This is a genomic window from Shinella sp. R2-11 (genome assembly GCF_055330205.1).
Genome location: NZ_JBVAPC010000003.1, coordinates 281,152 through 509,933, shown reverse-complemented (window position 1 = coordinate 509,933; position 228,782 = coordinate 281,152). Strand labels below are relative to the sequence as shown.

Below are 228,782 nucleotides of genomic sequence, written 5' to 3'. Positions count from 1 at the left end.
CGTCGCGGCTGGCATCGGCGGCGATGACGGCAAGGTCGCATTCGCCGTCGCTGTGCTCGCCGGCAAGAGCCGCCTGCCGGAGTTTGTCGAGCGCGCTGCGCGTTTCGATGAACTGCTGCAGCGGCCGGCCGAGCACCTGCTCGGCGGTGCGCCCCCAGACGCTCTCCGCTGCCGGATTGGTCGCCAGCAGGAGGCCGTCCTCGGAGATGACGAGGATCGGGTCTGGCGCGGCGCTCAGGATGTCCTGCATCGTGTCAGCCCGGTCGGCGAGCTGCTGCTCGCGCTGGCGGTGCGCCCCGATATCGCGCGTCGTGCCCCATAGCCGCACGAGGAAACCGTCCTTGATCGCGGCGCGGAAATCGTTCTCGACGAGCATTTCGCTGTCGTCGTGCCGGCGGTCGACGGCGGCGGCGCGGTCGAGGCGGTAACCGGAGCGCACGAGATCGCGCACCATGCGGCGGTTGATCTCGGTCGCCGGGAAATAGCGCGAGACCGGCTGGATATTGAAATCGAGCCCTTCGGGCACCCGGTAGAGCCGGGCCATCGCCTCGTTGCAGGCGCGCCAGCGGCTCTGGTTGGAGAAGATGCGCTCGACGATCTCGTCCTCGGCGAGCGCCGTGTCGACCGGCTCGAGGAATTCGATGCACCAGCACGCTTCCGTCGCCGCGCCGATCATTTGCGAGAGGATTTCCACGCGCTCGGCGAGCTCCGGCCCGATGCCGAGCACGCTTTCCGGCAAGGGCTGCTTGATGACGGCAAGCCCATGGCCCGGATCGGTGACCACGGTGGCGATCATGGGGATTTCGCTATATTGCGGCGAATTCACCCAGACGGCGAGCCCGGACACGAACGGCTGGCCGTCGCGGGCGATGCCGCGCAGCATCTGCGCCGAGGTGCTGCTGTAGACGCGCTCCAACGGCACGCTTTCGCCCTGCTGTAACGCGATGGCGAGCTCGCGCGCCTCCATCGCGTTGACGGCGCAGATGCGGCCGTCATGGTCGATCCAGTCGACCAGCAGGGCGTCGAGATTGGCGGTGCCCGGTACGTGTACTTTCATTCCCATCCCGATCCGAATGGCGACCCCCTTCATGGGGATCTGCACCAGAAGACATGCGCAATCCCGCCACAATCGCAGGCGGAAGCAAGCCCTATTCGGAAGGAAGGCATGAAAACGCGCCGGAACGCCGTCCGGAATGCGCAGAATCGCATCACGTGCTGCGATGATGCGCAACAAAACGATCCAGGAGAGCCGCCGCGTCGGTTTTTAACCGATCGAGCACGCACGAAGGACGATGGGCCTCCTTCGTGCCGCCGATGATTTTTCGATGGTTGGCAGTCCGCCTAGGTCCGGGCCAGCAGCGTGAACAGCACGTCGAGGAGGACGTACATCGAGGCGCGGCCGGTCGGCACGATGAGGGGGTGGCTGGCGGCGCGATAGGCGTTGAGGTTGATGTTCTCGTCGGCGAGCGAGGCGACGACGGAGCCGCCGGGCGCTATGGAAAGGATCCGTGCGCCGGCCTTCTTGGCGATCTCCATATTGGCGATGAGATAGCTCGTGCGGCCCGAGAAGGAGAGCACGAAGAGCACGTCCTGCGATGTAAGGCGCGGGGCGGACACCATCTGGAGTGTCGGGTCGGCATAGGCGACGCTCGCCATGCCGAGCGAAGCGAGCCGGTGCTGCGCCTCGCTGGCGAGAAAGCCGGACCCGCCATAGCCGTAGACATCGATGCGCCGCGCGGCGGCGAGCATGTCGACCGCGCGGCGCAAGCCGTCGAGATCGAGGTCGAGGCGGGCTTCCCGCAGGGATTCGACCGCGCGGTTGAAGATGTCGTCGACGAGACCGGTGAACGGGTCGTCGCCGTTTTCCGCCGGGCTCGCCGGCGCCTGGCGCACGGCCAGCTGCTGGGCGAGCTTCAGGCGGAAATCCGGAAAGCCGTCGCAATCGAGCCGCCGGCAGAAGCGGATGACCGAAGGCTCGCTGACCTTGGCGATCCGCGCCGCATCGGTGATCGACCATGTGATGGCCGTGCTCGGCGTATCGAGGATCGCCTCGGCGATCCTGCGTTCGGCGGGCGTGAATTGCGACAGGGATTGCCTGATCAGATCGAGCATGGACCCCTTCGTTCCGGCATCGGCTTCTCTCGCGCCAAGGTTACAACGTGCCGTCGGCAATCAGCTTCGACAGGCAGGACGATTGATAGTCAAAACCGGACTGCGCCACAACGAGCCTTTTGACGGAACCAAGCGTGTCTTCCCGCGGCTCGACGGCGCGGCCTTCCGCGTCGCGGGCATGGACCTCACCGCCCGCCGCCTGGACGAGCTGGATGCCGGCCGCGATGTCCCAGGCGCTGAACTTGGATTCGTAGGCGATGGCGACGCGGCCGACGGCGACATAGGCAAGGTGCAGGGCGCAGGAGCCGAGGCGGCGCACGGCCCGGAACGAATTGACCAGGTCGGCATGGGCCTCCTGCGACGCGCGGGAGGGGCGCTCGCCCTCGTAGGGCGCGTTGGTCAGCACTTCGACCTCCCGGTCGCTGCGCCCGCGCAGGAAATGCGGGACGGCGGCCCCGTTGAGCGTCAGCCGGCCCCGGTCCGCCACGAACATTTCGTCGCGCACCGGATCGTAGACGACGCCGCAGACCGGCTCGCCCCTGTGATAGGCGGCGATCGAGACGCAGAAGAAGGGCAGGCCCGAGGCGAAGTTGCTGGTGCCGTCGATCGGGTCGATGATCCAGGTCGTGTCGCCTTCGCCCTGCCAGCCGCCTTCCTCGCCGAGGATGCGGGAGGCGGGGATGCGCGACCAGATCGTGTCGCAGGCGGCGCGCTCGGCGGCCTTGTCGGAGGCCGTCACGATATCGAAGAAACCGGCCTTCTGCTGGGTCGCGAGGCTTTCCGGGCTGGCATCGACGAAGCCCCGGTGCGCCACCGCGCCGGCGGCGCGCGCGGCCTTGCAGGCGACGGTCGCGATGAGGTCCTTGATGTCGTTGGTCACGGGGTTGGAGAGGGTCATGCTGCTTTTCCCAATGCGGCTGCTTCATTTTCCGGCAGGATCCAGACCGGCCGGCTGTCGATGGAGAGTTTCAGGGTCTGCCCGACCTCGGCGACGCCGGACTTGTAATAGTCCGTGTCGAGGAAGACGCATTCCTGGCCTTCGAGATCGGTGAGATATTCGACATAGGCGCCCTGGAAGACGACGCGGCGCACCTTCGCCTCCATCGTGCCGTCGGCATCGACGCGGATATGCTCCGGCCGCACCACGCAGCGCACCGCCTCGCCAACCTTGAAGGCGCGGTTGCCGCGGGCGAGCGTGAAGGCGACCGTCGAGGCGATGCGCACGCGCACCGTCGCTTCATCGACCGCCTCGACCTTGCCGTGAAGAATGTTCGCCTTGCCCATGAACTCGGCGACGAAGCCGGTGCCGGGGCGGGAATAGACGTTGAGCGGCGAGTCATCCTGCTCGATCACGCCGTTGCGCATGACGACCACGCGGTCGGAGATCGCCATGGCCTCGCTCTGGTCGTGGGTGACGTAGAGGCTGGTGATGCCGAGGCGGAGCTGGATGGCACGCAGCTCGTCGCGCATGCGCTCGCGAAGCTGGGCGTCGAGGTTGGAGAGCGGCTCGTCGAAGAGCAGCACCTTCGGCTGGGTGACGACGGCGCGGGCGAGCGCCACGCGCTGCTGCTGGCCGCCGGAAAGCCGCGAGGGCGAGCGGTCGGCATATTGGGCGAGCGCCATGGTCTCGAGCATGGTGTCGACGCGCTCCTTCATCTCGGCCTTGGGCAGGCTGAGCAGGCGCACGCCGTATTCGACGTTCTCGCGCACCGTCATGTGCGGGAAGAGGGCGTAGCTCTGGAAGACCATGCCGACATTGCGGGCATTGACCGGTACGTTGGTGACGTCGCGCCCGCCGATGGTGATCGTGCCGTCGGACGGCGTCTCGAAGCCGGCGAGCATACGCAGCGTCGTCGTCTTGCCGCAGCCGGAGGGGCCGAGCAGGGTGACGAGCGTGCCTTCCTCGATGGTAAGGTTCAGCCGGTCGACGGCGGTGGCGCCGGCAGCACCGGGAAAGCGCTTGGTGATGTTAGAGAAGACGACTTTCGACATGGGGGTTACCTCTTCGATGCCGAATTGAGAACGAGCTGCATGACCGCCAGGATGGCGAGCACGACGAAGACGAGGATGCTGCAATAGGCCGCCGCGACGCCGAGCTTCAGCGTCTCCACCTGCGAGAGGATGGTGACGGTGATCAGCGTCCAGTTGGCCGAGACGAGGAAGATCACCGCCGACAGCGTCGTCAGCGAACGGGTGAGGGCGTAGGAGAGCGAGGTGAACAGCGCGGGTTTCAGCAGCGGCAGCGTGACCTGGAGGAAGGTGCGCGTGTTCGAGGCGCCGAGGATGGTGGAGGCCTCCTCGATCGACTTGTCGATCTGGCGAAGCTGGTTGGAGCCTGCCTCGATGCCGACCTGCAGGTTCTTCACCACCATGGCGGCGACGACGATGAAGGCGGTGCCGGTCAGAAGCAGCGGCGCGGCGTTGAACGTGCTGACATAGCCGATGCCGAGGATGGTGCCGGGCGCGGCGAAGGAGAGCAGCGTCGCCCAGCGCAAGAGGAAGCTGCCCGGAAACGCCTTGCGGATCAGGAGATAGGCGATCAGCATGCCGGCGACGGCGGTGACCGGGGTGGCGATGCCGGCGAGCAGCAGCGAATTGGTGAGCGTCTGGAAGCCGGCGGTGAAGACGGTGGCGTAGTGGTCCAGCGTCAGCGTGTTGTTGACGCCGGGCAGCTTGGTGAAGGAGACGTAGACCACCGTCAGGTAGAAGAGCAGGATGGCGAAGACGATGGCGTAGCAGCCGAGCGCCAGCGGCACGACCACGCCGCCGGAGATGCGGATCGTCTGGGCGGAGGGCTTGCCGGTGACGGTGACGTAGCTGCGCTTGCTCACCCAGTAGCGATGGATGAGGAAGGCGGTCATGGAGGGCACCAGCATGAGGCTTGCGAGCAGCGCGCCGGCCTGCAGGTTGAAATAGCCGACCATCTGCGAATAGGCCTCGACGGCGAGCGTGTTGTAGTTGCCGCCGATCAGCATCGGATTGCCGAAATCCTCGACCGACTTGACGAAGACGAGCAGCGTCGAGGAAAGGATCGCCGGGGTGACGAGCGGCAGCGTCACGCGCGAAAAAGTCGTCCAGCGCGAGGCGCCGAGCGAGGCGGAGGCATCCTCCAGCGCCGTGTCGATGGATTGCAGCATGCCGCGGATGTTGAGATAGGCGATGGGCGTGAAGGCCAGCGACTGGATCAGAACCAGGCTATGGAAGCCGTAGACATTGGCGTTGCGGATGCCGAGCAGCTCGCGGGTGATGAGGCCGGAGCGGCCGAACAGGATGACCACGGCCAGCGCCATGACGAAGGGCGGCGAGATGATCGGCAGCAGCGCCACGCCATGCACGAAGGTTTTCCCCGGCATGGTGGTGCGGGTCGCCGCGAAGGCGAGCAGGAAGCCGGCGGCGGTGGCGATGATCGCCGAGGTGGCGCCGAGCATCAGCGTATTGGCGAAGGAGGTCCAGACGAAGGACTGGGACAGCGTGTCGACGAGCACGCCGAGATCGAAGCCGTGGTCGGTGACGACGGCCTGCTTCATGACGACGAAGATCGGCAGGGCCGCGAAGACCAGTACGGAGAGCGTGACGAGGGCGAAGATGCCGAACAGCCACGGATCGACGACGATCTTGCGCAGGAATGCCGGCGACGTCCCGGCCCTTGCGGACGGGGCCGCTTGCGAAACGAGGGTCATTGGGGGCTCCTTGGGCAATTCCAGCAACGGCCTTCCGCTCGGAATCGCATGAGACAAAGGGACGGAGCATTCCCGAGCCGGAGAAAGCCGGGAATGCTCCTGCCTGCTGTTGGGCCTGCCGCCTTACTTGGCGTCGGCCTTGTGGCGCACGTCGTTCTCGTAGCGCTCCAGCAGGCGTGCGCGGTTCTCGCCGGCCCAGGTGAAGTCGTAGTCGATCATCTTCACGTTGGAGAGGTCGATCTTCGCCTCGGGGTTCTTGTAGCCCGGCACGATCGGGCCGCGGAAAGTGGCGCCCATGGCGGCCTGGCCCTTTTCGGTCAGGATCCAGTCGAGGAAGGCGGCGGCGTCCCTGGCCTGTTCTTCCGGCGCATTGGCGATGGCGGCGGCGGCGTTCACCTCGAAGCCGGTGCCTTCCTCGGGGAAGGAGTAGCCGACCGGATAGCCCTGCGCGAGCGCCGCTTCGATGTCCTGCGTATAGGCCATGGCGAGCGCGATCTCGTTATTGGCGACCATGCGCGAGGGGGCGACGCCCGAACGAGTATATTGCACCACGTTCTTGTCGATCTCCTTCATCAGCTCGAAAGCCGGTTCCTCGCCGTCGAGCTGGACCATGGAGGCGAGCGCGACATAGGCCGTGCCCGAGGAGGCCGGATGGGCGAGGGCGACGCTGTCTTTGAAGACCGGATCGGCGAAGGACTTCCAGCTCGTCGGCGGCTTGGCGCCGATCTCGTCGAGAACCTGCTGGCTGTAGGCGAAGACGATGGGCGACAGCGAGATCGGCGTCCAGCGGCCTTCCTTGTCGGTGTAGCGCGGGTCGACCTTGTCGATGCCTGCGGCCTTGTGCGGGGCGAGCAGGTCTTCGGACGCGGCCTGGATGAAGTTGTCGGCAGCGCCCGCGAGCCAGAGGCCCGCCTGCGGATTGGCCTTTTCCGCCCGGATGCGGGCGAGGATCTCGCCGGCGCCGATGCGCACGAACTGCGCCTCGATGCCGGTATCGTCCTTGAAGGCCTTCAGGACGGCGCCGCAATCGTCTTCCGACATCGGGCAATAGACGGTCATTCCCGCTGCCGCGGCGCCACCGGCCGTGAAGACATGCGAGCACAGGACTGCGAGCGCTGAAGCCAGCGCGAAACGGCGTTTCATTTTCGATTTCCTCCAGATGTGCGCCACGGCCCCTGCAAAAGCCATGGGGGCTTTCAGGTCTCACTCGCCGTGCGTGATCCTGGGTATAGTGAAGAAATCTACATTTGTCAAAAGGAATGTAGATAAGCTACATTCCTTTTTCATCCTGTAACCCGGCCCGGAGATTCACGGCTTGTCATTCACCGGCGACGACGAGCCCCGGCACGGCGGTGGCGAGGGCCTCGAAGCCGGGCTTCTGGCGGGCCTTCGCATCCGTGATGAGATGGGCCATCTCGCCCGTCTCGCAGAACACCGAGCGGCTGACGACGCCCACCTTGGAATGGTCGGCGAGGATGATCGTCCGGCCGGAATTGCGCACCATGGCACGGGCGATCTCGGCGCCGTGCAGGAAGTAGTTCATCGCGCCCATCGTGGCGTCGACACCCCAGGGGGCGAGCAGGGCGACATCGGCGCGGTAGCGCTGGATGTCGTTGATCGTCGCCTCGCCATAGGTCTCCATCGGGTCCTGCTTCACGTTGCCGGCAAGCAGGATGACACGGGTGCCGCGCGAAAGGTCGCCGGGCCGCTCCGTGAGCTGGCTGGCGACGTCGACCGAGTTGGTGAGGATGGTGAGATTGGTGAGCCCCGTGGGGCCGGCCAGCGCCTCGGCCATGGTGGAGGTGGTGGCGCCCGCATCCATGAAGATCGTCTGGCCGCTTTCGAGATAGCCGAGCGCCGTGGCGCAGATCGCGCGCTTCTCCTGCCGGCGCAGGGTGATGCGCACGCCGAAGGTCGTGTCCTCGCGCGCCATCATGGGAACCGCCCCGCCGCGCACGCGCTTCAGTTCGCCCGCGACCTCCATGTCCATGAGGTCGCGGCGGATCGTTTCGCGCGAGACACCGAAATCCTCGACGATGCGGTCGATCGACACCTGGCCGTAGGCGGCGAGCAGCGAACGGATTTTCTGTTGACGCTCTTCCTGCCACATGCCGGAGCCCTCCCTTGCTGCACATATTGATAGGCGATGCCCATCTTTGCCACAAGCGCCATATCGCTTGCCGCATAAAAACTCATTTTGCCAACTAAAACACATATTGCCACATCGGCGATTTGAATGTAGGAAGATCGCAGAGGCCGGAATGGCCTGCCCCATATCCATCAATCGGTCGGAACCCCTTGGCCCGGCACGTCGACCCGCGTCTCAGGCGGGAACGATGGCGGCTGTCCGACAACCGGGAAAGTGTCGAAAGAGAATGACCAGCGCCGCCCTCATCGAAGAACAGCATGTGGCCTTTGCCGTGGAGCTGGCCGACGTCGCCCGCACTGTTCTGAGGGAAAACGGCATGGCGCGCGTCGATGTCTCGGTGAAGGCGGACCGCAGCCTCGTCACCGCCATGGACATCCTCATCGAGGACCGCCTTCGCGAGATGATCTCCGCCCGCTACCCCGCCCACGGCATCATCGGCGAGGAGCGCGACTGGGTGCGCCCCGGCAGCGATTACGTGTGGGTGCTCGATCCCATCGACGGCACGACGGCCTTCATCGCGGGCCTTCCCTATTACGGCACGCTGATCGCGCTTGCCGTCGGCGGCGTGCCGCGGCTCGGCATCATCGACATTCCGGCCATCGATTCCCGCTGGGTCGGCGCCGAGGGCCGGCAGACGACGCGCAACGGCAGTCCCATCCGCGTGCGGTCCTGCCCGGAGATCGGCCAGGCGATCATGACCAACAGCAATCAGGATTATTTCGCCCCCGCCGAGCGCCCCGCGCTCGACCGGCTGCGCGCGGTGACCGCCGCGCGCGCCTATGGCGGGGCAAGCCTCAATTACGGCCTTCTGGCCGACGGTCGCACGGACCTTGCCATCGACGGTGGCCAGAAGGTCTTCGACTTCGCGCCCTTCCGGCCGATCGTGGAGGGCGCGGGCGGCATCGTCACCGACTGGGCGGGCGCGCCGCTGACGCTCGAAAGCTCCGGCCAGCTGCTCGGGGCAGGGGACGCCGGGGTGCACCGCCAGGCGCTCGAACTCATCACGGACCTGAAGGCGGCTCCGGCCGCCCTTTCCGGCGCATAGGCTCAAAGACCAAAGAGGGGAAACCATGGGCATAGCGATTTCAAATCTCTCGGTGAAATACGGTGCCGAGACCGTCATTTCCGGCCTTTCCCTCGATATTCCCGAGGGCTGCTTCTTCACGTTGCTGGGCCCGTCCGGCTGCGGCAAGACCACGCTGCTGCGCACCATCGCCGGTTTCGCGCCGGCAAGCGGCGGCCAGATCCGCTTCGGCGGCCGCGACGTCACCGAGCTGCCGCCGCACAAGCGCGCCATCGGCATGGTGTTCCAGGATTACGCCCTCTTCCCCGACAAGACGGTCGCCGACAATGTCGCCTACGGCCTTCGCGCCCGCGGCGAAAAGGGCCCCGGCGTCGAGCAGAAGGTGAAGGCCGCGCTGGAGCGCGTCGGCCTCGGCCATGTGCTGTCGCGCCATCCGGCCGCCCTTTCCGGCGGCCAGCGCCAGCGCGTGGCGCTCGCCCGCGCCCTCGTCATCAAGCCGGCGGTGCTGCTGATGGACGAGCCGCTCTCCAACCTCGATGCCAAGCTGCGCGTGCAGATCCGCGAGACGATCATCGAGCTCCAGCGCGAGGCCAACATCACCACCGTCTTCGTGACGCACGACCAGGAGGAAGCCCTGTCCATGTCCGATCTCATCGGCGTGATGAACAAGGGCAAGGTCGAGCAGCTCGGCTCCCCGCAGCAGATCTATGCGACGCCGCGCACCGGCTATGTCGCCGATTTCGTCGGTGCGGCCAACCGCACCGAAGTCCCGGTCCGCCCCGCCGCGTCCGGCCTTGTCGAGGTCGAAGTCGCCGGCACCCGCCTCGTGGCGACCGACGCGCTGGAAGGGCCTGCGGACAAGGGCCTGCTCGTGCTGCGGCCGGAAGACCTCGCGATTTCCGCAGCGCCCGTCGCCGGCCGGCAGTCGCTGCCCGCGACCGTCCGCGGCCGGCAATATCTCGGATCGCGCACCAGCTACAGCGTCGAAGTCGCCGGCGGCCTCGTGCTCAATGCCGAGATGCACGGCGCAGGGCACGATGCCTTCCAGCCGGGTGCGACCATCCACCTGGGCTTCGATCCCGCAGCCGCACGGGTGATCCGCGCATGAACCACTCGGCTTTCCGCACCCCCTGGCCCTGGCTTTCGGCCCTCGCGCTCGCCCTTCTCGGCGTCTTCGTGCTCTATCCGCTCCTCTATATCTTCACCGCGAGCTTCCTCGGCGAGGGGCGCTCGGGCTGGCTGCAGCTTCTGGAGGACCGGCAGAGCCTTTCGGCCATCGGCAACACGCTGCTGCTCGCCACCGTCGTCACGCTGTTCTCGACGCTGATCGGCGTGCCGCTCGCCTATGTCTCGGCGCGCTATCGCTTCCGCGGCAAGCTGTTCATCACGCTGCTGCCGCTCATCACGCTCGTCATCCCGGAAGTGGTGACGGCGCAGACCTGGCTGATGATCCTCGGCAACAACGGCGTCATCACCCGGTTCCTGAAGGGCTACGGCATCTTCATCCCGAGCTTCTACGGCTGGTTCGGCCTCATCACCTCGATGAGCTTCATCTACTACACCTATGTCTATATCGGCACGGTGGCGGCTATCGGGAAGTTCGACGCGCAACTGGAGGAGGCTGCCCAGAGCCTCGGCACCGCGCCGGCCCGTTCGCGCATCCATGTCATGCTGCCGGTCATCCGGCCGGCGATCCTCGCTTCCGCGCTGCTCGTGTTCACCATGGTCATCGGCAATTTCGCCATCTCCACCATCCTGGGGCACAACGTGCGGCTGCTGTCGGTGGCGATCTACCAGGCGGCCGTGGCGGAGGGCGCGAGCAACCTCACCATGCAGAGCACGCTCGCCAGCACCTCCGTGCTGATCGTCATGGCCGTGCTGTTCCTCAACCGCCGCGTCATCGCGAGGGGCCGCTACGAGATCGTCCAGGGAAGAGGGGCCAAGCCGCAGCCGCTGAAGGGCGCGCACGGCGTCCTCGTCAGCGGCGCGGCGGGCATCGTCGTCGCGATCTCGCTGCTGCCGCTCGTGACCATCGCGGTCGGCGCCTTCACGGTCTCGCGCGGTCCCGTCATGCGCTGGGGCGAATGGACGCTGGACAACATGGCGCGCGTCTTCATCACGGCGCCCGGCCCGCTGGTCAACTCGATCCTCTATGCCGGCATCGCGACCGTCATCTCCGTCGCCTTCTCGACGCTGGTCAGCTATCTCGTCGTCAAGAAGCCGAACCTGATGACGCCGCTGATCGACTATGTCTCGGCCATTCCGCTGGCGCTGTCGGGCACGGTACTCGGCGTCGGCCTGCTCGCCTCGTTCAACGGCGGCTTCCTGGCGCTGACGGGCACGTCGACGATCATCGTGCTCGCCTATGTCATCCGCCGCATGCCCTTCGGCATGCGCAACGGCCAGGCGATCCTGCACAATATCCCCAACTCCATCGAGGAGGCATCGATCAGCCTCGGCTCGCCGCCGTTCCGCACCTTCCTGCGCGTCGTGCTGCCGATAATGCTGCCGGCCGTCGCCTCGGCCGCGATCCTGACCTGGACGACGACGGTCTCGGAGCTTTCCGCCTCGCTGCTCGTCTATTCCGGCGGCCGCGAGACCCTGCCGATCCAGATCTTCCGGCTCATCGATTCCGGCCTCATGGCCTATGCCTCGGCCTATGGGCTCGTGCTCGTCGCCGTGATCCTCGTGCCGGTCGTCGTCGCCACCACTCTGTTCAAGGTCGACCTGTTCGCCTCGAAATGAAGCCCAGAACCAGAAGAAAGAGAGGAACTGCCATGAAGAAACTTGCCGCAACCACGCTCCTGCTCGCCGGCCTTGCCGCGGGCGCCGAAGCGGCCGACCCGGTGATCTACACCACCAATCCGGTGCCGGCCGTCGAAGCCGCGCAGGCCGTCATCAAGGACAAGACCGGCCTGACGACGGGCATCATCACCGGCGGCAGCGGCGTGCTGCTGCGCCGCATCGAGGCGGAAAAGGCCGCCCCGCAAGGCGATGTCTTCTGGTCGTCCTCGGCCAACACGATGGGCGCCTTCAAGGACGTGCTGGAGCCCTATTCCTCGCCGGAGCTTTCCGCCGTTCCCGCGGATCTGCGCGTTGCCGACGACTATTTCCAGCCGGCGAACCTCCATGTCGTGACCGTGATGGTCAATACCGACCAGCTCGACGGCTCGCCCGCGCCCGCCGACTGGAAGGATCTTGCCGATCCCGCATGGAAGGGCCGCATCATCCTGCCCGATCCGGCAAACAGCTCGACGGGTTACACGATCGTCTGGGGTCTTTCCAAGCTCCTCGACGCGGAAACCTACAAGGCGCTCGTCGCGAACCTCGTCGTCTCCTCGTCGTCCTCGGCCGTGCCGAAGGGCGTCGCGATGGGCGAATATGCCGCCGGCATCACCTTCGAGACGAACAGCTACAGCTATGTGGATGGCGGCCAGACGGAGATCAGCATCGTCTATCCGTCGTCCGGCACCTTCACGACCCCGGAATATTCCGCTCTCGTCAAGGGTGCGCCGGCCGGCGACGATGCCAGGAAGGCCATCGACGCGCTGCTGTCCAAGGACTCGCAGATCGAGCTGCTGAAGGTCGCCTTCCGCCGCCCGAGCCGCACCGACATCAAGGTCTCCGACTACGTCAAGCTGCCGGAGCTTTCCTCGATCAAGGTCTTCAAGATCGACGAGGACGAGGCGGCGAAGAGCCGCGACGCCTTCCTCGCCGAATGGGCGGCCCTGCCGAAAGCTGGTTCGAGCGAATAACGGTCTCCCGTGCAGGCAAGCCGGCGGAGGTCCGCACTTCAAGGCGTCGGCTTTCCTGCGATCCGGGGCGGCGTGCCGGCAATTCTCCTGCCGCACGCCGCTTCGGTCTGGCGAACGCTACGCCGGCGGCGCCGCAAGCTTGCGGGCGATGTCGAAGAAGGCGTTCACCAGCTTGCCGTTGGCGCGCTCTCGCAGGCAGATGAGTGCTTCGTCCATCCGCATCTCGGGCGCGTCGATCTCGATCGGGATGAGGCGGTTGTCCTGTCCGAATTCCGCCGAGGAGACGAAGCCGACGCCGCCTCCGGCCGCTACGATCTCCCGCACGGCCTCGCGCCCTTCCGCCTCGATGAGCGGGACGAGCGGCACGCCGCATTGCGCCGCCATCATCTCTAGCTTCTGGCGGGTCTTCGAGCCCCGCTCGCGCATGACGAGGGGATGCTTTGCAAGCTCGGAGAACGAGAGCCGTCTCGCGTCGCCGAGCGGATAGTCGCGGCTGGTGAAGGCGATGATCGGCGTCGAGTTCAGCTTCAGGATATCGAAGTCGCTGGATTGCGGCACCTCGCCGAGCACGCCGATATCGGCCTCGTAGGCATGCAGGCTGGTGATGACCGTTTCCGTGTTGCCGGCGTCGATCGAGACCTGCACGGAAGGATAGGCGCGGCGGAAGGCGGCGAGGATGTGCAGGAGATGGTGGGCGGCGTCGGCGACGATGCGCAGCTTTCCCGCGCGCAGCGCCCGCGATTCCGACAGGAGGTCGAGCGCCTGCTGCTCGACGTCGAACATGCGGCGGGTGACCTCGAGAAGCTGCTGGCCCGCCTGGGTCAGCGTCACCTGCTTCTTGTTGCGGTTGAAGAGCAGGACGTCGTATTCCTCCTCCAGCTTGCGCACCTGGTCCGACACCGCCGGCTGGGTGAGGAACAGCGCCTCGGCGGCGCGCGAAAAGCCGCCATGGATCGCCACATTGTGAAAGGCGCGCAGTTGCACATAGCGCATGGGGACCGGTCTTTGATAAATTGAAGCTATGCGTTCATTAAGACGAACGATTTGGCTTATGTAAAGTGACGGAGTTCATTTGAACCGTCTGGGCTTCCCTATAATCATAAATACAATCGATAGATTGATACAAAAGAACGATTTTACATATATATCTTTCCGTCCCATTGTCGTCCCCGGATATGCCAAACGTGAGGACGGACCATGCCAACCACCGCTTCCGACAGGGCCAGCGCCCCCCTTGAGACGCCGCGACTCGGCGAGCCCTATCTTCTGACGCCCGGCCCGCTGACGACGGCCTATTCGGTCAAGGAGGCCATGCTCAGGGACTGGGGTTCCTGGGACGGCGACTTCCGCGCCATGACGGCGGAGCTGCGCCGCGAGCTGCTCGATATCGCCGGCGACACGGCGGGCGAATTCGACTGCGTGCCCATGCAGGGCAGCGGCTCCTTCTCGGTGGAGGCCATGCTCGGCAGCTTCGTGCCGAAGGACGGCAAGGTGCTGGTGCTGAGCAACGGTGCCTATGGCAAGCGCATCGCCCAGACGCTTTCCTATCTCGGCCGCGACCATGTGGTGATCGACAAGGGCGACTACATGCCGCCGCGCGGCAGCGAGGTCGCCGCCGCGCTGGAAGCCGATCCGGCGATCAGCCATGTCGTCGTCGTTCATTGCGAGACCAGTTCGGGCATCCTCAACCCGTTGAAGGAGATCTCCGAGACCGTCTATGCGCATGGCCGCAAGCTGCTGGTCGATTCCATGAGCGCCTTCGGCGCGGTACCGGCCGGCGTCAACGATTTCCGCTATGAGACGATCGTCTCCTCCGCCAACAAGTGCATCGAAGGCGTGCCCGGCTTCGGTTTCATCATCGCCCGCAAGAGCGAGCTGGAGGCCGCCAAGGGCCGCAGTCATTCGCTCAGCCTCGATGTCCATGCCCAGTGGGAACACATGAACAAGACCGGCCAGTGGCGCTTCACGCCGCCGACCCATGTCGTCGCCGCCTTCCTGGAGGCGCTGCGCATGCATCGCAGGGAAGGGGGAGTCGCCGCCCGCGGCGCACGCTATGCCCACAACCGCGATGTCATGGTGGCCGGCATGCGCGAGCTCGGTTTCGAGACGCTGCTCGCCGACCGGTGGCTCTCGCCGATCATCGTCACCTTCTTCAGCCCGGCCCATCCGGCCTTCGCCTTCGATCACTTCTACGACCTCATGAAGGACAAGGGCTTCATCATCTATCCCGGCAAGCTGACGGTGGTGGACAGCTTCCGCGTCGGCTGCATCGGCCGCATGGACGAGCATGTCATGCGCCGCGTGGTGGAGGCCGCCCGCTCCTCGCTGGCCGAAATGGGTGTCGACAGCGCCGCTCCGCCGGCCATCGCCCTTGAAGAACGCAGCCGTCTCGCGGCCTGAAAGAGAATGGAACCCTCGATGAACCAGATGTCCAAGATCACCGTCACCGCCAATCGCCGCACCTATCCCTGGCCGAATGTCCCGGCCATCGCCATCTGCCTCGACGGCTGCGAGCCGGCCTATCTCGACGAGGCCATCAAGGCCGGCCTGATGCCGACGCTGGAGCGCATCCGCAAGACCGGCACGGAGCGCACCGCGCTCAGCGTCATCCCGAGCTTCACCAACCCGAACAACCTGTCCATCGCCACCGGCCGCCCGCCGGCGATCCACGGCATCTGCGGCAACTATCTCTACGAGCCCGCCACCGGCAAGGAAGTGATGATGAACGACCCGCGCTTCCTGCGCGCGCCGACCATCTTCAAGGCCTTCTACGATGCCGGCGCCAAGGTGGCGGTCGTGACGGCAAAGGACAAGCTGCGCGCCCTTCTCGGCCATGGCCTGAAATTCGACGACGGCCGCGCGATCTGCTTCTCCTCGGAAAAGTCCGACAAGTCGACCAAGGCGGAGCACGGCATCGAGAATGCATCGGCCTGGCTCGGCCGGCCGGTGCCGGAAGTCTATTCGGCCGACCTCTCCGAATTCGTATTCGCCGCCGGCGTCAAGCTCCTCAAGGAATTCCGCCCCGACGTGATGTACCTGACGACGACGGACTACGTGCAGCACAAATATGCGCCGGGCGTGCCGGAGGCCAATTCCTTCTACGAGATGTTCGACAAGTACCTGACCGAGCTCGACGCCCTCGGCGCGGCGATCATCGTCACCGCCGACCACGGCATGAAGCCGAAGCACAAGGCGGACGGCTCGCCGGACGTCATCTATGTGCAGGACCTGCTGGACGAATGGCTCGGCAAGGACGCCGCCCGCGTCATCCTGCCGATCACCGACCCCTATGTCGTCCATCACGGCGCGCTCGGCTCCTTCGCCACGGCCTATCTGCCCGAGATGGCGGACAAGGAGGAGATCATCGAGAGGCTGAAGGCGGTGGAGGGCATCGACGTCGTGCTCTCGCGCCCGGAAGCCTGCATCCGCTTCGAACTGCCGGACGACCGTATCGGCGATATCGTCCTCGTTTCCTCGCAGAACAAGACGCTCGGCACCAGCGAGCACCGGCACGACCTTGCCGCGCTGAACGAGCCGCTGCGCTCGCATGGCGGCCTCACCGAGCAGGCGGTGCCCTTCATCGCCAACCGCGTCCTGCCGGAACTCTCTTCGGCCGGCACGCTGCGCAATTTCGACGCCTTCTACTACGCGCTCGTCGCGGCCGCCCAGCCGGCGCACTAGGGCATCCTGCGGCCGGGCGGAACCGTCCGGCCGCAGCCGCTCCGGATCCAAGGACATAGAGCGTTGCCGCAAGAGGAGAAGCGGACGCGCTCCGAGGAGAAAGTCATGACGAAAGTGGAAACGACGTTCGCGATCCGCCACGAGCCCATGCGGATCGCCGGCAAGGCGGTCGATACCGAAGGGCGGATCGAGGTGCACTATCCCTGGAACGACGCCGTCATCGGCACCGTTCCGGCGGGCCATGCCGAGCATGCAAGAAAGGCCTTCGAGATCGCCGCGGCCTACCAGCCGAAGCTGACGCGCTACGAGCGCCAGCGCATCCTCCTCAAGGCGGCCGAGCTTCTGGTCGCCCGCAAGGAGGAGGTCTCCGACCTCATCACGCTGGAGCTCGGCATCTCCAAGCAGGACTCGCTCTACGAAGTGGGCCGTGCCTTCGACGTGCTGACGCTCTCGGGCCAGATGTGCATCCATGACGACGGGGAGATCTTCTCCTGCGACCTCACTCCGCACGGCAAGGCGCGCAAGATCTTCACCACCCGCGAGCCGCTGACCGCCATCTCGGCGATCACGCCCTTCAACCACCCGCTCAACATGGTGGCGCACAAGGTCGCCCCGGCGGTCGCGACGAACAATTGCGTCGTGCTGAAGCCGACGGAGCTGACGCCGATGACGGCGCTCGTCTTCGCCGACATCCTCTACGAGGCCGGCCTGCCGCCGGAAATGCTCTCCGTCGTCACCGGCTGGCCCGGGGACATCGGCATGGAGATGATCACCAATCCGGATTTCGATCTCATCACCTTCACCGGCTCCGTGCCGGTCGGAAAGCTGATCGCCGCCCATGCCCAATACAAGCGCCAGGTGCTGGAACTCGGCGGCAACGACCCGCTGATCATCCTCAACGATCTTTCGGACGACGATCTCGCCCGGGCGGCGGACCTGGCGGTGGCGGGCGCGACGAAGAATTCCGGCCAGCGCTGCACGGCCGTCAAGCGCATCCTCTGCCAGGAACGCGTCGCCGACCGCTTCGTGCCGCTGGTGCTGGAGCGGGCGAAGAAGCTGCGGTTCGGCGACCCCATGGACCGCACGACGGACCTAGGCACGGTCGTCCACGCCAGGGCGGCGGAGGTCTTCGAGCGCCGCGTGCACAAGGCGGCGGAGGAGGGGGCCGAGGTGCTCTACGATCCCGGCCGCAGGGGCGCGCTGCTGCCGCCGATCGTCGTCGACCGGGTTTCCCATGCAAGCGAGCTGGTCATGGAAGAGACCTTCGCGCCGATCATCCCGATCGTGCGCGCGCCCGACGACGACGACGCGCTGATCGCGCTTTCCAATTCCACCGCCTTCGGCCTTTCCTCCGGCGTCTGCACCAACGATTTCCGCCGCATGCAGAAATACATCGCGGGCCTGAAGGTCGGGACGGTGAACATCTGGGAAGTGCCGGGCTACCGCATCGAGATGAGCCCCTTCGGCGGCATCAAGGATTCGGGCAACGGCTACAAGGAAGGCGTCATCGAGGCGATGAAGAGCTTCACGAACGTGAAGACCTTCTCCCTGCCGTGGTGATCCGGGCCAGCCCCTGCGGGATCACCTTTTGCTGGGAGCCGCTTCGCGCGGCTCCCTTTTTTATGGTCTTCGACAGGGTCTTTTCCATCGTTTTTATTTTCCGAACGATAAGAATAATAAATTTTACTTACTGAAAACCCCTGCCAGAATGCCTCGTGAAGCCGACCGTAACCAAGGGTGACGACAGATCGCCCGCCGCGCTTCCCGGGTTTTTTCCAGGTCTCCAGAGAGGATTTCAATCATGAACAGACGCATGCTTTTTATGCTTGCCGGCGCCATGTCCGCCGTGCTTCCGACCATTGCATCCGCCGAGACCGCGCTGACGGTCTATACCGCCGTTGAGGCCGTCGACCTCGACCGCTACAAGGAGACCTTCGAGAAGGCCAATCCCGACATCAAGATCAACTGGGTGCGCGATTCCACCGGCGTCATGACGGCCAAGCTGCTCGCCGAGAAGGATAACCCGCAGGCCGACGTCGTCTGGGGCGTGGCCGCCACCTCGCTGCTCCTCCTCAAGACCGAGGGCATGCTGGAGCCCTACCAGCCGAAGGACGTCGAGGCGCTCGACAAGAAATTCGTCGACAAGGACACCCCGCCGAGCTGGGTCGGCATGGACGCCTATGTCGCCGCGCTCTGCTACAATACGGTAGAAGGCGAGAAGCTCGGCCTGACGCCGCCGACGAGCTGGGAAGACCTCACCAAGCCGGAATATAAGGGCCATATCGTGATGCCGAACCCGGCTTCCTCGGGCACCGGTTTCCTCGACGTTTCCGGCTGGATGCAGATGTGGGGTGAGGAGAAGGCGTGGAGCTTCATGGACAAGCTGCACGAGAACATCTCCGCCTACACCCATTCCGGCTCCAAGCCCTGCAAGATGGCGGGCGCCGGCGAGGCGGTGATCGGCGTCTCCTTCGAATTCCCCGGCGCCAAGGCCAAGAGCGCCGGCGCGCCCATCGACATCATCTTCCCCTCGGAGGGCTCGGGCTGGGAAGCCGAGGCGACGGCCATCATCGCCGGCACGCCGAACCTCGAAGCCGCCAAGACGCTGGTCGACTGGTCGATCACGAAGGAAGCCAACGAGATGTACAATGTCGGCTATGCCGTGGTCGCCTATCCGGGCGTCGCAAAGCAGGTCGAGCACCTGCCGGCGGATATCTCCTCCAAGATGATCGACAACGACTTCGAATGGGCCGCCAACAATCGCAACGCGATCCTGAAGGAATGGCAGAAGCGCTACGACGCCAAGTCGGAGCCGAAGAGCTGACACCGCTCGGCCGGGCGGAGCGCCGTCGCGCTCCGCCCATCCCGTTCTCCTCAAATCCTTGAAGCCAGCGGAGCTTGCCGATGAGACATGCCCTGTCGATCGAACCGACGCCCACCAGCCCGTCCCGGGCTGCCGAACGCGCGGCGGACCAGCCGGCCCCTTATCTGGAGATAACGGATCTGTGGAAGGCTTATGGCGATTTCGTCGCGCTGCGCGACATCTCGCTGAGCATCGCGAAGGGCGAGTTCATCTGTTTCCTCGGTCCCTCCGGCTGCGGCAAGACGACCCTGCTCAGGGCCATCGCCGGCCTCGACCTCCAGACCAGGGGCATCATCCTCCAGGGCGGCCGCGACATCTCCACCCTGCCGGCCTCCAGCCGCGACTACGGCATCGTCTTCCAGTCCTACGCGCTCTTCCCGAACCTCACCATCGAGCAGAACATCGCCTTCGGCTTGGAGAACACCGGCCGGCCCAAGGCGGAGGTCGCCGCGCGGGTCGCCGAGCTTCTGGAAACGGTCGGCCTGTCCGCGCATGGCAAGAAGTACCCCGCCCAGCTTTCCGGCGGCCAGCAGCAGCGCATCGCGCTTGCCCGCGCCATCGCCATCTCGCCGGGCCTTCTCCTGCTCGACGAGCCGCTTTCGGCGCTCGACGCCAAGGTGCGCGTGCATCTTCGCCATGAGATCAAGGCGCTGCAGCGCAAGCTCGGCGTCACTACGATCATGGTGACGCACGACCAGGAGGAGGCGCTCGCCATGGCCGACCGCATCGTGGTGATGAACCACGGCGTCATCGAGCAGGTCGGCTCGCCCACCGAGATCTATCGCCATCCCGAAACCCTCTTCGTCGCCGACTTCATCGGCGAGACCAACCAGTTCCCGGCGAAGGTCGCCGCGGATGGCGAGGTCGAGATCGGCCATTCCGCCTTCCGCTGCCCGACGGGCGATTTCGCCGCCGGCGCGACCGCGACCGCCGTCGTGCGCCCCGTCGACATCATCCCGCACGGCGCCGACGCGCATGCGGTCAACGCCGTCGACCGGCCCTCGACGCCGCAGAACCTGATCGACGCCGAGGTCCGGGAAATGGAATTCCTCGGCATGTTCTGGCGCACGCGGCTGACCGCGCCGCGGCTCGGCGAGCGCACGCTCGTCGCCGACTTCTCGGTCAATGCCGTGCGGCGCCTCAGCATCGAGACGGGCGGCGTCATCCAGGTGGAGATCCCGCGCGAGCGCCTGCTGCTCTATCCGAGGAGCGCATGACGATGAGCCTCGCCCTCGAAACGCCCCATCTGCCGCTCGCCGGCAAGCGGCTGCGGCAGCAATCCTCCCGCGACGACCGCATCAAGCTCGGCTTCATGGCCGTCATCGGCCTCTACCTGATCGTCGCGCTCGGCGCGCCGCTTTTCGTCATGCTGTCGAAGTCGCTGTCGACCTATCGCTTCGACCTTGCGGCCTTCGAGTTCCAGGTCAGCGACGAGACGGGCGCCAACTGGGGGCCGGTCGTCAGCGCCGCGCAGTTGAACGAGACGCTCGGCGCGGTGCCGGAAAGCGAGCTTTCCAGCAATTCCGACGGGCGGCTGGCGGCGACGAAGTTCTTCCCCGAATTCAAGTTCCGCAGCCCCGTGCACTACCGCATCCGCGGCACGACCGCCGATGCGGCCTTCCTCGTCGGCTCGACGCTGGAAAAGGGCACCGAATGGCGCGACTACGATTCCGGCACCTTCCGCCGCATCGTGCTGCGCCCGGCGCGCAGCCTCGGCCTCGATAACTTCGCGGCCTATTTCTCGACGCCGGCGCTCGCCCAGTCGATCTACAATTCCGTGCTGATGGCGGCCATCAGCACGGTCTTCACCGTCGCCATCGCCTTCGCGCTCGCCTACGGGCTGACGCGGAGCTGCATGCCGCTGAAGGGGCTCTTCCGCGGCGTCCTGACGATCCCGATCCTCGTGCCCTCGCTGCTGCCCGGCATCGCGCTCGTCTATCTCTTCGGCAACCAGGGCGTCTTCAAGGACTGGCTGATGGGCTATTCCATCTACGGTCCGATCGGCATCGTCATCGGCTCGGTCTTCTTCACCCTGCCGCATGCCTTCCTGATCATCCTGACGGCGCTTTCCGTGGCCGATGCGCGCCACTACGAGGCCGCCGCCTCGCTGAAGGCCAGCAAGTGGCGCACCTTCACCACCGTCACGGTGCCGGGCGCGCGCTTCGGCCTCGTCTCGGCCGCCTTCGTCGTCTTCACGCTGGTCATCACCGATTTCGGCCTGCCCAAGGTGATCGGCGGACAATATGGCATGCTCGCCGTCGATATCTACAAGCAGGTGATCGGCCAGCAGAATTTCGAGATGGGCGCGGTCGTCTCCGTCATCCTCCTCGTGCCGGCCATCCTCGCCTTCGCCGTCGACCGGCGCATGCAGAAAAGGCAGGTGGCGCTGCTGTCGGCCCGCGCCGTGCCCTATGCGCCGAAGCCGAATGCCCGCACGGACGCGATCTGCTTTGCCTTCGCCTGCCTCGTCGGCCTCTTCATCCTCGGCATGATCGCCATGTGCCAGATCGCCGCCCTCGTGAAATTCTGGCCCTACGACCTGACGCTGACGACGAAGAACTTCGCCTTCGACCTGATGGACGGCGGCGGCTGGGAAGCCTATGGCAACTCGATCAAGCTGGCTTTGCTGACGGCGCTGTTCGGCTCGCTCGTCGTCTTCGCCGGTGCCTATATGGTGGAGAAGGCGGACGGCTTCCGCGTCGGCCGCGGCCTCTTCCATTTCCTGGCGATGATGCCCATGGCGGTGCCGGGCATGGTGCTCGGTCTTGCCTATATCTTCTTCTTCAACAATCCGGCCAATCCGCTCCATCCCATCTACGGCACGATGGCGATCCTCGTCGTCTCCACGGTGACGCACTTCTATACCGTCGCGCACCTGACGGCGCTGACGGCCCTCAAGCAGATGGACCCGGAATTCGAATCCGTCGCCGCCTCGCTGAAGCAGCCTTTCCACCGGCTGTTCTTCCGGGTTACGGTGCCGGTCTGCCTGCCGGCGATCCTCAACATCGCGATCTATCTCTTCGTCAATGCGATGACGACGGTCTCGGCGGTGGTCTTCCTGTATTCCACCAACACCAAGCTCGCCTCGGTCGCCGTGCTCAACATGGACGATGCCGGCGATATCGCCCCGGCGGCCGCCATGGGCATGATGATCTTCTACACCAATGTCGCCGCCAAGCTCATCCACGCGCTGATCTCTCGCGGCCTGCTTGCGCGGACCCAGGCATGGCGCTGACGAAAGCGTCGAAGGATGCATGAAGAAGGCCCCTCTCCATCGCGGAAGAGGGGCCTTTCCTTTGGGGCTTGTCTCAGGCGACGTGCCGCTCGTCGTCGCGGCGGCTCTCGGAAAGGGACCGCCGCTCGGCTTCGGCAAGGCGCGTTCCCTGCGGCGTGCAGCCGTAACGCTCGCGATAGGTGCGGGAGAAGTGGGAGGCGGTGGAAAAGCCGCAGGCCATGGCGATCTCGATGACGGGCAGCGAAGAGGTGGCGAGCAGCAGATGCGCCCGCTCCAGCCGCAGGTCGAGATAGTAGCGCGCCGGGGTGCGGCCCATCTCGCGGCGGAAGAGGCGCTCCATCTGGCGGCGCGAAAGCCCGCTTGCCGGCGGCATGTCGGCGAGCCGCAGCGGTTCGGAAAGGTTGGCCTCCATCTGCTGGATGATGCGGATCAGGAGGGCATTGTCGATGCCGAGGCGGGCCTGCAGCGGCAGGCGCTGGCGTTCGCCGGCTTCCCGCAATTGCCCGCAGAGTGCCATCTCGCAGATGCGGTTGGCGACATCCTTGCCGAGGTCCCGCTCGATGACCTCAAGAAACATGTCGAAGGACGCATTGCCGCCCGCGCAGGTATGGAGATCGGCGTCGATCTCGAATGTCGTCTGGCGGGCCTTCGCGGCAGGGAAGCGCTCGGAGAAATCCGGGAAATGCGCCCAGTGCACGGCGCAGCGCCGCCCGTCGAGAAGCCCGGCGCGGGCGAGCGGATAGAGCCCGCCGGCAAGGCCGGCCAGCGGGATCCGGCTGCGCCGGCAAAGCCGCAGCCACGCCTCCAGCGGCCGGTCGGACGCGGGGATCGCGCTGCCGCCGCACACGACGGCGAAGCGCGGCGCCATCCCCGGCCGGCAGAGCCATTCGCGCGCCTCGGCAAGGGAATGGTCGGCGGCGACGCGCATGCCGCAGGCGGAACCCGCCGGCCGGCCATGCGCCGTCACGACCTGCCATTCGTAGACCGGGCGGCCGGCGACCTCGTTGGCGATGCGCAGGGCGTCGAGCGCCGCGGAGAAGGCATGCAGCGCGAAGCCGTCGATGAGGCAGAAGATGAAACGGCTGCCGTCCATGCGTGCCTGTTGCATTGTCCCCTCCCGGTCGTGGAAAACCATGACAACAGAATGGGAAGAATAATTACATAATGCAACATAAAAAGACATTTTAGTCGTATGTTTCGGTAGGATTGCCTAGGATGACACCGTCCATCGCCCAAACGGGCGGGCTTGGGCGGCAAATGTCGCGCCCGGCTTGTCAAAGCGACAAAAATGATCGCAGATATCGCCATGTCCGGTTCCCAGAACACCCGCGCCCTCGCGCCCCGCCGCCATGGCGAAATCCTGCGCCGCCTTGCGGCGGACGGCACGGTGAGCATCACCGAGCTTGCCGCTTTCTTCGACGTGTCGCGGCAGACGATCCGCCGCGACCTGAAGCTTCTCGCCGAGCGCGGCCAGCTCGACCTCGTGCATGGTGGGGCGACGCTGTTCGAGGCGACCGAGGCGGCCTTCACCGAGCGGCGCGAGGAGAATGCCGACGCCAAGGCGGCGATAGGCCGCGCCGCCGCCGGCCTGGTGCGCGACGGCATGGTCGTCTTCCTCGATTCCGGCACGACGACGCTCGCGGTGGCGCAGGCCCTTTCCGAGCGGAAAAACCTCACGATCTGCACCACTTCGCTCTCCGTCGCGCTTCTGATGTGCCGGCAGCCGCAGGTGCGGGTGCACATGCTCGGCGGCGAGATCGACCCGGACGAGGAGGCCTCGGTCGGCATCGACGCGCTGGAGGCGATCGCGCATTTCCGGGTCGACGTCGCCTTCCTCGGCGGCGGTGGCCTGTCGCCGGACGGCGAGGTGACGGACTTTACCCGCAGCGGCGCGGAACAGCGCTCGCGCATGGCCGAAACGGCGAACCGGGCCTATTTCGTGCTCGACAGCTCGAAATTCGGCCGGTTGACGCCGCTGCGCATTCCGCGCTTCGAGGCGGCGGCCGGCGTGATAGTCGACCGCCGCCCGCCGGAGGCCATCGCCGAGGCGCTGGAGCGGAGAGGGCCGGTCCTGATCGTCGCCATGTGACTAAATGTAATATTTTGTAACTTTCTGTCTTGTTCTTTGGCGGCGTTTTGGTACCGTGCGGCCTTCCATGGCTTCGGGAGGTCGTTTCATGGCGCAGGAATTTCCAACACAGGCGCAGGTCGTCATCATCGGCGGCGGCATCATCGGCTGCTCGGTGGCCTATCACCTGACGAAGCTCGGCTGGCGGGACGTCGTCCTCCTGGAGCAGGGTCAGCTCAGCGGCGGCACCACCTGGCACGCCGCCGGCCTCGTCGGCCAGTTGCGCAGCCACGCCAACATGACGAGCCTCATCAGATACTCCACGCAACTCTACAGCGAGCTGGAGGCGGAGACGGGGCTTGCCACCGGCTGGAAGAACTGCGGCTCGCTTTCCGTCGCCCGCAGCACCGACCGGATGACCGTGCTGAAGCGCACCGCCGCCTCCGCCCGCGCGCAGGGCGTAGAGATCGAGGTTATCTCGCCGAAGGAGGCGCAGGACCTCTGGCCGGTCATGGCGATCGACGATCTTGCCGGCGCCGTCTGGCTGCCCGGCGACGGCAAGGCCAATCCGACGGACCTCACGCAGTCGCTCGCCAAGGGCGCACGCAGCCGCGGCGCCCGCATCGTCGAGCGGGTGCGCGTCACCGGCATCTCCACCGCGAACGGCGCCGTCACGGGTGTCGAGACGGATCGCGGGGCGATCGCCGCCGAGGTCGTCGTCAACTGCGCCGGGCAATGGGCGCGCAAGGTGGGGCTGATGTGCGGCGTCCCGGTGCCGCTCCATTCGGCCGAACACATGTACATCGTCACCGGCCGCATCGAGGGCGTGCATCCGGATCTTCCGGTGATGCGCGATCCCGACGGCTACATCTATTTCAAGGAGGAGGTCGGCGGTCTCGTCATGGGCGGCTTCGAGCCGGAGGCCAAGCCCTGGGGCATGGCGGGCATTCCCGACGATTTCGAATTCGCGCTCCTGCCGGACGACTGGGACCAGTTCGAGATCCTCATGCAGAGCGCCTTGCAGCGCGTGCCGCAGCTTGCGACCTCGGAGGTCAGGAAGTTCTACAACGGCCCGGAAAGCTTCACGCCGGACAACAATTTCATCCTCGGCGAGGCGCCGGAGCTGAAGAACTTCTATGTCGGCGCCGGCTTCAATTCCATGGGCATCGCGAGCGCCGGCGGGGCAGGGCGGGCGCTGGCGGAATGGATCGTCAACGGCGCGCCGACCATGGACCTCTGGCCGGTGGACATCCGCCGCTTTGCGAGCTTCAACAACAATCCGCGCTGGCTGCACGACCGTGTCAAGGAAACGCTCGGCCTGCACTATGCCATGCCCTGGCCGAACCGCGAGCTGGACACCGCGCGGCCCTTCCGCCGCTCGCCGCTCTATGACCGGCTGGCCGCCAGGGGCGCCTGCTTCGGCTCGAAGATGGGCTGGGAGCGCGCCAACTGGTTTGCCGCCGACGGCGAGGCGCCGGTAACGGACTATGCCTTCGGCAGGCAGAACTGGCACGCGGCGGTGCGGCGCGAGATGAAGGCGACACGCGAGGCCGCCGGCCTCTTCAACCAGACCTCCTTCGCCAAGCTGATCGTGCAGGGCCGCGACGCCGCGACGGCGCTCAACCGCATCTGCGCCGCCGAGATCGATGTCGAGATCGGCCGCTCCATCTATACAGGCATGCTGAACGAGCGCGGCGGCTATGAGAGCGACCTGACGGTCATGCGCCTTGCCGCCGACCGCTTCCTCATCGTCACCGGCTCGGCGCAGGCGGTGCACGATGCCGACTGGATCCGCCGGAACATCCCGGCCGATGCCCATGTCACGCTCACCGACGTCACCTCGGCCTATGCGGTGCTGGCGCTGATGGGGCCGAAGTCGCGCGACATCCTCGGCCGGCTCACCTCCGCCGACCTTTCCGATGAGGGTTTTCCCTTCGCCACCATCCGCGAGATCGATATCGGCTATGCCACGGCCTATGCCAACCGCATGACCTATGTCGGCGAGCTCGGCTGGGAGCTGATCGTGCCGACGGAATTCGCGGTCGGCGTCTACGAGGCGCTGCAGGAAGCCGGCAGGGACCTCGGGCTCGTCGATTGCGGCTACTATGCGCTGGAGGCGCTGCGCCTGGAGAAAGGCTACCGGGCGTGGAGCCGCGAGCTGACGCCGGATATCGATCCCTATCAGGCCGGCCTTGCCTTCGCGGTCGCGCTGGACAAGCCCGGCGGCTTCATCGGCCGCGATGCCGTCGCCGCCGCGAAGGCGAGGGGAACGCCCTCGCGCCGCATCGTGCAGTTCACGGTGGACGATGCCGGGCCCATGCTATGGGGCGGCGAGCTGATCCTGCGCGACGGCAAGCCCGTCGGCGAGGTCCGCTCAGCGGCCTATGGGCATACGCTCGGCCGCTCGGTCGCGCTCGCCCTCATCGAGCATTCCGGCGGCGTGGACAGGGCGTTCCTGGAGGGGGGCCGGTTCGAGGTCGAGCTTGCCGGCGAGCGCTTCGCCGTCACCGCTCATCTGGCGGCCGCCTACGACCCGAAGGGCCTGCGGGTCAAGGCATAGGCTTCGGGCGCGGCGCGGCCTGCCCCGCCTTCCCTTCAGGCGAACCGGACATTGCACTCCTGCGCCCGCAGGCGCGGATCGTGCGAGCGGATCTCGACGGACTTTCCGTCCAGGATCTCGAAGCATCGCGCCAGCGTATCGTCGGTGAGGCGCTGCATCGCCTCGGCGGTGAAGAATGCCAGATGCGGGAGGAGGATGGCGTCCGGGCGACCGAAGAGCGGGCTCAGCATATGCCCCGTCTTTGCCAGCGGCTCCTCCTCGTAGACGTCCAGCCCGACGCCGCCGAGGCGGCCGGCCAGCACGGCTTCTACCAGCGCCGCCTCGTCGACCAGCGCCCCGCGCGAGACGTTGACCAGCACTGCCGACGGCTTCATGCAGGCAAGCGCCGTGCGGTCGATCAGATGGCGCGTCGAAGGGCTGAGCGCGGTGTGCAGCGAGACGAAATCGCATTGCCGCAGCATGGCATGCAGGTCGTCCGCTTTTTCCACCCCATGGCCGGCCATGACGGACGCCTCGACATGCGGATCGAAGCCGAGGACCCGCGCCCGGAAGCCGGCAGATGCCATGCGCGCCATGCTGCGGCCGATCTTGCCCATGCCGACCAGCCCCACCGTCGCGCCGGCGATATCGCGGCCGAGCCAGCGGGGTTCCGGCCAGAGCCAGCTGTCGTGCTCCATCGCCCGGCCGATCTCGGGCAGGCGCCTGGCAAGGGCGATCATCAGGGCGAAGGCCGCCTCGGCCACGGTCTCCTGCGCATAATCCGGCACGTTGACGACGGGAATGCCCCGCGCCATGGCCGCCGGTATGTCGATGGCGTCGATGCCGACGCCATATTTGACGATGCCCTTCAGCCGCCGCGCCGTGGCGATGACGGGCGCGGTGATCGGCGTATAGCACATCAGGAGGAGATCGGCCTCCGCCACCTCCCGCATCAGCTCCTCCTGCGGAATGTCGGCCGGCAGGGTGACGAGGTCGACGCCGCGCGCCCGCAGGCCGGCGTCGATGTCGGGGCATTCGAGCTCCCGGTCCGTGCGGACGGCTTTCATGGGGTATTCTCCCGTGCTTCGCTGCATTCCGTCCTCCTCATCCTGCCAGGATCGCCGCTTCGACGATGGTCAGCGCCCGGTCGAGGTCCTCGCGCGCGATCACCATGGGCGGGGAGAGCGTCATGACGTTGCCCTGGCTGATCTTCAGGCTCAGCCCCGCCTCCAGGCAGCGATAATAGGCCCGTTCGGCTAGCCCGTTGTCCGGCGTGAAATCCGCGCGGTCGGATACGAGCTCGACGCCGAAGAGCAGGCCGCGCCCGCGCACGTCGCCGATGGCGGGGCAGCGCTCCGCGAAGGTGAGAAGCCGCTCCATCGCATAGGCGCCGAGTTCGGCGGCCCGCTCGGCAAGCCCTTCCTCGCGGATGATGGAGATCGTCGTCAGTGCCGCGCGGGTCGTCACCGGGTTTTTCTCGTGGGTGTAGTGGCCGATGGCATAATCGCCCGCCACGTCGAGGTCCCGCCGGGCGACGATGCCGGCAATCGGCAGCACGCCGCCGCCGAGCGCCTTGCCGAGCACAAGGATGTCGGGAACGACCTCGTCATGCTCGCAGGCGAAGAAACGGCCGGTCTTGCCGAGGCCGGTCGGAATCTCATCGAAGATCAGCAAGGTCCCGTGCCGGTCGCAGGCCTCGCGCACCGCCTTCCAGAAGCCTGGGGCCGGCGGATTGGGCGTCGCGCGCATCGGCTCGGCGACCAGCGCGGCGAAATCGCCCTCGCGGCCAAGTACGTAGGAAATCATGCTGGCGCAGGCCTTGGCGGAGCGTTCGAGATCGTCCTGGCCGTAGGCGCAGCGCCGGCTTGTCCAGGGGGCGACATGCTCGGCCCCCGGCAGGAGTGGCCCGGCAATGCCCGAGCGGAAGGTCGCCTCGCCGCCGACGCTCGACGCGCCGAAGCCCGCGCCGTGGAAGGCATCCCAGAAGGAAAGGGTCTTGAAGCGGCCAGTCGCGGCGCGGGCGAGCCGCAGCGCGACCTCGATCGCGTCGGAGCCGCCCGTCGTGAACAGCACCTTGCCGAGATCGCCGGGCGCCAGCCGGCCGAGCGTTTCCGCCAGCTCGACCGCCGGCTCGCAGGTGAAGCGGCGCGGTGCGAAGCCGAGCGTGTCGATCTGCTCCTTGATCGCCTGCCTCAGCCGCGGATGGCCGTAGCCGATATGGTGCACGCTGTTGCCGTGGAAATCCATGTAGCGCCGGCCGGCGGTGTCCTCGATCCAGATGCCTTCCGCCTTCGCGATGGCGCTGAGGCAGGGGCTCGAAAGGCTCTGGTGCAGGAAGGCGGCGGCGTCGCGCGAGACGAGGTCCTGCGTTCGTCCGTCCCCGAGGCGCGCATTCCAGGCCCCGCGTGCGGCGGATGTATTGGCCTCGCCCTCCGTGTGAACCAGCGTGGATGCCGTGGTCTTCATCGCTATCTCCGATCCGTCTGCCTGCGACAGGAAAGCTATCGCATCGTTCGGTTTGCAGATAAAATCGATATTCTCGACAGCAATGAAGAATTAATCGATACTGCGGCCTCCACGAAAGGCCTTCATCCACCATGCGCTATGTCCAGCTTCGGGCTTTCCACCATGTCGCCCTTGCCGGGAGCTTTTCCCAGGCGGCGCGCGACCTCTCCCTCACCCAGCCTGCCATTTCCGACCAGGTGCGCTGGCTCGAGGAGGAATACGACGTTCCGCTTTTCGTGCGCAAACGCCGGCAGCTCACGCTGACCCCGGCGGGCACGCGGCTGCTGGCGGCGACGCGCCGCCTGTTCGACGCGGAAGGCGAAGCCCTCGACGTGTTGCAGGAGGAACGCTCGCTGCGGGCGGGCGTGCTGCGCATCGCCGCCGATTCGGTGGATCACGTGCTGGACGTGCTCACGGTCTACCGGGAGCGGTTCCCCGGCATCCAGATCAGGATCGTCGGCGGCAATTCCAGCAGCATCGTCGAGGACCTGCTCGCCTATGACGTGGATATCGGCGTCCTCGGGGAGCTCGCCGACGAGCGGCCCTTCGAGGTCCTGTCGCTCAATGTTTCGCCCGTCGTGCTCTTCGTCGCGCGATCCCACCCGCTGGCGGGGAATGCGAGCCTGTCACTGCAGGCGTTGAGTGCATGGCCGCTGGTCATGCGGGAAGAGGGATCTCGTACCCGGATGATGGTGGAAAAGCTCGCCGAGGCGAAGGGCATCACCCTTCGCTGCGCCATCGAGGCCGAGGGGCGCGAAGCCGTCCGGCGCATCGTCGCCGCCGGCGTCGGGGTCGGCATGGTCTCGCAAGCCGAGTTCGACAACGATCCGAGGCTGGTCAAGATCGCGCTCGAAGGCCAGCCGCTGACGATGCACGAGAAGCTGATCTGCCTGAAGGACCGCCGCAACGGCAAGGCGATCCAGGCCTTCTTCGCGACGGCCCGCAGGCTGGTGCAGGGATAGCCGCACTTTCCGGGGGAAGAGATTGCCCCGCTTATGCGAACGCCCAGTCTCTAGCCCGGCGGCGGCTGTTCCAGTAGGTGGCGAAGCGGCCTCCGGCGGCGATGAGGTCGTCTCGGCTGCCTGCCTCGACGATGCGGCCGTGTTCCACGAAGAGGATGTGGTCGGCCTTCGCGATGGTCTCGATGCGATGTGCGACGACGAGGGCGGTGTGGTGGCCGAAGCGGGTGAGGGCGTTGGCGACGGCGACCTCGTTCAGCGTGTCGAGGCCGCTCGTCGCCTCGTCGAGCAGCAGGATCGGCGCGTTCTTGAGCAGCGCGCGGGCGATGCTGACGCGCTGGCGCTCGCCGCCGGAAAGGTTGTTGCCGCCTTCGCCGACCGGCGCGTCCCAGCCGCCAAGACGCTCGACGATCTCGTCGACGCAGGCTGCCGCTGCCGCCGCGCGCAGCGCCGCTTCATCGGCCTCGGGGCGGGCGAGACGGATGTTCTCGGCAATGCCGCCCTCGAAGAGCTGCACATTCTGGAAGACGACGGAGAGCTGGTCCATCAGGGTATTGGGCGCATAGGCGCGCACGTCGTGGCCTGCGACGCGGATTTCTCCGGCGGAGACGTCGTGCAGGCGGGCGATCAGCGTGAGGATCGTGCTCTTGCCGGAACCGGACGGGCCGACCAGCGCGGTCATCCTGCCGGCTGGGACGGTGAAGGTAACCCCGTCGAGGATCGACGTGCCGTCGATGTTGAAATGCACGTCGCGGAATTCGATGTCCGGGGTGCCGGGCGTGCTGTCCTGTGAGGGGACCGGCTGGGCAGGAACGTCGAGCACGGCGAGGGTTCGCCCGGCGGCGGCATGTGTGGATTCGAGCGCGGGGAAGAGCTCCGAGAGGGTATTCAGCGGCTCAAGAAAGCGGAGGACCACGACGATCAGCGCCACGGTGCGGGCGGCATCGACGGCGCCGTCCATATAGAGGAACGCCAGGACGGCCACCATGGCGATGAGCGTCGCCTGCATGGCGAGCGAGAAGAGTAGCATGCCGGGCAGGGCGAACCAGAGGACGCGCAGTCCACTGGATTTCTGGGCGTCGATAGCTGCTCCGAGTGGCGTACCCTCCATGCCGGTGCGGCCGGCGGCGCGCAGCACGATCTGGGCGCGGGCGAATTCCTCCGTGCGCTCGGCGGCCTCGCTGGAGGTGGCGGCGAAATCGGCCTCGGCGCGGCGCATCAGCCGCCCGCCGAGAAGGAGGGCGCCGAGCAACAGTGGTGCCGAGGCAAGCGCCGCAAGGCCGAGCGGCCAGGCGACGAAGAAAAGGCCGATGGCGATGGCGAAGGGCAGCGTGGCGGCGATGGAGGCCTGCGTCGCCAGGTTGACCGAGCTTGCGAAGAGCTCCGGCACCGCGCCGGCGAGCGCGCGTTTGGCCTGCGATCGTTGCGTGGCGCCGAACCAGCCGATCGGCACGGCGAGGAGATGATCGACGAGACGGGCGTTCATCGACGTCATCATGGCAAAGCCGAGATCGAAGGCGCGGATCACCAGAAAGCGCTCGAGCGCCCAGCCGGCCGCGACGCTTGCGGCAAGCAGGCCGAGCCAGGCAAGCGCATCCTGCGGAACCGGCGAGAACAGCGCGCCGAGCAGCGGCACGAGGGCGAGGGCGGATGTCGCGCGCAATCCGGCCGCGACGACGACGAGGACGGCAAAGGGCACGAGGCGCGGGCGGGCTTGCGGCGGCAGAAGGGCGGAGATGATCACGAGGCTTTCCTTTCGCCGGCCTGCCAGAGGTCGCGGTAGAGGCCGGGCTCGGCGATCAGCGCTGGATGGCGGCCCTGCTGCATGATGCGGCCGCGATCCATGACGACGATGCGGTCGGCATGCACCACGGTGTGCAGCCGGTGCGCGACGACGAGGACCGCGCGCCTGCCGATGAGTGCGCCCAGTGCCTGCTGCACCAGATGCTCGGATTCCGGATCGGCGAAGGCGGTGGCCTCGTCGAGCACGAGGATCGGCGGATCGGCGATCAGCGCGCGGGCGATGGAAAGGCGCTGCGCCTCGCCGCCGGAAAGCTGGATATCCTCGCCGAGAATGCTGTCATAGCCTTTCGGCGCCTGCGCGATGCGCTCGTGGATATGGGCGGCGCGGGCGGCCGCCTCGATTTCGCCCTGGCTCGCCTCGGGGCGGGCGAGCGCGATGTTTTCCCGGAGCGTTCCCCTGATCAGGCGCACATCCTGGAAGACGAAGCCGACGGTGCGCTGGAGAACCTGCGGGTTGATGTCGCGAATGTCGATTTCCGTCTCGCCCGCGATCAGTTGGATCGCGCCGCCCGTCACATCGTGGAAACGGCCCGGCAGGCCGGCAAGGGTGGACTTGCCCGCGCCGCTCGGGCCGACCAGGGCCGTCAGCGTGCCGGGCGCGAGCACGAGGTCGATGCCTTCGAGCACCGGCTTGCGCGGCCGGTAGCCGAAGCTGACATTCTGGAAGCGCAGGCCGAGTGGACCCGGCGAGAGGGCGCGCAGCGAGCGGCTGCGATCGAGCTCCGGCTCCTCCAGCAGCGTGCCGATGCGGCTTGCCGCCTGCTTCGCCTCGCGCATCGGCACGAAGCCGTACATGACGGCGGTGATCTGCGTGCCGAAGGCGGTGCCGAGGAAGAGGAAGGGCAGGAGGTCGGCGGGCGCCATGGCGCCGGAGAGGATGCGCCAGCAGCCGGCCGCCGTGATGAGCAGCAGGAAGGCCGGCGGCTGGATCGCAAGCTGCGAGGCGACCTTGCGGCCGGCCATCGGGCGCTGCCAGCCGTTGAGGAAGGCCGCCTGGCCGTTCAGCACCGCGCGCAACGCCCTGCCGTCGCCGCCGAAGACGCGCACGACGGGCAAGGCCTCGATGAAGGCGCTGGCCGCGGCATTGGCGCGCCTGGTCCAGTCGGCATATTCCACCAGCTTGTCGGCGACGCCACGCATCATGTGGGCGAAGAGGGCGACGAAGGCGATGAGCGGCAGGAAGAGCAGGCCGGCGAGCGCCGCATCCACGGTGAAGAGATAGATGATGACCGCGAGCGGCGTGACGATGCCGGCGACGACGTCGGGCACGGCATGGGTGACCATGTAATGCAATCGCCCGGCATCCTCCTGCACCGCCTGGTGCACGCTGGCGGCATTGCGGTCGGTGAACCAGCCGAGCGGCAGGCGGGCGAGCTTGGCGACGATCGAGCGGCGCAGCTCATGGCCGAAGCGGGCATCCACGGCATGCAGCCAGAACATCAGCACGGTCGAGAGCAGGGCGGCACCGCCGAAAAGGCCGAGCGCCCACAGGATCAGCGGCGTCAGTGTTTCCCGATTGGCATCGCCCGCCAGCAGCCGGCGGCCGAGTTCGGCGAGCAGCACCAAGGGGGCGAGCTGCGTCAGCGAGATGACGGCCTGCAGGGCGCCGGCGGCGCGCAGCTTCCAGCGCAGCGATGCGAGCAGTTCCTGTCCGCGCTGCGAGCGCCAGCGCGGCGCGGCCTTCCGAGGGGGCGCGGCGGGCGGTGGCGGAGCGGGTGCCGCCGGCTCTTCGCCCGCTTCCTTGCGCAGGCGCATCGCCTTGCCGCGGATCCAGTAGGCGGCGTGCTTGATGTCGGCGAGCGGGAAGCCGTGCACGCGGTTGAGGTTCGCGCGCAAATCCTTGATCGCGGCGTTTTCCGCGGCAATCCAGGCATACCAGTTCGACCAGTCGCGGGCGGGCACGGCGGCGGCGAGCGCGCCGGTGCCTTCGCCGGTCCAGATCACCTCGGCGCCCGGATGGAAGGTGACGGGAATATCCCGGTCGGCCGGCAGATGGGCCTGCAGGATGACGACGACGGCGGCGTCCGGCGGCAGCACGGCGAGAATGCCGTTGATGGCGGGAATGGCCGCGGGATCGCCCATCAGCAGGTAGCCTTCCGGATTTTCCGGCGGCTCGAACTTGTGGAACATGTAGTATGACGCGTTGATCGTGTCGCCGGGCCTTGCCGCCGCCGCCCAGGCGGAGGCCGGCCCCATCGGCTCGTGCAGCACGAAATCGAAGCTGACCTCGCCGCGCGCCGGGTCCGGGTCGACCAGTGTATAGCCGCGCTGGTGCACCTTGGCCGGGTCGTCGGGATCGGGCGCCCAGAGGCGGACATAGCTTGCCGTCGGCGTCTCGCGCCCGTCGATCATGGTCGGGGCGGAAAAGCGGATGCGGCGGAAACCGGGCGTGAGGTTCGTGGCCGAAACCACCGTCATGACGTGATCGGTGGCTCCGAGAGCCTTCATCATCGTCCGCTGGAAACGCGCACCCATCAGCGGCCCCGCAAAAGAACGGAAAGATGCGGCCCGGCCGGCAAGACCGGGCTGCACGAGAATGCTGGGGCGATGCCTACCACTTGATCGTCGCCCCCAGGCCGATGACGCGGCCGCGGCCGATATAGGCGGCCGTCGTTCCCGGCGCGTAGGTGAAGGCGTAGGAGAGCGGGCGCTCGTCGAGCAGGTTTCGTCCGAAGGCGTAGACCTTCAGGTTGTCTTTCTCCCAGCCGAGTTCCGCATTGACGATGTGGTAGGCCGCCATCTTCGCGCTGTTCTGGATGTCCGAATAGCGGGTGCCGACATATTGGTAGTTGGCGCCGACGAAGAATTCGCCGGCAAAGCCGAGCGCATCGGCCTCCGTGCGGTAGGTGACGCCGAGATTGGCGGAAAAGCCGGGCACCTGCGGCACCTTGTTGCCCTCCAGCGCCCCCGCGAGCGCCGATTGCGGCGTGACGTCGACGAGACGGGAATTGATGAGCGCGCCGCCCACCGTGAAATCCAGCCCTTCGGCCACCGTGGCGGTCACGTTCGCTTCCACGCCGTAGCTCTGGAAGGCCTGGTTCGTCATGAAGGGCAGCAAGGTGCCCGGATCGAAGCCCGTGAGCTGGCCGTCCTTCACGTCATTGTAGAAGATCGCGCCGCTGACGCGGATGGCATCGGTCAACTCGGCCTTGGTGCCGATCTCGTAGGTCCATGACGTCGCCGGCAGGAAAGGGGTCGAGGGCAGGCCGAAGCCGGCATAGGCAGTCGTCTTCTCGAAGCCGCCGGAGGAATAGCCGCGCGCCACGGAGGCATAGCTCATGGCGCGGTCGTTCCATTTGTAGGAGAGCGCCATGCGGCCGGTCAGGTAGGTGTCGCTGAAGGCGTTGTCCTGCGCGAAGGCCGGGATGGTGCCGGGAAAGCCGTTGGAGACATAGTTGGCGTCGAGCGTCTGCCTGTCATGGGCAAGGCGCAGGCCACCCGAAAGGGTGAAACGTTCGTCGAGCGGCACCGCCGCGTCGGCGAAGGCCGCGATCGTCTCGCTGTCGATGGCGTTGTCGAAGGTGCCGTTCAGCGTCGGCGAGTAGCTGCCGACATCCTGCACGCGATGGGTCGTGAAGTCCGATTTGAAATAGTTCGCGCCGACGACCCATTGCACGGCCGCGTCTTCATGCGAGTTGAGGCGGACTTCCTGGTTGAAGATGCGCTCGTGGTCGTCGAAGACCACCTTCTGCGCATTGGGATCGTTGAAGAAGGACGGCGGCAGGCCGGTGGCGTTGGAGAAGATGAAGGCGTCGGTGAAGTCGCCGGTATTGTGCAGCTTGATGTCCTGGTAGCTCGTCGTCGCGGTCAGGATGAAGGGTTCGAATTCCTTGGTGACCTTGATCGAGCCGTGCGCGATCTGCTGGCGGTTGACCGGCGTGGTGTCGGCGCCGCTGATCGGGAAGTCGGGCGATTCCAGCAGGAGGAAGGCGGAGTTGTGCCGGGTGTCCCTGGAAAAGCCGCCGGTGATATCGATGGTGAACGAATCGTCTGGCGTGATGCGCAGCGTGCCGCGCGCCGCGCCGAGCTTCGCGCTGCCCTCGTCCTTGCCGGTGATCGGGTTCGGAATGTCGCCATCGAACTTCTGGAAACGCAGCGTCGCGCGGCCGGCAACGAGGTCGTCGATCAGCCAGCCACCCGTCGTGCCCTCGATGAAGGCATGGCCATCGGAACCGATCTCGGTGCTGACGATGGTTTCCTTCGTCCCGTCGGCGGGCTTGCTCACCACATTGATCGCGCCGGCGAAGGCGTTGCGGCCGAAGGTCGTGCCCTGCGGGCCGCGCAGCACCTCGACCTGCTCGACATCGAGGAAGGGGGCGCCGATCGCCGAGAGCGTCGTCGGGACGCCGTCGACGGAAAGGCCGATCACGCTGTCGAGCGAGTTCATCGCCGAGCCGAGCGTCGAGAGACCGCGCATGGTCATGTAGCTTTCGCCGAAGCGCCCGAAATCCATGAAATTCGTGCCCGGCGTCTGGCGGGCGACGTCGCCGACCGGGTCGAGCGAAGAGGGTTTCACGTTTTCCGGGCCGAGGATCGTCGTTGCGACGGGCAGGGAGGCGTCGTCCTGCGGGCGCTTGGTGCCCGTGACGACGACCGCTTCGAGCGTCGTCGTTTCCTCTGCCTCCTGGGCGGCGGCCGGTTCGCCCGCCGCCACCGCGATGCCAAGAGCCGCGAGCGCCGTGGTGGAGATCAGCCGTGCGCGCGAGATGGTGTTCATATGCCTTGCCCCCGAGTCATGATGAGCGTCACAAATAGCGGGTCAGGTATTCTTGAGGATATAACTCGACTTTCGCGCGACGCAGGCAAACATTCGCGAAACGCAATAGTTCGCGGCGCCGTCAGCCCGGCCGCATTCCCGTGGACTGGCGGCGTTCCGAGCGCGGCGGGTGGCCGTAATGCCTGCGATAGGCGGCGCTGAAGGCGGAGGGGCGGGAAAAGCCGACGCGGCGTCCGGCCTCGGCCACCGAAAGCCGGTATTCCTGCAGCAGTATCTTCGCCATCATCAGCCGCTGCTCGCGCACATGGGCGAAGATGGTGCGGCCGAAGACCGCCTTGAAATTGGCCTGCAGGGTGGTGACGTTGATGCCGACGCGCCGGGCGAGCTCCAGCGTGGTCGGTGTGTTGACGAGGTCGCCGTCGAGGATTTCGCGGGCATGGACCACCCGATCGTATTCGCGCCTGCCGAGAAGCGCGACGAGGCGCCGCTCGTCCTTCAGCGCCTGCGCCACCTCGATGACATAGGCGAGCGCGTTGCTTTCGAGGAACAGCCTGCCGAGCTGGCCGCCATAGGGATGTTCGAGGCAGAGCCGCGCGATCTCGCCGATGCGCGGCGAATGGGTGATGGTCGCCGTGCGGAAACCGCCCGTCGTGAGCTCGCGCAATGCGCTGACGCCGTCGTCGTCGATATCTTCCGCGAAGCGTTCGAAGAAGGCGGGCTGGAGCACGAAGCCGGCGGTGCGGAAGTTGCGCCCGCGCTCCAGCGGCGTCGTGTAGCGGATGGGGCGGTCGAAGCCCATGAGATTGACCTGATGGGGGAAGCGAACGAAGCTGCCATAGCCCTCGACCTCGGTCCGCACGGGCTGGCCGGAAAGCATGATGCCGCAGACGAGGGCCGGCTCCATCTCGACCGCGAAGCCCTGGTCGCAGATATAGGTCACGTCGCCGGCACTGAGCATCAGGCCCGGCTGTATCTCATGCGCGAGCAGGCGCCCCGTATAGATCGGCGTGTCCAGAACCTGCGGCGCCACTTCGACCGGTTCGACCCCGAGCGCAAACTCGGCGCCGAGCCGAACGAGATCGTTCGGCGTCATGCCGCCCGGTGGGATCAGGTTTTCCAGGGTCATTCAAACAGGCTCCGCCTCGCGGTGAGACCGGACCATATGTTAACTTGAGTAATTAAGTCAATTTTTATGATCGGAAGGGTAGGCGGCCGGATCGGGAACCTAATTCCCATGCGCGTTGCGAGCCGGCGGACGTTGCAAGGCTGCAACATTGGCCTGAATTCATGATGCCGCAAGGAGAGCTGGAAAAGAGGGCGGGCCGGCTATGTGGCGGAAAAACATGATTTTTGTCGGCAAGTTTACCGTTGGAGCCGAAACGCCCGGTAGCGCTATCGGATGCCTCTTGCCGGATGCGCTTGCGCCCGAATTTCTTTTGCTTCTAAAACACTGGCCAAAGGCATGGCGTTCCCTGCCATGGAAGAGCTCCCGATCGTGCGTATCCTGATTGAACCGTTCCGAATCTCCGTCTTCGCCGTGGTTGTCAACGGCCGGCCCGGCCGCCTGTGCCGGCACTGTTCGTAGGTTCCGATAGCGAAGGCAGGCTGACTGACGATGACCTGGGATATACAAGCTCTTTTCCGGCGCCACGCCAAGGCGATCGCCAGATCCCTCGCCCGCAGGGGAATGGAGGAGGAAACGGCCGCGGATATAACGCAGGATACGTTTCTCCGGGTGATCGCCACCCCGCCGGCGAACGATGCGCAAAATCACAATCCGGCGGCCTATCTGTACCAGGTGTCGCGCACGCTCGGCATCAACCACCGGCGTCGCCAGGCGTTGATCGAGACGGTCGGGCTCGATGACGAGGAGGCGCTGAGCGTTGCCGATCCGTCGCCCTCTCCCGAGAAGATCGTCTATTCGCGGCAATGCCTCGTCCAGACCTATGCGGCGCTCAACGAATTGCCGGAGCGCACGAGGCGGGCATTCGAGATGCACCGTCTCGGCGAGCGGACCCTTGCCGAAGTCGCCGAGGAGCTGGAAATATCGACGACACGGGCATGGACCCTGATCCGCGATGCCTATCGCCATCTGGTGGGCCGCGTCGGCGACTTCTGAATTGTTTTCCGCGGGAGGAAAATTCCGGCCGCTCGTTTGTATTATGGAATAGGGCAGGCGAGATTCGCTGACCGCCGCGGTCACCGCCATGCCGAAGGAACAGGAATGAACGGCACGACGCCAGATCAGGACAGGCTACTGGACGAGGCGATCGACTTGCTCATCCGGCAGCAGAACGATCCTGAAAATCCGGTGGCGGCCGAGATGATCCGCGCCTGGCGCCTGCGCAGCCCGCAGCACGAGCAGGTCTGGGCGCGCGTATCGAAGGTTCACGGCGCGTCCGGCAGGATCCTGAGCGAGGAGCGCCGCAGGGAGCGGCGGCAAAGCCTCGGTCTGACCCGGCGCAACCTCATGCTCGGCGGCTTCACGGTTCTGGGAACCGGACTTGCCGCCTATGCCTTCGGGCCGCAGATCATCCTGCAGGCGCGCGCCGACCACATGACGGCCAAGGGCGAGAAGCGGCGCATCGAGCTGCCGGATGGCAGCGTCGCGACGCTCGGGCCGGAAAGCGCCATCGCCCTCGATTATCGGGAGGACCGCCGGACGGTCGGGCTCCTCGCCGGCATGTCGTTCTTCGAGGTGGCGAGCGATGCCGGCCGGCCCTTCTCGGTTCTCTCGGGCAGCCTGAGCGCGACCGCGCTCGGGACGGCCTTCGACGTATCGGACGATGGCGGGATCCTGACGGTCTCCGTCGATCATGGCCTTGTCGACGTGCGGCTGGCCGATCCGGCCCTCGCAGGCGGCGAAAAGCTCGGCGACGGCCAGTGGCTCACCTTCGATCCGTCCTCCGGCGGAATAGACCGCGGCAGGCGCGAGAGCGGCCAGATCGCCTCGTGGCGCGACAATCTCATCATCGCGGACAAGGAGGCGGTTTCCGCCTTGGTGGCGCGCATCGGCCGGTGGGTGCCGGGGCGCGTTGTCATCGCCGATCCTTCCATCGGCCGGCAGCGCGTCAGCGGCGTTTTCGACCTGAACGACCCGCTGCGCGCCCTTCAGGCCGTCGTGCATCCGGCCGGCGGCCGCGTGCGCCAGGTGAGCTCACTCATGACCGTCATCTCGCCGATCTGACGCCTTTCCAAAAAACTTGAGTGAAAGAGTGAAAATTTCGCTGCCCCGATTGTATCCCCTATAGGGACAGTCAGAACCTCATGCGCACGGCGCCTGTCCCCCAAGTGAAATTCGATCGACGGAGTGGGCAGATCATGGGGTATGGACGTTGCGGCAGCATATCGACAGGGACACGGCGCGGCAGGGTATTGGCCGCCTTGCTGATGACCTCCGCCATGGGCATCGGCCTTGCCGCGACGCATCGTGACGCGGCGGCCCAGACGCAGACCGATTTTTCCATCCCCGCCGGCTCGCTTGGCAACGCGCTGACGGCGTTCGGACGGCAGGCCGGCCTGCAGGTCACCTATCTTGCCTCGACCGCGGCCGGAAAGACGTCGCCCGGCTTTTCCGGTTCCGCGAGCCGAGAGCAGGCTCTCTCCCGCATCCTTGCCGGCTCGGGCCTCGTCTATTCGTTCCCCAATGCGACCACGGTCGCGATTTCCGCGCCGGCGGCGGGCATCGGAGGCGGCGCTGCCGACGGTTCGACGGCCCTCGAACCGATCACGGTTCAGGGAGAGAATGCATGGGGGCCGGTGGATGGCTATGTGGCCAAGCGGAGCGCCACGGGCACCAAGACCGACACCCCTCTCATCCAGACGCCGCAATCCATCAGCATCGTGACGCGGGATCAGGCCGAGGCGCAGGGCGCGCAGAGCCTCGCGCAGGCGCTGCGCTATTCCGCCGGGGTCGCCGCCGAGGTGCGCGGCTCCGCCACCCGCTATGACATTCCCTATATCCGCGGCTTCGGCTCGCCGACGGATCCGGTGCAATTTCTCGATGGCCTGCGCATGCTGCGGGGCGGCGGCTACGCCTTCCCGCAGATCGAGACCTATGGCGTCGAGCGGATCGAGTTCCTGAAGGGGCCGTCCTCCACGCTCTATGGCGGCAGCATGTCCGGCGGCCTGATCAATTCGGTCTCGAAGCGGCCGACCGCCGACCCGCAGCGCGAAGTCGAGCTGCTGTTCGGCAGCCACGACCGCGTGCAGGCCGCCTTCGATTTCTCCGGGCCGATCGATGACGACGGCTCGTTGCTCTACCGCATCGTCGGGCTCGGCCGGATGTCCGATACGCAGGTGATCAACACGGAGGAGGAACGGCACTATATCGCTCCCTCGCTCACCTGGTCGCCGGACGCGGATACGACGCTGACGGTGACCGGCAGCTACCAGCACGACCCGGAGGGCGGCTACTACGGCGTCCTGCCCACCGTCGGCACGCTCTGGGCGAGCCCGGCTGGCCGGATACCGCGCTCCTTCAACGACGGAGACCCGGCGCATCATGAATTCGACCGTGAGCAGACGATGCTTGGCTACAATTTCGAGCATCGCTTCAACGATACATGGACGGTCCGCCACAACCTGCGTTACCTCGATCTCTCCACCGTGACGCAGGACGTCACGACAAGCGGCATGGCGGCCGACGGGCATACGATCAACCGCTACGCTCTCGACCAGGACGAGGGGATCCGCGGCGTCACGTCCGACCTGCAATTGCAGGGCGAGTTCGATACCGGTCGCTTCCAGCACACGGCCCTCTTCGGCTTCGACTATCAATATTCGGACTGGCGCCAGATCCGGGACTATGGCGCGGCGCCTCCCATCGATTTCCTCAATCCGGTCTATGGGTCCGCGACCAATCTCGTGCTGCCCCGCATCACGAACCAGGAGCAGTCCATCCGCCAGTCCGGCTTCTATGTGCAGGACCAGATCGTCCTCGACAACTGGACCATGGTTCTCGGCGGCCGCTACGACGCCATTCGAATGGTGACGGACAATCATCTGAATGGTCAGCGCCAGACGCAGGATGACGGCGCGTTCAGCGGAAAGGCGGGCCTGATCTACAATTTCGACAACGGCGTCGCGCCCTATGCGAGCTATTCCACCTCGTTCCTGCCCGTAAGCGGTACGGATGCGGGCGGGAAAGCCTTCGATCCGTCGAAGGCGGAGCAGTTCGAAGTTGGGGTCAAGTATCAGCCGACGGCCTTCGACGGCCTCTTCACGCTCGCCTATTTCGACATCACCCAGCACGACGTCGTGACCGCGCTCAACCCGATGACGCGATACCAGACCGGCGAGCAGCGCTCGCGCGGTCTCGAATTCGAGGCGAGGGTCGCGGTCACCGACAACATCAACCTGACGGGTGCGTTCACCTACACCAAGGCCGAGATCGTGAAGGGGCTGGGCGTCGATGTCGGCGACTATCCCATCGGCGTCCCCGATATGACCGCGTCCCTGTGGGGCGACTATACGTTCGACAGCGGTGCGCTGGAGGGCCTCAAGATCGGCGGCGGGGTCCGGTATGTCGGCAAGACGGTCGGCGGATATTCCCCGAACGCCTTCACCTCCGGCGCCACGCGCCTCGATGTGCCCGGATATACGGTCTTCGACGCGGCGCTCACCTATGACTTCGGCGCGAAGACGCCGGAGATGAAGGGTCTCACGGCGCAGCTCAATGTCAGCAACCTGTTCGACAGGACCTATGTGACCTGCCTTTCCCACAACTTCTGTAACTATGGCAACGGCCGTGCGGTGTACGGAAGCCTCAAGTACCGCTGGTGATGGCCATGTCTTCGGAACCGGTATCCGGCGACACGGTCGCCCGTCCGCAGCCCGGCACGGCAGACAGGGGGCAGGTCTTCACCCTTGCGGGGCTGAGTGCCCTCTATGTCGGCTTCGGCATGACGATGGGCGTCATCCAGGGCGGTTTTCCCACCGTCATGCGCGCCGCGGGCATGAGCATAGGGTCGGCGGGCTGGCTCTTCGCGCTCTACCTGCCGTTCGGTGTCGCCTTCCTCTGGTCGCCGCTCGTCGACCGGTGGAAGCCGCCCGTGCTCACGCCGCGTATCGGCTGGATCGTGCCGCTGCAGATCCTCGCCGCGCTTGTCGTGGGCGCCGTCGCCTTCATGGAGGGCGCGCCCATCGCCTTGCTCTTCGCGCTCGGCTTTCTTGTCGCCTGTGCCATGGCCACGATGGATATTGCGCTCGACGGGCTGGCGGTCGATCTGGTCGAGCCGTCCTGGCGGCCGAATGCGGCGGCGGCGAAGCTGGCGGCGCTCTCCATCGGCGCGATGATCGGGACCGGCGCCTTCGTGGCGCTGTTCCAGAGCATAGGCTGGCGGCCCATCTTCCTTTGCCTTGCGGCGGGCCTCCTGCTCCTGGCCCTGCCGGTCTTGTCGCTGATCCCGGCGGAGAGAGCGCTTCCGTCACGCGGCGAGGGGGCCGCATCCTCCGGCAAGGCCAGCCTGACAAGGATTCTGGCCGAGCCGCAGCAGCGCAAACGCCTTATCCTGCTGACATTCGCATGCTGCGTGATCTTTCCGCTGTCCGGCCTCAACCGCCTGATGCTCGTCGATCTCGGCCTGCCGGTCGAGACGATCGGCTGGGTCGTCGGCACGATGGGGCCGGTGGCGATGTTCGTCACGGCGCTGGCATCGATGCCGCTCATGCACCGGATGGGGCTTGCCGGAGCGCTGGTCGCCTTCACGGCGCTCGGCCTGCTCGCCCTTGCGGCCATGGCGGCGGGCTTCCGCGCTGTCTCTCCGGCGGCCGCCATCACCGGGACCATCCTTGCCGGCGCGGCCGTCAGCGGCATCTATGTCGCGCTGACCGCCCGGATACTCGGATGGGCGGTCGGCCGGCAGCCGGCGACGGACTATGCCGTCTTCTACGGCATCGGCCGCCTCGCCAGCACGATCGTCATGATCGCGGCCGCGCAGTTCATCGCCCATCTCGGCTGGCTCCTGTTCTACGGGCTGGGCGCGCTCGCGCTGATCGCCGTCTTCGGATTGGTGCGCGGCCCGGTGTCGGAAGAGACGTGATACAACTTCAACCCACTGGATAATGATTTCATGACGCTTCTTATTGCCGAGGCCCGCACCCAGCTTCCCGATGCCGTATCGGTCGTCCGGGATGTCTGCGAGCACTTCCTGGAACACGACGCCCGCATCGCCGTGAATGGGGATACCCATACGGTGACGTTCGATTTCGGCGTCGGGACCTTGCAGGTGCAGTCCGATGCGCTGACGCTTCGTGCCGAGGCTAAGGACATCAACGAACTCTATTTCCTGCGATTGGTCCTTGCGGGCCACATCAAGGAATTCGCCGGGGAGGCGGAGCCCGAGATCGTCTGGAGCGGGGCCGGCAGCGACCTAGTCACCCCGCCGAACTTCCGCCTCGCCCGCGTGACCGCGGTCCGGGACGTGACGCCGCATATGCGCCGCGTCACGTTTTCCGGTGGCGACCTGGCGCGCTATGCGGGCGACGACAACATCCATGTCGGGCTCGTCATCCCGCCGGAAGGCCACGACCCCGTCTGGCCGACCGTCGGCAAGGACGGGCTCATTCAGTGGCATGCCGGGCCGGGCCGTCCCGCGATGCGCCGCTATACGATCCGGCGATACGATGCGGCGGCCGGAACGCTCGATATCGATTTCGTCGTGCATGAGGATACCGGGCCCGGATCGGCCTTTGCGCTGCGCGCGAAGCCCGGCGACATGGTCGGGTTGCTCGGTCCCGGCGGCGGCGGCATGCCGCCTAGAGCCGACTGGTATCTGCTCGTCGGGGACGAGACGGCGCTGCCGGCCATCGCCCGCATCCTCGAGGCGCTTCCACCGCAGGCGCGGGGCATCGCCCTGATCGAGGTCGCGGACAATGCCGAGGAGCAGAGGATCGAGGCCAAGGCCGGCATCACTATCCGCTGGCTGCATCGCAACGGCGCCGAAGCGGGCGCGACCACGCTCCTCGCCGACGCGGTGCGTGAGACCGCCTTTCCCGATGATGGGGCCTCCGTCTTTGCATGGATCGCCTGCGAACTCGACGGTTTCAAGGCGATCCGCGCGCATCTGCGCAAGGAACGTGGATTGAAGAAGACGGAGCACTTCGCCGTCGCCTACTGGCGGAAGGGCAAGACGGACGACGACAAGTTCGATCGCGACGATGGCTGACGCCGGTTCGGCATTCACGGCAATGGAGGATCTCCGCTCGCCCGCCATGTCTGCAGCCATTGCGTGAAACCGGCCGCCCGCCCGTTCGGCGGCGCGCCGGCGATCTCGTAGGCCCCGACGATGGGATCGATCGCCGGGCAGAGCAGGATGAGCTGCCCCTCGCGCAGCTCCCGCTCGATCAGGGCAGGGCTGGCCTGGCCGATGCCGAGGCCGGTCATGCAGGCATCGATGGAGGCTTCGTCGGTGTCGAAGGCGATGCTGCCGCCGCGCGGCTGGAACGGAATGTCGGCCGCCCCGCACCAGCGCCGCCATGACCATGCGTCGGCGGTGTCGAGCAGGATCGGCAGGTCGAGCAGCGCAGCCGGGCTCAATGCCTTCGCCGCGCCGCTGATGAGGAGCGGGGAACAGACGGCGACGGTCCGGTCGAGCAGGAAGGCCGAGGGGAACCGGCTTTCCTCCGAACCCCTGTTATAGCTGATCGTCACGTCGGGAACGTCGCCGGGGCCCAGCGCAAGCGACTGGATGTTGAGATCGACATCGGGGTTTGCCTGGCGATAGGTGCCGAGCCTCGGGATGAGCCACCGCCGCGCCAGCGTGATCGGCGCCTGGATCACGAGCCGCACCCGATCCGGCAGGAGGGCGCGCGTGCCGTTTTCGAGCGTGGCGAGCGCCGCATTCACATGGGTCAGGTATTGCCGGCCGGCATCGGTGAGCGCGATCGCGTTATGCCCGCGATGGAAGAGCTGGACGCCGAGCGCATCCTCCAGCGATTTGACCTGCCGGCTGATCGCCCCCGGCGTCAGGTGCAGCTCGCGCGCTGCCAGCGTCAGGCTACCGGTCCGCGCCGCGATCGAGAAAGCGGGCAGCGTCGCAAGCGGCGGCAATTTGGCCCGGCTGGATTGAGGATTTCTCATGCCCGCGTGAGAATCTTTCGGTTGCAAATAAGTTGACTATATCTATCCACATTCCATCGAAACGACAAGAATGATGCGGGAACCCCGTCTTGAAGACCGATATTCGTGATCGGCGCGGTCGGAATGCACCGGAGTTCCTGCCGGGCCGGGGCATGCATTCTGCGCAACCTGCCGTTTGCCGCTGTCGTCATTGATCACCTTGAGGGAGAGAACCATGTTGTCCACTTTTGCCGTGTCGAGCAGGCGTGCCCTTCTGTCCGGTTTCCTTGCCGCCTGCCTCGTCGCGGACATGAGCGCGGCGCATGCCGGGGACGCAACGCAGAAAGTGACCGACGACCGCGGCGTCGAGGTCGAGATCCCCGCCCATCCGAAGCGCATCGCCTCGATCTCCTTCTTCGCCGACGACGTGGCGCTGGCGCTCGGCATCAAGCCCGTGGCCAGCACCTACATGGTGGCTGGCCGCCCGCCGGAATTCCTGCTCGGTCTCACCGGCGACATGGTGCAGGTCGGCCAGCGGGCGAAGCCGAACCTCGAACTCCTCTCGGAAGCGAAGCCGGACCTCATCGTCGCGATCCGCCGCTACACCGTCGGCAACGCGCCGCAGCTTGAAAAGATCGCCCCCTATGTTGCCTGGAACATGGAACTGCTCGACGGCAGCGACAAGGAAATCGAGGCGCTGGCGAAGATCCTCGGCCAGCCCGAGCACGGCGTCGCGCTGAACAGGGATTTCCGCGCGCATCTCGCCGAGGTCGCGGCCAAGGCGCCGAAGGACAAGCATCCGCGCTACGCCATCATGTGGGGCGGCGAGGTGCCGTTCGCCTTCCACGACGAAAACACCTCCGCCTCCATCGTGAACGCCATCGGCGGCGAGAACATCGCCGGCGCCATGACGCCGGGCGGCGAATTCGGGGTCGATCTCAGCCTCGAAACCATGCTCGAAAAGGACCCGGAAGTCCTCTTCATCTATGACTACGGCCCGGATCGTCCGCACGAGAACAATCCGATCTGGAAGGAGCTCACGGCGGTCAAGAACGACCGGGTCTTCTATGTCGGCGACCAGTGGGTGGAAACCAACGGTCCCATCGCCCGCGAGATCGTCCTGCGTGAGGCGGCCCATTATCTCTATCCGGATGTTTTCCCCAAGGTCGATGTGAAGGCGGAAGCGGCCAGGCTCATCCCGGCCGAACTCCAGAAATAGGCGGTTGGCCGCGACGACGATGGACGCACGGAAATCCTCGATAGCCATCGGCCTTGTCTTCGCCACGACCCTTCTCGTCATCGCCGCCGGGCTGATGCCCGGCGCGCGGATGCTGTCGTTCGACGCGGTCCTGCGGGCGCTCTTCAACCCGGACGGCAAGATCGAATCGATCCTCGTCTGGACTCTCAGGCTGCCACGGAGCCTTGCCGCCGCGACGGCGGGCGCGGGCCTTGCCGTGTCGGGCTATCTCCTCCAGTCCCTGACGCGAAATCCGCTCGCCGATCCCGGCATCACGGGCGTCACCGCCGGCGCCATCGCGCCCATCGTCACCTGCTTCGTCTTCCTGCCCTGGGTTTCCGGGCTTTACTATCCGCTCGTCGGCCTTGTCGGCGGGCTTGCGGCGGCGGCGGTGACGTTCTGGGTGGCGCGGGGCGGCAACGGCCATCCGCTGCATCTGGCGCTCGGCGGCGTCAGCGTCTCGCTCTTTCTCGGCGCCATCACGATCTATGTCCTGCTGTTCGCCGGGCCGCAGTCGACCGCGCTGCTGTTCTGGCTGGCCGGGGGCTTTGCCGGGCGCACATGGATGAACCTGTCGCAGATGCTGCCATGGGTGCTGGTCGGCGTGCTCGGCGCCCTGGTTTGCCATCGGGTCATCGCGATGTTTGCCCTCGACGATCACTCCGCCGCGGCGATGGGCGTGCAGCTCACCGTCTGGAAGCCCGTTCTGCTCCTGCTCGGCGTATGCCCCGTCGCGGGTGTCGCCCCGGTCGCCGGGCCCGTCGCCTTTGTCGGCCTTGCCGCGCCGCATATCGCACGGCTGCTCAGGCCGCGCGGCACGGTCTGGGAGATCGGCCTTGCCGCCGCCATCGGAGCGCTGATCGTGACGGTGGCCGATCTCATCGCACGGACCGTCGCCATCCCGAAGGAACTGCCGGTCGGCATCGTCACCGCGCTCATCGGCGGGCCGCTCTTCGTCTATCTCATCCAGCGCGGCCGGCTCGATTTCAAGGGGCAGGGCACATGAGCACGAACGTCCCCGCCATCGGCAGGCCGAGACGCTGGATCCTGCCCGCGGCCGCAGGACTCGTCCTCCTGTCCTTCGTGGCCGCGATCTTCCTCGGCATCGTCGATCTTCCCGCCCGCGACGTCCTGTCGGCGCTGACGGGCAGCGGCTTCCGGGAGGCGCGCTCCATCGTCCTCGACATCCGCCTGCCGCGCATCGTGACGGGCATCCTGGCCGGAATGCAGTTCGCCCTTGCCGGCCTGCTTCTCCAGACCATCACGCGAAATCCGCTTGCCGACCCCTCGCTCATGGGCGTCTCGCAGGGCGCCACGCTGACGGTGACGCTGTTCCTGCTGTTCACGGTCTACCTCGCCCATCCCGATTCCTATTCGGTCAACGAATTGCCGATCGCCTGGCTTCCGCCCATGGGAATGCTCGGCGGCATGGTCTCGGGCGGTATCATCTATATCCTCGCCTTCCGGCTCGGCCTCAGCCCGCTTCGGATCACGCTCTGCGGCATCGCCATCGGGGCGGTGCTGCATGCCATCGCCATCGGGCTCATCGCGGGCTGGGGCTCGGCGCGCATCGAGATCATTCTCGAATGGCTCTCCGGCAGCCTCTATGCCCGCACCTGGGACCACGCGCTTTTCCTGCTGCCCTTCACGCTCGCGGGCCTTGCGATGCTTCCGCTGATCTACCGGCCGCTTTTCCTGCTGCGGTTCGACGCCGCCGTCGCCCGCTCCTTCGGGCTTTCCTACAGATGGCAGTTCTCCGTCGTCCTGCTCGTCTCCTGCGCCCTTGCCGCAAGCGCCGTCGGCGCGGTTGGCCCCGTCGTCTTCGTCGGGCTGATCGTCCCGCATCTGGCGCGCTTTCTCGCGGGCCGGCATTTCCCGCTTGTGCTGCCGCTCACCATCGTCCTCGGCGCCGTCATCGTCACGCTGGGAGACCTGATCGGCCGGGTGGCCGGCGGTCCGGAAGAAGTGCCGATCGGCGTCGTCACCGCCCTCATGGGCGTTCCTGTCCTGCTCGCGCTTCTGCGCAAGGTTCCGTGAGATCGCCATGCCGCTTACCTGTTCGCAATTGTCGGTTCTCTATGGTCGCCGGAAGGCGCTGAGCGGCTTTTCGCTGTCGATGGAAAAGGGTGAGGTCCGCGCGCTCATCGGCCCGAACGGCTCGGGAAAGAGCACCGCCCTCCAGGCGCTTGCCGGCCTGATCGCGCCATCGCAGGGAAGGGCCGAGATCGAGGGCGTGGCGGTTGCCGCGATGTCGCGGCGCGCCATCGCGAAGAAGCTCGCCTTCCTGCCGCAGCAGCCCGTCGCCCCGGAAGAGATGACGGTCGCCCAGCTCGTGCGCCAGGGCCGCTTTCCCCATGTCGGCCTGTTCCGCTCCTATGGCCGCAAGGACGAGGAGGCGATCGAATGGGCGCTCGAAAGCACCGGCCTTGCGGGCCTTGCCGACCGGACGCTGCAGGAGCTTTCCGGCGGCGAGCGCCAGCGGGCATGGATTTCGGCGGCGCTGGCGCAGGAGGCGGCGATCCTGCTTCTCGACGAGCCGACCTCCTTTCTCGACATCGGCTACCAGGTGGAGGTGCTGGACCTTGTCCATCGCCTCAGCCGCGAGCGCGGCGTGACGATCCTCATGGCGATCCACGACATCAACCAGGCAATCGCCGTCAGCGACCGGATCTCCCTGCTGGAAAAGGGCGAACTGCGCTTCGACGGAGAGCCCGCGCGGCTTGCCGGAAGCGGCCTTGTCGAAAAGACCTTCCGGGTGAAGGGGACGTTCGTCGAGGTCGCCCCCGGCAAGCCGCCCCATTTCGACGTCGAGCTTACGAAGCTGCGCCGGCCGGCTTCTTGACGAGGCGGAAGACGATCTTCGTCTGGGTGTAATAGTCGAGCGCATCGGCGAAGTCCGGTGTCCAGCCGTCCTCAAAGAACGGAATGAAACCGTCATATTCCAGCTTGCGGCCGGAGACCTCGAAGCCGGCCCGGGCGAAGGCCCTGGCATAATCGGTGATCGAGCGGTCCTGCACGACCGTATTGGTGCGCTGGGCGACGAGGTCGCGCCACTTCGGCCAGAGCGGATTGTCGGTATGGCAGCCCGTGACGGCATAATAGACGCCGCCCGGCTTCAGCGCCTTGAAGATATCGGCGGCATGGGCGCCGATGTCCTCGACGAGGTAGATCACCTCATGGCTGATCGCCAGATCGAATTCCTCGACCCAGCCTTCGAGCGTTCCGCCGACGGCATGCTGGACCGGGATATTGCCCTTGAAGGCTTCTGCCTTGGCGACCGACTGCGCCGCGATATCGATGCCGAGCGCCTTGCGGAACGGCCGGATGGCGTAGAGATGACGCAGCAGGCCGCCCTGGTTGCAGCCGAAATCGAGCACGCTCTTCCGGCTGAGGTCCCGCTCCACGATCAGGTCGATGAGATGCCGCCAGATCGGCGCATGACCGTCCGACATCCGGTCTTCCGCATCGGGATCGACATACCAGGTCGTGATGGTCTTGCTGTCCTGGTTCATGGTCGTCTCCGATGCTTCTTTCCGGTGACCGTCTTCTAGAACACTCGGACCGGGGCGGGTAGGGGAAATTGCACCGGTTTCCGGGAAATGACGGGCAGCGCGAGGGCGATGCCGTCGTTGCGGGGGACAGAATGTCCGCGCGAAACTGGACAAATTGTCCATGGATTTCAATGGGATAAAATGATCTAATTGGCTTCTGTCGTATCCGGGAGTATTCGTCATGGCCGAAGGAAAGCCGCAATACAAGAGCTACAACCATCCGGCCGGCGGGTGGGGTGCGGCCGCGGCGACGGCCAAGGTGCTGATGGAGCAGAGCGTCATCACCAAGGGGTCGCGCGCGCTGCTGGCGATGAACCAGCCGGGCGGCTTCAAGTGCCCGAGCTGTGCCTTTCCGGATGCCGATTGCAAGAAGACGCTGGAATTCTGCGAGAACGGCGCCAAGGCGCTCGCCTACGAGGCGACGAAGTTCCGCGTCACGCCGGAATTCTTCGAGAAATACACCGTCACCGAGCTGATGGAACAATCCGACTACTGGCTGGAGATGCAGGGGCGCCTCACCGAGCCGATGCGCTACGAGGCGGCGAGCGACCTCTATGTGCCGTGCAGCTGGGACGAGGCCTTCGCGATGATCGGCCGGCATCTGCGGGCGCTGTCGAGCCCGCACGAGGCGGAATTCTACACCTCCGGGCGCACGCCGAACGAGGCGGCCTTCCTCTATTCGATCTTCGTCCGCGAATTCGGCACCAACAATTTTCCCGACTGCTCGAACATGTGCCACGAGCCGACGAGCCGCGGCCTGCCGCCCGCCATCGGCGTCGGCAAGGGCACGGTCGTGCTGGAGGATTTCGAGCATGCCGAGGCGATCTTCGTCATCGGCCAGAACACCGGCACCAACTCGCCGCGCATGATGACCAACCTGGTCGAGGCCCGCAAGCGCGGTGCGCCGATCGTCGCCGTCAATCCCATGCCGGAGCGGGCGCTCATCCGCTTCACCGAGCCGCAGGACGTCGTGCAGATGGCGACCTTCGGCTCCACGCCCATCGCCAGCGAATTCGTGCATATCAGGATCGGCGGGGACCTTGCCCTCATCAAGGGCATGATGAAGGTGATGTTCGAGCGCGAGGCGGCGGGCGAGACGGTGCTGGACGCCGATTTCATCGCCGGGCACACGGTCGGCGTCGAGGCGATCCGCGCCGACGCGATGGCGCAGGACTGGGCCGAGATCGTGCGCGTCTCCGGCCTCGACGAGGCGCAGATCCGCCGCTGCGCCGAGATCTATATCCGCTCGAAGGCCACCATCATCTGCTACGGCATGGGCCTTACCCAGCACCAGCAGGGCTCGCGTCTCCTTCAGCAGGTGTCGAACCTCCTGCTGCTGCGCGGCAATTACGGCAAGCCCGGCGCGGGCATCGCGCCGATCCGCGGCCATTCCAACGTGCAGGGCGACCGCACCGTCGGCATCGACGAAAAGCCCTCGCAGGCCTATCTCGACCGCGTGCGCGACATCTTCGGCTTCGAGCCGCCGCGCGGTCACGGCCATCACACCGTGGAATCCGTCGAGGCGATGGAGAACGGCACGGCGAAGGTCTTCATCGGCATGGGCGGCAATTTCGTCCGGGCGATCCCGGATACCGACCGCTCCTATGCCGCCATGCGCAAGCTGGCGCTGACGGTGGGCATCGCCACCAAGCTCAATCGCGGCCATCTGGTGCATGGGCGCGATGCGCTGATCCTGCCGGTCGTCGCCCGCTCGGAATGGATCAGGACGAAGGCCGGCGAGCAGTTCGTCACCATCGAGGACGCCATGTCCAACGTCACGGCCTCGCGCGGCGTGCTGACGCCGGCAAGCCCGCAGGTCATGCCGGAAGTCGAGATCGTATGCCGCATGGCTATGGCCGCGCTGCCGGACAGCAAGGTGCCCTGGGCAAGTTATGTCGACAATTACGACCTCATCCGCGACAAGATCGCCCAGGTCTATCCGGAGATCTATGCCGGCTTCTCCGAGCGCATCAGGAACCCGAAGGGCTTCCATCTCGACATACCGCCGCGCCGCCGCGTCTGGCCGACGGAGAACGGCAAGGCGAATTTCCTGCTGATGCCGGGGCTGGAAGTGAACGACGCCGTCGACGATCCCGCCATGCTGCGGCTTGCCACGGTGCGCTCGCACGACCAGTTCAACACGACGATCTACAGCAACAACGACCGTTATCGCGGCGTCTACAACGACCGCATGGTGCTGTTCATGAATGCCGAGGACCTTGCCGCCCGCGGCATCGCCTCCGGCGAGCGGATCACGCTCGAAACCATCAGCAGGGACGGTCTGTCGCGGCGCGTCGATGGCCTGACGGCGCTCGACTATCCGATGCCGCGCGGCGCGGTCGCCGGCTATTATCCAGAGCTCAACCCGCTGCTGCCGCTCGATTACTACGACCGGATCAGCGGCACGCCGGCGGCAAAGTCCATCCCGGTCCGGGTGGTCGCCGGATAGCCGGCGGCCTGAACGCCCATCGAGAGCAGGGCGCTTGCCGGACGGGGACGGAGGCTTGCCGGAAAAGGAGGAAGCGGCAATGTTCTATGGGCTCGATCCGGTAGCGTCGGCGCGCGCGCATTTTGCTTTCCATTCCATCTTTCCAGTCTTTTCCATCAGCCTTGCCAGCGGCCTCGCGGTGCCGGAAAGGCTGGCGAAGCAGGGGAGGAGCCGACCTTGAACGCAGCACTTTCCGATCCGCGCCCGCCGCTGCCGCGCTCCGCCCATTCCTCGGTCCATGCCGCGCTGGCTGGTAATGTGGCGGTGGCCGTCACCAAGCTTGTCGCCGCCGCCGTGACCGGCAGCGCGGCCATGTTCAGCGAGGCCGTGCATTCCGTCGTCGACTGCGGCAATGAGGGCCTGCTGCTCTATGGCTACCGGCGGGCGGCGCGGCGGCCGGATGTGGTCCACCCGCTCGGCTTCGGGCGCGAGCTCTATTTCTGGAGCTTCATCGTCGCGCTGCTCCTCTTCGCGCTCGGCGCGGGCGTTTCCGTCTACCAGGGCATCCGCCATGTGCTGGAGCCGGAGCCTGCCGGCCGGGTCGGCGTCGCCTATGTCGTGCTCGCCCTGTCCTTCCTCTTCGAAGGCGGTTCCTGGCTCGTCGCCTGGCGCAATTTCAAGGCGGTGCGGGGCCCGCTCGGCTTCTGGGCGGCCTTCCGGCAGAGCAAGGACCCGCCGTCCTTCATGGTGCTGTTCGAGGACAGCGCCGCGCTGGTCGGCATCCTGATCGCGGCGGCGGGCCTGTTCTGCGCCGAACTCTTCGACATGCCGCGCCTCGACGGCGTGGCATCGATCCTCATCGGCCTCGTCCTTGCCACCGTCGCGCTCCTGCTCGCCATCGAGAGCAAGAGCCTCCTGATCGGCGAACGCGCCACCCCGGCGCTCGTCGCGTCGATCTGCCGGATCGCGGCGGAAGAGCCGGGCGTCGTCCATGCCAGCAGCGCGCTCACCGCCCAGCTCGCGCCGGATCAGGCGATGGTGGCGCTCAGCATCGAGTTCGACCGCGGCCTCGATACCGCGGCCATCGAGGCATGCGTGGCGGCGATCGAAGCGCGGGTGCGGCAGGCCCATCCGGATGTCGTGGCGCTGTTCGTCAAGCCGCAGGCGCTGGGCCGGTTCGAGGCGGCGCGCCGCCAGCGTTTCGGCGAACCGGCGCCGGATGGCAGCCATCAACGATAGAGCGAGGAGAAGACCATGAGCAGCCCCACCACGCCCGACGGTCCGGAAACGGACGCCTCGCCCACCGAGTCCAGCGCCGAGGCCGTCGTGCGGCTGGAAGCCGAAGTCGCCGATCTCAAGGACCGGTTGCTGCGGGCGCTCGCGGAGACGGAGAACCTGCGCCGCCGCGCCGAGCGGGATGTCGGCGATGCGCGGCAATATGCCGTCGGCAGGTTCGCCGGCGACCTGGTCGGCGTCGCCGACAACCTGGAGCGGGCGCTGGCCAGCGTGCCGGCGGAGGCCGCGCGGGGCTCCGCCGCGCTGAAGACGCTTGCCGACGGGGTCGCGCTGACCGGCAGGGAACTGCTGCAGGTTTTCGAGAAGCACGGCATCCGCCGCATCGAGCCGCTCGGCGAGCGTTTCGATCCGCATCTCCATGAGGCCCTGTTCGAGGCGGCGGATTCCTCCGTGCCGAGCGGGACCGTCAGCACGGTCGTCTCGCCGGGCTATGTCATCGGCTCGCGCCCGCTGCGCGCCGCGAAGGTGGGTGTCGCGCGCGGCGGGCCGGATGGGAAGAAGGGCGATTGAGGTCTTGCGGTGCCGGAGGATCGAGCGAGCTTGATCCCTGGCTGCATAGGAAAGCGCTTCCTACAAATCGAGAACCGGCACGGGTGCGCCTATGGGAAGGGCCGGACTGCCGGCCGGACGCAGCACCAGATACTCCGCATCCGCCAGCGGCAATTGCGCCGAAGCCGACTGGCGCGGCAGGATGGCGATGCCGCCATCGGCGCTTCGATGGCCGAACAGCGCCATGTCGCGGCTGGGGTCCGCCGCTTCGACGGCCGCGCCGAGCGGCCTTTTCCGCCAGTCGAGCGCCGCGTGGAAGGGGCGGCCGGACAGGGCCGAGAGGAGGGGCGCGAGGAAAAGGCGGGCGATGGTCATCGCGGCGGCCGGGTTTCCCGGCAGTCCGAGCACGTGGACGCCGCCGACCCTGCCATACCAGACGGGCTTGCCCGGCTTGATCGATACGCCGGCGAAGAGCGGCACAAGGCCGAGCGAATGCAGCACCGGGCGGGCGAGATCGCGTTCGCCGTTCGACGCGCCGCCGGCTATGACGAGCACGTCGCAATCCTCGATCGCCGCGAGGGTGGCTTTGCGGATCGCGCCGGCAAAATCGGGGCAGAGCATGCCACCGATCGCTTCCGCCCCCCATTGGCGCGCCATGAAGAGAAGCGGCAGGGACAGGCTGTCCGGCACGCGATTGCCGGTTTCGGCGGCAAGACCCGCGGCCACCAGCTCGCTGCCATTCGTGACGACGCGCACCCTGGGGCGGCGATGGACCAGCACGTCGCCGTTGTCCGAAGCCGCCGCCACAAGCAGTTTCGCCGGACTGAGCAGCGTGCCTTGCGGCAGGACGGGCCGGCCCATCTCGAAGCCCGAAGCCTTCAGGCGGATATGGGGCTGCCTTGGAAGCGGGCCGGCGAGGCGGATCGCCGACGATGCCTCCTCGACGAGCTCGAAGGGGATGACGCGTTGCTTGCCCGCCGGCACCGGCGCGCCGGTCGTCACTCGCACGGCGGTGGTTTGATCGGTGAGGGCCGGCGCTTCGCCGCCAGGATAGCTCGCGCCGGCCAGCGTGAAGGTGAGGCAGCCCGCCTGGACCGCGCTTTCCGACACGGCGAAGCCATCCATGGCAGCGACCGTTTCGCGCGGGGAATCGATGCGGGCGAAGAGCGGTTGGGCCAGGACGCGGAAGCCGGCATTGCCGAGGGGAACCTGCTCGGTGCCGAGCGGTTCGGCTTGCGAGCGCAGGATCGCCTGCGCTTCTTCCAGCCCCATCCCGCCTGCGCATGGTGCCGTCGCGCGCCATTTCCCGAGCATCGTCATCCGTCGTCCTCACTGTCTGCCTTGCCATCGCACTTCTGCCGGGCGGATTGCAACAAACGTGCCATGCGGCCGCGGCCGCGAAATCAACGGCTTGCGGCGCGGGACGGCTTCAAAGCCGACAGATTGTCCCCCGAATTGCGGACAGCTTGTCCGCGGCTTCCGGCGGACCTCCCCTTAAATGCTTGAATTTGCCGGGCCTTCGAACTGGCACGGCCATTGCTGTGGAAAGGAAGGAGCGGCGCACGCCGACCGGAAGAGCAACAGCAAGGAGGAGTTCGCAATGGCAAAGGTCATCGGTATCGATCTGGGAACGACCAATTCCTGCGTCGCGGTCATGGAGGGCAAGACGGCGCGTATCGTCGAGAATGCGGAAGGCGCGCGCACGACCCCCTCGATCGTCGCCTTCACCAGCGACGGGGAGCGGCTTGTCGGGCAGCCGGCGCGCCGGCAGGCGGTGACCAATCCGACGAACACGATCTTCGCCGTCAAGCGCCTGATCGGCCGGCGCTATGACGACCCGACCGTCACCAAAGACCAGGGGCTCGTGCCCTACCGAATCGTCAAGGCGGGCAATGGCGATGCCTGGGTCGAGGCGGAGGGCAAGCCCTATTCGCCCTCGCAGATCTCGGCGATGATCCTGCAGAAGATGAAGGAGACGGCGGAGGCCAATCTCGGCGAGGCGGTGACGCAGGCCGTCATCACCGTGCCGGCCTATTTCAACGACGCCCAGCGCCAGGCGACCAAGGATGCCGGCAAGATCGCGGGCCTCGAAGTCCTGCGCATCATCAACGAGCCGACGGCGGCGGCCCTCGCCTACGGCCTTGAAAAGAAGAAGCAGGCCAAGATCGCCGTCTACGACCTCGGCGGCGGCACGTTCGACATTTCCATTCTCGATATCGGCGACGGCGTCTTCGAGGTCAAATCCACCAATGGCGACACCTTCCTCGGCGGCGAGGATTTCGACATGCGGCTGGTTGAGTATATCGCCGACGAGTTCCGGAAGGAGCAGGGGATCGACCTGCGCAAGGACAAGCTCGCCCTCCAGCGGCTGAAGGAGGCGGCGGAAAAGGCGAAGATCGAATTGTCCTCCTCCACCCAGACCGAGGTGAACCTGCCCTTCATCACCGCCGATGCGACCGGGCCGAAGCATCTCCAGGTGAAGATCACCCGCTCGAAGTTCGAAGCGCTGGTCGAGGATCTCGTGCAGCGGACCATCGAACCCTGCCTCAATGCGCTCAAGGATGCCGGCCTCGAGGCCAAGGACGTCGCCGAGGTGGTGCTGGTCGGCGGCATGACGCGCATGCCGAAGATCCAGGAGACCGTGCAAAAGATCTTCGGCAAGGAGCCGCACAAGGGCGTCAATCCCGACGAGGTGGTGGCGGTGGGCGCGGCCATCCAGGCGGGCGTGTTGCAGGGCGACGTCAAGGACGTGCTGCTGCTCGACGTCACGCCGCTTTCTCTCGGCCTCGAAACGCTCGGCGGCGTCTTCACCCGCCTCATCGAGCGCAACACGACGGTGCCGGCGAAGAAGAGCCAAACATTCTCGACCGCCGAGGACAACCAGAGCGCCGTGACGATCCGCGTGTTCCAGGGCGAGCGCGAGATGGCGGCGGACAACAAGATGCTCGGCCAGTTCGACCTGATGGGCATCGCGCCGGCGCCGCGCGGCGTCCCGCAGATCGATGTGACCTTCGACATCGATGCGAACGGCATCGTCAATGTCTCGGCGAAGGACAAGGGCACTGGCAAGGAGCAGCGCATCCAGATCCAGGCCTCTGGCGGCCTTTCCGAGACGGATATCGAGCGCATGGTCAAGGATGCCGAGGCGCATGCGGCCGAGGATGGCAAGCGCAGGGAAGTGGTGGAAGCGCGCAACCACGGTGAGGCCGTGCTGCATGCGGCTGAAAAGGCGCTCGCCGGAGAGGGCGCGGCGGCCGCGCCGGTCGACCGGCAGGCCGTGGAAGCAGCGGCGGCGGCGCTACGCGATGCGCTGGGCGGCGAGGATGCCGCCGCGATCCGCGACAAGGCGGCGGCGCTGGAGGAGAAGGCCGCGATGCTCGCCCAGTCTTCCGCAGCCTCGGGCGCTGCGGCGGCCGCACCGGCCGAAGATGGCGTGGTCGACGCGGATTTCACCGAAATTCCCGATGACGAAAGCAAATGAGGCGGTGCAGAAATCCGGCGGCGCGGCATGGCGCCCCGTTGCCGGATGTCGGGTTGCAGGCTCATATATGTTGCAGTTCAATCCATTCCGGAGCCCGATGTGAGAAATCCCTATGAGGTTCTCGGCGTGCCGTCGACGGCGGCGGCGGCCGAGATACAGAGTGCCTATCGCAAGCTCGCCAAGAAGCTGCACCCGGACCTCAATCCGGGCGACAAGGCGGCGGAGGAGAAGTTCAAGGAGGTCGCCGCCGCCTACGACCTTCTCGGCGATGCCGACAAGCGCAAGCGCTTCGATGCCGGCGAGATCGACGCGTCCGGCGCCGAGCGCCCGCCGCGCCAGGACTATTACCGCAACTATGCCGGCGGGCAGGCGGAGCATCCCTATGCGGATGCCTCGGGCTTTGCCGACTTCATGGATGGCGACGACATCTTCGCCGATCTCCTGCGCCGCGGCCAGAAGGCGCGGGCGAACCGTCGCGGCGAGGATCGGCATTACCATCTGGAGATCGGCTTTGCCGATTCCATCGCCGGGGCGACGAGACGCCTCACCCTGCCGGACGGCGGCACGCTGGACGTTAAGATCCCGCCGGGCCTCGTCAGCGGCCAGACGATCCGCCTCAAGGGCAAGGGCGCGCCGGGCTTCGGCACGGGCGGGCCGGGTGACGCGCTGATCGAGGTGGAGGTGCTGGCCGATCCGCGCTTTTCCCGCGAGGGCGACGACATTACCATCGAGCTGCCCGTTTCCCTGAGCGAGGCGGTGCTCGGCGGGCGCGTGCGCGTTCCGACGGCGACCGGCGCCGTCACCATGACGGTGCCGAAGGGCTCCAACACCGGCACGACGCTGCGGCTGAAGGGCAAGGGCGCGCCGAAGCGCGGCGGCGGCTTCGGCGACCAGTTCGTCAAGCTGAAGGTGGTGCTGCCGAGCCCGCCCGATGCCGAGCTCGAGGCCTTCGTGGCCGGCTGGGCGAAGGGGCAGGCGTTCAATCCGCGTGAGGAGGCCTGATCATGGCGATGAGCAAGGACGAGTTCCTCAAGACCTCCGGCCTGAAGGTGACGGTGCTGGAACTGTGGATCGAGCAGGAATGGCTTCTGCCGGAAAGGACGCCGTCGGGCCTGAGCTTTTCGGAGATCGACGTCGCCCGGGCGCGGCTGATCGGCGAGCTGCAATCGGGCATCGGGGCGAACGAGGCCGGCATCGACGTCATCCTGCATCTCATGGACCAGCTTCACGGCATGCGCCGGGCGCTTGCCGAGCTGCGGCGGGAAATGGGCAAGCCGGGCGCCTGATGGCGACGGATCGTCGTTTGAAACGAAAGGGACAGGGAAGATGGGGCAGAACCGAACCGCGGCTGAGCCGCCGGGCCTTGCGGAATTCGGGCCGTGGCTCGCGCAGGCCGCCATCCTCGTCGTCGATGACGAGCCCGGCATCTGCAATTTCCTGGTCAAGACCCTGCAGCCGCGCTGCCGCGTCATCGAGGTGGCCGGCGACACCGTGCAGGCGTCGCGCAAGCTCGACGAGCAGAATTTCGACGTCGTGATCATGGACAATATCATGCCCGGCCAGACCGGCCTCGAATGGCTGGCCGAGCAGCGCCGGATCGGCTTCTTCGCCGATGTCATCCTGATGACCGCCTATGCCGATCTCGACACGGCCATCGATGCGCTGAGGGCCGGCGTGGTGGATTTCATCCTGAAACCCTTCCGCTCCAACCAGTTGCTCAATGCCATCGCCCGCTGCCTCGACCGCAAGCGGCTGCAGCGCGAGAACGAGGTGCTGCGCCATGAACTGACCTCGCCATCGCACCAGCTCCTCCTGCGCGACAAGCTGCTCGGCAAGTCGAAGCCCATCGAGCACGTCCGCGAGACCATCGCCCGCGTGGCGCCGCTGCCGACCTCCGTTCTTCTCACCGGCCAGTCCGGCACGGGCAAGGAGGTCGCCGCGCGCTCCCTGCACATGCTGTCGGATCGTGCGGACAAGCTGTTCGTGCCGGTCAATTGCGGCGCGATCCCCGCCGACATGATCGAAAGCGAGCTCTTCGGCCACCTGAAGGGCGCGTTCACGGGGGCGAGCCGCAATCGCGAGGGGCTGATGCTGCATGCCGACGGCGGCACGATGTTCCTCGACGAGGTGGGGGATCTTCCCCTGCCGCTGCAGACGAAGCTGCTGCGCGTCCTGGAGGACCGGCGGGTGCGGCCGGTCGGTTCGGAACGCGAGGTACCCTTCGATGCCCGCTTCATCTTCGCCACCAATGCGGATCTTGCAAAGCGGGTGGAGGCGGGCACGTTCCGGGCGGACCTCTATTTCCGCATCAACGTCATCCAGATCCACCTCCCGCCGCTGCGCGACCGCGGGGAGGACGTGCTGGAGCTGGCGGATATGTTCATGCGCGAGATCAGCCAGCAGCTCGGCATGCCGCCGGTTCCCATCGACGAGAAGGCGCAGGCCGCCCTGCTGCGCTATGAGTGGCCCGGCAATGTCCGCGAGCTGCGCAACCTGATCGAGCGGACCGTCATCCTCGGCGGCTTCCCCGACAGCATCGGCCCGATCGCGTCCGACGACGACCGGCCGCGCAGCGAGAACCTTGCGGAGATGGAGCGCCGGCATATCCTCGCCGTGCTGCGCGAGGCGCGCGGCGACCGGGAGGAAGCGGCGCGCCGCCTCGGCATTTCCCGCAAGACCATCGATCGAAAGTATGCAAGCTGGTATGGCTGAGGAAACCGAACAATCCGAATTGTTCCGCCGCTCGGTCCGCTATCGCCTTCTGGTGATCGCGCTCGTCCCGATGCTCGTGGTCCTGCCGGCCCTTCTCGCCATCGGCATTTCCCGCTGGAACGATCGCTTCGACGCGGTGACCATCGCGAAAGTGAACGACGACCTGACCATCGCGCGGCAATATCTTTCCCGCATCCTGGAGAACACGGAAAACAGGCTGGTCGCCATCGGCGAATCCGAGCGCTTCCGCCAGTTGCTCCGCACCGGGGATCAGGCGGGCGTGGCATTCCCGGTCTATCTGGAGGCGACCGCGCAGCGTGGCGGCTTCGATTTTCTGTATGTCGTCGCCGATGACGGGACGATCCTGGTCAGCGACAAGGCGGCCACGCCCGGAGCATTGCGATGGGACTGGCCGGTGGTGGCGTCCGCCCTTGCCGGCCAATCGAAAACCGCCATCGACGTCTTTGCCGGCTCGGAGCTTGCGGCGCTTTCCCCGCAGCTGGCGGAGCGGGCGCGGGTGGAGCTCGTGCCCTTCGTCCGCGACGGGACGCCGGGCGGGCTGGTCGAGACGAGGGGCCTCGTTCTCCAGTCGGCGGCGGCGTTGCTCCTGCCGGACGGCCGGCGGGCGGCGCTGGTCGGCGGGGTCCTGCTCAACCGCAACCTTGCTTTCGTCGATGCGATCAACGACCTCATCTATCACGCGCCCACGCGATCCGACGGCATACAGGGCACGACGACCCTTTTCCTCGGCGATATCCGCATCAGCACGAATGTCCGCCTCTTCGGCGACCGCCGCGCCATCGGCACGCGCGTGTCCGAGGATGTGCGCAGCGCGGTTCTCGACGAGGGCAGGACCTGGCTCGACAGCGCGTTCGTCGTCAACGACTGGTATGTCTCCGCCTACGAGCCGATCGTCGACAGCTTCGGCCGCCGCGTGGGAATGCTCTATGCGGGCTTTATCGAAGCGCCCTTCGCCAGGGCGAAACACGAGACATGGCTGACGGCGGGCACCGCCTTCGCCCTTGCCATCCTGGCCACCATACCGCTCTTCCTGTTCTGGGCGCGCACCATCTTCAAGCCGCTCGAACGCATGAAGCAGACGATCGCGCGCGTCGAGGAGGGGGACCTTGCGGCGCGGACCGGAGCGGTCGAGAACCGCGACGAGATCGGGCTCGTGGCAACGGAGCTGGACAGGCTTCTCGACGCCATCCAGGCGCGCGATGCGGAGCTGCGCCTGTGGAACGAACAGCTCAGCCAGCGGGCGGAGCAGCGCACGCTGGAACTGCACGACACGTCGGCGCGGCTGGAGACGACGACGCGCCAGCTCGTCATGTCGGAAAAGCTCGCCGCCATCGGCGAGATCACGGCGGGCGTCGCCCACGAGATCAACAATCCCATCGCCGTCATGCAGGGCAATCTCGAAATCATCCGCGACATGATGGGGCCGGACGCCGAGGAGGCGAAGACCGAATTCCGCCTGATCGACCAGCAGATGCATCGCATCACCGAGATCGTCACGAAGCTTCTGCAATTCGCAAAGCCGCAGGAATATGCCGGCTTCACGGAGGACTACGCGCCCGCCGACGTGATCGCCGATACCCTGCCGCTGGTGCAGCACCTCCTGAAGAAGACGATGATCACGGTCGAGCGCGAGGATCGCGCGCTGCGCCTGATCCGCATGAACCGGACGGAATTGCAGCAGGTCCTCGTCAATCTCATCGTCAATGCCATCCACGCCATGCCGCGTGGTGGCCGCCTCGGCCTGCGCACGGTCGATGCCGACCGCGACGGGGTCGAGGGTGTCGCGCTCGACGTCAGCGATACCGGCGCGGGCATGGCGCCGGAGGTGATGGCGAAGATCTTCGATCCGTTCTTCACCACGAAATCCCGCGAAGGGACGGGGCTCGGCCTTTCCATCAGCCGGATGCTGCTGTCACAGCAGGGCGGAACGATCGCCGTCGGCAGCAAGCCGGGCGAAGGCACGACCTTCACCGTCTGGCTTCCGGCGACGGAGGATGTCTTCTGAGGAACGATCGGACAGAATGTCCGTCGGCTTTTCGACACCTTGTCCCTCCGGCCCATCCGTCCTCCGCGCAAGCCATTGATTTTGCTGGCCGATGAGCTTGGCATGGACATTGCAAATCCTCTTCCGAGGACGGCGGCCGAAGGGCAGGGCCCGGCCGCCTCATGGGAGAGATGGAGCGATGGACGTCGAGAAATTCACCGATCGCGCGCGCGGTTTCATCCAGTCGGCACAGGGGCTGGCGACGCGTGAGGGAAACCAGCAGTTCACCAGCCTGCATCTGCTCAAGGTGCTGCTGGACGACGAGGAGGGGCTGGTCTCGGGCCTTGTCGAGCGGGCCGGCGGCAGCGCGCGCACCCTTCTCGCGGTGACGGAAGCGGAGCTGGCGAAACTGCCGAAGGTCACGGGCGGTTCCGGTCAGGTCTATCTCGCATCCGAGGCCGCACGGCTTCTGTCCGCGGCGGAAAGGCTCGCGCAGAAGGCCGGCGACAGCTTCGTCACCGTCGAGCGGCTGTTCCAGGCCATGCTGGAGGACAGGGAGAGCGACGCCGGCAAGGTGCTTGCCCGAAGCGGGCTCGACGCGACGCTTCTCGCCGCGGCCATCGACAAGCTGCGCAAGGGCCGCACCGCCGACAGCGCCTCGGCCGAGAACGCCTATGACGCCCTGAAGAAATATGCCCGCGACCTGACGCGCGCCGCCCGCGACGGCAAGCTAGACCCGGTCATCGGCCGCGACGAGGAAATCCGCCGCACCATCCAGGTCCTCTCCCGTCGCACCAAGAACAATCCGGTGCTGATCGGCGAGCCGGGCGTCGGCAAGACCGCCATCGTGGAAGGGCTGGCGCTGCGCATCGTCAACGGCGACGTGCCGGAAAGCCTCAAGGACAAGGCGCTGATGGCGCTCGACATGGGCACGCTGATCGCCGGCGCGAAATATCGCGGCGAGTTCGAGGAGCGGCTGAAGGCCGTGCTGCAGGAGGTCACGACCGCCGCCGGCGGCATCATCCTGTTCATTGACGAGATGCACACGCTGATCGGCGCCGGCAAGACGGACGGTGCGATGGACGCCTCCAACCTCCTGAAGCCGGCGCTGGCGCGTGGCGAGCTGCATTGCGTCGGCGCCACCACGCTCGACGAATACCGCAAGCATGTCGAGAAGGACCCGGCGCTTGCCCGCCGCTTCCAGCCGGTCTTCGTTCCCGAGCCGACGGTGGAGGACACGATCTCCATCCTGCGCGGGCTCAAGGAGAAATACGAGTTGCACCACGGCGTGCGCATCGCCGATTCCGCTCTCGTCGCCGCCGCCACGCTCTCCAACCGCTACATCACCGACCGCTTCCTGCCGGACAAGGCCATTGACCTGATGGACGAGGCGGCGGCGCAGCTGAAGATGCAGGTTGATTCCAAGCCGGACGAGCTGGATTCCCTCGACCGCGAGATCATCCGCGGCAAGATCGAGCAAGAGGCCCTGAAGAAGGAGCATGACGCAGGCTCGAAAAGCCGGCTGAAGGTGCTGGACAAGGATCTGGCGGAGATGGAGCGCCGCTCGGCGGACCTCACCTCGAAATGGCAGGCCGAGAAGGGCAAGCTGTCGGACGCCCAGCGCCTGAGGGGCGAGCTCGAACACCTGCGCACGGAACTCGCCAATGCCCAGCGCAAGGGCGAATTCCAGAAGGCCGGCGAGCTTGCCTACAGCACCATCCCGGAACTGGAGCGGAAGCTTGCGGCTATCGAGGAAAACGAACATTTCTCAGCCGGCGAGACGGTGACGGCGGACAATATCGCCGCGGTCGTCTCGCGCTGGACCGGCGTTCCCGTCGACCGGATGCTGGAGGGCGAGAAGGAAAAGCTGCTGCATATGGAGGAGACGCTGCGCAGGCGCGTCGTCGGCCAGGCACAGGCCGTGCGGGCCGTCTCCACCGCCGTGCGCCGCTCGCGCGCCGGCCTGCAGGATCCCAACCGGCCGATCGGCTCCTTCATGTTCCTCGGCCCGACCGGCGTCGGCAAGACCGAGCTTGCCAAGGCGCTTGCCGCCTTCCTCTTCGTCGACGACACGGCGATGCTGCGCATCGACATGTCGGAATTCATGGAAAAGCACTCCGTCGCGCGGCTGATCGGCGCGCCGCCCGGCTATGTCGGCTATGACGAGGGCGGCGTGCTGACGGAGGCCGTGCGCCGCCGGCCCTATCAGGTGATCCTCTTCGACGAGATCGAGAAGGCCCATCCTGACACGTTCAACATCCTGCTCCAGGTGCTGGACGATGGCCGGCTGACGGACGGGCAGGGGCGGACGGTGGATTTCCGCAACACGCTCATCATCATGACCTCCAATATCGGCGCGGAATTCCTCGTCAACCAGCCGGAGGGCGAGAAGACCGGCGCGGTGCGCGAGGAGGTCATGACGATGGTGCGGGCGCATTTCCGGCCGGAATTCCTCAACCGCATCGATGCGGTCATCCTGTTCCACCGCCTGCAGAAGAGCGACATGGGCAAGATTGTCGACATCCAGTTCGCGCGTCTCGCCCGCATGCTGGAGGAACGGAAGATCGCGATCACGCTCGATGACGCTGGCCGCGACTGGCTGGCGGAAAAGGGCTGGGACCCGGCCTACGGCGCCCGCCCTTTGAAACGCGCGATCCAGCGCTATGTACAGGATCCGCTGGCGGAAATGATCCTTGCGGGGGACGTGCGCGACGGAACGGACGTTCGCGTCTCGGCCGCCGATGGGGACATTACCTTCAACGGCAGGAAACCCGAATTCGTCGACGAAGACGATTTCGACATGGTCTGAACATCAGAAAGGGAGAAATGGCATGAGCGACAAGGTCAGGGAAAATATGGAAGTGATCGGCGCCGACGGCGTGCATGTCGGCACGGTCGACCGCGTGGAAGGCAACCGCATCAAGCTGAAGAAGAGTGACAGCTTCGGCCATCACGAGGGCCATCACCACTATATCGAGATGGGCTTCGTGGCCGGCGTCGAGGGCGACAAGGTGCGCCTGTCGGCCAATGCCGATATCGCCGTGACGCTGGAAGAGGAAAAGTCCGGCCGTCCGGTCAACCTCTGACCAGCTCCGGGGCGGCTTTCCTCCGGCCGCCCCGTTTTCTCCAGCGCAGGGTGCCTCCAATGGAAAACTACGATCTCTATCTCAACCCGCAGAAGCCGGCGATCGGGCTTTACGTGCGTGCCGGCGCGGGCCTTCCCGATATCGCCGATGCGAAGGACTGGATTTTCGATGGCACGGCGGAAAAAGACTCGCTACCTTCCGAGGTGGTGAAAGCCCTCGAGGCGAACGGACACGCCTTCCGCGACATGGATTGAGCCGGCATCCTGCCGGCTTCCCGCCTTCCAGCCCTTGCCGAATGGATCATGCATGGATGCAGTTCTTCCTTCCGTCGTCCCGCAGCCGGTCGCGGCGCGGCTGACACGCGCAGCCATCTTTCTCGTCGTGACACTGGAGCCCGGCAGCGCGGCCGAAACCGCCGTGCGCAAGCTCTGCGCCGATCTTTCCGGCCTCCTGCGCGCCGTCGGCTTCCGCGATCTTGAAGGCGGGCTATCCTGCGTGCTCGGCGTCGGCTCGGATGCCTGGGACCGGCTCTTCGGTGCGCCGCGCCCGAAGGACCTGCATCCCTTCCGCGAAATCCGCGGCAAGCATCATGCGGTGGCCACGCCCGGCGACCTGCTCTTCCATATCCGCGCCACGCGCATGGACCTCTGCTTCGAGCTTGCAACCCACATCATGAGCCGGCTGGCGGGTTTCGTCGCCACCGAGGACGAGGTGCACGGCTTCAGCTATTTCGACGACCGGGATCTCATCGGCTTCGTCGACGGCACGGAAAACCCCGTCGACGGCGCGGCCGTCGCGGCGACGATCATCGGCGACGAGGACGCGGATTTTGCCGGCGGCAGCTATGTCATCGTGCAGAAATACCTGCATGACCTGCCCGGCTGGAATCGCGTTCCGGTCGCCGAGCAGGAGCGGATCATCGGCCGCGAAAAGCTCTCCGACATCGAGCTCGACGACGCGGCCAAGCCGAGCTACGCACACAACGTCCTCACCTCCATCGAGGAGAACGGCGAGCCGCTGGAGATCCTGCGCGACAACATGCCTTTCGGCGATGTCGGCAAGGGGGAGTTCGGCACCTATTTCATCGGCTATGCCCGCTCGCCGCACCGCATCGAGCGCATGCTGGAAAACATGTTCATCGGCCTGCCGCCGGGCAATTACGACCGGCTGCTGGATTTCAGCCGCGCCGTCACCGGCTCCCTGTTCTTCATTCCCTCCGCTTCGTTCCTCGACGCGGTGACGCCCGATGCCGCGCCGGCCGCCCCCGCGGCCGCGACGCCCGCGGCGGCGGATCCGCCCCCGCGCCGCGACGGCTCGCTCGGCATAGGCTCTCTGAAAAAAGGGGTTTCCCATGAATAACTTGCACCGCGAACTTGCACCTATTTCCGAAGCCGCCTGGGCCGAGATCGAGGAAGAGGCGGCGCGCACGCTGAAGCGTCACCTCGCCGGCCGGCGTGTCGTCGACATGGTCGGCCCGTCGGGGCTCGGTCTTTCGGCGGTCGGCACGGGCCATGTCCTGCCCATCGCGCCGCCGGACGAAGGCATCCAGTCCCTCCGGCGCGAGGTGAAGGCCCTGGTGGAGCTTCGCGTGCCCTTCCAGCTTTCGCGCAGCGCCATCGATGATGTGGAGCGCGGCGCGCTCGACAGCGACTGGTCGCCCGTCAAGGAGGCCATGCGCAAGATCGCATTTGCCGAGGACCGCGCGGTGTTCGACGGCTACGCCGCCGCCAATATCGAAGGGATTCGCGCGGCCGCGAGCAATCCGGCCGTGCCGCTGCCGCCGGGCGTGAAGCGCTATTCGGATGCCGTGGCGCGGGCGGTCGGCGAACTCCGGCTTGCCGGCGTGGAAGGCCCCTATGCGCTGGTGCTCGGCGCCGATGCCTATATGGCGGCAAGCGGCGGCAGCGACGACGGTTACCCGGTCTTCCATCATATCGAGCGGGTGGTGGACGGCGGTATCATCTGGGCGCCGGCCATCGAGGGCGGTCTCGTTCTGTCGCTGCGCGGCGGCGATTTCGAGCTGACTGTCGGCGAGGATTTCTCCATCGGCTACCTCGCCCATTCCGCCACGACCGTCGATCTCTACGTGCAGGAGAGCTTCACCTTCCGCACGCTGACGACGGAAGCGGCCGTGGCGCTTTCTGCGGAGTAGGAAAACGGCTGGAGGCCGGTATGACGGAGAAAAGCGAGCATCACGTCGTCATCGTCGGCGGCGGTTTCGGCGGACTGGAGGCGGCGCGGCATCTGGCGGCCGGCCCGTTCCGCATCACGGTGCTCGACCGGCGCAACCATCACCTGTTCCAGCCCTTGCTCTACCAGGCCGCAACGGCCTCGCTCGCGCTTTCGGAGATCGCCTGGCCGATCCGCGCGCTCCTCAGCCGCCACAAGAATGCGACGACCCTGCTCGGCGCGGTCGGCGGTGTGGATGCGGCGGGAAAGTCCGTGCTGCTGGAGGACGGGCGGCGGGTCGCCTACGATACGCTGATCCTCGCCACCGGCGCGCGCCATGCCTATTTCGGCCATGACGAATGGGAGCCCCATGCGCCGGGGTTGAAGACGCTGGAGGATGCGACGACGATCCGCCGGCGCATCCTTTCTGCCTTCGAGCGGGCGGAATGGCTGACGGATGCCGACGAGCGGCGGCGCCTCCTGACCTTCGCGATCATCGGCGCGGGGCCGACCGGCGTGGAGCTTGCCGGCACCATCGCGGAACTCGCCCATGAGACGCTGCGGCGCGATTTCCGCAATATCGACACGCGCGAGGCGCGGGTGGTGCTCGTCGAGGCCGGCCCCCGCATCCTTGCGGCCTTCACCGAGGATCTTTCGGCCTATGCCGAGCGGGCGCTCGCCCGGCTCGGCGTCGAGGTGCGCACCGGCCACGCGGTCTCGCAATGCAGCGCGGAGGGCATCGAACTCGGCGGCGAATTCCTGCCCGCCGCGACCATCCTCTGGGCGGCGGGCGTCGCCGCCTCGCCGGCGGCCGAGTGGCTGGGCGTGCCGGCAGACCGAGCAGGACGGGTCATCGTGGCGCCCGATCTTTCCGTGCCGGGCTTTGCGGATATCTTCGCGATCGGCGATACCGCGCATGTCTCCATGGGAGAGGGAAGGACCGTGCCGGGCATCGCGCCCGCCGCCAAGCAGGAAGGGCGCTATGTCGCCGGCATGATCCGCGCCCGCATCGAAGGAAAGCCGGCACCAGGTCCGTTCGCCTATCGCAACGACGGCAATCTCGCGACCATCGGCAAGCGGGCCGCCATCGTCGACCTCGGCTGGATCAAGCTCAAGGGCCGGCTTGCCTGGTGGACCTGGGGGATCGCCCATGTCTACTTCCTGATCGGCCTGCGCAACCGGCTCACTGTCGCGCTGAGCTGGCTGTGGATCTATTCCACCGGGCAGCGCAGCGCCCGCCTGATCACCGGCGCGAATGCCGAAAATCCGGAAGGGAGATCGCAATGAGCAAGCGTTTTTCCGTCGGCGATCACGTCGCCTGGAATTCGGAGGCCGGCCGCGTGTCGGGCACTATCATCGCCGTCCACACCAGCGACTTCGACTACAAGGGCCATACCCACCGCGCGTCGCCCGACGATCCGCAATACGAGATCAAGAGCGACAAGACCGACCACATCGCCGCCCACAAGGGCAGCGCGCTCGACCACGCGTGACTGCCGGCGGACCGGCAGGAGCCTCAAAACGGGAGATATGCAATGAACGAGCCCATTTTCCTTGCATCGGAGAATCCCCTGGCCCGGCGGCTGCTCGGCAATGCCGGCATCGCCGTCGACGTCATGGCCGCCGATCTCGATGACCGCGCCCTGGAAGAGCCGCTCGAAGAGACGGGCGCTTCCCCCGAGGACGTCGCCCTTGTTCTCGCCGAAGCGAAGGCGACGGAGGTGAGCGGGCGGCAGCCCGGCCAGCTCTTCCTCGGCTGCGAGCAGGTCTGGTCGCTGGGCGACGAGATCCTGCATCTGCCGGCCGACATGGAGGAGGCCCGGCGCCGCCTTCTTCTCCTTTCCGGCAGGACGCACACCATCAATGTCGCTGTCGTGCTGGCCCGCGACGGGATGGTCCTCTGGCGCAGGAGCGATGTCGCGAGCATCACCCTGCTGAAGCTCGACCCGGGATTCATCGGCGGCTACATGGCCGGGATCGGCCCGGACGGCCTGCAGACCGCGAACCTCTGCCGGATCGACGGAGAGGGAATCCAGCTCGTCGAGAAGATCGAAGGCGACAGCTTCACCGCGGCCGGCGTCCCGATGCTTCCCCTGCTGGCGGAACTGCGCCGGATCGGCGCCGTCGATTCTTGAAGGCGGCGCGCCAAAGCAATTGGAGGGAAAATCCCATGACCGTCGTCACGACCGAAAAACTGAGCAGCGACATGCGGGCCTCGGCCGGCACGTTGGGTGAAGGCACCGGGTTCGTTCCCCAGTCCCGCGACCAGCCCTTGAGCGCCACCGACCTGCTCTTCTATCTCGACGACACGACGATGCCCATGGCCGATTTCCTCAAGGAAAACGGCCTGTTCGTCGATGGTGAGGGCCTGCATTTCGACCCGGCCCGGTTCGCGACGATCCGCGCCGCCGCGGAGACGGTGATCCGCGACTATCAGGCCGGCGACCGCGCCGACGCGTGGAAGCGCTTCGATCTCTCCGAGGATGAGGATGTCGAGGGCAACGGGACCTATCTCCTCGTCGTGCTCGCCGTGCTCGACCGCCTTTACGGCTCCGCCGCATGACGGTCGGCATCGGCGAAGGGGATGCGACGGCTGGAGGGACGCTTTGATCTTCGTGGCCTTGCATATCCTCGTCGTCGGTCTTGCCGCCGCCCATATTCTTCTGCGCCCGCACCGCCAGCCGGAATCGCGGGCGGCGTGGCTCCTTCTCGTCATGGCGCTGCCCTATGCCGGGGCGCTCGCCTATCTCTTCCTCGGGCAGACGAATGTCGGGCGACGAAGGGTGGAGCGGCTGAGGGCCGCCTTCCACGGCCTTCCGCATCCGCAGGAGGCAGCGGGCTGGCCGGCCGCGCCGCCGGCGGCGGATGCGAGCGAGGCGATGTTCGCCGTCGGGCGGTCGATCAGCGCCTATGTCCCCGTCGGCGGCAACAGCGCCCGGCTGATGGAGGATTCCGACGCCGCCATCGATGCGATGGTCGCGGATATCGATGCGGCGACGGATCATGTCCATCTCCTGTTCTACATCTGGCTTGCCGACCGCAACGGCACGAAGGTCGCCGAGGCGGTGCAGCGCGCGGCGCGGCGTGGTGTCGCCTGCCGGGCGCTCGTCGACGATCTCGGCTCGCGCGATCTCGTGCGCGGGCCGCTCTGGCGGGACATGGCGGCGGCGGGCGTGGAGGCTCGCCGGGCGCTGTTGATCGGCAATCCGCTTCTGCGTGCGCTCACCGGCCGCATCGACCTGCGCAACCACCGCAAGATCGCCGTCATCGACAACCGCATCACCTATTGCGGCAGCCAGAACTGCGCGGACCCCGCATTCCTGCCCAAGGCGAAGTTCGCGCCCTGGGTCGATGTGCTGATGCGTTTCGAGGGGCCGGTCGTGCGGCAGAACCAGCATCTTTTCGCCAGCGACTGGACGGGCAATGGCGGCGGCGATATCGGCGATCTCCTGCGCCGGCCGATTGAAGCGGCGGGGCCCGGTTTCACGGCCCAGGTCGTCGCCACGGGGCCGACCTTCCGCAATTCCGCCATGCCGGAAATGTTCGAGACGCTCATCTATGCGGCGAAGCGCTCGCTCTTCATCACGACACCCTATTATGTGCCGGATGCGGCCATGCAGGCGGCGCTCTGCGCCTGTGCCAACCGGGGCGTCGACACCACCATCGTCTTTCCGGCGCGCAACGACGATTTCGCCGTCGCGGCCGCCAGCCGCAGCTATTATCCCGACCTTCTTCGCGCCGGCGTGAAGATCTTCGAATACGAGGCGGGGCTGCTGCATGCCAAGACGCTGACCATGGACGGGCAGATCACGCTGATCGGCTCGGCCAACATGGACCGGCGCAGCTTCGACCTCAACTACGAGAACAACATCCTCGTCGAGAGCGCGGACCTGACCGCCAGCCTGCGCGCCCGGCAGGAAAGCTATCTCGCGCAAAGCCGCCGGATTCTGCCGGAAGAGGTCGAGGCCTGGACCGTCTGGCGGCGGATTTGGAACAATATCCTCGTGATATTCGGGCCGGTCCTTTGAACATCATGGAAATGTTCTAACGCAGCCAATCCAGCGTCGGCCCATAGGCCATGATAAACCCGGCGCAGATTATGATGACGTAGAGGACGATCTCCGGAACGAGGCCTACCTTCCTGCGCAGGATCCGGTGAAGCGCGCCGATGAACGCCCGGACCGTCATGGGACGCTCCGGCTCGGTCGGGAAAACGGAAGGGCGCGCATTTCGATCAAAAGCTTCTCCTCGCGGCCGTCAGGCCGACGCCGCCTTCTTTTCAGCGATGCCGGATATCGCCTGCACGAGCTTGTCCTCCGTCACCTCCTCGGCGGTGAATTCGCGCATCAGGCGTCCGTGGTACATGCCGATCACGCGGTCGGAGACCTTCAGCACTTCCGGCATTTCCGAGGAGATGACGATGATGGCGTAGCCCGAGCGGGCAAGCTCGCGGATGAGGTCGTGGATCTCGGCCTTGGAGCCGATGTCGATGCCGCGCGTCGGCTCGTCGAGGATCAGCAATTTCGGCTGGGTGGCGAGCCACTTGCCGATGACGATCTTCTGCTGGTTGCCGCCCGAAAGATTCCCGACGACCTGGCGCCAGCCCGGCGTCTTGATCCTAAGGCGCTCGCGGTATTTCTCGAAGACCGCCGCCTCGCGGCTGCCCGAGAGGAATGGGCCGTTCGCCATGGCGTCGATGGTCGCGAGGGTGATGTTGTCGCGGCAGTTCAGTTCCAGGACGAGGCCCTGCTCCTTGCGGCTTTCCGGCACGAGGGAGATGCCGAGCGAGATGGCGTGCGCGGGCGAGGCGATCGAGACGGGCTCGCCGCGGAAGCGGATCGTGCCGGCGGTCGGCGCGCGCAGGCCGAAGAGGGTTTCGGCGATCTCGCTGCGGCCGGCGCCGATGAGGCCGTAGAAGCCGACGACCTCGCCCGCATGCACCGCGAAGGAAACGTCCTGGAAGAGCCTGCCGCAGGAAAGGCCGCGGACGTCGAGCACGGCCTCGCCGGGCGTGCTCGCCTCGATCCTGCGGGTAAGGTCCAGGCTGCGGCCGATCATCAGTCGGGTGACCTCGTCCTCGTTCGTCTCGGCGGTTGCCAGCGTGCCGCTATGCTTGCCGTCGCGCAGCACGGTGATGCGGTCGGAAAGGGTGAATATCTCGTCCATGCGGTGCGAGATGTAGATGATGGCGGCGCCTCCGGCTTTCAGGTCGCGAATGATGTCGAACAGCACGATCTTCTCGGCATCGGTCAGCGAGGCGGTCGGTTCGTCGAAGATGACGACGCGCGCCGTCGTGGTGAGCACGCGGGCGATCTCGACCATCTGCTGGTTGGCGATGGAAAGGTCGCCGACGCGGGTCTCCGGCGTAAAGCCGCATTTCAGCCGTTTCAGGATGTCGCCGACGCGCGCATAGAGCGTCTTCCAGTCGACACGGCCGAGGGAGCGGCGGGGCAGGTCGCCGAGATAGATGTTCTCGGCGACGCTGAGCTCCTTGACGAGGCTGAGCTCCTGATGGATCAGCACGACGCCCAGCGCCTTGGCCTCGAGCGGCGTGCGCATGACGACGCGCGCGCCGTCGAGGGTGATCTCGCCCTCGTCCGGCTGGTACATGCCGGCGAGGATCTTCATCAGCGTCGACTTGCCGGCGCCGTTCTCGCCTAGTAGAGCATGCACTTCGCCCGGATGGATATCGAGCGAGACGTCGTCGATGGCGCGCACGCCGGGGAAGGACTTTCCGATATGGGAAAGGGTGAGTGTGGGCCGGTCGGTCACAGGCGATACCCCTCTTGTCCCTTGCGGTTGAGCTGGCGATCGAGGAACAGCACGGCGATCAGGATGACGCCGAGGATGACGAGCACGTAGAAGGCCGGCACCTGCATGAGGTTCATGCCGTTTCGCAGGATGCCGATGGCCAGCACGCCGCCGAGCGTGCCGACGATGTTGCCGGCCCCGCCCGTCAGCTTCGTGCCGCCGAGCACCACGGCGGTGATGACCCAGAGCTCGTAGTCCTGGCCGAGCGTCGGCGTCGAGGCGCCCATCTGGCTTGCCAGCGTCATGCCGGCAAGGGCGGCGAGGAAGCCGAGGATGATGAAGTTGACCATCATGTGCGGGCCGATGCGGATGCCGGCATTGACGGCGGCCTGGCGATTGCCGCCGACGGCATAGGTGTTGCGACCATGGACGGTTTGCGAGAGCAGCCAGTGGACGAGGAGGGCGCAAACGAGGAAGACGACGGCGAGCGTCGGCAAGGGGCCGATATTGCTGGAGCCGAAATCCGAGAAGGCGAAGTTCGCCGCGTAGAAGGACTGTTCCTTCGTGTAGACGAAGACGAGGCCGCGGATGCCGAGCATTGCGCCGAGCGTGACGATGAAGGCGTCGACGCCGGTCCACCAGACGATAAGGCCGTTGAGCGCGCCGAGCGCCACGCCGGCAAGAAGGGCCGCCGCGACGGCGGGAACGAGCTGCCAGTCGCCCCAGCCCGCGAAGATCTCCCAGCCCTGGATATCCACGACGAGGCTTGCCGAAAGCGCCACGATGCCGCCGACGCTGAGATCGATATTGCCGTTGATCATCACCAGCGTCATGCCGAGCGCGATGAGGCCGATCGTCGACGTCTGGACGAGGATGTTCTCGAAATTCTGGAGATCGAAGAAGAACGGGTTCGCCAGGCTGAAGAAGACGAAGATCAGCAGGATGAAGCCCCAGATCGGATTGCGCGAAAGCCAGCGGAGGGTTCGGTTCATGGCGCGTTCCTCAGGCGAAGGGTGAGAACATGCGGCCGCGCTTGGCCGCGATGTCGAGCCAGACGGCCAGGATTATGACGACCCAGGTGACGAGCCACTGCACGTAATAGGCAAAGCCGAGCAGCAGGAGGCCATTCTGGATAAAGCCGAGGATGAGCACGCCGATCACGGTCTTCGCGATGCTGCCGGAACCGCCGAGCAGGGACGTGCCGCCGAGGATGACGGCGGACAGCACGAGGAGCTCGTAGCCCTGGCCGACATTGTTCTGCGAGCCCATCACGCGGCTGCCGAGGATGATGGCGGCGATGCCGGTGCAGAAGGCGGAGATCATGTAGGTGGCGAGGACGACGCGGCCGCGGCGTATGCCGGAAAAGACCGCCGCCGTCGGGTTGCCGCCCGAGGCGTAGACGCGCCGGCCGAAGGGCGTATGCGCGAGGACGACATGCATGACGACTGCGAGCACGACGAATATGAGGATCTGCGTCGGCACGCCGAGGATCGCGCCGCGGCCGAAGATGGCGAACCAGGTCGTGTCCTGGTTCTGGATGTCGACGTTCTGTCCGCCGGTATAGATGAGCGTCAGGCCCTGGATCGCCGAGAGCATGCCGAGCGTGACGATCAGCGAATTGAGCCGGGCCACGCCCACCAAAAGGCCGTTGACGGCGCCGACGGCAAGGGCGGCAAGGAGCGTGACGGCGATGGCACTGATCGGGCCGATCTTGTCGTGCAGGTCGACGACCAGCACGGTGGAGAGCGACAGGAGCGAGCCGACGGAAAGGTCGAGGTTTCCGCAGATCACGACGAGGGTGACGCCGAGCGCCATGACGCCGATGATCGCGGCCTGACGGAAGACGGCCTGCAGGTTGTCCGGGGTCATGAAGCGATCCGAGACGACCGAGAAGCCGACCATGAAGAGGATGAAGGCGATGAGGATGCCCCGCTGCGTGAGAATCCTCGTTGCTGACTTCAGGCGTTCTTCCGCCATGGCCGGTCTATCTCCCGTTTTGACGTCGATGGCGGTTGCAGGCGCGCGCATGGTCACACCAGTGTCATCCCGCCGTCGATCATGATGATCTGGCCCGTCATGTAGTCGCTTTCGCGGGAGGCGAGGAAGGTGGTCGTGCCGGTTATGTCGCTCGGCCGCGCGACGCGCCCGCGAAGGATCTCGGCGGAGAATTCCGCCATGGCCTGCCCGGGCCGTTCGGCCGCGCCGATATTCATGAGGTCGCGGTCCACTTCCTCCCACATTTCCGTCGCCACAACGCCGGGGGCGAAGCCCGTGACGGTGATGTCGTGCGGGGCGAGGGCGCGCGCTGCCGACTGGGTGAGGGAGACGACCGCCCATTTCGAGGCGCAATAGGGCGCGACATTGTCGAAGCCCTGGCGGCTCGCGACCGAGGCGGTGTTGATGATCTTTCCGCCGCCGCCCTGCGCGATCATCTGGCGCGCGGCTTCCTGGATGCCGATCAGCACGCCCATGGCGTTGACGTTCATGATGAACTGCCAGTTCTCGTCGGTCACGTCGAGGAAGTTCATCGGCTTGTTGACGCCGGCATTGTTGAAGCAGACGTCGAGCCGGCCGAAATTGTCGGCGACGGCCTTGACGAGCCGGCGCATGTCCTCGCGCCTCGTGACGTCGACCGCATGCGCCATTGCGCGCCCGCCGGCCGCTTCCGCGCGCGCCTCGTTCGCCGCCGCGACCTCGGCGGCCAGCGCTCCGTTGACATCGGCGAAACAGACATTGGCGCCCTCGTCGAGCAGCGCCTCGCCGATCGCGCGGCCGATCCCGCGCGCCGCGCCCGTCACGAGGCAGGAAAGTCCGGAAACACGTCCCATCGATTACTCCATATGCATGAATGCGCGGGCCCCGCCTGGGAGGCCCGCGCGGTCCCGGGAGGACGTCTCAGAAGACCGGCTTGGTGAAGTCCTTCATGTTCGCCTTGGTGATCTTCGGCGTTTCGAAGTAGTTGAGGGCAGGGACCTTCTCGCCCTTGACGACGGCGATCGCCGTCTTGAGGGCGTTCTTGGCGTCGTCGACCGGCGACTGGTAGATCGAGCCGTAATATTCGCCGCGCTCCATGGCCTCGTAGCCGACGGCGAAGTTCGTCGCGCCCACGAAGGCGATCTTGTCGGCGCGGCCGGCGGCCTTGGCGGCGTTCAGCGCGCCGACGCCCATGTTGTCGTCGCCGGAATAGACGCCGTCGATCTTGTCGTACTTGACGAGGAAGGCCTCCATGACGCGCTGCGACTTCTCGCGGTTCCAGTCGCCCGGCTGGGTCTCCAGGATCTTGACGTCAGGGCAGGCTTCGGTGAGGCGATCCTCGAAACCCTTCTGGCGCTCGATGGCGGTCGTATAGCCCGGCTGGCCGGAGATCTGCACGATCTGGCCCTTGTTGCCGAGCGCCTCGCACATCAATTCGGCCGCCGAGGCGCCCTGCTGGATATTGTTGGGGCCGGAGAAGGAGGCGATGAACTCGGCGCCTTCCGGAGCGATGTTGGAATTCGTCACGATGACCGGGATGCCGGCGGCCTGGGCCTTGCGCACGGCGGGCACGACGGCCTTGCCGTTGGTCGGCCAGATGATGATGGCATTGACCTTCTGCTGGATCAGGTCCTGCACCTGGGCGATCTGGCGGGCGACGTCGCCGCCCGCGTCGAGCACCACGGTTTCCACGCCGCTCTCCGCCGCGGCCGCTTCCTTGAAGGCCTTCTCATAGGTCGTCTGGTAGCTGTCGACGCCCACATTGTTCTGGGTGATGCCGATCTTGATCGTGTCGGCGAAGGCCGCATGGCCGCCCATGAGGGCGAAGGCGATGCTGACGCTGCCGGCAAGCTGCTTGAATTTCCTGTTCATGTCGATTCCTCCCGTTTGTTGGCGTGATACCGGCAAGGTCCGCAGTTTCCTCCTTGCGATCCCCGGCCGGTGTCTCGGCCCGGCAAAACAAATCCTGCAAACCGGCCCCGTGGGCCACGACTGATATATCCATATCTGATAAAAAATAGTCCAAAATGGATGTTTTGCGTGATACACAGGAATATGAAGTCGGATAGCACGAGGTGAAGATGGCCAAACGATCCGAAGCCGGTTCGCCCGGTGCGCCGCGCAGGCTTGCGGACCGTTTGGCGCGTGCGGCGACGCACGATCGTTTCGAACGCAGCAGGAGTGGGCTGTCCGCCACCATGACAAGACAGAAGTCGGCCGAACTGCTCGAGACCGTGGATTTCATGGAGGCATTCGTTTCCGAGCTCGGCTCCGTGCTCGATCTGACCACCCACGATCCGTATCTTTCGATGGCGCTTCATCTCATGCGGACGCATCTGGAGGGAAGGTCCGTGACGGCGTCGTCGCTCGTAGCGGAATCCGGCGTCGCCTATGCGACGGGCATGCGCAAGCTTGCGGACATGCAGGAGGCGGGGCTCGTCGAGCAGCGTTCCCGCACGCGCACCGGCAAGAGCTTTTCCCTGCATCCGAGCGCGCGGTTGATCGCGAGCTGGGGCGTCCTCGGCGAGCGCTTGCAGCGCATCGCCGCGCAACGCTACGGCGCGTCGGCGGGCGACAGGGGGGCGTCCGACTACTATTTCGGCGGCACCTATCTGCAGAGCCATTCGATCCCGCCGCCGAAGGTCCTGTCCGAGCCGCTTTCCGTGCCCGGCGGCATCCGCGTGCTCGTCCATGGCGACCCGACCTTCATGGTCATGGAGAACCTCAAGCGCCAGTTCGAGCAGATCGTCGGCACGAAGATCCACCAGCGGGCCTTTTCCATCGACCGCCTGCACGAGGAGGTGCTGAAGAACGCCGAGCGGCGCACCAGCCGCTACGACATCGTCGCCGTGGACCTGCCGTGGATCGGCGAGCTCGCATCGAAGAACGTCATCCTGCCGCTGGATACCATTATGGATATCGACCTGCTCGATCCCGGCGATTTTCATACGGCGGGATGGCAGGCCGCCCATTGGGGCGGGCGGCCCTACGGCGTTCCGAGCCAGACGACGCCGGAGCTCCTGTTCTATCGGCGCGATCTCTTCGCCCAGGCCGGCCTCGAACCGCCGACGACCACGGCGGGCGTGCTGGCCGCCGCCAAGGCGCTGCATGCGCCGGCGCTTGGCCGCTACGGCATCGCCTGGAACGCCGCGCGCGGAACGGCGCTCGGGCATACGTTCATGATGGCCTGCGCGGATTTCGGCCAGCCGCTCCTGAACCTGCGCGCGGTGCATGGCGGCTTCGACACGGGCAACCTCCACCGGGACGATCTCGTTCCGACGATCGATACGCCCCGTGCCCTCGAGGCGGCGGAATACCTGATGGCGCTTCTGCAATATTCGCCGCCCTATATCCTCTCCATGTCGTGGTACGAGCGCATCCGGCCCTATGCCGCAGGCGAGGTCGCCATGGCCTATGGCTACACGCTGCTCGCGCCCTATTTCGAGCTCGACCCGAAATCGCCGGCCTTCGGGAACACGGCCTATCTGCCCCATCCGACGGGCACCGGCGGCGCGCCGGTCGCCCCTATCGGCGGCTATGTGCTGTGCATCCCCAGCAATCTTTCGGAAGAGAGAATGTCGGCCGCGACGCAGGCGCTGGTGGCCTTCACCTCGCCGGAGGCCCAGAAGCTCTACATCACCAATGGCAGCCGCACCGCGCCGCGCTATTCGGTCGGCGCGGACCCCGATGTCCGGCGCCTCTCCCCGATCTTCGAGGCGGTGGATGCCATGTCCTGGCGGGACGAGCTTCAGTTCTGGCCGCGCCCGCCGATCCCCGAGATCGCGAGCATCATCACGATCTGCGGCGAGGAGATCCACGACATGCTGCGCGGCGCGATTTCCCCGCGCGAGGCCCTGCGCCGCGCGCAGGAGCGCGTGGAAAGGGAGATGCAGGGCCGGAGGCGGTGATCGCATCCTCCGCCCCCGCCGTTTCAATGGATGTCGACCGACCGGCCGCTCCGTGCCGATTGCTGGATCGCCTCGACGCAGCGCTGCACCTGCCAGGCCTCGCGGAAATCCGTGACGCATTTGCCGCCTGACGCCCATGCCGCCAGCAGCTCCGCGACCTCGATGACCTTCAGGTCGTTGAAGCCGAGATGGTGGCCGGCGGCGGGGCAGAATGCGCCGTAGGGGGGATGCGCCGGGCCTGCCTCGATCTTCGTGAAGCCGCTGCGGCCCGGCCCGCCGGCATGATGGATCAGCAGTTCGTTCATGCGCTCCTGGCTGAAGCCGAGCGCGCCTTTGGTGCCGGTGATCTCCCAGCTCAGGTCCATCGTGCGGCCCGTTGCCGCCCAGTTGGCCTCGATGCTTCCCTCCGCGCCGTTCTCGAAGCGGAGCAGCGCATGGGTCATGTCGTCCACCACGACGGGCGTGCGGTCGAGGCTTCCGGCCTTTACGGGCCGCGTCCTGTGAATGGTGCGACTCTGGCCGGCGACGGCCGTGATCGGCCCGAGCAGGTAGCGCGCCATGGACAGGATGTGGCTGCCGATATCGGCAAGGGCGCCGCCGCCCTCGGGATCGGTGCGGAAGCTGTGCGGCGTGTCGGGGTCGCACATGTAGTTCTCCGCATGGCGCCCGCGGAAGCCGGTGATCTCCCCCAGCTCACCCGACCGTACGATCTCCTGCGCCAGCTTGATCATCGGATTGCGCAGGAAGTTGAAGCCGACCAGCGTCAGGGTGCCGGCCTTCTCCGCCGCCTCCGTCATCCGCCAGCCGCTCTCGGCGGTGGTGGAGAGCGGCTTCTCGCAATAGACCGCCTTTCCCGCCGCAATCGCCGCCAGCACGATCGGCTCGTGCAGCACGTTCGGTGCGGTCACGGCGACGATATCGACCTCGGGGTCGGCGACCAGCGTGCGCCAGTCTCCCGTCGCCTTTTTATAACCGAGCAGGGCCGCGTTGCGGATCGCGCTCTCCTCGGAAATGTCGCTCAGCATGTGCGGCACGGGCTCGACCGGAAGATCGAACAGCCCGCCCACCGAACGGAACGCATTTGCGTGGCAGCGCCCCATGAAACCCGCCCCGATAAGGCCGATCCTCGCCTTTCGCCTGTCCATTCGATCCTCCCGTTCGATTTGCATCGGTCTTAGCCCGGCGGGCGGAGGATGCGAATTCCCCGGATGTCCATTTTGGATATCTGCGGCGTCGAGTCGGCCGGCCGGCCGGCCTATCCAGAACCATCGGGCCGGCGAGGAGCGGCTTTGCGAGGCAGTGCGGAGGACAAGGTGGAGCGAGCGGACGTGAAGTACGATTACATCGTCGTGGGGGCCGGCTCCGCCGGATGCGCGGTCGCCGGCCGCCTGGGCGAGGCCGGCAAGCGGGTGCTGCTGCTGGAAGCGGGCGGCAAGGATACCAGCCCCTGGATCCACATTCCCCTCGGCTATGCCAAGCTCTATGCCAATCCGAAGGTGAACTGGTGCTTCAACAGCGAGCCCGAGCCCCATCTCAACAATCGCCGGCTCTTCCAGCCGCGCGGCAAGGTGCTCGGCGGCACCGGCTCGATCAACGGCATGATCTACATGCGCGGCCAGCCGGAGGATTTCGACAGTTGGGAGGCGGTCGGCTGTAGCGGGTGGGGATGGTCCGGCGTGCTTCCCTATTTCAAGTCCTGCGAGGACCAGCAGCGCGGCGCGAATGTGTTTCACGGCACGGGCGGTCCCGTATCCGTTTCGGACCTGCCGGGACCGCACCTGCTGGGAGAGGCGTTCCACGCCGCCTCCGAACGGCTCGGCGTGCCCCGCAACGACGATTTCAACGGCGCGGCCCAGCTCGGCACCGGCTATGTCCAGACGACGACCCGCAAGGGCCGCCGCTGGTCGACGGCGCGCGGCTACCTGCGCGGTCCCGCGATGGACAATATCACCGTCGCGCTCCACGCCCATTGCGAGAAGGTGGACTTCGAAGGCCGCCGGGCCGTCGGCGTCACCTGGACCGATCGCACCGGCCGCCACAGCGCCCGGGCGGGCCGCGAGGTAATCCTGTGCGGCGGCACCTTTTCCTCGCCGCAACTGCTTCAGCTTTCGGGCATTGGCCCGGCGCACCTGCTGCGCGAGCATGGTGTCGAGGTGCTGCACGACCTGCCCGGCGTCGGCGAGAACCTGCAGGACCATTTCGGCATCGGCCTCGAATTCGAGAGCACCTCGCCGACGACCGTCAACGATCTCTACAACAACTGGCTGCGCGGCGGCGTCCAGTTCCTGCGCTATCTCCTGACCCGCAAGGGGCCTTTCGCCGATAACGGCAATTATTCCAATACCTTCATCCATTCCGGGCCCGATATCCCCACACCCGACATGATGGTCACCTTCATGTCGTGGTGCACCAACGAGGAGCTGGTGCCCCACCCGTTTTCCGGCTTCACGATCCTGTGCGAGCATATGCGGCCGGACAGCCGCGGCCATGTGCGCATCCGCTCGGCGCGGAGCACCGACGCCCCTTCCATCCAGTTCAACTTCTTCGAGAGCGAGGCGGACCATCGCGCGGCGCTCTCGGGCCTGAGGTTCGGCCGGCGTATATCGCAGACCGACCCGATGCGCGGTTTCGTGCGCCGCGAGGTCTCTCCCGGCCTCGATGTCGAGAGCGACGACCAGATGATCGCCTATTGCAGGCAGAACGGCCTTTCGCTGCTCCATCCCGTCGGCACCTGCCGCATGGGCACCGGTGCCGACGCGGTGGTCGATCCGCGCCTGCGGGTCCATGGCGTCAGCGGGCTGCGCGTGATCGACGCCTCGATCATGCCGCGCATCGTCACCGGCAACACCAACGCCGCCTCGATCATGATCGGCGAAAAGGGCGCGGCCCTTGTTCTGGAGGAGACAGCATGACCATCGGTATTTCCGTTTTCGGCTCCGGCCGCATCGGCGTCATCCATGCCCGCAACGCGGCGAAGGCAGCCGGGGCGCGGCTTGTCAGCATCATGAACCCGGACCGCGCCTTGGCGCAGCCGCTTGCCGACGAGCTCGGCGTGCCCGTCGTCGAAAGCGCGGAACAGGCGCTGTCCGATCCCGCGGTCGATGCCGTCATCATCTGCACGCCGACCTCCACCCATGTCGAGCTGATCGAGCAGGCCGCCCGCGCCGGGCGGGCCGTCATGTGCGAAAAGCCGCTCGACCTCGCCATCGACCGCGTCGACCGCGCCATGGCGGCGCTGGAGGAGACCGGCACGCCCTTCATGCTCTCGTTCAACCGGCGCTTCGATCCCGGTGTCGCTGCGCTTCGCGCGGCGGTCGAGGCCGGAGAGGTCGGCGCGCTCAACATGCTGTCGCTGACCTCGCGCGATCCCGCGCCGCCGCCGATCGACTATGTCCGCCAGTCCGGCGGCTATTTCGCCGACAGCACGATCCACGATATCGACCTTGCCTGCTGGATAACGGGCGAGTTGCCGGTCGAAGTCCACGCCACCGGCTCCTGCCTCGTCGATCCCGCCATCGGCGCAGAGGGCGATTGCGATACCGCGATGACGACCCTCAAGATGCCCTCGGGCGTGCTGGTCCACATCAACAATTCGCGCCGCGCCGTCTACGGCTTCGACCAGCGCATCGAGGCATTCGGCTCGGGCGGCATGGTGCAGACGGCCAACCAGCACAACGACAACCTCATGCGGACCACCGCCGAGGGCTTCGCCCGCCAGTCGCCGCTGAAGCACTTCTTCCTCGAACGCTACGAGGCGAGCTTCGCCCATGCACTCGACGAATTCGTCTCGGCGCTGCGCGAGCGGCGCGCGCCGTCCGCGACGCAACGCGACGGGCGCAACGCGCTCGTCATCGCACGGGCATGCGAGGAATCGCGCACCACCGGCCGGGTCGTGCGGCCGCAGTTCTAGCCCCGGTTTTCGCGAAGAAACCTGCTGTTTCCCGCGCTTCCGACGGGAGTGCGGGACAGGCCGTTTTTCCCGATTTCCGATTTGGATGGCCATTCTCCAAAAATATCCAAAACGCGATGTTTCGATATCCATTTTGGATAAATCTGCTGATCAGCGCTCCCCGGATTTCTGTCAGAACTGTCTTCATCACCTTCCACTTCATCCCTGTGAGCCAGCCGTGAACGAGCATGTTCCCATTTCCCTGTCTCCGCTTCGCACCCGCCCTGTCCGGGGGCGGGATGGGGCTTACGGTGCGAGGATGAAGATGATGGAGGAAAGCAACCGGGGCCTGCGCGACGGGCTGGATTTCCTGGAAAGCTTCTCGACCGAGCTGGGCAGCACGTTCGAGCTGGAGGCACCGAACCCGTTTCTCAACATGGCGAGCCATCTCCTGCGGCACCATCTCGACGGCAAGCTCGTCACGCCGACATCGCTCATCGCCGCTTCCGGCGTGCCCTATGCGACCGCGTCTCGCAAGCTGAAGGAGATGGAGCGCGCCGGGCTTCTGGAGCACCGCGAACGGAGCAGGTCGGGACGCACGTTCTCGGTCCATCCGAGCGAACGGCTCGTCTCCGCCATGACCAATCTAATCGCCCGCAGCCGCCAGCTCGCCTCCCGATATATGGGCACCGGGCAGGACGATGGCAGCGCGTACTATTTCCAGAGCACGCACCAGCAGGCGTCGACGATCCGTCCGCCGCTCGTCTTGAACCGGGCCCTCTCGCTTTCCGGCGGCCTGCGCATCCTCGTGCATGGCGACCCGACCTTCATGGTCATGGACAAGCTCAAGCGCCAGTTCGAGCAGATGGTCGGGGTGAAGATCAACCAGCGGGCGTTCTCCATCGACCGGCTGCGCGAAGAGGCGATCCGCAATGCCGAGCGGCCGGCCAGCCGCTACGACATCATCGCCGTCGACCTTCCCTGGGTCGGCGAGTTCGCGGAAAAAGGTATTCTCGCCCCGCTCGACGAACTCATGGACATCGCGCGCCTGAAGCCGGACGACTTTCACCCGGCCGGCTGGCGCGCGACCCATTGGGGCGGCAGGCCCTATGGCGTACCGAGCCAGACGACGCCCGAACTGCTGTTCTACCGGCGCGACCTCTTCGCCGAGGCGGGCCTCGAGCCGCCGGCGAGCGTCGAGGATGTGCTGAAGGCCGCCGAGGTCTTCCACCGCCCGTCCCAGGGGCGCTACGGCATCGCCTGGAATGCGGCGCGCGGGACGGCGCTCGGCCACACGTTCATCATGGCCTGCGCCGACTTCGGCCAGCCGGTGCTGGACCTGACGCCGCTCGCCCATGGCTTCGACGCCGATATCGGCCTTCGCGATGACCTGCGCGCGACGATCGACACGCCGAAGGGCCTGGAGGCCGCGGAGTATCTGCGCGCGATGCTCGCCTTCTCGCCGCCCGACATTCTCTCCATGTCCTGGTACGAGCGCATCCGTCCCTATGCGGCCGGCAAGGTGGCCATGGCCTATGGCTACACCGCGCTCGCGCCCTATTTCGAGCTGGATCCGGGCTCGCCGGCCTATGGCCAGACGGGTTACCTGCCGCATCCGGCCGGCCCCGGCGTCGCGCCGCATGCGACGGTCGGTGGATACATGCTCGGCATTCCCGCCAACCTTCCCGCCGAGCGGCGGGCGGACGCCATCGAGGCGCTGATCGCCTTCACCTCGGCCGAGGCCCAGAAGCTCTTCGTGGTCAACGGCTCGCGCACCGCGCCGCGCTATTCGGTCGGCGCGGATCCGGAAGTGCGCCGCCGCTCGCCGATCTTCGAGGCCGTCGACGCCATGTCCTGGCGCGAGGAGCTGCAGTTCTGGGCCCGCCCGCCCATCCCGAAGATCTCCGAGATCATCCGCATCTGCGGCGAGGAATTTCACGACATGCTGCGCGGCATCCAGCCGGCGCGCATCGCCTTGCAACGCGCCCAGGCCCGTGCCGACGCGCTCTTGAAAACGACGTCAACGAATTGAGGAGGAACGTCATGGATCCGAACCGCCTGAAGGGCAAGAACATCCTGATCACCGGCGCCGCACAGGGCATGGGCGCCTGCAATGCCGAATATTTCGCCGCGCAGGGCGCCAATGTCTGCCTCGGCGACATCAATGTCGCTGGCGTGAACGACGTGGCGCGGCGCATCAACGAGGCCGGCAACGGCAAGGCGATCGCCGTCAAGCTCGACGTCACCAGCCGCGCGGACAACGCCGAGGCGGTCGCGGCCACGGTCGATGCCTTCGGCTCCATCAACGTGACGCTCCTCAATGCCGGCATCAACAAGCCCCTGATGTTCCTCGATATCACCGAGGAGAACTGGGACATGATCATGAACATCAACGCGAAGGGCCAGCTCCTCGGCATGCAGGAGGCGGCCAAGCAGTTCATCAGGCAGGGCAAGGAGAACGGGCCCTACAAGATCGTCAATGTCGGCTCCATCGTCTCGCGCCAGGCCTTCCTCGACGTCGTGCCCTATTCGGCCTCCAAGCATGCGACGCTCGCGCTCATCAATGGCGGCGCCAAGGCGCTCGTCGAGCACAACATCACCGTCAACGGCTACGGCCCCGGCGTCGTGCGCACGGAACTGTGGGAGCAGCTCGACAAGGACCTCGTCAAGATCGGCATGTTCGAGAAGGAGGGCCAGTCGATGGACCACCTTGCAAAGACGATGATCCTGATGAAGCGCTACAGCTACCCCGACGACGTTCGCGGGACGGCCGCCTTCCTGTGCTCGCCCGAAAGCGACTACATGACCGGCCAGCTCATCATGATCGACGGCGGCATGATCATGCAGTGACCGGCCGCCGCCGACCCGTTCCCCCGATCCCTATCGCTATGACGCGCGCCCCTGACGGCTGCGCGAAGGAGAAAGCCATGGCCATCACCACCGCCCTCAACCCCCGCATCCTCCAGCCCGGAGACATCGACCCGAACTGGCGCTGGGACCGGCATCTGCCGGCGCTCGGCCACACCGCCGTCGATTTCGAGCGCCGCGTCGATCACGACCGCCTGCGCCGCTACCGCCTCAGCCGCGCCAAGGACGCGCTGAAGAAATCCGGGCTCGGCGCGCTCCTGACCTTCGACGTCAACAACATCCGCTACATCACCGGCACGAAGATCGGGGAATGGGAGCGCGACAAGATGTGCCGCTTCGCGCTTCTCGCCGGCGACGAGGAGCCCTTCGTCTGGGATTTCGGCTCCGCGGCCGTGCATCACAGGCAATATTGCGACTGGCTGAACCCCGACCATTGCCGTGCCGGCGTCGTCGGCATGCGCGGCACAATCCCGCCGTCCTTCGGCCTGATGAAATACTATGCGGAGGAGATCGCCTCGCTGCTGCGCACCGCGGGCGTGATCGACATGCCGGTCGGCGTCGACTACGCCGAGACGGCGATGTTCTTCGCCTTGCAGGAGGCGGGCATCAAGGTCGTCGACGGCCAGCAGGTCATGCTCTCGGCCCGTGAAATCAAGAATGTCGACGAGATCCACCTCCTGACGCAGGCGGCCAGCATGGTCGACGGCGTCTACCACATGATCTGGGAGGAGCTGAAGCCGGGCATCCGCGAGAACGACATCGTCGCCATGGCCAACAAGCTGCTCTACGAGATGGGCTCCGACGACGTGGAGGCGATCAACGCCATCGCCGGCGAGCGCTGCAACCCGCATCCGCACAACTTCACCGACCGCCTGTTCCGCCCGGGTGACCAGGCGTTCTTCGATATCCTGCAGAGCTACCAGGGCTACCGCACCTGCTACTACCGCACCTTCAATATCGGCCGCGCGACGCCGGTGCAGCGCGACGCCTATGTGAAGGCGCGCGAATGGCTGGACGCCTCCATCGCGATGATCAAGCCGGGCGTCACGACCGACAAGGTGGCGGCGGTCTGGCCGACAGCCGAGAGCCTCGGCTTCCCGAACGAGCTGGCCGCCTTCGGCCTGCAGTTCGGCCACGGCCTCGGCCTTGCGCTGCATGAGCGCCCGATCATCAGCCGCGCGGTCAGCTTCGAAAATCCCATGGTCATCGAGACGGGCATGGTCTTCGCGCTCGAGACCTACTGCCCGGCCGCGGACGGCTACTCGGCGGCGCGCATCGAGGAGGAGGTCGTCGTGACCGACAAGGGCTGCGAGGTCATCAGCCTCTTCCCCGCCGAAGAGCTGCCGATCGCCAACCGCTACTGACATCCCGCCGCGCCGGAGCGTCCGCCTCCGGTGCGGCCATCACCGGGAAGAGATCCATGACACAAAGGAAGACCAACTCCGACGCCTATCTGCGGATGTACCGCCAGATGGTGCGCATCCGCGCCTTCGAGGACCAGGCCAATTCGCTGTACCTTTCCGCGAAGATGCCGGGCCTGACGCATATGTATTCGGGCCAGGAGGCGGTGGCGGTCGGCATCTGCGAGGCGCTGACCCGCGACGACAAGATCACCTCGACCCACCGCGGCCACGGCCATTGCGTGGCCAAGGGCGCCGATTTCAAGGAGATGTTCTGCGAGCTTCTCGGCCGCGCCGAGGGCTATTGCGGCGGCAAGGGCGGCTCCATGCACATCGCCGACCAGTCCAACGGCAATCTCGGGGCCAACGCCATCGTCGGCGGCTCGATGGGCATCGCCACGGGGGCTGCGCTCTCGGCCAAGCGCCTCGGGCGCAAGGACGTGACGGTCTGTTTCTTCGGCGACGGCGCGACGGCGCAGGGCCTTCTGTACGAGGTCATGAACATGGCCGCGCTCTGGAACCTGCCGGTCATCTACGCCTGCGAGAACAATGGCTACAGCGAATATACCAAGACCGCGGAGATCGCCGCCGGCTCGCTCACCGCGCGGGCGGAAGCCTTCGGCATCGAATCCTTCAGGGTCGACGGCCAGGACGTGCTGGCGGTGAACGAGCTTGCCGAGAAGCTGGTCGCGCGCTGCCGCAAGGGCGAGGGGCCGTTCTTCGTGCAGCTCGACACCTACCGCTACCACGGCCACCACGTCGGCGACATCAACCGCGACTATTACCGCTCCAAGGAAGAGGAGGCGCTCTGGAAGAACGAGCGCGACCCCATCGTCAATTTCGGCCGGTGGCTCACCGCCGAGGGCCTTGCGAGCGCCGGCGAGCTCGCCGCCATCGACGCGGAGGTCAAGGCCGACGCGGATGCCGCCGTCGCCTATGCGCTGGCCGCGCCCTTCCCCGAACCCTCGCAGGTGGGACGCCATGTCTTCACCGACATGATCGTCGCCTGAGGAGGCCGCAATGCGTGAAATCACCCTTTCCAAGGCCGTCAACGAGGCAATCGCCGAGGAGATGCGCCGCGATCCCTCGATCTTCCTGATCGGCGAGGACGTCGCCGAGGCCGGCACGCCCTTCAAGGTGCTCTCCGGCCTCGTCGAGGAGTTCGGCCCGGACCGCATCATCGACACGCCCATTTCCGAACCCGGCTTCATGGGCATGGCGGTGGGCGCGGCGATGACGGGCAGCCGCCCGATCGTCGACCTGATGTTCGGCGACTTCATCTTCCTCGTCATGGACCAGCTCTGCAACCAGGCGGCCAAGACGCATTACATGTCGGGCGGCAAGCTGAAGGTGCCGCTCGTGCTGCGCACCAATCTCGGCGCGACCCGCCGCTCGGCCGCCCAGCACAGCCAGTCGCTGCATGCGCTCGTCGCGCATATTCCCGGCCTCAAGGTCGCGCTGCCGTCCTCGGCCTACGAGGCGAAGGGCCTCCTGAAGACGGCGATCCGCGACGACAATCCGGTCGTCATCTTCGAAGACAAGCTGATGTACCAGGAAAAGGCCGGCGTGCCCGAGGAGGAATATCTCATCCCCTTCGGTGTCGCCAACGTGAAGCGCGAGGGGCGCGACGTGACGCTCATCGCCACGTCCTCCATGGTGCAGGTCGCCGAAAAGGCGGCCGACATGCTCGCGGCCGAGGGGATTTCGGCCGAGGTCATCGACCCGCGCACGATCGTGCCGCTCGACGAGGAGACGCTGCTCGCCTCCGCGCGCAAGACCGGGCGGGTCGTCGTCATCGACGAGGGGCACCAGAGCTACGGCGTCACCGCCGAGATCGCCAGCCGCATCGCGGACAAGGCCTTCTACCATCTCGACGCGCCGGTGCAGCGCATGGGCGCCATGGATGTCCCGGTTCCCTTCTCGCCGGCGCTGGAGGACCTGACGGTGCCGACGCCGGACGGCGTGGCCGCGCGGGCGCGGGCGCTCGTGCGCGGGGAGATCTGACCATGGCGAACGATGTCATCATGCCGGCGCTAGGCATGGCCCAGACCTCCGGCGTGATCGTCAACTGGCTGAAGGCCGCCGGTGACGCGGTGGCCGAAGGCGATCCGCTGATGGAGGTGGAGACCGACAAGGCGGTGATGGAGGTCCAGGCGCTCGCCTCCGGCTTCCTGATCGAGATCCTGCATCCTGCCGGTGCCGATGTCCCGGTCGGGGAGGTGATCGCCCGCATCGGCGCGAGCGCGGATGCGGTGGTTTCGGCGAAAAAGCCGGAGCCGGCGCCCGCCGTGGCGGCGGAAGCGCCGGCCCCCGCGGCTGTCGCGGCCGCTCCGCCCGAACCGGTGCGCAAGGTGCCCGCACAGCCGGCCCGGGCGGGCAAGGTATTGGCCTCTCCCAAGGCGCGCCGGCTGGCGGACGAGCGCGGCGTCGATCTTCGCCGCCTGGTCGGCCAGGGCATCGCCGAACCCCTCCACGTCGCCGATCTCGACCGCTATGTCGCCGTTCCTGCGACGCAGGCCGCAGGCGCCGCGCTGAACGAGATCCTTGCCACCCTTCCGGCGGATGCTCTCCGGCAATTCGCCGACTGGGCCGAACGGGAAGCCGGGGTCTCGGCCCCAGCGCTGCTGGCGGCGCTTGCCGGCTCCGCGCTCGGCCGGCGGGCGACGATCCGCGTCGAGCACCGCCATGCGGCGCATGTCTACGACATCGGCGCCCGCCCGTCGCTCGGCGGGCTTGCCGCGCGGGACGACGAGCAGGCCGAGCCCGACCTCATCCTGCGCGACCTGAGGGGAAGCCGTATCGGCCGGGCAAGGCTGGCTGCCGATCTCGCACCGGTGCTGACCCTTGCCGACGACGAGGACCGGCTTTCCGTGACGCTCACCTTCACGGGCGACCGTTTGGGAACGGACGATGCCTTCGCCCTGATCGACGCCTTCGCGGCGCGGGTGGAAAACCCGATGCGCCTGCTTCTCTAGGAGGAACCCCAAGATGTTCCAGACCGAACTCTATATCAACGGCCAATGGCGCGCCGCCTCGGATGGCGCCCGCTTCGACGTGCTGAACCCTGCCGACGAGACCGTGCTCGCCTCGGTCGCCTCCGGGACGGTGGAGGATGCCAGGGCGGTCGTCGATGCCGCTGCGGAGGCGATGAAGGGCTGGGCGGCGAAGACGCCGCGCGCCCGCGCCGAGATCCTGCGCAAGGCCTTCGAGCTGATGACGGCGCGGCTCGAGGATTTCGCCCGGCTGATCACGCTGGAAAACGGCAAGGCGCGTGCCGACGCCATGGGCGAGGCCGCCTATGCGGCGGAATTCTTCCGCTGGTTTTCGGAAGAGGCCGTGCGCGGCGAGGGGTTGCTTGCCCGTGCGCCGGCCTCGGGCGCGCGCATCCTGGTGCAGCAGCGGCCCGCCGGCGTCGCGGTGCTCGTCACGCCATGGAACTATCCGGCCGCGATGGGAACGCGCAAGATCGCGCCTGCGCTCGCCGCGGGTTGCTCCGTCGTTATCAAGCCGGCCTCGGAAACGCCGCTCACCATGCTCGCCCTGATGCCGCTCCTGGAGGAGGCGGGCGTGCCGCCGGGCGTCGTCAACGTCCTGCCTTCGCGCTCGTCCGGCGCGGTGGTCGATGCGATGCTGCGCGATCCGCGCGTGCGCGTCGTCTCCTTCACCGGTTCCACCGCCGTCGGGCGCAAGCTTCTCCATTCGGCGGCCGAACAGGTGCTCAAGCCCGCGATGGAGCTTGGCGGCAATGCCCCGGTCATCGTTTTCGAGGATGCCGATATCGATGTTGCCGTCGAGGGCGCGATGCTCGCCAAGATGCGCAATCTCGGCGAAGCCTGCACGGCGGCCAACCGCTTCTATGTCCATGAGGATGTCGCGGAAACCTTCGTCGACCGCTTCACCGCCCGCATGGCCGCGCTGAAGGTCGGCAACGGTATCGAGGACGGCGTCGATGTCGGCCCGCTCGTCAATGCCGATACGCGCGACAAGGTGGCCGCCTTCGTCGCCGATGCCGTGGCGAAGGGCGCGAAGGTCCGCCTCGGCGGGAAAGCGCCGGAAGGCAAGGGCTTCTTCTATCCGCCGACGGTGCTGACCGGCGTGCCCGGGAACGCGGCCTGCGTCGGCGACGAGATCTTCGGCCCCGTCGCCGCCATCCAGACGTTCCGCGAGGAGGGCGAGGTCATCCGCCGCGCCAACGACACGGAATACGGCCTCGTGGCTTATGTTTTCACGCGCGACATGGCGCGGGGCTTGCGGGTCAGCGAGCAGCTCGATTTCGGCATGATCGGCCTCAATCGCGGGCTCGTTTCCGATCCGGCCGCGCCCTTCGGGGGCATGAAGCAGTCCGGGCTCGGGCGTGAAGGCGGGCATGAGGGCATGCTCGAATTCATGGAGACCCAATATATCTCGGCGAGCTGGTGAGGGAACGATGGTCGATTTCGTGGCAAGTCCCGCAACCCGCGCCTACGCCGCGCAAAAGGGCGTCGATCTGTCGGCGCTCGCGGCCGAGACAGGGCGGACGAACCTCGCGCGCGAGGATGTCGAGCGAAAGCTTTCAGGGGCGGCGCCCGCCGCAGTGAATATGGCCGATCCCTGGGCGGTGGACCATGGCCAGTGGGGGCCGGTTCGCCACGAGCCGCTGTCGAAGCTGATGCAGCTCGGCGCGGCCAACCTGTCGGTGGCGCAGCGCCTTATCCCGGCCGTGACCCATCACGACGAGGCCGAGATGGATGCCGTCGAGGCGCTCCGGGCCGGGCTTCGGGCCGATGCCGCAGAAAAGGGCGTGAAGCTGACGGCGCTCGCCTTCCATGTGCTGGCGCTTGCCGCGTGCCTGAAGGCCTTTCCGCGCTTCAATGCGTCGCTCACGGCGGACGGCACGGCGCTCGTCCTGAAGGACTATGTGCATATCGGCGTCGCCGTCGATACGCCGAACGGCCTGATGGTCCCGGTCATCCGCGATGCCGACCGCAAGGGTCTCCTTGCGGTCGCGGCGGAGATCGCCGACCTTGCCGCCCGCGCGCAGGCGCGAAAAATCCGGCCGGACGAGATGGGCGGCGCGTCCATGTCCATTTCCAGTCTCGGCGGCATCGGCGGCAGCGCCTTCACGCCGATCGTCAACCCGCCGGAAGTGGCGATCCTCGGCATCACGCGCGCGCAGATGCGGCCGCACTGGAACGGCGAGGCTTTCGAGCCGCGCCTGACCGTCCCGCTCGACCTCTCCTACGACCATCGCGCGATCAACGGGGCCGATGCGGCGCGCTTCCTGTCGTTCTACGCGCGGCTGATCGCCGATCCGCGCCGCCTGCTGCTGTGAGGACCGCATGACACGGAAAGTCGATTTTCTGGTGATCGGGGCGGGGCCGGGCGGCTATGCCGCTGCCTTCCGCGCCGCCGATCTCGGCCGAAAGGTCGTGCTGGTCGATGCCCGGGCGACGCTCGGCGGCGTCTGCCTCAATGAGGGCTGCATCCCGTCGAAGGCGCTGCTGCACGCCGCGGCCATCCTGCACGAGATGAGCGAGGCGAAGGACTGGGGCATCGCCGTGGAAGAGCGGCCGCCGATCGATCTTGAAAAGCTGCGGGCGCGAAAGGACGGGATCGTCGCCACCCTCACGGGCGGTCTTGCCGGCCTGGCGCGCCGCCGCAAGGTCGAGGTGATCCAGGGTTTTGCCCGCTTCGGCGGGCCGGAGCGCGTCATCGTCGGCGACGAGGAACTGCAGTTTGCGGATTGCGTCATCGCCACCGGCTCCGCGCCGGTACGCCTGCCCGGCTGGCCGGAAGATTCGAGAATCTGGGACAGCACGGCCGCGCTTAAGCTGCGCAGCGTTCCGGCCCGGCTGGCCGTCGTCGGGGGCGGCATCATCGGGCTGGAAATGGCGACGGTCTATGCCGCGCTGGGCTCGGCCGTGACGGTCGTCGAGCTCAGCCCGCAGATCGTTCCCGGCGCCGATGGCGAGGCCGCCGCGATCCTGCGGGCGTCACTGGAGGCCTCGGGCTGCCGGATCCTGACCGGGACGCGCGTCAAGGCGATAACGCCGGGCAAGGAAACCGTCGACCTAGAGCTTTCGGGCGCGGTGGAGGAGCATGTCGAGGCCGATGCCGTCATACAGGCCGTCGGGCGCCGGGCGGATGCCGGCGCGCTCGACCTTGCCAAGGCGGGACTGGAGGCGAGGGCGGACGGGACGCTGGACGCCGATCCCTACGGCCGCACCGGCAAGGCGAACATCTACGCGATCGGCGACGTCACCGGCGGGCCGATGCTCGCCCACCGGGCGACGCATCAGGGCAAGATCGCCGCCGAGCTTGCCTCGGGGCATCATTCCGCGCCGCTTTCCGCCCTCATCCCCTCGGTCGCCTATACCCGGCCGGAGCTCGCCTGGATCGGCCAGAGCCTCGATCAGGCCAGGGCGGCGGGCGTGAAGGCAAGGGCGGCAAGCTTTCCCTGGCAGGCGAGCGGCCGGAACCTCACCTCGGGGGGTGGCGCCGGGCTGACGCGGCTCGTCTATTGCGAGGAGAGCAACCGCCTGCTCGGCGCGACGCTGGTCGGAACCAATGCCGGCGAGCTCCTGGCGGAGCTGACGCTGGCAATCGAGATGGGTGCGCGGCTGGAGGACGTCGCGCTGACGGTCCACGCCCATCCAACCCTGTCGGAGACGGTCGCCTTTGCGGCCGAGCGCGCGCTCGGCACGCTGACCGATCTCTGACGGCGACATAGGGAGGAATGAAATGAGCTGGAAATCGGGCGCGGCCGCAGGCCTGCGCCAGGGCGGGCTATGGCTCGGCTTCGTGCTGTTCATGGCAATCGTGGCGATCAACGCGCCGGCCTTCCTGAGCCCGGGCAACCTTCTGGACGTGCTGCGCCAGGTCTCGATCACGGGCACGATAGCGCTCGGCGTGACCTTCGTCGTCATCGCGGGCCGGCTGGATCTTTCCGTCGGTTCGGGCCTGACGCTCCTGACGATCATCGTCGTCGACCAGCACAACCACGCGGGTCCGGCGGGCGCGATCGCGCTGACGCTGCTCGCCGGCCTTGCCATCGGCGCCTGGAACGGCCTTCTCGTCGGTTTCCTGCGGTTCAACGCGCTCATCGTCACGCTCGCCATGCTGTCGGTGCTGCAGGGCCTCGCGCTCTGGTATTCCGGCGGCTCGAACGTGAGCGTTTCAAGCCCGGGATGGTTCGCGGTCTTCGGGCGCGGGACCTGGCTCGGCATTCCGGTTCCCGTCCTGCTCATGCTGGCCGGGGCGGCGCTCGCCGCATTTCTCCTCCGGCGCACCGCGTTCGGCCGGGCGGTCTTCGCCGTCGGCGGAAACGAGACGGCGGCGCTCTTTTCCGGCATCTCGCCCGCGCGCACCGTGTTCGTCGCCTATCTGCTGAGCGGCTTTTCCACGGCGCTCGGCGCCATCGTCATGGGCAGCCGCGTCATGGGCGCGCAAAGCACCATCGGCCAGGGCTACGAGCTGAACGTGCTTGCCGGCATCATCCTCGGCGGCACCTCGCTGATGGGCGGGGCGGGCAGTATCTGGCGCACGCTCTGGGGCGTGCTGATGCTCGGCTTCATCCAGAACGGGCTCATCCTGATGGGCTTTCCCTTCTATGCGCAGTGGCTCGTCACTTGGGGCGTCATCATCGCGGCGGTCTGGATCGACCTTGCCGCCAAGCGGGGGAGGATGCTGGCATGAACGGCACCACCGTCCGGCGGCTCGCCGCCGATCACTATGTCTGGATGCTGCTCGCGCTGGTCTGCGTCTTCTTCGCTTTCCTGTCGCCGCATTTCCTGACGGCGTTCAACATCGGCAACGTGCTGACGCAATCTGCATTCATCGGCCTCTTGGCCATCGGCATGACGCTGGTGATCCTGAACGGCGAGATCGACCTTTCGGTCGGTGCCACGCTCGCCCTTTCCGCCGCCCTGGCGATCGGGCTGCAGAACAGCGGCTGGCCGACGAGCGCGGCCATCGCGGCGGGCCTTCTCGCCGGCACGGCGCTCGGCTTTATCAACGGCGCGGTCGTCGTCGCCTCCGGCATGCATTCCTTCGTCGTCACGCTCGGCGCGCTGATCGGCATTCGCGGGCTCGTCTTCGTCTACACCAAGGGCAATGCGCTGCTGGTCGAGGATTTCACCTATGCGGACCTTCTGGAGGTCTATGTCGGCCCGGTCTCGCTGACGGCGATCATCTTCCTCGGCATGCTCGCCTTCTTCCAGTGGCTGCTGTCGGCCAGCCGCCACGGGCGCGAGGCCTATGCGGTGGGGGATAACCCCGAAGCCGCGCGAGACGCTGGCGTCAGGGTCGGCCGCCACAAGATCATCAACTTCACCATTTCGGGCTTCCTGGCGGCGCTCTGCGGCATTCTCCTGTCGATCCGCCTCGGCACGGCCGAGCCGCAGGCCGGCCGTATCTGGGAATTGTGGACCATCATCGCCGTCGTGCTGGGCGGCACGCGGCTGCAAGGCGGCGTCGGCAGCCTGTGGAAGACGCTTGGCGGCGTACTCGTCCTTGCCGTGCTCCAGAATGGCCTGCGGCTTCTCAACACGCCCAACCATGTGGAGCTGATCGTCATGGGTGTGATCCTGATGATCGCGCTCGGCATCGACCGACTGATGACCTTGCTGCGCGAACGAGAGAGGACAGCATGACCGACCTACTGACGATCCGCGGTGTCTCCAAGCGCTTTCCCGGCGTGCAGGCGCTGACCGGTGTCGATTTCGATCTCCGGCCCGGCGAGGTCCATGCCCTGATGGGCGAGAACGGCGCCGGCAAATCGACGCTGATGAAGATCCTCGCCGGCCTGCAGCCGGCCGACGAGGGCGAGATCCTGCACCGGGGCGAGGCGATAGCGCTACGCAGTCCGCTTGAGGCGCGCGAGCGGGGCATTCTCCTTATCCACCAGGAGCTTTCCTTGTCGCCAGAACTTTCGGCGGCGGAGAACATCTATCTCGGCGCATGGCCGACGAACGGCATCGGGCTCCTGCGCAAGTCGGAGCTGAACAGGCGGGCGGGGGAGGCGCTGAAGGCGCTCGGCTGCGATGTCGGCCCACGGACCCGCGTCGGGGGCCTCTCCATCGCGCGCAAGCAGATGGTCGAGATCGCGCGCATCCACGCCTTCAAGGCCAATGTGGTCATCCTCGACGAACCGACCGCCTCGCTGACCGACGCCGAGCGCGACCAGCTCTTCGCGACGATCCGCGATCTCAAGGCGCGCGGCGTCGGCATCATCTACATCTCCCACAAGATGGACGAGATCTTCACCATCACGGATCGCATCACCGTGCTGCGCGACGGTATCGTGCAGGGCACGCTCACCACCGGCGAAACCGATGCGGACCGCGTCACGCAGATGATGATCGGCCGCAAGCTGGACGCCTTCTTCAGCCGGGCCGAGGAGCGGTTCGGTGAGGAGGTGCTGCGCGTCGAGAGCCTCGGCCGCCGGGGCGACTACCACGACGTCTCCTTCTCCGTCCGGCAGGGTGAGGTGCTGGGGCTCTACGGGCTGATCGGCGCGGGGCGTTCCGAGGTGGTCGAGAGCCTTTTCGGCATCCGCCGGCCCGACCGCGGAAAGCTCTGGTGGCAGGGGCGGGAGACGGCCTTTCCCTCGCCCCGGCAGGCGATCGACATGGGCCTCTGCCTTGCGCCGGAAAATCGCAAGGAGCAGGGGCTGGTGCTCGGTCTCGGCGGGCGGGACAACATCGTCCTGCCGAGCCTGAAAGCCTTTTCGCGCTTCGGCATCATGCGCCGTTCGCGCGAGCAGGCGGTGTATCTGACCTACCGCGACCTGCTGCAGATCAAGACGACCGGGCCGGCCACGGCCCTGCGCACGCTTTCCGGCGGCAACCAGCAGAAGTTCGTGCTCGCCAAATGGCTCTGCCGCAAGCCGAAGCTGCTGATCCTGGACGAGCCGACGCGCGGCATCGACGTCGGCTCCAAGGCGGCGATCCATGCCCTGATCGCGAAGCTGGCGGAGGAGGGGCTGGCCGTCATCGTCATCTCCTCCGAGATGCCCGAAGTGCTCGGCGTCAGCCACCGCATTCTCACCATGGCCGACGGCCGCCTGACCGGCGAGTTCTCCGGCGCGGCGATGACCGAGGAAAACCTGATTCGGGCCGTCGCGCATCACGCGGCCTGAACGGGTTCCTTCTCTTCAATCGCAGCCCGAGACCCTCCGCAGCACCGCTGCGGAGGGTCTTTGCTTCCGGGCCTGCAAGGCAAACGAAAACCCCGCGGCGTGAACCGCGGGGCATGGAAACTGCGAAGATAGTTCTTCTTACCAACTCGGGCGTTCGAAGTTGTCGATGGTGTCGGCCGTGATCTTGTCGATGGCGATCTCCTGCACCGGCGGCACCGCGATGCCGTTGGCGACCTTCACGGCCGTTTGAATGGCGAGCACCGCGTCGTCGATGGGCGACTGCTTGCCCGATCCCGTCTCCCAGCCCGCCTTGATGGCATCCCAGCCTTCGCCGAACTGGTTGCAGGTGACGAGCTTGACCTCGCCCGGCTTCTTGCCGGCGGCCTGGAGGGCCGAGATGACGCCGAGGCCCATGCCGTCGTCGAAGGCATAGACGCCGTTGATCTTCTCGCCATATTGCGTGAGGAAGGTTTCCATCACGGTCTGGGCCTTCTCGCGGTTCCAGTCGGCCGGCTGGCTCGCCAGGATCTTGATGTCGGGATACTTGTCCTCCATCGCATCGAGGAAGCAATTGCCGCGCAGGATCGAGACGGAATAGCCCGGCGTACCCTCGATGACCACGACATTGCCCTTGCCGCCGAGCGAGTCGCCGAGCATCTCGGCGGCCTGCGAGGCGAGCTTGCAATCGTCCGGCCCGGTATGGGCGGTCACGTATTGCCGGCCGGCCTCGCCGATCGGGCTGTTCGAGGTGACGACCGGAATGTTGGCGCGCGAGGCCTGGCGCACGGCGGGGATGAGGGCATTCTGCGAGGTCGGCCACAGCACGATGACGTCCATCTTCTGGGCGATCATGTCCTGGAGCTGGTTGAACTGCGTGGCCGGATCGCCCTGCGGGTCCATGACGGTCGCGTCGATGCCGATCTCCTTGGCATAGGAGACGGCGGCTTCGGCATATTTCGCCTGGTAGGAGTTCGAGCCGGGGTAAAGCACCGTAATGCCGATGCGGGTATCGGCAAGCGGCTTCTTCAGCTCGCCGCCCAGCCAGTCGGGCGCCGCCTGGGCCGCGGCCGCTCCGGTGCCGGCGATGAAAGCTGTCAGGGTGAGCGCGGCAGCGAGCGCTGTACGTTTGATCATTGGTTCCTCCGAGGATTGCGCGCGGGGTCCTCCTCTGGACCGTCGCGGTGCCGAAATCATCGGGTGGGGCGGGAGCCCCGCCAATGCGGAATATATCCACTTTGGATATGCGGGCGCGGCCGGGCGACCGGCAGCGACGGCCGTCCGGCCATATCCATTTTGAACATATTGAACGTTGTTCGGCCCCGGGGCCTGCTCTCTACTTTCCCTCGCATCTGGCAAAGGGAGGTTGGTGGATGGCTGGTTTTGCAGTTCTCGGCACCGGGCGCATCGGCGCCATGCATGCCGAGATCATCGCCCGCTCGCGGCATTCGAGGGTGGTCTGGACCTATGATGCCGTGCCGGAGCTCGCCGAGCGCGCCGCGGCCCTTTGCGGCGCACGGTGGACGGCCGATGTCGACGAGGCATTGGCCGACGACGCGGTGGAGGCCGTGCTGATCGCCTCGCCGACGAATACCCATGCGGACCTCATCGTCCGTGCCGCCCGCGCCGGCAAGGCCGTGTTCTGCGAGAAGCCGATCGACGCCGAGCTTGCCAGGGTCGAGGAATGCGCGCGCCAGCTCCAGCCCTATTCCGTCCCGATACAGATCGGCTTCAACCGCCGCTTCGATCCGAGCCACGCCGCCGTCGAAACGGCGGTACGCGCGGGCGAGATCGGCGAACTGGAAATGCTCGTCATCACCAGCCGCGATCCCGAGCCGCCGCCGCGCCCGATCCTCGAAGCCTGCGGCGGCCTGTTCCGGGACACGACCATCCACGACCTGGACATGGCGCGGTTCATCCTCGGTGAAGAACCCGTGGAGGTCTATGCGACGGCATCGAACCTCGTCGATCCGATGATCGGGGAAGTCGGGGACGTCGATACCGCCATGGTCGTGCTCAGGACCGCCAGCGGCAAGCTTTGCCACATCAACAATTCGCGCCGCGCGACCTACGGCTACGACCAGCGGGTCGAGGCCTTCGGATCGAAGGGCATGGTCCGCTCGGACAACCCGCGTCCGACGGCGCTCGTGCGCTACGGGCCTGGCGGCACCGCCGTCCGCGATCCCCTGCTGCATTTCTTCATCGAGCGCTACCGGGACGCCTATGTCCGCGAGATCGACGCCTTCGTCGATTTCCTCGAAAAGGGCGGTCCCTCGCCGGTCTCCTTCGAGGATGGGCGGCGCGCGCTGATCCTTGCCGAGGCGGCAATTCAATCCGCCCGCTCCGGCGTGGCGGTGAAAGTGGATTACGGCGTCAAGGCGACATCGTAACGACGGCGCCCCGCTGCCGGGAGGGAGGTTTCCGGGGGTGGCGCGCCATTTTTCAAACGGGAGGAACACATGAAATCCGTAGTCAGGAATCTGCTTCTTGCCAGCGCAATGGCAACGGTGTCCGCGCTGCCCGCAGGGGCGACGAGCGAGGCGCCGAAGGTCTTCTTCATGCTGCCCAACACCACGACCATCCGCTTCGAGCAGCGCGACGCGCCGTTCTTCGTCGAGGCGATGAAGGAGAAGATGCCGAACGCGACCGTGACCGTCGCGAACGGCCAGGGCGATCCGGCGCGCCAGCAGAAGGAAGTCGAGGACGCCATCGTTCAGGGTGCCGACCTGATCGTGCTCATCTCCACCGACGCCAACCTTGCCGCCGGCAGCCTCAAGGCCGCCGCCGATGCCAAGGTGCCGGTCGTGCTCTACGAGCATGACGCCAAGGGCGGCCCGGCTGCGGCATCCGTCGTCTTCGATGCGCTTGCCGTCGGCCAGGCGCAGGGCAAGCGGGCGGCGGAGCTGATCGCGGGCCTCGGCAAGGACGTCGTCAACATCGCCCGCGTCAAGGGCGCGCAGGGCGAATGGGGAACCGGCGAATACGAGAAGGGCCAGAACGAACATCTCCAGCCGCTCATCGATGCCGGCAAGGTGAAGATCGTCTGCGAGCAGTACACGCCGAACTGGGACCAGACGATCGCGCAGTCCTTCTCCGAGGATTGCCTGACGCGCACGGGCGGCGACGTGGACATGTTCCTCGGCATGAACGACGGCACCACGGGCGGCGCGGTGGCCGCGCTCATCTCCCAGGGCTTCAAGCCGGGCGAGAAGCTCGTCGCCGGCGGCCAGGATGCCGATGTCCAGGCGCTCCAGTTCATCGTGCAGGGCTGGCAGGACGACACGGTCTTCAAGGACCTGCGCATCCAGGCGCGCGCCGCGGCGGATATCTCCGTCGCGCTCCTCAAGGGCGAGCCGCTTCCGAAGGACCTGATGAACACGACTTTTGACAACGGCGGCAATGTCATCCCCGGCGCCTCGCTGCCGGTGGAGATCATCACGCCGTCGGATGTCGCCAAGGTCGTCGATGCGGGGGTCTGGAGCTGGAAGCAGGTCTGCGAGGGCTCCGGCGGCAAGGGCGACTGCGCGGGCAAGGAATGATCGTCCCGGCCGGGAGCCTGCTTCCGGCCGGTCCATCCTTTCCGGGAGGAAATCGCATGCAGACGAACAAGACGGGTCCGGCGGGCGGCCGGGACAGCATCCTCAGCCTTCGCGGCATCTCGAAATCCTATGGCGGCGTCAAGGCGCTCGAGAATGTCTCGCTGGATATCGCGCCGGGCGAGGTCGTCGCCCTCGTCGGCGACAACGGCGCGGGGAAGTCCACGCTGGTCAAGATCATGTCCGGCGCCATAAGGCCGGATGAGGGCGACTATTTCTTCGAAGGGGAGAGGGTCGCGATCCGCTCCCCGTCCGACGCCACGGAGCTCGGCATCCAGACGGTCTACCAGGACCTTGCGCTCTGCAACAATCTCGATGCCGTCCAGAACCTGTTCCTGGGGCGGGAGCCGGTAGGGCCGATGCTTCTGGGGCAGAGAATCCGGCGTGCCGAATGCGACGTGCGGGCCCGCGAGGTTCTGCGCCGCCTCAGGCTCGACCACATCTCCATCACGCGGCCCGTGGGCGCCATGTCCGGCGGCCAGCGGCAGAATATCGCCATCGCCCGCTCGATCCTCTGGAATCCCAAGGTCGTCCTCCTCGACGAGCCGACGGCGGCGCTCAGCCATTCGGCGGCGGAAAAGGTCGGCGAGCTGATCCGCGGCCTCGCCGACCAGGGCCTCGGCGTGCTCGTCATTTCGCACGACATCCACAATTTCGTCGTCACGGTCACGGACCGCATCGAGGTCTTGCGCCTCGGCAGGAACGCCGGCTCCTACCGGGTCGGCGAGGTGAGCGGCGAGCAGATCGTCAACGCCATGGTGGGTGGAAACGAGGCCGTCAATGCGGCTCGATAACGAGTGAGGCTGGGGACAGGACAATGTCTATTACATCAACCGGCGAGAATGGCCGCGAAAAGTCGCTCTGGACCAGCCTTCGCAATGTCAGCGAGGGTCTCGTCGATATGCGCACCCTGCCTGTCGCGATCGGCCTCATCCTGCTGATCGTCTTCTTCTCCCTTGAGAGCGATGTCTTCCTGACGAGCCGGAACCTGACGAACCTGCTCTCGCAAAGCGTCGTCACCGGGATCATGGCGCTCGGGCTCATCTTCGTCCTGCTGGTCGGGGAGATCGACCTGTCCGTCGCGGCGATCAGCGGCGTCACGAGCGTGCTCCTGGCAAAGCTCATCATGGATTTCGGCTTCCCGCCGTCCGTGGCCATTGCGATCGCGTTCCTCGCCGGGGCGGGGATCGGCGGCCTGTCGGCCCGCTGGATCACCTGGATGCGCGTGCCTTCCTTCGTCGTGACGCTCGGCGTGGGCCTCGTGCTCAACGGCGTGCAGCTTGCGCTCCTGCCCGAGACCGGCCGCTATAACCTGCTCGGCACGGGCATCGAGAACGTCGCCGGCACCTCGCTCAAGGGGCCTCCCGCATGGATCGCCCTGGCGCTGCTGGTGCTGGTCATGCTGACGATCCGTTTCACCGCCTATCGCCAGCGGGTGGCGGCGGGCCTGGCGGCGCCGTTTTTCGCGGCCGTCGTGCTGCCGCTCCTGCCTCTTCTCTTCGTCGGGATCGTCGGGGTGGCGCTTCTCGACCTGCACAACGGCGTTCCCGTGCCGGTCGTCATCTTCACGGCGCTCCTCGTCGTCGCGAGCTACCTGACGCAGGAGACCCGGATCGGGCTCTACCTCTACGCCGTCGGCGACAATATTGAGGCGGCCCGCCGCTCCGGCATCCGGCCGCAGGCGGTCAAGCTCTTCGCCTTCATGGTTGCCGGCGCGCTCGCTGCCCTTGCCGGCCTGCTCGCCTCCTCCCGCATCCTCGGCGTCTCCGTGTCGTCGGGCGGGGGCATCGGCGGCGGTTCGCTGCTGCTGGAATCGATCGCGGCGGCGGTGATCGGCGGCGTCAGCCTCTTTGGCGGCAAGGGCCGCGTGAGTGCGGCCGTGTTCGGCGCGCTGATCATCGGCACGGTGTCGAACGGCCTGAACCTGATGGGCGTCGGCAACGAGATCAGGCTCGTGGTGACCGGCTTCCTGCTGGTCCTCGCCGTGTCGGTCGACCGTGTCATCGAACGTTTTGCCGGCCCCCTGAGCCGGGATTGAAGGAGAAGAACATGACATCGCTGAAGGGCAAGATCGCCGTCGTCACCGGCGGCACGCAGGGACTGGGCGTGGCCATCGCCCGCACATTCGCGGAGCGCGGCGTCGCGGGTCTCGTGACCTGCGGCCGCAATGCCGGGAAAGGGCAGGCAAGGGCGAAGGAGATCGCCTCCGCCACCGGGGCCGACGTGCGGTTCGTGCCGGCCGACCTGAGCGTGGTCGAGGATTGCCGACGCGTCGTCGCCGAGGTCGACCGCGCGTTCGGCCGTGTCGACATACTGGTCAATGCCGCCGGCAACACCAATCGCGGCACGATACTCGATACCGATCCCGCGCTGTTCGACCTGCTGTTCGCGGTCAACGTGCGCGCGCCGTTCTTCCTCATGCAGGAGGCGATCCGGATCATGCGCCGGGAGCATATCGAAGGCGCGATCGTCAACATCTCCTCGATGTCGTCGATGGGCGGGCAGCCCTTCATCGCGCCCTATTGCGCCTCCAAGGGCGCGCTCGACACGCTGACGCGCAATACGGCCTATGCCCTGCTGCGCAACCGCATCCGCGTGAACAGCCTCAATATCGGATGGATGGCCTCCGACGGCGAAGACCAGACGCAACGCGCCCAGCACGGCAACGCCGAGGACTGGCTGGCAAAGGCCGCGGCCGAGCAGCCGAACGGCCGGCTCATCGACCCCGACGAGGTCGCCCGCGCCGTCGCGTTCCTCGCCAGCGCCGAATCCGGCCTGATGACCGGCGCCATCGTCAACTACGACCAGTCCATATGGGGCGCCTACGATGCCCCGCCTCACCCTGACATGCCGCTCTGACCGCCGGCCCTCGGCTGGAACCCCTCAAGTGCTGCGGTGCCGCGCCATCAGCTTTGCCTGCAGCACGACGACGACGAGCAGGAACGCGCCGCGGATGACGGATTGCCAGTAGGCGGAAAGCGAGATCCAGCCGAGGCCGTTTTCGAAGTTGAGGATGTTGAAGACCATGGCAAGGAGCAGGGCGCCGGCGAGCGTCGCGCCGACGGAGCCCGAGCCGCCGGTAAGCAGCGTGCCGCCCACCACGACGGAGGCGATGGCGAAGAGCTCCCAGCCCACGCCCTCCGTCGGCTGGCCCGCGCCGAACTGCGCGGCGAGGATGACGCCGGCAAGGCCGGCGAGCGTGCCGGAGGCGAGATAGACGGCGGCCAGCGTGCGCTCGACCTTGAGGCCCATCAGGCCGGCCGTCGCCTCGCCGTCGCCGATGGCGAGGATATGGCGGCCGACCGGCAGCTTCTCCAGCACCAGCCAGCCGAGGACATAGGCGGCGATGCCGATCCAGGCGGGGATGGGAAAGCCCAGGAAGTCGTCCTGGCCGATGGTGGTGAAGCCGCTGTCGTAGGAGACGGAGACCGACTGGTTGTCGGCGAGCAGCAGCCCTGTGCCATAGGCCGCGAGCATGGTCGCGAGCGTGGCGATGAAGGGCTGGATGCGCATCTTCGTGATGATGAAGCCATTCAGCGCGCCGACGGCGAAGCCCGCCGCCATGCCGCCGAGGAGGCCGGCCGCCCAGTGATAGGGCGACAGGAGGGCCGCCACCACGCTTGCCATCGCCGCCGTGCCGCCGACCGAAAGATCGATGCCGCCGGTGATGATGACGAAGGCCATGCCGAGCGCGATCAGCGCGAACATGGAATTATAGCGCAGGAAGCTGAGGATATTGAACGATGACAGGAAGTTGTCGTAGCGCAGCGCGCCGAACAGGATGAGGCCGGCGAGCGCGAGAATGACGCCGGCGCGGGCGAGATCGCCCGAGGACTTGATGGCGAAGGGGCGGAGGAGGGCGTGCATGATGGGTCTCCTCAATGCCTGTCGGCGCGCTGCTGGATGAAGACGGCGAGCACGATGAGCCCCGCCTTGACGATGAGGGCTGCGGCATCCGGCACGCCATTGGCGAGCAGCGTGTAGCGCACGAGCTGGATGACGAAGGCGCCGATGACGGTGCCGACGATGTTGGCCCGCCCGCCCGTCAGGAGCGTGCCGCCGACCGCGACGGCCGCGATGGCGTCGAGCTCCATGCCGAGGCCGACGAGATTGGCGTCGCTCGCCGAATTGCGCGCGACCACGACGAGGCCGGCCAGCCCGGCCAGCGCGCCGCTTATCATGTAGACCAGCAGCTTGACGCGCTTGACCGGAATGCCCGTCAGCCGCGCCGCCTTCTCGTTGCCGCCGACGGCGATGACCTGGCGGCCGATGACGGTGTAGCGGATCATGGCGGAGGCGAGCGCGACGATGACGATCATCAGCACGACCTGCGCCGGAATGCCGGCGACGCGGCCCATGGCGATGAACTGGAATCCTTCGTTCCTGAAGACCTGCAGATTGCCGTTGGTCATGACCTGCGCAATGCCGCGGCCGGCGATGAAGAGCACCAGCGTCGCGATGATCGGCTGGATCGAGAAACGCGTCACGAGCAGCCCGTTGAACAGGCCGAACAGGCCCGCGACTGCGACCGGGATAACGAAGGCGAGCGCCACGGCGAAGGCCATGTTCTCCACCTGCCAGAACTGGCCCATGAAGATCATCGGCGCCAGCGCCCCCGATATCGCCATCAGCGAGCCGACCGAAAGGTCGATGCCGCCGGTGGCGATGACCAGCGTCATGCCGGTGGCGACGATGACGATGGTGGCGACCTGCGTGAGGTTCACGTTCAGCGTCTGCCAGGACAGGAAGTTCGGCGTCACCGCGATGTTGAAGACGATGAGCGCCAGGAAGGCGACGAAGGTGCCGTAGCGGCTCGCCAGCGAAAACAGCCGGCCGCCCGAAGAGAACGTGCCTGACGGCTGCGGGGCGGGGGTCTCGATCGTCGTCATGTCATTTCACCTGATGGGTCCATCTGATGGGCCATGGCCGAAAGCAGCGCCGCCTCGCTCAGCTCCCTGCGCGGCAGGGTCGCGACCGATGTGCCGTCGCTGAGCACGGTGACGCGGTCGGCGGCGGCGAGAAGCTCTTCCAGCTCGGAGGAGATCATCAGCACGCTGAGGCCCTCGTCGGCGAGGCTGCGCAGGAGCTTGAGGATTTCCGACTTCGCGCCGATATCGATCCCGCGGGTCGGCTCGTCGATGATGAGGACGCGCGGATCGGTGGCCAGCCACCGGGCGAGCAGCACCTTCTGCTGGTTGCCGCCGGAGAGTTCCTTGATCGGCTGGTCGGGCGAGGCGCATTTGACGCCAAGCGCCCGGATGTAGCGGGTGACGATCTCGTTCTGCCGCGCGCGGTCGACGATGCCGGCTTTCCTCAGCTTCGGCAGCAGCGCCAGCGTCATGTTCTCGCGGATGCTCATGTCGGGCACGATGCCGTCGATCTTGCGGTCCTCGGAAACGAGGCCGATGCCGTCGGCGATCGCATCCGCCGGCTCGCGATAGGCGCGCTCCCGTCCGTCCATGCGGATGGTGCCGCGCTCTATCTTGTCCGCGCCGAAGACGAGGCGGGCGGTCTCCGTGCGGCCGGAGCCGAGCAGGCCCGCAAGGCCCGAGATCTCGCCCTCGCGCACGTCGAGGCTCACGTCGCGCACGCGCACGCCCGCGCCGGCATGCTCGACGGAAAGGCGGACGGGCCGGTCGGGCACGTCCCCGTCCGGCGCCATTGCCTGGAAGGCGGCGAGTTCCTTGCCGAGCATGTGGCGCACCAGCGCCATCTTGGGCATGTCGGCCATCGGGCTTTTCGCCACCGTCTGGCCGTCCCGCATGATCGTCACGCGGTCGCAGATCGCATAGAGCTCGTCCAGCCGGTGGCCGATGAAGATGACGGCCACGCCGGAGCGCTTCAGCGTGCGGATCGTCTCGAAGAGCACCGCGACCTCCCGCTCGTCGAGCGAGGAGGTCGGCTCGTCCATGATGACGAGGCGGGCGTTCTGCGTGACCGCGCGGGCGATCGCCACCATCTGCCGGGTCGCGGCATCGAAATGTGCGACGGGACGGTCGACGTCGATGGAAAGATTGAAGGTCTTCAGCACCGCCTCCGCGCCGCGCCGCATGGCGGCGTGGTCGATCAGGCCGAAGCGCCTGGGTTCGCGGGAGAGGTAGATGTTCTCCGCCACCGAGCGCTGCGGGGCGAGGTTGATTTCCTGGTAGATCGTCGCGATGCCGGCGGACTGGGCCTCCGCGGGCATGGAGAAATCGACCTCCCTGCCGTCGAAGGTGATGCTGCCTTCGTCGCGGCGATAGACGCCGGTGAGAATCTTGATCAGCGTGGATTTTCCCGCGCCGTTCTGCCCGACCAGCGCCATGACCTCCGCCGGCTCGACGTCGAGCGAGGCGGATTTCAGCGCGGCGACGCCGGCGAACGCCTTGGAAATGCCCTGCATGGACAGAAGCATCGGTTCCTCCTCTATCCCACCCATGACGAAGCTACACCCGAACCGGCCGAAGGTCGCTCGAAAACGGCCGAGACGGTGGTGCCGTCCCGGCCGCTCATGGCTTGGGAGTTTCGATCAGTAGGCGCCGTCGAGTTCCGCGGCCGCGTTGGACGCGTCGTAGAACTTGTCGTCGTTGACGAGGATCGGGTCGATGGCCTCGCCCTTGGCGTAGCGCTGCATCGTCTCGAACGCCTTCGGCCCGAAGCGCGGGTTGCACTCGACGACGGCCGCGATCTTGCCGTCGACCACCGCCTGCACGGCTTCCTTGCCGCCATCGATGGAGAGCACCAGCACATCCTTGCCCGGCACCTTGCCGGCCGCTTCCAGCGCCGCGATGGCGCCCATCGCCATCTCGTCGTTGTGAGCGTAGATGATGTCGGCGTCCGGATGCGCCTGAAGCAGCGCCTCTGCCACCTGGCGGCCCTTGTCGCGGGCGAAGTCGCCGGTCTGCGAGGCGACGATCTCGAAGCCGCCGGCCGCCTGGATGGCCTCGTCGAAGCCCTTCTTGCGGTCGTTGGCGGGCGAGGAGCCGGTCGTGCCTTCCAGCTCGATGATCTTCGACTTGCCGTTGGCGTTCTTGGCGAGCCATTCGGCGATGCGCTTGCCTTCCTCGACGAAGTTCGAGCCGATGAAGGTCAGGTAGTCCTCGCCGGCCTTGGCGAGCGAGGGGTCGACCGAGCGGTCGAGCAGGATGACCGGGATGCCGGCCTTCTTGGCGGCCATGACGGCCGGGATCAGCGGCTTTTCCTCGCGCGGGGCGAGGAAGATGACGTCGACGCCCTGGGCGATCATCGAGTTGACGTCGGCGACCTGCTTGGCGGCCGAGCCGGCGGCGTCCGTATAGACGAGCTGGTAGCCGAGCTTTTCGGCCTCGGCCTTCATGCTGTTCGTCTGGGCGATGCGCCAGGGATTGTTGGATTCGGTCTGCGCGAAGCCCACCTTGTAGGTGTCCTTCTGTGCGAGCTTCGGCACTTCGGCGATTGCGACGCCGGCGACGGCAAGCGCGCCGATGGCCGTTGCCGCAAGCATGAAGGTGCGACGGGACATGGATGTCATGAGCGGTTTCTCCTCCCAGGTTCTGGCCGGTGCTCCTCTACCGGACGTGAGCAAATTCCTGCTTCACATGTGCAAATCTTGCGCTAATAATATGAGCAGTCAAGAGCCAAAATTATGAGCACTTGCAAAAAATCCGCGTGCAGTGCAAAGCACGTCGAGGGCGGGGAGCGACGCATGGCAAGGGGAAACGGGCGCAATTCGGACAGGCAGGGCAGCGGACGCCCGACCATGACGGATATCGCGCGCATTGCCGGCGTTTCGCAGTCCAGCGTTTCGCTCGTGCTCAATGAGATGTCGGGTTCGCGCATCTCGCCCGAGACACAGCAGAAAGTGCGCGAGGCTGCTCATAAAATAGGTTATAAATTACCTGCGACGCGCAGCCCTGTCGCCGCCGCGCCCGCCGTCGAGAAGGATACCATAGCCTTCATCGTCGACGAAATCTCCACCAGCCCTCATCCCGTCGTCAGCCTCGACGGCATCCGCGACCATGCCTTCGAACAGGGGCTGCTCGTCTCCGCCCACGCCACGCGCTCCAATCCGGATCTGGAAGCGGCAGTGCTGCGCTCGGTGCTGCGCGACCCGTCGATTGCCGGCGTCATCTATGCGACCATCTTCACGCGCAAGGTCTCTGTGCCCAAGGCGCTGAAATCCATCCCGACGGTCCTTCTCAACTGCTACTGCGAGCCGCGCCAGCATGTGGCGATCGTGCCGGGCGAGGTGGCGGGCGGCTTTGCCGCGACGGCGCATCTGACGTCGCTTGGCCACAAGCGCATCGGCTTCATCAATGGCGAACCCTGGATGGACGCGGCGATGGATCGCCTCAAGGGCTACAAGCAGGCGCTCGCCACCGCCGACATCGCCTTCGACGAGAGCCTCGTGCGCGACGGCGACTGGCTGCCGCTGCGCGGCTACGAGGCGGGCCTCGAGCTTCTTTCGCTGGACAATCCCCCGACGGCCATCTTCTGCGGCAACGACCTGATGGCCATCGGCGTCATGGAGGCGGCGCAGGAAAAGGGGCTGCGCGTGCCGCACGACGTCTCCGTCATGGGCTACGACGACCAGGAACTTGCCCGCTACACCCACCCGCCGCTCTCGACGCTGGTGCTGCCGAACTACGAGATGGGCCAGAAGGCGGCCGAAATCCTCATCGACATGGCGATCCACGGCAAGCAGATGCGTCCCATGACCATCAAGGTCGATGGGCCGCTGGTGGTGCGCGAAACCACGGGCGCCACCCGCAAAAGCTAGCGCCCTATTCGAACAGGTCCGGATTGTCGGCCTCGATCTGCGGCAGGTCGGCCAGGATGCCGTTGAGGTGGCTGCGCATGGCGGCCTCCGCCGCGTCGGCGTTGCGCGTGTCGATGGCGTCGATGATCGCCTCGTGCTCGGCGATCAGCCGGGTCATGGAATCGGGATGGCGGAGCTGGAGATTGCAGACCCGGTCCATATGCGCCTTGATGTCCGATATGGCGCTCCAGGCGAGGCCGCAGCCCGCCCCCTCGGCAATCGCGATGTGGAACTGCTCGTCCTCGCGGCGGAAGGCATTGTGGTCGTGCGCCTCCATCGCCGCCTTCTGGCGGGTAAGGATCGTGTCGATCCTGCGCCGCGTCCAACTGTCGAAAGCCTCGCTGGCGCGGCGGGCGACGGCGGTCTCCAGTGCTTCCCGCACGAAGCGCGCCTCCATCATCTGCCGCGCCGAGATGCGCACGACGACCGTGCCCCGGTTGGGGCGGATATCCACCAGCTTCGATTTCCCGAGCGCGATCAGCGCCTCGCGCACCGGCTGGCGCGAGACGCCCATGCGGGTTGCGATTTCCTGTTCGGAAAGCCGCATGCCAGGGGCGAGCTCCAGGCGGATGATCGATTCCCGCAGGTCGCGCTCGACCTGCGCCGCCGCGGTTTCGCCGGTGTCGATCTTGAGGGATTCAAGGTTCATCTCTTTTGCCGCCGTCATGCGTTGACATCCATTTGAAGCCACCATACAGTACCATACAATTCATGCGCAACAGAAATCCGGCGGCCTGACAGCCGGATCAACAGGGAGGGGCCGGCATCCATTGGCCGGTCGGAAGACGATATTGTTGTCCAATTTCATTGCACCCGATTCCCGTGACCCGCGGCTGAATATTAAATCCCGCTACCGGATGCTTGTCGATGGCAAGTCCGTCGATGCGGCATCCGGCAGGACGATCGACCGCGTGAGCCCCGGCCATGCGGGTGTGGTCGTCGGCACCTGGCCGGAAGCTTCGGCGGACGACGTGCGCCTCGCGATCGCGGCGGCCCGCCGGGCCTTCGATACCGGCCCGTGGCCGCGCATGTCGGGCGCCGAGCGCTCGCGCCTGATGTTCAAGGTGGCGGACCTTATCCTTGCGCATCAGGAGGAACTGGCGCTTGCCGAAAGCCTGGAGGTCGGCAAGCCGATCGCCCAGGCGCGCGGCGAGATCGGCTTCTGCGCGGACCTCTGGTCCTATGCGGCCGGGCAGGCCCGGGCGCTCGAAGGGCAGAGCCACAACAATATTGGCGATGACCGCCTCGGCCTCGTGCTGCGCGAGCCGGTCGGCGTCGTCGGCATCATCACGCCCTGGAACTTCCCCTTCATCATCGCCTCCGAGCGCGTGCCGTGGGCCATCGGCGCCGGCTGCACGGTCGTGCTGAAGCCGTCGGAATTCACCTCCGGCACCTCGATCCGCATGGCGGAGCTGGCCCGGGAAGCCGGCATTCCCGACGGCGTCTTCAACGTCGTCACCGGCTATGGCGATCCGGCGGGCCAGGTGCTGGCGGAAGACCCCGGCGTAGACATGGTCGCCTTCACCGGCTCCGTGCGCGTCGGCACCAAGCTCGGCGAGATCGCGGCGCGCAGCGTCAAGCGCGTCGGGCTGGAGCTCGGCGGCAAGGGTCCGCAGATCGTCTTTGCCGATGCGGATCTGGACGCTGCGGCCGACGGCATCGCCTATGGCGTCTATCACAATGCCGGCCAATGCTGCATTTCCGGCAGCCGCCTGCTGGTCGAGGAAAGCATTCGCGACGCGCTGATGGAGCGCCTGCTCGACATTTCCCGCAAGGTGACGTTCGGCGATCCGCTCAACGAGCGCACCAGGATCGGCGCGATGATCTCGGAGGCACATGCGCAGAAGGTGCATTCCTATGTCGAGGCGGGCCTTGCCGCCGGCGCGGAACTGCTGCTCGGCGGCGAGAGGGTCGGCAGGGAGGCCGGGCTCTACTATGCGCCGACGGTCTTTGCCGGCGTCACGCCCGACATGTCGATTGCCCGCGAGGAGATCTTCGGGCCGGTGCTCTCGACGCTGACCTTCAGGACGGCGGACGAGGCGGTCGCGATGGCCAATGCCACGGAATTCGGCCTGTCGGCCTCCGTCTGGTCGACCAATCTTGAAAACGCGCTGCAGAGCATCCGCCGCATCCGCGCCGGCCGCTGCTGGATCAACAGCGTGATCGACGGCACGCCGGAACTGCCGATCGGCGGCTACAAGAAGAGCGGTCTCGGCCGCGAGCTCGGCCGCTACGGTTTCGACGAATATTCCCAGTTCAAGGGCGTGCACGTCACGCTCGGGCGCCCGGCGCCTTGGTTCTTATAATCCGCCGCATCCGTGGCGAGAGGAGGAAAATCTCGGCTGGCGTGATCTTTGGTCGGAGCCCGCCAGCCGAGACTTGGGTCTTTTGGACCCGCATTGCACATCCAAAGGGAGGATACGCAAATGAGATTGACCAGGTTGAAAGCCGCGGGCCTGGCCGCGGCTGCCGCCACCATGATGGCGACCACGGCGCTTGCCGCGGACGTCAAGGCCACGATGATCATCTACCTCGATCCGAGTGTCCAGTTCTTTAATCCCGTGGTGAAGGGTGCGCAAGACGCAGCCGCCCAGTTCGGCGTCGATCTCGACGTGCAATATGCCAACAACGATCCGGTGCGCCAGAACGACCTGATCGAGAGCGCGACGGCGAGCGGCGTCGACGGCATCGCCGTCGCGATCTCCTCGTCGGATGCCTTCGACGAGAGCATCTGCGCGGCGGTCAAGGCCGGCATCATCGTCATCGGCTTCAACAACGACGACCTCGAAGGCGCCAAGGGCAATTGCCGCCAGGCCTATGTCGGCATGGACGAGTTCGCCTCGGGCTACGAGCTCGGCAACCGGATGATCAAGGAATTCGGCCTGAAGTCCGGCGACGTCGTCTTCAACCCGCGCGAAATTCCCGAGGCGAGCTTCGCCGTCGCCCGCGGCGGCGGCATCGAGAAGGCGATGACGGAGGCCGGCATCAAGGTGGAGACGGTGCGCGCCGGCCTCGATCCGGCCGAAGCCCAGAACATCATCGCCCAGTTCCTCATCGCCAATCCGAACGTCAAGGCGCTGTTCGGCACGGGGTCGGTCACCTCGACGGTCGGCGCGGGCGCCATCAAGGACGCCGGCGTCGATATACCCTTCGGCGGCTTCGACCTTGCGGTCGAGATCGTCAACGCGGTGGAGTCCGGAGCGATGTTCGCGACCATGGACCAGCAGCCCTATCTCCAGGGCTACTACCCGATCGCCCAGATCGCGCTTGCCAAGAAGTACGGGCTGACCCCGACGGATGTCGATACGGGGCAGGGCGCCTTCCTCGACAAGTCGCGCATCAGCTCGGTCAAGCCGCTGATCGGCAGCTACCGCTAACCGGATATCGCGGGAACCTGCCGGCATGAGCCGGCGGGTTCCCCGTTCCCCAACGATCGAGTGCCAGACCGTGACACCCATCCTTGCCGACAGTGCCGCGCCCCGTTCGCGCACGCAAAGACAATCCCTTCTGAAGCAGATCATGGCGATGCCCGCCGGCGCGATCTTCCTCGTCTTCATGGCGTTGCAGATCGTCTGCATTGCCGGCGCGCTGATCTATCCGAACGAGTTCCGCTATCTCTCGCCACAGAATCTGACGATCCTGATGAAGGCGATCCCCGTGCTCGGGTGCCTGGCGCTCGGCGCCGGCGTGCTGATGATCGCGGGCGAATTCGACCTTTCCATCGGCTCCGTCTACACCTTCACCGCCGTCCTGATGGCGAGCCTCGTCGGGGCCGGCGTCAGCGCCTTCGTCGCCGCCCCTCTCGGCATCGTCGTCGGCCTCATGATCGGGCTTCTGAACGGCCATATAACGCTGCGCTTCGGCCTGCCGTCCTTCATCGTGACGCTCGGCGGCCTCCTGTTCTGGCGCGGCGCGGTGCTGCTCTACAACGGCGCGGTGCAGGTGCGCTTCGATCCCGAGCCGATCTTCACTAGCCTGTTTTCCGGTACGCTCCTCGGCATCAACGCGGCCTTCATCTGGATCGTGCTCTTCGTCGTCGGCTTCCATTTCCTGCTCCACCGCCACCGTTTCGGCAACCATGTCTTCGCGACGGGCGGCAATCGCGGCGCGGCCGAGGCCATCGGCATCAATACCAACCGCGTCAAGCTGATCGCCTTCGCCATTGCCGGCGGCATGGCGGCGATGGCGGGCATCCTGGCGACGGCCCGCGTCGGAAGCGTGCAGCCGGGGCAGGGCGCCGGCCTCGAACTCCAGGCGATCGCCGCCTGCGTCATCGGCGGCCTGTCCCTGCGCGGCGGGCGCGGCTCGATCGTCGGCATCTTCCTCGGCGTGCTGCTGATCCACACCATCACCGACGTGCTTCTGCTGCTGCGCGCACCCGGTTTCTATCTCGACATGTTCATCGCGACGCTGATCGTGCTGGCCGCCATCTTCAACCATCTCATCGAGCGGCGAGGCGTTGCGTGATGTCCCATCTTCTCGAACTGCACAACATCTCGAAAAGCTTCGGCGCGCTGACGGCGCTGCGCGATCTCAGCTTCCACATCGGTGAGGGGGAGGTGGTGGGCCTCCTCGGCGACAACGGCGCCGGCAAGTCGACGACGGTCAACCTCATCTCCGGCATTTACAAGCCGACGAATGGCTATCTCAGCGTGGACGGCAGGAAGACGCTCTTCACCTGCCGGTCGGATTCGGCCGATGCCGGCATCGAGACGATCTACCAGCACACCGCGCTGGTCGACAGCCTCTCCATCACCCGGAACATCTTCATGGGCCGCGAGCTGACGGACCGCTTCGGCTTCCTCCGGCAGGCCGAGATGCGCGCCATCGCCATGGAGGTGCTGCAGAACGCCGTGCACATTTCCGGCATCGACTCCCCCGATACGCTGGTCGGCAATCTTTCCGGTGGCCAGAAACAGGCCGTCGCCATCGCCCGCGCGGTCTATTTCAAGAAGCGCGTGCTGCTGCTCGACGAGCCGACCTCGGCGCTCTCCGTGCGCGAGACGGAGGCGCTGCTGAACCAGGTGCTGAAGCTGAAGGCGGAGAACGTCTCCAGCGTGCTGGTGACGCACAACATCTACCACGCCTACCAGGTCTGCGACCGTTTCGTGATCATGAGCCACGGCACCAAGGTCTTCGACGTCGCCAAGGCCGACACGACGATCAGCCAGCTCACCGACTACGTCGTGCTCACCTGATCCCCAATCTTGAAAGGCAGATGCCGTGACACTTTCCGTATCCGTACGCCAGGCCGTAGGACCCGAGGACGCCGCAAGGCGCAATACACAGGGGCTGCGCGACGGCTTCGTCATCGAGAGCCTGTTCCAGCCCGGCGAGGTCAACCTCACCTACAGCCATCTCGACCGCATGATCGTCGGCGGCGTGGTCCCGACCGACAAGAAGCTCGAAATCGGCCATGTCGCCGAAACCGGCACGGACAGCTTCCTCGAGCGCCGCGAGGCCGCCGTCATCAATATCGGCGGCGCCGGCACGGTGAGCGTCGGCGGCAGGGACCATGCGCTCGGCTTCCAGGAGGCGATCTATATCGGCATGGGCGAGGGCGCGCTCGGCTTTGCCAGCGGCGATCCGGCGGCGCCCGCGCTGTTCTACGTCCTCAGCGCACCGGCCCACCGGGCCTGCCCGACGGTGCACATCACCCGCGAGATGGCAAGGAAGGTGCATCTCGGCTCGGCGGAGGAATCCAACCATCGCACCATCAACCAGTATGTCCATCCCGATGTCTGCGAGAGCTGCCAGCTTCTCGTCGGCCTCACCATGTTCGAGCCGGGCTCGGTCTGGAACACCATGCCGGCGCATGTGCATGACCGGCGCATGGAGGTCTATCTCTATTTCGGCATGGAGGCGGCGACGCGCATCTTCCACTTCATGGGCGAACCCGGCGAGACGCGGCATGTCGTCTTGAAGAACCACGAGGCTGTGCTGTCGCCGGGCTGGTCGATCCATTCCGGTGCGGGCACCGGGCGCTACGCCTTCATCTGGGCCATGGCCGGCGACAACATGAGCTTCACCGACATGGACAAGGTTCCCATGGAAGCGCTGCGATGAGCCTTTTCGACCTTTCCGGCCGCTGGGCCATCGTCACGGGGGCCAATACCGGCATCGGCCGCGCTATCGCCGTCGGGCTCGCGGCGGCCGGTGCGGATATCGTCGGCGTTGGGCGCTCCGCCATGACGGACACCGAGGCGGAGGTGAGGGCGGCCGGCCGGCAGTTCAAGAGCGTGACGGTGGACCTTTCCAGACCGGGCAGCGCCGCCGCCGTCATTTCCGAGGCGCTGGCTGCCGGCGCGACGCCGGACATCCTCGTCAACAATGCCGGCATCATCCGCCGCGCGGATTCGCTCGATTTCACGGAGGAGGATTGGGATGCCGTGCTCGATACCAACCTGAAATCGGTCTTCTTCCTCTGCCAGGCCTTCGCCAGAGCCGCGATAGCGGCGGGGCGGCCGGCGAAGATCGTCAATATCGCCTCGCTGCTGTCCTTCCAGGGCGGCATCCGGGTGCCGTCCTACACGGCGGCCAAGAGCGGCCTTGCCGGCATAACCCGGCTTCTGGCGAACGAATGGGCGGCGCATGGCATCAATGTGAATGCCATCGCCCCCGGCTATGTCGAGACGAACAACACGACGGCCCTGCGTGCCGATGCCGAGCGCAATGCCGATATCCTGAAGAGAATTCCCGCCGGCCGCTGGGCGCGGCCCGAGGACATGGCCGGCGCGGCGGTTTTCCTCGCAAGCCCGGCCGCCGATTACGTTCATGGCGCCATCCTGCCCGTCGATGGCGGCTGGCTTGCCCGATGAGAGGACCCATGCAGCCCTATACGCTACCCGAAGACACCGTCTGGACCGAAGTCGCTCCCGGCAACCGCCGCGCCGTGCTGAGCCACCGCCCGGAACTGATGCTCGTCGCATTCCGCTTCGAGGAGGGGGCCATCGGCGCCCTGCATTCGCATCCGCATACCCAGGTGAGCTATGTCGCCGAAGGCCACTTCGACGTGACCGTCGACGGCGTCACCACGCGGCTCGGCCCCGCAAGCAGCTTCATCGTCGCCCCGAACCTCCTCCACGGCGTCGTCGCACTCACACCCGGCCTCCTGATCGATTCCTTCACGCCATGCCGGGATGATTTCTTGTAGGGCCGGGATATTCCGGAGCCCGGGACTTCACTCTTCCCTGAAGGCGCGGTTGATCTGGTCGGAGAGGGGCTTGACGAGATAGGAGAGCGCGGTGCGTTCGCCGGTCCGGATCATGGCTTCCGCCGGCATGCCGGGCACGAGGGCGAGGCCGCCGAGCCTTGACAGCTCCGTATGCGGGACGGCGACGCGCACGAGGTAGAAGGACAGGCCGGTCTTGTCGTCGGTGGTGAGGTCGGCGGCGATGCGGGAGACGCGGCCGTCGAGTTCCGGCGTGGTACGCTGGCTGAAAGCCGAGAGGCGGAGCACTGCCCGCTGGCCAGGCCTGATCTGGTCGATGTCCTTCGGCTGGATACGCACCTCCAGCGCGAGATCGTCGCCCTCCGGGACGATCAGCATGACCGGCTCGGCAGGATTGACGACGCCGCCGACCGTATGGACGGCGAGCTGGTGGACGATCCCCGCCTGCGGGGCGAGAATGTCGATGCGCCGGAGATCGTCCTCGGCCGCCACCTTGCGTTCGACATATTCGCCGACCTGCCCCTGGATCTCGCGCAGCTCGCGGCCGACCTCGGTCTTCACGTCCTGGTCGACCTGGAGGATCTGCAGGCGCGTTTCGGTGATCTTGCCCTCGGCCTGCGCCTGGAAGGCGATCTTCTCGCCGCGTTCGCCGTCATAGGTGGCGGCCTGCGTCTTGAGGCTGTTCAGCCGCTGCACCGAGACGATGCCCCTGTCGTGCAGGCCTTCCTGCGAGGCGATCTCCGAGCGCAGCACGTCGAGGCCGCTGGCATAGGCGACTTCCTGCGCCTTCAAGCCCTCGATCTCATGCCCGTATTGCTCGATGCGCTCGCGAAGCTGCGCCTTCTTGCCCTCGCGCGATTGCCGGCGGAACTCGAACAGGCGGGTTTCGCTGCGCACCGCCGCCGCGGCATCCGGGTCGCCGGCCGCCTGTTCCAGCAGGCTGGCGGGAAAGGCGATGGCTTCACGGTCGTCGCGCTCCGCGTCCAGGCGGGCGAGGCGGGCCTGAAGCTCGTTCAGCCGCTTCGTGACGATGGCGAGGTTGGCATGCGTCTGGGTGGCGTCGAGGCGCATGACGACCGCGCCGGCCTTGACCGCATCGCCCTCCTGCACGAGGATTTCGCCGACCACGCCGCCCTTTGGATGCTGCACCTTCTTGACATAGGAATCGACGACGAAGTGGCCGGAGGCCACCACCGCGCCGGCAAGGCTGGTGACCGCCGCCCAGCCGCCCCCGCCGCAGACGAGCAGCAGGCAGACCAGCAGCCCGCCCGCCATGTGCCGGCGAATGGAGCGGGCGGCGGCGATCGTTTCAGGATTGGGCATCGGGCGTCTCCGTGGTTTCCGCTTCGCGGCCGCTTGCCGGGCTGGCGACGACGCGCAGCGGCGTCATGGCGAAGCCGCCCGCCGGATATCCGCGTCCGGTCATGGCCGGCGCGGGCTTCAGCACCTGCCCCAGCACCGCATCGCGCGGGCCGAAGGCCTTCTGGCGCCCGCCCTCCATCATCAGGAGATGGTCGACCGCGCCGATGGCGCTCGGGCGATGGGCGATCACCACGGCGATGCCGCCGCGCTCGCGCACCGAGGCGATGGCGCGCACGACCGCTGCTTCGCCCTCGGCATCGAGATTGGCGTTGGGTTCGTCCAGCACGACGAGGAAGGGATCGCCGTAGAGCGCCCGGGCGAGCCCGACCCGCTGGCGCTGCCCGGCCGAGAGCGCGGAGCCGCCTTCGCCGATGCGCGTCCCGTAGCCGTCCTCGAAGCGCAGGATCAGCTCATGGGCGCCCGCTGCCCGCGCGGCCGCGACGATGGCCTCGGGATCGGCGTCCTCCTCGAAGCGGGCGATATTGTCGGCGATCGTGCCGTCGAAGAGCTCGACGCCCTGCGGCAGGTAGCCGATATGGCGGCCGAGGGCCTCGCGGTCCCACTGGTCGAGGCTGGCGCCGTCGAGGCGCACCTTGCCACCGGCCGCCGGCCAGGCGCCGACGAGAGCGCGCGACAGCGTCGACTTGCCCGAGCCGGAGGGGCCGATGACGCCGAGCGCGCTGCCGGCCTGGATGGAAAAGCCGATGCCGGTCACGGTGGGCTTCCTCTCGCCGGGCGGCAGGATGGTGACGCCTTCGACGCGCAGTTCCTTCTGCGGCGCGGGGAGCGCCATCGTCTCCGGGACGGGCGGGATTCTGCCGAGCAGGTCCTGGAGGCGCTTCCAGCTCTGCCGCGCCATGAGGAACGGTTTCCAGCTCGCTATCGCCAGATCGACCGGGGCGAGCGCCCGCCCCACCATGATGGAGCTGGCGATCATGATGCCGCCGGTCGCCTGCTGCTCGATCACCAGCCAGGCGCCGACGCCCAGCACCGCCGATTGCAGCATCATGCGCAACGTTTTCGACAGGCTGCCGAGGCCGCCGGCTATGTCGCCGGCCCGGCGGTTGGCGTCGAGATAGTCCGCATTCGCCCGGCGCCAGCGCGCCTCCAGCCGCGCCCCGAGCCCAAGGGCCTGCACGACCTCGGCGTTGCGGCGGGAGGCTTCCAGCAGGCCGTTGCGGGCCATGTTGTGGGCGATGCCGTCGCGCACCGGCCTTTGCGACAGCGCATTGGCAAGAAGGGTGAGGAGCACGAGGATGACGGCCCCGACGAGCGCCGTCATGCCGATCCAGAAATGGAAGAGGAAGCAGATGCCGAGATAGAGCGGCATCCAGGGCAGGTCGAAGAAGGCGGTCGGTCCCTGGCCCGAAAGGAAGCCGCGCATATTGTCGAGGTCGCGCAGCGGCTGGAGTCCGTCGCCCGGCATGCGCGCGAGAAGGGGAAGGCGCACCACGGCATCGTGCACCCGGCCGCACAGCACGCCGTCGACATGCTCGCCGATGCGCAGGAGGATGCGGGCGCGGATGATGTCGAGCCCGGCCTGGAAGAGATAGAGCCCGGCCGCCAGGATCGAGAGGCCGACGAGGGTCGGCACGCTGCCGCTTGCCAGCACCCGGTCATAGACCTGCAGCATGAAGAGCGGAGAGGTCAGCGCCAGAACGTTGACCACGCCGCTGATGAGAGCTATTCCGATGGATGCTCGTCTGAGGGGTGAAGCGACCGCCGCAGTCAAAGACTGCGACGGCGCCTGCTGTGGGGCTACCAACACTACAGCGAACTTCTCAGGCGAACAGGTTGACGCCGAGGACGAGCGAGCTGTTCGCGATGTCCTGGACGGAGATGCTGCCATTGACGCCGTCCGTGATGGTGGCGTCGTAGAGGCCGCTGACGGCATCGTAGGCGTAGCTCACGGAAAGCGCGCTGCCGGCAGCCCATGCGGTGATGTCGATGAAGTCCTGCGCGGCGTTGAAGTCCGTGATGACGTCGTTGCCGTCGCTGCCCTGGAAGACGAAGAGGTCGGCTCCGCCACCGCCCGTCAGGGTATCGTTCCCGTCGAAGCTGTAGAGCACGTCGCTGCCCGAGCTGCCGTTGAACGTATTGTTCTGGCTGTTCAGGACGCTGAGCAGGTTGGCCGGGTCGCCCTGCATGATGCCGTAGACGAAGTTGTGCACCGCATTTGCAGGACCCGTGCCCGTGAGGCCGAGGCCGTTGATGTCGATATCCCAGGAAGACTGGGAGAAGGTATCCGTGCCCGAATTGTAGCTGAGGCCCTGGCCAAAGGTCGCGCCGTCTACGGCGCCGGCAAGCACGTGAGACGTCATGTCGTAGTAGAGGTCGTCGGCGCTGCCGGAATCCAGCACCACCGTATCGGCGCTGCCCACACCGGCGACGGTCGCGCTGTTGCTGTCGGCGACGGCGAACTGGTTGCCGACGAAGTCGCTCGGATTGTCGGAGAAGAAGCCGTAGTAGCCGGGGTTGAAGCTGCTATCCCAGTCCGCCAGGTAGGCGAGGAAGTCAATGCCTACGCCATCGTTGTTGGCATCGTTGAAGTCGATCGTTGCCATCTGCTTTCCTTTCTAGGGTTGGCTGCATCCGGTTCGTGGACGCAGTCGGGCTCACGCTTCGGGCCTGGCAGGGCCCTGGCGCGATGGGAGCTCAGAACCGGACCTTGAGCGACAGGGTCGCCGTGCGGCCGGGAGCGGGAAAATCCGAACTGTTCATGGGATCGACATAGGCCACGTCCGTCAGGTTGTTGATCGCGAAGCGCAAGGACGCGTTTTCGTTGAAATCCCAGGAGCCGTAGATGTCGAAGGTGGTGAAGGGCCTTGCCTTGTACGTGGTCGAGAACAGGCCGAGCTGCGCCGAAGGTACTACGCGGTTGGCCCGGGCGCCGATGTTCAGCCGGTCGTCGAAGAAACGGAGCCCGACATCGGCAGTGAAGCGATATTTGGGAGCAACCGAGACATAAAGGATCGTGCCGTTCCCGGTCGATGTCGCGTTGCCCCAGGGGTCATCGCTGTAGGTCGTCGAGAAGTCACCCTTCGTATAGGTAAAGGAGCCACCGGCATAATAGAGACCGGCATCGTAATTCGCTTCGATCTCGACGCCGCGAAGCCGGGAATCTCCCAGGAGGTTCGTATAGGCATAGTAGCCGCTGACCTGCCCGCCGGCCGCGGGCGTGCCACTCACTGTTCCCAATGCGATATAATTATCTACCGTCTTATTGAAATAAGCCGCCTTGAACCGGAGGCTGTCGCCGCCCGTCAGCAGGTCGTCGGCCTTGACGTTGAGGCCGGCCTCCCAGGTCTGCGATGTCTCGGGCTTGAGGTTTGCATTCGGCGCATAGTCCATCAGATTGCCAATGTGGGAACCGCCGAGCAGCATTTCGCCAAGCGTACCGGGGCGGAAGCCTTCGGCATATTTGCCGAAGATTTGAATGCCTTCCCATGGCTTTACTGCGACTAACGCTTCAGGCGAGAAACGCCCACCTGACTGATCGATGTCTATGTTGTGCGTAACATCGCTGTAAATTGGCCTTGTTCTCCGCAGGGCAGCGGGGCAGGAGGCAATCGGCAACGTAGCAATCGCGCAGTACGTTTCGGTACCTGTCTGGACTTGGCCACCGTCAATGGTGGATGAACCTTTGATCCGGTAGTAATCGTAGCGTCCGCCGACCGATGCCTCGAGCCATTCCTCGTGTTCGTATTTCGCTGAAGCGAAGGTGCTCGAAAGCCAGCGCTCGCCCTTGGGATTGGGGCCGGTGAACCACCATGTGTTGCCCGCATCGCCGGCATCGTGGTTCACGGCGTCCGCGCCGGCGCGGTCGAGGAAGATTTCCGTTCCGTAGTGGAAGGTGAGATCGCCTGCCGGAAGCTCGGCCGTGCTGGTGTTCTCCAGGTTGAAGCCGTAGGTGGTCAGGCCGTATTTGACGTCGAACTCGCCGTAGTCGTTGCGGCCGGAGCGCCATTGCCGGTTTTCCGTCTGGTTCCACCAGAGCTGGCCCTTGAGGTCGAAGAGCGGATCGTCCGGCTGCCAGGTATAGGTCAGCGTGCCCGTCAGGTTGCGCACATGGTTGGTGTTCTGGAGGGTCGCGAGCGCCGTGCTGGTGGTGAAGGATGCGTCGTAGCCGACGAAGCCGAATTCGATACGCTGGTCGTTCTCAAGGTCGAGGCCGGCCTTGAAAAGGCCCGACGTGGTGTCCGAGCCGGTGAAGACCGGCTTGTCGCCGCCGGGATTGCCGACGAGCGTTCCGTTTCCGCCGATGGCGTATTCGCCGAGATGCTTGCGGCTGAGCGCGGCGACGATGTCGATATTGTCGGAGGTGCGGGCGGCAAGCGCCGCCGAGCCGTAGAACTCGTAGGCATTGGTGCCCGTCGTCGCATCGACCCAGCCGCCGGCATTCTCGCCCTCGAGGAGCACGTCGTCGGCCGTCAGCGTGCGGAAGCCGACCACGCCGCCATGGGAGCCGCCGCTGCCGACGCCGGCGGCCGCGTTCTTCTCCACCTCGACGGTCCTGACCAGCGCCGGATCGACATAGACGTTCGACGTGTAGCCGTGTCCGGCCTGCTGGAAGTTCTGGCGCGCGCCGTCGATGGTCGTCGTCACGCGGGTCTGGTCCTGGAGGCCGCGGACATTGATGGCGACGCCGGGATTCTGCGCCGCGCCGGCGACGGAAACACCCGAGACGCCGGAGAACAGGTCATAGGCATTGCGCGGCTGCTTCTTCTCGATGGCCTCGCGGGAGACGACGCTGACGCTCGCGGCCGTCTCGTAGACCCAGTCCGGCGTGCCCTGGAAGCCGGCGCCGGTCGCCGCGTTGCGGGCACTCTTTCCGACGGTGATCGCTTCGAGCGCCGTCGAGCCGTCCGTGATCGTCAGGTCCGGAGCCTGGGCGCCGCCAAGGCTGATGACGGCGGAAGTGCCCCGGACGCTGCCGCGTACGCCCGTGCCGGCCAGCATCCGGGCAAGGGCTTCGGCCGGCGTGAAGCTGCCGATCACCGCATTGGTGCGGATAGCGCCGGCCTGGGTGGAGGAGAGGGTGACCTGGAGGCCGGACTGCCGGCCGAAGGCGCCCACCGCGCTTGCCAGCGGCTGGGCTGGAATGTCGAAGGGAACGCGGGCCGCCTGCGAGGCGGTGCTCTCGGCGGCGGTCTGCGCCGTCCGCGCCGTCTGTGCCGGGGCCTCCATGCCGCCGCAGAGGAGGGCGAAGGCCGTCGTCGTGAGGAATATTGCTCGGCTCCGGTTCTTCCCGTTGCCCTTTTCGGCCGTTACCGCCGGATACTGAAAACGCATGCTTACCCGTCTCTTCCAAAGGGGCCGCCTCATGCGGCACTCAACGAAAAGACGGATAGGTCCGGATTTTTTCCCAGCTTTCCGGCGGCTTTGCGCTAAACCTTGATTATTTCAGTCATATTTTTTCTTCAGCGCCTTTTGCATCCGCTCGGACGGCACCGCGTTCTAGAAACGGCTGATGAGGCGCGCGGCCGGCGAGACATGCCGGACCTTGCCGCCATAGGGTGCAACGAGTGCCTCCAGCGCCTGATCGGGCTTGCGAAGATCGTAGAAGCCCGTCACGCGCCGGCTGGCCAGCGTGCGATCCGGCAGGGAGAGCCAGGCGGGGTGATAGCGGCGGATCTGTTCCACCACGGAGCCGATGGTGGCGTCCACTACGAATATCTGCCCGCTGCGCCAAGTGGCGATGTCGCCGACCGGCACGGTCGTGCGTGAGACTTCGCCTGTCGCCCGGTTGGCCGTCAGCAGGTCGCCGGGCGCGAGAATCTCGGCCTCTCCCTGCGCGGCGCTTTCTACGACGGCCTTCACCGAGCCTTCGGCCAGCGCGACCGCCGTGATCTCGTCGCCGGTCTGGACGTCGAATTTCGTGCCGAGCACGGTGACCTCGACGCCATTCGCATCGACCGTGAAGGGGCGGGTCTTGTCCGGCGTCACCTCGAAGAAGGCTTCGCCCGCGAGCAGGCGCACGGAACGGCGGCCCTGCTCGAAATCCGTCGCGATGGCGCTGGCGCCGGCAAGATGCACGAGGCTGCCGTCCTCGAGCGTAACCGTGCGGCTTTCGGCCGTCGCGGTCATGTAGTCGGCCTGCATGTGAAGGAGAAGGGAGGGGCCGGCGGCCATGACGAGACAGAGCATCGCCGCCGCCGCTGCCCCGATGAAGCCCGCCCGGCGCGGGAAGCCGGCGCGGCGCGGCCGGTAGCCGCGCGGCGGATCGGCGCGGCGCGGCGCATCCTTCCAGTCGTCCGTGAAGGCCGGGGCCGTCGCGCCGAATGCCTGCCATGCGGTCTGCAGGCGCTCCCATGCCTGCCGATGCTGCGGCGACTGGTCGAGCCAGCGCTCGAAGCGAAGCAGGCAATGGGCATCGTCGGGCTTTTCCTGGAGCGCGATCATCCAGCCGGCCGCTTCCTCGACAATCTCCTGGGGAATATTCATGCCTGTGCCGCCTGTGCCGGTAATCGCTTTGGTTCCGTCGATGATCCCCGAGAAGCCTTCCCCGCTCCATCGCGTTCGTCATCTATAAGACGAACAGCGCGCCGGTTTTTCCCAGGGCCCGGCCAGATTTTCCGCTTCATCGCATTTTCCCGACGAGTTTCACCAGTCCGGACTGGATCAGCCGATGGGCGCTCGACGTCGAAACGCCGAGATGGCTGGCGATCTCCTCGATGCGGTAGCCGCCGAAGCGGTGCATTTCAAGGGCGATGCGCTGCTGCGCGGGCATGGTCGCCAGGATGGCCTCGACCTGCCGGATGTGATCGCAGAGCAGGGCCTGCGTCTCCGGCGTCTCGTGGCCTTGCGGCAGGCCCCACCAGGGCGCGTCGTCGGGATGCCCGCGCGATTCCAGCCGGCGGCGGCGGCGCGCATCGAGGGCAAGGTTGCGGACGATGCGGTAGAGATAGGACTTGAGGCGCGAAGGCGATTGCGCCGCCTCCGGCACGAAGCGGACGAAGGCCTCCTGCACGACGTCCTCGGCATCCTCGCGCGAGCCGAGGATCGGCGTGGCGTATCGCACCAGCTCTGCGCGATACGCCACATATGTCTCGTAGCGCGTGTCGTTTCCGTGAATGCCCATGTGCCCGCCAAGCGCTTTCCGTCACGGTCCAAGCTTCCGTTCCGCGCCACAAGACCCGAGCGCCCTCGACCGCCGCTCCGGACGTGTGATAGCCATAAAAACATGAATTTTGCAATCATGTTATTTCGGCAAGTGTGCCGCCATGGTACGAAATCCGTGCTGACGGTATCTCAATTTGTTCGGGGTTACGGTCCGGTCCATCGAAAGCGATTTGGTGGATTCCATGGTCGGAGCAGTTTCCTCGACGACATCGGCAGCCGTGACGCTCACGTCCTCGGCCGGTAGCAATAATCTTTCCGCGCTCGAAGCGCAGCTTTCCAGCAAGGAGAGCGAGCTTGCGGAGGCGCAGGACGAAGATGCGAAGGCGGAGATCAAGGAGGCGATCGCCAGCCTGAAGGCCGAGATCGCCGCGCTGAAGGCGGCGAAGGAGACGAGCTCCTCGCAGCAGCAGGACGGCGCAAGCGAAAGCGCCTCGCGCATCGGCACCCGCAATTTCGAGGACGGCGATCCCTTCGGCGAGCGGGAGATGTATGTCTGATCACGCCTCCGGCGCCGGCGGCTTGCCGGTGCCGTGGACGAAGATGCGGATGCAGCGGCGCATGTAGTCCTTGCGCGCGTCGAGGCCGGGCCATTCGGCGCCCGTGCCGGTTTTCGTCACGATGGCGCCGAAGATCATGTCCATGAGGATGGTCGCGGCGCTTGCCGTGTCGTCTGTGAAAAGTCGCCCGGCCTGCTTCTCGCCCTCCATCCATTCGGCCAGCAGCGCATGCGCCCGCCGGCCGCCGAGCCGCATCATCATCTCACCGACTTCCGGATAGCGCGCCGCTTCCACGACGGTGAGGTTGAGGAATGCTTCCCGCGCCCTATCCTCCTCCTCGCCGATATCGACCTGGAAGATCCGTTCGAGCGCGTCGGAAAGGCCGAGGTGCCGGTAGTCGCCGGGAAGCGCCAGCATGCTGGTGCGGTGCTGCTCGATGATCGCGCCCAGGAGTTCGGTCTTGGAGGGGAAGAGTTCGTAGAGCGTGCGCTTGGAGACATGGCAATGGGCGGCGACCTCGCTCATCGTCGTCTTGCCGTAGCCCTGCGCCAGGAAGAGCCGGCGCGTCGCCTCGATGATCCGCGCGCGCTGCTCGGCGCGCGTCGCGAGCCGCGGGCGGCCGCGCGCCCTGCGCTTGGCGGGAAGGGACGGGGCAGGCGTTTCGGACATGGGATTTCCGTTGACCATTGACAATTTCGATATCGGGATATTAATGGTACCTTTGAGTTTTGTAAATATGACAAGCGGGCAGGATGATCCGCCGCTACCGGAAAAGGGTGCATGATGTGCGAGAGAATCCTGCGGATCGGCCTTGTGGCCGTCGGCCTCCTCCTGGCCGCCTGCTCGGACCAAAGTAGCGGAAACGCCCCGCCCGGCGGCGGCGCCATGCCCGCCGCGGAGGTAGGCTTCGTTGTGCTGAAGGCGCAGTCCGTGCCGCGCCATGCCCAGCTCTCCGGCCGCGTCGTCGCGCATGCCACGGCGGAAATCCGCCCGCAGATCGACGGCATCATCCAGAGCATCGATTTCCGCGAGGGCCGCAAGGTCGATGCCGGCGACGTGCTCTTCAAGGTGCGCGACGCGAAATTCAGCGCCGCCTATGCGGCGGCGGCCGCGTCCCTGTCGCGTGCCGAGGCGAGCCAGCAATCCGCGCAGGCCGCCTTCGACCGGAACGCGCGGCTGCAATCGCAGAGCGCGGTGAGCCAGCAGGCGCTGGACGAGGCGACGGCGGCGCTGCTGCAGGCGAAGGCCGACGTGGAGGCGGCGAAGGCCAGCCTGGAGACCGCGCGAATCGACCTCGACAACACGACGATCAAGGCGCCGATCGCCGGCATCATCGGCATGGCGGGCGTCAGCGTCGGCTCGCTCGTCACCCAGAACCAGACGGATGCGCTGGCGACGATCCGCCAGATCGATCCCGTCAATGTCGACCTCGTCGACACCAGCGCCAACCTCCTGAAAATCCGCCAGGATGTCGAGGCCGGACGCCTCGGCCGCGACGGCGAGGGCGCGCCGAGCGTGCGGCTGACGCTGGAGAACGGCGCGGACTACGATGAGACCGGCACGATCTCGCTGGCGACGGTGAATGTCAGCGAAAGCACCGGTACCTTCACCCTGCGCGCCAGCTTCCCCAATCCACAGCGCGTGCTGCTGCCGGGCATGTTCGTGCGCGCCTCCGTCGATCTCGGCAGCATGCCGAACGCCTTCCTGGTGCCCCAGCGCGCCGTGCAGCGCAGCGGCACGGGCGAGCCTGTCGCCTATGTCGTCTCCGCCGACGGCAAGGCGGAGCAGCGCACGCTGACCACCCTCGGCACGTCCGGCAACGACTGGATCGTGACGGAGGGGCTGAAGGACGGCGAACGCCTGATCGTCGACGGCTTCCAGAAGATCTCCGCGGGCGCCGCCGTGACGCCGGTGGAAGCGGTCATCGACGAGGACGGCGTGGTGAAGCAGTCGCTCGCCGAACCGGCCACGACGGACGATGCGTCGGGAGCTTCGAAATGACGGAAGGTCTGCGGCGCAATGCCCTGGCGAGCTTCTTCATCGCTCGCCCCGTCTTCGCCATCGTGCTCGCCATCGCCACGCTCCTGTCGGGCGTGATGGGCATCTATTCGCTCTCGATCTCGCAATATCCCGATGTCGCGCCCGTCACCGTGCGCATCGGCGCGTCCTATTCCGGCGCCACCGCTGAAGCCGTGGAGAACTCGGTCACGACGAAGATCGAAAGCGCGATGACCGGCCTCGACGGCCTGCTCTACATGGAATCCTCCTCGAACACCGGCTCGGCCTCCATCTCGCTCACCTTCGCCAGCGGCACGGACGCGGAACTGGCGCAGGTCGAGGTGCAGAACAAGCTGGCGCGCGTCGAATCCCAGCTTCCCGAGGCCGTGCAGGATGCCGGCGTCAGCGTGTCCCGCTCGCCTTCCGGAATCCTGATGATCGGCAACATCATCTCGCGGGACGGCCGCTACACCTCCTCTGAGCTCTCCGACATCATGTCGAGCAGCATCGAGGAGCGCATCGAGCGGCTCGACGGCGTCGGCTCTGTGCAGTCCTTCGGCAGCGGCTATGCCATGCGCGTCTGGCTCGACCCGGACCAGATGCAGAAATACCAGCTCGTCCCCTCGGACGTCACCACGGCCATCAAGGCGCAGAACGCGCAGGTCGCCGCCGGCTCCATCGGCGCGACGCCCGTGGTGCGCGGCCAGCAGCTGAAGGCGAGCATCGTCGCGCAGACGCAGATGACCTCCGCCGAGGAATTCCGCAAGATCATCCTCAAGACGGCGAAGGACGGCTCCGTCGTGCGCCTCGGCGACGTGGCGCGCGTCGAGATCGGGCTGGAAAGTTACGGCCAGAGCTCGACCTTCAACGGCATGCCGGCCGCCGGCTTCGGCGTGCAGCTCGCCAGCGGCGCGAATGCCATCACCACGGCCGAGGCCGTGCATACGGAACTCGACGGTCTCGCGGGCTCGCTGCCCGAGGGCGTCGAGATCGCCTATTCCTACGAGACGACGCCCTTCGTGGAGCTCTCCATCGAGAAGGTGGTCGAGACGCTGATCGAGGCCATCGTGCTCGTCTTCCTCGTGCTTCTCCTCTTCCTCCAGAACCTGCGGGCGACGCTCATTCCGATGATCGCGGTGCCCGTCGTGCTGCTCGGCACCTTCGGGGTGCTCGCGGCCTTCGGCTATTCCATCAACATGCTGACCATGTTCGCCATGGTGCTTGCCATCGGCCTTCTCGTCGACGATGCGATCGTCGTGGTGGAGAATGTCGAGCGCGTCATGTCGGAGGAGGGGCTTTCTGCCCGCGAGGCGACGGAGAAGTCGATGGGCGAGATCACCGGCGCGCTGATCGGCGTCGCGCTGGTGCTCACTGCCGTCTTCATTCCCATGGCCTTCTTCTCGGGCTCGGTCGGCGTCATCTACAGGCAGTTCTCCATCACCATCGCCAGCGCCATGCTGCTCTCCGTGCTCGTCGCGATCGTCCTGACGCCGGCGCTCTGCGCCATGCTGCTGAAACCCACCCATGGCGGCCTGGCGGCGCGCATCTTCGGCGGCTTCAACCGGGGCGTCGAGAAGACGACGCGCGGCTATGTGCGGGCGGTGGGCGGCATCGTCGCAAGGCCGCTGCGCATGCTCGTGGTGTTCGCCGCGCTGCTGGCAGGCGCCGGCTGGGTCTATACGCAGCTTCCCTCCTCCTTCCTGCCGGAAGAGGACCAGGGTGTGCTGATGACGCAGATCACCCTGCCGGCCGGCGCCAATGCCGCCCGCACGCAGGCCGTCATCGACATGGTCGAGAACTATTTCCTCAATGACGAGAAGGACGCGGTGCAGAGCGTCTTCATGACGCTCGGCTTCGGCTTCGGCGGTAGCGGCGAGAATGCGGCGATGGCCTTCGTGCGCCTCAAGGATTTCGATGCGCGCAAGGAGGCCTCGCTTTCCGCCTCCGCCATATCGCAGCGCGCCTCGGCGCATTTCCGCAAGATCCGCGATGCGGAAGTCTTCGTGCTCGCCCCGCCGGCCATTCAGGGGCTGGGGCAGAGCAACGGCTTCTCCATGTATCTGGAGGATACCGGCAACCGGGGACGCGACGCGCTGACGGCGGCCAGCAACCGGCTTGCCGACCTTGCGCAGGCGGACGCGACGGTCGGCAATGTGCGCGGCAATACCCGCACGCTGGAAAGCCAGCTCAAGATCGAGGTCGACCAGGAGAAGGCCGGCGCGCTCGGCATCGATCTCAGCGGCATCAACGGGCTGATCTCCACGGCCTTTGCCGGCAGCAACGTCAACGACTTCGTCTATAACGGCGAGATCAAGCCGGTCTATGTGCAGGCCGACGCGCCCTTCCGCATGCAGCCGGAGGACATCGAGCGCTGGTATGCCCGCAACGGCGACGGCGAGATGGTGCCGTTCTCGGCCTTCGCCACGACCAAGTGGATCCAGGGCTCGCCCTCGCTCTCCCGCTTCAACGGGACGCCGGCCATCTCCATGAACGGCGCGGCGCAGGCCGGCGCCAGCTCCGGCGATGCGATGGACCGCATGGAGGCGCTCGTCTCCGGCCTCGACGGCGGCTACAGCGCGGCCTGGTCCGGCCTTTCCTACCAGGAGCGGCTCGCCGGCTCGCAGGAGGCGATGCTCTATGCCGTCTCGCTGCTCGTCGTGTTCCTCTGCCTTGCCGCCCTCTATGAAAGCTGGTCCATCCCGCTCTCCGTCCTGCTCGCGGTGCCGGTCGGCGTGCTCGGCGCGCTGGTTGCGGCCTGGGCCTTCGGCCAGTCGAACGACGTCTATTTCAAGGTGGGCCTGCTGACGACCATCGGGCTGACGGCCAAGAACGCCATCCTCATCGTCGAATTCGCCAAGGACCTGCGCGATCAGGGCCGGAGCGCCGTCGACGCCGTGCTGGAGGCCGCGCGCATGCGCCTCCGACCGATCGTCATGACGTCGCTCGCCTTCATCCTCGGCGTCCTGCCGCTCGCCTTTGCGACGGGCGCGAGCTCGGCGGCACAGAACGCCATCGGCATCGGCGTGATGGGCGGCATGATCGCCGCGACCGTGCTCGGCATCTTCTTCGTGCCGCTGCTCTTCGTGGTCATCGCGGGCCGGCGAAAAGCCTAGCGGTGGTGCCATAGGGCGCCACCCGCAGAGAAAATCTTGCCTTTCGGACCAGACGGTGCCGTTCCGGTTGACGACCGGAATGGCGATGGCCTTTCCGTATTCGGTTCACGAGCAGTCGTAGCCATCCCTTCGGGAATTCGGCAAGGCGACGCCGGGAAAGGTGCGCGGCTGGGCGATCGCCTGTTCAGTGCAATTTTTTTGTCTTTATAGCGCATTTAATTCCGTTTGCCTTCCTGTCTCCCGCTGTCCAGACTCGCCGAAAGCAACGCATGGCGGAGGTGAGGCGGTCCGCCGGAGGAAAGGTGGAAGCGATGTCCGAGACGATCACGAACGAAGCCGAGCACCGGCCGGGCCTTGCGGCCCGCTGGCTGTTCTCCACCAATCACAAGGACATCGGCACGCTCTATCTCGTCCTTTCCATGCTGTCGGGCATTCTGGGCACCGGCCTTTCCGTGGCGCTGCGCATGGAGTTGCAGGAGCCGGGTCTGCAGTTCTTCTCCGATCCCGGCGTCTTCAACGTCGTCGTCAGCGCGCACGGGCTGGTGATGATCTTCTTCGTCATCATGCCGGCGCTGATCGGCGGCTTCGGCAACTGGTTCATCCCGATCATGATCGGCGCGCCGGACATGGCCTTTCCGCGCATGAACAACGTCTCGCTCTGGCTGCTCGTCGCCTCGCTCGTCCTGTTCGTGCTGTCGCTGTTCGTGCCGGGAGCGACCGGGGTGAATGGCCATGGCGGCGGCTGGACGCTCTATCCGCCCTATTCGACCGAAGGCCAGCCGGGGCCGGCGGTCGATTTCGTCATCCTGTCGATCCATCTGTCCGGCGCCTCGTCGATCCTCGGGGCGATCAACTTCATCACCACGATCCTCAACATGCGCGCGCCGGGCATGACTTTGCACAAGATGCCGCTCTTCGCCTGGGCGATGCTCGTCACCGCCTTCATGCTGCTCTTCTCGCTGCCGGTGCTAGCCGGCGCCGTCACCATGCTGCTCACCGACCGCAATTTCGGCACGACCTTCTTCCAGCCGGCGGGCGGCGGCGATCCGATCCTCTACCAGCACCTGTTCTGGTTCTTCGGCCATCCCGAGGTCTACATAATGATCCTGCCGGCCTTCGGCATCGTCAGCCATGTGATCTCGACCTTCTCCAGAAAGCCGATCTTCGGCTATCTCGGCATGGCCTATGCCATGGTGGCGATCAGCGCCATCGGCTTCGTCGTCTGGGCGCATCACATGTTCACGGTCGGGCTGTCGCTGGATTCGCAGCGTTACTTCGCTTTCGCCTCGATGGTCATCGCCGTGCCGACGGGCATCAAGGTCTTCTCTTGGCTGGCGACCATGTGGGGCGGGTCGATCCGCTTCGCCACGCCCATGCTCTGGGCCATGGGCTTCGTCCTGCTCTTCACCATCGGCGGCGTCACCGGCGTGGTGCTCGCCAATCCCGGCGTCGACCGGGCTTTGCACGATACCTATTACGTCATCGCGCATTTCCATTACGTGCTGTCGCTCGGCGCGGCCTTCGCCATCTTCGCCGCCTGGTACTACTGGTTCCCGAAGATGAGCGGCTACCGGATGAGCGAAACGCTGGGAAGGCTGCATTTCTGGCTGACCTTCGTGGGCGTCAACCTCGTCTTCTTCCCGCAGCATTTCCTCGGGCTTGCCGGCATGCCGCGCCGCTATGCCGACTATCCCGACGCCTTTGCCGGCTGGAACTTCGTCTCCTCGGTCGGCTCCTACATCTCCGCCGCCGGCCTTGCCGTCTTCTTCATCGCAGTGGCGGAAGCCTTTGCGAGAAAGCGGGTGGCCGGCGACAATCCCTGGGGCGAAGGGGCAACAACGCTCGAATGGACGCTTTCCTCGCCGCCGCCCTTCCACCAGTTCACGGCGCTGCCGCTGATCGAATAGACGGCCTACGGCGCATCCGTCCCGCCTGTCGCCTCGCGCCCGCTCACCGTGACGATTTCGAGCTCGAAGAAGACATGGGGTGACACGGCCACGGTGGGCTGCTGCCGCGGCTTGAGGGCGCCCGGCTCCCACCAGTCGAAATCCTCGGCAAGGAGCGACCAGGCCTTCAGGCGCTCATGGTGGAGCTCTTCGGTATCGGGAAGCTCATGGAAGACCGCGTCGACCACGACGCTCTTCCAGCGCCGCTTCGTCTCCAGCGCGTCGACAAGCAGGCAGGCGCGGGGATTGGCGCGCAGCATGTCGAGCTTCCGGCCCGGCATGGTGAAGGCATGGAGCCGGTTTCCCGAATAGGCATAGCAGACCGGGACGACATAGGGCACGCCGTTTCCTGCGCAGGCCAGCCGCGCCAGCCTTTGTCCGGCGATCATCGCGATGCATTCGTTATGCGTCATTTCGCGGATCATCATCACATGGTCCTCCTTTGAACGTGCCCTCCCTTGCACGGCGCGGGAGGGTCAGCCTTGAGACCTTCCGAGCAGCGCGGCGGTCTCCTCGGCGATCACCTGCTCCTCGTCGGTGGGGATCACGAAGGCGGCGATGCGGCTTTCCGGCCTGCCGATGTTTGGGGCATTGGCGGCATTGGCGGCCGGGTCGAGGTCGAGGCCGAGCCAGCGCAGGCGGTCGCAGACGCCGGCCCGCACTGCCGGCTGGTTCTCGCCGACCCCGGCGGTGAAGACGAGCGCGTCGAGGCCGCCGAGCGTTGCGGCAATCCGGGCGATCTCGCCGGCGATGCGGAAGGTGAAGAGGTCTATCGCCTCCTTCGCTTCCGGCGCGTCGCTCTCGATGAGGTCGCGGCTGTCGGCGCTGATGCCTGAGACGCCGAGAAGGCCGGACCTGTTGTAGAGAAGGTCCTCCACCTCCCGCAGGGGCCGTTCCTCCTGTCCGAGAAGGTGCAGCAGCACGCCGGGGTCGAGCGCGCCGCAGCGCGTCGCCATGGGAATGCCGTCGAGGGTGGAAAAGCCCATGCTGGTGTCGCGGCTGACACCGCCTTCGAGGCCGCAAAGGCTCGCGCCGCTGCCGAGATGGGCGACCGCCACCTTGCCGCGCGCCGTCTCCGGTGCAAGGCGGGCGAGCTCGCCGGCAATGTACTTGTAGGAAAGGCCGTGGAAGCCGTAGCGCTTGATGCCCCGGTCGTGGAGCGCGCGCGGAATGGCGAAGCGGCGCATGAGCGTCTCGTTCGTGCGGTGGAAGGCGGTATCGAAGGAGGCGGCCTGCGGCAGATCCGGCCGCACGCCGCCGACCGCGCGGATCAGGCGCAGGCTCTGCGGCTGGTGGAGCGGCGCGAGCACCGTCAGTGCCTCGATGGCCGCGATCGCCTCTCCGTCGAGGCGGACGGGGCCGGCGAAGCGGTCGCCGCCGTGGACGACGCGATGCCCGACGGCCGCGATCTCCCCGAGGTCGAAGCGGCGGCCGAGGATGGTAAAGACCTCCGACAGGATGCCGCTCAGGTCCTCGCCCGGCCGGGCCTCCAGCGCGGTCTCGCTCCGCGCATTCCCCGCGCTCACGGCGAGGGTCAGGGGATCGTGGCGGAAGTCGATCACGCCGCGGGCGATGCGGACCGGGCCTTCGGCGAGCAGCGTGAAGAGGCCGATCTTCACGGTCGACGATCCGGCATTGAAGGTGAGGAGCGTTCTTTCCGTCATGCGGGCAGCCCCTCCGCCGGCAAAGGCGCGGCCACCATCCTTGCGAGCGCTGCCGAGGCGATGCGGGCCGAGAGCGGATCGGCGCGGCTGGTCAGCACGATGGGCACCCGCGCCCCCAGCACGAGGCCGGCCGCCGTGGCGCCGGCGAAGTAGATGAGCTGCTTTGCCAGCATGTTGCCGGCTTCGAGGTCCGGTACGAGCAGGATGTCGGCCTGCCCGGCGACGGGCGAGACGATGCCCTTGGTACGGGCGGCATCCACGCTGATGGCGTTGTCGAAGGCGAGCGGCCCGTCGACCTTCGCCCCGGTGATCTGCCCGCGCGCCGCCATGACGGTCAGCGTCGCCGCGTCGAGCGTCGCGGGCATCTTGGGGTTCACCGTCTCGACGGCGGCAAGCACCGCCACCTTCGGCTCCTCCATGCCGAGCCGGCGCAGGAGGTCCACCGCGTTCTGGCAGATGTCGCGCTTGTGCTCCAGCGTCGGCTGGATGTTGATCGCGGCGTCGGTGACGATGAGCGGCTTGTCGTAGGCGGGGATATCCATGGCATAGACATGGCTGATGCGCCGCTCGGTGCGCAGGCCCGAGCCCGGCGCGACGACGGCGCAGAGAAGCTCGTCCGTGTGCAGGCTTCCCTTGACCAGCACCGCGACCTTTCCCGCCACGGCCATCTCCACGGCGCAGGCAGCCGCGGCATGGCTGTGCGCGACGGGAACGATCTCGATCCCGTCGAGCGAGACCCGCGCATCGTCCGCGGCGGCGCGGATCTTGCCTTCCGGGCCGATGAGCACCGGCTCCAGCAGGCCGGCCTCGCGCGCCTCCAGCGCGCCGGTGATGGCGGCCGCCGAGCAGGGATGCACGATGGCGGCCCGGATCGGCGGAAGGCCGCGCGCCCGCGTCACGAAGGCCTCGTAGCGGTCATGACGGCGCAGCGGCACGTCGGGCAGGCGCGTGCGCGGCCATTCGATGCTGTGCTCCGGCGCGATCACCGTCGCCGTTCCCCTCAGCACAGCCTCGCCCTTCCGGTCGGTGCAGACCGTGTCGAGCACGACAATGCGCTTTTCGGGCCGCTTCTCCGTCACCGTGACGGTGGCGGTGATGGTGTCGCCGGGCACGACCGGCTTGAGGAACCGGAGGTCCTGGCCGAGATAGATCGTGCCGGGGCCGGGCAGGCGCGTGCCGAGCACGGCGGAGACGAGGGCTGCCGTCCACATGCCATGGGCGACGACATGGCCGAAGAGGCCGGTCCTGGCGAAGGCGGCGTCGAGATGGGCCGGGTTCAGGTCGCCGGAGACGGCGGCGAAGAGGTCGATGTCGTCGCGGCCGACGAGCCGGACGATCGAGGCGGTGTCGCCGGGCCGGAGCTCGTCGAAGGTCCTGTTGCGGAGGAAGCCGTCCATCGGCGATTCACCTTTGCAAAACGTGGCTGCCCGGGGCGCCCCTGGATCGAGCGCACCCTATAGGGCGCAGTCTCGCCTTCCGTTGACGCAAATCAAGTTCCATTGCGCGAAAACGTCTAGAGTGAGACCATATCGGACGGAAGACAGGAGTTCGCCATGCCCCATGGCCATGCGACGGATGCGGAGCGGATCGCGGCCGCCCATGCTTCGACGGTTGCCGCCCCGTTCCTCTTGACGCCCTTCGAGATCGGCATGACGCTGTACCGGCACTGGCTGGACGCGGCGTCGTGCATGCTCGGGGACCAGTCGGCCCATCTGCGCAATCTTGCCGAATGCGACAATCCGTTCGGCATGCTGGCCTGCCACGCGGACTTCTCCGGAAAGTCCCTCGCTGCCGGCCTCGACGTGCTGCGCCGCGGCGTCGAGGCGGCGGGCGAGGACCGGACGCTGCCGCATTAGGCCCGCTTTTCAGATGCACAACGGAACGGCATGGACATCGACCGCCTCGATCGGGCGGCAGGGAGAGAATGCATGGCGAACGATCCTGACCTCGAAGACCTCGCGCTGATCGACCGCTACTGGCGGGCGGCCAACTATCTTTCGGTGGGCCAGATCTACCTGATGGACAATCCGCTGCTGCGCGAACCTTTGAAGGCGGAGCATGTGAAGCCGCGCCTTCTCGGCCACTGGGGCACGACGCCGGGCCTCAACTTCATCTATGCCCATCTCAACCGCATCATCCGGGCGCGCGACGCCGATGTCCTCTATATCTGCGGCCCCGGCCACGGCGGGCCGGGCATGGTGGCCAATACCTATCTGGAAGGCACCTATTCGCAGGTCTATCCCGAGATCGGCGAGGACGAGGCGGGGCTGAAGGCGCTGTTCCGGCAGTTCTCCTTCCCGGGCGGCATTCCGAGCCACGCGGCCCCCGAAACGCCCGGCTCCATCCATGAGGGCGGCGAACTCGGCTATGCGCTGGTGCATGCCTATGGCGCGGCCTTCGACAATCCGGACCTCGTCGTTGCCTGCGTGGTGGGGGATGGCGAGGCCGAGACCGGCCCGCTCGCCGCCGCCTGGCATTCCAACAAGTTCCTCAGCCCCGTCGGCGACGGCACGGTGCTGCCGATCCTCCATCTCAACGGCTACAAGATCGCCAATCCGACCGTGCTGGCGCGCCTGCCGGACGAGGAACTGGCCCATCTCTTCACCGGCTACGGCTACGACCCGATCTTCGTGGAGGGGCATGAGCCGCAGGCGATGCACAGGGCCATGGCGGCCGCGCTCGACGCCGCCTTCGACCGCATCGCGGCCATCCGCGCCACGGCGAAGGACGAGCCCGCCCGCCGGCCGCGCTGGCCGATGATCGTGCTGCGCAGCCCCAAGGGCTGGACGGGGCCGAAGGAGGTGGACGGCAAGATGGTGGAAAACCATTGGCGCTCCCATCAGGTTCCCGTCTCCGAGTGCCGCACCAACGCCGCCCACCGCGACATCCTCGAAGCCTGGATGCGCAGCTACGATCCCGAAGACCTCTTCGATGCGGATGGCCGCCTGAAGCCGGAGCTGCGAGCGCTGGCGCCCACGGGCGCGCGCCGCATGGGCGCCAGTCCGCACGCCAATGGCGGCGTCCTTCGCAAGGAGCTGCGCACGCCCGATATCGGCGCCTATGCGGTCGCCGTGGAGCGGCCCGGCGCGGCCGAGGCACAGGCGACGAAGATCCTCGGCGACTACCTGCGCGACGTGATCCGGCTGAACGCGGCGGATCGCAACTTCCGCGTCTTCGGGCCGGACGAGACGGCCTCCAACCGGCTCTCCAGCGTCTTCGAGGCGACGGACCGGGTGTGGATGGCCAAGACGCTGCCGACGGACGACCACCTCGCGCCGGAAGGCCGCGTCATGGAAGTGCTCAGCGAGCATCTGTGCCAGGGCTGGCTGGAGGGTTACCTGCTCACCGGCCGGCACGGCTTCTTCTCCTGCTACGAGGCCTTCATCCACATCGTCGATTCGATGTTCAACCAGCATGCGAAATGGCTGAAGGTGGCGCGCGAGCTGCCCTGGCGCAGTCCCGTCTCCTCGCTCAATTACCTGCTCACCTCCCATGTCTGGCGGCAGGACCACAATGGCTTCTCCCACCAGGACCCCGGCTTCATCGATCTCGTCGCCAACAAGGGGGCGGATATCGTGCGCGTCTACCTGCCGCCGGACGCCAACACGCTGCTATGGGTCGGCGACCATTGCCTGCGGACATGGAACCGCATCAACGTCATCGTGGCCGGCAAGCAGCCGGCGCCGCAATGGCTGGCGATGGACGAGGCGGTCCGCCATTGCGAGGCCGGGCTCGGCATCTGGGACTGGGCGGGCACGGAAGGCGGGCTCGAACCCGACGTGGTGATGGCCGCGGCCGGCGACGTGCCGACCATGGAGACGCTCGCGGCGGTCGACCTGCTCCGCCAGGCGGTGCCGGGCCTTCGCATCCGCGTCGTCAACGTCGTGGACCTGATGGCGCTGCAATCGCCGCAGCATCACCCGCACGGCATCGACGATGCGGCCTTCGACCGGATATTCACCCGCGACCGGCCCGTGGTCTTCGCCCATCACGGCTATCCCTATCTCATCCACCGGCTGGTCTACAAACGCACCAACCATCCGAATTTCCACGTCAGGGGTTTCATCGAGGAGGGCACGACGACCACGCCCTTCGATATGGCAGTGATGAACCGGCTCGACCGCTACCATCTTGCCATGGAGGCCATAGAGCGCCTGCCGGCCCTCGCCGAGCGCCGGCCGGGCCTTGTCGCCGCGCTGGAGGCGAAGCTCGACGCGCACCATGCCTATGTGCGCGAGCACGGCGAGGACATGCCCGAGATCCGCGACTGGAAGTGGCCCTATCCGCGGCCGGAGGCGCCGTAGCGGATCGAGGGGCACATCGGGGAAGGGGAGGCAGGACATGCTGTCATTGAAATCGCTCGGCGGCGCCGGGACCGTCACCGGCTCCAAGCATCTCCTCCGTCTCGGCGAGCACCGCATCCTTGTCGATTGCGGCCTGTTCCAGGGCCTGAAGAACCTGCGCGAGCTCAACTGGGCGCCTTTGCCGGTCGCGCCGCGCGACATCGACGCGGTGATCCTCACCCATGCCCATCTCGACCATTGCGGATACCTGCCGCGCCTCGTGCGCGAGGGCTATCGCGGCAAGGTCCATGTGACGCCCGCCACCCGCGACGTCGCCGAGCTGATCCTGATGGACAGCGGCCATCTCCAGGAGAAGGACGCCGAATTCCTCAACCGGCACAAGCTGTCGCGGCACCAGCCGGCTTTGCCGCTCTATGGCGTCAGGGACGCGCAACGGGCGGTGGAGCATTTCTCGACCGCCGAATTCGGCCAGAGGGTGCGGCTTGCCGGGGATGCGTCGTTCCGCTTCTATCCCGCCGGCCATATTCTCGGCGCGGCATGGGTGGAGCTGGAATGGGGCGGCCGGAAGATCGTCTTTTCCGGCGATATCGGCCGCTACGGCGATCCGCTGATGCCCGATCCCGCCCCTCCCGCGGAGGCCGACTATATCCTCGTCGAATCCACCTACGGCAACCGCATCCACGACAGGACCGATCCGGCCGAGGCGCTGCGCGCGGTCGCCGAGCGGACCATGGCGCGCGGCGGCACGCTCGTCATCCCGGCCTTCGCGGTCGGCCGGGCGCAGGAGCTGCTCTACTATTTCTGGAAGCTGAAGCGGGCGGGGCATCTCGGCGAGATCCCGTTGTTCCTCGACAGTCCCATGGCCATCGAGGCGACCGGGCTCATGGGCCGGCACCTGCCGGACCACCGCCTGGACGCGAAGACCTGCAGGGACGTCTTCTCCATTGCCCGCTGCACTGGAGACGTCGAGGCGTCGAAGGCGATCAGCGCCAGCCGCTTCCCCAAGATCGTCATCTCCGCCTCGGGCATGGCGACGGGCGGGCGCGTGCTGCATCACCTGAAAGCCTTCGCGCCCGATGCGCGCAACACGATCCTGCTGGCCGGCTTCCAGGCGGCGGGCACGCGGGGGCGCGCGCTTCAGGACGGGGCGAAGGAACTGAAGATCCACGGCTCCTGGGTGCCGGTCAATGCGGAGGTGGCGCATCTCGACATGCTCTCGGCCCACGCCGATGCCGGCGAGCTGATGCGCTGGCTCTCCGCCTGCCCGCGCCCGCCGCGCAAGGTCTTCATCGTGCACGGCGAGCCGGAAGCCTCAGAGGCGCTGCGCATCCGCATCGGGCGGGAGCTCGGGTGGGAAAGCGTGGTGCCGCGCCTCGACCAGGAATTCGAGCTGTGAGCCGCAGGGCCCGGCTCAGGCGAGGCGGAGGTCCTTGCGGATCAGGATGAGCGTCGGATCGTCGGGATAGGGGACGGCGAGGAAGCCCTGTTCGCGTTCCAGCTCGATGGCCTCGCGGTTCTCGCGGCTTTCCAGCGATTCCAGCGCCTCGGCGCCGCGCGCCTGCGCGTAGCGGGCCGCATGGCGCAGCATTTCCCAGGCGACGCCCTTGTGCTTGTCCTGCGCGCGCACCGAGATCGCCACCTCGGCCTTCTTCGTCGACGGGTCGCAGGCGACCATCGCCGCCGCGATGATGGTCCCGCCGTCCTCGGTGAAGGCGAGGAAGTGCTCGGTCGCGCGGTGATCGACCCGCGTCATGGCGACGAGGCGCTCATGGCTCACCTCGCGCACGCCGCCGAGGAAACGGAAGCGCAGGTCCGCGGGCGCCAGACGGGCGAAGAAATCGCCGAGCGCCGCCTCGTCCTCGGGACGGACTGGGCGAATGCGCAGCACGAGCCCGCTGCGCGTCGCCAGATCGCAGCGCCAGAGGTCGGCGGCTTCCAGCGCGGCGGAGGTGTCCGCCCGCTCCGGCTGGTCGTGATGAGGATCCGTCATCGCGGTTCTCCTTCGCAAGGGTCTGGATCGATACTATCATTGTGCGCCCGCCGCCGCGACCGGGCCTTGATCCGCGTCAAGGCGCCGTTCCCCGGCGGGGCTATCCTTTGCCGCGACAGACAGGACGGAGGAACAGTCCCATGAGCTACAAATCTATTCTCGTGAACCTGGATATCGACGGGCCGGCCGAGCCGGTGGTCAAGGCGGCGAGCGAGCTGGCGCAGCGCTCCGGCGCCCGCCTGATCGGCTTTTGCGCCGCCGACGCCTACCTGCCGGTGACAGGCCCCGAAGGCGTGGCGCTCGCCGCCGAAGTGATGCAGCAGATGCGGGAAGACGACGAGCGCCGCTTCAAGGAGCTGCGCACCGAATTCGAGAGGCTGGTTGCCGGCGCGGTCGAGACCGCATGGCGCCAGGCCGCGGAAGGCCCGACCTATGCGCTCGTGCAGATGGCGCGGACGGCCGATCTCATCGTCACCCAGGCACGGCGCGGCGCGACGACGGGCGACCGGGCGCGCGCCGCCGATCCGGGAAGCGTCGTCCTGCAGGCGGGCCGGCCGCTCCTGGTGGTGGGGGCAAGCGCGGAGCAGCGCGTCGGCCGCAAGGTCGTCGTCGCCTGGAAAGACACGAAGGAGGCGCGGCGGGCGGTGTTCGACGCCGTGCCGCTGCTTCAGGATGCAAGCGACGTCGTCGTCGCCACCGTCGCCTCCACGATCGACCAATGGGCCCGCGAGGGCATCGCCGACGTGGTCTCGTTCCTCGCGCGCCATGGCGTTGCGGCGCGCAGCGAGACCGTGGAGAGCCACCGGGAAAGCGAAAGCCTGATCGAACTCATCGACAGGCACGCGGCGGACCTTGTCGTTTCGGGCGCTTACGGGCACAGTCGCGTCAGGGAATGGGCCTTCGGCGGCGTGACGCGCTCGCTGCTCGACGAGATCAGGCTCAACCGTTTCCTGTCGAGTTGACGGGACAGGCAGGCGCGACGACGCGAAAAAGAGCCTCGGGCCGGGAGTGGACGAATGCAGCCGGAAACGCCCGCGCAGACCGTTGCGCCGGCTTATTGGTCTATCCCCGCCGACACGCTTCTCGCCGGGCTGGAGAGCCGCGCGGGCGGGCTTTCCTCCGAGGAGGCGAAGGCGCGCCTTGCCGCCTTCGGCGACAACGCGATCCATGCACGGCGCGGCTCCTCGGCCGTCGCGGCGTTCCTGCGCCAGTTCCGCAGCCCGCTCGTGCTGATCCTCATCTTCGCGGCCGGCGTCTCGGCCGTCGTCGGGGAGGGGAGCGAGGCGGCGATCATCGCCGTCATCGTGCTGGCGAGCTGCATCCTCTCCTTCACGCAGGAGCACGGCGCCTCGCGCGCGATGGAGGCGCTGACCGCGCGTATCGGGCGCAAGGCCCTCGTGCTGCGCGACGGCAGGGAGACGCCGATCCCCGTCGAGGAGGTCGTGCCCGGCGACATCGTCCGGCTCTCGGCGGGAAACCTCATCCCGGCCGACGGCATCCTGCTGGAGACGCGCGAGCTCAATGTCAGCGAGGCGGCGCTGACGGGCGAAACCTTCCCGGTGGTCAAGACTGCGGGCGCCTGCCCGCCGGCGGCGACCGTCGGCCAGCGGACGAACGCGGCCTTCACCGGTACCTCCGTGCGCAGCGGGACGGCGACGATGGCCGTGGTGAAGACGGGCGGCCAGACGGAGTTCGCCGCCATCGCCGCGGCCATCGCGCATGTCGCGCCGGAGACGGAGTTCGCGCGGGGCATCCGCCGCTTCGGCTATCTCATGACGAAGATCATGCTGGTCATCGTCATCCTCGTCTTCTTCGCCAATCTCCTGCTGCACCGGCCGGCGGTGGATTCGCTGCTGTTCTCGCTGGCGCTCGCGGTGGGCCTGACGCCGGAGCTGCTGCCGGCGATCATCAGCGTGACGCTGGCGCGGGGCGCCCGCACCATGGCGGCGAACGGCGTCATCGTGCGCCGGCTCGATGCCATCGAGAATCTCGGCAGCATGGACATCCTGTGCACGGACAAGACCGGCACCCTGACCGAGGGCGTCATCCATCTCGACGCCTGCCTCGATGTTTCCGGGACCGAGGCGCGGGAGGTGCGGCTATGGGCACTCCTCAACGCCACCCTCCAGACCGGCATGGCGAACCCGCTCGACGAGGCCATCGCCGCCGGCAAGCGGCCGGAAGACGACCTTGCCGGCTACGCCAAGGCGGACGAGATCCCCTACGACTTCATCCGCAAGCGGCTTTCGGTCGTCGTCCGCCGGACGGGCGAGGCGGAGGACCTCATGATCTGCAAGGGGGCGGTGCAGACCGTCGTCGCCGCCTGCTCGTCGGTGATGGAGGCCGGCGCGGCGGTTCCCCTCGATGAAATACAGGCCGGCAGGATTGACGAGACGGTGCGGGCCTGGAGCGGCAAGGGCTATCGCGTGCTCGGGCTCGCCGTGCGGCGTTTTGCGGGGAAGGACGCCTATCGGGTCGAGGACGAGGCGGGGCTTGCCTTCGCCGGCTTCCTGCTCTTCCTCGATCCGCCCAAGGCGGGCATGGCGGAAACGCTGAAGGCCATCGCCGCGCGTGGCATCAGGGTGAAGGTCATCACCGGCGACAACCGCCATGTCGCCGCCCATCTGGCCGAGATCGTCGGCCTGCCGCACCGCCGCATCCTGACGGGAGAGGAGGTGCACAGCCTGACGAAGGAGGCGCTCGTCCGCCGCGTCACGCAGAACGACATCTTCGCCGAGATCGACCCGAACCAGAAGGAGCGCATCATCGCGGCGCTGCGCGGGCACGGCCACGTGGTCGGCTATCTCGGCGACGGCATCAACGATGCACCGGCCCTGCACGAGGCCGATGTCGGCATTTCCGTGGACGGCGCGGTGGACGTGGCGCGCGAGGCCGCCGACATGATCCTGCTGCAACGCGACCTCGGCGTGCTGCTGCGCGGGGTCGACGACGGGCGCAGGACTTTCGCCAACACGATGAAGTACATTTCCATCACGACCAGCGCGAATTTCGGCAACATGGTCTCGATGGCCTTCGCCTCGCTCGCCCTGCCGTTCCTGCCGTTGCTCGCGCCGCAGATCCTGCTCAACAATTTCCTGTCGGACGTGCCGTCGCTCGCCATCGCCACCGACAATGTCGACGCCGATCAGGTCCGCACGCCGCGGCGCTGGGACATCGCTTTCGTGCGCCGCTTCATGGTGACCTTCGGGCTGGTCAGCTCGCTCTTCGACTTCGTGACCTTCGCCTTCCTCCTCCTCGTCGCCGGGGCGACGGCCTCGGTGTTCCAGACCGGATGGTTCGTCGAATCCCTGATCACGGAGCTTGCCATCGTGCTCGTCGTGCGGACCCGCAAGGCCTTCTGGCGCAGCCGCCCGAGCGCGCTTCTCTCGTGGCTGACATGGGTCGTCGCCCTCTTCGCCGTCGCCATTCCCTACCTGCCGGGTGCGGACTGGTTCGGCTTCGTCGCCCTGCCGCTTCCGGTCGTCGGCGGGCTGATCGTGATCACGCTCGCCTATCTCGCGGCGTCCGAAGCGGCAAAGCACTGGTTCTTCGCCGGCGAGCGCCGCCGCGGAACGCGCAGGCGCGCGCCCTGACCGGCGCTCAGGGCACCAGCACCGCCGCACCGTTGAGGCGGCCCGCCCTCAGGTCGGCAAGGGCCTCGTTGGCTGCGGCGAGTGGATAGGCCGTGGTATGCGTCCGCACGCCCGCGGCCTGCGCGATGGGGAAGAACGTCTCGGCATCCTGCCGCGTCAGGTTGGCGACCGAGACGAGCTCGCGCTCGCCCCAGAGGATCGCATAGGGCATGGAGGGAATGTCGCTCATGTGGATGCCGCCGCACACGACGATGCCGCCCTTGCGCACCGCGCGGAGCGCCGCCGGCACGAGCGGGCCGACCGGCGCGAAGATGATCGCCGCATCGAGCGGCACGGGCGGGGCCTCGTCCGAGCCGCCGGCCCAGACGGCGCCGAGGCCGAGCGCGAAGCGCTGCGCCTCCCCGTCGCCCGGCCGCGTGAAGGCGTAGACATCGCGGCCCTGCCAGAGGCAGACCTGCGCGATGATATGGGCGGCCGCGCCGAAGCCGTAGAGCCCGATGCGCTTTCCCGCGCCGGCCTTCGACAGCGCCCGCCAGCCGATCAGCCCGGCGCAGAGCAGCGGTGCGAGAGCGACCGGATCGGCCGCGGGATCGAGATCGAAGGCAAAGGCGGCATCCGCCACCGCATGGGTGGCGAATCCGCCGTCGCGCGTATAGCCGGTAAAGAGTGGCGCGTCGCAGAGGTTCTCCGCATCCGAGCGGCAATAGGGGCAGGTTCCGCAGGTATGGCCGAGCCACGGCACGCCGACCCGCCGGCCGATCCGCGCGCTATCGACGCCCGGCCCGACGGCATCGACGATGCCGACGATCTCATGGCCCGGCACGAGGGGCAGTTTCGAATGGTCGAGCTCGCCGTCGACGACATGCAGGTCGGTTCGGCACACCGCGCAGGCCTCCACCCTCAACCTTATCTCGCCCGGCCCCGGCACGGGATCGGGCCGCTCGACGGCCACGAGCCGCGTTCCGGGTCTTTCGAGCACCATCGCCTTCATCGGCATGCCTCCCGTCGCAGGCTCAAGAAGCGGAAACGCCGGGCTTCCGCCTTGTGCCAGCTTATCTTCGATCGGGATTTGCCGGAAGGCGTTGATCCGCATCAAGGCGATGCGGAGGTGGCCGCCGTCACCGCGTGCCCTTCACCGCCGTCGGCACGATGCCGAAGCGGCGGCGGAAGGCGGTGGCGAAGTTGGCGGCGCTGGTATAGCCGGCGATGCCGCTCGCCTCCTGCACGCTGGCCTCGCCGGTCGCGAGCGCGGCATAGGCCCGCTCCAGCCGGACGTTGCGCACATGGTCGAAGACGCTGCGGCCCTCGGCGGCGCGGAACAGGCGTTGTAGGCCGCTGGCGCTGATGCCGGCCTCGCGCGCGATGGTCTCTACGCTGAGCGGTTCGGCGGCGCGCGCGGCGATGAAATCCTTGGCGCGCTGGAGGCAGGTCATGTCGTGCCGGGTCAGCAGGCCACCGCCCGCCTCGCGCCGGTCCGCCCGCAGCGCCGCCGCCATGGTCTCGGCCACCAGCTCGACGGCGCGGCCCTCGAGATAGAGGTCTCGCAGCTCGGGAATGAGCGGAGAGGGGCTGAAGATCTGCCGCACCAGTTCCACCATGCGCGGCGTCAGCGTCCAGCGGTATTCCGCAAGATGGTCGCGCAAGAGCCGCGTGCCGCCCTTGGTATCGGCGACGGCTTCGAGCACGTCGCGATGCAGCCATTCCGGCGTGGCCGACACCACGAGATGGCGCAGGTGCTGGCGTCCGCGCGAGGCGCGCGCGAAGCTTTCCGGGCAGGCGTTCATGATCGCGACCCCGCGTGCCGCGCCTCGGTTCGCCTGGAAGGCGAAATGGCGGTCGCCGATGGAAAGGTCGACGCTGCCTTCGAGGAAGAAGATGCAGGAAAGCTCCTCGGGAAGCTGCGATGTGGCCGTGAAGGGCCGCTCCTCGATGGCGTCGCTGGCATGCAGAACGAGGCCCCGCCGCAGCTCGCGGTGCAGGAACGCGCCCTTCATCAGGGTATCGTCCGGCGTCAGCCGGTCGTCCGGGCTGTCGAAGGCGATGCCGGCATGGCGCATGAAATCGCGCACGCGCAGGCGTCCGTCATTCGTCTTCAGTCCGGCTCCGCCTTCGGCTGCCATGTCCGATCCTTCGATATCCGCCGTCCCGCGCTTCGCAAAGTGACCCGCAGGCCTTAGCGAACCGTCACGCCTCATGACGATTTACCGGTGCGCAAAGGCTTTTGCGTGTCGCGCAAAGGAACCGACATTGTCGGCCGTGCGATTGTTGCCCTAAGGAATACCTTAACTTGATTTAAGTAGTCAAGTTTAAGGCAAGGTATAGCTGTCAGGGCGGCGATGATGAATTCGGGACACGGATACGGAACGGAAATGGATGCGGCGGGAATGGCATGGCGGGCGGCCGGGCGAAAACGCCTCTGGCTCGCCTCGACCGTCCTGCTTGCCGTGACCGCGGCGGGCGGCCATGCGCTGGCGCAGGATGCCGGCGCGACCACGCTGGAGACCGTCACCGTCGACGGCGGCAAGGAGACCGGCCGCGGCCCGGACAAGGGCATCGTCGCCAAGACCAGCCGCAGCGCCTCGAAGACCGCCACCTCGCTGCGCGAGACTCCGCAGGCCGTGAGCGTGGTGACGCGTGACGAAATCGACGCACGCGGGGCCAATTCCGTGCGCGAGGCGCTTCGCTACACGCCGGGCGTCATGGCGGAGGCCAATGGCGACGACGTTCGCGGCGGCTGGATGTGGATCCGCGGCTACAATGCCTATGCCAGGCTCTGGCTCGACGGCCTCGCCCAGGCGGGCGATCCCGAGGGCTACGCCTCGGTGCCGATCAATTCCTACGCGCTGGAGCGCGTCGAGGTGATCAAGGGGCCGGCCTCGGTGCTCTACGGGCAGACCGTGCCCGGCGGCCTGATCAACCAGGTCAGCAAGCGGCCGCAGACCACCGCTCATAACGAGGTCGAGGTGACGACGTCCTCCCTCGGCGGCATCCAGACCTCGGCCGACTTCACGGGGCCGCTCGGCAGCGACGGCGACTGGTCGTATCGTCTCGTCGGACAGGGGCGGGATCTCGGCAGCCAGATCGACAAGGAGCGCAACCGGCAGCTCATGCTGTCGCCGAGCCTCACCTGGTCGCCCGACGAGGATACCTCGCTCACCCTTTACGGCCTCTACCAGAAGGTGAACCCGAAGAATTTCAGCGGGCGCTTCTATCCTGCATTCGGCACGCTGATCACCAATCCCGCCGGGCAGATCCCGACCGACACCCATATGGGCGACTATCTCTCCAATGCGAACGAGTTCGACGCCAATCTCTATACGGCGGGCTACGAGTTCTCGCATAATTTCAACGAGAGCCTGACGTTCCGGCAGAACCTCAGATACAGCTATGCCGATCAGAACATGTTCCTGGCGGTCGTCAACCCGGCCTTCACATGGCCGTCGAACCCGCCCTCGGGCACCACGCTCGGACGGGTCGTCTCGGCATCCGACGACACGCTGTCGTCCATCGACATCGACAACCAGCTCGAGGCGCGCTTCGAGACCGGCGCGCTCGACCATACGATGCTGTTCGGCCTCGAATATTTCCACATCCGGTCCGACCGGCATTTTGGCTCGGCGGCCATCGCCGGGCAGGATTACCTCCACCCGGTCTATGGCGGCACCTATCCCTTCCCGGCATGGACGACCTCCAGGCTCTCAACGCAGGACCAGGTCGGCGTCTATGCGCAGGACCAGATCCGCTACGATAACTGGCTGGCGACGCTGGGCCTTCGCTACGACCACTCGGAAATCACGACGACCGACCGCCTGAAGAATGTGACCTACGAGAACAAGGACGGCGCGCTTTCGGGCCGCGCGGGCCTTGCCTATCTCTTCGACAACGGCCTGACGCCCTATGCGAGCTTCTCCACGTCGTTCCTGCCGACCATCGGCGCGGACGTGAACGGCGATCCCTACGAGGCGCAGCAGTCGCGGCAGTTCGAGGTAGGCGTCAAGTACGAGCCGGAAGGCGGGCGCGGCATGATCGGCGTCTCGTTCTACGACCTGAGGCTCGACAACGCGCTGACGCCCGTCTATAGCGGCACGGGCGCGACGCTCGGCAATATCCAGACCGGCGAGCAGCGCATCCGCGGCGTCGAGATCGAGGGGAAGTACGAGCTGACGCCGGAACTGGACCTGATCGCCTCCTACGCCTATTCCGACTCCAAGGTGCTCGCGACGAATATCGCGACTCAGGTGGGCAAGGACATGCTCCGCGTGCCGACGCATCAGGGCGCCCTCTGGGTGCAGTACCGGCCGGAATGGGCCGAGGGCCTTGCGTTGAATGCCGGCGTGCGCGCCATGTCGTCCTACCATACCGACACGACCTATCTCGACTCTCTCGAAATCCCCGGCCTTGCGCTGGTGGATATCGGCGCGCAATACGATCTCGGCGCCCTGAACAAGGACTTCGCGGGAACGACCTTCCGCGTCAACGTGTCCAACCTGTTCAACAGGACCCATGTCGTCCAGTGCACCAATGCCACGGGCGGAAGCTGCAACTACGGGCCGGGCCGGACCATCACGGCGAGCCTGAAATTCGAATGGTGACGCGATTGGCGACAGCGCGATCGAACGCGACGGGAAGGGCTGGCGGCATGCCGCCGGCCTTCCGTCTCCTGCACTGGATGCTGGCGGCGGCGGCCATCCTCATGGCCCTTGCGCTTCCGGCCGAGGGGCGGGCGGAAATCGTGCTGTCGGATGCCGCCGGCCGCGAGGTGCGCCTTGCCGCGCCCGCGCGCCGCATCGTCACGAACGAAAGCCTCATCCTCATCTCGCTCGCCCTCGTCGATGCGGATCCCGTTTCGCGCCTTGCCGGCTGGGCCGCGCCCCAGCGCATCGACCGCGGCATGTACGACGCCTATCGCCGCCGCTTCCCGGCCATCGACTCCATTCCGGCGGTCGGAAGCGTGCTGCCGGGCAAGACCTCGACGGAGGCGATCCTTTCCGTGAAACCGGACCTCTTCGTCGTCTCGATCTGGGAAACCGGCTGGACGGAGATCGTCGCCACGCTGGAGGCGGCCGGTGTGCCCGTCATCTTCCTCGACGGGCCGGTGAACGACGGCAAGGGCCCTGCGGAGACGACGGCCTTTTCCGTCGCGCTGCTGGCGAAGGCCGTGGGACAGGAGGCGAAGGGCGAGGCCTTCGGCGATTTCCTGCGCGTCCGCTACAAGCGCATCACGGATCGCACGGCGGCGCTGGAGCCGGTCTCGGTGCTCGTAGACGCCCATGCCGGCGCGACCTGCTGCTCGACGCCCGGCAAGGGCAACCGCATGACGGAGTATCTGCGGCTTGCCGGCGGAAGGAGCATCGGCGCCGACGTGCCGGGCTATGACGGGCAGCTCAGCCCCGAATATGTCATCGGCACGGACCCGACGGTCTATATCGCGACCGGCGGCCCACATCTTGCCGCCCAGGGTGGTCTCGTCCTCGGCGGCGGCATTTCCGAGGCGGCCGCGCAGGCATCCTTCGCCGATATCCTCGGCAAGGGCATGCGCGAGGCGCTGACGGCCGTGCACGAGGGCAGGGCCCATGCCGTCTCGCACCAGCTTTCCATCTCGGTGCTCAACATCCTCATCTTCGAGTGCTTCGCCAAATGGATGCATCCCGACCGCTTCGCGGATGTCGATCCCGCCGGGACGCTCGCCGAGATCAATGCCCGTTTCCTGGCGGTGCCGCTCGAAGGCACGTTCTGGATCGACCACAAGCCGCAGTAAGGACGAGAACATGCAAGCCAGGCAATATACCGCACAGGCCCGGATCGCGCTCAGCAATCCCGGCGCCGTCATCGCGGACTTCTGCGAGCACATGGTCGAGCACAATGCGGTGGTGAGCGAGGGCCCGGAGGGTCCGGAGCTGCGGCTCGGCGCCATCCGCGCCCGCTTCTCGCGCGACGGCGATGCGACGCTGGTCGATGTCGCCGCGCCCGATCTCGAAGGGCTCTATCTCGCCCGCATGTCCGTTGCCTCGCATATCCTGGAATTTGCCGGCGACGATCCGCCGGTCATCGCCTGGACGGGCGACGGCGGCGAGATCGCCCGCCCGCCGAACTTCCAGATTCTGGAGGTCACAGGCTGTCGCACGCTCACCCCGCATATGCGCCGGCTGACGCTGGCCGGCGAGAACGTCGCGCGTTTCGCCGGCCTCGATGCGCTGCATCTCAACCTCATGGTCCAGCGCCCGGAGGCGGCAAGGCCGCAATGGCCGCGGGTCGGCCCCAACGGGATGATCGAATGGGAGGAGCCGGACCTGCGCCCGCTGATGCGCAAATACACGGTCCGCTCTCTCGACCTTGCCGCCGGAACGCTCGATATCGATTTCGTGCTGCACGAGGATGCCGGGCCGGGCTCGGATTTCGCCGCGCGGGCGGCGGTCGGCGACCGGGTCGGCGTGGTCGGCCCCGGCGGCGGCGGCCTCGTTGCCGCGGATTGGTATCTCTTCGCCGGGGACGAGACGGCCCTGCCGGCCATCGCCCGCATGCTGGAAGCCCTTCCGGCGGAAGCGCGCGGCCATGCATTCCTGGAGGTCGCCGACGCGGCCGAGGTGCAGCCGCTTGCCGCCCCGCCCGGCATCGCGGTCGCGTGGCTGTTGCGCGACGGCAAGGCAGCCGGCACCACGACCCTGCTCATCGACGCGGTCCGAGCCACCGCCTTTCCGGCCGAAAGCGAAAGGGTCTATCTCTGGGCCGGCTGCGAATTCGAGGCTTTCCGCGCGATCCGCGCCTTCGCCCGCCAGGAAAAGGCGCTCACCGGCGACGAGCACCTTGTCGTCTCCTACTGGCGCCGCGGAACGGTCGAGGGCGCCTAGTCCGCACACGCTTTCCCGCGGGCTATGGCCCGCCGGTGCAATCGGCCCGCTGTTCAGGCGGCAGCGCTGAGATGCCGAGGAGGGTGGGTTCGACGGCGGGGTCCGTTTCCTGTTCCAGCCGGCCGGGAAATGGGGCAAGGGCGTTTTCGCTGCGCTGAATGACGGGCTGATGAAGCGGTTCCCCTTCGACGAGACGGCATTCACAACATGCCCGGCTTCGAGGTGAGCATGTTCGAGACCAGAAGAGGTCCGTTCATGTCGGCGGAGGACAATTTCGAGATCGTCTTTCGCCGCGTCGGCGCTGATGCTGGCTCTACAAAAGGCTTCGGCCTTCTCTTGGAAAGCCAAATAATCAGGGGGTTCCAAAGCTGGTGCGAATCTGTGCTGAAGGGCACATCGCGCCAGCCGCGTTCAAAGCCGATCTGTCCATAAGGTTCCTCTGCGTCCTTAGATGGAAGCGGGAAAAGGCCGTTTGCCGCTGGAACGCATCGAAAATGATGCGGATTGGGCACGTTCAAGGCCAAAACGGGCGGAAAACCGCTGTCTAGCGGCTGATTTCCTTGCCATTTGCCGCTCTGATAAATTATACCGTTTTTATATGTTTTTCGCACTTCGGTGCCTAGAATGAGTCGGAATCACCCGTCATGGGTGAACCGATCGATCTTCCCGAAGACGATGGATGAAATCGCCGGGCGCCAGTGTGCGTCCACGCTGCCGCACATGCCGATGGAAAGCAGGCTGAAATGCTGACGAAAAAGGGAAAATACGGGTTGAAGGCGCTCGTCGACCTGGCGCGCCTCGCCCCGGGCGAAACGGCTTTCGTCAGCGAGATCGCGCTGCGCAACAACATTCCGAAGAAGTTTCTCGACACCATCCTTCTCGAACTGCGCAACGCCGGCATGCTGCGTTCGAAGAAGGGACCGGGCGGCGGCTATTCCCTGTCCCACCCGGCCTCGGAAATCCGCATCGGCCACGCCATCCGCGTTCTCGACGGTCCGCTGGCGCCGATCCGCTGCGCAAGCCGCACGGCCTATGAAGCCTGCGAGGACTGCGCAGATCCGGAAGGCTGTCAGGTCCGCCGCGCCATGACCGAGGTGCGCGACGCCATCGCCTCCATCCTCGATACGATGACGCTCGAACAGTTCGTCGCCGTGCCGGGCGCGGCCGCGATGATCGAGGAAGAGGAACTGGAAAAGCGGGTCGGCTGACCCGCCGCCTTACGGATCCAGTTCGGGATAGTGGCGGAAGAGGTCGCTCTCGTTGGGGGCAAGGCGCCTGTCGCTCGCAAGATAGGCCGCGATCCTCGGTAGTTTCTCCACCCTTTTGCAGACCGCGTCGATCTTGCCGTATTTCGGCCCGAGCCGCTTCATGAGGTTCGGAAAGGCATAGGTCAGGCCGCTCATCGCCTGGAAAAGCGAAAGATCCGCATAGGTGAGATGGTTGCCTACCACATGCGCCGGCCCTTCGGGGTTGCGCGCGAGGATCGTCTCGAACCAGTTCAGGAACTTGGGGACGCGCTCCTTGCGGAATTCCTCCGCCCGCCGGAGCGATTCCGGTTTCTGCTCCTCGTAATATCGTCCCGCGCCGATGGGGTGGTGCACGTCGTGCCCTTCCAGCACGAAATCGGCGATGGTGAGCTGGATCTGGTGGGTCCATAGGCGGAGGCGCTCGTCCTTCGGCGCGAGGTTCAGGCTGTCGCCGAGATAGAGGAGGATCGCCGCCACCTGCCCGACGACCAGCGCACCATCCTTCAGGAAGGGCGGGGCGAAGGACGGCGTCGCAAGCTTCCTGCCGATATCCGCGATCACATGGTCGCCTTCCTCCCGGGCGACGTCGCGGTAGGGCGCCCCGGCCGCTTCCAGCGTCAGGCGGACATATTCGCCGCGGCCCTGGATGCCGGTCCAGTAGTAGAGTTCGTAGGTCATGGCGCAGGAATGCGGCAACGGGCTTTCGGTTCCACCTCAGACCTCGACCGGCCGCGCCGTCTGCTCGGTCACGCCGAAGACGCGGCGGTAGCGGGCGATTTCCGCCGGATCGCCGGTCGCCTTGACCGGATTGTCGGAGAGCTTGACCGCGGGGCGGCCGTTCGCGCTCGTCACCTTGCAGACCAGCGAGATCGGATCGAGCCGGTGGCCGCCATCGGGATCGCAGCCACGGAAATCGTTGGTGAGGTTGGTGCCCCAGCCGAAGCTCATGCGCACGCGGCCGTGGAAGTGCCGGTAGGTTTCCTCGATGGTGTCGACATCCATGCCATCGGAGAAGATCAGCAGCTTTTCGCGCGGATCGCGTCCCTTGCCGCGCCACCAGTCGATGATCTGCTCGCCGCCCTCGATCGGCGGCGCGCTGTCCGGGCGGAAGCCCGTCCAGTCCGCCACCCAGTCCGGCGCATTGGCGAGGAAGGCCGTCGTGCCGAAGGCATCGGGCAGGGCGATGAGGAGGTTGCCGTTATAATGCTGTTGCCACTCCTCCAGCACCCGGTAGGGCGCGTGGGCAAGCGCGTCGTCGCCCTCGGCGAGCGCGGCAGCGACCATCGGCAGCTCATGCGCATTGGTGCCGATGGCTTCGAGATCGGCATCCATGGCCAGGAGCACGTTGGAGGTGCCGATGAAGCGTTCGCCGAGCCCTTCCTTGAGGGCGTCCACGCACCAGCGCTGCCACAGGAAGCCGTGCCGGCGGCGGGTGCCGAAGTCGGAGATGACGAGATCGGGCAACTGGCGCAGCCGCTCCACCTTTTCCCATAGCCGCGCCTTGGCGCGGGCATAGAGGACGTCGAGCGCGAAGCGGCCACGATCGCGCATCGCCGCGCGCGACTTCAATTCGTTGATGATGGCAAGGGCGGGGATCTCCCACATGGTCGTGTGCGTCCACGGCCCGTCGAAATGCAGTTCGTACTGGCCGTCGACCTTGCGCAGCTCGTATTCCGGCAGCTGGAAGGTCGAGAGCCAGGCGATGAAATCCGGTCCGAACATGCGCGCCTTGCCGTAGAAGCTGTTGCCGGCGAGCCAGATCAGCTCCTTCTTGGTGAAGCGCACGCCGCGGGCATGGTCGAGCTGGGCGCGAAGCTCCCCCTCATCGATGATATCGGCGAGCCGCACGCTCGTTGTGCGGTTGATCAGCGAGAAGGTGGCATTCACGTCCGGATGGAGCTGCCGGATCATCTGGAGCATCAGCAGCTTGTAGAAATCCGTATCGAGCAGGCTGCGCACGATCGGATCGAGGCGGAAATTGTGATCGTAGGTGCGGGTCGCGATATCGTTGACGGCCATGCCTGCTCCTGGCGATGGGACTGGACTTGCCGGCTGGGAGGGACCGGCGGGTTCGCGTCAACCTCGTTGATCGACGCCCCGATTGCAAGCCGCAGGCTGCTTCATCCGCCGGATGTGCAAAGGAAAACGGCCCGGAGATATCTCCGGGCCGTTCGTATCATGTGCCGATCAGGCCGCGTCCGGCCGGTGCACGGTCTTCACTTCGAGGAAGTCCTCGAGGCCGAACATGCCGCCTTCGCGGCCGTTGCCGGACTGCTTGAAGCCGCCGAAGGGGCTGCCATAGCGGTGCGGGCCGCCGTTGATGTGCACCATGCCGGCGCGAAGGCGGGCGGCGACGCGCTCGGCACGATCAGGATTGCCCGTCTGCACATAGGCGGCAAGGCCGTAGGCGGTGTCGTTGGCGATCGCGATGGCCTCCTCTTCCGTGTCGAAGGGGATGATCGAGAGGACCGGGCCGAACACTTCCTCGCGGGCGATGCGCATGTCGTTGTTGACGTCGGCGAAGATCGTCGGCTTGACGAAATAGCCGGTCTCGAAACCTTCCGGCTTGCCGGGACCGCCGACGAGAAGGCGCGCGCCTTCGGCAACGCCCGCCTCGATCAGCGCCTGCACGCGGCCGAACTGGATATGCGAGACGAGCGGGCCGATATGGCTGCCTTCCTCCTCCGGATTGCCGACCTTGGCTTCCTTGCCGGTGCGCTCGGCGATCTCGACCACCTTGTCGTAGACGGAGCGCTCGACCAGCATGCGGGTCGGCGCGTCGCAGGACTGGCCGGAATTGTTGAAGCATTCCAGCACGCTGCCGGCGACACGGTCTTCCAGGTCCGCATCGGCGAAGACGATGTTGGGCGACTTGCCGCCGAGCTCCAGCGTCACGCGCTTGACCGTGTCGGCCGCATCCTTGCTGACGGCGATGCCGGCGCGGGTGGAGCCGGTGAAGGACATCATGTCGATGTCTCTATGCCGGGAAAGCGCTGCGCCGCATTCCGGCCCGTCGCCGTTGACGAGGTTGAACGTGCCCGCCGGGAAGCCGGCCTCGTCCACCATCTCGGCATAGAGCATGGCGTTGAGCGGGGTGAATTCGGAGGGCTTGAGCACGCAGGTCGAGCCCGTCGCCAGCGCCGGAACCACTTTCAGCGCGATCTGGTTGATCGGCCAGTTCCAGGGCGTGATGAGGCCGCAGACGCCGATGGGCTCGCGGCGCACGACGTCGCCGTTCGGCAGGACTTCGCGGCTCTTGAGGCGCTTCAGCGCGTCGATGAAGCCCTGGAGGTGGCCGACGCCGACATCCGCCTGCTGCTCGGTGCTCATGGAGATCGGCGCGCCGAGTTCCTGCGTGATGGTGCGGGCCATCTCGTCATAGCGGCGCTTGTAGATCTCCAGCAGCTTTTCGAGGAGCGCGAGGCGTTCTTCCACGCTGGTCTGGCTGTAGGTCGCGAAGGCCTTCCTGGCGGCGGCGACGGCGCGGTCGATATCGGCGGCGGTGCCCATGGAGATGACCGCGATCGGCTTTTCCGTCGCCGGGTTGAGGACCGGCAGGTCGTTGGGCTTCAGCGGATCGACCCACTGGCCGTCGATGTAGAACTTGCGCTTGTCGAGCATGCTTTTCTCCCGTCACTTCTGTTTTTCGTCGAGCCAGCCCCTGATGAGCTGGCGGTAGCGTTCCCCGCCGAAGCTTGGAAAATGGCCGCCATGCACCAGCCGCACGGGCAGGGTCAGGAGCCGTTCCATCGAGGCGATATAGTCCGCCATGTCGGAATGGTAGGTGTCCTCGATCAGCGGGCCATCGTAGACGATGTCGCCCGAGAAGAGAATTTCGGTCGCCTTCTCGTAGAGCGCAATACCCCCTGGGGAGTGGCCCGGCGTGTGGATGACCTCGAACTGCCGGTCGCCGAGGTCGATCACGTCGCCGTCTTCGAGGATGCGCGTCGCCGGTGCCTTCTTCACGGCGTAGCATTTCGAGCAATAGGGCTCGGGCGGCAGCGCGTCGAAGATCTCGTCGGTGACATAGGGGTCGGCCAGCGTGTTCTGCCGCGTCGGGTTTGCGAGAAGATCGGCCTCGGCCGCATGCACCGCGCGGCATTCGAATTCGTGGTGGCAGCCGATATGGTCGAAATGGGTGTGGCTCGCGACCGCGATCAGGTCGCGCTCCGTGACGAGCGGCACCCACTGCCTGAGCGAGACGACGCCCATGCCGCTATCGACCAGCATGTCGCGGTCGCGCCCGCGGATGTGCCAGACGTTGCAGCGGTAGAATTCCTGGATATAGGGCTCGGAAATAGCCGTCACGTCGTCGTCGAGGCGACGAACGCTGTACCAGTCCTCCGGCCGGATGCGCTGCATTGACCCTATACTCCCGCTCCGTCCTGAAGCACGACGATGCTATCCGCCTTCAGCCGAAGGTCAAGCTCGGCGCCGACGTCCGGCGTCTCGGTCTGCGGCAGGTGAGCGGTGAGCACCGTTCCGTTCGCCTTGATATGGCAACGGTGATGCGTGCCGAAGAAGGCGCTGCCGGTGATGCGTCCGCGGCCGAGCGAGACGGTAGGCTCATCCGCATGGGCGGAGCGGAAATGCTCCGGGCGGATGCAGAGCGTGACGGCGCTTCCTGCGACCGGCGAACCGGAAACGAAAGCGGCGGCGGGAAGGACGGCGCGGCCGAGCGTGGTCTCCACCTCCGCCTCGTCGGCGGCGACACGTTGCACCGTCGCCGGCAGGAAATTGGCCTCGCCCATGAAGCCGGCCGAAAACAGCGAGCGCGGCCGCATGTAGATCGAGGCCGGCGTGCCGACATCCTCGATATGGCCCTTGTTCATCACGACGATGCGGTCGGCGATCGCCATCGCTTCCTCCTGGTCGTGGGTGACATGGACGAAGGTGGTGCCGACGCGCTTCTGGATCGCCTTCAATTCATCCTGCATCTGCCGGCGCAGCTTCAGGTCCAGCGCGCCGAGCGGCTCGTCGAGCAGCAGCACGTCGGGATCGACCGCCAGCGCCCGGGCGAGGGCCACGCGCTGGCGCTGGCCGCCCGAAAGTTCATGCGGTTTCCTGGCGGAGGACGCCTTTAGGCCGACGAGATCGAGATAGGAGAACGCCTTCTCGTAGCGCTCCGCCTTGCCCATGCCGCGCATGCGCAGGCCGAAGCCGACATTGTCGCGCAGGCACATATGCGGGAAGAGCGCATAGTCCTGGAACATGGTGGTGGTCGGCCGTTTTGCCGGCGAGACATGGGTCATGTCGCGCCCGCCGATGGAGATCGTGCCCGAGGTCGGCTCGATGAAGCCGCCGAGGATGGAGAGGAGGGTCGTCTTGCCGCAGCCGGAGGGGCCGAGCAACACGATGAACTCGCCCGCCGCGATATCGAGCGAGACGTCGTCCAGCGCCCGGAACGTGCCGAAGTCCTTTGTGGCGTTCTTGATGGAAACGTCGGCGGTCATGAGGATTTCCCGGTTTTTCTGAAGACCGTAAGTTCCATGAGGATGAGGAACACGACGGAGATGAGGAAGACGACGCTGCCGATGGCGTTGGTCCTGGGATCGAGGCCGGAGCGCAGCATGCTCCAGATCTCGACCGGCAGCGTCACGTCGAAGCGCGACAGCAAGAAGGCGACGATGAACTCGTCCCAGCTGAAGGTGACGGAGAGGAAGAAGGCGGCGAGGATCGACGGCAGCAGCATGGGCGCCGTGACGAGTAGCATGACTTGCCAGTCCTTGGCCCCCAGATCGCGCGCCGCCCGCTCGATATTCACCTGGTGCCCGCCCATCGAGGCATAAATGATGGCGAAGCAGAGCGGCAGGTTGATCACCACATGGCCGATGCCGACCGTCAGAAGCGAAAGCCGCATGCCCGTCACGTTCAGCATGGAGAGGAGGCCGAGGCCGATGATCAGCGTGCTGACCGTCATCGGCGCGACGATGAGGCCGCGCAGGAGGGCGGAGCCCGGCAGCGTGTAGCGGGCGAAGGCGTAAGCGGCGAGGAAGCCGAGGAGGCATGCGACGGTCGAGGAGATCACCGCTACCAGCAGCGAGTTGCCGAGCGCGGCCATCAGCTTGCCGTCGGAGAAGACCGCCTCGTACCAGCGCAGCGTTAGCCCGTTCAGCGGCGGCACCGGCAGCGTGCCGTCCTGGAAGGAGAAGAGCACCAGCACCACGACGGGCAGGAAGATGAAGAGATAGATGAGGCCGGCATAGAGCGCGGCAAGGACGGTGGAAAGCTGCCGCATCATCAGGTCCTTTCCATCTTCAGCCAGCGTGCGCAGGCGATATAGGCGAGCGTCACCACCGCCATCAGCACCAGCGAGAGCGCCGCCGCCATCGGGAAATCCGCCCGCCGCCCGAGCTGCAGCATGATGACCTGCGGCAGCACCAGCTCGTTGTTGCCGCCGAGGATCTGCGGGGTGATGTAGTCGCCGATGCACAGGACGAAGGTCAGGAAAGCGCCGACCATGATGCCCGGCAGCGTCAGCGGCAGCACGACATGCCAGAAGGTCTGGAAGGCGTTCGCCCCGAGATCCGCCGCCGCGCGGCGGTAGTTCGGCGAGAGCTGGATGAGGTTGGCGTAGATCGTCAACGTCAGCAGCATGACGAAGAAGTGCACGAAGCCGATGACGGTGCCGGTGCGGTTGGCAGAGAGCGCCAGCGGCTCGGAGATGACGCCGATTGAGAGCAGCGCCTGGTTGACGACGCCGCCCTTCGACAGCACCAGCAACCAGGAATAGGAGCGCACCACATAGGAGGTCCAGAAGGGCAGGATCGCCATGACGAGGGCGAAGCGCTGCCATTTCTTCGGCACGCGCTCCGCGATGATCCAGGCGAGGGGATAGGCGAGCAGCACCGAGATGACGGTGACGGTCGCCGTGATCTCCAGCGAGACCACCAGCCCCTTGAAGAAATGCGCCTTGGTGAAGAAGGCGACGTAATTGTCGAGCGTCCACGTCGCGACGATCTCGCGCCCCTGCCGCGTCCAGAAGCTGATCGCCACCATATAGGCGAAGGGCACGAGGAAGAAGAGGGCGGTCCAGATGAGCCCCGGCAAGGCAAAGGCCCATGCCTTGCGGCGCTCCGCGCGTTCGAGGGCTGTGGCGGTCATGGGATCGATTCTCCGTTCGCGCTTTATGGGCGTACCGCGTGGCTTCGCCCCTCATCCGCCTGCCGGCACCTTCTCCCCGCAAGCGGGGAGAAGGCATATGCCGTCCCGCTTCCTCCCCTTCCGACAGGTCGCAGGACAGGTCCCCTCTCCCCGCTTGCGGGGAGAGGGCTAGGGTGAGGGGCAGATCCTTGATGAGAGGCCAGTATATGGCGTCACGCCACCAACCTTAATGTTGCAGCATCTCCGTCCAGATATCCTGCATCGCCGCATCCATGTCGGCATCCGCCACCGGGTAGAGCTGCGAATTCTTCAGATATTCCGGCTGCCTGTCCCAGCGCAGCGCCGTTTTCTGCGGATCGGTCAGGTGCTCGCCGGCCTTGGCGTTCGCCGGCATCGCCCAGTAGCAGGAGGATGTCGCAAGCCGCGCCTGCCCCTCGGGGCTGACGATATATTGCACGAATTTCAGCGCCAGATCCTGCTTTTCCGAATTCTTGAAGACGCCGATCGACTGCGCCCAGCGCAGTGCGCCCTGCTTGGGGATCGTCCAGTCGAGGTTCGGCTTTTCCGCCGAAAGCCCGGCGGTCAGCCACTCGCCGCCACCGACGACGATGTCGACTTCCCCGGTCGCCAGCGCCGTCTGCGAGGCGACGACGTCGCTCACCTGGCGGGAGACCTTCTTCATCTCGAAGAGCTTCTCCTTGATCGCCGGCAGGTCCTCCTGCGTGAGGTCGGCGGTCTTCTTGCTGATGGCGACGCCCGTCAGGCCGACCATCGGAAGGTAGTAGTCATAGAGCGCGATACGGCCCTTGTACTTGTCCGACCACATGACCGTGAGGTCTTCCATATCGGCCGGGTCGACCTTGGTCTTGTCGTAGGAGATCGTGTTGTAGCCGAACTTTTCCGTGACGGCGTAGACCTTGCCGTCGCGGGTGGTCGTCTCGTCCATGCGCACCTCGGGGAAGAGGTCGCCGAGCGGCAGCTTGTCGGCCGGCATCTCGCCGAGGATATCCATGTCGATGGCGCGGGGCACGTCGACGGCATCGATGACCAGCACGTCCCAGTCGCCGGGACGGGACTGCTCGATGATCGAGATCGCTGCGCCCGTGCCCTCGTATTCCTTGAGGTTCACCTTGACGTTGTTGGCCTTCTCGAAGGGCTCGACCAGCGCCGGGTCGGTATGGTCGCACCAGACGAGGGCGTTCAGTTCGTCCTGCGCCATCGCGCCGGCGGGCGAAAAGGCAATGGTGGCTACGGTGGCAAGAAGCATGCGGCGGGCAAGGCCGCCGGAAACGGTTTTCGTCATCGTCTTTCCCTCTGGCTGAAGGCGCGTGGCCTTTCGGATGGCACTCGTCATGGCGCCTTGAGAAAAAGATTGAACGAGTTCATTTTTTAAGTCAATCTCATTTTTGAAGAGATTCAGTGGAGGGGCCGATGACCGGATTGCGGGCGAAACAGAAGGCGGACAAGACGCGCCGCATCCTCGATGCCGCCGCCACGCTGTTCCGCCGCGAGGGCTATGACAGCGCCCGCATCGAGGCCATCGCCGAGATGGCCGAGGTCTCCGTCGGCACGCTCTACAACTACTACCAGAACAAGGGCGACATCCTCGTCGCCACCGTCGCGATGGAGGTGACCGAGGTGCTGGAGGGCGGGGCGCGCATCGTCGCGAGCCCGCCGCTCGACGTTACCGAGGCGCTGCGCACGCTGATCGCGCAATATTACGACCACTCCCTCGTCTATCTCTCCAAGGAGATGTGGCGCACGGCGATGGCGATCTCCATCCAGCAGCCCGAAACCCCGCTCTCCCGCCGCTATACCGAACTCGACGGCCAGCTTTCCGCCCAGGTGGTGCGGCTCGTCGAGACGTTGCAGGCGCGCGGCGTCGTGCATGCGGGCGTCGATGCCAGGGCCATCGGCGAGGTCTTCTTCAACAACCTCAACATGATGTTCATCGAGTTCTGTAAGGTGGACGCCATGCCGCTCGAAGAGCTGAAGGCGCGCGTCGAGGCGCAACATGCGCCCATCGCGAGGCTCATCAGCACCGTCAAGATCGTCTGACCCCGGAAAAAGCATGACCGATACGCAATCCGCCGTCCTCTCCGCCGCCGATGCCCTCGTCGCCGCTTTCGCCCGGCACGACCGCGACGCCTATTTTTCCGCCTTCGCCCCGCAGGCGACCTTCCTCTTCTACAATCTAGATCGACCGCTCGACGGCCGCGCCGCCTACGAGGCCGAATGGGCGCTCTGGGAGGAACGCGACGGCTTCCGCATCCACGCCTGCCGCTCGACCGACCGCCGCGTCCAGCTCCTCGGCGACGTCGCCGTCTTCACCCATGCCGTCGAGACCGAGCTTTCGGTGGGCGGCGAGCGGCTGACGAACAACGAGCGCGAGACCATCGTCTTTTCCCGCGATGCCGCCGGCCGCTGGCTCGCCGTCCACGAGCATCTTTCCGCGGCGGCCTGACCTAGCAGCAGCCCTCTCTGTCGGTTCCGCTCGCAAGCTGTTCGAGGATCGGACAGTCCGGCCGGTCGTCGCCATGGCAGTGGGCGGAAAGGTGTTCCAGCGTGTGCACCATCTCCTGAAGCAGCGCCATCTTGGCCTTCATCTCGTCGATATGTTCGCTGGCGATGCGCTTGACGTCGGCGGAGGCACGGGCGCGTTCCTGCCAGAGGGTGAGGAGGTCGCGGATCTGGGCGATGGAGAAGCCGAGGTCGCGGGCTCTTCGGATGAAGGAGAGCGCCGCGAGATCCTTCGGGCCGTAGACGCGGTAGCCGGAGCCGGTGCGGCCGGCCTCGGGAATGAGGCCGATCTGCTCGTAGTGCCGGATCATCTTGGCGGTGACGCCCGTCGCCTCCGCCGCTTCGCCGATATTCATCATGCCGTTTGTCCCTTGGGGCGGAAGCGTTTCAGCCGCAGCGCATTGGTGACCACGAAGACGCTGGAGAGCGCCATGGCGCCCGCCGCCAGCGCGGGGGAAAGCTGGATGCCGAAGGCCGGGTAGAAGAGGCCGGCGGCGAGCGGGATGAGCGCGACATTGTAGCCGAAGGCCCAGAAGAGGTTCTGGCGGATGTTGCGCATGGTCGCCCGCGACAGGGCGATGCCGGTCGCCACACCGCGCATGTCGCCGGCCATCAGCACCACGTCGGCGCTCTCGATGGCGACGTCCGTGCCGGTGCCGATGGCGATGCCCGTATCGGCGGCGGCGAGCGCCGGCGCATCGTTGATGCCGTCACCGACGAAGGCGACCTTCCTCGCGCCGTCGGCCGAAAGCGCGCGCACCGCGGCCACCTTGCCGTCCGGCAGCACCTCCGCCATCACCCTGTCGATGCCGAGCTTTGCGGCAACGGCCTCGGCGGTGCGGCGGTTGTCGCCGGTGATCATGGCGACCTCGATGCCGAGGGCCTTCAGGCTGGCGACCGCCTCCTTCGTCGTCGGCTTCACCGGGTCGGTGACGGCGAAGAGGGCCGCGAGCTTCCCGTCGATGGCTGCATAGAGCGGCGAGGCGCCCGCGGCGGCCAGCCGCTCGGCATCGCCTGCGAAGGGCGCGACGTCGAGGCCGCGCGCCTGCATGAAGCCGACCGAGCCGGCCTCCACCCTGCGGCCCGAGACCTCGGCGGAAATGCCCTGTCCCGATGTCGTCACGAAGCCGGAAGCGGCCGGAAGGTCGATGCCTTCCGCCACCGCCGCCTCCTGGATGGCACTGGCGATCGGGTGTTCCGAATGTACCTCGGCGGCGGCGACCAGCGCGAGGACGTCCGCCCGCGAAAAGCCGTCCGCCGGCACGATCTCCGTCAGTGTCGGATGGCCGAGCGTCAGGGTGCCGGTCTTGTCGACGGCGACGATGTCGGTGCCCTCAAGCGTCTGGAGCGCGGTGCCCTGGCGGAAGAGCACGCCGAGTTCTGCCGCCCTGCCGGTACCGGTTATGATGGAGGTGGGCGTCGCAAGGCCCATGGCGCAGGGGCAGGCGATGATCAGCACGGCGACGGCATTGACCAGCGCATGGGCGAGGACCGGGCTCGGCCCCAGTGCGAGCCATAGGCCGAACGTTACGAACGCGACGGCGATGACGGCTGGCACGAACCATTGCGTCACGCGGTCGACCAGCGCCTGGATCGGAAGCTTCGCCGCCTGCGCGTCCTCGACCATGCGGATGATCTGCGAGAGCACCGTATCGGCGCCGACGCGGGTGGCGCGGAAGGTGAGGGAGCCGGTCGTGTTGACCGTGCCGCCCGTCACCATGTCGCCAGCCTTGCGCGCGACCGGCATCGGCTCGCCGGTGATCATGGATTCGTCGACATAGGAGCTTCCGTCCATCACCTCGCCGTCGACCGGCACGTTCTCGCCCGGCCGCACCAGCACGATGTCGCCGGGCACGACGCTTTCCAGCGGCACGTCCTCGGCCTTGCCGTCGCGCAGCACGCGGGCGGATTTTGCGCGAAGGCCGGCAAGATGGCGGATCGCCTCGCCGGTGCGCCCCTTGGCACGCGCCTCCAGATAGCGCCCGGCAAGGATGAGCGTTACGATGACGGCGGCCGCCTCGAAATAGACATTGGCCGTGCCGCCGGGCAGGAGGCCGGGCGCGAAGGTTGCGACGGTGGAAAAGCTCCAGGCGGCGAGCGTGCCGATCACGACGAGCGAATTCATGTCCGGCGCCAGCCGCAGAAGGCTCGGAATGCCCTTGCGCAGGAAGCGCAGGCCCGGCCCGGCAAGCACCAGCGTCGCCAGCACGAACTGGATTACCCGGCTCGTCTGCATGCCGAGCGTTTCATGGATATAGTGGCCGAAAGAGGGGAAGGCGTGCGCGCCCATCTCCATGACGAAGAGCGGCGCGGTGAGCACGGCGGCGACGATGAGATCGCGCCGCAGGGTCTTCGCCTCGGCCGCGCGCCGGTCCTCCTCGGGGGCTGCGGCCGTCTCGCGGATGGCCTTGTAGCCGGTCATTTCCACGGCGGCGGCGAGTTCCTCGAAGGAGGTCGCGCCCTTGAGGAAGCGCACGCGGGCGCGTTCCTGCGCAAGGTTTGCGGTGGCGTCCAGCACGCCGGGAACGGCCTTCAGCGCCTTCTCGACGCGGCCGATGCAGGAGGCGCAGGTCATGCCCTCGACGGGGAACTCCAGCACCTCCTCCGCAACGCCGTAGCCGGCCTTGCGCACGGCCTCGGCGACGGCGGCGGCATCGGGCGTGCCGGCGAAGGTCACATCGGCCTTCTCCGTCGCGAGGTTGACGGCGGCGCCGGCAACGCCCGGCACCTTTTCGATGGCCTTCTCCACCCGCCGCACGCAGGAGGCGCAGGTCATGTCGGAAATGGAAAGCTTGATGGTCTGCCGGTCGGTCTCGGTGAGCATGGTGCACCTTTCATCCTAAGTCGGATAGATCGTGCACCTTCCCATCATGTCAAGGTCAAGCGCCTTTTTGACGCATCAGGCATCGACCGGCGAATAGCCCTCCGCCGCGATGACGGAAGCGACAGCCGCGCGGTCGCCGGCATTCTCGACGGAGACGCGCTTTGCGGCAAGATCGATGTCGACCCTGGCGGCAGGGTGGGCGGCAAGCACCGCGCCGGTGATCGTCTTGACGCAATGCCCGCAGGTCATGTCTTCAACGGTGAAGGCGAGGGTCTTGTCGTCGCTCATGGGCAATCTCCTGATGTTTGCACCATGCTGAACCCTTCCCCCGTGGGAAGGTCAAGGCCGATTTCACCGAACCGTTTCAGCGAAAATTCGCGAGGCGCTCCTCAAGCCGCGAGATGGTCTCGACATCCGCATTGGCGAAGGCGAAGCGCAGGTAGCCTTCCTGCCGCTCGCCGAAATAGCTGCCCGGCAGGCAGAGGATGCCGGCTTCCTTGGCGAGCCTTTCCGCGACGCGCGCGGAGGGCGTGCCCTCGAACGGATGGCCGATGAAGGCGAAATAGGCGCCGACGGCGCCGACGCGCCAGGCCGGAACGCCCGACATGGTCGCCCGCAGTGCCTCGACGCGCCGGGCGATCTCGCGGCGGTTCTCCTCGCGCCAGTCGGCCAGCAGCGGCAGGGCGGTGGCGACGGCGGCCTGGGCGGAGCGGGGCGGGCAGATCTGGAGATTGTCCATGATCTTCGCCACCTGTTCCACCACGGCGGGGCCGGCGGTGATCGCGCCGAGGCGATGGCCGGGAATGCAGAAGGATTTCGAGAAGCTGTAGAGGCCGATCAGCGTCTCCTCCCAGCCCTTGCGGGAGAAGAGGTCATGCGGCCGGCCGACCCCGACTGGCAGGAAATCGCGATAGGTCTCGTCGAGGATCAGCCAGATGTCGCGCGCCACGCAGAGGTCGTAGATCGCCGCGATCAGCTCCGGCGGATAGACCGCGCCCGTCGGGTTGTTCGGCGAGACGAGCGCGATGGCCCTGACGTCCGGCGTGATGGCGGCGGCAAGCGTCTCGACGTCGGGCAGGAAGCCGTTCGCCGGGTCGCAGGGCGCAAAGCGCGTGCGGACGCCGAGCATAGCGAGCGTGGTCTCCTGGTTGAAGTAATAGGGATCGGTCATCAGCACGGCGTCGCCCGCCCCGGCAATCGCCATGGCGGCGCAGATGAAGGCCTGGTTGCATCCGGCGGTGACATGGACGTTGCCGGCGGCAAGAGCGGTGCGATAGGTCTCGGACAGATGCGCGGCATAGGCCTTGCGCAGGCTGTCCTCGCCCTCGATGGGGCCGTAGCCGGTATAGGCGCGCGAGGCGGCGTTCTCGCCGAGCAGGCGCAGCATCTCGGGATGCGGCGGATAGCCGGGCACGGCCTGCGACAGGTCGATCATCGGCTCGCTGTGGCCGTCATAGGCGGAGGCCCAGGCGAAGACCGAGGGGATCGGCGGGGCGGAAAGGTTTGCGACGAGCGGGTTGAAACGAGGCATGGTCTTCTCTGGCGGTCAGGCGCGGGTCTTGCGCGGTTGGCTGGAGGCGGGCCGGCGCGGGGCCGGGGCCGAAAGGGGGCGGTGGGCATCGGCCGCACGGCCGCCGCGCCCGCGCATCGGCATGCGTGCGGAGGCCTGCGGCTCGGGAAGGGTCTCCTCGAGCGTGGCGAAGAGCCAGTCGATGAAGACCTTGACGATGGGCGTCTGGCGCGCGGCCTGCCGGCAGGCGACGTAGAAGGCGTGGTTCGCCGGCACGGTGAGGCCGAAGGGCACGACGAGATCGCCGCGGGCGATCAGGCTGCTGGCGGTGATCGTGTCGCCGAGTGCGATGCCCTGGCTATGCAGCGCCGCCTCGGTGGAAAGGCGCGCATCGCTCATGAAATGCTGCGGGCCGCGCGGCATGTCGATGGCGTCCGCCGCAGCAAGCCAGGTGTTCCATTCGCGCCCGTCGTCGCCGTGGAAGAGGGTGTGGTCGGCAAGGTCGCGCACCGAGCGCAGCGGCCGGCTGTTGAGCAGCGTGGGGCTGGCGACCGGGAAGAGCTGCAGGTTCGACCAGAGCCGCGTCCAGCAGTCCGGCCAGTTGCCGTCGCCGTAGAGCACGCAGACATCCGTATCGAGCGAGCGCAGGTGCTCGGGATCGTTGGAGGCGGTCAGCTTCAGGCGCACGCCCGGGTAATGCTCGGTGAAGGAGGGAAGGCGCGGGATCAGCCAGAGCGAGAGGAGGGCGGGCACGCAGGCGATGGCGATGTCGCCACGCGTTTCCGGCTGCTTCATCAGCGCGGTCGCCGCCGCGATCTCGCCGAAGGCGTTGGTGACGGCCGGCAGGAGCAGCGCGCCCTGCGGCGTCAGCTTCAGCCGCTTGCCGCCGCGCTCGAACAGCGCCGTGCCGAGCGCTTCCTCCAGCGCGCGGATCTGGTGGCTGATCGCGCCATGCGTGACGTTCAGCTCGCGCGCCGCGGCGGAGACGGAACCCCGGCGGACGGTGGCCTCGAAGGCGCGCAGGGGATTGAGCGGCGGCAGGCGCGAGGCCATAAAAGCTTGAAACCTGTTTCGTGAGTTTTTCTCACGGCGAACGCTATAACAATGCCAATTGCTTTTCCAGGCGTTTTATTACGATACTGTCAAAAACGAGGGCAAAAACGAGGGCGAAGCCCTGGGGAACGATCGGGAGGCTCTGGCCGGATTGCAACGCGTGGCACCGCCCCGCACCGGCCGCATGCAGGTTTCTTCACGAAAATCCGGCCCTGACGGCTTTCGGCCCTTCCGTGGCGCCGACGGCCTGACATAGAATGACGACAACGGGAACACTCCCGGCCGGATCGACCGGCCGGCCTATAAGGAGAAAGACGACCATGCGTGACATCCTCAAGACCAATGTCAGCCGCCGCGCCGTACTGGGTGCGGGCGTTGCCGGCGCCTCGCTGCTCGCCATGCCGGCGGTCATGCGTGCGCAGGACAAGTCGCTGAAGGTCGGCGTCTACGGCGGCTACTTCAAGGATTCCTTCGACAAGAACATCTTCGCGGACTTCACCAAGGAAACGGGCATCGCCGTGGAATCGGTCGCCGAGCCGACCGGCGAGGCCTGGCTCGTCCAGCTCGAGCAGGCCGCCCGCGCCGGCCAGGCGCCGGCCGACGTCTCGATGATGTCGCAGGTCGCCATGCTGAAGGGCCAGTCGACCGAGCTCTGGGCGCCGCTCGACATGGCGAAGATTCCGAACGGGGCGAACCTCATCGACCATTTCGTCAACAAGTATCCGGATGGCCGCGTCGCCGGCATCGGGGCCGTCGCCTGGTACATCACGCTCGTCACCAACACCAACGTCTATCCCGAGCCACCGACCTCCTGGGCCGCGCTCTGGGATCCGGCGAATGCCGACAAGCTCGGCCTCCTCGCGCTCGTCTCCAACTCCTTCCTGCTGGAAGTGACGGCCAAGACCCATTTCGGCGGCACGAACGCGCTCGACACCGAGGAAGGCCAGCTGAAGGCCTTCGAGAAGCTCGCCGAGGTGAAGCCGAACGTCCGGCTCTGGTATCGCGACGAGGCGCAGTTCGAGCAGTCGCTGAAGTCGGGCGAAATCCCGATGGGCCAATATTACCATGACGTGACCGGCCTTGCCGCCGCCGACGGCCAGCCGGTCCGCTCCACCTTCCCGAAGGAAGGCGGCATCATGGATTCCGGCTGCTGGGCGTTGTCGCGCGCTTCGAGCAAGGTCGAGGAGGGGCACACCTTCATCAACTACATGAGCCAGCCGTCGATCCAGGCGCTGCTGTCGCGCAAGGTCGGTACCGCGCCGACCGTCAAGCGCGACCTGCTCGACCTGACGGCCGAGGAGTTCGCCGCCGTGTCGTCCGATATCGAGCCGATCATCCCGCGCTACGATCTCTACACGTCGAAGTCCGACTGGCTGAACCAGAAGTGGACGGAAATGATCGCCGGCTGATAAAGCCTGCGATTACAGAATGCCCGTCCGGCCGCCCGCATGCGATATGCCGGCGGCCGGGTGTCATCACAACGAGCGCGCCGAGCGGAGAACCAATGTCCGGGCTGACCCTTCAGAACGTCACCAAGCAATTCGGCACGTTTACGGCCGTCAGGAACGTGCAGCTCACCGTGCCGCACGGCACCTTCGTCTGCCTGCTCGGCCCCTCCGGCTGCGGCAAGACCACGCTGATGCGCATGGTCGCCGGCCTCGACCTGCCGACGAGCGGCGAGATCCGGCTCGACGACAGGGACATCACCCACGTCCCGACGCACAAGCGCGACCTCGGCATGGTCTTCCAGTCGCTGGCGCTTTTCCCGCACCTCACCGTCGGCGAGAACATCGCCTATTCGCTGCGCATCCGCGGCACCGGCAAGGAGGAACAGAAGAAGCGTGTCGACGAGCTTCTGTCGATGATCCATCTCACGGGCTATGCCGACCGGCCCGTCGCGAAGCTCTCCGGCGGCCAGCGCCAGCGCGTGGCCATCGCCCGCGCGCTCGCCATCTCGCCGAAACTCTTCCTGCTCGACGAGCCGCTTTCGGCGCTCGACGCCAAGCTGCGCGAGGCCATGCAGGTGGAGCTGCGCCAGCTCCAGCAGCGCCTCGGCATCACCACCATCGTCGTCACCCACGACCAGCGCGAGGCCATGACCATGGCCGACACCGTGGTGGTGATGAACGGCGGCGAGATCCGCCAGGCCGCCCCGCCGGTCGAGATCTACCGCCGCCCGGCCGATACCTTCGTCGCCGATTTCATCGGCATGACGAACCTCATCGATTTTTCCGCGGACGCTTCCGGCGCCTCGGTTCTCGGCAGCACGGTCACGGGCCTCGCCCTCCCGGCCGGCCTCAAGTCCGGCATCCTTTCGGTGCGGCCGGAGGACGTGCGCCTGACCGCTCCCGGCAACGGCGCGATCACCGGCAAGGTCACCTTCATTCGCGACCTCGGCGGCACGATCGAGACCTTCGTGGAGGCCGGCGGCAAGCAGATCGTCGCCGTCTCCATGCCGAATGCCCGGCCGGAGGTCGCTGTCGGACAAGAGGTCGGCATCGGGCTCGACCCGGCCGATTGCGTGGTGCTGAAGTCATGAGACGCGAACCCCCGCAGAAGCTTTTCGACTACGGCCCGCTGGTCTTTCCGGCGGGCATGCTGATCGTCTTCTTCGTCGTGCCCTTCGCGACGATGATCGCCGTCTCCTTCTTCAAGCGCGATCCGGCCGGCTTCTATTCGGCCGATTTCGTCTTCGACAACTACGCCCGCTTCCTCAGCCTGTTCTTCGGCAAGGTGCTCGGCTTCTCGCTGTTCCTGGCGATTGCCGTCGCCATCTGCTGCGTCGTTCTCGCCGTACCCTTCACCTATCTCCTCTCGCGCGCTGGGCGGCGCGCGCAGGTGCTCTGGCTGGTGGCGCTGCTCTCGGTGCTGTCGCTGTCGGAGGTCATCATCGGTTTTGCCTGGTCGACGCTCTTCTCGCGCACCGCCGGCATCACCAACATCCTCGTCGCGCTTGGCATCCTGAAGGAGGCGGTGGCGCTGAACCCGAGCTTCGGCGCGGTGCTGACCGCCATGGTCTACCAGGCGCTGCCCTATACGGTGCTGGTGCTCTATCCCGCCCTCGTGCGGCTCGACCCGACGCTGACGGAGGCGGCGCGCACGCTCGGCGCCTCGCCGGTCAAAGCCTTCTTCACCGTCGTCGTGCCGGCGCTGCGCAACACCATCGTCGCGACCTTGATCATGGTCTTCATCTTCGCGCTCGGCTCCTACCTGCTGCCGCAGATCCTCGGCCGGCCGCAGCACTGGACGCTCTCGGTGCTCATCACCGACCAGGCGATCTACCAGTCGAACATGCCCTTCGCCGCCGCCATGGCCGTGTTCCTCGTGCTCGTCACGCTCGGCCTCGTCGCGCTCACCGTCTATGCCGGCCGCAAGGGGGAAGCCGCATGAACACGCTGCTGCAACGGCTCTATTTCAGCCTGATCGGCCTGTTCCTCGCGCTGCCGATCATCGTCGTCGCCGGCGTCTCGGTGAACGAGAAGCAGACGCTCGCCTTCCCGCCGCAGGGCTTCTCGCTCGGCTGGTACGGCGAGATCTTCGCCAATGTCGAATGGCGCAGCGCCCTTTTCGCCTCGATCACGCTCGCCGCGCTCTCGGCGGCCGTGGCGCTCCTGATCGCGCTGCCGCTCGCCTGGTTCCTGTGGCGGCGCGATGCGCCCTGGGCGAACATCTTCCAGCTTCTCGGCATCGCGCCCTTCACGCTGCCGCCGGTCATCACCGCGCTTGGCCTCCTCACCTTCTGGGCGACGACGGGCTTCTACGGCCAGCCGGCGACGGCGGTGATCAGCCACGCCATCTTCTTCGTGACGCTGCCGCTGGTGACGCTCTCGCTCGGCTTCTCCTCCATCGACCGCTCGCTGGTGGAGGCGGCCGCGACGATGGGGGCGGACGACCGCACGATCTTCCGCACGGTGGTCCTGCCGCTGATCCTGCCCTATCTCATCTCCGGCTATGCCTTCGCCTTCGTCCTGTCGCTCAACGAATATATCGTGGCCTACATGACGATCGGCTTCACGATGGAGACGCTGCCGATCAAGATCTTCAACGCGCTGCGCTATGGCTACACGCCGACGATGGCCTCGATCACGATCCTCTTCGTGGCGATCGCCGCCGTCATCTTCGGCCTCGTCGCGCGCTTCGGCGACCTGCCGAAGCTGCTCGGCGCCATGTCGTCGCGGGATTAGGACCAAGCCCATGCGGATTGCCGCCCTCCAGATGCACGCCATCGCCGGCGATGACGAAGCCAACATCCAGCGCATCGCGGCCGCGGCCGCCGATGCGGCCTCGGCCGGCGCCAAGCTATTGATCGTGCCGGAGCTTGCCGTCACCGGCTATGGCGCGGGCGATGCGGCCTTCGCGCGGCTCGCCTCGCCGGCGACGGGCGACGTGGCGGCGCGGCTGAGCGCCATCGCACAGGAGAACAGGCTTGCCATCGTGGCGGGCTTCGCCGAGCGGGAAGGCGCGCATGTCTACAACAGCGCGCTCTTCACCGATGGCATCGGCACCAATGCCGTCTACCGCAAGTCCCATCTCTACGGCGATTACGAGCGGCATGCCTTCCGGCCCGGCGTGCCGGCCTCCGTCATGGTGGAGCTCGGCGGCGTCCGGCTCGGCATGCTGATCTGCTACGACGTGGAATTCCCCGAAAACGTCCGCCGCCTGGCGCTTGCCGGCGCCGAGCTCGTCATCGTGCCGACCGCCCTGCCGAAGGGCGCCTCCGGGAGTTTCATCGCCAATCACATGATCCAGGTCCGCGCCTTCGAGAACCAGGTCTTCGTCGCCTATATCAACCATTGCGGCGCCGACGACCGCTTCAGCTATGCCGGCCTCTCGCGCATCGCCGCCCCGGACGGCAAGCTGCTCGCCGAGGCCCCGGCGGAGGGCGAGACCCTGCTCTTCGCGGAAATCCGCCCGGAGGATTACGCGGTGTCGCGCTCGGAAAACACCTATCTGGTGGACCTCGGCCGGACGGGGTGACAACCCGCCGGCCGTCCAGGCCCGGTCAGGCCTGGTAGGTGATGCGCCCGTCGCACATGGTGGTGACCGGCCGGATGGCGGCAAGGTCCGCGAAATCGGCGGCCTCCACATCGGCCGAGAGCACGACGATATCGGCGAGATAGCCGGGCTTCAGCACGCCCTTGCGGTCCTCCATGAACTCGACCCAGGCGCTCGTTCGCGTATAGGCGGCGAGGGTCTCGTGCAGCGAAAGCCGCTGGTCCTGAATGCCCTCCTTCCAGACGGTGCGCGTCATGGCGCACTGGATGCAGTGCATCGGATCGAGCGGCGAGACCGGCCAGTCGGTGGCGAAGACGATGGGCGCGCCGGCATCGGTGAGCGTGCGCCAGGCGAAGGCGTGGGGCCAGCGTTCCTCGCCGATATAGGACAGGTAGGGCTCCAGCGGCAGGCCGGCACTGCCCGGTGGGTGCGTCGGCTGCATGGAGGCGATGGTGCCGAGTTCCTTGAAGCGTGGAATGTCGTCGGGATGCACGACCTCGATATGCTCGATGCGGTTGCGGCTGTCGCGCCTGCCATTGGCCTTGATGGCCGCCTCGTAGCCGTTCAGCACCATGCGCACCGCGCCGTCGCCGATGGCATGCACGGCGACCGGCAGGCCGAGCCTGTCGGCGGCGATGGCGATCTCGTCGAAATGCGCCTGCGAGAACAGCGGATCGCCCTTCCAGCCGGGCTGGTGGCTGTAGTCGTCGACGAAGACGGCGGTGCCCGATTCCGTCACGCCGTCCATGAAGAGCTTGACAAAATCCGAGCGGAGGCGGTCCGTATTGAAGCGCTCGCGCCACGCCGCCGCCTTGGCTTCGAGGTCCGAGAGCGGCATGAAGTTCTTCATGTGGAAGGGCATGCGCACCCGCACGGGAAGGCCGGCCGTCTTCTCGATCTCGTCCAGCATTTCGAGCTGGTAGAGGCTGCCGTCCATATTCTGCAGCGAGGTGATACCGAGCGAGGCGACATAGGCGAGGCCTTCCCTGATGATCTCGATGTCGGCCGCCCGTTCCTCCGCCGTTACATGGTCGGGATCGCCCCCGGTACCGACGCCGAGCATCTCGCGCGCGCCGGTTTCGCCGAGCGCGGAGACCGGGCGGATGGCGTTGCTCTCGCGCAGCTCGCCATTGGCAAGCCCGTCCTCGCCCATGACGATCTCGTTGCCAATGCCGACGTCGCGCCCTTCGAGGATGCCGCCCATCTTCAGCGCCAGCGTGTTCGCCCAGGCGGTGTGATGGTCCGGCGCGAAGATCAGCACGGCCCGGTCGGGTAGTATGCGGTCGAGATGGTGGCGCGTCACGCGCTCGTCGTCGGAAAGGATCGTGTAGTCGGCATGTTGGGCGATCAGCAGGTCGCGCTGCGGATAGTCCGCGGCATAGGCCTTCAGCGCCTTGTCGAGGGCGTCGAAGCCCTTGACGCCCATCAGCGACAGTTCGCGCAGCTCGGCCGAGCCGCCGAAAATGTGCATGTGCGCTTCGTTGAAGCCCGGCAGAACGGTCGCGCCCTTGGCGTCGATCACGTGGGTATCGGGGCCGGAATAGGCGTCGATCTCGGCCCCGGATCCGACGGCCAGGATGCGGTTTCCCGAGACGGCGAGGGCGGCGGCGCGCGGGTTCGCCTCGTCCATCGTCAGCACCCGCGCATTGCGGATAATGAAGCTTGCTTCGGTCTGCATGTGCGTTCCTCAGACAGCCCGGCGGCAGAGCGCGCGGAAGAAGGTGAAGATGTCCTGGTTCTCCTCGTCGCCGAGGGGTTCCGGCTGGGAGGAGAGCTTGACGATGACGGTTTCCGTGCTCGGATCGACATAGAGCCATTGGCCGTGGATGCCGATGGCGCAGAAGGCCCCATCCGCCTCGCCGGACTGGTACCACTGGCTGCGGTAGCGCCCGTTCGGCAAGTCGACATTGCGGCCCTGCTGCCAGGCGTCGCGGTCGCCGTTTTCCTGCATGTCGCGGATCCAGCCTTCCGGAACGACCTGACGGCCGCCCCGGACGCCGTGGTTGCGCAGGAGTTCGCCGAGGCGGGCGAGGTCGCGCGCCGTCATGGAAACGCCGCCGGCCGTGCGCGGCGTGCCGATGGCATCCACCGTGATATCGGCATTGCCCCTGGCGCCCATCGGCTTCCACAGGAGATCGGATGTGAGATCGCAGAAGCGGGCGCCCGTCGCGCGCTCGATGACGACGCCGAGCAGGTCGGCGTTCGGGGAGGCGTAGTAGAAGGGGCCGCCATGCGGCCGCTCGGCCTTCTGCAGTGTCAGCAGGAAGGAGGCGAGCGTTTCCGGCTCGGCATCCTTCATCGGCGGGTTCCAGAGCATGGCGCGGCGGTAGCGCGCAAAGGCCCCGTGGGGATCGAGATAGGCTTCCTCGAAATCGAGGCTGACGCGCATGTCGAGCACGTCGCGATAGGTGCAGTCGCCGTAGACGCTGCCCTTGGCTTCCGGCAGGTAGTCCGTCACCGGCCGGTCGGGATCGATGAGGCCTTGCGCTTCGAGGATGCCGGAAACGACGGCGGTCAGCGACTTGGAGATGGAGAAGACGAGGTGCGGCGCGTTGGGATCGGCATGCGGCGCGTAATATTCCGCGACGATCTCGCCCCGGTGCATCATGACGAAGGCATCGGTCTGCGCGAATTCGAGGAAGGCGCGCGCCGTCGGGGCCCCGGCAAGGCCGGTCTCCATCGCCGCATCGAGGAAGGGACCGCTGGCAAGCGGCACCTCGGCCGCCGCATTCTCCGCGGCGATCACCGCGGTCGGCACGAAGTCGCGCACGTTCTGGAAGGTCCAGCGACTGTAAGGGGCGGTGCGCCAGTTGGAAAGTGTCACGTCGGCACGGGCGAAGCCGTGCCTGTCCTTGAAGGTCCTGATCATGAAAAATCCAGCCGAAGCGCGGGAAGGCCGAAGCCTTCCCGCCCGGGGCTGTCCTCGTATATTGCGCGGCCTTGCCGCTTACTTCTGCAGTTCGGTCCAGATCTTCGTGTAGAGCTGCTGCGTTTCCGGCTCGCAGGTCGTGAGGAACTCGCCGGCCTTCTCGAATTCAGGCGGCACGACCAGTTCGGGCGCCGACTGCATTTCCGCCGGCAGGAATTTCTCCGAGCCCTTGATGCCGTTGGAATATTTGGCGAAGGCCGAGATCAGCGCCGCGTTCTCCGGCTCCATGATGAAGTTCATGAAGAGCTTGGCGTTCTCGGGGTTCTTCGCGTCCTTCAAGAGCGCGACGCTGTCCATGAAGTAGGGGAAGCCTTCCTTCGGATAGCCGAACTTGATGTCCGGGTTCTTCAGGCGCGAGCGCATGATGGCGCCGTTCCAGTAGTAGACCCCGGCATAGTCGCCGGCCGGCAGCTTCTCCGTCACGCTGTAGTCCATGGCGAGCCACTTGGCCTTCGCCTCGACCAGCTTGTCGCGGACCTTGCGCAGGACCTCCTTGTCCATGGTGCACCAGTCGCCGCCGAAATACTTGATCGTGGCGAAGAGCACGTCGTTCATTTCCGGCGCGACATTGAGCTTGCCGACCAGTTCTGGCGGCGGATCGAGGAAGATCGCCGAGGTGTTGATGTCGCCCTTGTAGACGGAGGTGTTGACGCCGATGCCCGTCAGGCCCCACTGCCACGGGACGGTGTAATGGCGGCCCGGATCCCACGGAACGTCGACCCAGCGCTCGTCGACATTCTTGAAGTTCTCCATCTGGTCCGGACGGGCTTCCTGCAGGAGGCCTTCCTTTACCCAGATCTGCACGTAGTTGGCCGAGGGCACGACGAGGTCGAAGCCGTGGCCGCCGGCGCGGACCTTGGCGAGCGCCGTGTCGTTGGAATCGTAGTCGGTGACCGTGACCTTCACGTCGTACTTGGCTTCGAACTTCTTGACGAGCTCCGGGTTGGTGTAGTCACCCCAGTTGTAGATGTTGAGCTCGCCGGCAGCCGAGGCGGCGTTTGCAAGGGCAAGCAGGCCGACCGCCGCCATCGCCGTCGTCGTCATCCATTTCTTTTTCATTTCCGTTCCTCTCTGTGGTTTGTCCGATGCCTATTGCTTTTTTCGGTTGATGAAGAAGAAGACCACGACCAGCGCCGTGGAGAGCGCAAGGAAGACCGTGGCGATCGCGTTGATCTCGGGCGAAGTCTCGCGCCGGAGCTGGCCGAGCATGTAGGTCGGCAACGTGTCCTGGCCACCGGACTTGACGAATTCGGTGATGACGACGTCGTCGAGCGAGATGACGAAGGCCAGCATGAAGCCCGCGATGATCGCCGGCCGCAGCAGCGGCAGGGTGACATAGCGGAACGTCTTCCACGGCGTCGCGTAGAGATCGGCCGCCGCCCGCTCCAGCGTCAGGTCCATGCTTTCGAGACGGGCGCGGATCGGCAGGTAGGCGAAGGGAATGCAGAAGGCGGTATGGGCCGCGATCAGGTAGCCGAGGCCGGAATACCCGGTCCAGACCTTGATGCGCGAGAAGACGATCAAGAGCGCGACCGCCGTGACGATCTCCGGCACCATGAGCGGCTGGTTGATGAGCGCATATTTGAAGGTGAGGCCGCGATAGGGCGCGGTCCGCGTCGTCGCGAGCGCGGCCATGGTCGCGGCGGCCGTCGCAAGGAGCGCCGCCCAGACGGCGATGACCATCGATCGGACGGCAGCGTCCTGCACGGCGGCGTTCTGCCATGCCGCCACGAACCAGCGCGTCGAGAACCCGTCCCAGCGGGAAAGCGACTCCGCCCCGTTGAAGGAGTAGATGACCAGCGCGGCGATCGGCAGGTAGAGCGCGAAGAAGGTGAAGAGGGTGATGAGCCCGAAGCCGGGCTGGGCGCGGACGTCGAAACGCGATCTAAGCATGACCGGCTCCTCCGCGCGAGGCGTTGCGGACATAGACGATGAGCGCGACCATCACGAGAGCCATCAGCGTGATGGACATCGCCGCGCCGAGCGGCCAGTTGCGGCCCGAGCCGAACTGCATCTCGATCAGGTTGCCCAGCATCATGTTCTTGCCGCCACCCAGCACGCGCGGAATGACGTATGCGCCGAGCGAGGGGATGAAGACGAGGATCGAGCCGGCGATGAGGCCGGGCTTGACCAGTGGGATGACGATCCGGCGGAGCACCTGGAAGCGCGTGGCGTAGAGATCGTAGCCGGCCTCGACCAGCCGGAAATCGAGCTTCTCGATCGAGGCATAGAGCGGCAGCACCATCAGCGGCAGGTAGACATAGGTCATGCCGAGGAGGTTGGCCGTGTCCGTGTACATGATCTGGAGAGGCTGCTTGATGATGCCGAGCCAGATGAGGGCGTTGTTCAAGAGGCCTTCGTTGCGGATGACCTGCTGCATCGCGAAGGTGCGGATCAGGAGGTTGGTCCAGAACGGGATGGTGACCAGGAAGACCCAGATCTCGCGGGTATGCGGCGGCCGCGTCGCGATGAAATAGGCCGTAGGGAAGCCGAGGATCAGCGTCAGGATGGTCGTGAAGAACGAGAGCTGCAGCGAGCGCCAGATGATGGAGAGATGCGCATCGGCAAGCCCGAGCGTGTCGTCGAAGATGTCGCGCTCGAAGAAGACCGAGGTCCAGCCGTCCAGCGAGAACTCGCCGAACCGGACGTCGCCATAGTCGCCCTTCGCCATGAAGGAATAGAACAGCATGACGAAGAGCGGCCCGACGGCGGCGACGAAGATGATGATGAGGGCCGGCGTGCTGAGCAGCCAGCGGGAGCGGATGTCCTTTTTCCTGGCCGCGATGGCGGCTTCCTGTGCGCCGTTCATCGTCAGTCCCTCAAGATCTGGGCGACGTCGTCGCTGAAGCCGATGCCGATCGGGTCGCCCTTGGTAAAGCCGCAATGGCCGCTGCGGGCATTCTGCTGGCGCACCATGAAGCTCTTGCCGTCGTCGAGGCGGACGTGAAGATGCGTATCCGTGCCGAGATAGACGATCTCGTGGACGATGCCGCGCAGGAGCGAGGCGGGCGAGGGCGTACCGGCCTGCGCGTGCTCCGGGCGGACGACGATGGTGACCTTGCCCGCCGGCGTCAGGGTGGCCGGGAAGGTGGCGGAGATTTCCGCGCCGGAGGAGAGGCGCACGCGCGCCTTGTTGTCGGCGACGGAGACGACGTCGGCCTCGAGGAAGTTCGTCTCGCCGATGAAATCGGCCACGAAGCGCTCGGCCGGGCGGTCGTAGATCTCCCAGGGCGAGCCGACCTGCCGCACCGTGCCCGTCGACATGACGGCGATGCGGTCGGACATGGTGAGGGCTTCCTCCTGATCGTGCGTGACGAAGACGAAGGTGATGCCCGTCTCCAGTTGCAGGCGCTTCAGTTCCATCTGCATGGACTTGCGCAGCTTGAGGTCGAGGGCCGAAAGCGGCTCGTCGAGGAGCAGCACCTTGGGCCTTGGCGCAAGGGCCCGGGCGAGGGCCACGCGCTGCTGCTGGCCGCCGGAAAGCTGCGTCACCGGATTGTCGCCGCGCCCTTCGAGATGCACGAGCTTCAGCATGTCGGCGACGATGCCGTCGATCTCCGCCTTCGGCTTGCCGAGCATCTTCAGGCCGAAGCCGATGTTCTCGGCGACGGTCAGGTGCGGGAAGAGGGCGTAGTTCTGGAAGACGGTGTTGACCGGGCGCTGGTTCGGCAGGAGCCGTGAAATGTCCGTGCCGTCGAGCAGAACCTGTCCCTCGGTGGGCAGCTCGAAGCCGGCGATCATCCGAAGGAGCGTGGTCTTGCCGCAGCCGGAAGGCCCCAGAAGGGTGAAGAACTCGTTCGGGCGGATATCCAGCGTCACGTCATTGACTGCCTGGAAGCTGCCGAACCACTTCTTGATGCCATGCATGCCGATGGCACCGCCATGGGCGGCGGTCGTTCGGGTTTCAGTCATCGGTTCCCCGTTTTTCGACCGGCGCCCGAGCTTCCTCTGCCCAAACCGCCGGCTGTTTCTGTCCGGCCGCTGATCACGGCTCTTATGTGATATGCTTGACTTGCTTATGATCACAACAAATCATAATTTGATCAAATCTGTAAAGGGCGATTTTGGGCTTTGCAGATTTATCCGCCCTGCGTGCAAAAGCCCGAAAATTCAGCCCTGAGACGATGACCGGCGGGAGAGCGGCATCGTGCGGAGGGAGGGTTTCAGCATGCTGGTTGCACGCGGCCGGGAAGTATCCGAATCCGCCAAGCAATGGGTCTACCGCGTCCTGCGGCGCGGCATCATGTCAGGCCAGTTCGAGCCCGGCGATCCTGTGACGATCAACGGCCTTGCGGAGACGCTGGGCGTCAGCGCCATGCCGGTGCGCGAAGCGCTCCACCGCCTCGTGGCGGACGGAGCGCTGGAATTGCTCGACAACCGCCGCGTCCGCGTCCCCGATCTCGACCGCCAGAGCTTCGAGGAAGTGCTGGAAGCCCGCCTCGCGCTGGAAACGCGGGCCGCCGAAAGGGCCATGCCCTTCGTCGACGAGGCGCGGCTTTCCCGCCTGCGGGCTTTGGACCGGCTTGCCGACGAGGCGCTGGCGGCCGCCGATTTCGGGCGGCTGGTGGAGGCCAATTTCGATTTTCACCGCTGTCTCTACGAGGCGCGGCCGGGCACCGTCATGCTGCCGCTCATCGAATCCCTCTGGCTGCGTCTCGGCCCCTTCATGCGCCGGGCCGGCGAGACCCTGTCGGAAACCTACCAGGTCGACCGGCATGCCGAGGCGCTCGCCGCCATCGTCAACCGCGACGCCGCCGCGCTGAAGGCCGCCATCGCCGCCGATATCCGCGACGGCGCAGGCCATCTCGGCCGGGGGCATTTCGAGCGGGTCGCCGCGCTGGGCAGAAGCGCTTAGGCCGGCAGCCATCCGCGCCCGGGGTGAATTGCAAAGAATTTTTATGGATTTTGCAGACTGGAGCAGTGTCTTCCTTACGCCCGGCGACGGTCACGCGCATCATTCCGGCAGATCCCGTCCCGCAAAGGAGGCCTGCCATGCCGTCGCTCGATCATCCCGTCGATACGCTCATCCTTCCCGGTCTCAACGGCTCGCCCGAGGGGCACTGGCAGCGCCACTGGGCGCGCGACAATCCGGAGAGCCGCGTCGTCGAGCAATATGACTGGGCGTGCCCGGATCGCGGGCGCTGGCTGGAGGAACTGGCCCGGCAGGTCGAGATGATCGGCCGGGACGTCTGGCTCGTCGGGCACAGCCTCGGCTGCGTGCTGGCGGCGCATTTCGCCGAAAGCCCGCTCGCCGCGCGCATCCGCGGCGCGCTGCTCGTCGCGCCCTGCGATCTCGACGCCACCGAGACGCTGCATCCCTGTATCGTCCGCTTCGGTGCGATGCCGCTCCGCCGCCTGCCGTTCCCGACGCTCGTCGTCGGCAGCCTCAACGATCCCTACATGCCGCTCGACCGGCTGCGCCGGACGGCGCGGGCCTGGGGCAGCGATCTCATCGATATCGGGGCGGCCGGTCATATCAATGTCGCGAGCGGCTTCGGCCGCTGGGCGGCGGGCCACGACTTCCTCGAACTGCTGAAGAAGCGGTCCGCCCTTGCTCCCGTCGGGGACGAGCGGCTTTTCACCCGCGCCGTTGCCGGCGCAGGATTTGCGCTGAACTGAGAGGGTTTTCTTCCGGGGCGGCGCTGCGGGCAGGGCCGTCCCGAAGGTGTCAGACCCTTGCGATGTGAACCGTGCGCGGCAGGGAAGACAGGACTTCCGGCCCGTCCTCGCGCAGGATCACGATGTCCTCCAGGCGGATGCCGAAGCGGCCGGGCAGGTAGATGCCAGGCTCGATGGAGAAGACCATGCCCTCCTCCAGCACCGTTTCGGAGGTCGCGGTGATGTAGGGCGGCTCGTGGCCGTCGATGCCCATGCCGTGGCCCGTGCGGTGCACGAAATACTCGCCATAGCCCGCATCGGCGATGACCCTGCGGGCCGCCGCATCCACCTCGCGCGCTAGGACGCCCGGGCGGGCGGCCTTCAGCGCGGCCTGCACGGCCTTCTCGACGATGGTGTGGATCTCGCCATAGCCTTCCGGCGGTATGCCGACGACGGCCATGCGGGTGATGTCGGAGGGGAAGCCCTGCTTGCGCCCGCCGATGTCGATCACCACCGCGTCGCCCTCCTGGATGACCCGGTCGCTTGCCGAATGGTGCGGGAAGGCGCCGTTGCCGCCCGCGCCGACGATCCAGAACTGCGGTTCGGCGCCTTCCGAGGAAAAGTGCGCGCGGATTTCGGCGGCAAGCGCCTTCTCGGTCATGCCCGGCCTGATCGCGGCGAAGGCCGCCTCCATGGCGCGGTCGGCGATGCCGGCATTCATCTTCAGCCTGGCATATTCGCTGCCGTCCTTGCGCATGCGAAGGCCGCCGAGCGTTGCCGGCGTGAAGTCGCGGCGCGTATCGGCGGGCAGGGCGTCGAGGAGCAGCAGGGCGAAGTCGGCGCGCATCGTCTCGTCGAGCGCGACGAGGCCGGGCGCTTCCGCGCCGATGGCCGAAAGGGCCGCGCGCAGGGCCGCGTCCGGGCCTTCCTCATCTGCCCAGTTGTGGAAGGCGATGTCGGTGAATTCGCGGGTGCCCTCGGCATTCAGCGCCGGCATCAGGAAGGCCTCTTTCTCCGGGCCGATGAGCAGCAGGCAGGGGCGCTCGTCGGGATGCGGATGGAAACCCAGCACCCAGTCCATGTGGGAGCCGGGCGCGATGGCGACGAGGCCGGTGCCGGTCTCGGCCATGCGCTGGCGCAGGGCCTTGAGGCGGGCGGCGGTCTGTTCGTTCATGGTCTTTTCCTCGTTCAGGTGGCGGGAATGACGATACGGCTGCCGAAGACCGGCCCGTCATCCGGAAAGGCATTAAAGGCGGTAAGCTCGGCTTCCGAAGGCGCCTCGCAGGAGCCCTTGCGGCTCGGCACCCAGCCGCATTGCCGCTTGAGAAGCGCGGCATACTCTGCCCGCTTCAGCGCCGCAATGGAGGGATCGATGACGGGAACGCCGAGTTCCTTCTCGATCTGCCTGTAGAAGCCGATTTCCATCGTGCAGCCGAGGATGAGCGCTTCCGCCCCGCCTTCTTCTACGGCCCTGCGGCCGGCGGCGAGAAGGCGGCGGTTGGTCTCGGCATGATCCTTCTGGAAATCGTCGACGCCGAGGCCGACATCGTAGAAGCCGGCAAGGCGCTCGGCATGGCCGTAGCCATGCACGGTGGACTGCATCTGGTGCACCCATTTGCGCCGGCCGACGATGATGCCGAAGCGGTTGGAAAGGCTGGCGGCGATCTCGCAGGAGGCGATGCAGGGCGCGGTGACGACCATCTCGCCGGAAATCTCGCGCGCATCGTGCAGCGCCGTATCGTAGAAGCAGCCGATGGCGAGCGCATCGAAACCTTCCAGCGCCGCTTGGCGCACTGCGCGCATGATGCCGCGCGTCACCAACGCCTCGTAGGTGCGGAACTCGATGTGGGAAAAGCCGTAGCGGGCTTTCGGCAGCGCCGCCACATGCACTTCCGTACCGGGCAGCTTGTGGTCCCTCGCCATGGCGGCGAAGATCGCGTCGACAGTATCGTTCTCGCCGACGGGGTTGAGATACATGATCCTGGGCGGTCGGGTATCCATGCGTTCCTCCTTCGTATGGCTCCGGTCCCCGGCCCGAAGGCCGGGGATCTTGCGATTTCAAAGGCTGACGCCGTAGACCTCGCGGGCGCGCTCGGCGGTGATGTAGCCGTTGCGGATATCCTCGCGCACCAGCGCCGGATCGCGCTCCCTCGGATCGCCGACCCCGCCGCCGGCGCCGGTGATGACACGGATGACGTCGTCCTTGTCGACCCGGATGCCCGAGGCGAAGGCGTAGCGCTCGGACGTGCCGTTCTTGCGCAGGACGAGCGCATAGTTGGCCGAGCCCTCGTTGCCGCCGTCGAGCGACCACGGGAGGATGCGCGAGCGGGTATAGCCGAGCGTCAGGAAGGAATCGTCGCGACGGATGCGGTAGTCGAGCCGGATGCCGTAGCCGCCGGTCCATTTGCCTTCGCCGCCCGGATCGGTGTTCAGCTCCATGCGGTCGACGAAGAGGCCGTTGCGCGCCTCGGATATTTCCGCCGGGCAATTGTAGGTCTCGCCATGCACGCCGGAGAAGATCGCCGAATTGCCGTCGCGGCCGTTCGAAGCGCCCCAGCCGCCGATCTGCGGCTCGATGATCGTGTATTGCCGACCCGTATCCGGGTGGATGCCGCCGATGAAGGTGCCGGCGATGGAGGAGAAGTGTCCGGCGGGCAGCTTTTCCGGCATGTGCGGGGCAAGGCAGCGCCAGACGAGGTCGTATCCGCGGATGCCGATCTCGTAATAGAAGCCGACGGCTGCCGGTTCCTTCGCATGGAAGCACGAGCCTTCGCGCGTCAAAACCTTGAGCGGGCGGAAGGAGCCTTCGTTGGCCGGCGAGGTCGGGTCGGTCAGCGCCTTGAAGATGACCTGCATGCTGACGAGCGTGTCGTCATGGCCGGCATTGGAGGGGCCGCTGTCCTGATCCGGGTTGTCGCGCAGGTCGACGACGAATTCCGTGTCTGATATCGTCACCTTGACGTTGAACATGCGCCCGTCGTCCTGCTCCTCCGTCAGTTCGAAGGTGCCGTGCGGGAGCTTGGCGAGTTCGGCGAGCGCGATCTTCTCGCCGTGGTCCATGAAGCTCGCCATGGCCGCCTCGAAGGTGGCGACGGTGTATTTTTCCGCAAGCTCGGCAAGGCGCTTGGCGCCGATGCGGACGGAGGCGATGGCGGCCCAGAGGTCGCCTTCGAGGAAGTCGGGCATGCGCGAATTGACGGTGATGATGTCGAAGATGCCGGGGATAGCCTCGCCCTTCGAGATCATCTTGATGGCGGGAAGGCGAAGGCCTTCCTGGAATATCTCCGTCGCATCGGCCGAGAGCGAGCCCGGCGACTTGCCGCCGACGTCCGAGTTATGGGCGATGTTGGCCGTCCAGGCGATCAGCCGGTCGCCGGAAAAGACCGGCATGCAGACGACGAGGTCGTTCAGATGCGTGACGCCGCCGTAATAGGGGTCGTTGGTGATGAAGACGTCGCCGGGCTGGATATCGCCGGGCTTCGCGAACTTCTTCAGCAGCACCTTCACCGACTTGTCGAGCACGCCGATGAAGCCGGGAATGCCCGCGCCTGACGAGGCGAGGCGGCCTGCCGCGTCGGTGATGCCCGTGCCCATGTCGAGCACTTCGTAGATGATGGAACTCATCGCCGTCTTGCGCATGGCCGCGAACATCTCGTCGGCGGTCGCCTGCAGCGAGTTCTGGATGATCTCGAGCGTGATCGGATCGTGGGAAGCTGTCGTCATGTCCCGCACTCCTCAGGCTTTCAGGTGGATGTGGATATTGCCGAAACCGTCGATCTCGACGCGGTTGCCGGGGTGGATGACGATCGTCGTGCCCGGATCCTCGATGATCGCGGGGCCGGTGAAGGCCATGCCGGGCTCCAGCTTCTCGCCGTCGTAGATCGCGGCCGGATGCACGCCTTCCAGCGCGTAGTCGACCTTGCGCTCGCCCTTCCGCGCGGCGGAAGCCGGCGTCGCGGAAAGCGGCTTTTCCTGCATCTTCAGCTTGCCGACCTCGGCGGAGGCGACGAGATGGATGCCGACCAGCTCGACGGGGGCGTCGAGGCGGTAGGTGTATTCCCGCTCGTAGGTCTCGTGGAAGGCGGCCTCGATGGCGGCAAGGCTTGCATCGGTGATCGCGCCCTCGATGAGGACTTCGGTCGTGTGCTCCTGGTTCTGGTAGCGGAACTTGCCGTAGCGCAGGAAGCGGACCTTCGCCTCGTCGACGCCTTCCTCGCCGAACTGCCGGTGGGCCAGCGCCTCGGTCTCGGCGAAGAGCGCCTCGATGGCCTTGGCCGCACCGGCCTTGAGGTCCGCGAGCCTGGTGACGAAATAGTCGCGGCGCAGGTCCGACATCATCATGCCCCAGGCGGAGAACACCGAGGCGCCCGCCGGGATGACGACCTTCTTTACGCCCAACTCCGTGCCGAGCGCCACCGCATGCATCGCGCCGCCGCCGCCGAAGGCGACCAGCGTGAAGTCGCGCGGGTCGAAGCCGCGGTTGAGCGAGACGAGCTTCAGCGCGTTGACCATGTTGTTGTTGGCGATGCGCACGATGCCGCGCGCCACGTCATCGGCCGAAACGCCGAGTTTTTCGCCGACATCCGACAGCGCCTTTTCCGTCGCCGCCATGTCCGCGATAACAGAGCCGCCGCAGAAGTAGTCGCGGTTGATGCGGCCGAGCCAGAGGTTGGCGTCGGTGGTGGTGGCATGGGTGCCGCCGCGCCCATAGGCGGCGGGGCCGGGCATGGCGCCGGCCGATTTCGGGCCGACATGCAGCTTGCCGAAATCGTCGACCCAGGCGATGGAGCCGCCGCCATTGCCGATCTCGACGAGATCGACCACCGGCACCATGATCGGATAGCCGGCGGAGGTGCGGTCGCGCTCGATCCAGTAGTCCGTCATGATGCGGACCTGGCCGTTCTCGATCAGCGAGCACTTCGCCGTCGTGCCGCCGATGTCGAGCGCCAGCACGTTCGGCTCGCCGATCAGCTTGCCGAGCTCGGCCGCGCCCCAGAAGCCGGAGGCCGGGCCGGATTCGACCATGGTGATCGGGATTTTCTTCACCGATTCAAGCGAATCCACGCCGCAGTTCGACTGCATCACGAAGAGGTTTCCGTCGAAGCCCTTGCTCGCGAGGCCGTCGTTGAGGCGAGAGAGATAACGCTCGGCCGTCGGCTGCACATAGGCGGACATGACGGTCGTGTTGGTGCGCTCGTATTCGCGCCATTCGCGGGTGATCTGGTGCGAGGCGACGGTGGCGATCTCCGGCCAGAGGCGCGCGATTTCGCCGATCGTCGCCTGCTCGTGGCTCGGATTGGCATAGGAATGCAGGAAGCAGACGGCGATGGCCTCGACGCCGTCGGCGCGGAAGTCGTCGAGGATCGCCGGCAGGCCCGAAAGATCGAGCGGCTTCATCTCCGTGCCGTGATAGTCGAAACGGCCCGGCAGTTCGCGGCGCAGATAGCGCGGGACGAAGGGTTCCGGCTTCTCATAGTGAAGGTTGAAGAAGTCCGGCCGGTTGCCGCGGGCGATCTCCAGCGAATCCCGGAAACCTTCCGTCGTGATGAGGCCGACCTTGACGCCCTTGCGCTCGGTCAGCGCATTGATGACGACGGTGGTGCCGTGGGCGAGGAAGTCGACGGTCTTCGGATCGACGCCGCCCTTGTCGAGCACATTTAATACGCCCTGTTCGAAATTCGGCGGGGTCGTGTCGGACTTGGCCGTCGTGATGCGGGACTCGCCCATCGCGTGGTCCGTCTCGAAGCAGACGAGATCGGTGAACGTGCCGCCGACATCGGTTGCGACACGAATGGTCTTCTGGCTCATCGGTTTTCCTCCCTCTTCTGCCGGGCGTGCAGCAGCATGCAGACGGCGCCGGGCAGTTTCAGTGCGTCGGCGGCGCGGATGCGGTCCTCGGTGTAATAGTCGCGGTCATGCAGGCAGTTCAGCGTGCCGATTACCTCGCCGTCGACGATGATCGGCACGTTAATGACCGACTGGCAGCCGAGCGAGAGGATCAGCTCGTGGTCGTCGAAGACCTTGGCTATCTCCTCGATCGTGTTGGCGACGAAGGTCTCCTTGCGGTTCAGCGTGATCTCCGACCATTCGGTCTCGTTGTAGGGCTTGGTGCCGGAGACCGGGTAGACGTCCGGCATGCTGGAATAGATGCGCTCGGAAAGCTTGTCGGTCGTGTCGGACGTCATGATGGTGAAGAGCTTGACGCCGACGACGTCCCGCACCAGCTGCTCCAGCGCCGCATAGGCCTTGTCCGGCTGGCGGCCCGCTGCGGCGACGGCTTCGACGAAGGCGGTGTAGTCAGGCATTTCCATTCTCTTGCTCCATGATGTGATCCCGGAGCGCCGCTTCTTCAGAGCTGACGACGGGAACGGCGCCGATGAGCCGGCGCGTGTAGGGATTTTCGGGTCGGGTGAAGATCGCGTCGGTCGTGGCAAGCTCTACGAGCCGGCCCTTCTCGAAGACGGCGACGCGGTCTGCGATGTTGCGCACGACCGAAAGGTCGTGGGTGATGAAGACATAGGTCAGCCCGCGGCTTTCCTTCAGCGCCTTCAGGAGCTTCAGCACGCGCGCCTGCACGAGCACGTCGAGCGCGGAGGTCGGCTCGTCCAGCACGACGAGTTCCGACTGGCAGGCGAGCGCCCGAGCGATGGCGACGCGCTGGCGCTGGCCGCCGGACAGGGCGGACGGCGCGCGGCTGCGGAATTCGGCGGGAAGGCCGACCTCCTCCAGCAACTCGCCGGTGCGGGCAGTGCGGCCCGCCTTGTCGCCGATATCATGCACGTCGAGCGCGAGGCGTAGCGACGCGCCAATCGAGCGGCGCGGGTTCAGCGAGGAGAGCGGGTTCTGCTGCACGAGCTGGATCGCGCGGCGGTGCTCCTGCGTGCGTTTCGCCGGCAGCGCCTCGCCCTTGAAGGTGAGGCTGCCGGATGTCGCGCCGTAGATGCCGAGGATGATGTTGGCGATGGTCGACTTGCCGGAGCCGGATTCCCCGACGATGGCAAGGCATTCGCCCTTCTCGACATTAAAGGAAACGCCGTCGAGCGCCTTCACCGTGCGGTCATTGACCTCGAAATGCTTGGAGACGTCGGAAACGGAAAGAAGCTTGCTCATTTGAGGAGTTCCTTCTCGCTGAAGCCTTCATGGGCGACGAGAGGCGCGAGGAATTGCGCCGGATCGTCGTCGAGGTCGGGAATGCCGCCGCCGGTGATGCGCGGCACCGCGGACAGCAGGGCGCGCGTATAGGGGTGGCGCGGATCGTCGAAAAGCGCGGCGGTCGGGCCCTGCTCGACGATGTTGCCCTTGTAGATGACATAGACCCGGTCGGCGAATTCGCGCACCACGCCGAGATTGTGCGAGATGAAGAGCACCGAGGTCCGGTGCTTCTCGACGAGCTCGGACATCAGCCGCAGCGTCTGCGCCTGCACCGTCACGTCGAGCGCCGTTCCGGGTTCGTCGGCCAGCAGCAGGGCCGGGTTGTTGGCAAGCGCCATGGCGATCATCACGCGCTGGTTCATGCCGCCCGAAAGCTGGAAGGCATAGGATTCCAGCACGCGCTCCGGCTCGTTGATGGCGACGTCGGCAAGGGCAGCGATGGCCTTGCGGCGGGCGCTCTCCTCGTCGATGCCGGGTTCGGCGCGTTGCAGCACCTCGCGGAACAGCGTGAAGATCGGATAGACCGGGTTCAGCGACGAGGTCGGATCCTGGAAGATCATCGACATGGCCGTGCCGCGCAGGGCATGGCGCGAGGCGGGTTTGAGCGTTTCGAGGTTGATGCCCTCGAATTCCACCGTGCCGGAGATGCGGGCCGTCTTCAGGGACTGGAGCATGCCGAGCACGATGCGCGCCGTCACCGACTTGCCGGAGCCGGACTCGCCGACCAGCGCGACGCGCTCGCCCTTTTTGATGTGCAGGGAGATGCCGTGCAGCACCTCCACCGTGCCGGACCAGGTCTTGAAGCCGAGGCGGAGGTCGTCGATCCTGAGTGTCGGGGCCGTCATTGATCCACTCCGAGGATTTCGCGCAGCGCGTCGCCGATCAGGTTGAAGCCGAAGACGGCGATGAGGATGGCAAGGCCGGGGAACACGGTGAGCCACCAGCTGTCCGGCAGGTACTTCGCGCCTTCCGCCACCATGGAGCCGAGGTCCGGGGTGGGCGGCTGCACGCCGAGGCCGAGGAAGGAGAGCGAGGAGGCGATGAGGATGACGAAGCCGAAGTCGAGCGTCATCTTGGTGATGATCGAGGGCACGCAGTTCGGCAGGATCTCGCGGAACATGATGTGCAGCTTGGAAGCGCCGATGACTTCGGCTGCCAGCACATAGCCCTCTTCCTTCTCGGAGCGGGCGATGTTGTAGACGAGGCGCGTGTACCAGGGCCACCACATGACGGTCACCGCGATCATGCCGTTGGTGAGCGTCGGCTCCAGCAGGCCCATGATCGACATGGCGAGCACCAGCGGCGGGATCGACAGGAAGACGTCGGTGAGCCGCATCAGCAGGTATTCCGTCCAGCCGCCGAGATAGCCGGCGGCAAGGCCGATGGCGACGCCGACCGGCACGGCGATGACGAGCACGACGATGCCGAGGATCAGCGAGATCCGGTAGGCATAGACGACACGGGTGAAGAGGTCGCGGCCGACGAGGTCCGTGCCGAAGATGTTCGGCCAGTGCGGCGGCTGGTTGAAATTGGCGAAGTCGACGACCGCGCCGACATGCTCGGGGAAGGGCGTAATGAAATCGGCGAAGACGGCCGAGAACACGACGATTCCGACGAGGACGAGGCCGATCAGCGACAGCGGATTGCCGGTGAGGATGACGAGGGTCTTCTTCATGATGCCCTCTGCGAAAGCCGGATGCGCGGATTGATGATGGAGACCAGCAGGTCCACGACGATGTTGACGATGAGGAACATGGCCGAGATGATCAGCACGGTTCCCACGATGGCGTTGAGGTCCTTGCGCAGGATCACGGCGACGCCGTAGCGTGACAGGCCCGGCCAGGCATAGACGGCCTCCACCAGGAAGGCGCTGCCGAGCATGGCCGCGAAATCGAGGCCAATGATGGTGAGCGAGGGGATCAGCGACGGCCGGAAGGCGTAGCGCCGGGCGATGCGCTTTTCCGGGAAGCCATAGGCCTCCGCCATCTCGATATAGGGCCGCTCGTAGGTCTCCACCATGTTGGAGCGCACGAGGCGGGCGGCCTGCCCGATGCCGGACAGGGCGAGCGCGAAGGCCGGCAGGATGAGGTGCCAGACGGCATCGGCGAAGGCCTTGAGGTTGCCGGCAAGCAGCGTGTCGACCAGCATGAAGCCGGTGACGTTCTGCACCGTGAGGCTGTCGGAGAGACGGCCGGCGATGGGGAAGAGCTTGATGAAATAGGCAAAGACCAGCATCAGCACCACGGCCCAGACGAAGGCGGGCGCGGAGACGCCGAGCATCGTCACCAGCCGGATCGTGTGATCCACCCAGCTTCCGCGATAGCGCGCCGAGAGGATGCCGAGCGGCAGGCCGATGGCGATCATCATCAGGCCGGAGACGACGACCAGCTCCAGCGTCGCGGGCAGGAACTGCGCGATGTCGGTCATGACCGGGCGGTTCGTATAGAGCGAGACGCCGAGGTCGCCGCGGGCAAGATCGGCGAGGAAATGGCCGTATTGCGCGAGGAAGGACGCATCGAGATGCAGCTTGTCGCGAAGCGCGGCGACGGCTTCCGGCGTCGCATTCGGCCCGAGCGCGATACGCGCCGGATCGCCGGGAATGACCCGGGCGATGGCGAAGATCAGCAGCGATACCCCGATCAGCACGATCAAGGAGGTACCGAGCCGCTTCGCGAGGAGGCGGATGAACGGTGACATGGCTGTAACCCTGTGGACGGTTCCGGGCCGCTGTCGCGCGGCCCGGTCGGCGTCGTCGGTTATTGTTTCATTTCCATCAGGCGGAAGGTGAAGCCGAAGCCGGCAAGGGCGAAGGCCTTGGACGGATCGGAGAGCGCCGGGACGGAAACCTTGTCCGAGGCCGCGAAGACCGCCGTCTGGTCCTGCGCGAAGATCGACGGGGCGATGGCGACGAGCCGTTTGTTGACCTCTTCGTACACCTTGGCGCGTTCCGCCTCGTCCAGCGTCGTGCGGCCCTTTTCGAGCAATGCGTCGACTTCGGCATCCTTCAGGTGCTCGGGCGACATCCAGGTGCCGGCCGCGCTCGAATGATACATCGTGTAGAGCAGCGAATCCGGGTCGCCCGACATGGTGTTGACGAAGATCTGGCTGATGTTCGGCGTGTTCTCGGGCTTGGCGACCTGCTCGGTGAAAAGCGCCCAGGGCAGCTTCTTCACCTCGGCCTTGAGGCCGATCTCCGCGAAGTTCGCCTGCATCAGGAGGGCGAAGCGCTCTTCGAGCGGCACTTCGCCGATCCAGGTGAGGTCGACCTTCATCTCTTCCGGCTTGTACTTGCACTTGGCGAGGTGTTCCTTCGCCTTCTCGAGGTCGCGCTTCATCGGCTCGCCGGAGAGCGCGCCGAGCATGCCGACCGGCAGCGCACCCGTCGCCGGGCTGCCCTGCGAGACCTGATCGGTGACGGCGACCATGCGCACGCCGGATTCGTAGTCGAAGGCATAGGAGACCGCGAGGCGGCATTCCACGTCGTCGAAGGGCGGCCTGACCGTGTTCAGCTTGATGTAGAACTCGGTCGTGCCCTTTTCGGTCAGAAGCTGCGCGCCGTCGGCGGCGAGCGACTTCAGCACTTCCGGCGGCAGCCACTGGGAGGAAATCTCGTGCTCGCCCTGCGCGATCAGCGTGCGGACGGTCGCGGCTTCAAGGCCGTAGCGCAGGCGCACGGTGTCGGGCGCGGCGGCCGGAACCTTCAGGAAGAAGTCCGGGTTCTTCGCCATGACGGTTTCTTCCTGCGGATTGTGCGAGACGATCCTGTAGGCGCCCGAGCCGGCGGCATGGGTGGAGAGATAGGCCTGTCCCCAGTCCTTCATTTCGCCGTCACCCTCGCCGAGATTCTGCAGGACGAGCGCCTTGTCGACGATGGGCAGGCGGGTGAGGGCGGAGATGAAGGGGGCGTAGACTTCCTTCAGGTTGAACTTCACGGTCGCGGGATCGACCGCTTCGGCCTTCTCGACATTCTCGAACAGGTAGGAAAGACCCTGGCCGAGCGCCTTCATGCGCTCGAAGGAGAAGACGACGTCATCGGCCGTCAGCGGGTTGCCGCTCTGGAACGTCACGTCGGTGCGCAGCTTGAACGTATAGGTCTTGCCGTCCGTCGTTTCGAAGGCGGTCGCAAGGAACGGGTCGTAGCCCGGCTCGCCCTGCTTCGGAATGACCAGCGTGTCGTAGACGTTGTACATCAGGATGCTGTCGGCATAGTCCGACGCCTTGGCCGGATCGAGCTCGCCGACCGGCGATTCATCGAGGCGGAGGACGGTTTCGGCATTCGCATGGGCGCAGAAGGCCGTTGCGGCGAGCAGGGCTGCCGCGATTGTCTTCAGTACGGATGTCATGGCTGTTCCCTTGTTAACCCGAGGAGCTGGATTTCGTTGTCTTGAGCGGTTTGGGCGCGCTGCGGCGTCCCGCGGAGCGCTTGACGACGAGGCTCGGCTGAGCCTCGCCCGGCATTCCGTCGTCGCCGAAGACGTCCATGGTGCAGGTATGGAAGATCGTCGTCGGTTCGGTCGTGTGGTTCCAGGTGACATGCGTCAGCCGCGAGGGGAAGTGCGCGGAATCGCCCGCGTCCAGAATGGTGCGCTCGCCGTCGATCTCGATGGTCAGCGAGCCGGACACGACGAAGAAGATTTCCTCGCCCTCGTGCGACATCGGTTCGCTTCGAAAGCCCGGCGGCTCGTGGATCAGCGTGGAGCGCAGCACATTGCCCGGGAAGGAGGCGGAAAGGCGCTCATAGGTGACCGCGCTGCCGGGCGTGCCGCCGACCGCATAGACGGGGCGGCCTTCGCGCCGGGTGATCGGCGCCTCGACCTTCGGCGTCTGGAAGAACGAGCCGACATCCGTCTTCAGCGCGCGGCAGACGGCGACGAGCGAGGTCAGCGAGGGAACGGTGATGCCGCGCTCGATCTGCGAGATGAAGCCCACCGAGAAGCCGGCACTATCCGCAACGTCCTGCAAGGTCATCTTCAGCTCCCGGCGCCGCTCGCGCAGCCGCTCGCCCACGGCGGGGGCTGCCCCGGCCTCGGACTTCTCGACATTCGCCACTATGTTCACCCATTTTTTAGTATTACTTCAATAGTGCGCGAACGCACCGGATTGTCAAATTCTTTTTTTAGCCAGCCTAAAAAATGCCGTGAACGGCATCCTCGCGATGCGGCCCGGGAAGAGGGTTTTGTTCTTGCGCCTTGCGTAACGTCAGCCTCCGCAACAATTTGTTCTTGCAAGGCGGGCCGAGAGAATTTCCTCTCTGTCATCGAGGGCGATTCGTCACCACTATCGCGAACGACATGTCGAAGCAGGAGAGAGAGATGCTGACCGCGACCCCAACCCGGCGTACCTTCTTGCAGGCGGGGGCCGCGCTGCTGGCCTCCACGGCCCTGCCCACCCTTGCCTTCGCCGAGGATGCGCCGTCCGGCGGCCGGCTGATCGTGGCGGCGGATTCCGAGCCGAAGAATCTCAACCCCGCCATCGTCGCCTCCAACGGTGTGTTCTTCGTGGCGAGCAAGGTGGTGGAGCCGCTGGCAGAAGCGTCCTTCGACGGCAAGGATGGGCTCGCGCCGCGCCTCGCCACCGCCTGGGAGGGTTCGGAAGACGGGCTTTCGGTGACGTTCCGCCTGCGCGAGGGCGTGACCTGGCACGACGGCAAGCCCTTCACCTCCGCCGACGTCGCCTTCTCGGCGCTCGAGGTCTGGAAACCCTTGCAGAATCTCGGCCGTATCGTCTTCGCCAATCTGGAGGCCGTCGAGACGCCGGACGGGGCGACCGCGATCTTCCGCTTCTCCAAGCCGACGCCGCTCCAGCTCATCCGCAACGCGCTGCCCGTCGTCAGCAGCGTCATCCCGAAGCATCTCTACGAGGGCACGGACATCGCCGCCAACCCGGCGAATATCCAGCTCGTCGGTACCGGCCCGTTCCGCTTTGCCGAATACAAGCCAGGCGAATATTACCGCCTGACCCGCAACGAAGCCTATTGGGGCAAGGGCCAGCCAAAGCTCGACGAGATCATCTTCCGCGTGCTGCCGGACCGCGCCGGCGCGGGCGCGGCGCTGGAGGCCGAGGAAATCCAGCTCGCCGCCTTCTCCGCCGTGCCGCTCACCGATCTCGACCGCATCTCCAAGGTGCCGGGCATCGAGGTCGTCACCAAGGGCTACGAGGCGCTGACCTACCAGCTCGTCGTGGAGATCAACCACCGCCGCAAGGAGCTCGCCGACCTCAAGGTGCGCCAGGCCATCGCCCATGCCATCGACAAGAAGTTCGTGGTCGACACGATCTTCCTCGGCTATGCCGCCGCCTCCACCGGCCCCGTGCCGAAGAACGCGCCGGAATTCTACGATGCCGACGTGCCGGCTTACGATTTCGATGTCGCCAGGGCCAATGCGCTGCTCGACGAGGCCGGCTATGCCAAAGGCGCGGACGGCAGGCGCTTCTCGCTGAAGCTGCGCCCCGCGCCCTATTTCAACGAGACGCGCCAGTTCGGCGATTACCTGCGCCAGGCGCTCGCCGCAATCGGCATCGACGCGGAACTGGTCAATGCCGATGCCGCCGCGCACCAGCAGGCGGTCTATACCGACCATGATTTCGACCTCGCCGTCGCCCCGCCGGTCTTCCGCGGCGATCCGGCGATCTCCACGACCATTCTCGTGCAATCCGGCATTCCCGCCGGCGTCGGCTTCTCCAACCAGGGCGGCTATGCCAATGCGGAGCTCGACGCCGTCATCGCCAAGGCGGCGGAGACCATCGACACCGCGGCGCGCACGGAGCTCTACCGGCAGTTCCAGAAGCTCGTCGTCTCCGACCTGCCGCTGATCAACGTCGCCGAATGGGGCTTCATCACGGTTGCGCGCGACACGGTGCTGAACGTCGCCAGCAATCCGCGCTGGGCGGTTTCCAACTGGGCAGATACCGCGCTCCAGTCGTGATAGGGTCGGCCGAGAACACCGCAAGGTCTGGCGCAGCGTGAACCGAGCCCTTCGATTGCTGAGACGCCGCGCGGTCGGCAGCATTCCCGTGCTGCTGATCGTCGTCGTCCTGACATTCCTGCTGCTGGAGGCTGCGGCGGGCGATGCCGTCGATGCCTATCTCCTCTCCATCGGCGGCGGGGATGCGGCCATCGCGCAGTCGCTGCGGGCCTCCTATGGCCTCGACCAGTCCATGCCGGCGCGGCTCTGGCTCTACCTCTCCTCGCTCGCAAGGCTCGATCTCGGCTGGTCCGTCGCCTTCGACCGGCCGGTGCGCGACCTCATCCTCGAGCGCCTGCCCAACACGCTGCTTCTGATGGGCAGCGCCACGGCGCTGTCCTTCGCCATCGGCTCGGCGCTCGGCATCGTCGCCGGCGCGAGGCCGGGCAGCGGCCGCGACCGGGTGCTCTCGACCCTTTCGCTCGTCCTCTACGCCATCCCCAGCTTCTGGCTCGGCCTCGTCCTCAGCATCGTCTTCGCCGTGCAATTGCGCTGGCTGCCGACATCGGGCATCGAGACCATCGCCTCCGGGCGCATGGGCCTTTCCCGCGCCGCCGATATCGCCGCCCACCTGGCCCTGCCGGTGGCGACGCTGACGCTGGTCTATATGGCCCTTTTCCTCCGCGTCATGCGGGCGGGGATGGCGGAGGTCTGGGGGCTGGATTTCGTGCTTTTCGCGCGCTCCAAGGGACTTTTGCGGGCGCGGATCGTGCTCCGGCATGTGGCGCGCAATGCGCTTCTGCCGCTCGTCACCATGCTCGGCCTGCAATCGGCCGCCATGCTCGGCGGCAGCGTCGTCATCGAGAGCATCTTCGCCATTCCCGGCTTCGGGCGGCTCGCGCAGGAGGCGGTGAGCGGGCGCGATACGGCGCTCCTCACCGGCATCATCGTTACCAGCGCGGTGCTGGTCATCCTCGTCAATCTCGCAATCGATATCGTCTATGCCGCGCTCGACCCGCGCGTCGGGGCCTCGGAGCGCGGCGCATGAGGCTGCTGCGGAAACTGCTGCGCACGCCGGAGGGCGCCATCGGGCTCGGCCTTCTCGCTGTGCTCGCCCTCGTCGCGCTGTTCGCGCCGGTGCTTGCCCCCGGCGATCCGCTGCGCATCGCCGGCCGCGCGCTGACCGCGCCCTTCACCGATCCCGCCTTTCTGCTCGGCACGGACCGGCTGGGGCGCGATGTGCTGGCGGGGATCGTGCATGGCGCGCGCACTTCGCTCCTCGTCGGGCTCGCGGCGGCGTGTGCCGCCCTTGCCATCGGTCTTTGCATCGGCCTTGCGGCGGGCTTTGCCGGCGGCATTGTCGACGAGGCGCTGATGCGCGTGGTTGACGCCTTCCAGATCGTGCCGAGCTTCCTTCTGGCGCTCGCCTTCGTCAGCGTGATCGGCGCGTCCGTGCCGGTCGTGGTGCTCGCCATCGCGCTCGGCGCCTGGGCCGATCCGGCGCGGCTGACGCGGGCGCAGGTGCTGTCCGTGCGCGAGCGCGACTATGTCGCCTCGGCGCGCGTCGTCGGCATGCATCCGGTGGAGATCGCCTTCCGGGAAATCCTGCCGAACGTGCTGCCGCCCGTTCTGGCGCTTGCGGCCATCATCGTCGCCGCGGCGATCCTGACGGAAGCCGCGCTCTCCTTCCTCGGTCTCGGCGATCCGAACATCGTCACCTGGGGATCGATGATCGCCGAGGGGCGCAACGTCCTGCGCTCCTCGCCCTTCCTCTCCGTCTTCCCCGGCCTCGCGCTGGTCGTGACGGTCGTCGGCGTCTATCTCCTCAGCGAAGGGCTCGGCAAGGCGCTCTCCAGCCGGGGAGGGACGGCATGACGGCGCTGTGCGAGATACGGCAACTCGCCGTCACCTATCGCGGCGAGACCATACCCGCCCTGAAGGGCATCGACCTCGATATCCTCGGCGGCGAGCGGCTGGCGATCATCGGCGAAAGCGGATCGGGCAAGAGCACCCTCGCGCGGGCGCTGGCCGGCCTGCTGCCGGATGGGGCCTCCGTTGCCGGAAGCCTCCGCTGGTCGACGGGCCAGCCGCGCGCCGGCCGCGATATCGGCTTCGTCTTCCAGGACCCGTCCGCCAGTCTCAACCCGGTGCTGACCATCGGCGAACAGGTCGCCGAAGGCGCGCGCCGGCATCTCGGCCTTTCCCGCAGGCAGGGGGAGGCCCGCGCGCTGGAGATGCTGGAACGGGTGTATATCCCCGATCCCGCAAAAGCGCTGCGCGCCTTCCCGCACCAGCTTTCCGGCGGACAGCGCCAGCGCGTGGCGATTGCCGCCGCCCTTGCGGCAAGGCCGGGCCTCCTGATCGCCGACGAGCCGACCAGTGCGCTCGACATGGTCGTGCAGGCGGAGATCGTCGCGCTGCTCGACGAACTCGTGCGCGAGGGCGGCATGACGCTGGTCTTCGTCACCCACGACATCGCGCTCGCCTCCGGCTTCGCCGACCGCGTGGCGATCTTCCGCGACGGCATGCTGGTCGAGACGGGCGCGACGGGCAAGGTTCTCGCGAAGCCGCAAGCCGCCTACACCGCCGCCCTGATCGCCAGTCACCGCGATCTCGCAACACCGCCGCTGATCCATGAGGCGGGCCGATGACCTTGCTCGACGTGAAGAACCTCGACAAGCGCTACGCTTCCGGCGGCCGGGTCGTGACGGCGCTCGACGGCGTCTCGCTGACCCTTTCGGCCTGCGAAACGCTCGGCCTTGCCGGCGCATCGGGAAGCGGGAAATCGACGCTGGCGCGCGTCCTCACGCGTCTCGTTCCGGCCGATGCCGGCACGGTCCGCTTCGGCGGCGAGGACTGGCTGGCACTGTCCGGCGGCGAACTGCGCCGGCGGCGGGCGCGGATGCAGATGGTCTTCCAGGACGTGCTCGGCGCCTTCAATCCGCGCGCCACGGTGGGTTCGGTGATCGAGGATCCGCTGCGCATCCACGATATCGTGCCTAAGGCCGGGCGGGAGAAGGAAGTGGCGGCGCTGCTCGACCGCGTCGGCCTGCCGGCCGCCTATGCCGCCCGCTCGATCCGCGACGTCTCCGGCGGCCAGCGCCAACGCGTCGCCATCGCCCGGGCCATCGCCTCGCGGCCGGCCATGATCGTTTTCGACGAGGCGGTCTCGGCCCTCGATGTCTCGCTGCGCGAAAAGGTGCTCGAACTCCTCGTCACCCTGCAGGAAGAGCGCGGCATCGCCTATCTCTTCGTCTCGCATGACCTTGCGGTGCTCGCCGCCGTTTCCCATCGCATCGCCATCATGGATGCCGGCCGGATCGTGGAGAGCGGCCCGGCGGCCGAGGTGATCGGCAATCCGCAATCGCCCGCCGCCCGCGCGCTCGTCGGCGCCGTGCCGCGCCTCATCAGGCAGGAAGACCGAAATGCCGTTTGACCGCTGGAATGCCCTGAACGACGCCCCCGTCTTCCCGCCCGAACGCTTCGGCCTGGTCGCCGACCGGCTGGGCCGGATCCTGAAGACGCGGAACGATATCCTGCTCTTCCAGACCGAGGCCGTCGTGGCGCTGGAGGCGGTGACGGCAAGCCTTGCCCGGCCGGGCCTGAAGGCGATCAATATCGTCACCAGCCCCTTCGGCGCATGGTTCGGCGGCTGGCTGCGGCGGGGCGGCGCGGAGGTCGTGACGCTTATGGCCGAGCCCGCCCGGCCCATCGATGCGGAAGCCGTGACGGCGGCCTTCGAGGCCCATCCGGATACGAAGGTCGTCATCTTCTGCCATGCGGAATCGGCCAACGGCGTGCTCAACCCGCTGGAGGAGATCGTTGCCACCGCCCGCGTCCGCGGCATCGTGACGGTGGTGGATGCCGTCGCCTCGGTCGGCGGCCATGCGCTGGACGTCGATGCGCTCGGCGTCGACATCGCGGTGATCGGCCCGCAGAAATCGCTGGCGGGGCCGGCGGGCGTCTCGGCGGTTTCGGTCAGCCCCGCCGCGTGGCGGCTGGTGACGGCCGAAGGGGCCTCAAGGGAATCGACGCTGTCGCTGCTCGACCGCAAGGCCTGGCTCGATGCCGGGCGCGGCGCGCTGCCCGGCACCTCGGCCTCGCTGGAATTCTTCGCGCTGGAGGCGGCGCTCGACCGTTTCGAGGCGGAAGGCCCGGATGCCGTCCTCGCCCGCCATGCCCGGGCGGCGAAGGCGGCGCGCGACGGGCTTGTCGCGCTCGGCGCGGCGCCCTCGGCCCCGGCCGGCCGCGCCTCCCACCTCGTCACGACGGCAAGGCTGCCCGATGGCGTCGGGATGGACGCTTTCCTCGCCGCCGCCGCGCACCTCGAAACGGACATGTCGCCGGGCGTCGGCCCGGGCGCGGAAAATCTCGTGCGGCTCAACCACACCGGCCAGCGCGCCCGCTTCGAGGCCGTGCTCGGCAATGTCGCGGCCTATGGGATCGCCCTCCGCAATCTCGGTCTTCCGGCGGATATTGCGGCGGCAGCGGCGGCCGTCGCCGCGCATTATGCGGGCTGAGAAAAGCGGTAGTGCAGGCGCACGCAGCCCCGGTCCAGCGCCTGTACGCCGATCAGCTCGGGGCTGGCGCGAAAGCCGGCCGGCGGAAAGAGCGGCCGGCCGCCACCGAGTATTTCCGGGATGACATAGATCTCGATCTCGTCCAGCGCGCCCCGTTCCAGAAAGGCCATCTGCAACTGCCCGCCGCCGAGCATCCAGACGTCGCCGTCGTCGAGCGCGCGCAGCTCGGCAATCAGTGCGTCGATGTCCCCGCGGATTTCCAGAGGGCCTTTCGGATTGTCTATGGGCGTTGAGGTGACGACGAAAGTCCGCTGCTCTCCATAGGCCCAGGGGGAGGGGTCCCTTGCGATGAAATCGTAGGTGCCGCGCCCCATCACCACCGTGCGGATGCGTTTGATGAAGGTGCGATAGTCGTGCTCGCCGAGATCCATGCCGTCATATTCGAACAGCCAGTCGAGACTGTCGTCTGCCGTGGCGATCATCCCGTCGAGGCTTGCGGCGATATATCCGAGGACGCGGGCCATCGAAAACTCCTTGATTAATAAATAAACGTACATTTATATATGGCCATGGCGAGGCAGAAGACAATCCCCGACGAAACGGTGCTCGACACCATCCTGGAAACCCTGCGGGAGACGGGGCCGGCCGACCTCACCTTCGCCCGTGCGGCCAAGGCGGCCGGTCTCTCGCCGGCAACGCTCGTGCAGCGCTACGGCGACCGCGAAGCGCTGCTGGAGGCGACGCTGCTGCGCGCCTGGGACCGGCTGGATGCGGAGACCGAAGCCGCGGATGCCACGGCAGCACCGACGCCGGCGGGCGCCATTGGCTTCCTCCTGCGGCTGATGCCCACCGAAAATGCCGAACGGGACGCGACCGACGGCCTGCTCCTGCTGCGCGAAGACATTCGCAACCCCACGCTTCGCCGCCGGGGCGCGACATGGGGCAACCGGGTGGCGGAAGCGCTCGGCCGGCGCCTTTCCAGTGACGCCGGGGAAGGAAGGCGCCTCGGCTGGGAGATGGCGAGCGTCTGGCAGGGCGCGCTTGTCTGGTGGGCCTTCACGCGTTCGCAGCCGGCGGGAGAGGCGATCCGCGAAGCCCTGGAGAACTGGGTAGAGCGCGCTCTTCCGGGCGGATTGTCGATCCCGGGCTAGGCGGGCGCTGCCATAGCCGTTAGAAAGCTTCCTCATGGCAGAGGAGGGATGGATGTCGTTTTTCGAGGCGGAAGAGGCAGTGTTTTCGAGTTTCGTGCTGGGCAATGCCCCGCTGAAGAAGCTCGCCGGAGGGTTCGACTGGACGGAGGGGCCCGTCTGGTTCGGCGATCACGATTGCCTGCTGTTCTCGGATATTCCCAACAACCGCATGCTGCGCTGGAGCCCCGCGCTCGGGATCACGACGTTCCGCGAGCCGTCGAATTTCTCCAACGGCAACACGCGCGACCGGGAAGGGCGGCTCGTGACCTGCGAGCACGGCACGCGCCGCGTGACCCGCACCGAGCACGACGGCGCGATCACCGTGATCGCCGACAGCTATGAGGGCAAGTCGCTGAATTCGCCGAACGACGTGGTCGTGACCTCGGACGGGGCGATCTGGTTCACCGATCCGCATTACGGCATTGCTTCCGATTACGAGGGCACGCGCAGCGAGCAGGAGCTTGCCTGCCACGTCTACCGCGTCGATCCGCATTCCGGCCATGTCCGGGCGATGCTCACCGACTTCAATTGCCCCAACGGCCTTGCCTTCAGCCCGGATGAAAGGCGCCTCTATGTCGCCGATACCGGCCGCGTCCACACGGACGATCCGCGCCATATCCGCGCCTTCGACGTTGCCGGCAACTGGAGCCTGACGGGCGGCGAGGTCTTCCACACCATTTCGCCCGGCTGCGCGGACGGCATGCGCGTGGACGAGAACGGCAATCTCTGGTCCTCCGCCGGCGACGGCGTGCACTGCATCGCGCCGGACGGCCAGCGCCTCGGCCGGATCCTCGTGCCGGAGACCGTGTCCAACATCTGCTTCGGCGGGCGGGGCGGCCACCGCCTCTTCATCACCGCCACCACCTCGCTCTATGCGGTGTCGCTGGCCGTCCGGGGCGCCCGCCGGCCCTGATCCTTCCATAAAGCGCGGGCAGGGAATGGAGAGGGCCCGGGAAATCTGCTATGGCTCTTGCGAGGGCCTTGCCGGTGACGATATTCTCCGGCGAAACGGTTGGGAGAGCTGGATGGCGGTTGAGGTTCGGACGTCGAAGGAGATGAATGCCGCGTCGGCCCCGAAGGCGCTGCGCGTCGGCTTCATCCTGTCGAAGAGCTTCACGCTCTCTGCCTTCGCGCTGTTCGTCGATACGCTGCGGCTTGCCAGCGACAGCGAGGACCGCTCCCGCCGCGTCAACTGCGACTGGGACGTGCTCAGCAGCACGCGCAATTTCATTTCCTCCTCCAGCGGCATCCAGGTCGCGCCGACCGCGCCCTTCGCCGATCCTTCCTGTTTCGACTATATCGCCGTCGTCGGCGGTCTCCTCAGCGTGGAGGAGCCGATCGACAGCTATGCGACGACCTATCTGCGCAAGGCGGCCAATGCCGGCGTCGGCCTGATCGGGCTCTGTACGGGCAGCTTCATCCTTGCCGAGGCGGGCCTGCTCAAGGGGCATACGGCCTGCGTGAGCTGGCTGCATCATCGCGATTTCCGCGCCCGCTATCCCGATATCGATGCGACGTCGGAGCAGATCTTCCGCTTCGACGGCAAGGTGGCGACCTGTGCCGGCGGCAGCAGCGTCGCGGACCTTGCGGCAACGCTCGTGCGCCATCACGTCGGCGAGGCGGCCGAGCGCAATGCGCTGGAAATCCTGCAGATTCGCCACCGGCGCGACGCCACGGACATCCAGCCGCGCAATCCGCTGGGCCTGGAGGCCCGCGACCGGCGCGTGCATCTCGCCATCATGATGATGGAGCAGCACACCGAGGACCTCCTGTCCATCGACAGCATCGCCACGATGACGAATGTCTCGCGCCGCCAGCTCGAGCGGCTGTTCGAGAGCGACATGGGCGCCTCGCCGAGCGCGATCTACATGAAGATCCGCATGGCGGCCGCCTTCAACATGGTGGTGCGCACCAACAAGCCGCTGATCGAGATCGCGCTGGAGACCGGCTTCGAGAGCCTGTCGCACTTCACCCGGCGCTTCCGCGCCGCCTTCGGCGACACGCCCTCGCAGATCCGCCGCGACGGTCGCCGCCAGGCGGGCTGAGCGCAATTCTCCCCGCGGCCGGGAACCAAGCCGCGCGCCATTCGTTCGGTCTGGATTGCTGACAAGGAGACCGCAATGGCAAGCAATGACGTCCAATCCCAGATTTCCGCCCTGCGTGACGAGATCGCCCAGCTTCAGAAGGATCTCGGCGAGCGGGGGGCCGAGGCCTATGAAACCGTGCGCGAGCGCGCCGGCAGCGCCATGGAGGCCGCCCGTCCCGCCGTCCGCTCCGCGACGAAATACGTGCGCAACGAAGGCGCGGCCGTCGCGCAGACCGCGCGGGAGCATCCCGCCGCCCTTTCCACGCTCGTGCTGGGCGCGGGGCTGGCCGGCATCGTGCTCGGCTATCTGCTCGGGTCCCTCGAAAGCGAATCGCCGCGCCGCCAGCGCTGGTTCTGAACATATAAGAAAGCCCGGCAATGCCGGGCTTTTTTCATGGTATCGGGAAAGATCGCCTACCGGTGGCGCAGGCCGCAGAGATAGCCGATGAGGGCGGCGCCGGCGAGGGCGGCGATCGGATTGGCCTGAATGGTCTGGCGCAGGTCCTCGCGCAGCGATTCCGCCTTGGCGACCGCAAGCTGCCCCGTACCTTCGGCGATCAGGCCTGCGGATTCCTTCAGCCGGCTGATCTCCGCCTTCAGCGCCTCGATCTGCTCGCTGACCGCGGCCTCCGCGGCGGCGGTCTTCGCTTCCTCCGAAATGGTGTCGCGACCTTCAACGACGCCGAGCGTGCGCTTGCCGGTGCTCTTTTCGTCAGCCATGGGCATGTCTCCTGCATTGGTGGGAATGGCGGGAGGAGAAACTTCCGCCGTGCCAGTTGGTTCCCGCCGATGATTCAATCTGTGATCTTTCCGGCCGGAAAGGCCGGTTGACTCTTTCGGAGATAGAGAACAAATAGAGAACGATTATCCGTCAGAGGAGCCGCAAAGCCATGTCCGCCTCCGTCCATGCCGTTGTCGCAGACCTGCGCGACCGCATCCGGCAGTTCGACGGCCGCGCCTTGCGCGACCGGGCGGTTCTGCCCTTCGGCGTGCCGGAGATCGATGACCGGCTGCCCGGCGGCGGGCTGGCGCTCGCCAGCCTGCACGAGGTCTGCGGCGGCGGCAACGACGCCGTGGAAGGGGCGGCCGCCATGCTCTTTGCCGCCGGCATCGCCGCGCGCACGAAAGGCCAGGTGCTCTGGTGCCTGACACGGCCGGACCTCTTCGCCCCGGCGCTGGCGCAGGCGGGACTTGCCCCCGGCCGCGTCCTCTATGTGGAGGCCGGCGACGAGAAGAGCCTGCTCCTCTGTTTCGAGGAGGGGCTGCGCCATGGCGGGCTCGGCGCGGTGGTGGCGGAGGTCGCGCGGCTGTCGATGACCGCCTCGCGTCGCCTGCAGCTTGCCGCGGAAGCCGGCGGCACGCTCGGCATCGCCTTGCGCCGCTTCCGGCAGGGAAGGGGCACCGATGCCTTCGCGCTGCCTTCCGCCGCCGTGACGCGCTGGCGGGTTTCCATGCGGCCGTCCGTGCCGCTTGCCGTGCCCGGCATCGGCCGGGCCCGATGGCTGCTGGAGCTGACCCGTTGCCGGGCCGGCGAGGCGGCGAAGTTCGAAGTGGAGGCATCCGATGCCGAGGGTCGTATCGCTTTTTCTTCCCGGCTGGCCGATCGATCGCCTGAGACGGGCGCTTGGCGCCTCGGCGCCTCCGCCTGACCGGCGGCTCGTTCTCGTCGGGCGGGATGGTCCGCGCCGGATCGTGACGGCGGTGAGCCGCCCGGCGGAAGAGGCGGGCCTGCGCGTCGGCATGCCGCTGACCAAGGCGCATGCCCTGCTGCCCGACATCCTGACCATGCCGGCCGATCCCGCGGCCGATGCCGTGGCGCTCGCCCGCCTTTCCCTCTGGGCCTTGCAGCACTACGCGCCCATCGTCGCGCCGGATCCGCCGGATGGCCTCGTCATCGACACGACCGGCGCCGACCACCTGCATGGCGGCGAGGAGCGCATGCTGACGGGCCTCGTCAACCGCCTTGCCGCCTCGGGCATCGCTGCCCGTGCCGCGGTGGCCGACAGCTGGGGCGCGGCCTATGCCGTGGCACGCTTTATGGCCGATCCCGTTCGCGTCGTGTCGCCCGGCGCGGCGAGTGGGGCCGTGTCGCCGTTGCCGCTCCAGGGCCTGCGCATTCCGCCGGAAACCGTGACGGGCTTGCATGTCCTCGGCTTTGCCAGCATCGGCGATGTGCTGGCCGTGCCGCGCGCGCCGCTCGTCCTGCGTTTCGGGGCGCTCCTCGGCCGCCGGCTCGACCAGGTGCAGGGCATCGTCTCGGAGCCTGTCGATCCGCTGCGCGATCCCGAGCTCGTGACCGTCCGCAAGGTCTTCGGCGAGCCGATCGGCGCGCCGGAGACCATCGCGCGCTATACGGCCGCCCTCGTGCAGGATCTCTGCCTTGCGCTGGAAAAGCGCGGGCTCGGCGCGCGGCGGCTCGACCTCGTCTTCCACCGCGTCGATGCCTCCCTTCAGGCGATCCGCGTCGGCACGGCCCGGGCGGTGCGGGAGGAGAAGCGGCTCGTCCGGCTCCTCTGCGACCGGATCGAGACGATCGATCCGGGCTTCGGCATCGAGATCCTAGACCTGACCGCCACGCTTGCCGAACCGCTCGTCCTGCAACAGGCCGTTTCCTCTCTGGTCGAGGAGGAGAGGGCGGACCTTGCCGGGCTCGTCGACGTGATCGCCAACCGCATCGGCGCGCGCCGCCTCTACCGCATCGCGCCGGTCGAAAGCGACGTGCCGGAACGCTCCGTCCAGCGCATCGCCCCGCTTGCCCCCGACAGCGGGGCCACATGGCAGGGGAACTGGCCGCGCCCCGCCCGTCTCCTGGCGCGGCCGGAGCCCGTCGAGGTCGTGGCGCTCCTGCCCGACCACCCGCCCGCCTTCTTCACCTGGCGCGGCATGCGCCGGCGCGTCAAGCACGCCGACGGGCCGGAGCGCATCTTCGGCGAATGGTGGAAGCGCGACGCCGAGCTTGCCGCCGTGCGCGACTATTTCCAGGTGGAGGACGAGGCCGGCGAGCGGTTCTGGCTCTTCCGCTCGGGCGACGAGGCCGAGGCCGCGAACGGCGCCGGGCGCTGGTTTCTGCACGGAATCTTCGCATGAAACCGCGTTACGCCGAGCTTCAGGTCACCTCCCATTTCTCGTTCCTGCGCGGGGCGAGCAGCGCGGCGGAATTGTTCGCGCAGGCGAGCGCCCTCGGCATCGATGCTCTCGCCGTGGTGGACCGCAACAGCCTTGCCGGCGTCGTGCAGGCCCACAGGGCGGCGAAGGAGCTGCCATCGGACATGCCCCAGGTCCGTCTCGTCGTCGGCTGCCGGCTGGACCTTGCCGACGGCATGTCGCTGCTCGTCTATCCCACTGACCGCGATGCCTATGCCCGTCTCTGCCGCCTGCTCACCCTCGGCAAGAAGCGGGCGGGCAAGGGCAAGTGCCATATCGACTGGGCCGATGTCGTGGAATGGAACGAGGGGCTTCTTGCCGTGCTGATGCCTGACGAGGCGGACGATACCGCCGCCTTCCAGCTTCGCCGCCTTGCCGAGACCTTCCGCGACCGCTGCTATCTCGCCCTGACGCTCCGCCGCCGGCCGAACGACCAGCTCCGCCTCTTCGAACTGTCCAACCTCGCAGCACGGTACCGCGTGCCCACCGTCGTCACCAACGACGTGCTCTACCACGAGCCCGGCCGCCGCATGTTGCAGGACATCATGACCTGCATCCGTCACAACGTCGTCATCGACAATGCGGGCTTCCTGCGCGAGCGACATGCCGACCGCTACCTGAAGCCGCCGCAGGAAATGCACCGTCTCTTCGCCCGCTACCCGGAGGCCCTGCGCCGCACGCTGGAGATCGTGGAGCGCTGCCGCTTCTCGCTGGACGAGTTGAAATACCAATATCCCGACGAGAAGGAATATGCGGACCTCACGCCGCAGGAGGCGCTGGAGAAATATACTTGGGAAGGTGCAAATATCTTTTACCCCAACGGGATACCGGAAATTGTTCATAAAAAGCTTCTGAAAGAGCTGGGCTTGATCCAGAAGATGAACTACGCGCCCTATTTCCTGACGGTGAATTCCATAGTTCGGCATGCCCGCTCGATCGGCATCCTCTGCCAGGGGCGCGGCTCGGCCGCCAACAGCGCCGTCTGCTTCGTTCTCGGCATCACCTCCATCGAGCCGACGGTGAACGGCCTGCTCTTCGAACGGTTCGTTTCCGAGCAGCGCGGCGAGCCGCCCGACATCGACGTGGACTTCGAGCACGAGCGCCGGGAGGAGGTGATCCAGTGGATATACGATACCTATGGAACGGACCGTTCCGCCCTCTGCGCCACCGTCATCCGCTATCGCTCAAGGGCGGCCATGCGCGATGTGGGGCGGGCGCTGGGCCTGCCCGAGGATGTGCTGAAATCACTGTCCTCGCAGGTCTGGGGCTGGTCCAACGACATTCCGCAAACCCATGCGGGCTCGGCCGGCCTCAATGTGGACGACCGCCGCATGAAGCTGCTGTTCGAGCTCGCCCGGCAACTGATCGACCGGCCCCGCCACCTCTCGCAGCATCCGGGCGGCTTCGTTCTGACGCGCGACCGGCTGGACGACCTCGTGCCCATCGAGCCGGCGGCGATGGACGACCGGCAGGTGATCGAATGGGACAAGGACGATATCGAATATTTGAATTTCATGAAGGTCGACGTGCTGGCGCTCGGCATGCTCACCTGCATGCGCCGCGCCTTCGATTTCCTGAAGGAGCACAAGGGCGAGACCCACACGTTCGCCACCATCTCCCGGGAGGACGAGGCAACCTATGCGATGATCTCGAAGGCCGACACGATCGGCACCTTCCAGATCGAGAGCCGCGCGCAGATGTCCATGCTGCCGCGCCTCCGGCCGAAGGAGTTCTATGATATCGTCATCCAGGTGGCCATCGTGCGGCCGGGGCCGATCCAGGGCAACATGGTGCATCCCTATCTGCGGCGGCGGCAGGGGCTGGAGGATGTCGAATATCCCAAGCCCGCTTTCGAAATGGTGCTGAAGCGAACGCTCGGTGTGCCGCTCTTTCAGGAACAGGCCATGCAGGTGGCCATCGAATGCGCCGGCTTCGAGCCGGGCCGGGCCGATCAGTTGCGGCGGGCGATGGCCACGTTCAAGCAGACGGGCGGCGTGGACAAGTTCCGGGACGAGTTGCGCGACGGCATGGTCGAAAACGGCTATGCCCCGGAATTTGCCGAGCGCATGTGCCGCCAGCTCGAAGGCTTCGGCTCCTACGGCTTCCCGGAAAGCCATGCCTACAGCTTCGCCATCGTCGCCTATGCCTCCGCCTGGGTGAAGTGCCATCACCCGGATGTCTTCTGCGCGGCGCTGCTCAATTCCCAGCCGATGGGGTTCTATGCGCCCGCGCAGATCGTGCGCGATGCGCGCGATCATGGGGTGGAGGTGCGGCCGGTCTGCATCAATCAAAGCCGGTGGGACTGCACGCTGGAGCCGACGGAGGAGACGGGCCGCTTTGCCGTGCGTCTCGGGCTGCGGATGGTGAAGGGGCTGAAGAACACGGAGGCGGGCGACCTGATCAACGGCCGGCAGGACGAGCCCTTCGCCTCGATCGACGATTTCTGGCGCCGCGCGGGGCTTGCCACCGATGTGCTGGTCCGGCTTGCCGAGGCGGATGCCTTCCGGCCGTCGCTCGGCCTTTCGCGCCGCGACGCGCTCTGGGCGATCCGCAGCCTCAGGGGCGAGCCTCTGCCGCTCTTCACCGCGGCGGCCGAGCGTGAGGCGGCGCTCGTTGCCGAGATCGAGGAGCCGGCCGTGGCGCTCCGCCCGATGGCGGCGGGGGGAGAGGTCGTGCAGGATTACGGCCATGTCGGCCTGACGCTCCGCGCCCATCCGGTGGGCTTCCTGCGCGAAAACCTTTCGCGCCGCCGCTTCCTCACCTGCGCGCAGGCGATCGATCTGAAGGACCGCCAGAAGGTCGAGACCGCCGGCATCGTGCTGGTGCGGCAGCGGCCGGGCTCGGCCAAGGGCGTCATCTTCGTGACCATCGAGGACGAGACGGGCATCGCCAACCTCGTCGTCTGGCGCAAGATCTTCCTCGCCTACAGGCCCATCGTCATGGGCGCGCCGATGATCGGCGTCAGGGGCTATGTCCAGCGGGAGGGCGAGGTGGTGCACATCGTCGCGCAGCAGCTCATCGACCTGTCCGCCGATTTCTCCACCGTCGGCCGCCGCGGCATCGACCAAAAGCTGGAGGAGGCAGATCGGCGGGAAACGATCCGCGTCAAATCCCGCGACTTCCACTGATTGGTTAAAGCATCACATGAAGTCGCGCGGGATCGCCGTTCCGAATGACTTCTCGAAGATCTGCGCCTCGCCCTCGAAGGCGCGGACATGGGCCGAGATCACCCAGTCGCGCGCCGTGCAGGCGATGGTGGCGGTCGAGACGGTGCGCACGAACCAGCCGGGCCGCTGCATGTCGCAGGTCCAGACCGCGGTTCCGGTCATCGAGAGCGGATCGTTCCCGGCAATCGACCACAGTTCGTCGCGCACCTGGCGCGTCGCAAGCCCCGTGCCGGGATGCTCGTAGAGGCCGGTATCCTCGTAGATCGAATATTCCGTGAGGCCGTTCGTCAGGTCCCGCTCGACGCCCCGCGCGGTCTCCGGCGGGGAGAGTTCGATATAGGTGGGCAGGGGATTAGGATTTTCCGGCTCGGGAAGGGAGACGACCCGGTGCTCGCCGAGCTTCGGCAAGGCAAGGCCGAGCGAGGCAAGGTCGAGCGTCACGCCGGCATCGACCGGCGGCGGCAGCACCATCGGCCAGTAGGAGGTCGAGAGCGACAGGCGGATGCGGTGCCCCGCGCGGAAGCGGTAGCCCATCGCGTCGAGCACGAGGCGGATGCGCACCTTCCGGCCCTTGGGCATGGCATAGGGTTCCGCATTGCCGTTGCGATGGGCAAGGTTGATGACGCCGAAGGTGACGCGCGTCGCCGTCCCGTCGGGGTGGATATCGACGAGGCGGGCGCAGAGATTGACGACCTCGACCTGCGTCGCCACCTCCAGCTCCAGCACCGGCTGGCCGAGGAAATCCTGCGCTTCGGCAAGCGGTAAGGTCTCGACGACGAGGGAGCCCGTATCGTCGAGCCGCTGGTCGAGCGCCATTTCCGCATCGGGCTTCAGCGTGAACCACTCGCCGGCCATGATGCCGGTGTCGAGCGGCGATTTCAGGAAGCGGTCGTCGGCCGGGGCGCCGGCCACCGGCTGGCCGGGCATGAGCGCGCCATGTCGGCCGACATGGAATTCCGCCATGTCCGGCGTCTCCCAGCGATCCTTGGCGATCCAGAAGCCGGGATCGAAATCGCGGCGCAGTGCCGGGCGGGGAGCGTCCTGGATATAGGCGCGCACCTGCGGGATGTCTTCCGCGCCGTTCTCCTCGCCGCGCAGCCAGCGGTTCCACCACGCGATGGCCTCGGCGTGGAAATCCATGCGGGGCTTCGGCCAGGCGAAGTGCGGATATTTGTGGACCCACGGTCCGATCAGTGCCTTGGCCTTTTCGCCGATCCCCTCGACCGCCTTCAGCGGCGTGCTGCGGTAGCCGTCCGCCCAGCCGGCGATGACGAGGGCGGGGACGGGAAAGCCGGCGAAGTCCTCGCAGATGGAGCCGTGCTCCCAGAAGGCGTCGCGGCGCTGGTGCTGCAGCCATTCCTCCAGGAAGAAGGGCTCGTTCTCCAGCCGTTCCATCCACATGTCCCGCCAGCGCGCGCCGACGATCTGAGGATCGGGCGAGCGCGACTGGTAGGCCAGCATGGTCGCGGCCCAGGAAAGCTGGGCGGAAAGGTGCGTGCCGTTCTTGTAATGGATGTCGTCGTTGTAACGGTCGACGGTGGAGGCGATGGAGATGACCGCCTTCAATGCCGGCGGCTTCAAGGCCGCGACCTGCAGGCAGTTGAAGCCGCCCCAGGAAATGCCCATCATGCCGACGGACCCGTTCGACCAGGGCTGCGCGGCGATCCAGGCGATCAATTCGCAGGCATTGGCAAGCTCCATCGGCGTATATTCGCCGTCGATGACGCCGTCGGATTCGCCCGAGCCGCGGATATCGACGCGCACGCCCGCAATGCCGGCCGCGGCGAAGACGGGATAGGTCGATTCGTCGCGCGGGCTCGTTCCATCGCCCTTGCGATAGGGCAGGAACTCGAAGACGGCGGGAACGGGATCGGCCTCCGCGCCTTCCGGCATCCAGATGCGCGCGGCGAGCCGCGTGCCATCGGCAAGCGTGATCCATTCGTTTTCGATGGTGGTGAAGGCGCGAGACGTCATGAGAAATCCTTTTCCGCCGGTCTTTATGACGGCCGTATGACGGCCGGGCAATAGGGCGGTTCTGGCCGTCCACGGTGCTTTCGCCCTGCTGCCCGGCGGCTTGCCCCCCTTCGAAATCTCGCCTACGAAAGCGGAAAGGGCAGGGAGGGGCGCCATGCAGGATCAGCAAGCAGCTTTTGCGGACGAAGAACGGCTGGACGATCCGCAGCGCGCCTACAAGGTCCTGATCGCCGACCTGATCGGCCTGCGTTTCGATGCGGAAGGCAAGCCCGATCCGGGCGAGGTCCGGGCGTATATCGAGGCGAAGGGCGGCGCGTTCCACGAAGCCGCCTACCAGCGTGAGGAATTGCCGCCCGGCATCCACTTCTTCTACCAGCCCGACCTTAGCGGCGAAGCGGAGATCATCGCCCAGACCGCGGACGGCCGCTATGACGCGCTGATCGCGGCGGCGACCTTCATTCCGCGGCAGGCGGTCTTTCCGCTCGGAGGCGTGCGCATCGGCGCAGGCACCGGCAATATGGGCTCTGCCTCCTGGGGCGGCGGCAATGGCGAGGGCGGCACGGCCGCCCTGATGAACACGCCCGGCATCAACAGCCGCGCCACGGCGCAGATGGTGATGAAGGCGATCCTCAAGGTGACGCCGGACCTGCCGGTGGAACTCCTGCACCAGCGCGTTGCCGCCGGCGATTTCGATACCGGCCGTGACCTCAAGTCTTACCCCACCGCCAAGCTCGAGGGTCAGCGGATGGCGGTGCTCGGCTACGGCAATATCGGCCGCGAGGTGGCAAAGCTCGCCCGTGCCTTCGGCATGCATGTGGTCGTCCATGCCCGCGCCCGGCACCGGCAATGGATCGAGGCGGAGGGCTTCGATTATGCCGAGACGCCCGTCGCGGCGGCAGAGGGCGCGGACGTGCTCTCCGTCCATGTCGGCCTCGGCCGGCTCGACGAGGAGACACGCCTTTACGCCAATGCCGGCATGATCGGCGAGGTCGTGCTCTCGGCGATGAACCGCGGGGCCGTGCTCGTCAACTACGACCGCGGCGAGGTGGTGGATAGCGCGGCGCTCGACCGGGCGCTGGCCGCGGGGCAGATACGCCACGCCGCCATCGATGCGGACCTCTTCCGGAACGCGACGAGCGGCGCGCTCAGCGGGCCGATGCTGCCCTATCTGAAGCTTGCCGAGCGCCATCCCGGCAAGCTTGAGCTCCTGCCGCATGCCGCGGCCGATACCGACCATCCCTCCCGCGTCGCCGGCGCCTGCCAGGCGGTCGACCAGATCATCGATGCCATCCGCTACCGGCGGATCGGCAACCTCAAGGGCGACCTGCCGGACGGCTATGTCGATGCCGGCGCGAAGGTGCCGCAGGGCATAGGTCGGGTCACGACGGCGACGCTGGCCACCGCGGCAAGCGATCCGCATTTCGTCGAGCTGCATGACGTCTCCCGCGAGATCACGGACACGCTGGAAGCCATCGTGGAAGCGGTGGCCGAGGGCACGACGCATCAACCGGCGAAGGGGGACGTTGCCGCGCTCGCCCAGCTTCTCCTGCGCCAGCGCCGGCTGCTCGAGGGCCTCGGGCTGGACGGGCCGGCGGAGGCCTGAGAACGGAACTTTTCCGCTCCACGGCCAGTTTCCTCCCCGACTGAACGATCAGGGAGTGCAAGCCATGACCCACCAGCAGGACGAGCGCGGCGATCCGCTGACCCGCACCCACGACCCCGAGCGCAAGGAATATGCCGCGCGGGAGGTCCGGCAGGGCGGCCCCGGCTGGCCCGTTCTGAAGGTGCTCGGTGTCAGCCTCGTGCTCGTTTTCCTCGTTTGGGGCGCGGTGGAGTTCTGGGGCCAGAAGACCGATCCCTCGGCGCCGACCGACGCGTCGCAAACCACCTCGACGACCGATGGCAACCAGACGCCGGCCGGCGGAACGACGGACAACAGCGCCGGCAACGGCCAAACCGTGCCGACGGACCGTGACCCCACCCCGCAATCCAGCACCGGCGGCGACAGCCAGAGTGTGACACCGGACGGTACGGCCAACTGACGCAACCTACCCGATTTTGCCTCTCGCCTCGTCGTCAACCGGATACGGTTGGGCGAGGCGCGTGCGCGAGACGACCGATGCATATGATCCGAAGACCGGTGTCGCCGAGGCTGCCGTTATTCATCGCAAGGCGCGCGGGAACACCGATCTGACACCATTTCTCCCATTTCGTCCCCGCGATTATTCTGCGTCACACCCACGTCATTCCGGCCGCCTAAAACGAGCCATGGATAGCTGCGGAAAGCGATGTATCTGCCTGCGAAGGCAAGCCGGATGCGGTCGTGTGGGCGCGAAGTGAAGGCCTTTCGATCCGGCGAGGCGATGCCATGCTCTCGGCGGGTTCTTCCATGGCAGTGCCGCGCCCGTCGCCGTGCAACGCTATCGTGTCGACCCGGATCATGCCCTTCGTTGTCTCCCGGACACATTATTGCTGGGAATCGAATGCCTATTCTGCAACGATCTTCGGGGCAGGGGGCCTAAGCTTTGGGCGATGCGGACAGGGAGAAGGTTGCCTCCATGATGCCCGGGTTTCCGGGCCTTTAAACGGCATTTCGAATATCTTGCGCCATCGCCTGACGGGCACGCCGGCGCGTTGAACGCGTGGCGGCATGATGCTGCCACAGATGACCTTTCAGATTCGGCGCCGCCTCCGGTCGGCACCGAACGAGCATTACAGGAACGAGCCCTTGCGTTACGCCCTCTACTTCACTCCGCCTGCAAGCGACCCGCTGACCCTTGCCGCCCAGCGCTGGCTCGGGCGCAACGCCTTTACCGGCGCTGCGCTCGATCAGCCGGCGACGGCAGGTTTCGATGCGGCTTCTCTCGCGGGCTTGACCGCCGATCCGCGGCGCTACGGCTTCCACGCGACGCTGAAGGCGCCCTTCACGCTGGCCGAGGGCCGCAATGAGGCCGAACTCGTGGCCGAGATCGGCCGTTTCGTTTCCGAAGCCGACCCCTTCGATATTCCCGAAGTCGTCGTCGGCCGGCTCGGCTCCTTCTTCGCGCTGGTGCCCGGCGATCATTGCGATGAACTGCAAAGTTTTGCCGGCGAGGTGGTGCGCCGCTTCGAGCGTTTCCGTGCGCCGCTCACCTCCGCCGACATCGCCCGCCGCAAGCCCGACGAGCTGAACGCCGCCGAGCGCCAGAACCTCGTCCAGTGGGGCTATCCCTACGTCTTCGACGAGTTCCGTTTCCACATGACGCTGACGGGGCGCGTTCCGGCCGAGCGCCGCGAGGCTGTCGCAAGCGTGCTGCTCGATCATTTCGCCGAATTCCACGGCCGTCCGTTGCCGGTCAGCGGCCTCGCGCTCTTCCGGGAGGCCGCGCGCGGCGCCGATTTCACCGTCCATTCGCTCTTCCCGCTCGGTGGAGCCGTCAGCAGAAAGACCGCATGACATGACCCGCGAAACCGTTCTTTCCAATGCCCGCATCGTGCTGGAGGACCGGATCCTCGACGGCACGCTGGTGCTGCGGGACGGCCTCGTCGCCGACATTTCCGAAGGTCCCTCCGCGGCCGGCGAGGACATGGAAGGCGATTACCTCCTTCCCGGCCTCGTCGAGCTCCATACCGACCACCTCGAAGCCCATTACTCGCCGCGTCCCGGCGTGCGCTGGGAAAAGACGGCCGCGATCCAGTCGCATGACGCCCAGGTCGTCACCTCCGGCATCACCACGGTCTTCGACTGTCTGCGCATGGGATCGGACGGGGAGAGCGGCTTCGAGAAGGGCGAGATGCGCGCCATGGCCGATGCGATCGCCGGGGCGCAGAACGAGGACCGCCTGCGCGCCGAGCACCTCATCCACCTGCGCTGCGAGGTCTCGACCGACAATGTGCTCGACCATTACGAGGAGTTCGAGGACGACCCGCTCGTGCGCCTTGTCTCGCTGATGGACCATGCGCCCGGCCAGCGGCAGTTCCAGACGCTGGACCAGTACATCCTCTACCACAAGAAGAAGCGCGGCCTCACGGACGAGGAATTCGACGCCTTCTGCAAGCGCCAGCAGGACCTTTCCGCCCGCTATGCCAAGCCGCACCGCGACGCCATCGCCGCTTCCTGCGCCGCGCGCGGCATCTCCATCGCCAGCCATGACGATGCGACGCTGGACCATGTCGAGGAGGCCATCGGCTACGGCATCCGCCTTGCCGAATTCCCGACCAGCATCGAGGCGGCGAAGGCCTCGCACGGGGCGGGCATGAGTGTCCTGATGGGCGCGCCCAACGTCGTGCGCGGCAGGTCGCATTCCGGCAATATCGCCGCCCGCGACCTTGCCGGCCTCGGCGTGCTCGACGTTCTCTCCTCGGATTACGTGCCTTTCAGCCTCATGCACGCGCCCTTCATCCTCGCCGACGAGGGTATGGACCTGCCGAAGGCGATCGCCATGGTCTCGACGACGCCGGCCCGCACCGTCGGCCTCGACGACCGCGGGGCCATCGCGAAAGGCCTTCGCGCCGACATCGTGCGCGTCCGCCGGCCTTCCGGCGTTCCCGTCGTCCGCTCGGTATGGCGCCAGGGCAGGCGGGTGGCATGAGCGTGGCGGCTGCAGCCGGCACCATGGTCGTCGTCGTCGGCCCGAGCGGGGCCGGCAAGGACAGTGTCATGGCCTATGCCGCGCGCCGTTTTGCCGGCGAGGCGCGCCTCGGTTTCGTGCGGCGGGCGATCACCCGCCCGGCGGATGCCGGCGGCGAGGCGCATCAGGCCATCGACACCGAGAGCTTTCGCCGCCTTGAGGCCGAGGGCGGCTTCGCGGTATCGTGGGATGCGCACGGCCTCTCCTACGGCATTCCCGGCGAAACGCATGCGCAGCTTGCAAGCGGCGTGACGCTGGTCGCCAATGGCAGCCGCTCCGCGCTGCCGGCCTTCGCCGATGCCTATCAGCGCCTGAAGGTCGTGCTGATCACGGCGCGGCCGGACGTTCTTGCCGCAAGGCTCGCCGCCCGCGGACGGGAGAGCGCCGAAGCGGTCGCGGAGCGGCTGGAACGGGCCGCACCGGAGATCGTGGTGGCGGCCGATACGGTCGTGATCGACAATAGCGGGCCGTTGGCGGCGGCGGGGGAGGCGTTCGTCTCGTTCATTGCCTCGGTGCTCGACGGCCGCGAATAGGTCAATCGCTTTTCAGCGCCTTGTAGGCGGCGAGCGCTCGCTGACGCGCTCTTGCATGGTCGACGATGGGCTTCGGATAGGTCCTTCCGAGTTCCACGCCCGCCTCGGCGAGCGCGCTTTCCGGCGCATCGAAGGGCTTGTGGATCCAGGCGGAGTCCAGTTCCCGCAGTTCCGGCACGAAGGTGCGGACATAGGTGCCGTCCGGGTCGAATTTCTCGCCCTGCAGGATCGGGTTGAAGATGCGGAAGAAGGGCGAGGCGTCCGCGCCGGAGCCCGCCACCCATTGCCAGTTCGCCGGGTTCGATGCGGCATCGGCATCCACCAGCGTGTCGCGGAACCATTTCTCGCCGCGCCGCCAGTCGATCATGAGATGCTTGACGAGGAAGGAGGCGGTGATCATGCGCACGCGATTGTGCATCCAGCCGTGCCGCCAGAGCTGCCGCATGCCGGCATCGACGATGGGATAGCCCGTCATGCCCTTCGTCCAGAGATCGAAGTCCCTGTCGCTCCCCTCCCACGGAAAATCGTCGAAGCGGCCGTTCCAGTTCCTTTGCGCAAGGGCCGGGAAATGGAAATGCAGGTGGTGGCAGAATTCCCGCCAGGCGAGCTCCTTGCGGAAATGAATCACATCCTCCCGCGGCACTCCGAGGCCGCGTGTCGCGTGCCAGATGCGGGCAGGGGAGATTTCGCCCGATGCGAGATGCGGCGACAGCAGGGATGTCGCGTCGATGGCAGGACGGTCGCGGCGGGTCTTGTAGTCCTCGATCGGGCCGTCGACGAAGGTGTCGAGCCGCTCGCGCGCCGCCTTCTCGCCGGGCGTCCAGACCTCGCCGAAGGCGGCGGCCCAGTCCGGCTTTTCGGGTAGTAGCGCCCAGTCGTCCAAGGCTTCGGATTGCGGGAGCCGCTTCGGAGCGTGGAGCCTTTCCGGTGCGTCGACGGGCTCGTGCGGCTCGCCCTCGCGCTCCAGCGCCTTCCAGAAGGGGGTGTAGACGCGGTATGGTTTCTTCTCGCCTGTCATGAGGCGCATCGGATCGTGCAGCAACTGGCCCGCAAAGTTCCTGACGGCAAGGCCGCGCGCCTTCAAGGCCGCCTTGATGGGCGTATCCACGGCGATGCCCGCCGGATCGTGCCGGCGGTTCCAGTGGACGGTGTCCGCTCCCGTCTCTCCGATGACGTGGTCGAGCACCGCATGTGCATCGCCGCTGCGAAGGACGAGCGGCGAGCCGAGTTCCTCCAGCGTCGCGGCAAGGGAGGCCAGCGCATGGTGAAGCCACCAGGCCTGTGCCGCACCGAGCGGCCCCGTCCCAAGTTCCGCAGGCTCGCGGATATAGAGCGCGATCACGGGACGGCCCGTTTCGGCCGCGGCCGAGAGGGCGGCATTGTCATCGGTGCGCAGGTCCTTGCGGAACCAGACGATGACGGGCGCGTCGTCCTTCCCCGTCATGCCCTCAGCCCTTCTTCGGAAGGGGACGGGTGAGAATGAAGAGCGCGCTTGCCGAGAGGATGAGCCCGACGCTGACCGCGAGCACGGGCGAGGGGTCCGTGCGATACCAGAAGAAGCCGTAGCTTGCGGCGATGAGACAGATGGCGATGGCCTTGGTGCGGCCCGCGATTGCGCCCTCCCGCCGCCAGTTCGTCAAGGGCGGGCCGAGCGTGGGGTGGTCGAGCAGCCATTGCTCGAGGCGCGGCGAGGAGCGCGAGAAGCACCAGACGGCGACCAGCAGGAAGGGCGTCGTCGGCAACAGCGGCAGGAAGGCGCCGATAATGCCGAGCGCCGTCATCAGCAGGCCGGCGGCCATATAGAGCGAGCGCACGGGCACCTCGTGAAAGAACGTCTTGCCGCTCAGATAGAGTGCTTTGCGCCCGCCTCCAAGAGGCCAAGTGCCGCGGCCGGGTTCAGATCGGTTTGCTGTTCGCCGCCGTCTTGAGCGCCTTTGCCTTTGCCGGCTTGGCGGGGACCGGCTTTTCCGCGGTGGAATCCGCCTTCTTCTTCGGCTTGGCGGTCTCGGCCTTCTTCGCCTTCGCCGAGATTTCGATCAGCGGTTTCTTCGCGGTCGCGGGCCTTGCCTCCGGTGCCAGGCGTTCGAATTCCTCGCGTTCGCGCACGGCTTGCGCCCAGTGCTCCCCGTCATGTCCATGCGGCCGGCCGGTTTCCTCCCAGATGGAATAGGCCCTTTTGCTGATCCATTCCCTTCGCGCATCCGTCATCGCTGATCCCCTTCAAGAGTGAACTGACGCCGTGCCGGCAGGCAGGAGCCCGGCACGGTATTCGCCGGGCGGCCGGGATGGTCCGGCAGGCCCGGATATTCGGCGCGCCATGCCTCCGGGCGAAGAGCTCGTGCGGAGCGGGTCTGCCTCATGCGATTCGCAAAAACAGGATGCGCCCAAAGAGGCGGGCCTTCAAGCCGAAGGCCGCGCCGCGGGCCGGCCATTGTGTCGCAGAGAGAAAAATCATCCAACCGACGCAGAAAATCGGCACAATTTTGGAAAAGTTTCACGCTTTCGGGTGGACAGCGTCAATCCCGCCAACGTATTGTCCGCATGAAGGAATCTTCAAGACGGACCGCGATATCGAGAGGCAAGGCGTTTGGCAGCAACAGGGCAACAGCATCGACCATTTCGTCGGGCTTTCCGCCTTCTCTGCACCGCGCTAACCTGTCTTCTGCTGGTGGTGTCCGCCCTTTCGATTCCGCCTACCGCCAGCGCCGCTTCGATACTGTTTCGCACCGGCACGCTGAAGACTGTGGGCCAGTCATCCGTTCCTGTCGAGAAAGACTGCCGCAAGCGTGCGGTCGCCGGCAAGATCGTGTCGTTCGACGGCGCCGGCCTCGACCACGCCTGCATTCCCGCGGAGACGGCGCACCGGTTTGCCGGACCCCGCGCCGTCCTGGCCGTGCTTACGCCGTTCCGGCCGCGCAATGGCGGTCTTGAAGCGCGAGGGGCTCGTGCCCCTCCGACGGAATTCGCCTGACGGCCGCCTGATCGACCCTCGATCGCGCGGTCTTCCCAATGCGGCCGATGCGCGGCCGAGAGAAGCTCTGACGTTCGAAAGCGATCGATCAAACGATGACAGGTGAAACCATACTGGTCCTGCTGGTCTGCCTTCCCTTCCTGGGAAGCCTTGCCGCGACCATTCTGCTGCGGACGGATTCCCGCGTGCTGGCGGCCCGCATGTCGGGCGCCGTGACCCTTGCGGGCTTCGTCCTGACCGCGATCCTCTACCCCGCGGTGCGCAACGGCGGGAAGGTGCGGCTCGACCTCGAATGGCTGCCCCAGCTCGGCCTGAACGTCACCCTGCGCATGGACGGTTTCGCCTGGCTTTTCGCCATGCTCATCACCGGCATCGGCTGCCTCGTCGTGCTCTATGCGCGCTATTACATGTCGGAAGAAGATCCCGTTCCGCGCTTCTTCTCCTTCCTCCTCGCCTTCATGGGCTCGATGCTCGGCATCGTCGTGTCGGGCAATATCATCCTGCTCTCGGTGTTCTGGGAACTGACGAGCATCTTCTCCTTCCTCCTGATCAGCTACTGGCATCACAACGCCGCAGCCCGCGACGGCGCGCGCATGGCGCTGACGATCACCGGCATCGGCGGATTCTGCCTGCTCGCCGGGCTGCTGGTGCTCGGCCATATCGTCGGCAGCTACGACCTCGACGCGGTGCTGGCGGCGGGCGATAAGATCAAGGCGCACCCGCTCTATCTCACCGCGCTGCTGTTGATCCTGATCGGCGCGCTGACCAAGAGCGCGCAGGTGCCGTTCCATTTCTGGCTGCCGAACGCCATGGCCGCGCCGACGCCGGTCTCGGCCTATCTTCACTCGGCAACCATGGTGAAGGCGGGCGTCTTCCTGCTGGTGCGGCTGTGGCCCGCGCTTTCCGGCACCTATGAATGGTTCATGCTGGTCGGCATCGCCGGCATCAGCACGCTGCTTCTCGGCGCCTATTTCGCGATGTTCCAGCAGGACCTCAAGGGCCTGCTCGCCTATTCGACGATCAGCCATCTCGGCCTCATCACCACGCTGCTCAGCCTCGGCAGCCCGGTCGCGGCGGTCGCTGCGATCTTCCACATGATGAACCACGCCACCTTCAAGGCCTCGCTCTTCATGGCCGCGGGCATCATCGACCACGAGACCGGCACACGCGACATGCGACGATTGAGCGGCCTCTTCAGATACCTGCCGATAACTGGGACACTCGCCATGGTGGCGAGCGCGGCGATGGCGGGCGTGCCGCTGCTCAACGGCTTCATCTCCAAGGAAATGTTCTTCGCCGAGGCGGTGGAAACGCATGCCGATTCCGTGCTCGACCGCATCCTGCCCTATGTCGCCACGCTCGCCGGCGCCTTCTCCGTCGCCTATTCGCTCCGCTTCATCCACACGGTCTTCTTCGGCCCCGCGCCGACGGACCTGCCGAAGCCGAAGCCGCACGAGCCGCCGCACTGGATGCGTTTCCCCATCGAGTTCCTCGTGCTCGCCTGCCTCGTCGTCGGCATCATCCCGAGCCTGTCGATCGGGCCGTTCCTGCATTCCGCGGTGGTATCCGTCCTCGGCGAGCGCACGCCGGAATACAGCCTCGCCATCTGGCACGGCGTCAACACGCCGCTCATCATGAGCCTGATCGCGCTTGTCGGCGGCGTGGTTCTCTATGTGGTGCTGAAGGATTACCTCGCCAGATGCGACGACGGCCCGCCGCTCTTCCGGCACCTTCGCGGCCAGCGCATCTTCGAGCGCGTGCTGGTCACGGTATCGTGGAAATGGGCACGCTACCTCGAAAGCCATCTGGGCACGCGCAACCTCCAGCCGCAGCTTCGTCTCGTCGCCGCCGCCGGGCTGCTCGCCGGCGTCGTTCCGCTCTACCTGGCGGGCTTCTCGCCCAAGGGCCCGGTCTTCGGCGATGCCGACCCCATCTTCGCGGCGGTCTGGTGCATCGGCGCCTTCTGCGCGCTAGGCGCGGCCTACCAGGCGAAGCATCATCGCCTCGCGGCGCTCGTTCTTCTCGGCGGGGCGGGCATCACCACCTGCATTACCTTCGTGTGGCTTTCGGCGCCCGACCTTGCCATCACCCAGCTCGTCGTGGAGATCGTCACGACGGTCCTCCTGCTGCTCGGCCTGCGCTGGCTGCCCAAGCGCTGGGAAAAGATCGACAATGCCGTCTCGCTCGCCGCGCGCGGCCGCCGCTTCCGCGACTTCGTGCTCGCCATTTCCTGCGGCTTCGGCATGTTCCTCTTCTCCTATGCCATCATGAAGCAGCCGGTTCCCGACGCGATCGCCAGCTATTTCCTGGAAAAGGCCTATACGGAAGGCGGCGGGCGCAATGTCGTCAATGTCATCCTCGTCGACTTCCGCGGCTTCGACACGATGGGCGAGATCGCGGTGCTGGCCATCGTGGCGCTGACGGTCTTCGCGCTGCTGCGCCGCTTCCGTCCCGCGCCCGACAGCGTGGAAAAGCCGGAACAGCAGCGCATCCAGGCGGCCTTTGACGCCGAACGCCCCGAGCGCTCGGCCGGCGACACGGTGCGCGACTACCTGCTGGTGCCTTCGGTGATCATGCAGTGGATGTTCCCGGTCGTCATCACCTTCGCGATCTACCTCTTCCTGCGCGGGCATGACCTGCCGGGCGGCGGCTTCGCGGGCGGCGTGACGATGGCCATCGCCTTCCTGCTGCAATATCTCGCCGGCGGGGTGCGCTGGGCGGAGGACCGGCTGCGCATCCTGCCGCTGCGCTGGATGGGATTCGGCCTGGTGATCGCCGCCGCGACCGGGCTCGGCTCCTGGCTCTTCGGCTATCCGTTCCTGACCACCCATTCGCAATACATAGAATTGCCGTTCATCGGCAAGGTGCCGGCCGCCAGCGCCCTGCTGTTCGATCTCGGCGTCTTCTCTCTCGTCGTGGGCGCGACGGTGCTGATCCTCATCGCGCTCGCCCACCAGTCCATACGAACGCATCGGGTCCGCAGTCTCGAAGCCCCCAAGGCGGAGGACGCCTGATGGAACTCATCCTTTCCCTCGGTATCGGCATCATGACGGGCTCGGGCGTCTGGCTCATCCTGCGCCCGCGCACCTATCAGGTCATCATCGGCCTCTCGCTGCTGTCCTATGCGGTCAATCTCTTCATCTTCGGCGTCGGCGGCGTGAAGTCCAATGCGGCCCCGCTGCTGGAGGAGGGCGTGCCGATCTCGACGATGACGGACCCCGTGCCGCATGCGCTCGTTTTGACTGCCATCGTTATCGGCTTCGCCACCACCGCGCTCTTCCTCGTCGTGCTGCTCGCGGCCCGGGGCCTCACCGGCACGGATCATGTCGACGGCAGGGAGCAGCCGAAATGAGCGGCTGGCAGCAACACCTCATCATCGCGCCGATCCTCATCCCGCTCGTCGCGGGCGCGCTCCTTCTCTTCTTCGACGAGCGCGAGCGCGTCGTGAAGGCGATGATCAGCGTCGTCTCGTGCCTTGCGCTCGCCGCCGTCGCCTTCAGCCTCTTCCGGCTTGCTGGCAATGGCAGCGGCGCGGACAGTTTCGAGGGCGTCTATCTCCTCGGCAACTGGCCGGCGCCCTTCGGCATCGTGCTCGTCGCCGACCGGCTTTCCGCCCTGATGCTCGTGCTGGCCTCGATCCTGGCGATCCCGACGCTTGTCTATGCGCTTGCGCGCTGGCACACGGCGGGCGCGCATTTCCACTCGCTGTTCCAGTTCCTGCTGATGGGGCTGAACGGCGCGTTCCTGACCGGCGACCTCTTCAACCTCTTCGTCTTCTTCGAGGTCATGCTCGCCGCGTCCTACGGCCTCCTGATGCACGGCTCCGGCTCCATGCGCGTCAAGGCGGGCATGCACTACATCGCCGTCAATCTCGCCGCCGCGCTCTGCTTCCTCATCGGCGTCAGCGCCATCTATGGCTCGGCGGGAACGCTCAACATGGCCGATCTTGCCGTGCGCATCGGCGAGATCGAGGGCGAGCGGCGCATGCTGCTGGAGGCGGGCGCCGCCATCCTCGGCGTCGTCTTCCTCATCAAGGCCGGCATGTGGCCGCTGAACTTCTGGCTGCCGGGCGCCTACAGCGCCGCGACGGCCCCGGTCGCCGGCATCTTCGCCATCATGAGCAAGGTCGGCATCTATGTCATCCTGCGCCTGTCGCTGCTCGTCTTCGGGCAGGGGGCGTCCGCCGGGCTCGGCCTCAACGTGCTGCTCTATGGCGGCATGGCGACCATCGCCTTCGGCACCATCGGCGTGCTCGCCTCGCAGGCGCTCGGGCGGCTGGCGAGCTATTCCGTGCTCGTCTCCTCCGGCACGCTGCTGGCGGTGCTCGGCCTCAACAACGGCGTGGTGACGGCGGGCGCGCTGTTCTACATGGTCAGCTCGACGCTGACGATCGGCGCCTTCTTCCTGCTCATCGAGCTCGTCGAGCGCGGCCAGGACGCGGGCGCCTCGGTTCTCGCCGTCACCATGGAAGCCTATGGCGATGCGGACGAGGAGGATCAGGAGGTCGAGGTCGGCGTCACCATGCCGGGGACAATCGCGGTGCTCGGCATCTGCTTTGCCGCCTGCGGCATCCTCCTGTCCGGCCTGCCGCCGCTGTCCGGCTTCGTGGCGAAGTTCGCCATGCTGACCGGCATGATCGGCACGAATGTCGCGGCGGAGGGGCCGATCCCCGCCTCGGTGTGGTGGATCGTCGGCTTGCTGATCCTTTCCGGCCTTGCCGCGCTGATCTCCATGACCCGCGCCGGCATCCGTACCTTCTGGGCATCGATGGAAGGCACCGTGCCGCGCGTGCTCGTCATGGAGATGGCGCCGGTCATGCTGCTGATCGCGCTGACGCTGGCGCTCACCGTCAAGGCCGGCCCCGCCATGAGCTACATGGAGGAGACCGTCCGCAACCTGCAGCAGCCCGCCACCTATATCGACGCCGTGATCAATGCCCGCCGCGCCGGAATTGCCGAACCGAGCGGACCGGACGGCGGGGGAGGGATCTGACATGCTGCCCTATCCGCTCCTTTCCGCCTCGCTCGTCGTCATGTGGCTGGCCCTCAACGGCTTCACGCTCGGCCATCTCATCCTTGGCTGCATCGTCTCGGTCTTCGCCTCCTGGGGCATGGCGGCGCTGCGCCCCGTCAAGCCGCGGCTGCCGAAATGGTACCTGCTGCCCAAGCTGATCGGCATCGTGCTATACGACATCGTGCGCTCGAACATCGCCGTCGCCTCGATCCTCGTCAGCGGCAGGAAGCCGCATCACAAGGCCGGCTTCATCACCGTGCCGCTCGAGCTGGAAAACCCGACGGCGCTTGCCGTGCTTGCCGTGGTGGTGACGAGCACGCCGGGCACGGCCTGGCTCGAATACAACTCGCTGAACCGGACGGTGCTGATCCATGTGCTCGACCTCGTCGACGAGGCGGAATGGCAGGCCCTGATCAAGGGCCGCTACGAGGCCTTGCTGCTGGAGATTTTCGCATGAGCCAAACGATCCTCGCCTGGTCCGTCACCTTCGCGCAGATCTGCCTGGCGCTCGCCATGGCGCTGGCGGCGCTGCGCATGTCCCGCGGCCCGCGCGCGCAGGACCGCGTGCTGGCGCTCGACACGCTCTATGTCAACTCCATGCTGCTCCTGATGGTATTCGGCATGCGCACCGGCAAGATCATCTATTTCGAGGCCTCGCTGGTCATCGGCATGCTCGGCTTCGTCGCGACGGTCGCGCTCGCCAAGTTCCTGATGCGCGGGGAGGTGATCGAATGAGCACCATCGAGCATGCGGGCGACCTGCCGGACTGGGCGGCGCTCCTCGTTTCCCTCTTCCTCGTCATCGGCTCGGGGCTGACGCTGATCGGCACCATCGGCTTCCTGCGTCTGAAGACGTTCTACGAGCGCATCCATGCGCCGACCCTCGGCACGAGCTGGGGCACGAGCGGCATCGTCATGGCCTCGATGATCTTCTTCACGGTGCTGGCGACACGCCCCGTCGTGCACGAGATCCTCATCGGCATCTTCGTCACGGTCACGACGCCGGTCACGCTGATGTTGCTCGCCCGCGCGGCGCTCCACCGCGACCGGGCGGAAGGCAATCCGGACGTGCCCCCCGAGGCGCCAAGCGAGCCGGAGGCAGCCGAAGGCCAGCCCGCCGCCGGGGAGTGATCCGAGCCGCGTCCCATATCGTCGTGCAGGCCGGAGAAATTTTTCCGGCCGGCGCAAACGCCCGTAGCGACCGGACGCGGGGGCTTTCGGCCCTCGGAGCGATGGCGGAAGGTGCCTCGGCGCGGGAATGCAAACAGATTCTGCCGCTCTCCAAAGACATTGTTAACCTTCATTTCCTAACCATCTACGCATCCCCATCGGCAATGATCGTCGAGATTTCAGGTTCATGCGTATTTCCAGAACAAACTTCTATCCCGTCCTCGAGACCGAAGGGGAAAACGACGATGCGTCGTCGCATTATCCATATGAAAACAACGCCCTGACCGAAACGCCCCCGGAAGAGGAGGCGTGGCACGGCGAAAGCGAGCCGGTCGCCAACGACGACCACTATCGGCCGCGCTTCCGCTCGCCGATCCTGCGCGGCTACGATCCCGGCCAATATGCCGACGGAACATGGGAGAGCCACTTCTATCTGGCGCCCAATGTCCGCTTCACGCGCACGCCCGACAAGGTCGCAGCCCGGATCGAGGAAGAGGCCGCCAAAGCCGAACCGATCATCGAAGAGCCCGCCCGGCAGGCTCCCACAGAAATGCAAGCAGAGACACCCCAGGTGCAGCAGTCCCCAGTTCCCCAGTTCCCGGTTTCCCAGTCCCAGAACCCGCAGCCCGAAGCCGCTCCGGCTCCGCAGCCCCAGCCGCAGCTGACGCAGGCCGAGCTCCTGCTGCGCCTGCGCGAAGCGCTGGAAGAACGCCGCCGCCGCTTCGAGGAGGAGCAGGTCCCGGCAACCGCCGCCGCGGCCGATCCCGTTCCGCAGTTCGTGCAGGCCGTCATCGCGGCCCGCCAGAATGCGGTTCCGGCCGATGCTGCCGTCGTCTTCAAGCCCGCCGTGCCGGCACAGGCTCCCGCATTCACGTCCGCCCGGCCGGTCGCGAAGGCGAGCGTGCAGGAGGCGATCAGCCGCTTCGCCCATCTTTCCGACCACGCCTTCTGGGAAACCATGGTTCCCGAGAAGAGCGTTTCCATCGCCCCGGCGCGTCCGGCGGTGTCCGTCGTGCGCATGACGTTGCCGACGCCGGCGCCCGTCGCCACGATGCCGGCCCGCCCGGCCGAAACGCCGCGCGAGGAGCCGGTCTCCGTCGCCTCCCTCTACCGCGTCGTCGATTGCCGGTCGGCCATGACGCGTCAGGTGGCCGTCGAGACCGTTGCCGTTCCCGAAATCAAGGCTGTGCCGGTGGTCGCCGAAGCCGCGCCGGTCATCGAGACCGTGGAAGCCGTTCCGGCCCTCGTCGAGGCAAGGCCGGCTCCCGTGGCCGTTACGCCCGCCGCGGTCGTCGAACCCGTCCGCGAAACGCCCTCGTCGGTGCTTTCGCGCGCCCGGCCGTTCCAGGTCACCCTCGCGACGCCGACGGCCGACACCTATGAATACCCGCCGCGCGACCTCCTGCAGGAGCCGCCGCGCACCGTCGGCTTCGTGCTGACGCAGGAGCAACTGGAGCAGAATGCCGGCCTTCTTGAAAGCGTGCTGGAGGACTTCGGCGTGCGCGGCGAGATCATCCATGTCCGCCCCGGCCCGGTCGTCACGCTCTACGAATTCGAGCCGGCCCCGGGCGTCAAGTCCTCGCGCGTCATCGGCCTTGCCGACGATATCGCCCGCTCCATGTCGGCGCTCTCGGCGCGTGTCGCCGTGGTGCCCGGCCGCAACGTCATCGGCATCGAATTGCCGAACGCCACGCGCGAAACCGTCTATTTCCGCGAGATGATCGATTCCGCGGACTTCGCCAAGACCGGCTTCAAGCTGCCGATCTGCCTCGGCAAGACCATCGGCGGCGAGCCCGTCATCGCCGAGCTTGCGAAGATGCCGCACCTGCTCGTCGCCGGCACCACCGGCTCGGGCAAGTCGGTCGCCATCAACACGATGATCCTCTCGCTGCTCTACCGGTTCCGCCCGGAAGAATGCCGCCTGATAATGGTCGACCCGAAGATGCTGGAACTGTCGATCTATGACGGCATCCCGCACCTCCTGACCCCCGTCGTCACCGATCCCAAGAAGGCCGTCATGGCGCTGAAATGGGCAGTGCGCGAGATGGAGGACCGTTATCGCAAGATGTCGCGCCTCGGCGT

196 protein-coding genes and 2 pseudogenes (2 of these 198 only partly in view) are annotated in these 228,782 nt (G+C 66.6%); 118 read left to right on the top strand and 80 right to left on the bottom strand.

What is annotated here, in order from left to right; genetic code table 11:
- The 7 genes from ACZ1A1_RS10720 to ACZ1A1_RS10690 all read right to left on the bottom strand — a co-directional run.
- Positions 1-1,057: the 5' portion of a PAS domain-containing protein gene (locus ACZ1A1_RS10720; RefSeq protein ID WP_463619910.1), read on the bottom strand. The gene continues 113 nt to the left of window position 1, outside the view; 1,057 of the gene's 1,170 nt are visible here — the first part of the coding sequence; it begins with the start codon at positions 1,055-1,057; its stop codon lies off the left edge, out of view.
- Between the two features lie 284 nt (positions 1,058-1,341).
- Positions 1,342-2,112 carry a MurR/RpiR family transcriptional regulator gene (locus ACZ1A1_RS10715; RefSeq protein ID WP_463619909.1) on the bottom strand — a complete coding sequence of 257 codons (771 nt, stop codon included), beginning with the start codon at positions 2,110-2,112 and terminating at the stop codon, positions 1,342-1,344.
- A 40-nt stretch (positions 2,113-2,152) separates the two neighbouring features.
- Positions 2,153-3,010: an inositol monophosphatase family protein gene (locus ACZ1A1_RS10710; protein WP_463619908.1), complete on the bottom strand. Its 858-nt coding sequence runs from the start codon at positions 3,008-3,010 to the stop codon at positions 2,153-2,155.
- Positions 3,007-4,104 carry an ABC transporter ATP-binding protein gene (locus ACZ1A1_RS10705; protein WP_463619907.1) on the bottom strand — a complete coding sequence of 366 codons (1,098 nt, stop codon included), beginning with the start codon at positions 4,102-4,104 and terminating at the stop codon, positions 3,007-3,009. Before ACZ1A1_RS10705 ends, ACZ1A1_RS10710 begins: the two co-directional genes overlap by 4 nt.
- A 5-nt stretch (positions 4,105-4,109) precedes the next feature.
- Positions 4,110-5,792: an ABC transporter permease gene (locus ACZ1A1_RS10700; protein ID WP_463619906.1), complete on the bottom strand. Its 1,683-nt coding sequence runs from the start codon at positions 5,790-5,792 to the stop codon at positions 4,110-4,112.
- A 123-nt stretch (positions 5,793-5,915) separates the two neighbouring features.
- Complete coding sequence (locus tag ACZ1A1_RS10695) at positions 5,916-6,935, bottom strand: ABC transporter substrate-binding protein (RefSeq protein ID WP_119255866.1); 1,020 nt, start codon at positions 6,933-6,935, stop codon at positions 5,916-5,918.
- A 175-nt stretch (positions 6,936-7,110) separates the two neighbouring features.
- Entirely contained in the window at positions 7,111-7,902 is a 792-nt protein-coding gene (locus ACZ1A1_RS10690; protein WP_463619905.1) for a DeoR/GlpR family DNA-binding transcription regulator, read from the bottom strand.
- Between the two features lie 265 nt (positions 7,903-8,167).
- On the opposite strand from ACZ1A1_RS10690, the gene ACZ1A1_RS10685 reads away from it, so the two are divergent.
- Genes ACZ1A1_RS10685 through ACZ1A1_RS10670 form a run of 4 tightly spaced genes read left to right on the top strand, consistent with a single transcriptional unit; the run spans position 8,168 to position 12,720 of the window.
- Entirely contained in the window at positions 8,168-8,986 is an 819-nt protein-coding gene (locus ACZ1A1_RS10685; protein ID WP_463619904.1) for an inositol monophosphatase family protein, read from the top strand.
- Between the two features lie 25 nt (positions 8,987-9,011).
- Positions 9,012-10,073, top strand: coding sequence for an ABC transporter ATP-binding protein (locus ACZ1A1_RS10680; protein WP_463619903.1), 1,062 nt, complete (start codon positions 9,012-9,014; stop codon positions 10,071-10,073).
- A complete protein-coding gene (locus ACZ1A1_RS10675) occupies positions 10,070-11,710 on the top strand; it encodes an ABC transporter permease (RefSeq protein ID WP_463619902.1) in 1,641 nt (546 codons plus the stop codon). The genes ACZ1A1_RS10680 and ACZ1A1_RS10675 overlap by 4 nt, the downstream gene beginning before the upstream one ends.
- A 32-nt stretch (positions 11,711-11,742) precedes the next feature.
- A complete protein-coding gene (locus tag ACZ1A1_RS10670) occupies positions 11,743-12,720 on the top strand; it encodes an ABC transporter substrate-binding protein (protein ID WP_463619900.1) in 978 nt (325 codons plus the stop codon).
- A 117-nt stretch (positions 12,721-12,837) separates the two neighbouring features.
- Here ACZ1A1_RS10670 and ACZ1A1_RS10665 read toward each other — a convergent pair whose 3' ends face one another.
- Positions 12,838-13,713 (bottom strand): LysR substrate-binding domain-containing protein, encoded by an 876-nt coding sequence (locus ACZ1A1_RS10665; protein ID WP_313192574.1) that lies wholly within the window; start codon positions 13,711-13,713, stop codon positions 12,838-12,840.
- Between the two features lie 204 nt (positions 13,714-13,917).
- On the opposite strand from ACZ1A1_RS10665, the gene ACZ1A1_RS10660 reads away from it, so the two are divergent.
- The 6 genes from ACZ1A1_RS10660 (at position 13,918) to ACZ1A1_RS10635 (ending at position 22,499) form a co-directional block, all read left to right on the top strand.
- Positions 13,918-15,120, top strand: a complete 1,203-nt coding sequence (locus ACZ1A1_RS10660) for a 2-aminoethylphosphonate--pyruvate transaminase (RefSeq protein WP_463619899.1) — start codon at positions 13,918-13,920, stop codon at positions 15,118-15,120.
- Between the two features lie 18 nt (positions 15,121-15,138).
- Positions 15,139-16,401 (top strand): phosphonoacetate hydrolase, encoded by a 1,263-nt coding sequence (gene phnA, locus ACZ1A1_RS10655; RefSeq protein ID WP_463619898.1) that lies wholly within the window; start codon positions 15,139-15,141, stop codon positions 16,399-16,401.
- Between the two features lie 105 nt (positions 16,402-16,506).
- Complete coding sequence (phnY, locus tag ACZ1A1_RS10650; RefSeq protein ID WP_463619897.1) at positions 16,507-17,961, top strand: phosphonoacetaldehyde dehydrogenase; 1,455 nt, start codon at positions 16,507-16,509, stop codon at positions 17,959-17,961.
- Positions 17,962-18,202: 241 nt separating this feature from the next.
- Entirely contained in the window at positions 18,203-19,225 is a 1,023-nt protein-coding gene (locus ACZ1A1_RS10645) for a putative 2-aminoethylphosphonate ABC transporter substrate-binding protein (RefSeq protein WP_409529969.1), read from the top strand.
- A gap of 80 nt (positions 19,226-19,305) precedes the next feature.
- The gene (locus tag ACZ1A1_RS10640; protein ID WP_463619896.1) at positions 19,306-20,481 is read left to right on the top strand and encodes a putative 2-aminoethylphosphonate ABC transporter ATP-binding protein; all 1,176 of its coding nucleotides are present in this window, start codon (positions 19,306-19,308) and stop codon (positions 20,479-20,481) included.
- A 2-nt stretch (positions 20,482-20,483) separates the two neighbouring features.
- Positions 20,484-22,499 carry a putative 2-aminoethylphosphonate ABC transporter permease subunit gene (locus tag ACZ1A1_RS10635; RefSeq protein ID WP_463620109.1) on the top strand — a complete coding sequence of 672 codons (2,016 nt, stop codon included), beginning with the start codon at positions 20,484-20,486 and terminating at the stop codon, positions 22,497-22,499.
- A 73-nt stretch (positions 22,500-22,572) separates the two neighbouring features.
- Here ACZ1A1_RS10635 and ACZ1A1_RS10630 read toward each other — a convergent pair whose 3' ends face one another.
- Complete coding sequence (locus ACZ1A1_RS10630) at positions 22,573-23,607, bottom strand: GlxA family transcriptional regulator (RefSeq protein ID WP_463619895.1); 1,035 nt, start codon at positions 23,605-23,607, stop codon at positions 22,573-22,575.
- A gap of 198 nt (positions 23,608-23,805) precedes the next feature.
- On the opposite strand from ACZ1A1_RS10630, the gene ACZ1A1_RS10625 reads away from it, so the two are divergent.
- Positions 23,806-24,588: a DeoR/GlpR family DNA-binding transcription regulator gene (locus tag ACZ1A1_RS10625; RefSeq protein WP_463620108.1), complete on the top strand. Its 783-nt coding sequence runs from the start codon at positions 23,806-23,808 to the stop codon at positions 24,586-24,588.
- An 88-nt stretch (positions 24,589-24,676) separates the two neighbouring features.
- Entirely contained in the window at positions 24,677-27,127 is a 2,451-nt protein-coding gene (locus ACZ1A1_RS10620; protein WP_463619894.1) for a GcvT family protein, read from the top strand.
- A gap of 35 nt (positions 27,128-27,162) precedes the next feature.
- Here the strand turns inward: ACZ1A1_RS10620 and ACZ1A1_RS10615 are convergent, their stop codons facing one another.
- Positions 27,163-28,173, bottom strand: coding sequence for a 2-hydroxyacid dehydrogenase (locus ACZ1A1_RS10615; RefSeq protein ID WP_463619893.1), 1,011 nt, complete (start codon positions 28,171-28,173; stop codon positions 27,163-27,165).
- Between the two features lie 37 nt (positions 28,174-28,210).
- The gene (pbfA, locus tag ACZ1A1_RS10610) at positions 28,211-29,572 is read right to left on the bottom strand and encodes a (R)-1-hydroxy-2-aminoethylphosphonate ammonia-lyase (protein WP_463619892.1); all 1,362 of its coding nucleotides are present in this window, start codon (positions 29,570-29,572) and stop codon (positions 28,211-28,213) included.
- 131 nt (positions 29,573-29,703) lie between these two features.
- Between pbfA and ACZ1A1_RS10605 the strand changes: the two genes are divergently transcribed.
- Positions 29,704-30,573 carry a LysR substrate-binding domain-containing protein gene (locus tag ACZ1A1_RS10605; protein WP_463619891.1) on the top strand — a complete coding sequence of 290 codons (870 nt, stop codon included), beginning with the start codon at positions 29,704-29,706 and terminating at the stop codon, positions 30,571-30,573.
- Positions 30,574-30,604: 31 nt separating this feature from the next.
- On the opposite strand, the gene ACZ1A1_RS10600 is transcribed toward ACZ1A1_RS10605, so the two are convergent.
- The 4 genes from ACZ1A1_RS10600 to ACZ1A1_RS10585 form a co-directional block, all read right to left on the bottom strand.
- Positions 30,605-32,314: an ABC transporter ATP-binding protein gene (locus ACZ1A1_RS10600; RefSeq protein ID WP_463619890.1), complete on the bottom strand. Its 1,710-nt coding sequence runs from the start codon at positions 32,312-32,314 to the stop codon at positions 30,605-30,607.
- On the bottom strand, positions 32,311-34,848 hold the full coding sequence (locus ACZ1A1_RS10595; RefSeq protein WP_463619889.1) for an ABC transporter ATP-binding protein/permease: 2,538 nt from the start codon (positions 34,846-34,848) through the stop codon (positions 32,311-32,313). Before ACZ1A1_RS10595 ends, ACZ1A1_RS10600 begins: the two co-directional genes overlap by 4 nt.
- 76 nt (positions 34,849-34,924) lie before the next feature.
- Positions 34,925-37,090, bottom strand: coding sequence for a TonB-dependent receptor (locus tag ACZ1A1_RS10590; RefSeq protein WP_463619888.1), 2,166 nt, complete (start codon positions 37,088-37,090; stop codon positions 34,925-34,927).
- 121 nt (positions 37,091-37,211) lie between these two features.
- Positions 37,212-38,216 carry a helix-turn-helix domain-containing protein gene (locus tag ACZ1A1_RS10585; RefSeq protein WP_313192588.1) on the bottom strand — a complete coding sequence of 335 codons (1,005 nt, stop codon included), beginning with the start codon at positions 38,214-38,216 and terminating at the stop codon, positions 37,212-37,214.
- 489 nt (positions 38,217-38,705) lie between these two features.
- On the opposite strand from ACZ1A1_RS10585, the gene ACZ1A1_RS10580 reads away from it, so the two are divergent.
- The 5 genes from ACZ1A1_RS10580 (at position 38,706) to ACZ1A1_RS10560 (ending at position 45,258) form a co-directional block, all read left to right on the top strand.
- Positions 38,706-39,209, top strand: a complete 504-nt coding sequence (locus ACZ1A1_RS10580; RefSeq protein ID WP_463619887.1) for a sigma-70 family RNA polymerase sigma factor — start codon at positions 38,706-38,708, stop codon at positions 39,207-39,209.
- 105 nt (positions 39,210-39,314) lie between these two features.
- A complete protein-coding gene (locus tag ACZ1A1_RS10575) occupies positions 39,315-40,277 on the top strand; it encodes a FecR family protein (protein ID WP_463619886.1) in 963 nt (320 codons plus the stop codon).
- A gap of 203 nt (positions 40,278-40,480) precedes the next feature.
- A complete protein-coding gene (locus tag ACZ1A1_RS10570) occupies positions 40,481-42,874 on the top strand; it encodes a TonB-dependent siderophore receptor (RefSeq protein WP_463620107.1) in 2,394 nt (797 codons plus the stop codon).
- A 5-nt stretch (positions 42,875-42,879) separates the two neighbouring features.
- A complete protein-coding gene (locus tag ACZ1A1_RS10565; RefSeq protein ID WP_463619885.1) occupies positions 42,880-44,133 on the top strand; it encodes an MFS transporter in 1,254 nt (417 codons plus the stop codon).
- A 30-nt stretch (positions 44,134-44,163) separates the two neighbouring features.
- Positions 44,164-45,258 (top strand): DUF2218 domain-containing protein, encoded by a 1,095-nt coding sequence (locus tag ACZ1A1_RS10560; protein ID WP_463619884.1) that lies wholly within the window; start codon positions 44,164-44,166, stop codon positions 45,256-45,258.
- 14 nt (positions 45,259-45,272) lie between these two features.
- Here ACZ1A1_RS10560 and ACZ1A1_RS10555 read toward each other — a convergent pair whose 3' ends face one another.
- Positions 45,273-46,172, bottom strand: coding sequence for a LysR family transcriptional regulator (locus ACZ1A1_RS10555; RefSeq protein WP_463619883.1), 900 nt, complete (start codon positions 46,170-46,172; stop codon positions 45,273-45,275).
- A gap of 214 nt (positions 46,173-46,386) precedes the next feature.
- On the opposite strand from ACZ1A1_RS10555, the gene ACZ1A1_RS10550 reads away from it, so the two are divergent.
- Genes ACZ1A1_RS10550 through ACZ1A1_RS10535 form a run of 4 tightly spaced genes read left to right on the top strand, consistent with a single transcriptional unit; the run spans position 46,387 to position 50,230 of the window.
- Positions 46,387-47,370: an ABC transporter substrate-binding protein gene (locus ACZ1A1_RS10550; RefSeq protein WP_463619882.1), complete on the top strand. Its 984-nt coding sequence runs from the start codon at positions 46,387-46,389 to the stop codon at positions 47,368-47,370.
- A gap of 19 nt (positions 47,371-47,389) precedes the next feature.
- Positions 47,390-48,394: a FecCD family ABC transporter permease gene (locus ACZ1A1_RS10545; protein WP_463620106.1), complete on the top strand. Its 1,005-nt coding sequence runs from the start codon at positions 47,390-47,392 to the stop codon at positions 48,392-48,394.
- Positions 48,391-49,425, top strand: coding sequence for a FecCD family ABC transporter permease (locus ACZ1A1_RS10540; protein ID WP_463619881.1), 1,035 nt, complete (start codon positions 48,391-48,393; stop codon positions 49,423-49,425). Before ACZ1A1_RS10545 ends, ACZ1A1_RS10540 begins: the two co-directional genes overlap by 4 nt.
- A 7-nt stretch (positions 49,426-49,432) precedes the next feature.
- On the top strand, positions 49,433-50,230 hold the full coding sequence (locus ACZ1A1_RS10535) for an ABC transporter ATP-binding protein (protein ID WP_463619880.1): 798 nt from the start codon (positions 49,433-49,435) through the stop codon (positions 50,228-50,230).
- Here ACZ1A1_RS10535 and ACZ1A1_RS10530 read toward each other — a convergent pair.
- On the bottom strand, positions 50,202-50,900 hold the full coding sequence (locus tag ACZ1A1_RS10530) for a class I SAM-dependent methyltransferase (RefSeq protein WP_463619879.1): 699 nt from the start codon (positions 50,898-50,900) through the stop codon (positions 50,202-50,204). The two genes, ACZ1A1_RS10535 and ACZ1A1_RS10530, sit on opposite strands and share 29 nt — an antisense overlap.
- 220 nt (positions 50,901-51,120) lie before the next feature.
- Between ACZ1A1_RS10530 and ACZ1A1_RS10525 the strand changes: the two genes are divergently transcribed.
- The 4 genes from ACZ1A1_RS10525 (at position 51,121) to grpE (ending at position 55,173) form a co-directional block, all read left to right on the top strand.
- Positions 51,121-53,388, top strand: coding sequence for an FdhF/YdeP family oxidoreductase (locus ACZ1A1_RS10525; RefSeq protein WP_463619878.1), 2,268 nt, complete (start codon positions 51,121-51,123; stop codon positions 53,386-53,388).
- Positions 53,389-53,467: 79 nt separating this feature from the next.
- Positions 53,468-53,608 (top strand): hypothetical protein, encoded by a 141-nt coding sequence (locus ACZ1A1_RS10520; protein ID WP_463619877.1) that lies wholly within the window; start codon positions 53,468-53,470, stop codon positions 53,606-53,608.
- A complete protein-coding gene (locus ACZ1A1_RS10515) occupies positions 53,605-54,606 on the top strand; it encodes a cation diffusion facilitator family transporter (RefSeq protein WP_463619876.1) in 1,002 nt (333 codons plus the stop codon). The genes ACZ1A1_RS10520 and ACZ1A1_RS10515 overlap by 4 nt, the downstream gene beginning before the upstream one ends.
- A gap of 15 nt (positions 54,607-54,621) precedes the next feature.
- Positions 54,622-55,173: a nucleotide exchange factor GrpE gene (gene grpE, locus ACZ1A1_RS10510; RefSeq protein WP_463619875.1), complete on the top strand. Its 552-nt coding sequence runs from the start codon at positions 54,622-54,624 to the stop codon at positions 55,171-55,173.
- 60 nt (positions 55,174-55,233) lie between these two features.
- Here the strand turns inward: grpE and ACZ1A1_RS10505 are convergent, their stop codons facing one another.
- Positions 55,234-56,472 carry a molybdopterin molybdotransferase MoeA gene (locus ACZ1A1_RS10505; protein ID WP_463619874.1) on the bottom strand — a complete coding sequence of 413 codons (1,239 nt, stop codon included), beginning with the start codon at positions 56,470-56,472 and terminating at the stop codon, positions 55,234-55,236.
- A gap of 280 nt (positions 56,473-56,752) precedes the next feature.
- Here ACZ1A1_RS10505 and dnaK point away from each other — a divergent pair, with 280 nt between their 5' ends.
- The 15 genes from dnaK (at position 56,753) to cls (ending at position 72,633) form a co-directional block, all read left to right on the top strand.
- Positions 56,753-58,633, top strand: a complete 1,881-nt coding sequence (dnaK, locus tag ACZ1A1_RS10500; RefSeq protein ID WP_463619873.1) for a molecular chaperone DnaK — start codon at positions 56,753-56,755, stop codon at positions 58,631-58,633.
- 99 nt (positions 58,634-58,732) lie between these two features.
- Positions 58,733-59,635 carry a DnaJ C-terminal domain-containing protein gene (locus ACZ1A1_RS10495; protein ID WP_463619872.1) on the top strand — a complete coding sequence of 301 codons (903 nt, stop codon included), beginning with the start codon at positions 58,733-58,735 and terminating at the stop codon, positions 59,633-59,635.
- A gap of 2 nt (positions 59,636-59,637) precedes the next feature.
- Complete coding sequence (locus ACZ1A1_RS10490; protein ID WP_463619871.1) at positions 59,638-59,919, top strand: chaperone modulator CbpM; 282 nt, start codon at positions 59,638-59,640, stop codon at positions 59,917-59,919.
- Between the two features lie 40 nt (positions 59,920-59,959).
- Positions 59,960-61,345, top strand: a complete 1,386-nt coding sequence (locus ACZ1A1_RS10485; RefSeq protein ID WP_313196384.1) for a sigma-54-dependent transcriptional regulator — start codon at positions 59,960-59,962, stop codon at positions 61,343-61,345.
- A complete protein-coding gene (locus ACZ1A1_RS10480) occupies positions 61,338-63,371 on the top strand; it encodes a sensor histidine kinase (protein ID WP_463619870.1) in 2,034 nt (677 codons plus the stop codon). Before ACZ1A1_RS10485 ends, ACZ1A1_RS10480 begins: the two co-directional genes overlap by 8 nt.
- Before the next feature lie 178 nt (positions 63,372-63,549).
- A complete protein-coding gene (clpB, locus tag ACZ1A1_RS10475) occupies positions 63,550-66,159 on the top strand; it encodes an ATP-dependent chaperone ClpB (RefSeq protein ID WP_463619869.1) in 2,610 nt (869 codons plus the stop codon).
- A 22-nt stretch (positions 66,160-66,181) separates the two neighbouring features.
- A complete protein-coding gene (locus ACZ1A1_RS10470; protein WP_313196387.1) occupies positions 66,182-66,436 on the top strand; it encodes a DUF2171 domain-containing protein in 255 nt (84 codons plus the stop codon).
- 59 nt (positions 66,437-66,495) lie between these two features.
- Positions 66,496-66,690: a hypothetical protein gene (locus ACZ1A1_RS10465; RefSeq protein ID WP_463619868.1), complete on the top strand. Its 195-nt coding sequence runs from the start codon at positions 66,496-66,498 to the stop codon at positions 66,688-66,690.
- A gap of 52 nt (positions 66,691-66,742) precedes the next feature.
- Positions 66,743-67,795 (top strand): Dyp-type peroxidase, encoded by a 1,053-nt coding sequence (locus ACZ1A1_RS10460; RefSeq protein ID WP_463619867.1) that lies wholly within the window; start codon positions 66,743-66,745, stop codon positions 67,793-67,795.
- Positions 67,788-68,588 (top strand): family 1 encapsulin nanocompartment shell protein, encoded by an 801-nt coding sequence (locus ACZ1A1_RS10455; RefSeq protein WP_463619866.1) that lies wholly within the window; start codon positions 67,788-67,790, stop codon positions 68,586-68,588. Before ACZ1A1_RS10460 ends, ACZ1A1_RS10455 begins: the two co-directional genes overlap by 8 nt.
- A 20-nt stretch (positions 68,589-68,608) precedes the next feature.
- A complete protein-coding gene (locus ACZ1A1_RS10450) occupies positions 68,609-69,892 on the top strand; it encodes an NAD(P)/FAD-dependent oxidoreductase (RefSeq protein ID WP_463619865.1) in 1,284 nt (427 codons plus the stop codon).
- Positions 69,889-70,098 (top strand): hypervirulence associated TUDOR domain-containing protein, encoded by a 210-nt coding sequence (locus tag ACZ1A1_RS10445; RefSeq protein WP_313196392.1) that lies wholly within the window; start codon positions 69,889-69,891, stop codon positions 70,096-70,098. The genes ACZ1A1_RS10450 and ACZ1A1_RS10445 overlap by 4 nt, the downstream gene beginning before the upstream one ends.
- A gap of 42 nt (positions 70,099-70,140) precedes the next feature.
- Entirely contained in the window at positions 70,141-70,740 is a 600-nt protein-coding gene (locus ACZ1A1_RS10440; RefSeq protein WP_463619864.1) for a Maf family protein, read from the top strand.
- Positions 70,741-70,775: 35 nt separating this feature from the next.
- Positions 70,776-71,168, top strand: coding sequence for a hypothetical protein (locus ACZ1A1_RS10435; protein WP_463619862.1), 393 nt, complete (start codon positions 70,776-70,778; stop codon positions 71,166-71,168).
- A gap of 52 nt (positions 71,169-71,220) precedes the next feature.
- Positions 71,221-72,633, top strand: a complete 1,413-nt coding sequence (gene cls / locus ACZ1A1_RS10430) for a cardiolipin synthase (protein WP_463619861.1) — start codon at positions 71,221-71,223, stop codon at positions 72,631-72,633.
- 16 nt (positions 72,634-72,649) lie between these two features.
- On the opposite strand, the gene ACZ1A1_RS10425 is transcribed toward cls, so the two are convergent.
- The 6 genes from ACZ1A1_RS10425 to ACZ1A1_RS10400 form a co-directional block, all read right to left on the bottom strand.
- A complete protein-coding gene (locus tag ACZ1A1_RS10425; protein ID WP_463619860.1) occupies positions 72,650-72,793 on the bottom strand; it encodes a hypothetical protein in 144 nt (47 codons plus the stop codon).
- Positions 72,794-72,862: 69 nt separating this feature from the next.
- Positions 72,863-74,377, bottom strand: a complete 1,515-nt coding sequence (locus tag ACZ1A1_RS10420; RefSeq protein ID WP_463619859.1) for a sugar ABC transporter ATP-binding protein — start codon at positions 74,375-74,377, stop codon at positions 72,863-72,865.
- Positions 74,374-75,348 carry an ABC transporter permease gene (locus tag ACZ1A1_RS10415; RefSeq protein WP_463619858.1) on the bottom strand — a complete coding sequence of 325 codons (975 nt, stop codon included), beginning with the start codon at positions 75,346-75,348 and terminating at the stop codon, positions 74,374-74,376. The genes ACZ1A1_RS10420 and ACZ1A1_RS10415 overlap by 4 nt, the downstream gene beginning before the upstream one ends.
- 10 nt (positions 75,349-75,358) lie before the next feature.
- Complete coding sequence (locus ACZ1A1_RS10410) at positions 75,359-76,333, bottom strand: ABC transporter permease (protein ID WP_463619857.1); 975 nt, start codon at positions 76,331-76,333, stop codon at positions 75,359-75,361.
- 53 nt (positions 76,334-76,386) lie between these two features.
- On the bottom strand, positions 76,387-77,184 hold the full coding sequence (locus ACZ1A1_RS10405; protein ID WP_415212264.1) for an SDR family oxidoreductase: 798 nt from the start codon (positions 77,182-77,184) through the stop codon (positions 76,387-76,389).
- 67 nt (positions 77,185-77,251) lie between these two features.
- Positions 77,252-78,202 carry a sugar ABC transporter substrate-binding protein gene (locus ACZ1A1_RS10400; RefSeq protein ID WP_463619856.1) on the bottom strand — a complete coding sequence of 317 codons (951 nt, stop codon included), beginning with the start codon at positions 78,200-78,202 and terminating at the stop codon, positions 77,252-77,254.
- 326 nt (positions 78,203-78,528) lie between these two features.
- Between ACZ1A1_RS10400 and ACZ1A1_RS10395 the strand changes: the two genes are divergently transcribed.
- A complete protein-coding gene (locus ACZ1A1_RS10395) occupies positions 78,529-80,238 on the top strand; it encodes an ABC transporter substrate-binding protein (protein ID WP_463619855.1) in 1,710 nt (569 codons plus the stop codon).
- A 23-nt stretch (positions 80,239-80,261) separates the two neighbouring features.
- Here the strand turns inward: ACZ1A1_RS10395 and ACZ1A1_RS10390 are convergent, their stop codons facing one another.
- Positions 80,262-81,383 carry a Gfo/Idh/MocA family protein gene (locus tag ACZ1A1_RS10390; RefSeq protein ID WP_463619854.1) on the bottom strand — a complete coding sequence of 374 codons (1,122 nt, stop codon included), beginning with the start codon at positions 81,381-81,383 and terminating at the stop codon, positions 80,262-80,264.
- Positions 81,384-81,566: 183 nt separating this feature from the next.
- On the opposite strand from ACZ1A1_RS10390, the gene ACZ1A1_RS10385 reads away from it, so the two are divergent.
- From ACZ1A1_RS10385 to ACZ1A1_RS10320, 14 genes are all read left to right on the top strand, one after another.
- Entirely contained in the window at positions 81,567-83,150 is a 1,584-nt protein-coding gene (locus ACZ1A1_RS10385) for a GMC family oxidoreductase (RefSeq protein WP_463619853.1), read from the top strand.
- On the top strand, positions 83,147-84,148 hold the full coding sequence (gene iolG / locus ACZ1A1_RS10380) for an inositol 2-dehydrogenase (protein ID WP_463619852.1): 1,002 nt from the start codon (positions 83,147-83,149) through the stop codon (positions 84,146-84,148). Before ACZ1A1_RS10385 ends, iolG (ACZ1A1_RS10380) begins: the two co-directional genes overlap by 4 nt.
- Before the next feature lie 304 nt (positions 84,149-84,452).
- Positions 84,453-86,159 carry an extracellular solute-binding protein gene (locus tag ACZ1A1_RS10375; RefSeq protein WP_463619851.1) on the top strand — a complete coding sequence of 569 codons (1,707 nt, stop codon included), beginning with the start codon at positions 84,453-84,455 and terminating at the stop codon, positions 86,157-86,159.
- A gap of 11 nt (positions 86,160-86,170) precedes the next feature.
- Complete coding sequence (locus tag ACZ1A1_RS10370) at positions 86,171-86,977, top strand: SDR family NAD(P)-dependent oxidoreductase (protein ID WP_415212271.1); 807 nt, start codon at positions 86,171-86,173, stop codon at positions 86,975-86,977.
- A gap of 83 nt (positions 86,978-87,060) precedes the next feature.
- Positions 87,061-88,359 (top strand): M24 family metallopeptidase, encoded by a 1,299-nt coding sequence (locus ACZ1A1_RS10365; RefSeq protein WP_463620105.1) that lies wholly within the window; start codon positions 87,061-87,063, stop codon positions 88,357-88,359.
- Between the two features lie 56 nt (positions 88,360-88,415).
- A complete protein-coding gene (locus ACZ1A1_RS10360; RefSeq protein WP_463619850.1) occupies positions 88,416-89,405 on the top strand; it encodes a thiamine pyrophosphate-dependent dehydrogenase E1 component subunit alpha in 990 nt (329 codons plus the stop codon).
- Positions 89,406-89,415: 10 nt separating this feature from the next.
- Positions 89,416-90,399, top strand: a complete 984-nt coding sequence (locus tag ACZ1A1_RS10355) for an alpha-ketoacid dehydrogenase subunit beta (protein ID WP_415212273.1) — start codon at positions 89,416-89,418, stop codon at positions 90,397-90,399.
- 2 nt (positions 90,400-90,401) lie between these two features.
- Positions 90,402-91,370: a biotin/lipoyl-containing protein gene (locus ACZ1A1_RS10350; RefSeq protein ID WP_463619849.1), complete on the top strand. Its 969-nt coding sequence runs from the start codon at positions 90,402-90,404 to the stop codon at positions 91,368-91,370.
- A gap of 13 nt (positions 91,371-91,383) precedes the next feature.
- Positions 91,384-92,814: an NAD-dependent succinate-semialdehyde dehydrogenase gene (locus tag ACZ1A1_RS10345; RefSeq protein ID WP_463619848.1), complete on the top strand. Its 1,431-nt coding sequence runs from the start codon at positions 91,384-91,386 to the stop codon at positions 92,812-92,814.
- Between the two features lie 7 nt (positions 92,815-92,821).
- Complete coding sequence (locus ACZ1A1_RS10340) at positions 92,822-93,706, top strand: 2-oxo acid dehydrogenase subunit E2 (RefSeq protein ID WP_463619847.1); 885 nt, start codon at positions 92,822-92,824, stop codon at positions 93,704-93,706.
- Between the two features lie 7 nt (positions 93,707-93,713).
- A complete protein-coding gene (gene lpdA, locus ACZ1A1_RS10335; protein ID WP_463619846.1) occupies positions 93,714-95,093 on the top strand; it encodes a dihydrolipoyl dehydrogenase in 1,380 nt (459 codons plus the stop codon).
- Positions 95,094-95,115: 22 nt separating this feature from the next.
- A complete protein-coding gene (locus ACZ1A1_RS10330) occupies positions 95,116-96,069 on the top strand; it encodes an ABC transporter permease (RefSeq protein ID WP_463619845.1) in 954 nt (317 codons plus the stop codon).
- Entirely contained in the window at positions 96,066-97,025 is a 960-nt protein-coding gene (locus tag ACZ1A1_RS10325) for an ABC transporter permease (protein WP_415212230.1), read from the top strand. Before ACZ1A1_RS10330 ends, ACZ1A1_RS10325 begins: the two co-directional genes overlap by 4 nt.
- Positions 97,022-98,512 carry a sugar ABC transporter ATP-binding protein gene (locus ACZ1A1_RS10320; protein WP_463619844.1) on the top strand — a complete coding sequence of 497 codons (1,491 nt, stop codon included), beginning with the start codon at positions 97,022-97,024 and terminating at the stop codon, positions 98,510-98,512. The genes ACZ1A1_RS10325 and ACZ1A1_RS10320 overlap by 4 nt, the downstream gene beginning before the upstream one ends.
- Before the next feature lie 138 nt (positions 98,513-98,650).
- Here ACZ1A1_RS10320 and ACZ1A1_RS10315 read toward each other — a convergent pair whose 3' ends face one another.
- A complete protein-coding gene (locus tag ACZ1A1_RS10315) occupies positions 98,651-99,646 on the bottom strand; it encodes a sugar ABC transporter substrate-binding protein (protein ID WP_463619843.1) in 996 nt (331 codons plus the stop codon).
- A 236-nt stretch (positions 99,647-99,882) separates the two neighbouring features.
- Here ACZ1A1_RS10315 and iolG (ACZ1A1_RS10310) point away from each other — a divergent pair, with 236 nt between their 5' ends.
- From iolG (ACZ1A1_RS10310) to ACZ1A1_RS10290, 5 genes are all read left to right on the top strand, one after another.
- The gene (gene iolG, locus ACZ1A1_RS10310; RefSeq protein WP_463619842.1) at positions 99,883-100,899 is read left to right on the top strand and encodes an inositol 2-dehydrogenase; all 1,017 of its coding nucleotides are present in this window, start codon (positions 99,883-99,885) and stop codon (positions 100,897-100,899) included.
- A gap of 69 nt (positions 100,900-100,968) precedes the next feature.
- Entirely contained in the window at positions 100,969-102,048 is a 1,080-nt protein-coding gene (locus ACZ1A1_RS10305) for an ABC transporter substrate-binding protein (RefSeq protein WP_463619841.1), read from the top strand.
- Positions 102,049-102,104: 56 nt separating this feature from the next.
- Positions 102,105-102,899, top strand: coding sequence for an ATP-binding cassette domain-containing protein (locus ACZ1A1_RS10300; protein ID WP_463619840.1), 795 nt, complete (start codon positions 102,105-102,107; stop codon positions 102,897-102,899).
- Positions 102,900-102,922: 23 nt separating this feature from the next.
- The gene (locus tag ACZ1A1_RS10295; protein WP_463619839.1) at positions 102,923-104,143 is read left to right on the top strand and encodes a sugar ABC transporter permease; all 1,221 of its coding nucleotides are present in this window, start codon (positions 102,923-102,925) and stop codon (positions 104,141-104,143) included.
- An 11-nt stretch (positions 104,144-104,154) separates the two neighbouring features.
- Positions 104,155-104,964 carry an SDR family oxidoreductase gene (locus tag ACZ1A1_RS10290; protein WP_463619838.1) on the top strand — a complete coding sequence of 270 codons (810 nt, stop codon included), beginning with the start codon at positions 104,155-104,157 and terminating at the stop codon, positions 104,962-104,964.
- Positions 104,965-104,988: 24 nt separating this feature from the next.
- Here the strand turns inward: ACZ1A1_RS10290 and ACZ1A1_RS10285 are convergent, their stop codons facing one another.
- The 4 genes from ACZ1A1_RS10285 to ACZ1A1_RS10270 form a co-directional block, all read right to left on the bottom strand.
- Positions 104,989-105,972: an ABC transporter permease gene (locus ACZ1A1_RS10285; protein ID WP_454633596.1), complete on the bottom strand. Its 984-nt coding sequence runs from the start codon at positions 105,970-105,972 to the stop codon at positions 104,989-104,991.
- Positions 105,973-105,983: 11 nt separating this feature from the next.
- On the bottom strand, positions 105,984-106,994 hold the full coding sequence (locus ACZ1A1_RS10280) for an ABC transporter permease (protein WP_463619837.1): 1,011 nt from the start codon (positions 106,992-106,994) through the stop codon (positions 105,984-105,986).
- On the bottom strand, positions 106,991-108,499 hold the full coding sequence (locus ACZ1A1_RS10275; RefSeq protein ID WP_463619836.1) for a sugar ABC transporter ATP-binding protein: 1,509 nt from the start codon (positions 108,497-108,499) through the stop codon (positions 106,991-106,993). The genes ACZ1A1_RS10280 and ACZ1A1_RS10275 overlap by 4 nt, the downstream gene beginning before the upstream one ends.
- Before the next feature lie 114 nt (positions 108,500-108,613).
- The gene (locus tag ACZ1A1_RS10270) at positions 108,614-109,594 is read right to left on the bottom strand and encodes an ABC transporter substrate-binding protein (RefSeq protein ID WP_313196410.1); all 981 of its coding nucleotides are present in this window, start codon (positions 109,592-109,594) and stop codon (positions 108,614-108,616) included.
- Between the two features lie 174 nt (positions 109,595-109,768).
- Between ACZ1A1_RS10270 and ACZ1A1_RS10265 the strand changes: the two genes are divergently transcribed.
- Positions 109,769-110,842: a LacI family DNA-binding transcriptional regulator gene (locus ACZ1A1_RS10265; protein ID WP_463619835.1), complete on the top strand. Its 1,074-nt coding sequence runs from the start codon at positions 109,769-109,771 to the stop codon at positions 110,840-110,842.
- Between the two features lie 4 nt (positions 110,843-110,846).
- On the opposite strand, the gene ACZ1A1_RS10260 is transcribed toward ACZ1A1_RS10265, so the two are convergent.
- Positions 110,847-111,548: a GntR family transcriptional regulator gene (locus tag ACZ1A1_RS10260; protein WP_463619834.1), complete on the bottom strand. Its 702-nt coding sequence runs from the start codon at positions 111,546-111,548 to the stop codon at positions 110,847-110,849.
- Between the two features lie 124 nt (positions 111,549-111,672).
- On the opposite strand from ACZ1A1_RS10260, the gene ACZ1A1_RS10255 reads away from it, so the two are divergent.
- The 7 genes from ACZ1A1_RS10255 (at position 111,673) to ACZ1A1_RS10225 (ending at position 118,034) form a co-directional block, all read left to right on the top strand.
- Positions 111,673-113,187 carry an aldehyde dehydrogenase family protein gene (locus ACZ1A1_RS10255; protein WP_463619833.1) on the top strand — a complete coding sequence of 505 codons (1,515 nt, stop codon included), beginning with the start codon at positions 111,673-111,675 and terminating at the stop codon, positions 113,185-113,187.
- 120 nt (positions 113,188-113,307) lie between these two features.
- Positions 113,308-114,258 carry a sugar ABC transporter substrate-binding protein gene (locus ACZ1A1_RS10250; RefSeq protein WP_119254843.1) on the top strand — a complete coding sequence of 317 codons (951 nt, stop codon included), beginning with the start codon at positions 113,308-113,310 and terminating at the stop codon, positions 114,256-114,258.
- A 70-nt stretch (positions 114,259-114,328) separates the two neighbouring features.
- Positions 114,329-115,348 (top strand): ABC transporter permease, encoded by a 1,020-nt coding sequence (locus tag ACZ1A1_RS10245; protein WP_313196413.1) that lies wholly within the window; start codon positions 114,329-114,331, stop codon positions 115,346-115,348.
- Entirely contained in the window at positions 115,348-116,079 is a 732-nt protein-coding gene (locus ACZ1A1_RS10240) for an ATP-binding cassette domain-containing protein (RefSeq protein WP_463619831.1), read from the top strand. The genes ACZ1A1_RS10245 and ACZ1A1_RS10240 overlap by 1 nt, the downstream gene beginning before the upstream one ends.
- 25 nt (positions 116,080-116,104) lie before the next feature.
- Positions 116,105-116,947: a 5-dehydro-4-deoxy-D-glucuronate isomerase gene (gene kduI / locus ACZ1A1_RS10235; RefSeq protein ID WP_463619829.1), complete on the top strand. Its 843-nt coding sequence runs from the start codon at positions 116,105-116,107 to the stop codon at positions 116,945-116,947.
- Positions 116,944-117,699, top strand: coding sequence for a 2-dehydro-3-deoxy-D-gluconate 5-dehydrogenase KduD (kduD, locus tag ACZ1A1_RS10230; protein ID WP_463619828.1), 756 nt, complete (start codon positions 116,944-116,946; stop codon positions 117,697-117,699). Before kduI ends, kduD begins: the two co-directional genes overlap by 4 nt.
- Positions 117,700-117,707: 8 nt before the next feature.
- Positions 117,708-118,034: a cupin domain-containing protein gene (locus tag ACZ1A1_RS10225; RefSeq protein ID WP_463619827.1), complete on the top strand. Its 327-nt coding sequence runs from the start codon at positions 117,708-117,710 to the stop codon at positions 118,032-118,034.
- Positions 118,035-118,061: 27 nt separating this feature from the next.
- Here the strand turns inward: ACZ1A1_RS10225 and ACZ1A1_RS10220 are convergent, their stop codons facing one another.
- The 6 genes from ACZ1A1_RS10220 to ACZ1A1_RS10195 form a co-directional block, all read right to left on the bottom strand.
- The gene (locus ACZ1A1_RS10220; protein WP_463619826.1) at positions 118,062-119,375 is read right to left on the bottom strand and encodes an HlyD family type I secretion periplasmic adaptor subunit; all 1,314 of its coding nucleotides are present in this window, start codon (positions 119,373-119,375) and stop codon (positions 118,062-118,064) included.
- The gene (locus ACZ1A1_RS10215) at positions 119,362-121,083 is read right to left on the bottom strand and encodes a type I secretion system permease/ATPase (RefSeq protein WP_463619825.1); all 1,722 of its coding nucleotides are present in this window, start codon (positions 121,081-121,083) and stop codon (positions 119,362-119,364) included. Before ACZ1A1_RS10215 ends, ACZ1A1_RS10220 begins: the two co-directional genes overlap by 14 nt.
- A gap of 112 nt (positions 121,084-121,195) precedes the next feature.
- Positions 121,196-121,978, bottom strand: coding sequence for a hypothetical protein (locus ACZ1A1_RS10210; RefSeq protein WP_463619824.1), 783 nt, complete (start codon positions 121,976-121,978; stop codon positions 121,196-121,198).
- 91 nt (positions 121,979-122,069) lie between these two features.
- Positions 122,070-124,706, bottom strand: coding sequence for a TonB-dependent receptor (locus tag ACZ1A1_RS10205; RefSeq protein WP_463619823.1), 2,637 nt, complete (start codon positions 124,704-124,706; stop codon positions 122,070-122,072).
- Positions 124,707-124,871: 165 nt separating this feature from the next.
- The gene (locus tag ACZ1A1_RS10200; protein WP_463619822.1) at positions 124,872-125,858 is read right to left on the bottom strand and encodes a FecR family protein; all 987 of its coding nucleotides are present in this window, start codon (positions 125,856-125,858) and stop codon (positions 124,872-124,874) included.
- Between the two features lie 136 nt (positions 125,859-125,994).
- The gene (locus tag ACZ1A1_RS10195; protein WP_463619821.1) at positions 125,995-126,495 is read right to left on the bottom strand and encodes an RNA polymerase sigma factor; all 501 of its coding nucleotides are present in this window, start codon (positions 126,493-126,495) and stop codon (positions 125,995-125,997) included.
- 223 nt (positions 126,496-126,718) lie between these two features.
- Here ACZ1A1_RS10195 and ACZ1A1_RS10190 point away from each other — a divergent pair, with 223 nt between their 5' ends.
- Positions 126,719-127,033: a hypothetical protein gene (locus ACZ1A1_RS10190; RefSeq protein WP_415212607.1), complete on the top strand. Its 315-nt coding sequence runs from the start codon at positions 126,719-126,721 to the stop codon at positions 127,031-127,033.
- Here ACZ1A1_RS10190 and ACZ1A1_RS10185 read toward each other — a convergent pair whose 3' ends face one another.
- Positions 127,034-127,702: a TetR/AcrR family transcriptional regulator gene (locus ACZ1A1_RS10185; RefSeq protein WP_463619820.1), complete on the bottom strand. Its 669-nt coding sequence runs from the start codon at positions 127,700-127,702 to the stop codon at positions 127,034-127,036.
- Positions 127,703-127,813: 111 nt separating this feature from the next.
- Between ACZ1A1_RS10185 and ACZ1A1_RS10180 the strand changes: the two genes are divergently transcribed.
- From ACZ1A1_RS10180 to ctaD, 3 genes are all read left to right on the top strand, one after another.
- A complete protein-coding gene (locus ACZ1A1_RS10180; RefSeq protein ID WP_463619819.1) occupies positions 127,814-129,034 on the top strand; it encodes an efflux RND transporter periplasmic adaptor subunit in 1,221 nt (406 codons plus the stop codon).
- A 23-nt stretch (positions 129,035-129,057) separates the two neighbouring features.
- The gene (locus ACZ1A1_RS10175; RefSeq protein WP_463620104.1) at positions 129,058-132,144 is read left to right on the top strand and encodes an efflux RND transporter permease subunit; all 3,087 of its coding nucleotides are present in this window, start codon (positions 129,058-129,060) and stop codon (positions 132,142-132,144) included.
- A gap of 311 nt (positions 132,145-132,455) precedes the next feature.
- Entirely contained in the window at positions 132,456-134,051 is a 1,596-nt protein-coding gene (ctaD, locus tag ACZ1A1_RS10170; protein ID WP_463619818.1) for a cytochrome c oxidase subunit I, read from the top strand.
- 5 nt (positions 134,052-134,056) lie between these two features.
- Here ctaD and ACZ1A1_RS10165 read toward each other — a convergent pair whose 3' ends face one another.
- Genes ACZ1A1_RS10165 through ACZ1A1_RS10155 form a run of 3 tightly spaced genes read right to left on the bottom strand, consistent with a single transcriptional unit; the run spans position 134,057 to position 137,151 of the window.
- Complete coding sequence (locus tag ACZ1A1_RS10165) at positions 134,057-134,518, bottom strand: pyridoxamine 5'-phosphate oxidase family protein (protein WP_463619817.1); 462 nt, start codon at positions 134,516-134,518, stop codon at positions 134,057-134,059.
- Between the two features lie 48 nt (positions 134,519-134,566).
- Positions 134,567-135,754, bottom strand: coding sequence for an acetate/propionate family kinase (locus tag ACZ1A1_RS10160; protein ID WP_463619816.1), 1,188 nt, complete (start codon positions 135,752-135,754; stop codon positions 134,567-134,569).
- On the bottom strand, positions 135,751-137,151 hold the full coding sequence (locus tag ACZ1A1_RS10155) for a bifunctional enoyl-CoA hydratase/phosphate acetyltransferase (RefSeq protein ID WP_463619815.1): 1,401 nt from the start codon (positions 137,149-137,151) through the stop codon (positions 135,751-135,753). Before ACZ1A1_RS10155 ends, ACZ1A1_RS10160 begins: the two co-directional genes overlap by 4 nt.
- A gap of 156 nt (positions 137,152-137,307) precedes the next feature.
- Between ACZ1A1_RS10155 and ACZ1A1_RS10150 the strand changes: the two genes are divergently transcribed.
- From ACZ1A1_RS10150 to ACZ1A1_RS10140, 3 genes are all read left to right on the top strand, one after another.
- Positions 137,308-137,610 (top strand): hypothetical protein, encoded by a 303-nt coding sequence (locus ACZ1A1_RS10150; RefSeq protein WP_463619814.1) that lies wholly within the window; start codon positions 137,308-137,310, stop codon positions 137,608-137,610.
- 72 nt (positions 137,611-137,682) lie between these two features.
- Entirely contained in the window at positions 137,683-140,058 is a 2,376-nt protein-coding gene (locus tag ACZ1A1_RS10145) for a phosphoketolase family protein (protein ID WP_463619813.1), read from the top strand.
- A 37-nt stretch (positions 140,059-140,095) separates the two neighbouring features.
- Positions 140,096-141,454, top strand: coding sequence for an MBL fold metallo-hydrolase RNA specificity domain-containing protein (locus tag ACZ1A1_RS10140; RefSeq protein ID WP_463619812.1), 1,359 nt, complete (start codon positions 140,096-140,098; stop codon positions 141,452-141,454).
- Between the two features lie 15 nt (positions 141,455-141,469).
- On the opposite strand, the gene ACZ1A1_RS10135 is transcribed toward ACZ1A1_RS10140, so the two are convergent.
- Positions 141,470-142,048, bottom strand: a complete 579-nt coding sequence (locus ACZ1A1_RS10135) for a GNAT family N-acetyltransferase (protein ID WP_463619811.1) — start codon at positions 142,046-142,048, stop codon at positions 141,470-141,472.
- Positions 142,049-142,188: 140 nt separating this feature from the next.
- On the opposite strand from ACZ1A1_RS10135, the gene ACZ1A1_RS10130 reads away from it, so the two are divergent.
- Positions 142,189-143,010 carry a universal stress protein gene (locus tag ACZ1A1_RS10130; protein ID WP_463619810.1) on the top strand — a complete coding sequence of 274 codons (822 nt, stop codon included), beginning with the start codon at positions 142,189-142,191 and terminating at the stop codon, positions 143,008-143,010.
- A gap of 54 nt (positions 143,011-143,064) precedes the next feature.
- Positions 143,065-145,641, top strand: a complete 2,577-nt coding sequence (mgtA, locus tag ACZ1A1_RS10125; protein ID WP_463619809.1) for a magnesium-translocating P-type ATPase — start codon at positions 143,065-143,067, stop codon at positions 145,639-145,641.
- A 7-nt stretch (positions 145,642-145,648) separates the two neighbouring features.
- Here mgtA and ACZ1A1_RS10120 read toward each other — a convergent pair whose 3' ends face one another.
- Positions 145,649-146,632, bottom strand: a complete 984-nt coding sequence (locus ACZ1A1_RS10120; protein WP_463619808.1) for a zinc-dependent alcohol dehydrogenase family protein — start codon at positions 146,630-146,632, stop codon at positions 145,649-145,651.
- 127 nt (positions 146,633-146,759) lie between these two features.
- Entirely contained in the window at positions 146,760-147,761 is a 1,002-nt protein-coding gene (locus ACZ1A1_RS10115) for a helix-turn-helix transcriptional regulator (protein WP_415215751.1), read from the bottom strand.
- A 264-nt stretch (positions 147,762-148,025) separates the two neighbouring features.
- Here ACZ1A1_RS10115 and ACZ1A1_RS10110 point away from each other — a divergent pair, with 264 nt between their 5' ends.
- From ACZ1A1_RS10110 to ACZ1A1_RS10090, 5 genes and pseudogenes are all read left to right on the top strand, one after another.
- Positions 148,026-150,233, top strand: a complete 2,208-nt coding sequence (locus ACZ1A1_RS10110) for a TonB-dependent siderophore receptor (protein ID WP_463619807.1) — start codon at positions 148,026-148,028, stop codon at positions 150,231-150,233.
- Between the two features lie 47 nt (positions 150,234-150,280).
- Complete coding sequence (locus tag ACZ1A1_RS10105) at positions 150,281-151,399, top strand: ABC transporter substrate-binding protein (RefSeq protein ID WP_463619806.1); 1,119 nt, start codon at positions 150,281-150,283, stop codon at positions 151,397-151,399.
- Between the two features lie 10 nt (positions 151,400-151,409).
- The gene (locus ACZ1A1_RS10100) at positions 151,410-152,489 is read left to right on the top strand and encodes a DUF2218 domain-containing protein (RefSeq protein WP_463619805.1); all 1,080 of its coding nucleotides are present in this window, start codon (positions 151,410-151,412) and stop codon (positions 152,487-152,489) included.
- 73 nt (positions 152,490-152,562) lie between these two features.
- Positions 152,563-152,798, top strand: a pseudogene (locus tag ACZ1A1_RS10095) (amidohydrolase); the annotation flags it as partial.
- A 434-nt stretch (positions 152,799-153,232) separates the two neighbouring features.
- A complete protein-coding gene (locus ACZ1A1_RS10090) occupies positions 153,233-153,697 on the top strand; it encodes an RrF2 family transcriptional regulator (protein WP_119255826.1) in 465 nt (154 codons plus the stop codon).
- A 9-nt stretch (positions 153,698-153,706) separates the two neighbouring features.
- Here ACZ1A1_RS10090 and ACZ1A1_RS10085 read toward each other — a convergent pair whose 3' ends face one another.
- The 8 genes from ACZ1A1_RS10085 to ACZ1A1_RS10050 all read right to left on the bottom strand — a co-directional run bounded on the left by ACZ1A1_RS10085 (position 153,707) and on the right by ACZ1A1_RS10050 (position 162,143).
- The gene (locus ACZ1A1_RS10085; protein WP_463619804.1) at positions 153,707-154,414 is read right to left on the bottom strand and encodes a glutathione S-transferase; all 708 of its coding nucleotides are present in this window, start codon (positions 154,412-154,414) and stop codon (positions 153,707-153,709) included.
- Between the two features lie 36 nt (positions 154,415-154,450).
- Positions 154,451-155,755: a nicotinate phosphoribosyltransferase gene (gene pncB / locus ACZ1A1_RS10080; RefSeq protein ID WP_415215746.1), complete on the bottom strand. Its 1,305-nt coding sequence runs from the start codon at positions 155,753-155,755 to the stop codon at positions 154,451-154,453.
- 168 nt (positions 155,756-155,923) lie between these two features.
- The gene (locus ACZ1A1_RS10075; RefSeq protein ID WP_463619803.1) at positions 155,924-157,357 is read right to left on the bottom strand and encodes an aldehyde dehydrogenase family protein; all 1,434 of its coding nucleotides are present in this window, start codon (positions 157,355-157,357) and stop codon (positions 155,924-155,926) included.
- Positions 157,358-157,369: 12 nt separating this feature from the next.
- The gene (locus ACZ1A1_RS10070) at positions 157,370-158,098 is read right to left on the bottom strand and encodes an MBL fold metallo-hydrolase (RefSeq protein WP_463619802.1); all 729 of its coding nucleotides are present in this window, start codon (positions 158,096-158,098) and stop codon (positions 157,370-157,372) included.
- 5 nt (positions 158,099-158,103) lie between these two features.
- Positions 158,104-159,189: an ABC transporter ATP-binding protein gene (locus ACZ1A1_RS10065; RefSeq protein WP_463619801.1), complete on the bottom strand. Its 1,086-nt coding sequence runs from the start codon at positions 159,187-159,189 to the stop codon at positions 158,104-158,106.
- Positions 159,186-159,974, bottom strand: a complete 789-nt coding sequence (locus ACZ1A1_RS10060) for an ABC transporter permease (RefSeq protein ID WP_463620103.1) — start codon at positions 159,972-159,974, stop codon at positions 159,186-159,188. The genes ACZ1A1_RS10065 and ACZ1A1_RS10060 overlap by 4 nt, the downstream gene beginning before the upstream one ends.
- Before the next feature lie 2 nt (positions 159,975-159,976).
- Positions 159,977-160,840: an ABC transporter permease gene (locus ACZ1A1_RS10055; protein WP_463619800.1), complete on the bottom strand. Its 864-nt coding sequence runs from the start codon at positions 160,838-160,840 to the stop codon at positions 159,977-159,979.
- 226 nt (positions 160,841-161,066) lie between these two features.
- Positions 161,067-162,143 (bottom strand): polyamine ABC transporter substrate-binding protein, encoded by a 1,077-nt coding sequence (locus ACZ1A1_RS10050; protein ID WP_463619799.1) that lies wholly within the window; start codon positions 162,141-162,143, stop codon positions 161,067-161,069.
- A gap of 128 nt (positions 162,144-162,271) precedes the next feature.
- On the opposite strand from ACZ1A1_RS10050, the gene ACZ1A1_RS10045 reads away from it, so the two are divergent.
- Positions 162,272-162,898 (top strand): TetR/AcrR family transcriptional regulator, encoded by a 627-nt coding sequence (locus ACZ1A1_RS10045; protein WP_463619798.1) that lies wholly within the window; start codon positions 162,272-162,274, stop codon positions 162,896-162,898.
- 13 nt (positions 162,899-162,911) lie between these two features.
- A complete protein-coding gene (locus tag ACZ1A1_RS10040; RefSeq protein ID WP_463619797.1) occupies positions 162,912-163,304 on the top strand; it encodes a YybH family protein in 393 nt (130 codons plus the stop codon).
- Between the two features lies 1 nt (position 163,305).
- Here the strand turns inward: ACZ1A1_RS10040 and cueR are convergent, their stop codons facing one another.
- The 5 genes from cueR to ACZ1A1_RS10015 all read right to left on the bottom strand — a co-directional run bounded on the left by cueR (position 163,306) and on the right by ACZ1A1_RS10015 (position 168,747).
- Entirely contained in the window at positions 163,306-163,716 is a 411-nt protein-coding gene (gene cueR, locus ACZ1A1_RS10035) for a Cu(I)-responsive transcriptional regulator (protein WP_463620102.1), read from the bottom strand.
- Complete coding sequence (locus ACZ1A1_RS10030; protein WP_463619796.1) at positions 163,716-166,184, bottom strand: heavy metal translocating P-type ATPase; 2,469 nt, start codon at positions 166,182-166,184, stop codon at positions 163,716-163,718. Before ACZ1A1_RS10030 ends, cueR begins: the two co-directional genes overlap by 1 nt.
- A 75-nt stretch (positions 166,185-166,259) precedes the next feature.
- On the bottom strand, positions 166,260-166,472 hold the full coding sequence (locus tag ACZ1A1_RS10025) for a heavy-metal-associated domain-containing protein (RefSeq protein ID WP_463619795.1): 213 nt from the start codon (positions 166,470-166,472) through the stop codon (positions 166,260-166,262).
- 76 nt (positions 166,473-166,548) lie between these two features.
- A complete protein-coding gene (locus ACZ1A1_RS10020) occupies positions 166,549-167,715 on the bottom strand; it encodes an aminotransferase (RefSeq protein ID WP_463619794.1) in 1,167 nt (388 codons plus the stop codon).
- Between the two features lie 15 nt (positions 167,716-167,730).
- Complete coding sequence (locus ACZ1A1_RS10015; protein ID WP_463619793.1) at positions 167,731-168,747, bottom strand: LysR substrate-binding domain-containing protein; 1,017 nt, start codon at positions 168,745-168,747, stop codon at positions 167,731-167,733.
- Positions 168,748-169,067: 320 nt separating this feature from the next.
- On the opposite strand from ACZ1A1_RS10015, the gene ACZ1A1_RS10010 reads away from it, so the two are divergent.
- From ACZ1A1_RS10010 to ACZ1A1_RS09990, 5 genes are all read left to right on the top strand, one after another.
- Positions 169,068-170,156 (top strand): ABC transporter substrate-binding protein, encoded by a 1,089-nt coding sequence (locus ACZ1A1_RS10010; RefSeq protein ID WP_463619792.1) that lies wholly within the window; start codon positions 169,068-169,070, stop codon positions 170,154-170,156.
- A 95-nt stretch (positions 170,157-170,251) separates the two neighbouring features.
- Positions 170,252-171,286 (top strand): ABC transporter ATP-binding protein, encoded by a 1,035-nt coding sequence (locus tag ACZ1A1_RS10005; protein ID WP_463619791.1) that lies wholly within the window; start codon positions 170,252-170,254, stop codon positions 171,284-171,286.
- Positions 171,283-172,137: an ABC transporter permease gene (locus ACZ1A1_RS10000; protein ID WP_463619790.1), complete on the top strand. Its 855-nt coding sequence runs from the start codon at positions 171,283-171,285 to the stop codon at positions 172,135-172,137. Before ACZ1A1_RS10005 ends, ACZ1A1_RS10000 begins: the two co-directional genes overlap by 4 nt.
- Entirely contained in the window at positions 172,134-172,931 is a 798-nt protein-coding gene (locus ACZ1A1_RS09995; protein WP_463619789.1) for an ABC transporter permease, read from the top strand. Before ACZ1A1_RS10000 ends, ACZ1A1_RS09995 begins: the two co-directional genes overlap by 4 nt.
- Before the next feature lie 10 nt (positions 172,932-172,941).
- Positions 172,942-173,724, top strand: coding sequence for a carbon-nitrogen hydrolase family protein (locus ACZ1A1_RS09990; RefSeq protein ID WP_463619788.1), 783 nt, complete (start codon positions 172,942-172,944; stop codon positions 173,722-173,724).
- 25 nt (positions 173,725-173,749) lie between these two features.
- Here the strand turns inward: ACZ1A1_RS09990 and ACZ1A1_RS09985 are convergent, their stop codons facing one another.
- The 6 genes from ACZ1A1_RS09985 to ACZ1A1_RS09960 all read right to left on the bottom strand — a co-directional run bounded on the left by ACZ1A1_RS09985 (position 173,750) and on the right by ACZ1A1_RS09960 (position 180,583).
- Positions 173,750-175,420, bottom strand: coding sequence for an amidohydrolase (locus ACZ1A1_RS09985; RefSeq protein ID WP_463619787.1), 1,671 nt, complete (start codon positions 175,418-175,420; stop codon positions 173,750-173,752).
- Positions 175,421-175,429: 9 nt separating this feature from the next.
- Entirely contained in the window at positions 175,430-176,611 is a 1,182-nt protein-coding gene (locus tag ACZ1A1_RS09980; protein ID WP_463619786.1) for a serine hydrolase domain-containing protein, read from the bottom strand.
- Between the two features lie 78 nt (positions 176,612-176,689).
- Positions 176,690-177,730, bottom strand: coding sequence for an ABC transporter substrate-binding protein (locus ACZ1A1_RS09975; protein WP_463619785.1), 1,041 nt, complete (start codon positions 177,728-177,730; stop codon positions 176,690-176,692).
- Between the two features lie 30 nt (positions 177,731-177,760).
- Positions 177,761-178,564, bottom strand: coding sequence for an ABC transporter permease (locus ACZ1A1_RS09970; protein WP_313195475.1), 804 nt, complete (start codon positions 178,562-178,564; stop codon positions 177,761-177,763).
- Positions 178,557-179,480: an ABC transporter permease gene (locus tag ACZ1A1_RS09965; protein ID WP_463619784.1), complete on the bottom strand. Its 924-nt coding sequence runs from the start codon at positions 179,478-179,480 to the stop codon at positions 178,557-178,559. The genes ACZ1A1_RS09970 and ACZ1A1_RS09965 overlap by 8 nt, the downstream gene beginning before the upstream one ends.
- A 2-nt stretch (positions 179,481-179,482) precedes the next feature.
- The gene (locus ACZ1A1_RS09960) at positions 179,483-180,583 is read right to left on the bottom strand and encodes an ABC transporter ATP-binding protein (protein ID WP_463619782.1); all 1,101 of its coding nucleotides are present in this window, start codon (positions 180,581-180,583) and stop codon (positions 179,483-179,485) included.
- Between the two features lie 256 nt (positions 180,584-180,839).
- Between ACZ1A1_RS09960 and ACZ1A1_RS09955 the strand changes: the two genes are divergently transcribed.
- Complete coding sequence (locus ACZ1A1_RS09955; protein WP_415213713.1) at positions 180,840-181,526, top strand: GntR family transcriptional regulator; 687 nt, start codon at positions 180,840-180,842, stop codon at positions 181,524-181,526.
- Between the two features lie 137 nt (positions 181,527-181,663).
- Entirely contained in the window at positions 181,664-182,290 is a 627-nt protein-coding gene (locus ACZ1A1_RS09950) for an RBBP9/YdeN family alpha/beta hydrolase (RefSeq protein WP_463619781.1), read from the top strand.
- Between the two features lie 49 nt (positions 182,291-182,339).
- Here ACZ1A1_RS09950 and ACZ1A1_RS09945 read toward each other — a convergent pair whose 3' ends face one another.
- Genes ACZ1A1_RS09945 through ACZ1A1_RS09895 form a run of 11 tightly spaced genes read right to left on the bottom strand, consistent with a single transcriptional unit; the run spans position 182,340 to position 194,470 of the window.
- Positions 182,340-183,443 (bottom strand): M24 family metallopeptidase, encoded by a 1,104-nt coding sequence (locus ACZ1A1_RS09945; RefSeq protein WP_463619780.1) that lies wholly within the window; start codon positions 183,441-183,443, stop codon positions 182,340-182,342.
- Positions 183,444-183,457: 14 nt separating this feature from the next.
- Complete coding sequence (locus ACZ1A1_RS09940) at positions 183,458-184,270, bottom strand: aspartate/glutamate racemase family protein (RefSeq protein WP_463619779.1); 813 nt, start codon at positions 184,268-184,270, stop codon at positions 183,458-183,460.
- Positions 184,271-184,327: 57 nt separating this feature from the next.
- Positions 184,328-185,992, bottom strand: coding sequence for a hydantoinase B/oxoprolinase family protein (locus ACZ1A1_RS09935; protein ID WP_463619778.1), 1,665 nt, complete (start codon positions 185,990-185,992; stop codon positions 184,328-184,330).
- Positions 185,993-186,004: 12 nt separating this feature from the next.
- Positions 186,005-188,077 carry a hydantoinase/oxoprolinase family protein gene (locus ACZ1A1_RS09930; RefSeq protein ID WP_463619777.1) on the bottom strand — a complete coding sequence of 691 codons (2,073 nt, stop codon included), beginning with the start codon at positions 188,075-188,077 and terminating at the stop codon, positions 186,005-186,007.
- Positions 188,074-188,574, bottom strand: a complete 501-nt coding sequence (locus ACZ1A1_RS09925) for a GAF domain-containing protein (protein WP_463619776.1) — start codon at positions 188,572-188,574, stop codon at positions 188,074-188,076. The genes ACZ1A1_RS09930 and ACZ1A1_RS09925 overlap by 4 nt, the downstream gene beginning before the upstream one ends.
- Positions 188,567-189,379, bottom strand: a complete 813-nt coding sequence (locus ACZ1A1_RS09920; RefSeq protein WP_463619775.1) for an ATP-binding cassette domain-containing protein — start codon at positions 189,377-189,379, stop codon at positions 188,567-188,569. Before ACZ1A1_RS09920 ends, ACZ1A1_RS09925 begins: the two co-directional genes overlap by 8 nt.
- Positions 189,376-190,266 (bottom strand): ABC transporter ATP-binding protein, encoded by an 891-nt coding sequence (locus ACZ1A1_RS09915; protein WP_463619774.1) that lies wholly within the window; start codon positions 190,264-190,266, stop codon positions 189,376-189,378. Before ACZ1A1_RS09915 ends, ACZ1A1_RS09920 begins: the two co-directional genes overlap by 4 nt.
- Positions 190,263-191,096: an ABC transporter permease gene (locus ACZ1A1_RS09910; RefSeq protein ID WP_463619773.1), complete on the bottom strand. Its 834-nt coding sequence runs from the start codon at positions 191,094-191,096 to the stop codon at positions 190,263-190,265. Before ACZ1A1_RS09910 ends, ACZ1A1_RS09915 begins: the two co-directional genes overlap by 4 nt.
- Positions 191,093-192,118 (bottom strand): ABC transporter permease, encoded by a 1,026-nt coding sequence (locus ACZ1A1_RS09905; protein ID WP_463619771.1) that lies wholly within the window; start codon positions 192,116-192,118, stop codon positions 191,093-191,095. Before ACZ1A1_RS09905 ends, ACZ1A1_RS09910 begins: the two co-directional genes overlap by 4 nt.
- Before the next feature lie 59 nt (positions 192,119-192,177).
- The gene (locus ACZ1A1_RS09900; RefSeq protein ID WP_463619770.1) at positions 192,178-193,764 is read right to left on the bottom strand and encodes an ABC transporter substrate-binding protein; all 1,587 of its coding nucleotides are present in this window, start codon (positions 193,762-193,764) and stop codon (positions 192,178-192,180) included.
- A gap of 13 nt (positions 193,765-193,777) precedes the next feature.
- Entirely contained in the window at positions 193,778-194,470 is a 693-nt protein-coding gene (locus tag ACZ1A1_RS09895) for a helix-turn-helix domain-containing protein (RefSeq protein WP_463619769.1), read from the bottom strand.
- A gap of 263 nt (positions 194,471-194,733) precedes the next feature.
- On the opposite strand from ACZ1A1_RS09895, the gene ACZ1A1_RS09890 reads away from it, so the two are divergent.
- Genes ACZ1A1_RS09890 through ACZ1A1_RS09865 form a run of 6 tightly spaced genes read left to right on the top strand, consistent with a single transcriptional unit; the run spans position 194,734 to position 200,843 of the window.
- Positions 194,734-196,344 carry an ABC transporter substrate-binding protein gene (locus tag ACZ1A1_RS09890; protein WP_463619768.1) on the top strand — a complete coding sequence of 537 codons (1,611 nt, stop codon included), beginning with the start codon at positions 194,734-194,736 and terminating at the stop codon, positions 196,342-196,344.
- Positions 196,345-196,381: 37 nt separating this feature from the next.
- Entirely contained in the window at positions 196,382-197,371 is a 990-nt protein-coding gene (locus ACZ1A1_RS09885; protein ID WP_463619767.1) for an ABC transporter permease, read from the top strand.
- On the top strand, positions 197,368-198,198 hold the full coding sequence (locus ACZ1A1_RS09880; protein ID WP_463619766.1) for an ABC transporter permease: 831 nt from the start codon (positions 197,368-197,370) through the stop codon (positions 198,196-198,198). Before ACZ1A1_RS09885 ends, ACZ1A1_RS09880 begins: the two co-directional genes overlap by 4 nt.
- Positions 198,195-198,974: an ABC transporter ATP-binding protein gene (locus ACZ1A1_RS09875; RefSeq protein WP_463619765.1), complete on the top strand. Its 780-nt coding sequence runs from the start codon at positions 198,195-198,197 to the stop codon at positions 198,972-198,974. Before ACZ1A1_RS09880 ends, ACZ1A1_RS09875 begins: the two co-directional genes overlap by 4 nt.
- Complete coding sequence (locus ACZ1A1_RS09870) at positions 198,971-199,759, top strand: ABC transporter ATP-binding protein (protein WP_463619764.1); 789 nt, start codon at positions 198,971-198,973, stop codon at positions 199,757-199,759. The genes ACZ1A1_RS09875 and ACZ1A1_RS09870 overlap by 4 nt, the downstream gene beginning before the upstream one ends.
- Entirely contained in the window at positions 199,749-200,843 is a 1,095-nt protein-coding gene (locus ACZ1A1_RS09865; RefSeq protein ID WP_463619763.1) for a pyridoxal-phosphate-dependent aminotransferase family protein, read from the top strand. The genes ACZ1A1_RS09870 and ACZ1A1_RS09865 overlap by 11 nt, the downstream gene beginning before the upstream one ends.
- On the opposite strand, the gene ACZ1A1_RS09860 is transcribed toward ACZ1A1_RS09865, so the two are convergent.
- Positions 200,831-201,367, bottom strand: coding sequence for a dihydrofolate reductase family protein (locus ACZ1A1_RS09860; RefSeq protein ID WP_463619761.1), 537 nt, complete (start codon positions 201,365-201,367; stop codon positions 200,831-200,833). The genes ACZ1A1_RS09865 and ACZ1A1_RS09860 overlap by 13 nt on opposite strands.
- Before the next feature lie 45 nt (positions 201,368-201,412).
- On the opposite strand from ACZ1A1_RS09860, the gene ACZ1A1_RS09855 reads away from it, so the two are divergent.
- The 4 genes from ACZ1A1_RS09855 (at position 201,413) to ACZ1A1_RS09840 (ending at position 204,477) form a co-directional block, all read left to right on the top strand.
- Positions 201,413-201,994 (top strand): TetR family transcriptional regulator, encoded by a 582-nt coding sequence (locus ACZ1A1_RS09855; protein WP_463619760.1) that lies wholly within the window; start codon positions 201,413-201,415, stop codon positions 201,992-201,994.
- A gap of 52 nt (positions 201,995-202,046) precedes the next feature.
- Entirely contained in the window at positions 202,047-202,946 is a 900-nt protein-coding gene (locus tag ACZ1A1_RS09850; protein WP_463619759.1) for an SMP-30/gluconolactonase/LRE family protein, read from the top strand.
- Positions 202,947-203,058: 112 nt separating this feature from the next.
- The gene (locus ACZ1A1_RS09845) at positions 203,059-204,078 is read left to right on the top strand and encodes a GlxA family transcriptional regulator (protein ID WP_313195451.1); all 1,020 of its coding nucleotides are present in this window, start codon (positions 203,059-203,061) and stop codon (positions 204,076-204,078) included.
- A 75-nt stretch (positions 204,079-204,153) separates the two neighbouring features.
- On the top strand, positions 204,154-204,477 hold the full coding sequence (locus ACZ1A1_RS09840; RefSeq protein WP_463619758.1) for a hypothetical protein: 324 nt from the start codon (positions 204,154-204,156) through the stop codon (positions 204,475-204,477).
- A gap of 56 nt (positions 204,478-204,533) precedes the next feature.
- Here ACZ1A1_RS09840 and ACZ1A1_RS09835 read toward each other — a convergent pair whose 3' ends face one another.
- Complete coding sequence (locus tag ACZ1A1_RS09835; protein WP_119255786.1) at positions 204,534-204,839, bottom strand: hypothetical protein; 306 nt, start codon at positions 204,837-204,839, stop codon at positions 204,534-204,536.
- A gap of 170 nt (positions 204,840-205,009) precedes the next feature.
- Between ACZ1A1_RS09835 and ACZ1A1_RS09830 the strand changes: the two genes are divergently transcribed.
- From ACZ1A1_RS09830 to ACZ1A1_RS09820, 3 genes are read left to right on the top strand one after another with little or no spacing between them, the layout of a single operon-like run.
- Positions 205,010-205,768, top strand: coding sequence for an ImuA family protein (locus ACZ1A1_RS09830; RefSeq protein ID WP_415213476.1), 759 nt, complete (start codon positions 205,010-205,012; stop codon positions 205,766-205,768).
- Positions 205,683-207,206 (top strand): DUF6504 family protein, encoded by a 1,524-nt coding sequence (locus tag ACZ1A1_RS09825; protein WP_415213477.1) that lies wholly within the window; start codon positions 205,683-205,685, stop codon positions 207,204-207,206. The genes ACZ1A1_RS09830 and ACZ1A1_RS09825 overlap by 86 nt, the downstream gene beginning before the upstream one ends.
- Entirely contained in the window at positions 207,203-210,391 is a 3,189-nt protein-coding gene (locus tag ACZ1A1_RS09820) for an error-prone DNA polymerase (RefSeq protein ID WP_463619757.1), read from the top strand. Before ACZ1A1_RS09825 ends, ACZ1A1_RS09820 begins: the two co-directional genes overlap by 4 nt.
- A 12-nt stretch (positions 210,392-210,403) precedes the next feature.
- Here the strand turns inward: ACZ1A1_RS09820 and ACZ1A1_RS09815 are convergent, their stop codons facing one another.
- Positions 210,404-212,404 carry a CocE/NonD family hydrolase gene (locus tag ACZ1A1_RS09815; protein WP_463619756.1) on the bottom strand — a complete coding sequence of 667 codons (2,001 nt, stop codon included), beginning with the start codon at positions 212,402-212,404 and terminating at the stop codon, positions 210,404-210,406.
- 190 nt (positions 212,405-212,594) lie between these two features.
- Here ACZ1A1_RS09815 and ACZ1A1_RS09810 point away from each other — a divergent pair.
- From ACZ1A1_RS09810 to phnN, 5 genes and pseudogenes are all read left to right on the top strand, one after another.
- Positions 212,595-214,007 (top strand): annotated as a pseudogene (locus ACZ1A1_RS09810) (NAD(P)-dependent oxidoreductase); the annotation flags it as partial.
- Positions 214,008-214,071: 64 nt separating this feature from the next.
- Entirely contained in the window at positions 214,072-214,446 is a 375-nt protein-coding gene (locus tag ACZ1A1_RS09805) for a hypothetical protein (protein ID WP_463619755.1), read from the top strand.
- A 686-nt stretch (positions 214,447-215,132) separates the two neighbouring features.
- Complete coding sequence (locus ACZ1A1_RS09800) at positions 215,133-215,840, top strand: DUF1045 domain-containing protein (RefSeq protein ID WP_463619754.1); 708 nt, start codon at positions 215,133-215,135, stop codon at positions 215,838-215,840.
- A gap of 1 nt (position 215,841) precedes the next feature.
- Positions 215,842-216,975: an alpha-D-ribose 1-methylphosphonate 5-triphosphate diphosphatase gene (locus ACZ1A1_RS09795; protein WP_463619753.1), complete on the top strand. Its 1,134-nt coding sequence runs from the start codon at positions 215,842-215,844 to the stop codon at positions 216,973-216,975.
- Positions 216,972-217,547, top strand: coding sequence for a phosphonate metabolism protein/1,5-bisphosphokinase (PRPP-forming) PhnN (phnN, locus tag ACZ1A1_RS09790; RefSeq protein ID WP_463619752.1), 576 nt, complete (start codon positions 216,972-216,974; stop codon positions 217,545-217,547). Before ACZ1A1_RS09795 ends, phnN begins: the two co-directional genes overlap by 4 nt.
- A 1-nt stretch (position 217,548) precedes the next feature.
- Here the strand turns inward: phnN and ACZ1A1_RS09785 are convergent, their stop codons facing one another.
- The 3 genes from ACZ1A1_RS09785 to ACZ1A1_RS09775 form a co-directional block, all read right to left on the bottom strand.
- A complete protein-coding gene (locus ACZ1A1_RS09785; RefSeq protein WP_463619751.1) occupies positions 217,549-218,991 on the bottom strand; it encodes a cryptochrome/photolyase family protein in 1,443 nt (480 codons plus the stop codon).
- A 4-nt stretch (positions 218,992-218,995) separates the two neighbouring features.
- Positions 218,996-219,361: a YbaN family protein gene (locus ACZ1A1_RS09780; RefSeq protein WP_313195439.1), complete on the bottom strand. Its 366-nt coding sequence runs from the start codon at positions 219,359-219,361 to the stop codon at positions 218,996-218,998.
- Positions 219,362-219,443: 82 nt separating this feature from the next.
- Complete coding sequence (locus tag ACZ1A1_RS09775) at positions 219,444-219,755, bottom strand: DUF2934 domain-containing protein (protein ID WP_415213485.1); 312 nt, start codon at positions 219,753-219,755, stop codon at positions 219,444-219,446.
- A gap of 379 nt (positions 219,756-220,134) precedes the next feature.
- Here ACZ1A1_RS09775 and ACZ1A1_RS09770 point away from each other — a divergent pair, with 379 nt between their 5' ends.
- The 8 genes from ACZ1A1_RS09770 to ACZ1A1_RS09735 form a co-directional block, all read left to right on the top strand.
- Positions 220,135-220,518 carry a hypothetical protein gene (locus ACZ1A1_RS09770; protein WP_463619750.1) on the top strand — a complete coding sequence of 128 codons (384 nt, stop codon included), beginning with the start codon at positions 220,135-220,137 and terminating at the stop codon, positions 220,516-220,518.
- Between the two features lie 95 nt (positions 220,519-220,613).
- Positions 220,614-223,532 carry a monovalent cation/H+ antiporter subunit A gene (locus ACZ1A1_RS09765; protein WP_463619749.1) on the top strand — a complete coding sequence of 973 codons (2,919 nt, stop codon included), beginning with the start codon at positions 220,614-220,616 and terminating at the stop codon, positions 223,530-223,532.
- On the top strand, positions 223,532-223,870 hold the full coding sequence (locus tag ACZ1A1_RS09760) for a Na+/H+ antiporter subunit C (RefSeq protein WP_119255772.1): 339 nt from the start codon (positions 223,532-223,534) through the stop codon (positions 223,868-223,870). The genes ACZ1A1_RS09765 and ACZ1A1_RS09760 overlap by 1 nt, the downstream gene beginning before the upstream one ends.
- Positions 223,867-225,510, top strand: a complete 1,644-nt coding sequence (locus ACZ1A1_RS09755) for a monovalent cation/H+ antiporter subunit D (RefSeq protein WP_463619748.1) — start codon at positions 223,867-223,869, stop codon at positions 225,508-225,510. The genes ACZ1A1_RS09760 and ACZ1A1_RS09755 overlap by 4 nt, the downstream gene beginning before the upstream one ends.
- Position 225,511: 1 nt before the next feature.
- On the top strand, positions 225,512-225,988 hold the full coding sequence (locus ACZ1A1_RS09750) for a Na+/H+ antiporter subunit E (protein WP_119255770.1): 477 nt from the start codon (positions 225,512-225,514) through the stop codon (positions 225,986-225,988).
- On the top strand, positions 225,985-226,266 hold the full coding sequence (locus tag ACZ1A1_RS09745; RefSeq protein WP_463619747.1) for a K+/H+ antiporter subunit F: 282 nt from the start codon (positions 225,985-225,987) through the stop codon (positions 226,264-226,266). Before ACZ1A1_RS09750 ends, ACZ1A1_RS09745 begins: the two co-directional genes overlap by 4 nt.
- Positions 226,263-226,661 carry a monovalent cation/H(+) antiporter subunit G gene (gene mnhG, locus ACZ1A1_RS09740; RefSeq protein ID WP_463619746.1) on the top strand — a complete coding sequence of 133 codons (399 nt, stop codon included), beginning with the start codon at positions 226,263-226,265 and terminating at the stop codon, positions 226,659-226,661. Before ACZ1A1_RS09745 ends, mnhG begins: the two co-directional genes overlap by 4 nt.
- Before the next feature lie 226 nt (positions 226,662-226,887).
- Positions 226,888-228,782: the 5' portion of a DNA translocase FtsK gene (locus tag ACZ1A1_RS09735; RefSeq protein ID WP_463619745.1), read on the top strand. It continues 850 nt past the right edge of the window; the window shows 1,895 of its 2,745 coding nt (coding positions 1-1,895); it begins with the start codon at positions 226,888-226,890; its stop codon lies beyond the right edge, outside the window.

Coding starts and splice junctions, on each gene's coding strand:
- ACZ1A1_RS10715 (WP_463619909.1), bottom strand. CDS start 2,112: ATGCTCGATCTGATCAGGCAATCCCTGTCGCAATTCACGCCCGCCGAA.
- ACZ1A1_RS10710 (WP_463619908.1), bottom strand. CDS start 3,010: ATGACCCTCTCCAACCCCGTGACCAACGACATCAAGGACCTCATCGCG.
- ACZ1A1_RS10705 (WP_463619907.1), bottom strand. CDS start 4,104: ATGTCGAAAGTCGTCTTCTCTAACATCACCAAGCGCTTTCCCGGTGCT.
- ACZ1A1_RS10700 (WP_463619906.1), bottom strand. CDS start 5,792: ATGACCCTCGTTTCGCAAGCGGCCCCGTCCGCAAGGGCCGGGACGTCG.
- ACZ1A1_RS10695 (WP_119255866.1), bottom strand. CDS start 6,935: ATGAAACGCCGTTTCGCGCTGGCTTCAGCGCTCGCAGTCCTGTGCTCG.
- ACZ1A1_RS10690 (WP_463619905.1), bottom strand. CDS start 7,902: ATGTGGCAGGAAGAGCGTCAACAGAAAATCCGTTCGCTGCTCGCCGCC.
- ACZ1A1_RS10685 (WP_463619904.1), top strand. CDS start 8,168: ATGACCAGCGCCGCCCTCATCGAAGAACAGCATGTGGCCTTTGCCGTG.
- ACZ1A1_RS10680 (WP_463619903.1), top strand. CDS start 9,012: ATGGGCATAGCGATTTCAAATCTCTCGGTGAAATACGGTGCCGAGACC.
- ACZ1A1_RS10675 (WP_463619902.1), top strand. CDS start 10,070: ATGAACCACTCGGCTTTCCGCACCCCCTGGCCCTGGCTTTCGGCCCTC.
- ACZ1A1_RS10670 (WP_463619900.1), top strand. CDS start 11,743: ATGAAGAAACTTGCCGCAACCACGCTCCTGCTCGCCGGCCTTGCCGCG.
- ACZ1A1_RS10665 (WP_313192574.1), bottom strand. CDS start 13,713: ATGCGCTATGTGCAACTGCGCGCCTTTCACAATGTGGCGATCCATGGC.
- ACZ1A1_RS10660 (WP_463619899.1), top strand. CDS start 13,918: ATGCCAACCACCGCTTCCGACAGGGCCAGCGCCCCCCTTGAGACGCCG.
- phnA (WP_463619898.1), top strand. CDS start 15,139: ATGAACCAGATGTCCAAGATCACCGTCACCGCCAATCGCCGCACCTAT.
- phnY (WP_463619897.1), top strand. CDS start 16,507: ATGACGAAAGTGGAAACGACGTTCGCGATCCGCCACGAGCCCATGCGG.
- ACZ1A1_RS10645 (WP_409529969.1), top strand. CDS start 18,203: ATGAACAGACGCATGCTTTTTATGCTTGCCGGCGCCATGTCCGCCGTG.
- ACZ1A1_RS10640 (WP_463619896.1), top strand. CDS start 19,306: ATGAGACATGCCCTGTCGATCGAACCGACGCCCACCAGCCCGTCCCGG.
- ACZ1A1_RS10635 (WP_463620109.1), top strand. CDS start 20,484: ATGAGCCTCGCCCTCGAAACGCCCCATCTGCCGCTCGCCGGCAAGCGG.
- ACZ1A1_RS10630 (WP_463619895.1), bottom strand. CDS start 23,607: ATGCAACAGGCACGCATGGACGGCAGCCGTTTCATCTTCTGCCTCATC.
- ACZ1A1_RS10625 (WP_463620108.1), top strand. CDS start 23,806: ATGTCCGGTTCCCAGAACACCCGCGCCCTCGCGCCCCGCCGCCATGGC.
- ACZ1A1_RS10620 (WP_463619894.1), top strand. CDS start 24,677: ATGGCGCAGGAATTTCCAACACAGGCGCAGGTCGTCATCATCGGCGGC.
- ACZ1A1_RS10615 (WP_463619893.1), bottom strand. CDS start 28,173: ATGAAAGCCGTCCGCACGGACCGGGAGCTCGAATGCCCCGACATCGAC.
- pbfA (WP_463619892.1), bottom strand. CDS start 29,572: ATGAAGACCACGGCATCCACGCTGGTTCACACGGAGGGCGAGGCCAAT.
- ACZ1A1_RS10605 (WP_463619891.1), top strand. CDS start 29,704: ATGCGCTATGTCCAGCTTCGGGCTTTCCACCATGTCGCCCTTGCCGGG.
- ACZ1A1_RS10595 (WP_463619889.1), bottom strand. CDS start 34,848: ATGGGTGCGCGTTTCCAGCGGACGATGATGAAGGCTCTCGGAGCCACC.
- ACZ1A1_RS10590 (WP_463619888.1), bottom strand. CDS start 37,090: ATGAACACCATCTCGCGCGCACGGCTGATCTCCACCACGGCGCTCGCG.
- ACZ1A1_RS10585 (WP_313192588.1), bottom strand. CDS start 38,216: ATGACCCTGGAAAACCTGATCCCACCGGGCGGCATGACGCCGAACGAT.
- ACZ1A1_RS10580 (WP_463619887.1), top strand. CDS start 38,706: ATGACCTGGGATATACAAGCTCTTTTCCGGCGCCACGCCAAGGCGATC.
- ACZ1A1_RS10575 (WP_463619886.1), top strand. CDS start 39,315: ATGAACGGCACGACGCCAGATCAGGACAGGCTACTGGACGAGGCGATC.
- ACZ1A1_RS10570 (WP_463620107.1), top strand. CDS start 40,481: ATGACCTCCGCCATGGGCATCGGCCTTGCCGCGACGCATCGTGACGCG.
- ACZ1A1_RS10565 (WP_463619885.1), top strand. CDS start 42,880: ATGTCTTCGGAACCGGTATCCGGCGACACGGTCGCCCGTCCGCAGCCC.
- ACZ1A1_RS10560 (WP_463619884.1), top strand. CDS start 44,164: ATGACGCTTCTTATTGCCGAGGCCCGCACCCAGCTTCCCGATGCCGTA.
- ACZ1A1_RS10555 (WP_463619883.1), bottom strand. CDS start 46,172: ATGAGAAATCCTCAATCCAGCCGGGCCAAATTGCCGCCGCTTGCGACG.
- ACZ1A1_RS10550 (WP_463619882.1), top strand. CDS start 46,387: ATGTTGTCCACTTTTGCCGTGTCGAGCAGGCGTGCCCTTCTGTCCGGT.
- ACZ1A1_RS10545 (WP_463620106.1), top strand. CDS start 47,390: ATGGACGCACGGAAATCCTCGATAGCCATCGGCCTTGTCTTCGCCACG.
- ACZ1A1_RS10540 (WP_463619881.1), top strand. CDS start 48,391: ATGAGCACGAACGTCCCCGCCATCGGCAGGCCGAGACGCTGGATCCTG.
- ACZ1A1_RS10535 (WP_463619880.1), top strand. CDS start 49,433: ATGCCGCTTACCTGTTCGCAATTGTCGGTTCTCTATGGTCGCCGGAAG.
- ACZ1A1_RS10530 (WP_463619879.1), bottom strand. CDS start 50,900: ATGAACCAGGACAGCAAGACCATCACGACCTGGTATGTCGATCCCGAT.
- ACZ1A1_RS10525 (WP_463619878.1), top strand. CDS start 51,121: ATGGCCGAAGGAAAGCCGCAATACAAGAGCTACAACCATCCGGCCGGC.
- ACZ1A1_RS10520 (WP_463619877.1), top strand. CDS start 53,468: ATGTTCTATGGGCTCGATCCGGTAGCGTCGGCGCGCGCGCATTTTGCT.
- grpE (WP_463619875.1), top strand. CDS start 54,622: ATGAGCAGCCCCACCACGCCCGACGGTCCGGAAACGGACGCCTCGCCC.
- ACZ1A1_RS10505 (WP_463619874.1), bottom strand. CDS start 56,472: ATGACGATGCTCGGGAAATGGCGCGCGACGGCACCATGCGCAGGCGGG.
- dnaK (WP_463619873.1), top strand. CDS start 56,753: ATGGCAAAGGTCATCGGTATCGATCTGGGAACGACCAATTCCTGCGTC.
- ACZ1A1_RS10490 (WP_463619871.1), top strand. CDS start 59,638: ATGGCGATGAGCAAGGACGAGTTCCTCAAGACCTCCGGCCTGAAGGTG.
- ACZ1A1_RS10485 (WP_313196384.1), top strand. CDS start 59,960: ATGGGGCAGAACCGAACCGCGGCTGAGCCGCCGGGCCTTGCGGAATTC.
- ACZ1A1_RS10480 (WP_463619870.1), top strand. CDS start 61,338: ATGGCTGAGGAAACCGAACAATCCGAATTGTTCCGCCGCTCGGTCCGC.
- clpB (WP_463619869.1), top strand. CDS start 63,550: ATGGACGTCGAGAAATTCACCGATCGCGCGCGCGGTTTCATCCAGTCG.
- ACZ1A1_RS10470 (WP_313196387.1), top strand. CDS start 66,182: ATGAGCGACAAGGTCAGGGAAAATATGGAAGTGATCGGCGCCGACGGC.
- ACZ1A1_RS10465 (WP_463619868.1), top strand. CDS start 66,496: ATGGAAAACTACGATCTCTATCTCAACCCGCAGAAGCCGGCGATCGGG.
- ACZ1A1_RS10460 (WP_463619867.1), top strand. CDS start 66,743: ATGGATGCAGTTCTTCCTTCCGTCGTCCCGCAGCCGGTCGCGGCGCGG.
- ACZ1A1_RS10455 (WP_463619866.1), top strand. CDS start 67,788: ATGAATAACTTGCACCGCGAACTTGCACCTATTTCCGAAGCCGCCTGG.
- ACZ1A1_RS10450 (WP_463619865.1), top strand. CDS start 68,609: ATGACGGAGAAAAGCGAGCATCACGTCGTCATCGTCGGCGGCGGTTTC.
- ACZ1A1_RS10445 (WP_313196392.1), top strand. CDS start 69,889: ATGAGCAAGCGTTTTTCCGTCGGCGATCACGTCGCCTGGAATTCGGAG.
- ACZ1A1_RS10440 (WP_463619864.1), top strand. CDS start 70,141: ATGAACGAGCCCATTTTCCTTGCATCGGAGAATCCCCTGGCCCGGCGG.
- ACZ1A1_RS10435 (WP_463619862.1), top strand. CDS start 70,776: ATGACCGTCGTCACGACCGAAAAACTGAGCAGCGACATGCGGGCCTCG.
- ACZ1A1_RS10425 (WP_463619860.1), bottom strand. CDS start 72,793: ATGACGGTCCGGGCGTTCATCGGCGCGCTTCACCGGATCCTGCGCAGG.
- ACZ1A1_RS10415 (WP_463619858.1), bottom strand. CDS start 75,348: ATGAACCGAACCCTCCGCTGGCTTTCGCGCAATCCGATCTGGGGCTTC.
- ACZ1A1_RS10410 (WP_463619857.1), bottom strand. CDS start 76,333: ATGGCGGAAGAACGCCTGAAGTCAGCAACGAGGATTCTCACGCAGCGG.
- ACZ1A1_RS10405 (WP_415212264.1), bottom strand. CDS start 77,184: ATGGGACGTGTTTCCGGACTTTCCTGCCTCGTGACGGGCGCGGCGCGC.
- ACZ1A1_RS10400 (WP_463619856.1), bottom strand. CDS start 78,202: ATGAACAGGAAATTCAAGCAGCTTGCCGGCAGCGTCAGCATCGCCTTC.
- ACZ1A1_RS10395 (WP_463619855.1), top strand. CDS start 78,529: ATGACAAGACAGAAGTCGGCCGAACTGCTCGAGACCGTGGATTTCATG.
- ACZ1A1_RS10390 (WP_463619854.1), bottom strand. CDS start 81,383: ATGGACAGGCGAAAGGCGAGGATCGGCCTTATCGGGGCGGGTTTCATG.
- iolG (WP_463619852.1), top strand. CDS start 83,147: ATGACCATCGGTATTTCCGTTTTCGGCTCCGGCCGCATCGGCGTCATC.
- ACZ1A1_RS10375 (WP_463619851.1), top strand. CDS start 84,453: ATGATGGAGGAAAGCAACCGGGGCCTGCGCGACGGGCTGGATTTCCTG.
- ACZ1A1_RS10370 (WP_415212271.1), top strand. CDS start 86,171: ATGGATCCGAACCGCCTGAAGGGCAAGAACATCCTGATCACCGGCGCC.
- ACZ1A1_RS10360 (WP_463619850.1), top strand. CDS start 88,416: ATGACACAAAGGAAGACCAACTCCGACGCCTATCTGCGGATGTACCGC.
- ACZ1A1_RS10355 (WP_415212273.1), top strand. CDS start 89,416: ATGCGTGAAATCACCCTTTCCAAGGCCGTCAACGAGGCAATCGCCGAG.
- ACZ1A1_RS10350 (WP_463619849.1), top strand. CDS start 90,402: ATGGCGAACGATGTCATCATGCCGGCGCTAGGCATGGCCCAGACCTCC.
- ACZ1A1_RS10345 (WP_463619848.1), top strand. CDS start 91,384: ATGTTCCAGACCGAACTCTATATCAACGGCCAATGGCGCGCCGCCTCG.
- ACZ1A1_RS10340 (WP_463619847.1), top strand. CDS start 92,822: ATGGTCGATTTCGTGGCAAGTCCCGCAACCCGCGCCTACGCCGCGCAA.
- lpdA (WP_463619846.1), top strand. CDS start 93,714: ATGACACGGAAAGTCGATTTTCTGGTGATCGGGGCGGGGCCGGGCGGC.
- ACZ1A1_RS10330 (WP_463619845.1), top strand. CDS start 95,116: ATGAGCTGGAAATCGGGCGCGGCCGCAGGCCTGCGCCAGGGCGGGCTA.
- ACZ1A1_RS10325 (WP_415212230.1), top strand. CDS start 96,066: ATGAACGGCACCACCGTCCGGCGGCTCGCCGCCGATCACTATGTCTGG.
- ACZ1A1_RS10320 (WP_463619844.1), top strand. CDS start 97,022: ATGACCGACCTACTGACGATCCGCGGTGTCTCCAAGCGCTTTCCCGGC.
- ACZ1A1_RS10315 (WP_463619843.1), bottom strand. CDS start 99,646: ATGATCAAACGTACAGCGCTCGCTGCCGCGCTCACCCTGACAGCTTTC.
- iolG (WP_463619842.1), top strand. CDS start 99,883: ATGGCTGGTTTTGCAGTTCTCGGCACCGGGCGCATCGGCGCCATGCAT.
- ACZ1A1_RS10305 (WP_463619841.1), top strand. CDS start 100,969: ATGAAATCCGTAGTCAGGAATCTGCTTCTTGCCAGCGCAATGGCAACG.
- ACZ1A1_RS10300 (WP_463619840.1), top strand. CDS start 102,105: ATGCAGACGAACAAGACGGGTCCGGCGGGCGGCCGGGACAGCATCCTC.
- ACZ1A1_RS10295 (WP_463619839.1), top strand. CDS start 102,923: ATGTCTATTACATCAACCGGCGAGAATGGCCGCGAAAAGTCGCTCTGG.
- ACZ1A1_RS10290 (WP_463619838.1), top strand. CDS start 104,155: ATGACATCGCTGAAGGGCAAGATCGCCGTCGTCACCGGCGGCACGCAG.
- ACZ1A1_RS10285 (WP_454633596.1), bottom strand. CDS start 105,972: ATGCACGCCCTCCTCCGCCCCTTCGCCATCAAGTCCTCGGGCGATCTC.
- ACZ1A1_RS10280 (WP_463619837.1), bottom strand. CDS start 106,994: ATGACGACGATCGAGACCCCCGCCCCGCAGCCGTCAGGCACGTTCTCT.
- ACZ1A1_RS10275 (WP_463619836.1), bottom strand. CDS start 108,499: ATGCTTCTGTCCATGCAGGGCATTTCCAAGGCGTTCGCCGGCGTCGCC.
- ACZ1A1_RS10270 (WP_313196410.1), bottom strand. CDS start 109,594: ATGACATCCATGTCCCGTCGCACCTTCATGCTTGCGGCAACGGCCATC.
- ACZ1A1_RS10265 (WP_463619835.1), top strand. CDS start 109,769: ATGGCAAGGGGAAACGGGCGCAATTCGGACAGGCAGGGCAGCGGACGC.
- ACZ1A1_RS10260 (WP_463619834.1), bottom strand. CDS start 111,548: ATGACGGCGGCAAAAGAGATGAACCTTGAATCCCTCAAGATCGACACC.
- ACZ1A1_RS10250 (WP_119254843.1), top strand. CDS start 113,308: ATGAGATTGACCAGGTTGAAAGCCGCGGGCCTGGCCGCGGCTGCCGCC.
- ACZ1A1_RS10240 (WP_463619831.1), top strand. CDS start 115,348: ATGTCCCATCTTCTCGAACTGCACAACATCTCGAAAAGCTTCGGCGCG.
- kduD (WP_463619828.1), top strand. CDS start 116,944: ATGAGCCTTTTCGACCTTTCCGGCCGCTGGGCCATCGTCACGGGGGCC.
- ACZ1A1_RS10225 (WP_463619827.1), top strand. CDS start 117,708: ATGCAGCCCTATACGCTACCCGAAGACACCGTCTGGACCGAAGTCGCT.
- ACZ1A1_RS10220 (WP_463619826.1), bottom strand. CDS start 119,375: ATGCCCAATCCTGAAACGATCGCCGCCGCCCGCTCCATTCGCCGGCAC.
- ACZ1A1_RS10210 (WP_463619824.1), bottom strand. CDS start 121,978: ATGGCAACGATCGACTTCAACGATGCCAACAACGATGGCGTAGGCATT.
- ACZ1A1_RS10205 (WP_463619823.1), bottom strand. CDS start 124,706: ATGCGTTTTCAGTATCCGGCGGTAACGGCCGAAAAGGGCAACGGGAAG.
- ACZ1A1_RS10200 (WP_463619822.1), bottom strand. CDS start 125,858: ATGAATATTCCCCAGGAGATTGTCGAGGAAGCGGCCGGCTGGATGATC.
- ACZ1A1_RS10195 (WP_463619821.1), bottom strand. CDS start 126,495: ATGGGCATTCACGGAAACGACACGCGCTACGAGACATATGTGGCGTAT.
- ACZ1A1_RS10190 (WP_415212607.1), top strand. CDS start 126,719: ATGGTCGGAGCAGTTTCCTCGACGACATCGGCAGCCGTGACGCTCACG.
- ACZ1A1_RS10185 (WP_463619820.1), bottom strand. CDS start 127,702: ATGTCCGAAACGCCTGCCCCGTCCCTTCCCGCCAAGCGCAGGGCGCGC.
- ACZ1A1_RS10180 (WP_463619819.1), top strand. CDS start 127,814: ATGATGTGCGAGAGAATCCTGCGGATCGGCCTTGTGGCCGTCGGCCTC.
- ctaD (WP_463619818.1), top strand. CDS start 132,456: ATGTCCGAGACGATCACGAACGAAGCCGAGCACCGGCCGGGCCTTGCG.
- ACZ1A1_RS10165 (WP_463619817.1), bottom strand. CDS start 134,518: ATGATGATCCGCGAAATGACGCATAACGAATGCATCGCGATGATCGCC.
- ACZ1A1_RS10160 (WP_463619816.1), bottom strand. CDS start 135,754: ATGACGGAAAGAACGCTCCTCACCTTCAATGCCGGATCGTCGACCGTG.
- ACZ1A1_RS10155 (WP_463619815.1), bottom strand. CDS start 137,151: ATGGACGGCTTCCTCCGCAACAGGACCTTCGACGAGCTCCGGCCCGGC.
- ACZ1A1_RS10150 (WP_463619814.1), top strand. CDS start 137,308: ATGCCCCATGGCCATGCGACGGATGCGGAGCGGATCGCGGCCGCCCAT.
- ACZ1A1_RS10145 (WP_463619813.1), top strand. CDS start 137,683: ATGGCGAACGATCCTGACCTCGAAGACCTCGCGCTGATCGACCGCTAC.
- ACZ1A1_RS10140 (WP_463619812.1), top strand. CDS start 140,096: ATGCTGTCATTGAAATCGCTCGGCGGCGCCGGGACCGTCACCGGCTCC.
- ACZ1A1_RS10135 (WP_463619811.1), bottom strand. CDS start 142,048: ATGACGGATCCTCATCACGACCAGCCGGAGCGGGCGGACACCTCCGCC.
- ACZ1A1_RS10130 (WP_463619810.1), top strand. CDS start 142,189: ATGAGCTACAAATCTATTCTCGTGAACCTGGATATCGACGGGCCGGCC.
- mgtA (WP_463619809.1), top strand. CDS start 143,065: ATGCAGCCGGAAACGCCCGCGCAGACCGTTGCGCCGGCTTATTGGTCT.
- ACZ1A1_RS10120 (WP_463619808.1), bottom strand. CDS start 146,632: ATGAAGGCGATGGTGCTCGAAAGACCCGGAACGCGGCTCGTGGCCGTC.
- ACZ1A1_RS10115 (WP_415215751.1), bottom strand. CDS start 147,761: ATGGCAGCCGAAGGCGGAGCCGGACTGAAGACGAATGACGGACGCCTG.
- ACZ1A1_RS10110 (WP_463619807.1), top strand. CDS start 148,026: ATGGCATGGCGGGCGGCCGGGCGAAAACGCCTCTGGCTCGCCTCGACC.
- ACZ1A1_RS10105 (WP_463619806.1), top strand. CDS start 150,281: ATGCCGCCGGCCTTCCGTCTCCTGCACTGGATGCTGGCGGCGGCGGCC.
- ACZ1A1_RS10100 (WP_463619805.1), top strand. CDS start 151,410: ATGCAAGCCAGGCAATATACCGCACAGGCCCGGATCGCGCTCAGCAAT.
- ACZ1A1_RS10090 (WP_119255826.1), top strand. CDS start 153,233: ATGCTGACGAAAAAGGGAAAATACGGGTTGAAGGCGCTCGTCGACCTG.
- ACZ1A1_RS10085 (WP_463619804.1), bottom strand. CDS start 154,414: ATGACCTACGAACTCTACTACTGGACCGGCATCCAGGGCCGCGGCGAA.
- pncB (WP_415215746.1), bottom strand. CDS start 155,755: ATGGCCGTCAACGATATCGCGACCCGCACCTACGATCACAATTTCCGC.
- ACZ1A1_RS10075 (WP_463619803.1), bottom strand. CDS start 157,357: ATGCTCGACAAGCGCAAGTTCTACATCGACGGCCAGTGGGTCGATCCG.
- ACZ1A1_RS10070 (WP_463619802.1), bottom strand. CDS start 158,098: ATGCAGCGCATCCGGCCGGAGGACTGGTACAGCGTTCGTCGCCTCGAC.
- ACZ1A1_RS10065 (WP_463619801.1), bottom strand. CDS start 159,189: ATGACCGCCGACGTTTCCATCAAGAACGCCACAAAGGACTTCGGCACG.
- ACZ1A1_RS10060 (WP_463620103.1), bottom strand. CDS start 159,974: ATGCGGCAGCTTTCCACCGTCCTTGCCGCGCTCTATGCCGGCCTCATC.
- ACZ1A1_RS10055 (WP_463619800.1), bottom strand. CDS start 160,840: ATGACCGCCACAGCCCTCGAACGCGCGGAGCGCCGCAAGGCATGGGCC.
- ACZ1A1_RS10050 (WP_463619799.1), bottom strand. CDS start 162,143: ATGACGAAAACCGTTTCCGGCGGCCTTGCCCGCCGCATGCTTCTTGCC.
- ACZ1A1_RS10045 (WP_463619798.1), top strand. CDS start 162,272: ATGACCGGATTGCGGGCGAAACAGAAGGCGGACAAGACGCGCCGCATC.
- ACZ1A1_RS10040 (WP_463619797.1), top strand. CDS start 162,912: ATGACCGATACGCAATCCGCCGTCCTCTCCGCCGCCGATGCCCTCGTC.
- cueR (WP_463620102.1), bottom strand. CDS start 163,716: ATGAATATCGGCGAAGCGGCGGAGGCGACGGGCGTCACCGCCAAGATG.
- ACZ1A1_RS10030 (WP_463619796.1), bottom strand. CDS start 166,184: ATGCTCACCGAGACCGACCGGCAGACCATCAAGCTTTCCATTTCCGAC.
- ACZ1A1_RS10025 (WP_463619795.1), bottom strand. CDS start 166,472: ATGAGCGACGACAAGACCCTCGCCTTCACCGTTGAAGACATGACCTGC.
- ACZ1A1_RS10020 (WP_463619794.1), bottom strand. CDS start 167,715: ATGCCTCGTTTCAACCCGCTCGTCGCAAACCTTTCCGCCCCGCCGATC.
- ACZ1A1_RS10015 (WP_463619793.1), bottom strand. CDS start 168,747: ATGGCCTCGCGCCTGCCGCCGCTCAATCCCCTGCGCGCCTTCGAGGCC.
- ACZ1A1_RS10010 (WP_463619792.1), top strand. CDS start 169,068: ATGCGTGACATCCTCAAGACCAATGTCAGCCGCCGCGCCGTACTGGGT.
- ACZ1A1_RS10005 (WP_463619791.1), top strand. CDS start 170,252: ATGTCCGGGCTGACCCTTCAGAACGTCACCAAGCAATTCGGCACGTTT.
- ACZ1A1_RS10000 (WP_463619790.1), top strand. CDS start 171,283: ATGAGACGCGAACCCCCGCAGAAGCTTTTCGACTACGGCCCGCTGGTC.
- ACZ1A1_RS09995 (WP_463619789.1), top strand. CDS start 172,134: ATGAACACGCTGCTGCAACGGCTCTATTTCAGCCTGATCGGCCTGTTC.
- ACZ1A1_RS09990 (WP_463619788.1), top strand. CDS start 172,942: ATGCGGATTGCCGCCCTCCAGATGCACGCCATCGCCGGCGATGACGAA.
- ACZ1A1_RS09985 (WP_463619787.1), bottom strand. CDS start 175,420: ATGCAGACCGAAGCAAGCTTCATTATCCGCAATGCGCGGGTGCTGACG.
- ACZ1A1_RS09980 (WP_463619786.1), bottom strand. CDS start 176,611: ATGATCAGGACCTTCAAGGACAGGCACGGCTTCGCCCGTGCCGACGTG.
- ACZ1A1_RS09975 (WP_463619785.1), bottom strand. CDS start 177,730: ATGAAAAAGAAATGGATGACGACGACGGCGATGGCGGCGGTCGGCCTG.
- ACZ1A1_RS09970 (WP_313195475.1), bottom strand. CDS start 178,564: ATGCTTAGATCGCGTTTCGACGTCCGCGCCCAGCCCGGCTTCGGGCTC.
- ACZ1A1_RS09965 (WP_463619784.1), bottom strand. CDS start 179,480: ATGAACGGCGCACAGGAAGCCGCCATCGCGGCCAGGAAAAAGGACATC.
- ACZ1A1_RS09960 (WP_463619782.1), bottom strand. CDS start 180,583: ATGACTGAAACCCGAACGACCGCCGCCCATGGCGGTGCCATCGGCATG.
- ACZ1A1_RS09955 (WP_415213713.1), top strand. CDS start 180,840: ATGCTGGTTGCACGCGGCCGGGAAGTATCCGAATCCGCCAAGCAATGG.
- ACZ1A1_RS09950 (WP_463619781.1), top strand. CDS start 181,664: ATGCCGTCGCTCGATCATCCCGTCGATACGCTCATCCTTCCCGGTCTC.
- ACZ1A1_RS09945 (WP_463619780.1), bottom strand. CDS start 183,443: ATGAACGAACAGACCGCCGCCCGCCTCAAGGCCCTGCGCCAGCGCATG.
- ACZ1A1_RS09940 (WP_463619779.1), bottom strand. CDS start 184,270: ATGGATACCCGACCGCCCAGGATCATGTATCTCAACCCCGTCGGCGAG.
- ACZ1A1_RS09935 (WP_463619778.1), bottom strand. CDS start 185,992: ATGACGACAGCTTCCCACGATCCGATCACGCTCGAGATCATCCAGAAC.
- ACZ1A1_RS09930 (WP_463619777.1), bottom strand. CDS start 188,077: ATGAGCCAGAAGACCATTCGTGTCGCAACCGATGTCGGCGGCACGTTC.
- ACZ1A1_RS09925 (WP_463619776.1), bottom strand. CDS start 188,574: ATGCCTGACTACACCGCCTTCGTCGAAGCCGTCGCCGCAGCGGGCCGC.
- ACZ1A1_RS09920 (WP_463619775.1), bottom strand. CDS start 189,379: ATGAGCAAGCTTCTTTCCGTTTCCGACGTCTCCAAGCATTTCGAGGTC.
- ACZ1A1_RS09915 (WP_463619774.1), bottom strand. CDS start 190,266: ATGACGGCCCCGACACTCAGGATCGACGACCTCCGCCTCGGCTTCAAG.
- ACZ1A1_RS09910 (WP_463619773.1), bottom strand. CDS start 191,096: ATGAAGAAGACCCTCGTCATCCTCACCGGCAATCCGCTGTCGCTGATC.
- ACZ1A1_RS09905 (WP_463619771.1), bottom strand. CDS start 192,118: ATGTCACCGTTCATCCGCCTCCTCGCGAAGCGGCTCGGTACCTCCTTG.
- ACZ1A1_RS09900 (WP_463619770.1), bottom strand. CDS start 193,764: ATGACATCCGTACTGAAGACAATCGCGGCAGCCCTGCTCGCCGCAACG.
- ACZ1A1_RS09890 (WP_463619768.1), top strand. CDS start 194,734: ATGCTGACCGCGACCCCAACCCGGCGTACCTTCTTGCAGGCGGGGGCC.
- ACZ1A1_RS09880 (WP_463619766.1), top strand. CDS start 197,368: ATGAGGCTGCTGCGGAAACTGCTGCGCACGCCGGAGGGCGCCATCGGG.
- ACZ1A1_RS09875 (WP_463619765.1), top strand. CDS start 198,195: ATGACGGCGCTGTGCGAGATACGGCAACTCGCCGTCACCTATCGCGGC.
- ACZ1A1_RS09870 (WP_463619764.1), top strand. CDS start 198,971: ATGACCTTGCTCGACGTGAAGAACCTCGACAAGCGCTACGCTTCCGGC.
- ACZ1A1_RS09865 (WP_463619763.1), top strand. CDS start 199,749: ATGCCGTTTGACCGCTGGAATGCCCTGAACGACGCCCCCGTCTTCCCG.
- ACZ1A1_RS09860 (WP_463619761.1), bottom strand. CDS start 201,367: ATGGCCCGCGTCCTCGGATATATCGCCGCAAGCCTCGACGGGATGATC.
- ACZ1A1_RS09855 (WP_463619760.1), top strand. CDS start 201,413: ATGGCGAGGCAGAAGACAATCCCCGACGAAACGGTGCTCGACACCATC.
- ACZ1A1_RS09850 (WP_463619759.1), top strand. CDS start 202,047: ATGTCGTTTTTCGAGGCGGAAGAGGCAGTGTTTTCGAGTTTCGTGCTG.
- ACZ1A1_RS09845 (WP_313195451.1), top strand. CDS start 203,059: ATGGCGGTTGAGGTTCGGACGTCGAAGGAGATGAATGCCGCGTCGGCC.
- ACZ1A1_RS09840 (WP_463619758.1), top strand. CDS start 204,154: ATGGCAAGCAATGACGTCCAATCCCAGATTTCCGCCCTGCGTGACGAG.
- ACZ1A1_RS09835 (WP_119255786.1), bottom strand. CDS start 204,839: ATGGCTGACGAAAAGAGCACCGGCAAGCGCACGCTCGGCGTCGTTGAA.
- ACZ1A1_RS09830 (WP_415213476.1), top strand. CDS start 205,010: ATGTCCGCCTCCGTCCATGCCGTTGTCGCAGACCTGCGCGACCGCATC.
- ACZ1A1_RS09825 (WP_415213477.1), top strand. CDS start 205,683: ATGCCGAGGGTCGTATCGCTTTTTCTTCCCGGCTGGCCGATCGATCGC.
- ACZ1A1_RS09820 (WP_463619757.1), top strand. CDS start 207,203: ATGAAACCGCGTTACGCCGAGCTTCAGGTCACCTCCCATTTCTCGTTC.
- ACZ1A1_RS09815 (WP_463619756.1), bottom strand. CDS start 212,404: ATGACGTCTCGCGCCTTCACCACCATCGAAAACGAATGGATCACGCTT.
- ACZ1A1_RS09805 (WP_463619755.1), top strand. CDS start 214,072: ATGACCCACCAGCAGGACGAGCGCGGCGATCCGCTGACCCGCACCCAC.
- ACZ1A1_RS09795 (WP_463619753.1), top strand. CDS start 215,842: ATGACCCGCGAAACCGTTCTTTCCAATGCCCGCATCGTGCTGGAGGAC.
- phnN (WP_463619752.1), top strand. CDS start 216,972: ATGAGCGTGGCGGCTGCAGCCGGCACCATGGTCGTCGTCGTCGGCCCG.
- ACZ1A1_RS09785 (WP_463619751.1), bottom strand. CDS start 218,991: ATGACGGGGAAGGACGACGCGCCCGTCATCGTCTGGTTCCGCAAGGAC.
- ACZ1A1_RS09775 (WP_415213485.1), bottom strand. CDS start 219,755: ATGACGGATGCGCGAAGGGAATGGATCAGCAAAAGGGCCTATTCCATC.
- ACZ1A1_RS09765 (WP_463619749.1), top strand. CDS start 220,614: ATGACAGGTGAAACCATACTGGTCCTGCTGGTCTGCCTTCCCTTCCTG.
- ACZ1A1_RS09760 (WP_119255772.1), top strand. CDS start 223,532: ATGGAACTCATCCTTTCCCTCGGTATCGGCATCATGACGGGCTCGGGC.
- ACZ1A1_RS09755 (WP_463619748.1), top strand. CDS start 223,867: ATGAGCGGCTGGCAGCAACACCTCATCATCGCGCCGATCCTCATCCCG.
- ACZ1A1_RS09750 (WP_119255770.1), top strand. CDS start 225,512: ATGCTGCCCTATCCGCTCCTTTCCGCCTCGCTCGTCGTCATGTGGCTG.
- ACZ1A1_RS09745 (WP_463619747.1), top strand. CDS start 225,985: ATGAGCCAAACGATCCTCGCCTGGTCCGTCACCTTCGCGCAGATCTGC.
- mnhG (WP_463619746.1), top strand. CDS start 226,263: ATGAGCACCATCGAGCATGCGGGCGACCTGCCGGACTGGGCGGCGCTC.